This window comes from Halorhodospira halophila SL1, assembly GCF_000015585.1.
GTDB classification, from domain to species: domain Bacteria; phylum Pseudomonadota; class Gammaproteobacteria; order Nitrococcales; family Halorhodospiraceae; genus Halorhodospira; species Halorhodospira halophila.
In genome coordinates this window covers 1-226909 of sequence record NC_008789.1, presented here as the reverse complement: position 1 = coordinate 226909, position 226909 = coordinate 1, and the positions used below count along the sequence as shown (strand labels likewise).

General features: G+C 67.5%; 195 protein-coding genes, 3 tRNA genes and 2 pseudogenes (1 of these 200 cut by a window edge). 123 read left to right on the top strand and 77 right to left on the bottom strand.

Translation table 11 applies throughout. From position 1 onward, the window contains the following. A protein-coding gene (locus HHAL_RS01005; RefSeq protein ID WP_011813009.1) for a sensor domain-containing phosphodiesterase crosses the window boundary here: on the bottom strand, positions 1–998 show its 5' portion. It extends 292 nt beyond the left edge of the window; the window shows 998 of its 1290 coding nt (coding positions 1–998); its start codon is at positions 996–998; its stop codon lies beyond the left edge, outside the window. 297 nt (positions 999–1295) lie between these two features. On the opposite strand from HHAL_RS01005, the gene HHAL_RS01000 reads away from it, so the two are divergent. Next, positions 1296–2792 carry a methyl-accepting chemotaxis protein gene (locus HHAL_RS01000; RefSeq protein WP_011813008.1) on the top strand — a complete coding sequence of 499 codons (1497 nt, stop codon included), beginning with the start codon at positions 1296–1298 and terminating at the stop codon, positions 2790–2792. Here the strand turns inward: HHAL_RS01000 and HHAL_RS00995 are convergent. Together HHAL_RS00995 and HHAL_RS00990 are read right to left on the bottom strand one after the other, a co-directional pair. Next, complete coding sequence (locus tag HHAL_RS00995; protein ID WP_041594989.1) at positions 2725–2922, bottom strand: hypothetical protein; 198 nt, start codon at positions 2920–2922, stop codon at positions 2725–2727. The genes HHAL_RS01000 and HHAL_RS00995 overlap by 68 nt on opposite strands. A gap of 34 nt (positions 2923–2956) precedes the next feature. Continuing rightward, positions 2957–4192, bottom strand: coding sequence for a DUF418 domain-containing protein (locus HHAL_RS00990; RefSeq protein WP_049751344.1), 1236 nt, complete (start codon positions 4190–4192; stop codon positions 2957–2959). 91 nt (positions 4193–4283) lie between these two features. Between HHAL_RS00990 and HHAL_RS00985 the strand changes: the two genes are divergently transcribed. Beyond that, positions 4284–5360 carry a metal-dependent hydrolase gene (locus HHAL_RS00985; RefSeq protein ID WP_011813006.1) on the top strand — a complete coding sequence of 359 codons (1077 nt, stop codon included), beginning with the start codon at positions 4284–4286 and terminating at the stop codon, positions 5358–5360. Between the two features lie 10 nt (positions 5361–5370). On the opposite strand, the gene HHAL_RS00980 is transcribed toward HHAL_RS00985, so the two are convergent. From HHAL_RS00980 to HHAL_RS00955, 6 genes are all read right to left on the bottom strand, one after another. Beyond that, positions 5371–6249: a class I SAM-dependent methyltransferase gene (locus HHAL_RS00980; protein ID WP_011813005.1), complete on the bottom strand. Its 879-nt coding sequence runs from the start codon at positions 6247–6249 to the stop codon at positions 5371–5373. 4 nt (positions 6250–6253) lie between these two features. Further along, on the bottom strand, positions 6254–8461 hold the full coding sequence (locus tag HHAL_RS00975) for a PepSY domain-containing protein (protein ID WP_011813004.1): 2208 nt from the start codon (positions 8459–8461) through the stop codon (positions 6254–6256). A gap of 74 nt (positions 8462–8535) precedes the next feature. Further along, entirely contained in the window at positions 8536–9603 is a 1068-nt protein-coding gene (gene modC / locus HHAL_RS00970; RefSeq protein ID WP_011813003.1) for a molybdenum ABC transporter ATP-binding protein, read from the bottom strand. Beyond that, complete coding sequence (gene modB / locus HHAL_RS00965; RefSeq protein WP_011813002.1) at positions 9603–10292, bottom strand: molybdate ABC transporter permease subunit; 690 nt, start codon at positions 10290–10292, stop codon at positions 9603–9605. The genes modC and modB overlap by 1 nt, the downstream gene beginning before the upstream one ends. 36 nt (positions 10293–10328) lie before the next feature. Continuing rightward, entirely contained in the window at positions 10329–11126 is a 798-nt protein-coding gene (gene modA / locus HHAL_RS00960; RefSeq protein ID WP_011813001.1) for a molybdate ABC transporter substrate-binding protein, read from the bottom strand. A gap of 112 nt (positions 11127–11238) precedes the next feature. Continuing rightward, entirely contained in the window at positions 11239–12138 is a 900-nt protein-coding gene (locus tag HHAL_RS00955; protein ID WP_011813000.1) for a TIGR01777 family oxidoreductase, read from the bottom strand. 244 nt (positions 12139–12382) lie between these two features. Here HHAL_RS00955 and petA point away from each other — a divergent pair, with 244 nt between their 5' ends. Continuing rightward, positions 12383–13000, top strand: a complete 618-nt coding sequence (petA, locus tag HHAL_RS00950; protein WP_011812999.1) for a ubiquinol-cytochrome c reductase iron-sulfur subunit — start codon at positions 12383–12385, stop codon at positions 12998–13000. 111 nt (positions 13001–13111) lie between these two features. Here petA and HHAL_RS00945 read toward each other — a convergent pair whose 3' ends face one another. Then, on the bottom strand, positions 13112–15235 hold the full coding sequence (locus HHAL_RS00945; RefSeq protein ID WP_011812998.1) for a mechanosensitive ion channel domain-containing protein: 2124 nt from the start codon (positions 15233–15235) through the stop codon (positions 13112–13114). Between the two features lie 132 nt (positions 15236–15367). Here HHAL_RS00945 and HHAL_RS13380 point away from each other — a divergent pair, with 132 nt between their 5' ends. Beyond that, the gene (locus HHAL_RS13380; RefSeq protein ID WP_187147868.1) at positions 15368–15520 is read left to right on the top strand and encodes a hypothetical protein; all 153 of its coding nucleotides are present in this window, start codon (positions 15368–15370) and stop codon (positions 15518–15520) included. 14 nt (positions 15521–15534) lie between these two features. On the opposite strand, the gene HHAL_RS00940 is transcribed toward HHAL_RS13380, so the two are convergent. Then, positions 15535–17166, bottom strand: coding sequence for an AMP-binding protein (locus HHAL_RS00940; protein WP_144446059.1), 1632 nt, complete (start codon positions 17164–17166; stop codon positions 15535–15537). A 202-nt stretch (positions 17167–17368) separates the two neighbouring features. On the opposite strand from HHAL_RS00940, the gene ilvD reads away from it, so the two are divergent. The 3 genes from ilvD to HHAL_RS00925 all read left to right on the top strand — a co-directional run bounded on the left by ilvD (position 17369) and on the right by HHAL_RS00925 (position 20493). Continuing rightward, entirely contained in the window at positions 17369–19066 is a 1698-nt protein-coding gene (gene ilvD / locus HHAL_RS00935; protein ID WP_011812996.1) for a dihydroxy-acid dehydratase, read from the top strand. Between the two features lie 79 nt (positions 19067–19145). Next, complete coding sequence (locus HHAL_RS00930; RefSeq protein WP_011812995.1) at positions 19146–19583, top strand: CBS domain-containing protein; 438 nt, start codon at positions 19146–19148, stop codon at positions 19581–19583. Between the two features lie 70 nt (positions 19584–19653). Further along, a complete protein-coding gene (locus HHAL_RS00925) occupies positions 19654–20493 on the top strand; it encodes a hypothetical protein (RefSeq protein WP_011812994.1) in 840 nt (279 codons plus the stop codon). Positions 20494–20502: 9 nt separating this feature from the next. Here the strand turns inward: HHAL_RS00925 and HHAL_RS00920 are convergent, their stop codons facing one another. After that, positions 20503–20901 carry a hypothetical protein gene (locus HHAL_RS00920; protein WP_011812993.1) on the bottom strand — a complete coding sequence of 133 codons (399 nt, stop codon included), beginning with the start codon at positions 20899–20901 and terminating at the stop codon, positions 20503–20505. A gap of 167 nt (positions 20902–21068) precedes the next feature. Here HHAL_RS00920 and HHAL_RS00915 point away from each other — a divergent pair, with 167 nt between their 5' ends. The 3 genes from HHAL_RS00915 to HHAL_RS00905 all read left to right on the top strand — a co-directional run bounded on the left by HHAL_RS00915 (position 21069) and on the right by HHAL_RS00905 (position 25053). After that, on the top strand, positions 21069–21761 hold the full coding sequence (locus HHAL_RS00915; protein WP_011812992.1) for a zinc metallopeptidase: 693 nt from the start codon (positions 21069–21071) through the stop codon (positions 21759–21761). 129 nt (positions 21762–21890) lie between these two features. Beyond that, complete coding sequence (locus HHAL_RS12410) at positions 21891–22544, top strand: copper chaperone PCu(A)C (RefSeq protein ID WP_011812991.1); 654 nt, start codon at positions 21891–21893, stop codon at positions 22542–22544. A 37-nt stretch (positions 22545–22581) separates the two neighbouring features. Then, positions 22582–25053: an EAL domain-containing protein gene (locus HHAL_RS00905; RefSeq protein WP_011812990.1), complete on the top strand. Its 2472-nt coding sequence runs from the start codon at positions 22582–22584 to the stop codon at positions 25051–25053. On the opposite strand, the gene HHAL_RS00900 is transcribed toward HHAL_RS00905, so the two are convergent. After that, on the bottom strand, positions 25050–25865 hold the full coding sequence (locus tag HHAL_RS00900; RefSeq protein WP_011812989.1) for a TatD family hydrolase: 816 nt from the start codon (positions 25863–25865) through the stop codon (positions 25050–25052). The genes HHAL_RS00905 and HHAL_RS00900 overlap by 4 nt on opposite strands. Positions 25866–26011: 146 nt before the next feature. On the opposite strand from HHAL_RS00900, the gene HHAL_RS00895 reads away from it, so the two are divergent. From HHAL_RS00895 to HHAL_RS00880, 4 genes are read left to right on the top strand one after another with little or no spacing between them, the layout of a single operon-like run. Beyond that, positions 26012–26686, top strand: a complete 675-nt coding sequence (locus tag HHAL_RS00895) for a haloacid dehalogenase type II (protein WP_011812988.1) — start codon at positions 26012–26014, stop codon at positions 26684–26686. A 49-nt stretch (positions 26687–26735) separates the two neighbouring features. Continuing rightward, positions 26736–27107, top strand: a complete 372-nt coding sequence (locus tag HHAL_RS00890) for a DUF6164 family protein (protein WP_011812987.1) — start codon at positions 26736–26738, stop codon at positions 27105–27107. Next, on the top strand, positions 27107–28480 hold the full coding sequence (locus tag HHAL_RS00885; RefSeq protein WP_011812986.1) for a hypothetical protein: 1374 nt from the start codon (positions 27107–27109) through the stop codon (positions 28478–28480). Before HHAL_RS00890 ends, HHAL_RS00885 begins: the two co-directional genes overlap by 1 nt. A 19-nt stretch (positions 28481–28499) precedes the next feature. Further along, the gene (locus HHAL_RS00880) at positions 28500–28973 is read left to right on the top strand and encodes an FKBP-type peptidyl-prolyl cis-trans isomerase (protein WP_011812985.1); all 474 of its coding nucleotides are present in this window, start codon (positions 28500–28502) and stop codon (positions 28971–28973) included. A 129-nt stretch (positions 28974–29102) separates the two neighbouring features. Here the strand turns inward: HHAL_RS00880 and HHAL_RS00875 are convergent, their stop codons facing one another. Continuing rightward, on the bottom strand, positions 29103–30725 hold the full coding sequence (locus HHAL_RS00875; RefSeq protein WP_011812984.1) for a methyl-accepting chemotaxis protein: 1623 nt from the start codon (positions 30723–30725) through the stop codon (positions 29103–29105). Positions 30726–31128: 403 nt separating this feature from the next. Between HHAL_RS00875 and tssJ the strand changes: the two genes are divergently transcribed. The 13 genes from tssJ to HHAL_RS00805 are packed head-to-tail and all read left to right on the top strand — an operon-like array spanning position 31129 to position 48394. Beyond that, positions 31129–31626 carry a type VI secretion system lipoprotein TssJ gene (gene tssJ / locus HHAL_RS12405; RefSeq protein ID WP_187147867.1) on the top strand — a complete coding sequence of 166 codons (498 nt, stop codon included), beginning with the start codon at positions 31129–31131 and terminating at the stop codon, positions 31624–31626. A 1-nt stretch (position 31627) separates the two neighbouring features. After that, positions 31628–32980, top strand: a complete 1353-nt coding sequence (gene tssK, locus HHAL_RS00865) for a type VI secretion system baseplate subunit TssK (RefSeq protein WP_011812982.1) — start codon at positions 31628–31630, stop codon at positions 32978–32980. Further along, entirely contained in the window at positions 32977–33690 is a 714-nt protein-coding gene (locus HHAL_RS12400; protein ID WP_011812981.1) for a DotU family type IV/VI secretion system protein, read from the top strand. The genes tssK and HHAL_RS12400 overlap by 4 nt, the downstream gene beginning before the upstream one ends. Continuing rightward, on the top strand, positions 33687–37130 hold the full coding sequence (locus tag HHAL_RS00850) for a type VI secretion protein IcmF/TssM N-terminal domain-containing protein (protein ID WP_011812980.1): 3444 nt from the start codon (positions 33687–33689) through the stop codon (positions 37128–37130). The genes HHAL_RS12400 and HHAL_RS00850 overlap by 4 nt, the downstream gene beginning before the upstream one ends. Then, on the top strand, positions 37127–38623 hold the full coding sequence (locus HHAL_RS00845) for a TssA family type VI secretion system protein (RefSeq protein ID WP_011812979.1): 1497 nt from the start codon (positions 37127–37129) through the stop codon (positions 38621–38623). Before HHAL_RS00850 ends, HHAL_RS00845 begins: the two co-directional genes overlap by 4 nt. A 51-nt stretch (positions 38624–38674) precedes the next feature. Then, complete coding sequence (gene tssB / locus HHAL_RS00840) at positions 38675–39235, top strand: type VI secretion system contractile sheath small subunit (protein ID WP_049751680.1); 561 nt, start codon at positions 38675–38677, stop codon at positions 39233–39235. Between the two features lie 3 nt (positions 39236–39238). Then, positions 39239–40753 carry a type VI secretion system contractile sheath large subunit gene (tssC, locus tag HHAL_RS00835; protein ID WP_011812977.1) on the top strand — a complete coding sequence of 505 codons (1515 nt, stop codon included), beginning with the start codon at positions 39239–39241 and terminating at the stop codon, positions 40751–40753. A 34-nt stretch (positions 40754–40787) separates the two neighbouring features. Beyond that, positions 40788–41273, top strand: a complete 486-nt coding sequence (locus tag HHAL_RS00830; protein WP_011812976.1) for an Hcp family type VI secretion system effector — start codon at positions 40788–40790, stop codon at positions 41271–41273. A gap of 55 nt (positions 41274–41328) precedes the next feature. Further along, on the top strand, positions 41329–41766 hold the full coding sequence (gene tssE, locus HHAL_RS12395; RefSeq protein WP_011812975.1) for a type VI secretion system baseplate subunit TssE: 438 nt from the start codon (positions 41329–41331) through the stop codon (positions 41764–41766). Then, the gene (locus HHAL_RS00820; RefSeq protein WP_011812974.1) at positions 41744–43441 is read left to right on the top strand and encodes a type VI secretion system baseplate subunit TssF; all 1698 of its coding nucleotides are present in this window, start codon (positions 41744–41746) and stop codon (positions 43439–43441) included. Before tssE ends, HHAL_RS00820 begins: the two co-directional genes overlap by 23 nt. Then, the gene (locus HHAL_RS00815) at positions 43426–44388 is read left to right on the top strand and encodes a type VI secretion system baseplate subunit TssG (protein ID WP_011812973.1); all 963 of its coding nucleotides are present in this window, start codon (positions 43426–43428) and stop codon (positions 44386–44388) included. Before HHAL_RS00820 ends, HHAL_RS00815 begins: the two co-directional genes overlap by 16 nt. Then, entirely contained in the window at positions 44385–46445 is a 2061-nt protein-coding gene (locus HHAL_RS00810) for a type VI secretion system Vgr family protein (protein ID WP_011812972.1), read from the top strand. Before HHAL_RS00815 ends, HHAL_RS00810 begins: the two co-directional genes overlap by 4 nt. Continuing rightward, entirely contained in the window at positions 46445–48394 is a 1950-nt protein-coding gene (locus HHAL_RS00805) for a contractile injection system protein, VgrG/Pvc8 family (protein WP_011812971.1), read from the top strand. Before HHAL_RS00810 ends, HHAL_RS00805 begins: the two co-directional genes overlap by 1 nt. On the opposite strand, the gene typA is transcribed toward HHAL_RS00805, so the two are convergent. Then, positions 48391–50208 (bottom strand): translational GTPase TypA, encoded by a 1818-nt coding sequence (typA, locus tag HHAL_RS00800; RefSeq protein ID WP_011812970.1) that lies wholly within the window; start codon positions 50206–50208, stop codon positions 48391–48393. The genes HHAL_RS00805 and typA overlap by 4 nt on opposite strands. Positions 50209–50213: 5 nt before the next feature. Continuing rightward, positions 50214–50654: a VOC family protein gene (locus HHAL_RS00795; RefSeq protein WP_011812969.1), complete on the bottom strand. Its 441-nt coding sequence runs from the start codon at positions 50652–50654 to the stop codon at positions 50214–50216. Positions 50655–50806: 152 nt separating this feature from the next. On the opposite strand from HHAL_RS00795, the gene HHAL_RS00790 reads away from it, so the two are divergent. The 5 genes from HHAL_RS00790 (at position 50807) to HHAL_RS00770 (ending at position 59457) form a co-directional block, all read left to right on the top strand. Further along, the gene (locus HHAL_RS00790; protein ID WP_011812968.1) at positions 50807–52594 is read left to right on the top strand and encodes an ABCB family ABC transporter ATP-binding protein/permease; all 1788 of its coding nucleotides are present in this window, start codon (positions 50807–50809) and stop codon (positions 52592–52594) included. Then, entirely contained in the window at positions 52591–53439 is an 849-nt protein-coding gene (locus HHAL_RS00785) for a PHP domain-containing protein (RefSeq protein WP_011812967.1), read from the top strand. Before HHAL_RS00790 ends, HHAL_RS00785 begins: the two co-directional genes overlap by 4 nt. A gap of 74 nt (positions 53440–53513) precedes the next feature. Then, the gene (locus tag HHAL_RS00780) at positions 53514–55190 is read left to right on the top strand and encodes a tetrathionate reductase family octaheme c-type cytochrome (protein WP_244857310.1); all 1677 of its coding nucleotides are present in this window, start codon (positions 53514–53516) and stop codon (positions 55188–55190) included. Then, positions 55187–55783, top strand: a complete 597-nt coding sequence (locus HHAL_RS00775; RefSeq protein WP_011812965.1) for a cytochrome b/b6 domain-containing protein — start codon at positions 55187–55189, stop codon at positions 55781–55783. Before HHAL_RS00780 ends, HHAL_RS00775 begins: the two co-directional genes overlap by 4 nt. Positions 55784–55875: 92 nt before the next feature. After that, on the top strand, positions 55876–59457 hold the full coding sequence (locus HHAL_RS00770) for a S41 family peptidase (RefSeq protein WP_011812964.1): 3582 nt from the start codon (positions 55876–55878) through the stop codon (positions 59455–59457). A 37-nt stretch (positions 59458–59494) separates the two neighbouring features. Here HHAL_RS00770 and HHAL_RS00765 read toward each other — a convergent pair whose 3' ends face one another. Genes HHAL_RS00765 through HHAL_RS00745 form a run of 5 tightly spaced genes read right to left on the bottom strand, consistent with a single transcriptional unit; the run spans position 59495 to position 64686 of the window. Further along, entirely contained in the window at positions 59495–59752 is a 258-nt protein-coding gene (locus HHAL_RS00765; protein ID WP_011812963.1) for a zinc ribbon domain-containing protein, read from the bottom strand. Further along, positions 59752–61485, bottom strand: coding sequence for an Hsp70 family protein (locus HHAL_RS00760; RefSeq protein ID WP_011812962.1), 1734 nt, complete (start codon positions 61483–61485; stop codon positions 59752–59754). Before HHAL_RS00760 ends, HHAL_RS00765 begins: the two co-directional genes overlap by 1 nt. Then, on the bottom strand, positions 61482–62138 hold the full coding sequence (locus HHAL_RS00755) for a nucleotide exchange factor GrpE (protein WP_011812961.1): 657 nt from the start codon (positions 62136–62138) through the stop codon (positions 61482–61484). The genes HHAL_RS00760 and HHAL_RS00755 overlap by 4 nt, the downstream gene beginning before the upstream one ends. Further along, positions 62138–62479 (bottom strand): heat shock protein DnaJ domain-containing protein, encoded by a 342-nt coding sequence (locus tag HHAL_RS00750; RefSeq protein ID WP_011812960.1) that lies wholly within the window; start codon positions 62477–62479, stop codon positions 62138–62140. Before HHAL_RS00750 ends, HHAL_RS00755 begins: the two co-directional genes overlap by 1 nt. 32 nt (positions 62480–62511) lie before the next feature. Further along, positions 62512–64686 (bottom strand): hypothetical protein, encoded by a 2175-nt coding sequence (locus HHAL_RS00745; RefSeq protein ID WP_144446057.1) that lies wholly within the window; start codon positions 64684–64686, stop codon positions 62512–62514. A 290-nt stretch (positions 64687–64976) separates the two neighbouring features. Here HHAL_RS00745 and HHAL_RS12390 point away from each other — a divergent pair, with 290 nt between their 5' ends. Beyond that, positions 64977–65732, top strand: coding sequence for a c-type cytochrome domain-containing protein (locus tag HHAL_RS12390; protein WP_011812958.1), 756 nt, complete (start codon positions 64977–64979; stop codon positions 65730–65732). Positions 65733–65736: 4 nt separating this feature from the next. Then, complete coding sequence (locus HHAL_RS00735) at positions 65737–66936, top strand: iron-containing alcohol dehydrogenase (RefSeq protein ID WP_011812957.1); 1200 nt, start codon at positions 65737–65739, stop codon at positions 66934–66936. 30 nt (positions 66937–66966) lie between these two features. On the opposite strand, the gene HHAL_RS13160 is transcribed toward HHAL_RS00735, so the two are convergent. The 3 genes from HHAL_RS13160 to HHAL_RS00720 form a co-directional block, all read right to left on the bottom strand. Beyond that, complete coding sequence (locus HHAL_RS13160; RefSeq protein ID WP_011812956.1) at positions 66967–67473, bottom strand: hypothetical protein; 507 nt, start codon at positions 67471–67473, stop codon at positions 66967–66969. A 186-nt stretch (positions 67474–67659) separates the two neighbouring features. Next, a complete protein-coding gene (locus HHAL_RS00725) occupies positions 67660–69591 on the bottom strand; it encodes an ATP-binding cassette domain-containing protein (RefSeq protein WP_011812955.1) in 1932 nt (643 codons plus the stop codon). Positions 69592–69599: 8 nt separating this feature from the next. Then, entirely contained in the window at positions 69600–70760 is a 1161-nt protein-coding gene (locus HHAL_RS00720; RefSeq protein WP_011812954.1) for a PQQ-dependent sugar dehydrogenase, read from the bottom strand. A gap of 65 nt (positions 70761–70825) precedes the next feature. Here HHAL_RS00720 and HHAL_RS00715 point away from each other — a divergent pair, with 65 nt between their 5' ends. The 4 genes from HHAL_RS00715 (at position 70826) to HHAL_RS12385 (ending at position 74819) form a co-directional block, all read left to right on the top strand. Further along, positions 70826–71743, top strand: coding sequence for an MBL fold metallo-hydrolase (locus HHAL_RS00715; protein WP_011812953.1), 918 nt, complete (start codon positions 70826–70828; stop codon positions 71741–71743). Positions 71744–71776: 33 nt separating this feature from the next. Continuing rightward, complete coding sequence (locus HHAL_RS00710) at positions 71777–73378, top strand: AMP-binding protein (RefSeq protein WP_011812952.1); 1602 nt, start codon at positions 71777–71779, stop codon at positions 73376–73378. Then, positions 73375–74190, top strand: a complete 816-nt coding sequence (thiD, locus tag HHAL_RS00705; protein ID WP_011812951.1) for a bifunctional hydroxymethylpyrimidine kinase/phosphomethylpyrimidine kinase — start codon at positions 73375–73377, stop codon at positions 74188–74190. Before HHAL_RS00710 ends, thiD begins: the two co-directional genes overlap by 4 nt. A gap of 98 nt (positions 74191–74288) precedes the next feature. Further along, positions 74289–74819 carry an Rrf2 family transcriptional regulator gene (locus HHAL_RS12385; RefSeq protein WP_011812950.1) on the top strand — a complete coding sequence of 177 codons (531 nt, stop codon included), beginning with the start codon at positions 74289–74291 and terminating at the stop codon, positions 74817–74819. A 65-nt stretch (positions 74820–74884) separates the two neighbouring features. Here HHAL_RS12385 and ispG read toward each other — a convergent pair whose 3' ends face one another. After that, positions 74885–76126, bottom strand: coding sequence for a flavodoxin-dependent (E)-4-hydroxy-3-methylbut-2-enyl-diphosphate synthase (ispG, locus tag HHAL_RS00695; RefSeq protein WP_011812949.1), 1242 nt, complete (start codon positions 76124–76126; stop codon positions 74885–74887). 108 nt (positions 76127–76234) lie between these two features. Between ispG and HHAL_RS00690 the strand changes: the two genes are divergently transcribed. After that, a complete protein-coding gene (locus HHAL_RS00690; protein ID WP_011812948.1) occupies positions 76235–76861 on the top strand; it encodes a glutathione S-transferase N-terminal domain-containing protein in 627 nt (208 codons plus the stop codon). Between the two features lie 33 nt (positions 76862–76894). On the opposite strand, the gene HHAL_RS00685 is transcribed toward HHAL_RS00690, so the two are convergent. After that, entirely contained in the window at positions 76895–77527 is a 633-nt protein-coding gene (locus HHAL_RS00685; RefSeq protein WP_242463959.1) for a TetR/AcrR family transcriptional regulator, read from the bottom strand. A gap of 92 nt (positions 77528–77619) precedes the next feature. Here HHAL_RS00685 and mazG point away from each other — a divergent pair, with 92 nt between their 5' ends. Beyond that, positions 77620–78405, top strand: coding sequence for a nucleoside triphosphate pyrophosphohydrolase (mazG, locus tag HHAL_RS00680; RefSeq protein ID WP_011812946.1), 786 nt, complete (start codon positions 77620–77622; stop codon positions 78403–78405). Further along, positions 78402–80312, top strand: coding sequence for a diguanylate cyclase domain-containing protein (locus HHAL_RS12380; RefSeq protein ID WP_011812945.1), 1911 nt, complete (start codon positions 78402–78404; stop codon positions 80310–80312). Before mazG ends, HHAL_RS12380 begins: the two co-directional genes overlap by 4 nt. On the opposite strand, the gene HHAL_RS00670 is transcribed toward HHAL_RS12380, so the two are convergent. Then, a complete protein-coding gene (locus HHAL_RS00670) occupies positions 80257–80628 on the bottom strand; it encodes an Mth938-like domain-containing protein (protein ID WP_011812944.1) in 372 nt (123 codons plus the stop codon). The two genes, HHAL_RS12380 and HHAL_RS00670, sit on opposite strands and share 56 nt — an antisense overlap. Before the next feature lie 100 nt (positions 80629–80728). Here HHAL_RS00670 and alaC point away from each other — a divergent pair, with 100 nt between their 5' ends. The 5 genes from alaC to recJ are packed head-to-tail and all read left to right on the top strand — an operon-like array spanning position 80729 to position 87165. Further along, complete coding sequence (gene alaC / locus HHAL_RS00665) at positions 80729–81931, top strand: alanine transaminase (RefSeq protein WP_011812943.1); 1203 nt, start codon at positions 80729–80731, stop codon at positions 81929–81931. 51 nt (positions 81932–81982) lie between these two features. Next, positions 81983–83293, top strand: coding sequence for a homoserine dehydrogenase (locus tag HHAL_RS00660; RefSeq protein WP_011812942.1), 1311 nt, complete (start codon positions 81983–81985; stop codon positions 83291–83293). Positions 83294–83298: 5 nt separating this feature from the next. Beyond that, a complete protein-coding gene (thrC, locus tag HHAL_RS00655) occupies positions 83299–84438 on the top strand; it encodes a threonine synthase (RefSeq protein WP_011812941.1) in 1140 nt (379 codons plus the stop codon). After that, positions 84435–85436, top strand: a complete 1002-nt coding sequence (locus HHAL_RS12375; protein ID WP_144446056.1) for a hypothetical protein — start codon at positions 84435–84437, stop codon at positions 85434–85436. Before thrC ends, HHAL_RS12375 begins: the two co-directional genes overlap by 4 nt. Then, complete coding sequence (gene recJ / locus HHAL_RS00645) at positions 85429–87165, top strand: single-stranded-DNA-specific exonuclease RecJ (RefSeq protein WP_011812939.1); 1737 nt, start codon at positions 85429–85431, stop codon at positions 87163–87165. The genes HHAL_RS12375 and recJ overlap by 8 nt, the downstream gene beginning before the upstream one ends. Before the next feature lie 42 nt (positions 87166–87207). On the opposite strand, the gene HHAL_RS00640 is transcribed toward recJ, so the two are convergent. Together HHAL_RS00640 and pepN are read right to left on the bottom strand one after the other, a co-directional pair. Further along, positions 87208–89328, bottom strand: a complete 2121-nt coding sequence (locus HHAL_RS00640) for a carboxy terminal-processing peptidase (protein WP_011812938.1) — start codon at positions 89326–89328, stop codon at positions 87208–87210. Between the two features lie 50 nt (positions 89329–89378). Beyond that, positions 89379–92012 carry an aminopeptidase N gene (gene pepN / locus HHAL_RS00635; RefSeq protein WP_041594985.1) on the bottom strand — a complete coding sequence of 878 codons (2634 nt, stop codon included), beginning with the start codon at positions 92010–92012 and terminating at the stop codon, positions 89379–89381. A 102-nt stretch (positions 92013–92114) separates the two neighbouring features. Here pepN and HHAL_RS00630 point away from each other — a divergent pair, with 102 nt between their 5' ends. Both HHAL_RS00630 and HHAL_RS12370 read left to right on the top strand, forming a co-directional pair. Further along, complete coding sequence (locus tag HHAL_RS00630) at positions 92115–92966, top strand: alpha/beta hydrolase (protein WP_011812936.1); 852 nt, start codon at positions 92115–92117, stop codon at positions 92964–92966. Positions 92967–93184: 218 nt separating this feature from the next. Continuing rightward, positions 93185–93493 carry a c-type cytochrome gene (locus HHAL_RS12370; protein ID WP_011812935.1) on the top strand — a complete coding sequence of 103 codons (309 nt, stop codon included), beginning with the start codon at positions 93185–93187 and terminating at the stop codon, positions 93491–93493. A 53-nt stretch (positions 93494–93546) separates the two neighbouring features. On the opposite strand, the gene HHAL_RS00620 is transcribed toward HHAL_RS12370, so the two are convergent. Continuing rightward, entirely contained in the window at positions 93547–94677 is a 1131-nt protein-coding gene (locus tag HHAL_RS00620; RefSeq protein WP_011812934.1) for a ChaN family lipoprotein, read from the bottom strand. A gap of 176 nt (positions 94678–94853) precedes the next feature. Between HHAL_RS00620 and lipA the strand changes: the two genes are divergently transcribed. From lipA to HHAL_RS00605, 3 genes are read left to right on the top strand one after another with little or no spacing between them, the layout of a single operon-like run. Then, on the top strand, positions 94854–95858 hold the full coding sequence (gene lipA, locus HHAL_RS00615; RefSeq protein WP_011812933.1) for a lipoyl synthase: 1005 nt from the start codon (positions 94854–94856) through the stop codon (positions 95856–95858). A gap of 7 nt (positions 95859–95865) precedes the next feature. Further along, a complete protein-coding gene (locus HHAL_RS00610; RefSeq protein ID WP_011812932.1) occupies positions 95866–96471 on the top strand; it encodes an NUDIX hydrolase in 606 nt (201 codons plus the stop codon). A gap of 57 nt (positions 96472–96528) precedes the next feature. Beyond that, entirely contained in the window at positions 96529–97539 is a 1011-nt protein-coding gene (locus HHAL_RS00605) for a L,D-transpeptidase family protein (RefSeq protein WP_244857309.1), read from the top strand. 96 nt (positions 97540–97635) lie between these two features. Here HHAL_RS00605 and HHAL_RS00600 read toward each other — a convergent pair whose 3' ends face one another. Genes HHAL_RS00600 through HHAL_RS00590 form a run of 3 tightly spaced genes read right to left on the bottom strand, consistent with a single transcriptional unit; the run spans position 97636 to position 98829 of the window. Further along, positions 97636–97935 carry an Lpp/OprI family alanine-zipper lipoprotein gene (locus tag HHAL_RS00600; RefSeq protein WP_011812930.1) on the bottom strand — a complete coding sequence of 100 codons (300 nt, stop codon included), beginning with the start codon at positions 97933–97935 and terminating at the stop codon, positions 97636–97638. Between the two features lie 55 nt (positions 97936–97990). Further along, on the bottom strand, positions 97991–98578 hold the full coding sequence (locus tag HHAL_RS00595) for a L,D-transpeptidase family protein (RefSeq protein WP_011812929.1): 588 nt from the start codon (positions 98576–98578) through the stop codon (positions 97991–97993). Beyond that, on the bottom strand, positions 98575–98829 hold the full coding sequence (locus tag HHAL_RS00590) for a glutaredoxin family protein (RefSeq protein ID WP_011812928.1): 255 nt from the start codon (positions 98827–98829) through the stop codon (positions 98575–98577). The genes HHAL_RS00595 and HHAL_RS00590 overlap by 4 nt, the downstream gene beginning before the upstream one ends. Positions 98830–98926: 97 nt before the next feature. On the opposite strand from HHAL_RS00590, the gene dusA reads away from it, so the two are divergent. Beyond that, the gene (gene dusA, locus HHAL_RS00585; protein ID WP_011812927.1) at positions 98927–99913 is read left to right on the top strand and encodes a tRNA dihydrouridine(20/20a) synthase DusA; all 987 of its coding nucleotides are present in this window, start codon (positions 98927–98929) and stop codon (positions 99911–99913) included. A gap of 25 nt (positions 99914–99938) precedes the next feature. Here the strand turns inward: dusA and HHAL_RS00580 are convergent, their stop codons facing one another. Beyond that, the gene (locus tag HHAL_RS00580) at positions 99939–100667 is read right to left on the bottom strand and encodes a UDP-2,3-diacylglucosamine diphosphatase (RefSeq protein ID WP_011812926.1); all 729 of its coding nucleotides are present in this window, start codon (positions 100665–100667) and stop codon (positions 99939–99941) included. Positions 100668–100781: 114 nt separating this feature from the next. On the opposite strand from HHAL_RS00580, the gene gltX reads away from it, so the two are divergent. Genes gltX through HHAL_RS00565 form a run of 3 tightly spaced genes read left to right on the top strand, consistent with a single transcriptional unit; the run spans position 100782 to position 104036 of the window. Next, positions 100782–102215: a glutamate--tRNA ligase gene (gene gltX / locus HHAL_RS00575; RefSeq protein ID WP_011812925.1), complete on the top strand. Its 1434-nt coding sequence runs from the start codon at positions 100782–100784 to the stop codon at positions 102213–102215. Further along, entirely contained in the window at positions 102215–103594 is a 1380-nt protein-coding gene (gene cysS / locus HHAL_RS00570) for a cysteine--tRNA ligase (RefSeq protein WP_011812924.1), read from the top strand. The genes gltX and cysS overlap by 1 nt, the downstream gene beginning before the upstream one ends. A gap of 13 nt (positions 103595–103607) precedes the next feature. Next, positions 103608–104036, top strand: coding sequence for a DUF2802 domain-containing protein (locus HHAL_RS00565; protein WP_041594984.1), 429 nt, complete (start codon positions 103608–103610; stop codon positions 104034–104036). Here HHAL_RS00565 and HHAL_RS00560 read toward each other — a convergent pair. The 3 genes from HHAL_RS00560 to HHAL_RS00550 form a co-directional block, all read right to left on the bottom strand. Beyond that, positions 103997–104266 (bottom strand): hypothetical protein, encoded by a 270-nt coding sequence (locus tag HHAL_RS00560; RefSeq protein ID WP_011812923.1) that lies wholly within the window; start codon positions 104264–104266, stop codon positions 103997–103999. The genes HHAL_RS00565 and HHAL_RS00560 overlap by 40 nt on opposite strands. Beyond that, positions 104253–105287: a flagellar hook-length control protein FliK gene (gene fliK, locus HHAL_RS00555; RefSeq protein ID WP_041594983.1), complete on the bottom strand. Its 1035-nt coding sequence runs from the start codon at positions 105285–105287 to the stop codon at positions 104253–104255. Before fliK ends, HHAL_RS00560 begins: the two co-directional genes overlap by 14 nt. 94 nt (positions 105288–105381) lie before the next feature. Continuing rightward, a complete protein-coding gene (locus tag HHAL_RS00550; protein WP_011812921.1) occupies positions 105382–106905 on the bottom strand; it encodes an SPOR domain-containing protein in 1524 nt (507 codons plus the stop codon). A 128-nt stretch (positions 106906–107033) separates the two neighbouring features. Between HHAL_RS00550 and HHAL_RS00545 the strand changes: the two genes are divergently transcribed. From HHAL_RS00545 to sohB, 3 genes are all read left to right on the top strand, one after another. Then, positions 107034–107110: transfer RNA gene (locus tag HHAL_RS00545), tRNA-Glu, on the top strand. A 236-nt stretch (positions 107111–107346) separates the two neighbouring features. After that, positions 107347–107961 carry a hypothetical protein gene (locus HHAL_RS00540; RefSeq protein ID WP_011812920.1) on the top strand — a complete coding sequence of 205 codons (615 nt, stop codon included), beginning with the start codon at positions 107347–107349 and terminating at the stop codon, positions 107959–107961. A 112-nt stretch (positions 107962–108073) separates the two neighbouring features. Further along, complete coding sequence (gene sohB, locus HHAL_RS00535; protein ID WP_011812919.1) at positions 108074–109081, top strand: protease SohB; 1008 nt, start codon at positions 108074–108076, stop codon at positions 109079–109081. Positions 109082–109151: 70 nt separating this feature from the next. On the opposite strand, the gene bcp is transcribed toward sohB, so the two are convergent. The 3 genes and pseudogenes from bcp to HHAL_RS13505 form a co-directional block, all read right to left on the bottom strand. Continuing rightward, positions 109152–109622 (bottom strand): thioredoxin-dependent thiol peroxidase, encoded by a 471-nt coding sequence (bcp, locus tag HHAL_RS00530; RefSeq protein ID WP_011812918.1) that lies wholly within the window; start codon positions 109620–109622, stop codon positions 109152–109154. A 78-nt stretch (positions 109623–109700) separates the two neighbouring features. Then, entirely contained in the window at positions 109701–110324 is a 624-nt protein-coding gene (locus HHAL_RS00525) for a Yip1 family protein (protein WP_011812917.1), read from the bottom strand. A 177-nt stretch (positions 110325–110501) separates the two neighbouring features. After that, positions 110502–111677, bottom strand: a pseudogene (locus tag HHAL_RS13505) (OprO/OprP family phosphate-selective porin). Positions 111678–111877: 200 nt separating this feature from the next. On the opposite strand from HHAL_RS13505, the gene phoB reads away from it, so the two are divergent. The 7 genes and pseudogenes from phoB (at position 111878) to phoU (ending at position 120800) form a co-directional block, all read left to right on the top strand. After that, a complete protein-coding gene (gene phoB / locus HHAL_RS00515) occupies positions 111878–112567 on the top strand; it encodes a phosphate regulon transcriptional regulator PhoB (protein ID WP_011812916.1) in 690 nt (229 codons plus the stop codon). 21 nt (positions 112568–112588) lie between these two features. Then, positions 112589–113929: a phosphate regulon sensor histidine kinase PhoR gene (gene phoR / locus HHAL_RS00510; protein ID WP_011812915.1), complete on the top strand. Its 1341-nt coding sequence runs from the start codon at positions 112589–112591 to the stop codon at positions 113927–113929. A gap of 67 nt (positions 113930–113996) precedes the next feature. Next, positions 113997–114962, top strand: a complete 966-nt coding sequence (locus HHAL_RS00505) for a PstS family phosphate ABC transporter substrate-binding protein (RefSeq protein ID WP_011812914.1) — start codon at positions 113997–113999, stop codon at positions 114960–114962. 194 nt (positions 114963–115156) lie between these two features. Beyond that, positions 115157–117484, top strand: a complete 2328-nt coding sequence (locus HHAL_RS00500) for an ABC transporter permease subunit (RefSeq protein WP_011812913.1) — start codon at positions 115157–115159, stop codon at positions 117482–117484. A gap of 19 nt (positions 117485–117503) precedes the next feature. After that, positions 117504–119180 (top strand): phosphate ABC transporter permease PstA, encoded by a 1677-nt coding sequence (gene pstA / locus HHAL_RS00495; protein ID WP_011812912.1) that lies wholly within the window; start codon positions 117504–117506, stop codon positions 119178–119180. A gap of 115 nt (positions 119181–119295) precedes the next feature. Further along, a pseudogene (gene pstB / locus HHAL_RS00490) lies at positions 119296–120048 on the top strand (phosphate ABC transporter ATP-binding protein PstB); the annotation flags it as partial. A gap of 11 nt (positions 120049–120059) precedes the next feature. Then, positions 120060–120800 carry a phosphate signaling complex protein PhoU gene (phoU, locus tag HHAL_RS00485; RefSeq protein WP_011812910.1) on the top strand — a complete coding sequence of 247 codons (741 nt, stop codon included), beginning with the start codon at positions 120060–120062 and terminating at the stop codon, positions 120798–120800. Between the two features lie 54 nt (positions 120801–120854). Here the strand turns inward: phoU and arsC are convergent, their stop codons facing one another. Continuing rightward, entirely contained in the window at positions 120855–121286 is a 432-nt protein-coding gene (gene arsC / locus HHAL_RS00480) for an arsenate reductase (thioredoxin) (RefSeq protein WP_011812909.1), read from the bottom strand. Positions 121287–121605: 319 nt separating this feature from the next. Then, positions 121606–121824, bottom strand: coding sequence for a hypothetical protein (locus tag HHAL_RS00475; protein WP_011812908.1), 219 nt, complete (start codon positions 121822–121824; stop codon positions 121606–121608). A gap of 194 nt (positions 121825–122018) precedes the next feature. On the opposite strand from HHAL_RS00475, the gene HHAL_RS00470 reads away from it, so the two are divergent. From HHAL_RS00470 to trpD, 4 genes are all read left to right on the top strand, one after another. Then, positions 122019–123314, top strand: coding sequence for an ATP-grasp domain-containing protein (locus HHAL_RS00470; protein WP_011812907.1), 1296 nt, complete (start codon positions 122019–122021; stop codon positions 123312–123314). A 141-nt stretch (positions 123315–123455) separates the two neighbouring features. Next, a complete protein-coding gene (gene lpxD / locus HHAL_RS00465) occupies positions 123456–124514 on the top strand; it encodes a UDP-3-O-(3-hydroxymyristoyl)glucosamine N-acyltransferase (protein ID WP_011812906.1) in 1059 nt (352 codons plus the stop codon). Between the two features lie 42 nt (positions 124515–124556). Further along, positions 124557–125534: a zinc-dependent alcohol dehydrogenase gene (locus HHAL_RS00460; RefSeq protein WP_011812905.1), complete on the top strand. Its 978-nt coding sequence runs from the start codon at positions 124557–124559 to the stop codon at positions 125532–125534. Positions 125535–125569: 35 nt separating this feature from the next. After that, a complete protein-coding gene (gene trpD / locus HHAL_RS00455) occupies positions 125570–126652 on the top strand; it encodes an anthranilate phosphoribosyltransferase (RefSeq protein ID WP_200342949.1) in 1083 nt (360 codons plus the stop codon). Positions 126653–126699: 47 nt separating this feature from the next. Here the strand turns inward: trpD and HHAL_RS00450 are convergent, their stop codons facing one another. Beyond that, on the bottom strand, positions 126700–127212 hold the full coding sequence (locus HHAL_RS00450) for a DsbE family thiol:disulfide interchange protein (protein WP_011812903.1): 513 nt from the start codon (positions 127210–127212) through the stop codon (positions 126700–126702). A 103-nt stretch (positions 127213–127315) separates the two neighbouring features. Then, on the bottom strand, positions 127316–128938 hold the full coding sequence (locus HHAL_RS00445; protein WP_011812902.1) for an alpha/beta hydrolase: 1623 nt from the start codon (positions 128936–128938) through the stop codon (positions 127316–127318). Between the two features lie 212 nt (positions 128939–129150). Between HHAL_RS00445 and HHAL_RS00440 the strand changes: the two genes are divergently transcribed. The 4 genes from HHAL_RS00440 to HHAL_RS00425 all read left to right on the top strand — a co-directional run bounded on the left by HHAL_RS00440 (position 129151) and on the right by HHAL_RS00425 (position 132074). Next, positions 129151–129588 carry an NfeD family protein gene (locus HHAL_RS00440; RefSeq protein WP_011812901.1) on the top strand — a complete coding sequence of 146 codons (438 nt, stop codon included), beginning with the start codon at positions 129151–129153 and terminating at the stop codon, positions 129586–129588. A 148-nt stretch (positions 129589–129736) separates the two neighbouring features. Beyond that, positions 129737–130939 carry a Na/Pi symporter gene (locus HHAL_RS00435; RefSeq protein ID WP_011812900.1) on the top strand — a complete coding sequence of 401 codons (1203 nt, stop codon included), beginning with the start codon at positions 129737–129739 and terminating at the stop codon, positions 130937–130939. Positions 130940–130960: 21 nt separating this feature from the next. Next, positions 130961–131641 (top strand): phosphate signaling complex PhoU family protein, encoded by a 681-nt coding sequence (locus tag HHAL_RS00430; protein ID WP_011812899.1) that lies wholly within the window; start codon positions 130961–130963, stop codon positions 131639–131641. A 109-nt stretch (positions 131642–131750) separates the two neighbouring features. Then, complete coding sequence (locus tag HHAL_RS00425; protein ID WP_011812898.1) at positions 131751–132074, top strand: hypothetical protein; 324 nt, start codon at positions 131751–131753, stop codon at positions 132072–132074. Here HHAL_RS00425 and HHAL_RS00420 read toward each other — a convergent pair. Then, positions 132071–133708: a glycerol-3-phosphate dehydrogenase/oxidase gene (locus HHAL_RS00420; RefSeq protein WP_011812897.1), complete on the bottom strand. Its 1638-nt coding sequence runs from the start codon at positions 133706–133708 to the stop codon at positions 132071–132073. The genes HHAL_RS00425 and HHAL_RS00420 overlap by 4 nt on opposite strands. Positions 133709–133889: 181 nt before the next feature. Between HHAL_RS00420 and glpK the strand changes: the two genes are divergently transcribed. The 3 genes from glpK to HHAL_RS00405 are packed head-to-tail and all read left to right on the top strand — an operon-like array spanning position 133890 to position 137487. Continuing rightward, positions 133890–135413 (top strand): glycerol kinase GlpK, encoded by a 1524-nt coding sequence (gene glpK / locus HHAL_RS00415; protein ID WP_011812896.1) that lies wholly within the window; start codon positions 133890–133892, stop codon positions 135411–135413. A 26-nt stretch (positions 135414–135439) separates the two neighbouring features. Then, on the top strand, positions 135440–137050 hold the full coding sequence (locus tag HHAL_RS00410) for a BCCT family transporter (protein ID WP_144446055.1): 1611 nt from the start codon (positions 135440–135442) through the stop codon (positions 137048–137050). Then, positions 137047–137487 carry a hypothetical protein gene (locus HHAL_RS00405; RefSeq protein ID WP_011812894.1) on the top strand — a complete coding sequence of 147 codons (441 nt, stop codon included), beginning with the start codon at positions 137047–137049 and terminating at the stop codon, positions 137485–137487. Before HHAL_RS00410 ends, HHAL_RS00405 begins: the two co-directional genes overlap by 4 nt. A gap of 7 nt (positions 137488–137494) precedes the next feature. Here HHAL_RS00405 and HHAL_RS00400 read toward each other — a convergent pair whose 3' ends face one another. After that, on the bottom strand, positions 137495–138151 hold the full coding sequence (locus HHAL_RS00400; protein WP_011812893.1) for an ArsR/SmtB family transcription factor: 657 nt from the start codon (positions 138149–138151) through the stop codon (positions 137495–137497). Between the two features lie 114 nt (positions 138152–138265). After that, on the bottom strand, positions 138266–138613 hold the full coding sequence (locus tag HHAL_RS00395) for a carboxymuconolactone decarboxylase family protein (RefSeq protein WP_011812892.1): 348 nt from the start codon (positions 138611–138613) through the stop codon (positions 138266–138268). A gap of 234 nt (positions 138614–138847) precedes the next feature. Here HHAL_RS00395 and HHAL_RS00390 point away from each other — a divergent pair, with 234 nt between their 5' ends. Next, complete coding sequence (locus HHAL_RS00390; protein WP_011812891.1) at positions 138848–139348, top strand: disulfide bond formation protein B; 501 nt, start codon at positions 138848–138850, stop codon at positions 139346–139348. A gap of 48 nt (positions 139349–139396) precedes the next feature. Continuing rightward, entirely contained in the window at positions 139397–140419 is a 1023-nt protein-coding gene (gene moaA / locus HHAL_RS00385) for a GTP 3',8-cyclase MoaA (RefSeq protein ID WP_011812890.1), read from the top strand. Between the two features lie 20 nt (positions 140420–140439). Here the strand turns inward: moaA and HHAL_RS00380 are convergent, their stop codons facing one another. From HHAL_RS00380 to HHAL_RS00365, 4 genes are read right to left on the bottom strand one after another with little or no spacing between them, the layout of a single operon-like run. Next, positions 140440–140877: an amino acid-binding protein gene (locus HHAL_RS00380; protein WP_011812889.1), complete on the bottom strand. Its 438-nt coding sequence runs from the start codon at positions 140875–140877 to the stop codon at positions 140440–140442. Between the two features lie 2 nt (positions 140878–140879). Beyond that, on the bottom strand, positions 140880–142217 hold the full coding sequence (locus HHAL_RS00375) for a phenylacetate--CoA ligase family protein (protein WP_011812888.1): 1338 nt from the start codon (positions 142215–142217) through the stop codon (positions 140880–140882). 11 nt (positions 142218–142228) lie between these two features. Then, positions 142229–142774: an indolepyruvate oxidoreductase subunit beta gene (locus tag HHAL_RS00370; protein WP_011812887.1), complete on the bottom strand. Its 546-nt coding sequence runs from the start codon at positions 142772–142774 to the stop codon at positions 142229–142231. Continuing rightward, on the bottom strand, positions 142771–144366 hold the full coding sequence (locus HHAL_RS00365) for a thiamine pyrophosphate-dependent enzyme (protein ID WP_011812886.1): 1596 nt from the start codon (positions 144364–144366) through the stop codon (positions 142771–142773). The genes HHAL_RS00370 and HHAL_RS00365 overlap by 4 nt, the downstream gene beginning before the upstream one ends. Positions 144367–144608: 242 nt before the next feature. Between HHAL_RS00365 and HHAL_RS00360 the strand changes: the two genes are divergently transcribed. The 10 genes from HHAL_RS00360 (at position 144609) to gdhA (ending at position 156907) form a co-directional block, all read left to right on the top strand. Then, positions 144609–145490, top strand: coding sequence for an RnfABCDGE type electron transport complex subunit B (locus tag HHAL_RS00360; protein ID WP_011812885.1), 882 nt, complete (start codon positions 144609–144611; stop codon positions 145488–145490). A 142-nt stretch (positions 145491–145632) separates the two neighbouring features. Then, positions 145633–150600, top strand: a complete 4968-nt coding sequence (locus tag HHAL_RS00355) for a 2-oxoacid:acceptor oxidoreductase family protein (RefSeq protein WP_011812884.1) — start codon at positions 145633–145635, stop codon at positions 150598–150600. A 2-nt stretch (positions 150601–150602) separates the two neighbouring features. Next, positions 150603–151949, top strand: coding sequence for an electron transport complex subunit RsxC (gene rsxC, locus HHAL_RS00350; RefSeq protein ID WP_011812883.1), 1347 nt, complete (start codon positions 150603–150605; stop codon positions 151947–151949). Next, a complete protein-coding gene (locus HHAL_RS00345) occupies positions 151949–152965 on the top strand; it encodes an RnfABCDGE type electron transport complex subunit D (protein WP_011812882.1) in 1017 nt (338 codons plus the stop codon). The genes rsxC and HHAL_RS00345 overlap by 1 nt, the downstream gene beginning before the upstream one ends. After that, positions 152965–153657, top strand: coding sequence for an RnfABCDGE type electron transport complex subunit G (locus HHAL_RS00340; protein ID WP_011812881.1), 693 nt, complete (start codon positions 152965–152967; stop codon positions 153655–153657). Before HHAL_RS00345 ends, HHAL_RS00340 begins: the two co-directional genes overlap by 1 nt. Further along, entirely contained in the window at positions 153657–154316 is a 660-nt protein-coding gene (gene rsxE, locus HHAL_RS00335) for an electron transport complex subunit RsxE (RefSeq protein WP_011812880.1), read from the top strand. The genes HHAL_RS00340 and rsxE overlap by 1 nt, the downstream gene beginning before the upstream one ends. Continuing rightward, the gene (locus HHAL_RS00330; protein WP_011812879.1) at positions 154306–154887 is read left to right on the top strand and encodes an electron transport complex protein RnfA; all 582 of its coding nucleotides are present in this window, start codon (positions 154306–154308) and stop codon (positions 154885–154887) included. Before rsxE ends, HHAL_RS00330 begins: the two co-directional genes overlap by 11 nt. A gap of 3 nt (positions 154888–154890) precedes the next feature. Next, complete coding sequence (locus tag HHAL_RS00325; protein ID WP_041594980.1) at positions 154891–155100, top strand: hypothetical protein; 210 nt, start codon at positions 154891–154893, stop codon at positions 155098–155100. A 110-nt stretch (positions 155101–155210) separates the two neighbouring features. After that, positions 155211–155354 (top strand): hypothetical protein, encoded by a 144-nt coding sequence (locus HHAL_RS13480; protein WP_222702532.1) that lies wholly within the window; start codon positions 155211–155213, stop codon positions 155352–155354. 203 nt (positions 155355–155557) lie between these two features. Beyond that, complete coding sequence (gdhA, locus tag HHAL_RS00320) at positions 155558–156907, top strand: NADP-specific glutamate dehydrogenase (RefSeq protein WP_011812878.1); 1350 nt, start codon at positions 155558–155560, stop codon at positions 156905–156907. Here gdhA and HHAL_RS00315 read toward each other — a convergent pair. Further along, the gene (locus tag HHAL_RS00315) at positions 156904–159504 is read right to left on the bottom strand and encodes a PEP/pyruvate-binding domain-containing protein (protein WP_011812877.1); all 2601 of its coding nucleotides are present in this window, start codon (positions 159502–159504) and stop codon (positions 156904–156906) included. The genes gdhA and HHAL_RS00315 overlap by 4 nt on opposite strands. Positions 159505–159673: 169 nt before the next feature. On the opposite strand from HHAL_RS00315, the gene HHAL_RS00310 reads away from it, so the two are divergent. Beyond that, positions 159674–160747, top strand: a complete 1074-nt coding sequence (locus tag HHAL_RS00310; protein ID WP_011812876.1) for an EAL domain-containing protein — start codon at positions 159674–159676, stop codon at positions 160745–160747. On the opposite strand, the gene HHAL_RS00305 is transcribed toward HHAL_RS00310, so the two are convergent. Beyond that, a complete protein-coding gene (locus HHAL_RS00305) occupies positions 160708–163218 on the bottom strand; it encodes a sensor domain-containing protein (protein WP_011812875.1) in 2511 nt (836 codons plus the stop codon). The genes HHAL_RS00310 and HHAL_RS00305 overlap by 40 nt on opposite strands. A 174-nt stretch (positions 163219–163392) precedes the next feature. Here HHAL_RS00305 and HHAL_RS12355 point away from each other — a divergent pair, with 174 nt between their 5' ends. Beyond that, the gene (locus tag HHAL_RS12355) at positions 163393–164850 is read left to right on the top strand and encodes an RsmB/NOP family class I SAM-dependent RNA methyltransferase (RefSeq protein ID WP_011812874.1); all 1458 of its coding nucleotides are present in this window, start codon (positions 163393–163395) and stop codon (positions 164848–164850) included. A 43-nt stretch (positions 164851–164893) separates the two neighbouring features. On the opposite strand, the gene HHAL_RS00295 is transcribed toward HHAL_RS12355, so the two are convergent. From HHAL_RS00295 to HHAL_RS00285, 3 genes are read right to left on the bottom strand one after another with little or no spacing between them, the layout of a single operon-like run. Beyond that, positions 164894–165475: an NnrU family protein gene (locus tag HHAL_RS00295; RefSeq protein WP_011812873.1), complete on the bottom strand. Its 582-nt coding sequence runs from the start codon at positions 165473–165475 to the stop codon at positions 164894–164896. 38 nt (positions 165476–165513) lie between these two features. Continuing rightward, complete coding sequence (locus HHAL_RS00290; protein ID WP_011812872.1) at positions 165514–165849, bottom strand: DUF3392 domain-containing protein; 336 nt, start codon at positions 165847–165849, stop codon at positions 165514–165516. A gap of 27 nt (positions 165850–165876) precedes the next feature. After that, positions 165877–169737: a DUF3683 domain-containing protein gene (locus HHAL_RS00285; RefSeq protein WP_011812871.1), complete on the bottom strand. Its 3861-nt coding sequence runs from the start codon at positions 169735–169737 to the stop codon at positions 165877–165879. Between the two features lie 96 nt (positions 169738–169833). Between HHAL_RS00285 and HHAL_RS00280 the strand changes: the two genes are divergently transcribed. After that, complete coding sequence (locus tag HHAL_RS00280) at positions 169834–172545, top strand: AMP-binding protein (RefSeq protein WP_011812870.1); 2712 nt, start codon at positions 169834–169836, stop codon at positions 172543–172545. Between the two features lie 28 nt (positions 172546–172573). On the opposite strand, the gene HHAL_RS00275 is transcribed toward HHAL_RS00280, so the two are convergent. Continuing rightward, positions 172574–173071, bottom strand: a complete 498-nt coding sequence (locus HHAL_RS00275) for a C1orf50 family protein (protein ID WP_011812869.1) — start codon at positions 173069–173071, stop codon at positions 172574–172576. Between the two features lie 98 nt (positions 173072–173169). Further along, positions 173170–174435, bottom strand: coding sequence for an adenosylhomocysteinase (locus HHAL_RS00270; RefSeq protein WP_011812868.1), 1266 nt, complete (start codon positions 174433–174435; stop codon positions 173170–173172). A 166-nt stretch (positions 174436–174601) separates the two neighbouring features. Here HHAL_RS00270 and prfB point away from each other — a divergent pair. Together prfB and lysS are read left to right on the top strand one after the other, a co-directional pair. Then, positions 174602–175700 (top strand): peptide chain release factor 2 gene (gene prfB, locus HHAL_RS00265; protein ID WP_144446052.1). Its coding sequence is split into 2 segments (ribosomal slippage): positions 174602–174673 and positions 174675–175700, totalling 1098 coding nucleotides; the frame shifts between segments, so codons are not numbered across the junction. Between the two features lie 35 nt (positions 175701–175735). After that, entirely contained in the window at positions 175736–177223 is a 1488-nt protein-coding gene (gene lysS, locus HHAL_RS00260) for a lysine--tRNA ligase (protein ID WP_011812866.1), read from the top strand. A 12-nt stretch (positions 177224–177235) separates the two neighbouring features. Here the strand turns inward: lysS and ygfZ are convergent, their stop codons facing one another. Beyond that, the gene (gene ygfZ, locus HHAL_RS00255) at positions 177236–178192 is read right to left on the bottom strand and encodes a CAF17-like 4Fe-4S cluster assembly/insertion protein YgfZ (protein ID WP_011812865.1); all 957 of its coding nucleotides are present in this window, start codon (positions 178190–178192) and stop codon (positions 177236–177238) included. A 260-nt stretch (positions 178193–178452) separates the two neighbouring features. Here ygfZ and sdhC point away from each other — a divergent pair, with 260 nt between their 5' ends. Genes sdhC through HHAL_RS00230 form a run of 5 tightly spaced genes read left to right on the top strand, consistent with a single transcriptional unit; the run spans position 178453 to position 182112 of the window. Continuing rightward, positions 178453–178842, top strand: coding sequence for a succinate dehydrogenase, cytochrome b556 subunit (sdhC, locus tag HHAL_RS00250; RefSeq protein ID WP_011812864.1), 390 nt, complete (start codon positions 178453–178455; stop codon positions 178840–178842). 2 nt (positions 178843–178844) lie between these two features. Further along, a complete protein-coding gene (gene sdhD / locus HHAL_RS00245) occupies positions 178845–179228 on the top strand; it encodes a succinate dehydrogenase, hydrophobic membrane anchor protein (RefSeq protein ID WP_011812863.1) in 384 nt (127 codons plus the stop codon). A gap of 7 nt (positions 179229–179235) precedes the next feature. Then, complete coding sequence (gene sdhA, locus HHAL_RS00240; protein ID WP_011812862.1) at positions 179236–181026, top strand: succinate dehydrogenase flavoprotein subunit; 1791 nt, start codon at positions 179236–179238, stop codon at positions 181024–181026. A 19-nt stretch (positions 181027–181045) separates the two neighbouring features. Further along, positions 181046–181834 carry a succinate dehydrogenase iron-sulfur subunit gene (locus HHAL_RS00235; RefSeq protein ID WP_011812861.1) on the top strand — a complete coding sequence of 263 codons (789 nt, stop codon included), beginning with the start codon at positions 181046–181048 and terminating at the stop codon, positions 181832–181834. Between the two features lie 17 nt (positions 181835–181851). Continuing rightward, the gene (locus HHAL_RS00230; protein WP_011812860.1) at positions 181852–182112 is read left to right on the top strand and encodes an FAD assembly factor SdhE; all 261 of its coding nucleotides are present in this window, start codon (positions 181852–181854) and stop codon (positions 182110–182112) included. A 392-nt stretch (positions 182113–182504) separates the two neighbouring features. On the opposite strand, the gene nadB is transcribed toward HHAL_RS00230, so the two are convergent. After that, positions 182505–184148 carry an L-aspartate oxidase gene (gene nadB, locus HHAL_RS00225; protein ID WP_041594978.1) on the bottom strand — a complete coding sequence of 548 codons (1644 nt, stop codon included), beginning with the start codon at positions 184146–184148 and terminating at the stop codon, positions 182505–182507. Positions 184149–184326: 178 nt separating this feature from the next. Here nadB and rpoE point away from each other — a divergent pair, with 178 nt between their 5' ends. From rpoE to HHAL_RS00155, 14 genes are all read left to right on the top strand, one after another. After that, a complete protein-coding gene (gene rpoE, locus HHAL_RS00220) occupies positions 184327–184911 on the top strand; it encodes an RNA polymerase sigma factor RpoE (RefSeq protein ID WP_011812858.1) in 585 nt (194 codons plus the stop codon). 29 nt (positions 184912–184940) lie between these two features. Next, positions 184941–185621 carry a sigma-E factor negative regulatory protein gene (locus tag HHAL_RS12350; RefSeq protein ID WP_011812857.1) on the top strand — a complete coding sequence of 227 codons (681 nt, stop codon included), beginning with the start codon at positions 184941–184943 and terminating at the stop codon, positions 185619–185621. Next, the gene (locus tag HHAL_RS00210; RefSeq protein WP_011812856.1) at positions 185608–186597 is read left to right on the top strand and encodes a MucB/RseB C-terminal domain-containing protein; all 990 of its coding nucleotides are present in this window, start codon (positions 185608–185610) and stop codon (positions 186595–186597) included. Before HHAL_RS12350 ends, HHAL_RS00210 begins: the two co-directional genes overlap by 14 nt. A gap of 64 nt (positions 186598–186661) precedes the next feature. Next, positions 186662–188131 (top strand): trypsin-like peptidase domain-containing protein, encoded by a 1470-nt coding sequence (locus HHAL_RS00205; RefSeq protein ID WP_011812855.1) that lies wholly within the window; start codon positions 186662–186664, stop codon positions 188129–188131. Between the two features lie 91 nt (positions 188132–188222). After that, complete coding sequence (lepA, locus tag HHAL_RS00200) at positions 188223–190022, top strand: translation elongation factor 4 (protein WP_011812854.1); 1800 nt, start codon at positions 188223–188225, stop codon at positions 190020–190022. A gap of 9 nt (positions 190023–190031) precedes the next feature. After that, complete coding sequence (lepB, locus tag HHAL_RS00195; protein WP_011812853.1) at positions 190032–190793, top strand: signal peptidase I; 762 nt, start codon at positions 190032–190034, stop codon at positions 190791–190793. 4 nt (positions 190794–190797) lie between these two features. After that, positions 190798–191502 carry a ribonuclease III gene (rnc, locus tag HHAL_RS00190; protein ID WP_011812852.1) on the top strand — a complete coding sequence of 235 codons (705 nt, stop codon included), beginning with the start codon at positions 190798–190800 and terminating at the stop codon, positions 191500–191502. Then, positions 191495–192412, top strand: a complete 918-nt coding sequence (gene era / locus HHAL_RS00185) for a GTPase Era (protein ID WP_011812851.1) — start codon at positions 191495–191497, stop codon at positions 192410–192412. The genes rnc and era overlap by 8 nt, the downstream gene beginning before the upstream one ends. Then, on the top strand, positions 192409–193113 hold the full coding sequence (gene recO, locus HHAL_RS00180) for a DNA repair protein RecO (protein WP_011812850.1): 705 nt from the start codon (positions 192409–192411) through the stop codon (positions 193111–193113). Before era ends, recO begins: the two co-directional genes overlap by 4 nt. A 23-nt stretch (positions 193114–193136) precedes the next feature. Next, positions 193137–193871, top strand: a complete 735-nt coding sequence (gene pdxJ, locus HHAL_RS00175; RefSeq protein ID WP_011812849.1) for a pyridoxine 5'-phosphate synthase — start codon at positions 193137–193139, stop codon at positions 193869–193871. After that, positions 193868–194248 (top strand): holo-ACP synthase, encoded by a 381-nt coding sequence (acpS, locus tag HHAL_RS00170; protein ID WP_011812848.1) that lies wholly within the window; start codon positions 193868–193870, stop codon positions 194246–194248. Before pdxJ ends, acpS begins: the two co-directional genes overlap by 4 nt. Before the next feature lie 18 nt (positions 194249–194266). Beyond that, on the top strand, positions 194267–195040 hold the full coding sequence (locus HHAL_RS00165) for a 3'-5' exonuclease (protein WP_011812847.1): 774 nt from the start codon (positions 194267–194269) through the stop codon (positions 195038–195040). A gap of 7 nt (positions 195041–195047) precedes the next feature. Next, positions 195048–196352 (top strand): 23S rRNA (uracil(1939)-C(5))-methyltransferase RlmD, encoded by a 1305-nt coding sequence (rlmD, locus tag HHAL_RS00160; RefSeq protein WP_011812846.1) that lies wholly within the window; start codon positions 195048–195050, stop codon positions 196350–196352. A gap of 17 nt (positions 196353–196369) precedes the next feature. Beyond that, entirely contained in the window at positions 196370–197011 is a 642-nt protein-coding gene (locus HHAL_RS00155) for an NUDIX domain-containing protein (protein WP_011812845.1), read from the top strand. Between the two features lie 71 nt (positions 197012–197082). On the opposite strand, the gene purB is transcribed toward HHAL_RS00155, so the two are convergent. After that, positions 197083–198450 carry an adenylosuccinate lyase gene (gene purB, locus HHAL_RS00150; RefSeq protein ID WP_011812844.1) on the bottom strand — a complete coding sequence of 456 codons (1368 nt, stop codon included), beginning with the start codon at positions 198448–198450 and terminating at the stop codon, positions 197083–197085. Between the two features lie 104 nt (positions 198451–198554). Here purB and HHAL_RS00145 point away from each other — a divergent pair, with 104 nt between their 5' ends. After that, entirely contained in the window at positions 198555–199952 is a 1398-nt protein-coding gene (locus HHAL_RS00145) for a class II fumarate hydratase (protein ID WP_011812843.1), read from the top strand. Positions 199953–199987: 35 nt separating this feature from the next. Here HHAL_RS00145 and HHAL_RS00140 read toward each other — a convergent pair whose 3' ends face one another. Continuing rightward, positions 199988–200707, bottom strand: coding sequence for a RibD family protein (locus HHAL_RS00140; protein ID WP_187147866.1), 720 nt, complete (start codon positions 200705–200707; stop codon positions 199988–199990). Positions 200708–200919: 212 nt separating this feature from the next. On the opposite strand from HHAL_RS00140, the gene HHAL_RS00135 reads away from it, so the two are divergent. The 3 genes from HHAL_RS00135 to pgsA all read left to right on the top strand — a co-directional run bounded on the left by HHAL_RS00135 (position 200920) and on the right by pgsA (position 204180). Further along, positions 200920–201570, top strand: coding sequence for a response regulator (locus HHAL_RS00135; protein ID WP_011812841.1), 651 nt, complete (start codon positions 200920–200922; stop codon positions 201568–201570). 207 nt (positions 201571–201777) lie between these two features. Continuing rightward, entirely contained in the window at positions 201778–203619 is a 1842-nt protein-coding gene (uvrC, locus tag HHAL_RS00130) for an excinuclease ABC subunit UvrC (protein WP_011812840.1), read from the top strand. Positions 203620–203628: 9 nt separating this feature from the next. Beyond that, positions 203629–204180 carry a CDP-diacylglycerol--glycerol-3-phosphate 3-phosphatidyltransferase gene (gene pgsA, locus HHAL_RS00125; RefSeq protein ID WP_011812839.1) on the top strand — a complete coding sequence of 184 codons (552 nt, stop codon included), beginning with the start codon at positions 203629–203631 and terminating at the stop codon, positions 204178–204180. Between the two features lie 151 nt (positions 204181–204331). Here the strand turns inward: pgsA and HHAL_RS00120 are convergent. From HHAL_RS00120 to HHAL_RS12345, 7 genes are all read right to left on the bottom strand, one after another. Next, positions 204332–204416, bottom strand: a tRNA-Leu gene (locus HHAL_RS00120). Positions 204417–204478: 62 nt separating this feature from the next. After that, positions 204479–204552, bottom strand: a tRNA-Cys gene (locus HHAL_RS00115). Between the two features lie 61 nt (positions 204553–204613). Beyond that, positions 204614–205738 carry a LytR C-terminal domain-containing protein gene (locus tag HHAL_RS00110; protein ID WP_187147865.1) on the bottom strand — a complete coding sequence of 375 codons (1125 nt, stop codon included), beginning with the start codon at positions 205736–205738 and terminating at the stop codon, positions 204614–204616. Positions 205739–205793: 55 nt separating this feature from the next. Next, positions 205794–207188 carry an oxygen-independent coproporphyrinogen III oxidase gene (hemN, locus tag HHAL_RS00105; RefSeq protein WP_011812837.1) on the bottom strand — a complete coding sequence of 465 codons (1395 nt, stop codon included), beginning with the start codon at positions 207186–207188 and terminating at the stop codon, positions 205794–205796. Positions 207189–207252: 64 nt separating this feature from the next. Next, positions 207253–208470, bottom strand: coding sequence for a beta-ketoacyl-ACP synthase I (gene fabB, locus HHAL_RS00100; RefSeq protein WP_011812836.1), 1218 nt, complete (start codon positions 208468–208470; stop codon positions 207253–207255). Positions 208471–208508: 38 nt separating this feature from the next. Then, positions 208509–209033, bottom strand: coding sequence for a bifunctional 3-hydroxydecanoyl-ACP dehydratase/trans-2-decenoyl-ACP isomerase (gene fabA, locus HHAL_RS00095; protein WP_011812835.1), 525 nt, complete (start codon positions 209031–209033; stop codon positions 208509–208511). 168 nt (positions 209034–209201) lie between these two features. Next, positions 209202–209696 (bottom strand): DUF4168 domain-containing protein, encoded by a 495-nt coding sequence (locus HHAL_RS12345; RefSeq protein WP_011812834.1) that lies wholly within the window; start codon positions 209694–209696, stop codon positions 209202–209204. A 221-nt stretch (positions 209697–209917) separates the two neighbouring features. On the opposite strand from HHAL_RS12345, the gene HHAL_RS00085 reads away from it, so the two are divergent. Continuing rightward, positions 209918–211471, top strand: coding sequence for a peptide chain release factor 3 (locus tag HHAL_RS00085; RefSeq protein WP_011812833.1), 1554 nt, complete (start codon positions 209918–209920; stop codon positions 211469–211471). A gap of 14 nt (positions 211472–211485) precedes the next feature. Here HHAL_RS00085 and HHAL_RS00080 read toward each other — a convergent pair whose 3' ends face one another. Next, positions 211486–212685 carry a TraB/GumN family protein gene (locus HHAL_RS00080; protein WP_011812832.1) on the bottom strand — a complete coding sequence of 400 codons (1200 nt, stop codon included), beginning with the start codon at positions 212683–212685 and terminating at the stop codon, positions 211486–211488. Positions 212686–212757: 72 nt separating this feature from the next. Between HHAL_RS00080 and HHAL_RS00075 the strand changes: the two genes are divergently transcribed. Next, positions 212758–213510, top strand: a complete 753-nt coding sequence (locus HHAL_RS00075; RefSeq protein WP_011812831.1) for a M90 family metallopeptidase — start codon at positions 212758–212760, stop codon at positions 213508–213510. Positions 213511–213570: 60 nt separating this feature from the next. Here HHAL_RS00075 and HHAL_RS00070 read toward each other — a convergent pair whose 3' ends face one another. Both HHAL_RS00070 and mobB read right to left on the bottom strand, forming a co-directional pair. After that, positions 213571–215475, bottom strand: a complete 1905-nt coding sequence (locus HHAL_RS00070) for a propionyl-CoA synthetase (RefSeq protein ID WP_011812830.1) — start codon at positions 215473–215475, stop codon at positions 213571–213573. Between the two features lie 150 nt (positions 215476–215625). Next, positions 215626–216252 carry a molybdopterin-guanine dinucleotide biosynthesis protein B gene (gene mobB, locus HHAL_RS00065; protein ID WP_011812829.1) on the bottom strand — a complete coding sequence of 209 codons (627 nt, stop codon included), beginning with the start codon at positions 216250–216252 and terminating at the stop codon, positions 215626–215628. 102 nt (positions 216253–216354) lie between these two features. Here mobB and HHAL_RS00060 point away from each other — a divergent pair, with 102 nt between their 5' ends. The 3 genes from HHAL_RS00060 (at position 216355) to HHAL_RS00050 (ending at position 219563) form a co-directional block, all read left to right on the top strand. Then, complete coding sequence (locus HHAL_RS00060) at positions 216355–217332, top strand: D-2-hydroxyacid dehydrogenase (protein ID WP_011812828.1); 978 nt, start codon at positions 216355–216357, stop codon at positions 217330–217332. A 92-nt stretch (positions 217333–217424) separates the two neighbouring features. Next, the gene (locus HHAL_RS00055) at positions 217425–218198 is read left to right on the top strand and encodes an SDR family NAD(P)-dependent oxidoreductase (RefSeq protein WP_011812827.1); all 774 of its coding nucleotides are present in this window, start codon (positions 217425–217427) and stop codon (positions 218196–218198) included. A gap of 234 nt (positions 218199–218432) precedes the next feature. Next, entirely contained in the window at positions 218433–219563 is a 1131-nt protein-coding gene (locus tag HHAL_RS00050) for an aminotransferase class V-fold PLP-dependent enzyme (protein ID WP_011812826.1), read from the top strand. On the opposite strand, the gene holB is transcribed toward HHAL_RS00050, so the two are convergent. Genes holB through fabF form a run of 5 tightly spaced genes read right to left on the bottom strand, consistent with a single transcriptional unit; the run spans position 219539 to position 224207 of the window. Further along, positions 219539–220594 carry a DNA polymerase III subunit delta' gene (gene holB, locus HHAL_RS00045; protein ID WP_011812825.1) on the bottom strand — a complete coding sequence of 352 codons (1056 nt, stop codon included), beginning with the start codon at positions 220592–220594 and terminating at the stop codon, positions 219539–219541. The genes HHAL_RS00050 and holB overlap by 25 nt on opposite strands. Beyond that, positions 220591–221238 carry a dTMP kinase gene (gene tmk / locus HHAL_RS00040; protein ID WP_011812824.1) on the bottom strand — a complete coding sequence of 216 codons (648 nt, stop codon included), beginning with the start codon at positions 221236–221238 and terminating at the stop codon, positions 220591–220593. The genes holB and tmk overlap by 4 nt, the downstream gene beginning before the upstream one ends. After that, positions 221235–222218 (bottom strand): endolytic transglycosylase MltG, encoded by a 984-nt coding sequence (mltG, locus tag HHAL_RS00035; RefSeq protein WP_011812823.1) that lies wholly within the window; start codon positions 222216–222218, stop codon positions 221235–221237. Before mltG ends, tmk begins: the two co-directional genes overlap by 4 nt. Positions 222219–222256: 38 nt before the next feature. Further along, the gene (gene pabC, locus HHAL_RS00030) at positions 222257–223123 is read right to left on the bottom strand and encodes an aminodeoxychorismate lyase (protein WP_011812822.1); all 867 of its coding nucleotides are present in this window, start codon (positions 223121–223123) and stop codon (positions 222257–222259) included. Positions 223124–223136: 13 nt separating this feature from the next. Beyond that, positions 223137–224207 (bottom strand): beta-ketoacyl-ACP synthase II, encoded by a 1071-nt coding sequence (fabF, locus tag HHAL_RS00025; protein ID WP_244857307.1) that lies wholly within the window; start codon positions 224205–224207, stop codon positions 223137–223139. Positions 224208–224354: 147 nt separating this feature from the next. On the opposite strand from fabF, the gene mnmG reads away from it, so the two are divergent. Next, complete coding sequence (gene mnmG / locus HHAL_RS00020; protein ID WP_011812820.1) at positions 224355–226256, top strand: tRNA uridine-5-carboxymethylaminomethyl(34) synthesis enzyme MnmG; 1902 nt, start codon at positions 224355–224357, stop codon at positions 226254–226256. Then, on the top strand, positions 226246–226875 hold the full coding sequence (gene rsmG / locus HHAL_RS00015) for a 16S rRNA (guanine(527)-N(7))-methyltransferase RsmG (RefSeq protein WP_011812819.1): 630 nt from the start codon (positions 226246–226248) through the stop codon (positions 226873–226875). Before mnmG ends, rsmG begins: the two co-directional genes overlap by 11 nt. The last annotated feature ends 34 nt before the right edge of the window (positions 226876–226909 follow it).

The window sequence follows — 226909 nt, the reverse complement described above, 5'->3', positions numbered from 1 at the left end:
GCATCGGCTTTCAGCCCGGCGGGCAGCAGGTGTTCCCCGACTTGTTCACCGCGTTGATTGAGGACGAAGCAGCGCTGAACGCCCCGCAGGGCCATGAGATCGGCACAACTCTCGCGCAGACCATGGCCCCGGTCCAGCCGGGTTGCCGCCCGCAGGAAGGTCTGCTCGTACGGTTGCAGGGTGATTTGCTCCCGGTTGACTGCGGTAAGGGTCTCCTCGGTGAAGCGTTCGGTCACCTGATGCACCTGCGCCAGGCCGCGCTCCGCCGGAGCATGGGAGTCCAGAGTCGGCAGCGCGAAGTAAAATCCCTGGACCAGGTCGATATCGGCATCCAGGGCGATCATCGCTTGCTCTTCGCTCTCGACCCCCTCGAGGACCACCAGACTCCCGGCCTCGTGGATCAAGGCAACCAGGTTGCTGAGGATGCGGCGTTTGCTGTTGAGCGCCTCTGCGGCGCCCTGGATCAGTGAGCGATCCAGTTTGACCAGATCGGGCTCAAGCGCCCACAGGCGTTCAAAATTCGAGTAGCCGGTGCCGAAGTCGTCGAGGGCGACCAGGCAGCCCAGGCCCCGGAAGTAATCCACCGCCTCGGCCAGGGTGGTCTCGTTGCCGGGGGTTTCGAGCAACTCCACGACGATCTGGTGCTGCCGCACCCCCCCGAAGCGGAGTGCCTCCGGCAGTAGGTCACGATAGGCGTTGTCGGCGACGGTCTCCGGGCTGACGTTCAGGAACAGCCACTTCGGCGGCGCTTCGGGGTCGCCGCACCGTTGGAAGTTGGCGATATGCACAGCCTGGCTCTGTTGCTCGAGCTGGTGCAGATGCTCGAGTGTGTTGGCCGCCTCAAAGACCCGGGCAGGAGGGAGCAGCGCCCCGGTGGTCGAGCATCTGCCGCGTAGCAGGGCCTCGTAGCCGACAATGCGGCGGTGGCTGAGGCTGAGGATCGGCTGGAAGGCGCTTTCGAGGCGGTAATCGAACCATTGATCCGAAGGGCGAGGCATAGACGTCCTTTATTCAGTTGCGTCGTTCGTCCTGCCCGTCCGCGATGGGGCCGAGCTGCTGGTCAGATAAGCAGGAACCGTGCCCGCTTTCGAGGCGCGTGTCTCCTCAATTGAGTGTGTTTCCGCGGATCCCGCCGTCCCTGTCTGCACCACAGATGTGCCGTGGGGTTTGATCGATGCACAACGATTGTGCGCAAGCGCCGTAACGGTGGGGCTTTGCCCAGACGGGTCGGTGAATCGTGTGCTGGAACGATACTTGCCGCGCAAGGACAGGCAAACGACAACACGGGAGTCCTCATGGCGTTTCTTCCGACCTTCAGCCCTCGCAGTAGCGCCCGCGACCGTCTGGCGAGCCTTCTGGAAGAGCAGACCGAGCGGGACTGGGATCTGACCCTGAGCTTTTGTGAGCACGGTGTTGAGCCCGTGGTGGCCGAGCCCATGGATCGGTTCGTGGGCAAGCTGCAGGAGGAGATCGGGCGGGCCAGCGAAGCGACGGTCGCCATGGCCGAGGCGGTGCCGGAGTTGGCCGCGAACGCTCGGCAAACCCGGGAACACAGCGGCGCGCTGGCGACCACGGCCGGTAGTATTGCGAGTGCGAGCGAGCAGATGGCGGTGACGCTTGAGCAGGAATTGGCCCCGAACAGTCAACAGATCGCTGAGCTCGGGGAGAAGGTGCACCGGACGGCGGCCGAGTGTGATCAATACGGTGAGGCTGCACACCAGCGCGTCGAGGCCATCGGAGAGGGCGTCGGTCAACTTGCTGAGACGACAGCAGCGCTCAGCAGTGGGGCGTACGAGATCAGCGAGGTGGTCGAGATCATCGACTCCATCGCCAAGAGAACCAATCTCCTGGCGTTGAATGCGGCCATCGAGGCGGCCCGAGCCGGTGCCGCCGGTGCAGGGTTTGCGGTGGTGGCGGAGGAGGTGCGCAGCCTGGCAGAGCAGACCAGTGAGGCGACGGATCGGGTGCAGAAACTGCTCGATCAGGTGCAGGGTGGCGTGCAGCAGACGGTGGAACAGGTCGAACAGGTGCGCGAAGACATGGGAGCCGGCCTGGATCAGGTGCGTGCGACCCGGGACCACCTCAAGGAGGCTCGGGAGGCGGTGGGGCAACTTGGCGACGGGGTGCGAGCCGTGGCCAGCGCAACGGAGCAGATGGCGACCACGGCCCAGTCCGTCAGCAGTGATATCCAGGAGGTGGCGCAGATCGCCCAAGACATGGATGGTCGGGCCGAGGGGGTGCAACAGCTCAGCGATCGCCTGGAGTCGTTGAGCGCCGGGGCCCTGGACGCCATCGGCGTCTTTCGTCTGGATGTGCATCGCCGCGCCCGCGAATCGGTGGAGGCGGCGGCCCGCCGGTTTCAGGAACAGGACAGGTTGGAACGCGCCGCAATGGAGCAGGCCATGCGGCAGGCATTGCGGGATTCACCGTCGCTGGAACTGTTCTACGCAACAGACCGCCATGGGCGGCAGATCACCGAGAACATCGCCCGGGATGGATTCGAGGTTGCTTACGGCGAGAGTGGCCTGGGGCAGGACTGGTCGGCGCGCAGCTGGTTTCAGCGGGCCGTGCAGGACGGCCGGACGTTTGTGACCCCGCTCTACCGTTCGGCTGCGAGCCGCGATTACTGCTTTACCGTCGGCGTGCCATTGCTGGACCCCTTCGGCGCGGTCCAGGGCGTCCTGGCAGCCGACCTCTCCCTGCGTGCCCTCCACGAGAGCGGCCTTACTCCGTGTGCGAGCCCGTCCCGGGGGCCCACGGAGGCCGCGGCCACTGCTCCCACTGCCGGGTGAGCTGGCGGGCCACCTCCTGGGAGACCGCCTCGAGGAACTGCTGCTGGAAGGCCAGGGCCGATTCGGCCGAGCCACTCATCAGTTCCTGGGCCTCCTGGGGGGTCAGATCGACCTCGATGGTTACCTTCATGGGCCACCTCCGGGGTGTGGGGGCACGGGGTCGTTCAGCCGGCGTCGGGGCTGCGCGGCGGGGGGACCGGGGGGCATGGTGGCGCCGGTCTCGGCAGCTGTGTGGCCTGGCGGAGGAGCCATTCCGCCGGTCCCATGCGGAAGGCGCGCAGCCACAGGGGTGCGGCGATCAGCAGGACCAGCCAGACGCCGAGTACCACCAGCAGCTGGGTCGGCCGCCCCATCTCGCCGTACAGCCCCAGCCCGTGGCCGTAGAAGACCAGGGTACACAGCACCGACTGTAGCAGGTAACCACTCAAGGCTGTCCGTCCTACGGCGGTCAACGGCCAGTGCAGGCGTCCGAGCCAGCCGCGTTGGAAGGCGAGGATGATCAGGGCGGCCCACCCTGCGGCGACGAAGGGCACCGCCAGCTGATTGAGCTGGGTGCTGAAGAAGAAGCCGCTGAGCAATTCCCAGTCGCGCCACTCGCGGTAAGCGATCCCGACGATGCTCATCGGGACGCCGATGCCCAGGCCGTAGCCCACCACCCGCGCGTAGGCCCGGGAGCTCCAGGCGCCGGTGAGGAAGCCGTTCTTGTACGCGGCCATGCCGATCAGCATGCAGCCGAGGGTCAGCCAGCCCAGGCGTGCCGGGGTGCCGACCAGATAGCGGGTGAGGGCCTCGGGGAGGCGCTGCTCCATCTGCGTCAGCCATCCGCCCTGATAGGCCTCGATGGCCGCGGTGATCTCCTCGTGGACGGGCGGCGAGGCGGAGGCGAGCTTGATGAAGCCGGCGGTGGGCAGCAGGGTCAGCCCCCAGCCGGCGGCCATGGTCAGCAGGATGGGCAGGGCGTAGAGCGCGGCCCCCCAGGCCAGGAGCGCACGCGGCGTGCGGTCGATGAACAGGAAGGCGAGCAGCCCCATCGCGGCGTAGATGAACAGGATATCCCCCATCCACAACAGGGTGCCGTGGGCCAGGCCGATGGCGCCGAGGGCGAGCATGCGCCGGCGGTGGACCACCCAGGGGTTGATGCCGGCCGCCCGGTGGCGTTCGGCGAGCAGGACGGCGCCGGCGCCGAACAGGGCGGCGAAGAGGGCGATGAACTTGCCCTCGAAGAAGACGTGGCCGATGGCCCAGACGACGTAGTCCCAGCCCTCGAAACCGCCGAGCAGGGTCGGGCTCAACAGCCCGGCCACCGGCATGGCGAAGAGCTGGATGTTGATGACCAGGATACCCAGCACTGCCGCCCCGCGGACGGCATCGAGGCTCTCCAGGCGTTGGCCGCTGCCCATAGGCTGCTCTGTATGCCCCGGGTGGTGCATGGGTCCGCTAGGATAAAGCATTCATTTGTGTTTGAAATCGCCGGGCTGGCATCTTGGAGTGATGGATCCTGTCACCCATGCGGCCAGCGGCGCACTGATCAACCGGGTGGTGGCGCCGCGCGACTGCGGGGCGCCACGCTTTTCCCTCCGCGAACGCACCTGGATCGGCGCCGGGGCGGCCCTGTTCCCGGATATCGACTGGTTCCTGGGGCTGGTGATCGCCGACTCCCTGGTCTACTACAACCTCCATCGGGGCGAGACGCATTCACTGCTGCTGCTCCCATTCTGGGCGCTTCTGCTGGGCTGGGTGGTGGCGCGTCTGTGGCCGGGGCAACGGGACTGGCGCGATGGGGCGCTCATCTTCGCCCTGGGCACCGGGATTCACATCTTCGGTGACTGGATCACCAACTACGGGACCCAACTGCTCGCCCCGTTCTCTCGAGAGACCTTCGCCTTCCCGGTGACCTTCATCCTCGATCCGTGGATCACGGGCGCGCTCCTGCTCGGGCTGCTGTTGACCTGGCGCTACGGTGGGCGGCTCTGGGCGGCGTTGGGGCTGGCGGCCGCCGGCGCCGTGATCGCGGTCCAGTCGGTGGCCCATGTGCACGCCCTCGAGCATGCGCGGCTAGCCGCCGAGGAGCGCGGGATGCACGGGGCCCGGGTCCACGCCATGCCCCAACCGTTATCTCCCTTGAACTGGCGGTTGTTCATCGAGGGCGACGACGCCTACTGGTCGGCCCATCTGGGTTTCGGGGCGGGCGAGCAGACGGTGGATGAGACCGCCGGCCTGCTGACCCGGCACTGGCAGTCGTTCCGACCGCCCGAGGCGCTGGAGTGGGAGCGGCTGCCGCGCTTCGGCGACGGTGCAGTGCGCGAGTTCGCCGAGGCGGCATGGTGGCGCCCGGAGTTTGCCGAGTTCCGGCGCTTCGCGCAGCTGCCCTATTTGCGCAAGGTGGTCGTGCACCAGGGCGATGCCTGCGCCATCTACGCCGATCTGCGTTTCCGGATTGCCCAGGTGCCACCTCCGTTCCAGTACGCCAGTTGCCGAACGCCGGAGGGTGACTGGTATCGCGCCGATGTGGACTACTGGGAGCAGGCCATCGAGGAGCTGGAGCCGCTGCTGCGCGAGCGCCGATGACGGGCCGAGCTCAGTCGCGCACCAGGCGCAGGCAGCGGGCGAAGGCGGGGACCGAGAGCGAGTCGCGTCGTTCAGAGAGCCAGTGTGCCCGGAGGGCGGGCGCGTCCAGTTCCTCGAGTACTTGCCAGCCGGTGTTCGCCGCCAGCCGGTGCAGGGTATCGGGCCGTATCAGACCGAGCAGTGGCTCCTGCTGCGTATTCAGGGCCAGCTCGACCCCCCGCAACAGCATACGCGGCCGCCACGACAGCTCCCCGGCGGGCAGCCAGTAATCGGCGACCAGCTCGCTGCCCGGGGCCGCGACCTCCGCCAGGCCTTGCAGCGTGGCACCGATGGCCTCCGGGGGCAGGTAGTAGGTGCAGCCCATCCAGTTGGCGAACAGCGGAGTCTGCGGATCGATTCGAGCGTCCAGGAGGCGCTCGGCCAGTCGGTCGCGGGCGAAGTCCACCGCCACGAATCGCATCCGGTTGGCCACCTTGGCGGGCAGATGGGCCCGCTTCCACCACTGCATGGGGGCCTGATCCACCTCCAGCAGGGTGGTCCGGGCGAGGAGGTCCGGGCGGCGGAGGGCGGTGGTGTCCAGCCCCGCCCCGAGCAGCACGATCTGGCGGTGGCCCCGGTCCACGGCGGCGTCCAGGGCGTCCTCGGCGAAGCGGGCGCGGGTGACCGTCTGACCGCGCAGGGCGGCGAGTTCCGGGTGCATGCCCTCCATGGTGCGTAGCTGCATGGCCAGCAGTGGGGGCGGTGGTTGCACCAGCTGGCGCATCCGCGGGCTCAGGAGGGGGAGTACGGCCCGGTCGTCGAAGATCGTCGGGGCGTCGTCGAGACGGGTGTGCCAGACACGGAGTGCGGCAGCGATCTCGGCGGTCTGGCTGCGGGGGCGTTGTTCCATGGGCTCAGTCGATCACGTCGAGGCGCAGTCGGCCGTCGCTTTGCCAGCCTCGCACGACCGCCTCGGCCTGGTCACGATAGGCCGGAGCACCGCACTGGCGCAGGGCCTCGGTCAGTGCGGTTGGCACTGCCGTTCCGATGGTGCTGCGTCGTCCACAGGCGTAGATCCGGGCGTTGCGGTGGAGCATCCAGTCCACCAGCATGGCCCGCGCGTCCGCGATCCGGTCTTGCACGTAGCCGCCGTCCTCCGGGTCTCGGGAGAACGCCAGGTCAAGCCGCGTGAGCACGCCCTGGGCCTGCCACCGCTGCAGGCGCTCGGCGTGGAAGAAGTCACCGTGGCGGCGGCGGTTGCCGAAGATCAGCCAGACCGGGCCGCGTTGGCTCTGGGCGGCGCGCTCGGCCACGAAGCCGATGAAGGGGGCAATCCCGCAACCGGCGGCGATCAGGATGATCGGTTGCTGCGGGTCGTCTGGTGGGTGCATGTGCCGGTGGGTGCGCAGGGACGTTGCGATGGTTTCGCCTAGCTGAAGCCGTTGCGCCAGGAGGCTGGACGCCTTCCCGGGGCGGTTTTTGCCCCGTGCATCGGTACGGCTGGTGACGGCGACGGTCAGTTCGAGCCGGTGCGGGGCGTCGAGCGGGGTGCTACCGATGGAGTAGGGGCGTGCCGGCTCACCCTCGCCGGGGCGCACCAGCAGGAGGTCCCCGGGGCGGTAGGTCAGAGGGGTGTCGCTCTCCAGCGTCAGCCCCCAAACTTCCTGGGTGATGGGGTCGTTCGGGTCGTTGAGCTGTTCGCGCCGGCGCAGGGTCAGCTGCAGGGGCTGATCGGCCGGGATCGGTTTGGTCTGGCCTGGCTGCACGCCGACCAGTTCCGCCACCTCGCCGAGCCAGAGCTGCCAGGTGGCCTCCGGGGCGCCATCGGCTCGGGCCATGGGCAGAACCTCTTCGGCCCCGGCACGGCGCAGGCTGGTGCGCAGGCTCTCCCCGGCGGCGCAGAAGTGCCGGTAACTAGAGTCGCCGAGGGCGAGCAGTGCGAATCGTGTGCGGTTCAACGACGAGCTTTCCAGGGCCGCCAGAAAGGTGCGTCCGGTATCCGGCATGTCCCCGTCGCCACAGGTGGAGACGATCAGCAGCGTGTAGCGATAGCCGTCGAGTGCCTTCGGCTCCAGGGCGGACAGGGCGGCCTCTTCGATGCGGGCGCCGCCGCTGCGCAGCGCGCGCGCTGTCTCCGCAGCCAGTTGGGCCGCCGTGCCCGTCTGACTGGCGTAGGCGATGAGCAGATCCGCATCGGCGTCACCACGGCGCCGTCCGCCCAGCCAGCGGCGTGCCCAGAGCCAGACACCGCTGATGAACAGGAACAGCAGGGCCAGGGCGGCCAGCAGGTTGATGAGTCCCGACCAGGGGCCCGCCCAGGTGCCCTGGTGAAGCTCGGCGACCCAGCCGGGGTAGGCGTCCACCGGGGTGATCCCCTCGGCGGTGACGATCAGCTGCCGGTGGCCTGCGGTGCCGTCGACCTCCACCGTCCAGGCAGCGCGCTCGAAGCGTTCCATGCGGTAGACGTGGGTGGTCTCGGTGGCCTCGAGTTGTTGCAGGACCGGGCCTACGGCCAGGCGTCCGGCGTCGCGGTCCACCGGGGGCAGCCGGGGGGTGCCGAGCTCCAGGGCCATCAGCACGCCGGTGATCGAGACGAGCAGGAGCAGGGGCAGGGTCAGCCAGCCGATCAAGGTGTGCCACTGGGTCAGGCTGTGGCGCAGCCGGGGCCAGGCCAGCCAGGGGCCAGCGATCAGCACCAGGATCAGTGCGTAGCTGGCGACCTCGACGACCACCGCCAGGTCGAGCATCAGGTCCTTGTGCAGGTGTCGGACGGTCTGGAAGAACGCACCGCCGTAGGCGCGTTCGCCCAGGGAGGTGCGCTGTTCAAGGTCGAACGCCTCGTGCCAGCGCTCCCCGGCACGACTGAGTTCGAGCACGGCGGTCCCACCCTGCTCCAGGGTCAGGGCGCGGGTGCGCTGCTGGGGGTCGACCTCGGCCAGGAAGCGTTGCAGCTCCGCGAGCGGGATCGGTTCCTCCGCGCCCGGCGATGCCGCCAGGTCCCGGACCACCGGTTCGAGCGCCAGCAGGCCGCCGCTGAGGATGATCACCAGAAACAAGGGGGCGAGGGCGAGGGTGATCCAGCGGTGCAGGCAGAGCAGCAGCCGTCTCAGGCGGGCGGGCATGTTTGGGCTTCCTGCGAGTGGCCGCGTATGGGGGCGTCCGGTTCAGTATGGTGGCCAGCTGGCGTGCTGCAACGTCAGCGCAGCGCCACGCCCTTGACCATGGCGTGGATGGACACCCCGGGGGTCAGTCCGAGCTCCTGGCAGGAGCGGCGGGTGATGCGGGCCAGGAGCGCCTGTCCGGCGACCTCCACACGCACCAGGGCGTGGCTCGGTGTCGGGTCGTCGTCAATGGCCGCCACTCGCCCCGGCAGGCGGTTGAGCAGGCTCACCTGCGTCGGCAGCTCGCGGGCGAGGCTCACATCCCGGGCGTGGATGCGGACCCGGACGCGCTCGCCGATGGCAGCGTCCAGACGCGGCAGGTACAGGGGCGCGTCTCCGGCGTCGAGTTCCGTAAGGTGGTCTGCCGGATGGTGGCGCGCGACGGGCAGCTCCAGCACTGCCGAGGCGTACTCGCTGCGGGCAAGGGGCAGATCGGTCCGGGTCAGCAAGTCCTGGAGGGGGCCCTCGGCGCGGACACGGCCGGCTTCGAGCAGCACCATGTGATCGGCCAGTCGGGCGGCCTCGTCGAGGGCGTGGGTGACGTAGACGATGGGGATGTGCAAATGGCCGTGCAGGCGTTCGAAGTACGGCAGGATCTCCGCCTTGGTGGCGGCGTCCAGCGAGGCCAGGGGCTCGTCCATCAACAGGAGATGGGGGTCGGTCAGCAGCGCGCGCCCGATGGAGACGCGCTGGCGCTGGCCGCCGGAGAGTGCGGCCGGCGAGCGCTCCAGGAGTTCCTCTAGGCCGAGCAGACGGGTCACCTCGGCGAAGTCGCTGCGACGGTCTCCGGCCGGCGTCCGGCGTCGCCCATAGAGGAGATTGCCGCGCACGTTTAGATGCGGGAAGAGGCTCGGTTCCTGGAAGACGTAGCCGATGGGCCGGCGGTGGACCGGCAGGAAGGTATCGGCATCCTGCCAGACGGCACCGTTGACGGTGAGTCGTCCGTGAGGAAGGCGCTCCAGGCCGGCGAGGCAGCGCAGCAGGGTGGTCTTCCCCGAACCGGAGCGGCCGAACAGGGTGGTCACCCCAGCGCCGGGGAGGGTCAGGTCGGCCTGGAGGCAGAACTCGCCCCGGTCCACTCGGAACGACGCGTCGATGCCCATCAGGCGATCCCCACGACCTTGAAACGGCGGTTCAGGAGGTAGACCGCCAGGAGCAGCGAGAACGCCATCAGCAGCAGGAACAGCGAGAGGCCGTGGGCCGCGGCGTAATCCATGGCTTCGACGTGGTTGTAGATGGCGATCGACGCCACCTCCGTCTCCCCGGCGATGCTGCCGCCGATCATCAGGAGCACGCCGAATTCGCCCAGGGTGTGGGCGAAGGAGAGCACGGCGGCGGTCAGGAAGCCGTTGCGGGCCAGGGGGACCACCACGGTGAGGAAGCGATCCAGGGGCGACGCGCGAAGCGTAGCGGCCACCTCCAGCGGGCGTTCGCCCATGGCCTGGAACGCGTTCTGCATCGGCTGCACCGCGAACGGCAGGGAGTAGATCATCGAGCCGATCACCATGCCCGTGAACGTAAAGGCCAGGTGGCCGACGCCGATCTGCTCGAGCAGGCCGCCGAGCCACCCCGCTGGGCCCAGGAAGATCAGCAGGTAGAAGCCGATGACCGTCGGCGGCAGGACCAGGGGCATGGCCACCAGTGCTTCCACGAAGACCTTGGCGCGGCCCTCGGTGCGGGCGAGCCACCAGGCCAGCGGCAGGCAGAGCAGAAGCAGCAGACCGGTGCTGATGGAGGCCAGCTTTAAGGTCAGCTGCAGGGCGATCCAGTCGGCTTCACTGATCCATAGCATCGTGGGCGGTCCGTACCTCTGCGCAGTCCCGGTGGGCTACTCCGGCGGGTGGAAACCGTGTTCCCTGAGGGTCTCGCGGCCCGCGGTGCTACCCACGAACTCCATGAAGCGGGCTACAGCCTCATCCTCGGCGCCGCGTCGGGTGATGATGTAGCCGTGCTCGAGCGGATGGTGCAGTTCCGGGTCAATGGGGGTGTATTGGCCCTGTTCGGCGATGTTGGGGTGGATCGCCAAGGAGAGGGGAATCAGGGCAGCCTGCGCGGCGCCGCTTTGCGCCTGCTGCAGGGCGCGGGTGACCGTGTTGCCGGTGACCAAGCGGTCCGCCACGGCCTCGTAGACGCCTTCCGCCTGCAATGCTTCGACCGCCCGGGCCCCGTAGGGGGCGTGCTCCGGATGGGCGATGGCGATGCGGCGAAAGCTTGGATCTTTCAGGTCGGCCAGCTCGGTGGCGTCGCCCTGGTTGCGGGTCCACAGGACCAGCTGACCGCTGGCGTAGTGGCGGACCGCGGAACCGGCGTGGCCGGAGTCGACGAGTGCCTCGGGGCGTGCCATGTCGGCAGCGAAGAAGGCGGAGAAGGGGGCGCCATTGGCGATCTGGGTGCGTAGCGAACCCGAGGATCCGTAGGAAACCGCCAGGCGGTGTTCCGGGTACTGTTCCTGAAACTGCGCAACCAGGTCATTCATGGCGTGACGCAGACCCGAGGCGACGGCGATGCGCGTGGCGTCGGCGATGGCCGAACCGGCAAAGAGCCATGCTACGGCAAATCCAAGGAGCGCCAGAGCCGAGGGGCGCTTTCGAGGGTTCGCGCCGTGTCGGTGCACCGGGAGTGGCATGTACACCTCGTGAATCGGTCGTGGAGTGTCTTTTGCTCAGGGGAAGCAAGGAATGGGCCACCCACCGGCGCCGCTGCCTCAGCGGGGGCGCCGGCGGGAGGCAGCGCGGCCTTTAGCGTTTGCGGAGGATCTCGCTCAGGGCCTCGTCGAGGGTGGGGTATTCGAAGGTGAAGCCGGCCTCCTGGAGGCGCTGCGGGCGCATGCGGGCGCCGGTAAGCAGGATCCGGGACATCTCGCCAAAGGCCAGGCGCAGGGCCGGGGCCGGGGCGGGCAGGAAGGCCGGGCGATGCAGGTGCCGGGCCAGGGTCCGGGTGAACTCGGCGTTGGTCACTGGCTCCGGCGCACCGGCGTTGAAGGGGCCAGCGAGTGCCTCCTGATCGAGCAGGAAGAGGATGATGCGCACCAGGTCGGTGCGATGGATCCACGGCATATACTGCTTGCCGCTGCCCAGCGGCCCGCCCAGGCCGAGGCGGAAGGGCGTCAGCAGCTTGGCCAGGGTGCCGCCGTCGCGGTCGAGGACCAGCCCGATGCGCATCAGCGCCACGCGGACGCCGTGGGACTCGGCCTGGCGCGCCGTCTCCTCCCAGCGGGCGCAGAGCTCGTGGACGAATTCCGGGTTGGGCGGGGTCTCTTCGGTGACCTCGCGGTCGCCCTGGTCGCCGTAGTACCCCATGGCCGAGGCCGAGACCATGACCTTGGGCGGGGTTTCGAGCTGTCCACACAGGTCGACCAGGGCCTGGGTGATGGTCAACCGAGAGTCGAGCAGGCGTTGCTTTTTGGCCTCGGTCCAGCGGCCCTCGGCGATCGACTCGCCGGCCAGGTTAATGATCGCCTCGGGCTGACTGTCGACGAAGTCGGCTACACTCGGGCGGACGTTGGTGCGCGGTGGCAGGGCGCCGCGGGCGCGTTCGGGGTTGCGTGAGACGACCAGCAGCTCATGGCCGCGCTCGTGGAGGCGGGCACACAGGGGCTTGCCGACAAAGCCGCTGCCACCGGTGATGAGAATTCGCATGACGCCCTCCCGTATTGAGTCTCCTGCGTATAGTATTGTCCAGCCTACCGCGACGGTGGAGGCAGGCAAGCCTGTCGGGGTGGCCGGGGAAGCGGTGTGTACGGCCCATCTAGCTTGGCCGATGCGGTAACATGCCGCAGGCCGGGGCACGGCCGCGCCTTGCATTCCACGCCGCAACCTTTACGTTATGCCGTAACCGGCGATACCGTTGCATGAATGGATTAAGTAGCAACAGGGGGTCTACATGACGAACGAGGCACCGGATGATCTGGATCGTGGGCGACGGCGGTTCCTGACCGGCGCGGCGAGCGTGGTCGGTGGCGTCGGCGCGGTGTTTGCCGCGGTCCCGTTCATCGGCTTTCTCCGCCCCAGCGTCGAGGCGCAGGCGGAGGGTGCGCCCATCGAGGTCGACGTGAGCAAGCTCGAGCCGGGGCAGCGCCTTGAGTTCGAGTGGAAGGGCAGCCCGATCTGGGTGGTCAGCCGCACCGAAGAGCACCTGGAGACGCTGGACAAGATGGTGGACCGCCTGCGCGATCCGGACTCCGAGCGGGATCAGCAGCCGGAGTATGCCCGGAACAAGCACCGGTCCGTGGACCCCGAGGTCTTCGTGGTGGTGCCGATCTGCACCCACCTGGGATGCATCCCCACGTACTACCCTGAGATCGAACCGATGGACTTCGACGCCGACTGGCTCGGCGGGTTCTTCTGCCCCTGTCACGGGGCTCGCTACGATATGGCCGGTCGGGTCTATCGGGCGCAGCCTGCGCCGACCAACCTCGAGGTACCGCCGCATCGGCAGGACGGCGACAAGCTGGTGATCGGGGAACACCCTGAGGATGCCGATATGTCGGATCCGGTCTAGCGCGCGGGCGCCGCGCGCTGCCGGATTACGGCAGCAGTCCACAAAAAAGGCCCGCCCCTGCAGAGGGGCGGGCCTTTTTTGTGGTGCGCCGCACCGCTGCGGCGCGTCGGTCTAGTCCTCCGTAGGATCGTGGTGGACCCGGTCGCTGGCGGTCGGTGCCGCCGGAGTGATACTGGCCGGGCTCGGCGAGGCGGAGGCCACCTGCGCTAGGCGCATTGGCGGAGCGTTCCCCTGGTGATCCTCCCCGAAGTAGATTGTCCGGTGTGGGAAGGGGATCTCGATACCCGCGGCATCCAGGCGCTTCTTGACCAGCCCGTTGTAGGCCCGGCCGACGGCCCACTGCATGCCCGGTGCCGTCTTGATGCGCACCCGGATGTTCACCGAGTTGTCCCCCAGGGAGACCACCCCGTCCACGGCGAAGTCGTCGTAAAGGGCGTTGCGGATATCCGCGTTCGGATGCTGCTGGAGGTCCTCGTAGGCCGCCTCGAGCTCGGGAATCACTTGGTCGACATCCTCCCGGTAGGCCACGCCGTAGCTGCCGACGTGGTAGGCGAAGTGCCGGGTGAAGTTCGAGACGCTGTCCACCGACGAGAACGGGATGAAGTGGTAGGTCCCGAACAGGTCGCGGATGTTCACCGAGCGGATGGTCAGCTTCTCGACGGTGCCGGTGACGCCGCCGGCGGTGATGATATCGCCGACATCGATGGCGTTCTCGAGCTGGATGAAGACCCCGGTGATGATGTCCTGAACCAGTTTCTGGGCGCCGAAGCCGATGGCCAGGCCGAGGACACCGGCACCGGCGATCAGCGGGCCGATGTTGATGCCGATCTCGGCGAGGACAATCATCGTGGTCATGGTGATCAGGATGATCGCGATGGCGTTGCGGAACAGGGTGAGCAGGGTCTGTTCCCGCGCCGACGGCGTACCATGGCCCACGTCCGGGTTCAGGCGGTGCTCGATGAAGCTCGCTGCCAGGAGCCACACCGCCGTGGCGGCGAGCAGCACCAGGGAGACCGAGAAGATGACCCCGAGGGTCTGCAGCCCCCCCTCGGAAGTCAGCCATCCGGAGAAGTCGAACAGCTGCCAGGCATCGAGTACGGTGGCGATGACCACCACGATGATGGCGGTTCGCACGATCTTCAGGACGAACGGCAGGTAGCTGTTCAGCCGTTGCTCCAGGAGCGGGAAGTGGCGTCGGTTGCGCTCACTGAGCCGGATGCGCCGGGCCGTTGCCTGAGTCAGGACGATGGCCAGGAAGACGCCGATGCCGATGGCCAGCGCGGTCTGTAGGGTCGCCTGCCCCATGAAGGCCAGTGCGGCGTCCGGTTGGGTGATCGTCACCACGGCCAGGGCACCGAAATAGAGGATGACCACCCAGTGCCAGACCCAGGCCAGGGACGAGAGCATGGTGCGGGTGAACAGTACCTTGGACTGCGCGGCACTGGCCTGGAGACGCTCCCGCACGTCGTGGCGGTTGCGCAGGGCCAGGACCACTGCGTAGCCGAAGGCGAGCACCATGACGATGAGCACCGCCAGCTGCCCGACGCCTTCAGCCACGGCCATGGTGGCAAAGGGGCCGATAAACAGCAGGCCGTAGCCGATCAGCCCGGCCATCCGGGCCAGCCGTTTGCCCCAGTAGTTGGCATGCTCATCGTCGGTGGCAATCAGGCGCAGGTGGGGGTTGCGGCGCGCGAACAGGATGCGCAGCAGAGCCTTGACGCCCTCGACCATCAGAAAGGCGTTGAGGAACAGAGACTCCCGCGCCTCGATGCCGCCCACATCGCCAACGAAGGACAGGGCGATGGCGTAGCCGGCAATCCAGGCCAGGAAGATGGTCGCCAGGTCGGCCAGCGCGGCGCCGAGCACACCGACGGTGCGACGGACCGTGCGCAGGCGGGCGTCCCCTCGCTGCGCCCAGCTTTCGGCGCGGTTGAACACGGGGCGCGCCAGCGGCCGCAGCAGCAGGAGCAGACCGATGGTGACGGCGATGATCAGGCCCAGGTCGGCCAGCTCCTGGGCGAGTGTCCACAGCTGCGGGCCGAGGGCCTCGCCCTCGAAGCCCTTGAACAGGTCGCCGATCGCGCGCAGCTCCTCTCCAAGGGTCTGGGCGGCGCCCTGGGTCAGTTCGGCCACGCTGCGCGCCGGGTTCTCTTCCGGTTCTTCAGCCAGGGCCAGCGCGGGCACAAGGGCGGTGAGGGCGGCGGTGAGCCAGGTGAGCGGGTGTCGGGTGAACACTCGGGATCTCCTTCTCCGGATCGTTGCCGGTTAGCGTAACGGTAGTGGCGGACTGCTGACCACGTGTGCTGCTTCAGTGTCGATCGGCGATGGATTACACTCAGATTCAGGCTCAATAGGGAGGAAGTCACCGTGAACTGGCTCAGAGTGGTGCCCTGGGCGCTACGGGCAGCGCGCGTGGCGCGCAGCGCGGAGCAGGTCCGTCGCGAGCGCGGTGGCCGACGGGTCACTGGTTATGATACCGGGAAGGCGGCCGGGCGGGCCCTGCGGCGGGTGCTGAAGTAGCCGGAGCGCTCGGTTCACGTGCTCAGCTGACGGCGTAGGATCTTCCCGCTGGGGGTCTTGGGTAGCTCGTCCACGAAGTGGATCTCGCGCGGCGCCACCGCCGCGCCGAGGCGCTGTCGTGCATGGGTGATGAGATCCCGGCGCAGCTGTTCCGGGGCCTCGGGAGGGCGGCGGGTGACGACCCAGGCCGCGACCAGGGCGCCGGCCACCGGGTCGGGGATGCCGCTCACCCCGCATTCGGCCACCTCCGGGTGGTGGTTCAGGACCGCCTCGACCTCCGCTGGCCCCACCATATGCCCGGCGGTCTTGATGACATCGTCGGCTCGGCCGATAAAGCGCAGCTCGCCTTGTTCGTCCCACTGGGCTAGGTCGCCGGAGCGGTACCAGTTGTCGACGAAGGCGGCCCGGTAGCGCTCCGGCGCGCCCAGGTAGGCGCGGAACATGGACGGCCAGCCGCGGCGGATCAGGATCTCGCCGGTGGTCCCCGGTTGGGTCACGGGGGTGACGGTGTCGCCATCGGCCTCGGCCAGAATCAGCTCGACGCCCGGCACAGGGCGGCCCATGCGACCGGCGCGGACCGGCGCATCACCGTACTGGGCGGTCATGATGGCGCCGGTTTCCGACTGCCACCAGGCGTCCCGGGTGGGGCGGCCCAGATGGTTCTCGGTCCATTCCGTGAGGGCCGGGTCCAGGGGTTCGCCGGTGCTGAAGATCCGTTCGAGTCGGGACAGGTCGAAGCCCTCCAGTGCCTCGGGGCCGGCTCGGCGCAGCATGCGCAGGGCCGTGGGTGCCGTGAACCAGCACCGAACCCCCTCCGTGGCGAGGATGCCGTACCAGCGCTGGGCGTCGAACTCGCCTTCATCGACCACCAGGGTGGCGCCGCAGAGCAACGGTGCGAGGATGCCGTAGGAGACCCCGGTGACCCACCCCGGGTCGGCGGTGCACCAGTAGCGCTCGCCCGGGGCCAGGCCTAGCACTTCGCGCCCGGTGGCCAAATGGGCCGCGGCGGCGCGGTGGACGTGGAGCACCCCCTTGGGCGGGCCGGACGTGCCACTGGTGAAGTGCAACAGGGCCGGGTATTCGGCGCCGGTCGCCATCGGCTGGGGGGCGGCGTCATTCGCGCAGAAGGCCTCCCACGACGCTGCGCCGGGGGCCTCGTCATCGACCAGGACGACGTGCTCCAGCGCCGGCAGCGCGCCGCGCACCGGGGCAATGCGCTCCTCGAAGAGCCGCCGGGTGGTGATCACCACCCGGGCTTCGCCCAGTTCCAGGCGACGGCGGATCGGGTCGGGGCCGTAGACCGAGAACAGGGGGGCGTAGACGGCACCGTGGCGCAGGGTGCCGAGGGCGGCCAGGTAGAGCTCCGGGCGACGTGGCCCGAGGGTGCAGACCCGCTCGGCCAGGCGCACGCCGCGTCGCTCCAGCGCCCGGGCGAAGCGTAGCGCGCCGTCGAGCAGATCCTGGTAGCTGTACACCTGGCGTTCGCCTTCGGCGCCGCGCCAGATCAGTGCCTCCTGCCCGCCGCGGCCGGCGGCGATGTTCCGCTCCAGGCACTGGTACGCCAGGTTGAAACCGCCGTCGTCCTGGGCGCCCAGCCACTGCCGCTCCACGGTCTCCCAAGAGAATGAGGCCTCGTCTGCGCCCATCGGCGGTCCGTTATCCCGGCTGCTGACCATCCCGCTATCCTGAGTCCGCCCTCTGTTGCGGCGCAAGGGGGCGGAGCGGCCATCGGCGATCCCGGTGTGCGGTTACCGGGGTGTAAACCGGCGGCTGGTACTCCCGCGACGGCACCGTTCTTAGGTACCCTATGCGGATCGCCTGCAATCGTTTATGACAGAGGAGCCATCCATGGCGGATAACCGTCGCAGCCGAGTGATCACCCAGGGCGTGGCCCGAACCCCCAACCGCGCGATGCTGCGCGCCGTCGGTTTCCGGGATGAGGATTTCGAGAAGCCGATCATCGGGGTCGGCAACGCGCACAGTACGATCACCCCCTGCAACGTCGGGATCGGCGCCATGGCGCGGCGCGCCGAGGAGGCGCTGCGCGAGGTGGGGGCGATGCCGATGAAGTTCGGCACCATCACCGTCTCCGACGGGATCACCATGGGCACCGAGGGCATGAAGTACTCCCTGGTCTCCCGCGAGGTGATCGCCGATTCGATCGAGACGGTGGGCGGTGGCCAGCGGATGGACGGCATGCTCGCCACTGGTGGCTGCGACAAGAACATGCCCGGGGCGATGATGGCCCTGGCCCGTCTGGATATCCCGGGTATCTTCGTCTATGGCGGCACCATCAAGCCGGGTCATTACAAGGGCGAGGATCTCACCGTGGTCAGCGCCTTCGAGGCGGTGGGGCAGTACAACGCCGGCAACCTCTCCGAGGCCGATCTCAAGGGGGTCGAGGAGAACGCCTGCCCCGGGGCGGGCGCCTGTGGCGGCATGTTCACGGCCAACACCATGTCCAGCGCCTTCGAGGCCATGGGCATGAGCCTGATGGGCTCGTCCACCGTCTCTGCCGAGGACGACGAGGCCCGGGATGTGGCCGCCGAGGCGTCCCGGGTCCTGATGGACGCTGTCCATCACGACCGGCGCCCGTCCTCGATCCTCACCCGCGAGGCCTTCGAGAACGCCTTTGCGGTGGTGATGGCCCTGGGCGGCTCCACTAACGCCGTGCTCCACCTGCTGGCCATCGCCAATACCGCCGAGGTGCCGTTCGACCTCGACGACGTCGAGCGCATCCGCCGCAAGGTGCCGGTACTCTGCGACCTCAAGCCGTCGGGCCGGTTCGTGACCAGTCAGTTCCACGAGGTCGGCGGCACGCCGCAGGTGATGCGCATCCTCCTGGAGCAGGGGCTGTTGCACGGCCACTGCCAGACCATCACCGGGCAGACCATCGAGGCCCTCATCGGCCACCTGCCGCCGGAGCCGCCGGCGGATCAGGAGATCATCATGCCCTTCGATCGGCCGCTCTATCCCGAGGGTCACCTGGCAATCCTGCGGGGCAACCTGGCTGAAGAGGGTGCCGTGGCCAAGGTCAGTGGCATCCAACAGCGCCGTATCAGCGGACCGGCCCGCGTGTTCGATTCCGAGGAGGAGTGCCTGGAGGCCATCCTGGCCGACGGGGTGCAGGCCGGTGACGTGGTGATCGTCCGCTACGAGGGGCCCAAGGGAGGGCCCGGCATGCGCGAGATGCTGGCGCCCACCTCGGCGATCATCGGCAAGGGGCTCGGCGATGCGGTGGGGCTGATCACTGACGGCCGTTTCTCCGGCGGGACCTACGGGATGGTGGTCGGGCACGTGGCGCCTGAGGCCTACGACGGCGGGACCATCGCGCTGATTGCCGAGGGCGATACGGTGACCATCGACGCCGACCAGAACCTGCTTCAGGTGGAGGTGGATGACGCGGAGCTCGAGCGTCGCCGCAGCCAGTGGCAGGTGCCCCGGCCTCGCTACCGTCGCGGGGTGTTGGGCAAGTATGCGCGCCTGGCGGCCTCGGCCAGTCGCGGTGCAGTGACCGACGCCGACCTCTTCCCCGAGCAGGAGTAGGCCCAGCAAGGATACGAGCCGCAGCGGTGCCGTCGATGAGACGGCACCCGCTACAGCCATGCTTATCAGGAGGGAAGCCATGAAGCTCCCTGAGATCATGACGGATAAACTGGTCACCGGGCATCCCGATGAAGGTGTGCGGGAGGCCTTTTTCAAGATGCGCTACAACCACATCCGGCATCTGCCGGTGGTGGATGAGGATATGGCGCTGCTGGGGATGGTCACCGATCGCGACCTGCGGCGTCCGGACTGGGTCGACGAGGCGCCGGACATCGCCCACGTCTACTACCTGGACGACAACATGGCCCTCAAGAACGTCATGACCCGCCACCCGGTCGTTGTCCACACCTACGACCCGGTCCAGCGGGCTGCCCAGCTGATGCGGGAGAACCGCTTCGGTGCGTTGCCGGTGCTCAACAAGGAGCAGCGGCTGGTGGGCATGGTCTCCGCCGTGGATATGCTCCAGATCCTTGAGGAGCTGCTCGATAAGTTCGGGTCGCCGGAGGGGATTGGCTGAGCCTGCGCGGCGGTCGACGGCGATGGGGTTGGGGCGCCCGGCGCTCGGACAGTGACGGGGAGGATTGCACGTGTCTGCGCTTGGGCCGCGTCCCACCGAGCCTGAGGCCTGGCAGGGATGGCTCCGGGAGGCCGCCGGTCTGCTGGTGCGCCGGCCGGCGGCGTTCCTTGGCTACACCGCCGGCGTCGCCGCGGCGCTGCTCCTCGCACACTCAGTGGCCTGGGCGCCCCTGCGGGGATTGCTGACCTTATTGGTGGTGGTCCTGGCCCTGGTGCTGTTCGTTCGCCTGGCGCTGGTGGCGGACTACAACCGCGATGCGCGGCCATTCTACGTCCTGCCGGGCAATCTGGACGGCGCCGTGGCGCTGACCGCCGGCGCCGGGCTCTTTGCCGCCTACGGGGCCCTCGGGCCGTTGCTGTTCTGGCCCCTGGCCGACTCGCTGGAGACGGTGCTTACCGGGGTCGGGCTTTACGAGGAGCGATTGGCCTCGGGCGCACCCGCGCCACCGCCCCAAGAGGCCTTCGCCATCGGTCCGGTATTTGTCGCCGGCGGTGTCTGGGCGCTGGCAGCGGTTGGTGCGCTCGCCGGGTTGCTCGCCTTCGGGCAGTGGTTCCTGCTGCCCATGGTGGCCCTGCACGGCGCGCATCCCGGGATGGCCATGTGGATGAGCGTTCATGCCTACGCCGTCAATCCGGTGTCGATGACCGGTCTGCTCGGCCTGCTCCTTGCTGCCGTCGGTGTGGTGGTGCTCACCGTCGGCTGGCTGGGTGTCCTGCTGCTTCCGGTGTTCGGGGCCGTGCTCTACACGTCGTACCGTGATGTCTTCCTGGCCCGCGCGGAGAATCATCCGCCGGGTGTGCCGGTGCTGACCGAGGCCGAGTTGCTCGATCAGCCCGACGACAGTGTCTGACGGAGCCGCTTACGCGGCGCCGTTCGCACCGGCGTCTGCCGGTGACGCTTCGCCAAGCGCCGTATACCGGGCATCCCCCTGGAGTTGGGCGCGGTGTAGGCAGCCGATCATGTCACCGATCGCTGCCGCCGCGTCTGCCCAGACCGCATCCCCGTCCGACTGAGCCATCTCCAGGTAGCGATCCCGCTCGGCGAGCAGTACCGCCTCGAGCTGATCGGCCGGGAATGGACGGACGTGTTCCGGGTCGACCGAGTCCGGCCGTCCGGGTAGTAGGGCGTAGAACCAGCCGGTCTGTTCGCCGTGGTCACGATGGGGAGGGACCAGGCCGTGGGCGATGAATCCGCCCGCGACGGTGGTGGCCTGGCCGTTGCGTTCCGCGTATTGCGGGCTGACCAGTGCGGTAAACATGGTCGTTGGACTCCCGGGCGCTATCAGGCCCTGTATGGCTAACCAAAAGACAACTTATGCTGTCCTGCAGCAAATGTTACTACCTGCCGTAGCAAATGTGAACCGCTCATCATGTTTGTCAGCTTCAGGGGCATGCGCCGGGCCCGCGGTATCGGCACAATGGGACGATGATCTGGATCCTCTTGCTGGTGCTGCTGCTCGGCGCGGTGTATGGACCCGGCCTGTGGGTGCAGCGCGTGATGCGCCGTTACGCCGAGCCGGGCAATCGGTATCCGGTCACTGGGGGTCAGCTTGCTCGTGAGCTGCTCGACGGCTGTGGGCTGAACCGCATCCGGGTCGAACGGACCGAGCGGGGCGATCACTACGATCCGCAGGCGGGCGCGGTGCGGCTGTCGGCCGAGCATTACGACCGCCGCTCGCTGGCGGCGCTCACCGTTGCCGCACACGAGGTGGGGCACGCCCTTCAGCATACGGCGGGTTACGGGCCTTTCGTCTGGCGCCAGCGGCTGGTCCGCGCCGTGGGGCGGGCCCAGCAGCTGGGTGCCGTCCTGCTGTTGGCGGCCCCGGTGGTCGCCGGTGTGCTGCGGGTGCCCGGGGTGGCTGCGCTGTTCCTGCTCGGCGGTGTCCTCAGTCTCGGTTCCGGCGTCGTCGTGCACCTGGTGACGCTGCCCACCGAACTGGACGCGAGCTTCCGCCGGGCGCTGCCGTTGTTGCGGCGCAGCGGCTACCTCTACCCGGATGTGGATCCTCCCCACGCTCGACGGATCCTCAGCGCCGCAGCGTTGACTTATGTCGCGCAGTCGTTGGCCTCACTGCTCAATTTCTGGACGTGGTTGCGGGTGCTGCGGCCCGGACCCTGATCCGAGCGCGGCGGGGTGCAAGCCAGTCGGCTCGAGTTCACGGCCGGCCCCGGGCGGGTTCAAGGGTGCGGTTTGCGGGCCGATACCCTGAATAGTGCGCGCAGCGGTGGAGCAGCGGGTGGAAAGGGTATGAGGCAACGATACGGCATCTGGGCAGCCGCGATCCTGGTGTTGGTCGGCTCGCTGGGCAAGGGGTTGGCGCAGGCGGAAAACGGGCCGCGGGACGGCGTCCGGCTGCCGGTGCTGGGCCCTGATCGCGAGACCATCGATCTGCTGCGGACTCGCCCCGAGGAGGTCGAGCGCCGGATGCGCGAGCGTGAGTCGCCGGATCCGGGGCTGACCGCATTGTCGCCGCTCCCGGTGCCGGATGAGCTGTCCGCCGAGGAGCCCGCTCCGGAAGCCGCCGCCGAGGTGGTGGATGTGGACCGCATCCGGGTCTCGGCGAGTGCCCCGGGGGAGGGCGTGGTCCAGGGCGAGGTGGCATTAACGAATACCGCGGACCAGTCCCACCGTTTGGTGCGGGTGTTCACCGAGGCGGCCGAGGAGGCTTTGCTCCATACTGTGGAGCGACGCGGGGGAGTCGCGCAGGTCCAGCGCCTGGGCGGGCTGCTCCTGCCCCCGGAGGAGCAGGTCGAATTGCGCCCGGGTGGGCCGAGGCTCCTGCTGGTCGATCTGCGTCGGCCGCTCAGCCAGGGGGAGGCGATCACGCTGGAGCTGTACTTCGACGACGGCAGCCGCAAGCGCGTCGAGGCCCCGGTACAGCAGCCGGTGCCGGGCCGGTAAGCGGCTCATGGCTTCGGCCTTTGCGAGGGGGGTGTCGATGGACCGGACGCGGCGATTCCACCCGCGCTGGCTGCCCCTGGCGGTGTCGATCGCCTATGCCGTCCTCGGCCTGTTCTGGATCCTGGCCACGGATGGGTTGCTGATTGCCTGGTTGCCCGCGGAGTGGCTGCCGGTGGGGCAGGTGGTCAAGGGGGTGGCCTTCATCCTGGTCACAGCCGGGCTGCTCTACCTGCTATTGAGACGGCTGGCCCGGGCGGCCCGGGAGCGCGAGGATCTGCACGGGCAGTTCAGGAGCTTCGAGACGCTGGCCGAGCATATCCCGGACGTGCTGGTGCGCCTCGATAACCAACTGCGTTATCTCTACGTCAACCCCGCTTTCGAGGCGCTTACCGGGGTCGACCGGCGGGAAGCCCTCGGGCGTTGCCAGGAGGAGGTCGGCTATCCGCCGCCGTCGCCACAGTGGCAGGCGTTGCTCGAGCGGGTCCGAGATTGCGGGCAACCCGAGACGCTCAGTTTCGAGTTCACCGATGTGCGCGGGCAAACCTGCTCGCTCCAGGCGCGCCTGGTCCCGGAGTTCGACGCGGGCGGGCAGGTCGTGTCGATGCTGGCCTTGGTGCGCGACCTAACCGAGCTCAACCGAGCGCACCAGCGCGTCTCGCAGCTGGTGCGGCTCTACGCGGCGCTGAGTGCCACTAGTCAGTTGATCGTGCGCCTGCCGGAGCGCTCGGCTCTGTTCCAAGAGGTGTGTCGCATCGTGGTCCGCCACACGGATCTGCGCCTGGCGTGGATCGGTCTGGTCGACGCCGAGACCCGCCAAGTCGTGCCACAGGCCTGGGAGGGCGACCAGGCCGGGGTGGCGTATTTGGAAACGATCCGGGTCAGCGCCGATCCCGCCAGTGCCGAGGGGCGGGGGCCGGTAGGACGCGCCATCAACGAGGATCGGCCCGTGGTCTTCGAGGATTTCCTGGGGGCGCGGGAAGCCGCGCCGTGGCGGGCGGCTGCGACGCAGGCGGGGTTCGGTGCCGTGGCCGCCTTTCCGCTGCGTCACGGCGGCGAGCCGGTTGGCGCCCTGGCCGTTTACGCCCCGGAGGCGGGTTTCTTCAGCGAGGAGATCCGGTCGTTGCTGGTCGAGCTGGCCGAAGACGTGGGCTTTGCCCTGGACCACTCCGCGCAGCTGCAGTATCTGGCCGAACACGATCTGACCACCGGGCTGCCCAACCGTTCCTGGCTGCTGGGGCGCGTCGCCCAAGGCATTCGGCGTGCCAGCGACAGTGAGCGTTTCGCCGTAGCCTTCGTCGACCTGGACCGTTTCAAGGTCGTCAACGACAGCCTCGGCCACGATGCCGGTGATCAGCTGCTGCGCCAGGTGGCCGAGCGGCTGGGCGAAATGGTGCGGTCGGGGGATGAAGTGGGGCGGCACGGCGGCGACGAGTTCTTGATGCTGCTCCACGACTTGGAGTCGACGGAGCAGGTGGCGCAGCTTGTACAGCGGGTTCTCAACCGCTTCCGCAAGCCACTGCGGATCGACGGCCGCGAGGTTGCGGTGACACCGAGCGTGGGGTTGAGCGTCTACCCCGGCGATGCGGCGGACGCCGACGGCATGGTCCGCGCGGCCGACACCGCCATGCACCGCGCCAAGGATGAGGGCGGCAACCGCTACCGGTTCTTTACCGAAGAGATGAATCGTGAGGTCCGCCAGCGCGTCGAGCTGGAGGCGATGCTGCGCAACGCGGAGCAACGTAACGAGCTCGAGTTGTGGTATCAGCCTCAGGTTGCCCTGAGCACCGGGCAGGTGGTCGGCGTTGAAGCGCTGCTGCGCTGGCACCACCCGGATCGGGGCTGGATCTCGCCCGGTGAGTTCATCCCCGTCGCCGAGGAGAGCGGGTTGATTGGAGCCATCGGTGAGTGGGTGATCGGGCGCGCTTGCGATCAGGCTGCGGAGTGGCGGGGCCGCGGGGTTCTGCAGGTGCCGGTGGCGATCAATCTCTCGGCGGCGCAGCTGCGCGGGACGGGTCTCCCGGCGGTCATCCAGCGGGCGCTGGGGCGTCGCTCGCTGCCTGCCGAGGCGCTGCAGCTGGAGATGACCGAAAGCCTCTTCTTCGAGGACGACGTGAACGTGCGCACGGCCATCGCCGAACTCCAGTCCCGGGGACTGCAGCTGGCCGTGGACGACTTCGGCACCGGCTATTCCAATCTGGGTTACCTGAAGCGGTTGCCCTTGGCCAAGATCAAGATCGACCAGTCCTTCATCCACGGCGTGCCGGAGGAGCCCGAAGACTGTGTCATCACCCGCGCCATCATCCATATGGCCCAGGGTCTGGGGCTGCGGGCGATTGCCGAGGGGGTGGAGCGGCCCGAGCAACTGGAGCTGCTGCGCCAGCTCGGGTGCGACGAGGTGCAGGGGTATCTGTTCAGCCCGCCGGCGCCGGCCGCCGCCCTGGAGGCCCGCTTGGCCGAGGGCGGAGACTGGGGCGGCATGCCGGCCGCCGGTCGCGGCGCGGCCGGTTAGCGGGAGGGCGCCTCGACGCGGAAGAAGCGGCGCGCCACCCGGCTGGAGGTCTCGGCGAGTTCCGTGACATCGCGGCCGGTATAGTGGGCCACCGCCCGCCCGATGTGGGGCATCAGGCACGGCTCGTTGCGTCGATTCTTGACCGGCAGCCCGACCTGTTCGGGGTTGACGTCGCGGGGGAGCAGGTAGGGGCAGTCGGTCTCCACCATCAGCCGTTCCGGCGGGATCACCCGCACAGCGTCCCGCACGGCCTGGCCACGCCGGTCGTCGCAGATCCAGCCGGTCACCCCGATGTGCAGGCCCAGATCCAGGTACGCCTGAGCGATCTCGGGACCCTCGGTGAAACAGTGCGCAACCCCGTCCACGAGGTGGTCGCGGTAGGCGCGGAGGATCTCGCTGAACCGCTGGTGGGCATCGCGCTGGTGCAGGAAGACCGGCAGCTTGAGCTCCGCGGCCAGTTCCAGGTGGCGTTCGAAGACGCGTTGCTGGACCTCCGGCGGGGAGTGGTTACGGTAGAAATCGAGTCCGGTCTCGCCGATGGCGACCACCTCCGGCCGCGAGGCCAGATCGCGCAGGACCGACTCCGAGTCGCTGGAGAAGGTCTTCGCCATATGCGGATGGAAGCCGGCCGTGGCGAAGAGTCGGCCGGGGTGCTGCGCGGCGAGGGCCTGCGCCTTGACCGATTCGCTCTCATCGGTCCCGGTGACGAAGAGCTGGCTGACCCCCGCGGCCTCGGCACGCTCGAGGACCTGGTGGAGATCCTTGCGAAAGGTGTGGTGGGTCAGGTTGGCGCCGATATCGATCCATTCCATAGCCGCGGGATTGTAAGCTCGGTGGGCTCAGGAGACCAGCCCGGCGCGCAGCGCGCACCTCGGGCGACAGGAGTGCTAAGGTGCCCGCATAGGTTTGAGGGGCTCCGCTGGAGCCGGCGCACCGGCAGAGGATCCGAGCGATAGATATGGCGACGACGCTGGCCTTCGATGTCTACGGCACCTTGATTGACACCCACGGCGTGACCGAGGCGCTGCGCCCCCACCTGGGGGATCGCGCGCTGGCCTTCGCACGCAGCTGGCGCGAGCGGCAGCTGGAGTATACCTATCGGCGCACGGTCATGGGCGAGTACGCGGACTTCGCGGTCTGCATCGCGGATGCACTCGACCATACGGCCCGGTCCTTCGGTCTGAGTCTGAGTGCCAACGAGCGCGATGCCCTGCTGCGCAGTTATCAGCGACTGCCCGCCTACCAAGAGGCCGAGCTGGCCTTGCGCGAACTCCACGAGGCGGGCTACACCAGTTATGCGTTCTCCAACGGGAGCCGTGAAGCGGTCAGCAAGCTCCTGGGCGACAACGCCCTGCGCACCTACATTGAAGACATCGTCAGCGTCGAGGTGGTGGAGGCGTTCAAGCCCAGTCCGCAGACCTACGATGCGTTCCTCGCGGAGGTCGGCAGCCGGGCGGAGGAGACCTGGTTGGTTTCGGGGAACCCCTTCGACGTGATCGGCGCCCGGGCCTGCGGCTGGAAGGCAATCTGGGTACGCCGTCTCCCGGGTGCGGTCTTCGACCCCTGGGGGCCGGAGCCCACGGCGACCGTGGCGTCGCTGTGCGATATCCGGCGCCTCCTGCCGCCTGTCTGATTCGGGCCGCTTGCCTGGCGGCACCGGGTCTCGGAGAATCGGAGGAGCTATGGCAAAACTCCTGCTCAACCTGCGCGGTGTGCCCGAGGACGAGGCTGAGGAGGTGCGCAGTCTCCTCGATCAGTACCACCTGGACTACTACGAGACGCCACCCAATCGCTGGGGCATCACCCAGGGCGGGATCTGGCTGCGTGATACGGAGCAGTACCCGCAGGCCAAGCGGCTGCTCGACGAGTACCAGCGGCGGCGGTTCGAACGGGTACGGGCCGAGTACGAGGCGATGCGCCAGCGGGGCGAGTTGGAGACGGTCACCCAGCGCATCCTGCGGGAGCCGCTGCGCTTCCTGATCTACTTTCTCTTGATGGCGGTGATTCTCGCCTTCATGACCGTCCCCTTCCTGCACTTGGCGATGAGTAGCTGATGATGCGAACCACCTACAGGAATCTGCTGGCTGTCGCGGCCATGACCCTGGGGGGCAGCATGGTGGTCGGTGCCGACGCGCCTGCTGCCGACGCCCCGGAGACGCTGGCGGAGCATCTGGCCGTCATGAATGCCCTGACTGTCAAAGGCCGCACCATGCGCGACAGCGAGATGGGCCACACGGCCTACGACGAGACGCTCAGCGGTGAGCCGATGGGCGCCGTGGGTAACCGCTGGCTGGCCCTGCTGGAGGAGCTGGAGGGATACCGGGAGGAGGGCGAGGGGCTGCGTGGCGCCGAGCCCCGGCACTACGCCGACGCCACCTACCTCTACCACATGCACCACAGCGCCGGCCGGTTCGAGGATCACGGCCTGTTCGATCCGATGACCCACGCACCCTCGGCGCTGTTGGTCGGCAACGGGCGCTTCGTCATGGAGTCCCTCCAGGAGGGGGGGCGATTCCACACCGATGCCGACCGGGAGTCGTGGACCCCGCAGAGCATGGCCTACGGCCTCGACGCCTTCCACGGCGTGGCCTACGCCTGGGTGCGCTGGGACAAGCCGGGCGGGGCCGAGGACATGGGCCTGCTCAGTGCCGAGCAGATGCGCGAATGGTTCGGGCACGAGCCGGAGGATGCGGTCGCGGTCGCCCGGGATGCTGCCGAGGTCCTGGATGACGCCTGGGATACCGAGTCCGGCACCTACGACCTTGGGGAAGGGCCGGTCTGGGAGCTCGACGCCCTGGCCTCCCTGATCCGCGGCCACAAGGGGCTCTATGAGCTCCTCTACGTATTCGGCGATGGTGAAGAAGATGAGCGCCAGGCCGAGCGGCTGTTCGAGCGCGCCGCGCGCCTGGTCGAGGCCGTCCTGGGGGAGGACGGGGTCGTTGAGTCCTGGGGCCTGCCCGCCCGGGTGCGCTTCGAAGATGGGTACGCGGTGGCGGACAGCGAGGATGTCGATGTCGAGGCCCAGTGGCGCTGGGTCCATCACCTCACCGGCGGGTTCGCCCTGCTGCGCGAGAACGAGGGGACCAGCCGTTTCCTGGAACGTCGCCGTCCCGGGCTGAGCGAGGAGATCGGAGGGGCCATCGACCGCCTCATCGAGGGTGCGCTGGCACACCAGTTGTCGGAAGGGGAGGTGGTGGCAAGCCTCGATTACGACAGTGGTGAGGTGCGTGATCCTGACGCATCCCTGACCACCCAGGCTGCCCTGGTCATGGGCCTGGGGAACGGCTATTCTGCCGGCGAGAGCTTCCTTCGCCCCGGCGATTGGGAAGGCGCGGATGCGGAGGCCGAAGATCGGACCCGCGCCGTGTACGACGCCATCCTTGGGCATGGGCGGGGGGTCTCTGGTAGCATGACTGAGACACGATGACGCGCGAGAGTACTTAACGATGCAGGTAGCTAGTGAAAAGGTCGTCACTTTCGATTTCACCCTGACCGGGAGTCAGGGCGAGGTGATCGACCAGTCCCAGGGTGGCAACTTCGCCTATCTCCACGGCAGCCAGAACATTATCCCGGGTCTGGAGAAGGCGCTGGATGGCAAGGCGCCCGGCGATGAGCTGAATGTCACCCTGGAGCCGGGTGAAGCCTACGGCGAGCGTGACGAGCGGCTGATGCAGAGCGTGCCGAAGGAGGCGTTCCCGGAAGGGGCCGAGCTGAACGTCGGCGAGCGTTTCCAGGCGCAGGGGCCGGATGGTAGCCCCATCCCGATCACCGTGGCCGAGGTCGGCGAGCAGGAAGTCACCGTCGATGCGAACCACCCGCTGGCCGGTGAGACCCTGAACTTCGACGTGAAGATCGTCGACGTTCGTGAGGCCACCGAGCAGGAGCTCGAGCACGGGCATCCGCATAACGACGCCGCGTAGCGTCGCCGGCCTGATTCAGGCCGGAAGCTGAAAGGGCCGGTCCCGCGTGGCGGGGCCGGCCCTTTTTGATGGTGCGCCGGGCACGGCGCGCAGCGCCGTGAACCGATCCGTGTGCACGCCTGAGTGGATTCACACCCGGAAACGCCCGACCTGATCCCGTAGGTCCTCGGCCAGCTGGGCAAGTCGCTGGGAGACCTGGCCGGTGTCCTGCACTGAACTCCGCGTTTGCTCGGCCGTATCGCTGATCAGCGTCAGGTTGCGATTGACCTCTTCGGCCACCTGGGACTGCTGTTCCACCGCGCTGGCGACCTGGTTGGTCATGTCCTCGATCTGCGTCACCACGCGCGTGATCTCCTGGAGGGTGTTCCCGGCGGCGGAGGCCTCTTCCACGGTCCCCTCGGCCTGCTGACGGTTGCGCTCCATAGCTTGCACCGCCTGCTGGGTGCCGTTCTGGATGCCTTCGACCATCTCCTGGATGCTGCCAATGGAGTCCTGGGTCTTCTGCGCGAGCTTGCGCACCTCCTCGGCGACTACGGTGAACCCGCGTCCGCTCTCGCCAGCCCGTGCCGCCTCGATGGCTGCGTTGAGGGCGAGCAGGTTGGTCTGGTCGGCGATCCCCCGGATGACCTCAAGGACCTGTCCGATGCGTGCGCTCTGCTCATCCAGGGCGCGGATGGCCTCGGCGGAGTCACGGACATTGGTCGCCAGGTCGTGGATGGTCTCGATGGTGTGGCCGACGCCCTCCTGACCCTGTCGGGACTGCTGGCTGGCATCCCCGGCGGCGTTCGCCGTGTCCTGGGTGTTCCGGGCGATCTCGTTGATCGAGGCGCTCATCTCGTTCATCGCCGTGGCCACCTCGGAGGTCCGCTCTTGCTGGTTCTGCACCCCCTGTTGATCCTCCTCGGCGCTGCGCTGCAGCTGTTCCGTGGCCGAGGCCATCTGGGTGGCGGAGTCGCGGACGACGCGCACCATCTCGTGGATCTTGTCGACGAAGCGGTTATAGGCCGCGCTGAGCTCGGCGATCTCGTCGCGGCCCTCGGCGTCCAGACGCCGGGTCAGGTCGCCATCCCCGGCGGCGATGTCCTCCAGGCTATCGACGGCACTCCGCAGCCGGGCGGTGAGGTGACGGGACACCAGCGCCGCCAGGCCGATGGCAAAGAGCACGGTGATCGCCAGGCTACCCACCGTGATCTGTGCCGCCTGGGTCTGCTGCGCCGCCGCCTGCTTGGCGTGGCGGTCGCGCTCGGCTTCGAGGATTTCGCGCAGTTCGCCGAGCTGATCCTGGAATACCCGCCGAATGGGCTGTGCCTCTTCATGGTAGAAGGCCTCGGCCTCGTCGAAACGCCCGGCTTCCTGCAGCTCGACGATCCGCTCGCCGACCTCGTGCAGCGCAATGTGCGGTTGTTCGAGGCCGTCGACGGCCTCGCGCAACGCCTCACTGGCCGATTCGTAGTGCTCCGACCCCTGGTAGTCGTAGAACCACTCGCCGAAGGCGCATGAGGTGAAGTCCAGCTCCCCGGTGAAGGTCTCTTCGAGCAAAAAGCTGTCCGCCAGCTCGTTGGTCCAGCTTAGGTGCTCGACCTCACGCTCGACCAGCATGGCGGACTGCTCCATGTAGGCCATGGCGTCCCGGTTCTCGTTCGCGGTGTCCTGCAGGGCCCAGTGAGAGAGCAGGCCGCTGGTCCCCATCAGGATCACGATGAGGCCGAAGGAGATACCGAGCTTGTAGCGCACGGGCCAGTTAGCGAGCATTAGGCGGATCCTCCCCGGTTGCCGTGGACACTCCCTGTGGAGAAGTGACCGGCTCGGACCTTATCACGCGTGGCGGGTGCCATCAGGGTAGTGGTGGGCAATGCGCCAATGCGCCACACCGTGGGTCCCGGGTCTGTGGCTTCTGCACCGGGCGCATGGGTTGCGTGGCGGCAGCAAATCTGGCTGAGTAGAACGAGACGTCGCCTCAGGGACGAGGCACGGATACGGGCAGCCCCCCAACAGGCTGCTTAAGGACCTCAAGGACGAGGGCACAACCATGGATGTGGACCGCAGGAAGGCGGTTCGGGGTGATCGCCGCCCCGGGCGCTCCCCGTGCGCCGGCTCCGCCCCCGCACGACGTTCGCTGATACCCTCCGTTACGGCTCGCCCCCTTGGCTGGGGTGTGGCACTGCTCCTGTGTGCCTGGGCGGCAGCAGGGTGTACGCCCCGGGTCGAACTCGACATGACCGCCGGGCCTCAGCTCAACCCTGGACCGCAGGGGGAACCGCTCTCGGTCCTCCTGCGAGTCTATCAGCTCGACGACCGCACGCCCTTCGAAGACGCGGACCGCGCGGCACTGACCCGGGATGACCGCGCCGCGCTGGGCGGCTGGGAGCAGCGGCGCGAGCTGGTCCTGCAACCCGGCGAGCGCAAGGAAGTCGAGCTGGAGATGGCCGACCCGGCCGGTTATCTGGCAGTGGCCGTCTTCTACCTCGATGAGCAGGCCGAGCGCTGGCGTCTCCTGGAGCCTTTGCCGGAATCCTTCCTGGGGATGCGCCCCGGCCAGAGGATCACCCTGGCGCTGGATGGGGGTGCGCTGTGGGCGGGCAGCGAGGCCGAGCGCAGGCGCGCCGCCTGGCAGCGGGAGGATGTCGCCGGGCAGCGTTCGGCAGGGCTTTGACATGGACGTCACGGCATTGCTCCAACGACCGGTCTGGGCGGAAGGCGTATTGCTGGGGCAGCAGCACTTCCAGTGCTGGGAGCGCTATCTCGAGGCGGCCCAGGCGCGTCGCCTCAGTGCGGTTACCCCTCACGCCTACGGCCTGCTGGGCCTTGTGGTCGAAGAGGCCCCCCTGGAACAGGGCGTGCTCCGGCTTCAGGCCTGCCAGGCGCTGCTGCCGGACGGGCGTTTGGTCGCCCATGGCCACGGTGATCCCCTGGAGCTGGATCTGACCGGCTCATCGGGGCAGGAAGGCGTCGTCTACCTGACGCTGCCGCGCAACAATCGCGTCCGTGATCTGCCCGGCTACGCCGATGGGGGGAGCAGCGCAGCCTGGCGGCCGCGTTTCGTGCAGCTCGCCGATCAACACGACGAGCAGCGCGAGCGTGAAGTCCTGCTTGCCGACCCGGAGCTGGCGCTGGGGACGCAGCCGCCATCGGGTGCCCGGGTCGGACTGCCCGTGGCGCGTGTGGTGCCAGGCGATGCAGGTGGGTTTCGTCTCGATCCGGCGTTTTTGCCCGTCGCCTGCCGGCTGGATGCTTCCACTGGATGGCAGACGCTGCTCGGGCGCATCACAGCCCGCGTAGAGAACCGCTGTGCCCGTCTGCGCGAAGAACAGGGGGCCACCGGGCGGGTCAGCGCCTTCGAACCGGGCGAGGTGGCGCGGCTGTTGCTGCGCCAGAGCCTGGAGCCGGCGGCCTGCGCCCTGCGCTCGTTGGTCGCCAACCCCGCCAGTCACCCCGGGCAGCTTTACGACATCCTCGCCCGCCTGGTGGCAGCGCTGTCGGCGCTCTCCGAGGTGACCTCGCCGGCCGAGACGGTACCGGTCTACGATCACGACCGTCCGGCTGCCGTGTTTACCGCGCTGGAGGAGGGGCTGGAGCGCCTGCTGGATCAGGCCATGCCTCGCCAGACCCGCGGTGTCCGCCTGGTTTGCGAGTCCGAGGCCGTGCTGGTGACCGAGGGTGCGGAGCAGCCGCTGATGGAGGGGTGGACCTTCTTCCTGGCCGTGCACGGCGCGGCCGACCCGGCTGGCGACTGGATCGCGCGCCTGCCCATGGATCTGCGCGTCGGCCCGCGGGAGGCCCTCGAGCGTCTGGTCGCCGCCGGGGTGGCCGGTGTGCGCCTGGTCCATGCCCCCAGGCCGCCCGGGCAACTGCCGGTCAAGAGCGGCTACGAGTACTTCCGGTTGGAGCCGGCCGGGGAGCATTGGGAGCAGGCCCAGCGTGCGGGGGGACTGGCCGTGTACCGACCGGCCGAACTGGCCCACCTGCGGATGGAGATGGTGGCGCTGCGCGAGGAGGAGAACCCATGATCGCGGCGGAGCAGGCTGCGTCGCCGCCGACGTCGACGGGGTCGCTGCTGGAGGTGGCGGAGCCGCTGTTGCGCGAAGCAGCGTCACTGCGTGACGGCCGAATCGCTGCAGCGCAGGGAGATGGGCTGCGTGAGCGGGCGCGGCAGACGCTGGAGCGGTTGCGGGAACGGGGCCTCGCCGCCGGCCTGGGCGATGCCGCCCTGGCCGATGCCGAGCGGGCGGTGGTGGCGTTCCTGGACGAGGCGGTGATCGCCTCGGCGCATCCGGAGCGGGCGGCGTGGCTGGCGCAACCGCTCCAGGTCGAGCGCCTCGGCGAACGCGCGTCGGGTCAGCGTTTCTTCCAGAGGCTGGAGGGCCCTCGCGAGCAAGCCCCGCCGGCGGCGGTCCTTGAGCTGTACCTGGCCTGCCTGTGGCTCGGCTTCCAGGGAGTCCACGCTCTGGAGGATCAGGCGCTGCTTGATGCGCATCGCCATCGGCTCGGCGAGTGGCTGGCCGACCGGACGCCCGCGGCACCCCCGCCGCCCCCGGCGTCGGCGGGCACGGATCGGGGTGCCGGTCAGCATGTGGGCTGGTTCTGGTCGGCGGTGGCGGTGCTTGCTCTCGCGGCGCTGGCCTATCTCCACACCGGGGTGCAGGTGGAGCGGGCCGCCGAGGCTGCCGCCGAAGAGATCGAGGCTGCCCGGGAGGTGTTGCGGAGGGGCACGCCATGAGAGGGCAGGCGTCCATCAGTCAGGGGGCGGTCGGGTGGCTGCGGATGCCCGCCTTCCTGCGGCGACCGTTTGTGTGGCTGCTGGTGGCCGTCCTGCTCGCCGCAGTGGCTGTCTGGTTCGGCCTGCCGTTGTTTGGCGTCGATCCGGCCGGGTGGCGTCTGGCAGGCGTCCTGACCCTGTTCGGGGTGGCTGGTCTGGCGGTCGGGGCTGTTGCGCTGCGGCGCGCCCGACGGCTGGATCGGCAGCAAATATCTGGGGACGAGGCCGAGGCCCTGGCCGCGGCCATGGATCGCCCCCTGCGTCGGCTGGACCGCCCCTCGGGGCCAACGGTGCCGGGGACTGGTGGGCGATACCGTGTGCCTTGGTACTTGGTCATCGGGCCCGCCCGGTCGGGTAAGAGCCGCCTGATCCGCTGCAGCGGTCTTCACTTCCCCGACGACGATGATGAGTGGCTGGCTGCACGCGGTGACGGCGGCACCCGCCATTGCGACTGGTGGCTTTCCGATCGGGCCGTTTTCCTCGATACAGCTGGGCGCTACACCACCGATCCCCCCGCGGAGACCGGCTGGTATCAACTCCTCGGTCTGCTCCGGCGTGTTCGCCGGCGTCGCCCCGTCGATGGGGTGCTGGTCACCATCGACGCCGGCGAGCTGGCCGAACTGGATGCATCGGGACTGAGGCGATGGGCGCGGGCCCTGCGGACGCGCCTCGCGGAGCTCGAGACCGATCTCGGGGTGCGGCCGCCGGTGCTCCTGATCGTGACTGGAGTGGACTGTCTCCCCGGCTACGAGGCGTTCGTGGCGGCAGCCGGGGGCGGTTCGTGGTGCGGGCCCTGGGGGGCAGCGGTGGAGTCGGCCGCTGACCCCGGCCTGGCGGCGCAGCGGCTGCAGGCGCAGGCCGATGAGGCGCGCCTGGGCCTGATGGCGGCTTGGGCCGGGGAGACCGATGCGGTTGGTCCGTTCGCCTTTGCCGCCGATCTGCGTTCGGTGACCGGCCCTTTGGCGGAGCTGCTGCGCCTGCTGTTGCGCCATGACCCTTATCGGCGCTCGCCGTCCCTGCAAGCGGTGTACCTGACTGGCCATGCACCCGGACGACCGAGCCTGACACCGGGGCTCTTCACCCAGGCTGTCGTCCCGCTGGCACGGGGGCTGCGCCTCTCCGCCCGGCGGCTGGCGGTTCGGCGGCTGGCCCGGGTCGCGCTGGTCGCCGGGCTCCTCGGTGTCGCTGGCGTGCTCGGGCACGGTACCGCCGAGCAGTACCAGAGCCGTCTCGCCCAGGCCACGGCGGTGGCCGAGGGGGCCGCCGCCGTGGCCTATGCGGTGGGCACCGAGGATCCGGAGGTCGGCGCCAAGCTGGAAGCGGTCGAGCGGGTCCAGGGGCTGAAGGATGGGCTCCGACAGCGCTCTGAAACCGGCGGCATGGCGGCGTTCGCGCTGGACCCGGGCGGCCGGCGGGTCGGCGAGCTGTACGCGCAGCTGCGGGGGCTTCTGATTGAACTCGCCGGCCAGGCCCTGTTGCCGGATGCGGGGCGGGCCGTGCAGCAGCGGCTCGAGGTATTCGCCGACGAGTGGCCGGGACTCGAACCGCCGGAGCGCCAGGCCCGCCGAGAGGCGTATCGGGAGGCCCTGGGGGCTTGGCTCCGGCTCACCGGTGAGGATGTGCCGGTCGACGATGATCGGGTGGCCGTCCTGCTGGCCCGGCTCGTCGCCGCTGAGCAGGGTCTGGGTACACCGGAGGCGGAGAGCCCGTTGGTCCGCGGCCTGTCCCGCGCGCTGTCGGACCCGCAGCAACGGCGCTCCGTGGGGGAACGACTCGACGGGTCACCCGGGCGTCGTCTGGTTGAACGGGCCCGGGAGCAGCTGCGAACCCCCGCCCGGCCGGAGCCGATCCTGGAGCGGCTGCTCGCCGAGGCCGAGCTGGACTTGGCGCCGTTAACCCTCGAGGCGATCGCCCCGGGCGGTGCCTCGCGCATCTGGTCGAGCCAGCGGCCGGTATCCGGGGCGTTCCGGGGTGCCGCCTGGGAGACCCGTCTCCGGCCGGCGCTGGAGCGAACCCTGGAGGGCCTGCGGCACCCGGATCCCGTCCTCGGCCGCAGCCGGCGGGACGTGCTCGGGGACCAGCGGTCCTCGGCCTTGGCCAAGGACGTCGAGGCGCGTTACCTGCGCGCCTTCGTGGACCACTGGCTGGATTGGTTGGAAGGGGTGCGCTGGCAATCGGTGGGCGGCGGGCGCGAACAGGCCGCACAGCTGGAAGAGGCCGCGGATGCCGGTGCCCTGGCGGCGCTGCTCGAGGGGGTACACGCCCAACTGGCGGCACACGCCGGCGACGTTCCGGTGGCGGCCCTGGGGCAGCAGCTGGGCCAGGATCTCGGTCGGTACCGACACGATCCGAGGGGACGGGAGCTCTTCGCCCTGCTGGGGTCGGGAGAAGAAGAAGGCGACGCGGGACCGCTGCCCGAGGTCGAGGCGGCCCTCTCCCGGGTGGCGGAGCAGATCGGCCAGCAGGCGTCCGCCGCCGACCCGGGGCGCAAGGCCATGGAGCGGGTCGCGCTCGCCCTGGCGGGCGAGGGGAGTGGCTGTTCGCTGCGCGCGTACCGGACCACAGTCCGGCAAGCGTTGGGCCCGACCTCCAGCGCCGTACGCAGCGCGCTGGAACCGGTGCTCCTCGGCGGTATGGATGCCGCCTGGGCGCGGTTGCGGGCCGAGGCCGCCGAGGAGCTCGAGGGGCGCTGGCAGGCCGAGGTGGTGGAGCCGTTTCGTCGCTACCTGGCCGGGCGGTTTCCGCTGGATGCCGACGGTGCGGACGCCGCCCTGGGGGACTTCGAGGCCTTCTTTGCACCCGAGTACGGGGTGTTGTGGCAATTCAAGACCGAACAGCTTAGTCCGTTCCTGAGCGGCAGCGACGGCCAGGGCGGTGAGCGGCGCTGGCGGGGCGGTGGGGTGGGCATCACCGCCGAGGTGGTGGGGGCCCTGGGCGTGGCGGCCCGAATTCGCGACGGGCTGTTCGAGGACTCGGGGCAGCTGCAACTGCGCTATCGGGTGTCGCCGGTCGCCAGCGCCGACTGGGTCGACATGCGCTGGGAGTCCGACGGCGAGGCGCTGCGCTACCGCAACGGCCCGCCGGTCTCTGCGAGCCTACGCTGGCCCCAAGGGTCCCCCGAGCCCGGCCGAATCGCCGCTGTCTCTGCCCACAACGGCGCGATGGGGCGGGTCGAGGCGGAGGGCCCCTGGGCGCTGTTCCGGCTGCTCAGCCGTGCCGAGGAGCGCGAACAGGTCCGTTCCAGTGCGGTCCGCGTGCGCTGGTCGTTGCATGAAGCGCAGGAGGCGTCGCATCAGCCGGTGGAGTTCCTCCTGCGCACCGAACAGAGCACCCCACTGCTGCAGTGGGGGGATCTGTCCCGCTTCCGTCTGCCGACCCGTTTGACCCAGGAGGAGGCGTGACCGAGGAGTGCCATCCCGATGCGACGGACCACCCGCTGGGGCTGCCGGGGCGTGTCCTTGCCGCCCTGGACGGGGATGCGGACGTAGGCGCCGATCCACGCCACGGTGAGCGGTTCGCTCGCCTGCGCGAGGCGGTCCAGCGGCTGGGCGGGGCGGATTTCGCCCAGGTCGCCGAGGACGCGGCGGTCCTGCTGGAGCAGGAGGCCAAGGATCTCCGCGTGCTTGGTTACCTGTGCCTGGCCGAGCTCCAGGAGCGTGGACTCGAGGGGTTTCGCGCGGCGCTGGCGGCACTGCACGGCGCTCTGGCCGCGTTCGGCGAGCGGATCCATCCGCAGCGGGACGGTGGCCGGCGGGCGGCCATCGAGTGGCTGTCGGAGAGGCGCATGCTGGCCCTGCTCGATCGGGCGGCCGGCCGCGATGATCCCGAGCAGCTGCGCGCCCTGGAAGCGGAGCTCGACCGGCTGGGCGCGGAGCTGGAGCGGTTGTGGTCGGACCCGCCGGGGCTGCGGCCGCTGCGCAACTGGGTGCAGGAACGGCAGACCGCCGTTGCCGTGGCCACCGAGCGGACTGCGCCTACGCAGCCCGGCGCGCGGGAGGATGACCGTTCGCCGGGTCCGCCGCGAAGTGGCCAGGAGCTGGGACGGCGGCTGCGCGAGGCGCTGGATTTCCTGCGCAGCGAGGGCGAGTGGCTGGCGATGACCGCGCTGGCTCGCGCCTGGCGCTGGGGGCGGCTTGGACCGCTGAGCGCCGACGATGGTCGGCTGCGCATCGAGCCACCGCGCCAGGTGGCGCTGACCGCGATACGAAGGCACGTCGATGAAGGCGCCTGGGAAGCGGCCTACCTGGCCGCCGAATCGGCCTTCCTGGAGCCGGGCGGGCACCTCCAGCTGGAGATCCAGGCCGTCGCTGAACGGTCGGCGACGGCGATGGGGCGAGACGATATCGCTGCGTACATCCGTGCGGCAGCGGCGGAGTTGCTACAGCGCCACCCGGCGTTGCCGGATCTGCGCTTCAGTGATGGCAGCCCATTGGTCCCCCCGGGACAGGTCGCCTGGGTGGCCGATCGCGTGGGAACGGGTGACGAATCGCCATGGCGGGAGGAGGGTGAGACCCCGGTGCAACTCGGTGAGGCGCTGGCGTTGATGCGCAGCGAAGGACTGGCAGCCGCGCTGCGGCAAATCGATGCCACGCCGCAGCGCAGCGGTCGCGAGCGCTGCGCCCAGGAGCTGGTTCGGGCGCGCCTCTGCCTGGATGCCGGCTATCCCGAGCTGGCCCGGGCGCGCCTTGAGCTGCTGGCGGCGGAGATCGAACGCCGGGGGTTGGACGAGTGGGATCCGGAATCAACGCTGGCGGTTTGGCGGGAACTGGCGCTGGCACTGCAAGCCAGCGAGCGCGACGGTCAGCTCGATCGCGAGCAGGTGGCTCGGCGCCTGCTCGCACTGCGCCACCGGGTGGCGCGTGCCGATCTGGAGGCGGCGATCGCCTTCCCCTGACCGGGCCCGGTGGCGGGACCGGTGGAGTCCATCGATGCCAAGGAGCAGGCCATGGAGAGTTTCCAACAGGAAGTGCCGAAATCACGGGTGAACATCACCCTCGATGTGGATACAGGGGACGCCCGCAAGACCCTGGAACTGCCGCTGAAGATGCTGGTCCTGGGCGACTTCAGCAACGGCCAGGCCAGTGGCCGTCTCGCCGAACGTGAGCGCGTGCCCATCGACCGGGACCATCTCGACGCCGTCCTCGGCGACCTCAGTCCCTCCCTGCAGGTGACGGTGCCGGATACCTTCCGGGGGGACGGGTCGCAGATCCGGGTGGCCCTCAAGATCGACGGTTTCCACGCCTTCAGCCCCGAGGCCGTGGCCCGGCAGATCCCGCAGGTCAATAACCTGCTGGCGATGCGCAATCTGCTCAAGGATCTGAAGTCGAACGTCCTCGATAACGCCAGATTTCGGCGCGAGCTGGAGCGCATCGTGCAGAACCAGAAGGAGCTGGAGGGGGTGATGGGCGAGCTCAGGCAGATCGCCCCGCTGCATACCGGGGAGGAGGACCGAGAGGCCGGCTCCTCGGGCGAATCAACGGAAGCCGACCGGGATGGTCAGGAGTGAGCCATGAGTGAGCAGACGAGCGCAGATAGGGCCGCAGAAGCCACGGCCCCGGCGGCAAGCTATGCGCACCTGTGCCAGCTGGCCGAGGTCGAGCCGGTCTCCGGCGCCCTGGAGATCGCCACCTTCCAGGACTCGGCGGTCATGGCGGACATCCCCTCGGAGAGTCGATTGACCGCTGCCCTGCAGGTGTTCCTGGATCTCGCCAGTCAGGACGGCGAGCTGGTCGAGCGCATCGACAAGGCGTTGCTCGACGAGTATATCGCCCGCATCGACGCGGCGGTGAGCGAGCAGCTCGACGCCGTCCTGCACCATCCGGAGTTCCAGCGGGTGGAGTCGGCCTGGCGCAGCCTGCGTTTCCTCGTCGAACGCAGCGATCCCAAGGCGAACATCAAGCTGGAGCTGCTCGATGTCTCCAAGGAAGAGCTGGCCGGCGAGCTCGAGGATGTCACTGACATCACCCAGTCCGGCCTGTACCAGCACGTCTATGTGCAGGAGTACGACACCCCGGGCGGGGAGCCCTTAGCCGCCATGGTCTCCAACTATGAGTTCGACTGCTCGGCGGCGGACATCAACCTGCTGACCGAGGTATCCCGGATTGCGGCGGCGGCCCACTGTCCCTTCCTCGGTGCCGTCGGCCGGGACTTCTTCGGCAAGGCCTCCCTGGATGAGGTGGTCCGGATCCCGGATATCGCCAGCTATCTAGATAAGGCCGAGTACGCCCGCTGGCGCGGGTTCCGCGACACCGAAGACGCTCGGTACGTCGGCCTCACCCTGCCGCGGTTCCTGCTGCGCCTGCCCTACGGGGCCGACAACCCCACCCGTGCGTTCGACTACCGCGAGAACGTCACCGGGGTCGATCACGATCGCTACCTTTGGGGGAATGCAGCCTTCGCCTTTGCCGCCAACATGGCCCGTTCCTTCAAGGCCTACGGGTGGACGGTCAATATTCGCGGGCCGGAGTCCGGCGGCAAGCTCGAGCAGCTGCCGATCCACGTCTTCGACCTCGGCCGTGGGGCGCAGACCAAGACCCCCACCGAGGTGCTCATCTCCGAGAACCGCGAAATCGAGCTGGCCGAGGCCGGATTCATCCCGCTGAGCTTCTACAAGAACAGCGATTACGCCTGCTTCTTCTCGGCCAACTCGGCGCAGCGTCCGGCCCGCTACAACAGTCCCGCGGCGACGGCGAATGCCCGGATCAACGCCCGGTTGCCGTACATCTTCCTGGTCTCCCGTCTGGCTCACTATCTCAAGGTGCTGCAGCGGGAGAATATCGGCTCGGCCAAGAGCCGGCAGGACCTGGAAAACGAGCTCAACGATTGGCTGCAGGGGCTGGTGACCAAGATGCAGAATCCGGATCCCGATCTGGTCGCTACCCGCCCGCTACGCGAGGGGGTGGTGGAGGTCGAGGAGGTCCCCGAAAACCCGGGCTTCTACCGGGTCAACATGTCGGTGATGCCGCACTTCCAGATCGAGGGTATCGACCTGAAGCTCTCGCTGGTGTCGCAGTTGCCGACCTGAAACCGCCCACACTCAAGGAAGAGGAGGCGAAGCCATGGCGATTCCTGCCTACATGTGGCTCAAGGACGATCAGGGCAACGAGATCGAGGGGTCGGTGACCATCACCGACCGCGAGGGCAGCATCGAGGTGCTCGGCTTCGAGCACGAGCTACGCATCCCCACGGACAGCGACACCGGTGCCCTGACCGGTACGCGCAAGCACGAACCGTTCGTCTTCACCAAGGCCTTCGATTCGGCCTCACCCTACCTCTACAAGGCGTGCAGCAAGGGGCAGACGCTCGAGGAGCTGGTGCTGAGCTGGTACCAGATCGACGAGTCGGGCAACGAGCAGGAGTACTTTCGGCACACCCTCAACGACGTGAAGATCACCTCGGTGCGCCCGGTGATGCACAACGTCAAGGAGGCCGATAAGGAGCGCTTCCCGCACATGGAGCAGGTGGCCATCCGCTATGGCCGGATCACTTGGGCTTACGTGGACGGGAACATCGAGTTCTCCGACTCCTGGACCGAGGGCCGGTGACCGGCCGAAAGGCGGGCCGGGGGTCGCTGCCCTGGCCCGCCCGTGGAGGTGCAACGTGACGGTAGGGCTTTTCGATCGCCTGGAAGGGGGCACTGGTCGCCCGCCGCCGCACACCGGGACGATGCCTGGGAGCGAGAGTCGGGCGAGCGTGGTTCGGCACATCCTCCGGTTGCTGGCAGCGCGCCGCGGACGCCCGGCCCACCTGGCCGGCTACGGACTGCCGGACCTCTCGTCCTACTACCACGATCTGGACGGCGCCGCTGCGTGCTTGGCGACGGCCGCTCAGGAGTTGATCCCCCGTTACGAGCCCCGGGTCGTCAGCCTGGCCGTGCACGCGCAGCCCGCTTCGGTGGAGACGGGCTACGTGCTCTGGCTGGCGTTGCGCGCGCAGCTGCACCGGGGCAAACACCTGACGCTGGAGCTGGCGGTGGACGGAAACGCCGGCGTACACCTGCTCAGCGGAGGTGGGGATGGATCTGCGTCGGGCGTTTGAGCAGGAGATGCGGCGGTTGACCGAGGCCGGGTCGGCCTTCGCCCGCGCCTATCCGGGCGAGGCCCGGATGTTGGGCCTGGACGATCCCCACGATCGGGACCCGTACGTGGAACGGCTCCTCGAGGGGCTGGCCTTCCTGACCGCCGGGGTTCACGCCGAGCTCGCCGCCGGGATCGAAGACCTCCATCAGCAGTTGCTCCATCTGGCCGCCCCGGAGCTGGCCGAGCCCTGGCCAAGTGCCACAGTGCTGGCCTTCTCGCTCGCCCCGTCCCGACCTGAGCCGGTGGCGTTACCCCGTGGCGCCACGGTCTGGTCGCCGCCGGAGTGCGCAGATGGGGTGGCGATCCCGTTTGCCACCCTGGCTGCTGGCACGGTCGAGCCGATCGAGGTGGACCGGGCCGAGTGGCTGCCGGGCCCGGAGGGCGGCAGTGAGGTGCGCATGGTGCTGCGGTTCCCGCCGGCGGATGCCGCGGCACCGAGCCTGCCCGGGGTGTTGCCGCTGCTGATCGATGCCGAGGCGGGTCTCTGGGAGCGCCTGCGTGCCGCGCTCCTGCACGGGGTCCGGCGGGTGCGGGTGCGCTGCGACGAGGCGGATCCCGGGCGGGTGATCGGTGGGGGGGAGCTGCTGGCCCCGTGGCTGGCGGAAACGGTGCAGGACGGCCCCGGAGAGCCGATTGCGCCAGCGCTGAGCCACCTGCGGTGTTTCTTTCTGGCCCGGCCGCTGCTTGCCTGGGTTCAGCTCGGCGGACTGGAGCGGGTTTCGCTGCCTGCCGGGGCCGACCGCCTGGAGGTCTGTTGCGAGCTGGACTGGCCGGCGCCGGGCGCGGCCGCGGCGGATCGGCGACTGTTGCTCAGCAACTGCCTGCCGGCGGTGAACCTCGGGTCCACCGATGCCGAACCGCAATGGATCGAGGCCGGGCCGGGTCCCTTCCCGGTGCGCAGCGATGGAGACGGTCCGGGGCGCCGTGTGGTCCATCAGGTCCTCGGGGTCCGCGTGCGTGCTGCGGACAGCGGTCGGGTACGGGCTTATCACCCGCCCTGGCAACCGCAGCTGGAAGCCGGGGAGGCTGGTATATACCGCGTGCAGCGGCGCGATCCGGACGCGGGCCACGGCGTTGCCGTGTGCCTGGACACACCAGCGGGCCCGGGCACGCTCGGCGCGCGCCTGCGTTACTCCCACGGCGAACTGCCGCGCCGGTGCTTGGGCCGGGGAAACGTGACGCAGCCCGGGGCCGAGGTGCCGGACGGGGTGACGGTGACCAACCTGCGGCGGCCGACGCGCTTCCAGCCGGCCCCCCTGGAGAGGGGGCGGGGCCAGGCCCTGTCCCGCCTGGTCCGGGGGGATCTGGAGCGGTGGGCGACCCGGGAGGGGGTGCAGGAGCTGATTGCCGGCCTCGCCGACGCGCCGGGCAGCGCGGCGGCGGAGGCCTGTCACGCCGCGCTGAGGTCACTGGTGTGCACCTCGGCGGTACGGGTCCGGGAGGGGGTGGTGGAGACGGGGCTGCACGCCACCCTGGAGCTCGACGCCCGACCTTGGCGGGATCCGGGCGAGGCCTACCTCCTCGCTGAATGTGTCTATCGGGTGCTGGCCGCCTGGACGCCGCTGGATCGTTATCTGGAGCTGGTCTTACATCTGGAGCCGCACGGGGAGGTGGCCCAATGGCCACGACGGTAACTGCCCCCGATACGGCCGTTGCCCACGTCGTAGCCCGGGGCCCCCGTCTGCGGCTGTGCGAGGCCGTCTGGGCGCTCGAGCACGCCGGCCTGACGGCGCTGGCTGCGGACGAGCCGGGGCCGGGGTACCACATCGAGCCGGCTGCGGACTGGACCTTCCCGGCCGCCGAGATCCGCCGCTGTCGGCAGATCAGCGAGCGTCGGGTGGCGATCGAGGCCAACGTCCTGGCCCTGCTGGGGCCGGAGGCCCCGTTGCCGAGCTACTGGCTGGAGGCGGCAGCGCGGGAGGACCCCACCGGGGAGCGGGTGCAGGGCTTGTTGCGCATGCTCAATGCTTCGGTCTATGCGGCGCTGCTAGCGGGATGGCGGGCGATGCACGGGCCGGCGTCATCGGCTCCCTGGGCGCAGGCCCTGGCGGCTTTCGGGGTCGGGTCGGGGGGCGGTCTGAGCGGGCTCGATCTGTTCCTTGCCCGGCGCCCGAATCGAAGCGGCCTTTGCCGGCTGGTTCAGCGGGTCACGGGGCAGCGGCAGGTGGAGGTGGTGGATCGCCAGCCGGTGGTCCACCCGTTGGGGCCGTTTCCGCTGGGCCAGGGTCACGGACCCCGTCTCGGGGAAGGTTGGGGACTGGGCGGCATGGTCCGTGTCGCCGGCGGCCTGCTGGGGATTCGTATTGGCCCGTTGGCGCCCGCCACCGCCACCGGGCTCATCGAAGAGGAACGGTTCAGGCGCCTCGGGCTATGGCTGAGCCGTTACCTCGGGCCCGTGCCGCGTGTTGAGGTGCAGATCATGGCCGCCCCGGGGCGGCTGCCTGCCTGGCGTCTGGGGGCAGGCGCCCGGCTGGGTGGGGCCACGTGGCTCGGCCGGCGGTCGGCCCGAGCCGTGTCGTTGCCCCTGCCGGGGCGGTCCACGGCGCCCACCGGGACGACAGCGACAGGAGAGACGCAATGAAGGGGAGTGCCAAGGAAGGCGGTGGCGCGCACGCGCTGTTTCGGGTGCGTCTACCGGGATTGGACCCGGACGTGCTGCGGGTCGAGCAGATTGTCGGTCATCAGGCACTGGATGACGGTGACCGTCTGCAGGTCCGGGTGTGTGGCCCGGTCGGGGATCGGGTCCGGGAGTGGCCCGGGCAGCTGGTCGCGTTGACCCTGGGTTGGGGGGTGGCGCCGCGAACACTGCACGGGGTGATCAGCGAGGTGGCCCTCTGCGGGGGGGAGATGTCCTCGCGGGCGGCGACCCTGACCGTGTGCTCGCTGCTCCATCCCCTGGCCGGATCATACCGGCGGCGGGTCTATCGGCGTTGTTCGGCCTTGCACATGGCCCGCGAAGTCCTCCAGGGCGCGCTGCCCGACGGGGTGTCGGTCACCGTGGGGGTGGAGCGGTCCCTGCCGGAGCGGCCACTGGTCGTCCAGGGCGCTGCGGATGACCTGGCCTTCCTGCGCCGGGTGTTGGCCCGGGAGGGGTGTTTCCCGGTGGTGCGGGATGCCGGTGGGCGGCCAGAGGTCCGCATCGTCGATCATCTGGCGCAGGCCGAACTCGACGCGGCGGCGCTGACCTGGCGCCCGGGCGGTGGGCCGACCCCGACCACCCGGGCGACCGTCTCCGAGGTCTCCCGCCGCTGGACGCTGCAGCCGGGGCAGGTGCGGGTCGGCGGTTTCGATCCGGCGTTGCCCGACCGCGGGCGTCCCGCCACGGCAGGCACCGACGCCGCGGAGGACAGTCCGATGGAGTTGGGGCTCCACGGGGTCACGGCGGGTGGTGAGTCGGCCCATGCAGAGTGGGCCGAGGCCGTGCACGAGGCCTCCGCGGCCCAGCGCTGCCGTATCGAGGCGGTCGTGGCGACGCCGTTGCTGCCCGGGATGCGGGTGGTCATCTCCGGGCATCCGGAGGCTTCGCTCAATGGCGCTTACTGGGTCTACCGCGCCGAGCACGAGGGGGACCAGGCCGCGGCGATTCACGGCGGTGGTGGTGCGGATCGGGTGGACTACCGGGGGCGGGTGGAGCTCCTGCCGCTCGACCCCGGTTACCGGCCGGCCCCGGTGCCTGCACCCGCGATCCCGGGGGTCGCCGTGGCATGGGTCGCTGGCGGGGATCCGGAGCGCGCCGAGGTCGACGAGGCCGGGGCGTACCGGATTCGCCTGTTCGACGAGGCCGAGGCGGCCGATGGGGTCGAGGCAGCCCCACCGGGGCCGCCGGTCTGGGCCGTCCAGCCGAGCGCCGGTGCGCAGCACGGCCTGCACTTGCCCCTGCTGCCCGGGACGCGCGTGGCGGTGGCGGGGTTGCACGGCGACCTGGAACAGCCAGTGATCCTGGGGGCCCTGAGCAGTCAGGATCAGCCCGGTCCCGTGACGGACCGCAATCCCCACCAGCACCTGCTGCGGACCGCGGCCGGGCAGCGCCTGCTGCTGGACGACCGGCCCGGGGCCGAGGGGGCGGAGCTGGCCGTGGGCGAGGCCGCGCGACTGAGTCTGGAGGGGCACGAGGAGGCCCCCGGGGCAACGCTGGAGGCCCCCAACGGTTATCTCGAGCTGGCCAGCGGCGGAGAACAGCGCGTGCGCAGCGGTGGCGATCAGCGGCTCGATGTGGCCGGGGCCTATCGGGTGGAGGTCGAAGGGAGCTACCACCTGGAGACGGAGGACGGCGCGTTGCACTGGTTTGCCGGCGACACCCTGCATCTGGAGACCGGCGCGGGGGATCTGCTGCACGAGGCGCCAGACGGGGAAGTGGCCCTGAAGGCGGGGCGTCAGGTGTCGCTGGATGCGGGATCAGGATTGCGGTTGATCGCCCGACAGGGTGCGGGCGACTGGCAGGTTGAATCGGGCGCGCTGCGCCTGGAGGCGGCCGGCGACGTCGCCCTGGTCAGCACCGGGGGCGGCTGTCTGCAGCTCGGCGACGGCTTCGGGCTGCGCATCGAGGACAGTGGTGCGGTCTATGTCGAGGGGCGGCACATTGAGCTCAGCGCCGAGCAATTGGTGATCGCTGCCGACCGCATCGAGGAGGGGCGGTGATGGGCGGGCCGCCGCAGCCGCGGCCTTGGGCCGAGCTGGAGGTCGCGGGGATGCGCTTGCTCCTGCGACGGCTCGAGGGGGAGGAGGCGCTCTCGCGGCCCTTCCGGTTCCGGGTGACCGGGCGGGGGGATGGAGGCCTCGAGGGCGGCCTGGAACTCCTCGGTCAGCCGGCACGGTTGCGCTGGGGGGATGGTCTCGGGGGCGCGCGCTCGCTGGCCGGGCGTGTGACCGCCTGGCAGACCGGTCCGGGTACGCGGAGCAGCGCGGACCGGTTCGAGGCGGTTATCGAGCCTGGCTTGGTGCAGCTGGCAAACCGGGCCGATCATCGGTTCTTCCCCCGGGTCCATTTGGAGGATCTCACCCGGTGCTGGTTGTCCGCCGTTGGCTACGAGTGGGCCGATCCGCGTTGGCGGGTGCATGAGGCGCCGGCCTGGCGGTGCGGGGTGCTGCAGGCCGGTGAGAGCGATTTGGCGCTGTTGCAGCGGTTGTGGGCCCAGGCCGGGGTCACCCTCGGCTGGCTGGATGGGGCGCGTGAGCAGCCACTGCTGACCGACAGCGCATCCGGGTTCCCTTGTGCCGAGACGGAACTGCGGCTGCCGGGGACGGATCCGGCGAGGGGCACGGCGGAGCCGGGATGGCGTTACCGCATGCAGCCCGCCCACCCACCACGGCCCGCACCCGTCGGGCTGGACGGCGACGTTAAGGCGCACTGGATGCGGGTGCGACGACAGGCGCAGGCCGTTCGTCAGGCCTGGCTGGACGTGGCGACACGGCGCGCCGGCCTGGGGGCCGGATTCCGGGTCCCGGTGGTCGTGGCCGCCGAGGACGGCGGGCGCGAAGTCGCCGACTGGGGGCGCTGGTGCCTGATTACCCGGGTCCGGCACCGGCTGACGTGCACGGCCGATGCGCCGGGCGGTGGCGGGGAGTACCGGGCCGAGCTGGAGGCGGTACCGGAGATCGTCGGTGACGCGGCGCTGCCGTACCGGCCGCTGGAACCGGCGCGATGCCCGCGCAACCTACCGATCCCAGCGCGGGTCTGCGCCGACGGGAGCCGGGGGGCGGAGGCGCAACGCAGCGGTCTGTATCTGCCCGAGTCCGTGGTGCGGCTGATGCCGCTGCCGCACGGCGCGCGCCGTGGCGCCTGGCACGTGCCGCTGGTCGACGGGGAGCGGGTGCTGGTGGGCTGTCTCGACGGCGATCCCGATGCGGCGGTGATCCTGGGCAGCCTGCCGGTGGCCGGTCAGGATCACCCCGGGGCGGAGAGCCGGGGCCAAGCGGGGGCCTATACCACGCCGGGAGGGCGTCGGCTGCTCCTGCCCGGGGCCGGACGTTGCGGTGAGGGGCACCTATCGGCGGTGGTTCTCGATGCGGGGGGTGGTTCGCCCCGGGTCGCCGTGACGCGTGGCAACGGGGACCACGGGGATGGTGCGGAGCTGGATGCCGGAGCGGGGCCGCTGGGTCTGCGTGCCGGCGCGGGGGGGATCCGTGAGCGGGCCGGCGGAGAGCGCCGCGAACGGGTCGCCGGAGACCGGCGGGTTGCTGCGCAAGGCGGGGTCGAGGGGCGCAGCGAGCAGACGAGTTCGTTCCAGGTGGCCGGGCAGGCACGGCTCGGCGGCCACGACTCGCTCACCGCCCGGGCTGGGCGCGAGTTGCGCCTACACGCCGGCAAGGTGCTGCAGGTCCTGGCGGCCGACGGAACCCGCTTGCGGACTCGGCAGGGCGATGGCTGCTGGCAGGTGGAGCGCGGCGATCTCCGCCTGGCGGCGGGCGAGGATATCGTCCTCCGCAGCCGTGGAGGGGTGGTGACGCTGCGCAACACCGCCGGCTCCGCCGGCATCACCGTGGACGCCCAGGGCGGCGTCCGGATCTGGGGGCGGCAGGTGATCCTCGACGCCGAGGGCGCGCTGCGCCTCGACGCCGAGGTCCACCACCGGTCCGGTGACCGTTAGCTCGCCCGCTTGTGGCGCTTACGCTCGCTCTCGGTCAGCAGCCGCTTACGCAGGCGGATCGACTGCGGTGTGATCTCGACCAGCTCGTCGTCGTTGATCAGCTCCAGGGCGTACTCCAGCGTCAGCTGCATGGGCGGGGTGAGGATCACGTTCTCGTCGCTGCCGGCCGCCCGGACGTTGGTGAGCTCCTTGGCCTTCAGCGGGTTGACCGTCATGTCCGCGTCACGGCTGTTCAGGCCGATGAGCATGCCCTCGTAGACGGGGTCGTTGGGCGAGACCATCAGCCGCCCCCGCTCCTGCAGGTTGAACAGGGCGTAGGCCACCGCCTTGCCGTCGTTGCCGGAGATCATCGCGCCCTCGCGGCGCTGGCCAACCTCCTTGTCGCTGCGGGGGCCGTAGTGGTCGAAGACGTGGGTGAGGATGCCGGTCCCGGAGGTGAGGCTCATGAAATCCGTCTGGAAACCGATCAGCCCCCGCGCCGGGATGGTGTACTCCAGGCGGACGCGGCCATTGCTGTCGACCTGCATGTCCTGGAGGCGGCCGCCGCGTTCGTTGAGGGCATCGATGACCGCGCCCTGGTGATCGCTCTCGATGTCGGCGACCAGGTGTTCGTACGGCTCCTCGGTGCGCCCGTCCTCGCCCGTGCGGGTGATCACGGCCGGGCGCGAGACGGCAATCTCGTAGCCTTCGCGGCGCATGTTTTCGAGTACCACGGACAGGTGCAGGAGCCCACGGCCGGAGACGTGGAAGCGGTCCGGATCGTCGGTGGCCTCGACGCGCAGCGCGACGTTGGACTTGAGCTCCCGGTCGAGACGCTCGCGGATCTGGCGGCTGGTCACGTAGCGCCCCTCGCGGCCGGCGAACGGTGATTTGTTGACCTCGAAGCCCATGCTCACCGTCGGCTCGTCCACGGTCAGCGCCGGCAGGGCCTCGACCTGCTGTGGGTCGCACAGGGTATCGGAGATATCCAGCGGATCGATGCCGGTGATGGCCACCAGGTTGCCCGCATCGGCGGACTCGATCTCGACCCGCTCCAAGCCCAGAAAGCCGAGCAGGGTCTGGACGCGCCCGCTGCGCTCGTTGCCTTCCCGGTCGACCACGGTGACCGAGGTACCCGGCGTGACCTGGCCCCGCTTGATCCGGCCGATGCCGATCTGGCCCAGATACTTGGAGTAGTCCAGGGTGGTGATCTGCATCTGGAAGGGGCCGTCGCTGTCCACCTGCGGCGGGCGCACCTGATCGACGATGGTCTGGAACAGCGGGGTCATATCGCCGCTGTCGATGTTCGGCTCCTCGCCGGCGTAGCCGCCCAGGGCCGAGGCGTAGATCACCGGAAAATCCAGCTGCTCCTCGGTGGCGCCCAGATCGGCGAACAGGTCGAAGGTCTGATCGATCACCCAGTTGGGCCGTGCGCCGGGGCGGTCGATCTTGTTGACCACGACGATCGGCTGTAGGCCGAGGGCGAACGCCTTCTCAGTGACGAAGCGGGTCTGCGGCATCGGACCGTCCTGGGCATCGACGAGCAGAAGGACGGAGTCGGCCATGGAGAGCACCCGTTCCACCTCGCCGCCGAAGTCCGCGTGGCCGGGGGTATCGACGATGTTGATCCGATACCCCTGCCAGTCAATGGCGGTGTTCTTGGAGAGGATGGTGATGCCCCGCTCGCGCTCGAGGTCGTCGCTGTCCATCACCCGCTCGGCGTCTCCGCCGCGGGCGTCGAGGGTGCCGGACTGCTGGAGCAGCTGATCGACCAGGGTCGTCTTGCCGTGATCGACGTGGGCGATGATGGCGATGTTGCGGAGGTTTTCGACCATTCGGTTTACCAGGTTCCCGTGTTTTGCATCGAGGCCCAGGGGTCCTGCTCGGGCAGGGGGTCACCGGCCTGCAGCAGCTCGATGGAGATCCCGTCCGGGGAGCGGATGAAGGCCATGTGGCCGTCCCGGGGCGGGCGATTGATGGTGATGCCAGCGTCCATCAGACGTTGGCAGGTGGCGTAGATGTCCTCGACCCGATAGGCCAGGTGGCCGAAGTTGCGGCCGCCTGTGTAGGTCTCCGGGTCCCAGTTCCAGGTCAGCTCCAGCATCGGGGCCTTTTCGCTCTTGGCCCGCTCGGCGTCGTCCGGGGCCGCGAGAAAGACCAGGGTGAACCGCCCGCGCTCGCTCTCGCGGCGACTGATCTCGACCAGCCCGAGCTGGTTGCAGTAGAAATCGAGAGAGGTCTCCAAGTCGCTGACCCGGACCATGGTGTGCAGGTACTGCATGCTGCCGCGCCTCTCAAGCGCTTGCCGCTAACTGGTAACCGCCCAGTCTAACAGCATCGCCGCCCCGCCCGATACGATCGCCGGCGTGGGCGGCTGGCGTGACGGGAGGCGGACCCAGTAGGATAGGCAGGCCATTCGAGCCGGGGTCTATCTTGCGCAAGTTCAGGAAGAACGACTATACCGGTGAGCGTCCCAACTGGCGGATCATCGCCAGTCTCCTGCCTTACCTGAACGAATTCCGCAACCGAGCTCTCCTGGCGCTTGGCCTGCTGGTGCTGGCCAAGCTCGCCAACGTGCTCGTCCCGGTGGCGCTCAAGTTCCTCGTCGATCACCTCGACGAGGTGCGCGGCACCGAGGCCGCGCTGTTTGTGCCGCTGGCGCTGGTGGTCGGCTACGGGCTGCTGCGCTTCTCCTCAACGTTGTTCCAGGAGTTGCGTGATGCGGTCTTCGCCCGGGTGGCCGAGCGGACCATGCGGCGCGCGGCGCTGCGCGTCTTCGAGCATCTCCACCGACTCGACCTGGGGTTCCACCTGGCCCGGCGCACCGGCGCTCTGGCGCGGGATATCGAGCGCGGCACCAGTGGGATGTCGTTCCTGATGCGTACGCTGGTCTTCAACATTGTCCCCACGCTGCTCGAAGTGCTGCTGGTGGCGCTGATCCTGGCCGTCGCCTTCGATTGGGGGTTCGTGGTGACGGTGGTGCTGGCCGTGATCTTCTACATCGCCTTCTCTCTGGCCGTCACCGAGTGGCGTACGCGCTTCGTGCGCGAGGCCAACGAGATGGACAACCAGTCGAACACCCGGGCCGTCGACAGCCTGCTCAATTACGAGACGGTGAAGTACTTCAACGCGGAGCGTTACGAGGCGGAGCGCTACGATCGCGACCTGGCCGCCTGGGAGCAGGCGCGGATCAAGCACCGTCTCTCCCTGGCGGCACTCAACTCCGGTCAGGCGTTCATCGTCGCTGCGGCGATCACCGTGATGATGGGCATGGCGACGTTCCAGGTGCTGGAGGGGCGGATGAGCCTGGGTGATCTGACCATGATCAACGCCTACCTCCTCCAGCTGTTCATCCCCCTCAATAACCTGGGGTTCGTCTACCGGGAGATGCGTGAATCGCTGATCAACATTGAACGCATGTTCGGCCTCATGGATCAGCACCCGGGGGTGCCGGATCGGGAGGATGCGGCGCACCTGGCGCCGGATGGCGGGCGGATCCGCTTCGAAGGGGTCCGCTTCGGTTATCAGCCGGATCGGCCCATCCTGCGGGGGGTGAGCTTCACCGTCGAGCCGGGCCAGAAGGTGGCCCTGGTGGGGCCGAGCGGGGCGGGCAAATCGACCATCGCGCGGCTGCTGTTCCGGTTCTACGACGTCGATGCCGGGCGGATCACCGTCAACGGTCAGGATCTGCGCGATGTGACCCAGCACAGCCTGCGTGCGGCCATTGGCGTGGTGCCGCAGGATACCGTGCTGTTCAACGACACCATCCGCTACAACATCGCCTACGGCCGACCCGATGCCAGTGAGGCGGAGATCCGTGAGGTGGTGCGCCGGGCGCACCTCGACGGCTTCATCCGCGAGCTGCCCAACGGGCTGGATACGCTGGTCGGTGAGCGGGGTCTGAAGGTTTCCGGAGGCGAGAAGCAGCGCATCGCCATCGCCCGGGTGCTGCTCAAGGATCCGCCGCTGCTGATCCTCGATGAGGCGACCTCGTCGTTGGATTCGGCGGCGGAGCGGGCCATTCTGGCGACGTTGCAGGAGGTGGCGGCGCAGCGCACGACGCTGGCCATTGCCCACCGCCTGTCGACCATTCAGGATGCCGATCAGATCCTGTTGATCGATGGCGGCCAGATCATCGAGGCGGGGACCCACCGTGAACTGCTCGAGCGCGACGGCGCCTACGCCCGTCTATGGCGCTACCAGGAGGGCGTGATTCGATGAGCGCTTGCCAAGACCTGCACTGCCACTCTTCGGCCTCGGACGGTCACCTGGCCCCCGCGGCCGTCGTCCATCGCGCCGCGGAGCGGGGGGTGGAGACCCTGGCCCTAACCGACCACGACACCGTTGCGGGGATCGAGGAGGCGCGGGCGGCGGCCGCACCCCTGGGGCTCCGGTTGGTTGCCGGCCTGGAGCTGTCGGTGCTCTGGCAGGGGCGGACCTTTCATGTGGTCGGCCTCGGCGTTGATCCCGACGAGCCGGGACTAAAGGCTGGTCTGGCGCAGATGCAGCGGGCCCGGCAGCTGCGTGGCGAGGCCATCGGCGAGCGTCTGGAGCGTGCCGGGCTCAGTGGTGCGCGGGAAGGCGCGCGGGCCGCGGCGGGGGCGGCGGATATCACGCGGGCGCACTACGCGCGGTGGATGGTCGACAACGGCAAGGTGCGTGGTTACGAGGAGGCGTTCCGGAGGTATCTGCGCCGGGGACGGGTGGGTTATGTCCACGGTGACTGGGTGGCGATGGAGGAGGGGATCGAGTGGATCCGCGGGGCCGGCGGGATCGCGGTGCTGGCCCATCCACTCGGCTACGACCTGACGGGTGCCTGGATCCGCCGGGTGCTCGATGCCTTTGCCGCCGCCGGTGGAGAGGGTATGGAGGTCTCCTGCGGGACCTCACCCGAGCCGCGGCAGGTGCAGCAACTCGGTGGCTGGTGCCGGCGCTACCGCTTGTTGGCCTCGATCGGATCGGATTTCCACGGCCCCGGCCATCCGAGCCGGGAGCTAGGTGCGGCGCCGCCGCTGCCCGGCGATTTGCCTACAGTGCTGGAGGCGCTCACCGAGCGAGGCTGTTAGACCGGCGGAGTCTTGGAAGGGCTTCGCACCGGAGGGGCTGTTGGGGTATGGTCTATCCTTAAGCGGAAGGATAGGTGATCACAGTGATAGCTCGGCGCTGGTTGGCAGGCCTGCTGGTCCTTGCGGTAGGGGTGAGTTCCGCGGCGGGTGCCGAGGATGTCGAACCGCCCATTCCTGGCGAAGAGGCGGCGGCGGAGCCCGGTTCCACGGCGGACCATTCGCAGTTCTCGATCCTTGAGGGGCCTTTCGAGACCGGCCCCGAGGTCACTGAGGCGTGCCTGCAATGCCACACCGAAGCTGCCAAACAGGTCCACAGCAGCATCCACTGGACCTGGACCTACGAGCAGCCCGAGACCGAGCAGACCCTCGGTAAGCGTTACGTGCTCAACAACCTGTGCATGGGGATCGCCGGCAGCTATGAGCGCTGCTCCTCCTGCCACGTCGGGTATGGTTGGGAAGATCGCGACTTCGACTTCACCGCCGAGGAGAAGGTCGACTGCCTGGTCTGTCACGACACCACCGGCGATTACGTCAAGTTCCCCACCGCCGCCGGCCATCCGCCCTACGAAGACACCGAGTTCCGCGGCACCCTGTTCGAGGCGCCGGACCTGGCCCATGTGGCACGGAACGTCGGCGATACCAGCCGTGCCACCTGCGGCAGTTGCCATTTCGAGGGGGGTGGGGGCAACGCCGTCAAGCACGGCGATCTCGACAGCTCGTTACTCGACCCGCCGCGCTCCGTCGACGTGCACATGACCCCGGACGGCGCTGACTTCAGCTGCTCGAACTGCCACGAATTCACCGGCCACATCCAGAGCGGCAGCCGTTACCACCTGACGATGCCGGACACCGACGATGCCCCGGTGCCGGCGCGTCCGCAGGACAAGCCGGCCTGTGTCGCCTGCCACGGCAGTGAGCCCCATGAAGGGCGCATCCACGACAAGCTCAACGCCCATGGCGAGTTCATCGCTTGCCAGACCTGCCACGTGCCGGAGATCGCCCGGGGCGGCTATCCGACCAAGACCCTGTGGGACTGGTCCGAGGCCGGCCGACTCGACGATGACGGTCAGCCCATTGTCGAGAAGGACGACGAGGGGCGGGTGGTCTACGACGGCATGAAGGGGGTGTTCGAGTGGGACGAGGACTACCCGCCGGATTATCGCTGGTTCGACGGCAACATGGTCTACACACTGCCCGACGACACCATCGATCCGGACGACGAGGTTCCCGTCAATCGGCCCCAGGGGCAGCCGGGCGAGGAGGGCGCCAAGATCTGGCCGTTCAAGATCATGTACGGCCAGCAGCTGTACGATGCTGAGCATCATACGCTGCTGGTGCCCCAGCTCTTCGGCAAGGAAGGCGATGAAAACGCCTACTGGCAGAACTACGACTGGGACCGCGCCATCGAGGCCGGCATGGAAGAGGCGCGTGCCGTGGGACAGACCGAGATGGTATACAGCGGTGAGTACGGCTTCGTCGAGACTCGGATGTACTGGCCGGTTAATCACATGGTGGCGCCGGCCGAGGAGAGCGTCGCCTGCGTCGACTGCCACAGCCGGGATGGCCGCATGGCCGGGCTGGATGGGGTCTACGTGCCGGGGCAGGATCGCCATCCGCGGATCGAGGCTGTGGGCTGGACGGCGGTCTGGCTGACCCTGTTCGCGGTGCTGGGCCACGGCGGCGTGCGCTACTACCTCTACCGTCGAGAGCGCCTCGGCAATCGCCATGGCGAGGAGGGCTCGAGCTCGTGACGCAGGTACGCATCTTCACCCGCTTCGAAATCTTCTGGCACTGGGCTCAGGCGGTGCTGATCTTTGGGCTGCTGCTCACTGGCCTGGAGATGCACGGCAGCTACGCGCTGCTCGGCTTCGGTGCGGCGTTCTCCACGCACATCGTGCTGGCCTGGGGGCTGATCGGGCTCTGGGCGTTTGCCATCTTCTGGCACCTGACCACCGGCGAGTGGCGGCAGTATGTGCCGACGGGCAGTGGACTGGGGCGTACCGTCGGCTATTACGCCTACGGCATGTTCTCCGGCGAGGCCAAACCCTTTGCCAAGACGCCTTCGGCCAAGCACAACCCGCTGCAGCGGATGGCCTACTTCGGCTTCAAGGCCGCGATCGCCCCGGCACTGTGGGTCTCGGGCCTGCTGCTGCTGTTCTACAACTTCTGGAACGACACCCTGCTCGGGGCGCTCCTCTCGCTGGGTGCCGTGGCTGGCGTTCACCTGGCAGCGGCCTTCGCCATGATCGTCTTCCTGATCGGCCACATCTACATGGCCGCGACCACCGGAAACCCGTGGTACGAATACCTGAGGGCCATGGCCACGGGGTATCACAAGGAGTAGCCCCCTGCCGAGCGTCCCGGCGCGGGCGGCGTCGATCCGTGATCCCGGCGGCCGCTCTGGTGAGGCGAGGCCGCGGGTGGTAGCGTCGGGGCATGCGTAGCGTCATCCCGTTCCTGCTCGTGTTGCTCGCAGGCCTTCTCGGGTTGGTCGGCCCCTTGACGGTGGCGGCGGCTGACGAGGGTGAAACGGCCGTCGAGCTGCCCCGTTTCCCGTCCATCAGCCCGGATGGAGAGAAGCTGGTCTTCAGCTGGGGGGGCGACCTCTGGCGGGTCCCCGCCGAGGGTGGCACAGCGACCCGGCTGACCGGCCATCGTCTGGACGATCTCCACTCCGCCTGGTCCGGCGACGGGGATACGCTGGTGTTCTCCTCCTTGCGGGACGGTTACCTCAACCTCTGGCGCATGCGGCCGGACGGGACGGGACTCAGGCAGGTCACTTACGGCGATCGTTTCCTGCGCCACCCCGGTTTCGGAGTGGGCCGCGATGGCGAGCCGCTGGTGACCTTCTCGGCGCAGCTTGAGGCGGATGTCTACCGGGACCAGCGCCCCTACGGCGTCGCGCCGGGGGGCGGCGAGCCGCAGCGCCTGCATGACGCCTTTGGCTCCGAGCCCAGCACCTCCCCCGATGGGCGATACGTAGCCTTCACCCGTGGCGGGGCCTATCACGGTTGGAGTCGCCGCCACTACCACGGGCCCGATGCCCGCGATGTGTGGCTCTACGACCGCGACGAGGAGGCGTTCTCCCCGTTGACCCAGCGTCGTGCCGGGGACGACGGCCAGGCACAGTGGTTGGATGAGCGGACCCTGATCTTCCTCTCGGACCGTGAGGACAACACCGTGAACCTCTTCCGCGCGAGGGTGGAGGGGGCGTCCGGTGGCGTGGAGCGCCTGACCCACTTCGATGAGCGGGATGTACAGGCGTTCGATGTGGCGCCCGAAGCGGGTCGGGCGGTGTTGCAGGTCTGGGATCGGCTCTACCTTCTCGATCTGGATAGGCTCGATGCCGAGCCGGAGCCGGTGGCGTTGCGGGCCGGCGACCCGGGGCACGACCGCTACGAGCTGCGCTCGGTGGACCGCCAGGTCAGTGAGGCCGCGCTGAGCCCCGACGGCGAAGTGATGGCGTACATCGCCTACGGCCGGGTCTACGTGCGACATATGGATGAGCACAGTCCGACTCGCCCCGTGACCCCGGATACCCACGCCCGTCATCGGGACCTGCGCTGGTCGCCGGATGGTCTGCGGTTGTACTTCACCCGGGATGCCGACGGCACTGAATCGATCTACACCGCCGGGGTGGCCCTGACCCGCGAGGAGGTACGCCGCGGCTGGGTGGCCTCCGGGGAAACGGGGGGTGCACCGCGCCCGGCGCGACCCGAGACCGGGGCGGACGCGTCAGAGGGGCAGGAGTCAAGCGGCGGGGATGGCGCAGCCGCCGACCCGGACGACCCCTTCGCCCCCACCGACCCCATCGAGCCGCCGTCGGATCCCGACCCCGGCGACCCGGGTCTCGAGCCCGCCCTGACGGAACCGGATACGCCGCCGGAGCCCGATCCGCAGCCGGCCCCGGACCCGGAGCCCGTGCCGGAGGAAGCCGATCCGGTGGCACCGGCCGCGGATCCGGATCGCTGGCACGACGCCCTGCAGTTCACTCTGCGTCCTCTGGTGCAGAGCGAGGAGCACGAGCGCGATGCCAGGCCGTCCCCGGACGGTACCCGGATCGCATTCCGCCGCGGGCGCGGCGATCTGGTGGTCCAAGACCTCGACGGGGGCGGCGAGCGCACCCTGGTCGAGGGGTGGGACGCCACAATCGACTGGCGCTGGTCGCCCGACGGCCGCCACATCGCCTATACGCAGAACGACCTGGATTTCAGCGCCAACGTCTTCATCGTCCCTGCGGACGGGTCGGCGGAGCCGGTCAACATCACCCGTCACCCACGCAACGATCTCAATCCGCACTGGTCAGCCGACGGTCGGGTGCTGACCTTCATCTCCAACCGCAGCGGGGATAGCTACGATCTCTACCGGGTCTACCTGGATCCGGAGCTGGCGCGTTACAGCCGCCTGGAGCTTGACCGCTACTATCGCCAGGGGCGCGAAGCGGCGGAGCGGCGTGAGCCGCTGCCGGTGCTCACCCCGGGTGCCACGGATGTGACTCGGACGGAGACGGTGACCCAGGAAGAGCCGCCGGAGCTGGAGCTCGAGGGTGCTTGGCGGCGCGTGGAGCGAGTCAGCAGCGCGGCCGGCAACGAGTACGCGAGCCGGATGACCCCGGCCGGCGACCGCTACGTCTTCAATAGCGCCGGCGAGGGGCTGATGGTGATGAACTGGGACGGCAGCGAGCGGCGCCGCCTGGGCCCGGTGGCCGATATCCAGCATCTGACCCTGCGCGGCGATCGGGTGGTCTACGTCGCCGGAGGGCGGGCCGGGGTGGTGCGGCTCGGCGGTGGCGAGCATCGGCGCCCTGACATCAGCGACCGGATCCGCATCGACCGAAAGGCCCAGGGCGTGCAGAAGTTCCGCGAGGCGGCGCGCATCATCGAAGAGGGGTTCTATCGGCCGGACCTCAAGGGCCTGGACTGGGAGGCGCTGGTATCCGATTACGAGGCCTTGATCCGCCGGGCGCGGACGGCCAGCGAATTCAGCGACATCGCCAATCGCCTCATGGGCGAACTGGCCGCCTCACACACCGGGGTGAGCAATCCCGGCCCCGGGTCGGCCCTGCGCGAGCCCTCCGGGCGGCTGGGGATTCGACATGAGCGCGTCGAACTGGCAGACGGGCGCCCGGGATACCGGGTCGAGTCGGTGGTTCCCAACGGGCCGGCGGCCCACGGGCCTATGCCCCTGCAGAGCGGCGATACCATCGTGGCCATCGACGGCCGCGGAATCGACCGCGATGAGACCCTGCTCCAGCGCCTGCGGGGCCGGGTCGGTGATGAGCTGCTCATCGCCTTCCGTCGGCCCGAACCGGAGGGGGACGGCAGGCAGCTTTTGCACACCCTGGTAACGCCCGTCGATTATCGGGGTATGGCCGAGCTGCGCTACGACGCGTTCCGGGAGGAGCGGCGCCGGCTGGTGGACGAGCGCTCCGATGGCCGGCTCGGGTACATCCATATCCAGGCGATGAACCAGGCCTCCCTGGAGGCCTTCCAGGGCAGTCTCTACGCGGCGGCGGAGGGCAAGGAGGGGCTGATCATCGACGTCCGCAACAACGGCGGCGGGCATACCACCGATCGGATCCTCACCTCGATCATGGCGGCCGAGCACGCCTACACCATCCCCGCGGGCGCCGACCCCTCGCGCACTGGTCACTACCCGCAGGACCGCCTGGATGCCCCGCGCTATACGCTGCCCATCAACATGGTGGCCAACGAGAAGAGCTACTCCAACGCCGAGATCCTGGCGCACGCCTTCAATACCCTCGAACGGGGCACCCTGGTGGGCGAACAGACCTACGGTGGCGTGATCTCCACCGGTCGGCACGCCCTGATCGACGGTGCCACCGTGCGCCGTCCCTTCCGCGGCTGGTATCTGCCGGACGGCACCGACATGGAGCACCACGGTGCCGAGCCGGATATCCGGGTGCGCCAGCGCCCGGAGGATGAAGTGGCGGGCCGCGATCGGCAGCTCGAGGCGGCGGTGGACGACATGCTCGAGCAGCTCGACGACCGGGAGTGAATCAGCGTCGGGCCGGGGCAGGGCGGTGCACGGTGGGTCAGTCGGACGATCCGGCGGGTGCCCTCAGGAAACCGATGAGGTGTCGGGCCAGGGGGTCGGCGCGCAGGGTCAGGACCTGTTGCAGCGCCTCCTCGGCTGCGCCCCGGTCGCCGGCGGCCATCTGCCGGACCCCTTCCTGGAGCCTCCGATCGGCGGCCTGATCGGTGCACCGCAGCAGTGCCAGCTCCATGCCGCAGCGCCGGCAGTGCTGCGCCTGATCGTCGGCCCGGGCGCGACAGTTGGGGCAGCGATCCATCAGGACTCCAGGTAGAACACCAGATCGGACAGGGCCTCGCGGGCCTGTTCGAGGGCGGCCTGATCCTCCTGCTGCAACGCGTCGCGCAGCTGCTCGATGGCGTCGACGAGGTCCTCGCGATCCTCGGGGGTGGCGTGATCGAGGAGTCGTTCGGCCCGCTCGATTAACTCCGTGCTCCGGTAACCGGCCGAATCGGTCATGGTCTGCTGGGTGGCGGCGTCGCTATCGATCAGATCCTGGACCCGCTCACGGGCTGCGCCCATCTCCTCCCGTTCGAAGCGCGCCGTGGCGCTGTCGATGGTGATCTCCTTGCGCTTGCCGGTGAGCTTCTCCACCGACGAGACGTGCAGGATGCCGTTCACGTCCAGGGAGAAGGTGGTGATGATCACGTTGCCGGCGGGTACATCGCTCAGCCCCTCGATGCGGAATGAGCCGATCTGGGTGTTGTTCAATGCATCCGGGTCCTCCCCCTGGAAGACGCGGACGTCGATCGCCTCCTGGCCATCGTAGGAGGTGAAGAACGCCTCACTGCGGGTCACCGGGATAGGGGTGTTCTTGCGGATGACCGGGATGAAGCAGTACGGGTAGCGCTCCCCGTTGAGCTCGGCGATGGCACTGGTGCCGAAGGTATACGGGGTGACGTCGACGAGCATGCTCGCCACCTTCTCGCCGGCGATCACGCCCCCCTGGATGGCGGCGCCCATCGCTACGCACAGATCGGGGTCGATCTCGCTGCGTGGCTGGAGCCCGAGCAGCTCCTCGAGTCGCTGCTGGATCCGGGGGGTGCGGGTTGTGCCGCCGACCAGCACGATCTCGTCGAGGTCGGTGACGGCCAGCTCGGCGTCCTCAAGGGCGATGCGCACAGCCTCCAGGGTCTCGTCGAGGAGGGGCTCAATCATCGCCTCGTAATCCGCGCGGGTCAGGTCCACCGACAGATTGACAGGGCCGTTGCGGCCTTCCAGCAGGTAGGCCTCCTCGATCCGGGCGATCGGGGCGCTGGAGAGCTCCATCTTGGCCGCCTCGGCGGTGTGGCGGAGTCGCGCCATGGCGCGTGGGTCGTCCGCCGGATCGATCCCGTGTTCGTCCTTTACGTGGGCGCGCAGCTGATCGACGATCAGGGCGTCAAAATCGTCGCCGCCCAGGTGGTTGTTGCCGTGGCTGGCGAGGACCTCGACCACATCCTGCTCCATACGCACGACGGAGACGTCGAAGGTGCCGCCGCCGAGGTCGTAGACGAGGATGTGCCTGCGCTCGGCTTGGTCACTCTCGTAGGCGAGCGCGGCGGCCGTGGGTTCGTTGATGATGCGCACGACCTCCAGCCCGGCCAGTGTGCCGGCGTCGCGGGTGGCCTGGCGCTGGGCGTCGGAGAAGTAGGCCGGCACGGTGATCACCGCCTTGCGCACCGGCTCGCCGAGTTGCACCTCGGCTGCCTGCTTGAGACGGGCGAGGATCACCGCGGAGATCTCCTGGGGCGTGTAGCTGCGATCCCCCAGCGGTACCTTGATGTCTTCTCCCATGCGCCGCTTGATCGAGCGCACGGTTCGCTCCGGGTGCAGCGCCAGCTGGTTGCGGGCCGCGTAACCGACGAGCAGGCCACCCTCCTCGTCGAGCCCGACGGCGGAGGGCATCAGGTAGGCGTCCTCGACCTCGATGAGCTGCACTTGGCCGTTGCGAACGACGGCCACCTCGGAGTTGGTGGTGCCCAGATCGATGCCGATGATGATGTCGTTCACGACTTGCTGTCCTTCTTGTTGACGATGACCTCGGCGGTGCGCAGGACCCGGCCGCCGCGCAGGAAGCCCTGACGGACCTCGCGCACCACGACGCCGTGATCCGCTCCGGGCTCGGTGGTTGTATCCACGGCGTGCATGGTCTGCGGGTCGAAGGGCTTCTGGACGGTCTCCTGGACCTGCACACCGCGGCGCGCCAGGATCTCATCCAGGTGGCGCAGGTTCATCTCCATGCCCTGAGCCACGCTGGACAGATACCGGCGGGTACCGCCGAGCCGAGCCAGCCAGCCGGGCCGGTGGGTGGCGACCTGTCGGTGTCCGGCGGCGAGGCGGTCGCGCAGATCGAGCAGTTCCTGGAGCACGGCCTGTTCGGCGTCGTCGTGGGCCAGATCCGCTCGGCGGCGTTCCCGCTCCAGGTGTTCCTGCAGTTGTCCATTCTGCTGGCGCAGCATCTCACAGTCCTCGCTCAGCTGGTCGAGGGCCGATTTGTACTGGCGCGACTCGAGGCGGACGTCGTTCTTGAGTGCCGCCATCTCGTTGAGCAGGGTGTAGAGGTCCGGGGTCTGCGGTGCCTGCTCCTCCTGCGGCGCCCCATCGCTGCGTTCCAGGTAGTCGCGAAAGCGCGCGACCAGCGCCTCGCGCTCGTTGCTGTCCATCAGCCCTCGCCCCTCTGCCCGAGCACTGCGCGAAAGCTCTCCTCATCCGGGCGCCCTGGGGGGTGGGCCGGCGCCGCCCGGTCCAGGATATCCAGTGCGGTGGCTGGCAGGGTATCGAACAGGTCGTGAGCCAGGCGCATTCGCTCGGTGCGGATGGCCTGATACGCCTGGCGCAGTGCCTCGAAGCGCCGGGGGTCCCGCTCCGGCGGGCAGCCCCTGACCGCTGCCAGGTAAGCCCCATGGATGGTTTCGTCCTCCGCGTCGCGTGCGACGCCCAGGCAGAGGTAGGGATCGGCGTGTTCGATTTCGGGGCTTGGCATCGGGTTCAGGGTCTTATCCATAGACGGTGTTCGGGTCAAGGGGGCTGCGTCGTTCAGGCACCGCTCTCCGGGTGGGGGACCAGTCGCTTGATCAGTTCCCCGGCCCGGTGTGCGGTGCGCTTGTCGTCGTCGCGGCGTGCCTGCCGGAAGGCCCGGCGGAGCTGGTCGAGTTCCCGGCTGGTGGGGCGGCCACCGCCGTCCTGCCGATACCGGGCTTCCAGGCTGTGTACGGTGAACAGCGGATCCTCCAGCCGGTGGCGCAACGCCTCGCGTGCGAAGCGGTCGCGCAGTTCGTCCTGGCCGACCGCGCGCAGGGCCTCGCAGACGGCGGCGTAGTCGTCCAGGCTGAGTGTCTTGATGCGAACGGCCCGACGCAGGGTCGGGGCAAAGGGGGCCAAGGCACGCTCCGGGACATCGTCCGTGGTTGCGGCGACCTCGTGCATGCGCTGGGCGAGTTCGAGCAACGCGGGGCGTTCGATCCGCTTCGGCGGGGTCAGGCCGCTTCGTGTCAGTACCGTTTCGGCCGGTTGACCGGCCCGCTCGGCTTCCACCGCCAAAGCCAGGGCGCTGCCCAGTGTGTCGCCTTCGGCGGTGGCGCGATCACGCAGTCGGCGTGCCTCGGCGCCGTTACCGTGGCTGGCATCGACCACGGCCCGCAGACGCTCCAGCTGGGCTCGGGCCGGGGCCGACTCCGCCCAGGCGTCGGCCTGATCGAGGGCAGCGCGAGCGGCTTCCGGGTCGTCCTCGGTGCAGGCCGAGCGAGCTCGGGTTAGGAGCGCCTCGTGCAGCACCGCCCGCGCGCGGCGGTTGATCGGGTCACGCTCGAGGAGGCGCCCGGCATAGACGGCGGCGCCTTCGAAATCCTCGCCATCCAGGGCGATCTCCAGGGCCTCCTGTAGCAGACCAAGATCCTCGGGCCAGCGGGCCAGGGCCTGATCCATCGCCCGCCGGGCCTGGATGGGGCGGCCGCACTCCCGGTGGCGCTGGATGAGCAGGCGGTGACCGGGGAGGTGGTCGGGATCCAGCGCCACGCTCTCGGCCAGGGCGTTCTCCGCCTCGGCAGCCAGCGGGGTGTCGAGCAGATGCAGATCGCTGACCAGGTGGCGCTGGATGGCGGCGATCCGCAACGCGGCCCGATCGCCGGGGGTCGGCTCGGCAGCGCCGCGCAGCGCCTCGATCACCCCCTGCCAGGCGGCGAGGATTGCACCCGGGTCATCGGCGTGAAAGGCCTCGGTCCGCCAGGCCTGGAGCAGGGCACGCTCGAACTCGTCGGCGTCCTCGGGGGCGTGCACCGCCGGGTGGTGCAGGGCGTAGCGCAGACGCTGTTGCCGAGACCAGTCTTCGCCGAGGTCTTCGCGCCAGTCGGCCAGGACCGTCACCGGGTCGGTGGCCTGTTCCGGTGCCTCGGGGCTGAACAGCTCGCGCCAGAGCCGGTAGCGTTGGGCTGACCAGCCGCGCAGGGCGGTGGCGAACCGGCGCACCGGCTCGCTCACCGTGGTTAGCGCCGGCAGCAGTTCGGGCTCGGCCAGTCGGGCCAGGCGCACCGCGTCGGCCAGAGGCGCGAAGGGGGAGTTCTCGTCCATGCCCGCAAGCAGCCGCTCCACGGCCCGCTCTTGCCCGGGGTCGCTCATCAGGGCCTTGAGGACGGTCACCCAGTCGCGGTAAGGCGATCGATACGGGATCGCCCGCAGGTATCCGGCGGCGGTCTCATCCTCGCCGGCGCAGTAAGCCGCCAGGGCGGCCTGCGCGGTTTCGCCATCGGCTCGCACCGGGTCTTCGGGGTCTAGGGTACGGAGTGAGTCGGGGTGGACGAGAGCGTAGGCGGCCAGGTGAGGGCGGGCCCGGCTCAGTGCCTCGCAAGCACCGGCCTCGCGCAGGCGCGCGTAGGCCGACTGGGCCGTATCGATCTCGCCCAGCTCCAGGAGCAGGCTGATCTGCTCGGGCTCCGGCAGGGCACCCGGGCAACGCCATTCGCGATTCTCCCAGATGGCCAGCGCCTCGCGCGGCATCCCCTTGGCGGTGAGCTCCAGTGCCCGACCGCGGTATGCGTCGGCCAGCCCTTCGGCCCAGACCACCTCGGGCTCGGTCTGGGCGAGGGTGCGGAAGTGCTTGATGGCCTCGCGGTAGCGCCCATCCGCCAGCGCCTGGCGCGCGTACGGTTCCACGGTCAGGTGGGCGGCGTGCAGGGGCGGTTGCTGCTGTTCCCGCGGGGTCATTGGATCGGCCACATCGGTCCCTTGCTTGCGACTCCGGAATGAGGCCCTCGGTGACGAGCGCCCCATGATGGGCATGATACGCGTGCGGACAGCTGTGCTCATCCTCCTACGGTCTGGACGATGGAAGGCCGGGGCGAACAGGATCGTTTGGGGTGACGAAAAACGCCATTGATGATGGTCAAAAAGATTGCTGACTGATAATTTAATGCGCGATGCTAGCCGGTCCGGTTTCGCTGCCCTGTCGATGGAAGGGGGGGTGCGAGGGACCTGGCGGTGCAGCGCACGATCAACAAAGGTGAGGCATGAGCGTCGATTTCTTCTATAACTTTCTGGCAGGCCTCGGATACACCCATCCGGTGCACCCGATTGCGGTCCACGTCACCATCGGCCTGGTGGTGGCTGCGCTGGTCTTTGCGCTGCTGGCCCTGTCGCCGCGCTACGAGAAGTATGCGGTGACGGCCCGCCACTGTGTCACGCTGGGGTTCATCATGGTCTTCCCGACCATCCTCCTCGGCTTCATGGACTGGCTCTACTACTACGGTGGGGGGTGGACCACCACCTTCAAGATCAAGGTCACGTTTGGTCTGATCCTAGCGGTCCTCCTCGGCATCGCGGCCCTGCTCCCGGCCAAGCTGACCTACCGCTCGCCAGCGGTGCTGGCCAGTTACCTGGCGTCGTTCCTGGTGGTGGTGGTTCTCGGCTACTACGGCGGCGAGCTGGTGCACGGCTCGGCCAGTCCCCCGGCGGAAGAGGAAGAAGAAGACGATCCCGACGGGCGGGTCTCCTATGCGCAGATCGATCGGATCATGCGGGACGCCTGCGTCTCCTGTCACGCACCCGGCAACGACATCTGGGATCTGGACCTGACCACCTACGAGGCGCTCATGGAGGGCAGTAAGAACGGGCCGATCGTGGTCCCCGGTGAGCCTGGCGAGAGCGAGCTGGTCAAGCGCATCGACGGCACGACGGAGCCGCAGATGCCCCTTGGTGGCAGCCTGTCGCAGCGGGATAAGGACCGGATCATCCGCTGGGTGGAGCAGGGCGCCGAGAAGGACTGACGGCATGGCAGGGGCGCAGATCCTCCAGCCCATCCACTGGCCGCGCACGGCCCACTACCCCGGGGCGGTAGAACGGTTGCAGCCCTGGGTGAAAGAGCTTTGCCCGGAGCCCGGTACGCTGGTCCTGGTCACCGGCCGCAATACGCTGGCGTACCTGGCGGCGGCGCAGGAGGCCGTGGACAGCCTAAAGGCGCAGGGGTGGCGTGTGGCGACGGTCATCGTCACCGGCGAGCCGAGCGCCGAGTGGGTAGATGAGCAGCGTCAGGGTATCCCGGCCGGCGGTTCAGATCTGGTGATTGCGCTGGGCGGGGGGAGTGTCCTCGACGTCGGCAAGACCCTGGCGGCGATGGCCTGTGAAGAGGGGCCGACACGGGCCTACCTGGAGGGCGTGGGCGATCGGACGCCCTCCGGGCGCCGCCTGCCTTGGCTGGCCGTGCCGACCACCATGGGGACGGGCAGCGAGGTCACCCATAACGCCGTACTCGGCCAACCCGGCCTGGAACAGGGCTACAAGAAATCCCTGCGTCATCCCCATTACGTGGCGGATCGGGTGGTTCTCGATGCGCGGCTGACGGCGTCCGTGCCGCGTTCGGTGGTTGCCAGTGCGGGGATGGACGCCTTTTCGCAATTGCTGGAGAGCTACCTGGCGCCCACCTCCTCGCCGCTGCTCGACGGCTGGCTGGTCTACGGCCTGGAGCTGGCCGGTGGGGCCCTCCCGGAGTTGATCCGCCGCCACGGCGATGCCGATCTCGAGGCGCAGCGCCACGACATGGCGCTGGCTGCCAGTCTCTCGGGGGTGGCGCTCACCTATACCGGGCTAGGCATCGTCCACGGGCTCATCGGGCCGCTCGGGGCGGTGGCGTCCGTCCCCCACGGGGCGGCCTGCGCCAATGTGCTCCCCCCGGCGATGGCGCATACCCTGCGCCAGGCTCGAGCCGTGGGCGGGGCGTCTCGGCAGCGGGTGGAGGATCGGATGGCTGCGGTCTCCGGCCGGCTCGGCGGCGAGGCCCGGGCCGACGCCCTGGTCGAAACCCTAGAGCACTGGCGGCAGGAGGCGCGTACGCACGCCGGACTGGTGGGGCTGTCCGGCTACGGCATCGAGCCCCGGCACCTGGAGGCCGTCGTGGCGAAGGGATCGAACCGGCGCAACCCGGTGGCGCTGGATGCCGAGCAGTGGCGGTCGATCCTGGAGGAGAGCCTTTAGCAGCCGCGGCTGTGCGCCGGGCAATCATTGCTAATCCAGCTGTTCGCAGGCGAGGCCGATCAGTTCGTAGAAGACCGGCATGCGGTCGCCGGCGGCCCGAAGCAGTGCGCTGGTCCTCGCTCGATATTCGCGGTGCCGGACGTGCTGGAGCGGAAACAGCCGGGGCAGGATGCGCTCCTCGTCGCGGGAGAGGTAGCCGCGCAGCTGGGCGCAACCCCGGTTGTGGGCACGCCCGAGGGCGCCGGCCATGGCTGCGGCATAGGGCAACGGGAAGCTGCGGCCGTAGATCCTGCGCAGGCTCTTCAGATCACCGAGCTGGTCCCCGCCCTCGCCAAAACGCTTCAGGAAGGCTGGCTCGACCCGGACATCCTGCAACAGGGCGTCCCGCGGGGTCCGGTCCAGGGCGGCGCTGGCAGCGGTGACCTCCTGCTCCGCCGGGGGGGCGGTATAGACCACGTGGATGGTATCCCGCGCCCGGCCCGAGGCCACGAGCGCGAAGCGGAAGTGGCTTCGAAAGGTGTCGACAGGGTGGCTCATCGGTGGGCGTGGGTCCTGGGTTCGCGTTGCGGGGCGTTGGCAGCTGCCATTGGAAGTATAAGACACCGCGTCCGCGGGGGTTGTCCCGATGCCGGAATTGGGTCACGAACCCGAGGAGCCGGGGAGCGCCCGCAGGTGCCAGGCGACCCGGCCAACCGCGGAGTGCGCTGTATGCATACGGGGTCATCACCCGGCATGGCTGCGCGCCTCTAGGTCCTGCCACCGCTCGTAGGTCGACTCCAGGCGCGCCTCCAGTTCGGCCAGCTGTTCCTGCAAGGCCGACAGACGGCCGTCGTCGCTCTGGTAGAGGGCGGGATCGGCCAGCTGCTCATGCAGCTGCGCCTGCTCCCGCTCCAGGGCCTCGATGCGTTCCGGCAGGGCGGCGAGTTCCTGCTCCTCATTGCGCGTCAGGCGTTTCCGACCGCTGCCGGTGGTGCTCGCCGCCGGCGTTCCGGTTGGACTGGCGTGGCCCCGCTCCTTGGTGTTCTTTCCTCCCCGCTCGGAGGGGCGCTGCGGTGCTGGGCCGGGGCGCTGTCTCTGCCAGTCGCTATAGCCCCCGGCGTATTCGCGGAAGCGCCCATCCCCTTCGTAGGCCAGGCTCTGGGTGACGACTGCATCCAGGAACGATCGGTCGTGGCTGACTACCAGTACGGTGCCGGAGAAATCCAGCAGTCTCTCCTCGAGGAGCTCGAGGGTCTCGGCATCGAGGTCGTTAGTTGGTTCGTCGAGGACGAGCAGGTTGGCCGGCTGGCTGAAGAGCCGGGCCAGTAGCAGGCGGTTGCGCTCGCCGCCGGAGAGGGCGCGAACCGGCTGACGGGCCCGTTGGGGCGGGAACAAGAAGTCCTGCAGGTAACTGAGCACGTGGCGGGACTGGCCGTTGATGTCGATGTGCTCGCGCCCCCCGCCGACGTTGTCCTGAACGCTGGCGTCTTCGTCGAGCACCGCGCGTTGCTGGTCGAAATAGGCGATCTCCAGCCGGGTGCCGCGCCGGATGACCCCATGGGTGGGTTCCAGCGCCCCGAGGAGCAGGCGGATCAGCGTGGTCTTGCCGCAGCCGTTGGGGCCGATGATGCCCACCTTGTCGCCGCGCAGGATGGAGGTGTTCAGGTCGCGGACGATGGTGGTGTCGCCGTAGGCGAAGTGGACCCCCTCGGCCTCGGCGACGATCTTGCCGGAGCGTTCGGCCTCCTGGACGCTGAAACGCGCCTTGCCCTGGTGCTCGCGGCGTTCGGCGCGTTCGGCGCGCATGCGCTGGAGTTCGCGGACCCGGCCCTGGTTGCGGGTGCGCCGGGCCTTGATCCCCTGGCGGATCCACGCCTCCTCCTGGGCCAGGCGCTTGTCGAATTCGGCGCGCTGTTGCTCCTCGGCGTGCAGGCGTTCCTCGCGCCGGCGCAGATAGTTCTGGTAATCGCCGGGGTAACTGATCAGCGCCCCTCGATCGATCTCCACGATGCGGGTAGCGAGGCTCTGCAGGAAGGTGCGGTCGTGGGTGATGAATAGCAGCGCCCCGGGCCAGTCGCGCAGGAACCCCTCGAGCCAGGTGATGGCCTCGATGTCCAAGTGGTTGGTGGGCTCGTCGAGCAGGAGCAGGTCCGGATCGGTGACCAGGGCGCGGCCGAGCAGTACCCGCCGCTGCACGCCGCCGGAGAGGTGCGCCATGGGGGCGTCGGGGTCAAGGTCGAGGCGGGAGATGACCGCCTCCACGCGCTGCTTTAGGTCCCACCCGCCCTCGGCGTCCAGGGCGTCCTGGCAGGCCTGCATCTCGTCGAGGCGTTCGGTATCTCCGGCGGCAACGGCCTCGGCCACCCGGTGGTAGCGTTCGACGGTTTCGCCGAGTGCGCCCAGGCCGGCGGCGACATGTTGATAGACCGTGCCGCTGGTGTCTTCGGGCAGTTCCTGGGCCAGTTGTGCGACGCGGACGCCGGGGTCGCAGAGGACCTGGCCGTCGTCGGGCTCAACGGCACCGGTGAGGATGCGCATCAGGGTGGACTTCCCGGCGCCGTTGCGCCCGACCAGGCAGACCCGTTCCCCGGGGTCGATGGTCAGGTTGAGGTTTTCCAGCAGGGGCGGATGGTGCCCCAGGGCGAGTTGAACGTTGCGTAGCTCGAGTAGCGGCACAGGCTCCCTCAGTCGGCAGGTTCCAGGCGGTAGATGCCGCCATCGGATTCGTCGGTCAGCAGATAGATCCGTCCCTCGGGGCCCTCCTGGACGGCGCGGACCCGACCCACGGCGTCGCGCAGGATCTCCTCTTCGTGGACCACCGTGTCGTCCTCGACGACCACGCGGCGCACCGCCGGGCGCACCAGCGCGCCGGCCAGGAAATCCCCCTCCCAGCGCGGGAACGCCTCGCCGCTGTAGTGATCCAGCCCCGAGGGTGCGATGGCCGGGGTCCAGTCCCGGATGGGCGATTCCATGCCCTCGGCATGGCGCCCGGTCCCGATCGGTTCCTGGGTGGCGTAGTCGCGGCCATGGGAGATGATCGGCCACCCGTAGTTATGCCCGGCCTGGACCCGGTTGAGTTCATCGCCACCTCGCGGCCCGTGCTCACTCTGCCAGATCTCACCGGTCTCCGGGTGAATGAACTGACCCTGGGCGTTGCGGTGGCCGTAGGTGTAGATCTCGTCGCGCACCTCGTCGTCTTCAACGAAGGGGTTGTCGGCGGGCACCGAGCCGTCGTCCTTCAGGCGCAGGGTGGTCCCGACGTGATTGCTGTTGTCCTGGGCGCGGTGGCTGTCCGGATCGTGTTCGTCATCGCCGCGGTCACCGACGGTCATGAGCAGGGTCCCGTCCGGTTTGAAATCGATCCGTGAGCCGTAGTGCCGCCCGGGGCTGGCCCCGGCATCGGCCACCAAGAGCTCCTCGAGGTCGGTCAGCCGGGGCGCGTCTTCATCGAGGCGTGCCCGCGCCAGCGCTACGGTGGTCTCGTCGGCATCACCGTGCGCGTACGTGAAGTAGACCTGGCGGTTGTCATCGAAGTCCGGATGGAGGGCGATATCGAGCATCCCGCCCTGGTTGCGGGCGAAGACGTTCTCGGGGCCGCCTGATAGGCGCTCGACCTGGCCGTCCTCGATCCGGTTGATGCGGCCCGGGCGCTCGGTGACCAGCATGCCGCCGTCGGGCAGGAAGGCCAGCCCCCAGGGGTGTTCCAGGTCCGTGGCCACCTGCACGATGCGCACGCCGTGGTACTCGGTGTCGTGGTTGGCCTCGATCACCTCCCCGGCGAGGGCGGACCCGCCGATCAGCGGGAGACCGGCGAGGGCAGCGACGCGCGGCGTGACTCGGATCATGGCGCTTGCTCCGTGCTAGCGTAGACGGTGTGCGGCCCCTACCATTCAAGCAGAGGAGGTCCGTCGTGGACAGTCTACGCTCGCGTACCGGTGTTTCGGTGGAGGCGATCGACCTGCACTTCCAGGGCAAGCCCGGGCGTATCGCCAGTTTTCTGATCCGTCATCAGGGCGGGGCGATGCTGATCGAGAGCGGCCCCGGGAGCACAATCGGCGGCCTCGAGCTGGAGCTTCGCCGGCGGGGGCTGGCACCGGGGGATATCACCCACCTCCTGTTGACCCACATCCACCTGGACCACGCCGGTGCGGCCGGCTGGCTGGCCCGTCAGGGCGCCCGCGTGTATGTGCATCCGCGGGGTGCCCCGCACCTGATCGATCCCTCCCGTCTGCTCGAGAGCGCCGCGCGGATCTACGGCGACGACATGGACCGCCTCTGGGGGGAGTGCCTGCCCGTTCCCGAGGAGCAGATCACCACGCTGGAAGATGGCGATGAGGTCGCCGTCGGCGGGATTGGTGTGGTGGCGCTGGATACCCCGGGGCACGCCGAGCACCACTTGGCCTTCCAGCTCGACGACATCTGCTTTACCGGGGATGTGGCCGGGGTGCGCATGCCGCACTCCGGGGTGGTGGTTCCCCCGGCACCACCGCCGGAGTTCGCCCCCGAGCGGTGGCGACGGAGTTTGGCCCATATCGCTGCGCAGCAGCCCGAATACCTGGCGCTGACCCATTTCGGTTTGTTCCTGGACCCTGCGGAGCATCTGGCTGCCCTGCGCCGGGGGCTGCGGGCGGTGTGCCATTGGGCCGACGAGAACGTGCCCCGGGCAGCCGACGTCACCGATCTGCAGGCCCGGTATACGGACTGGCTGGAGGCGTGGGCGTTGGAACAGGGGCTGGACGCGGCCGACTGGCCCGGGCACCAGGCGATCAATCCGGCGTGGATGTCGGCGCTAGGGCTGCGGCGCTACTGGAAGCAGAAACAGGGTTGAGACCCCGCCCTGTTGGTACCAAGAGGAGGCTGCATGGCAGCGGTTTTGAGCTACGACGATCTGCCCATGGAGTGGGTTGGCAACTGGTCCGGGCGGCGCGCGGCGTTGACCCCCGAACGACTGGCGCTCTACGAGCCCGACAGCGAGCGCTGTCTTACCTATCGGCAGGCCGATCGACGAGCCGAGCGGGCAGCGGCGATGCTGACGGAGACACTGGGGATCGGCCCTCGCGAACCGATCTGCCTGCTCTCGCGCAACCGGCTTGAGGCCGTCGATCTCTATCTGGCCTGCGGCAAGACCGGGGTGGTTCTGGCGCCGCTGTCCTATCGTCTGGCGCAGAGCGAGCTCAGCGATCTGGTGCGGCGCATCGCGCCCCGCGCCCTGTTCTACGACGAGGCGTTCGCCGACCTGGCCGGCAAGCTGGATCTCCCGGCGGGGGCCCAGCGCATCGAGTTGGCCGATGGCCGGGGGCCTTACTTCGAGGCCGTGGAGGCCGGCGAGGGTCCGGCCAGTATTCAGAACCGGCCGTTGGCGCTCGCCGACCCGTACCTCTACGTTCACACGGGCGGAACGACGGCGACGCCCAAGATCTGCGTGGTCTCCCATCGTCAGATGGTCTGGAACGCTATCGACATCCTGGTCACCAGCGGCGGCTCGCTGGGGCCGCAGCAGGAGTTGCTGACCTTCCCGCTGTTTCATATCGGTGGCTGGAATACGTTGACGCCGGTCTTCTACGCCGGTGGCTACACCGTCATGCCGCGCAGCTTTGATCCGGGCCAGGCTCTGGAGCTCATTGAGGGGGAGGGGATCACCCACTTCGGGGCTGTTGAGGCGATGCTGCAGCTCATGGCTGAGCACCCGCGTTTCGCCGGGGTGGATATGAGCACCCTGGAACAGATCACCACGGCGGGGGCGCCGTGCTCCTCCTGGACCATGCAGCCGTTCTGGCAGCGCGGCGTGCGGGTGAGCCAGTCCTACGGGATGACCGAGGCGGGGCCTTCCAACTTCCTCTATATCGGCGATGACCAGGGGATCGACGAGCTGCGCGAGCACCACGATTCCGTGGGGACCTCGATGTTCCACACGGACTACCGCATCGTCGATCCGGAGGGACTGGAGAGGGTGCCAGCGGGAGAGGTGGGGGTGCTGCTGATGCGCAGCCCGCACAACTTCGATGGCTACCTGGATGAGCCCGAGCGCAGCGCCGACACCCTGTTGGCGGATGGCTGGGTCTACAGCGGCGATCTGGCCTACCAGGACGATGAGGGCTACGTGCGCCTGGTCGGCCGCGTGGACAACATGTTCATTAGTGGCGGCGAGAACATTGCCCCGGAGGAGGTGGAGCGGGTCCTGCTGCGCCACGCCGGCGTGCGCAAGGCGGCGGTAGTGGGTGTGCCCGATCCGCGTTGGGGGGCGGTGCCGGCGGCGGCGCTGGTCGCGCGCGATGGGGCCGAGGTGGATGCGGCGCAGATCCGGCAGTTTGCCGAGCGTGAGCTGGCACGGTACAAGGTGCCGCGACTGATGCGCTTTTTTGAGGAGCTGCCGCTGACCGGGGCCGGCAAGGTGGATCGCAACCGCGTCCGCGAACAGCTGACCCGAGAGAACGCAGCGGCATCAGGAGAGGAGCAGGCATGACGGATCGATTCGGTAACGCGCGAGTGCTGGTGATTGCCGGCTCGGATTCGGGCGGCGGCGCCGGCATCCAGGCCGACCTGAAAGCGGTCATGGCGCTCGGCGGCTATTGCTGTACGGCGATCACCGCCCTGACGGCGCAGAATACTCAGGGCGTGCAGGATGTGCACACGGTCCCGCCTGGCTTCATCCGTGCCCAGATCCGCTCGGTGCTCACCGATATCGGGGCCGACTGCGTGAAGACAGGCATGCTCCACGATACGGCCGTCATCGACGCGGTGGCCGCCGAACTCGACGCCTTGGCCCCCGGGGTGCCGTTGGTGGTGGACCCGGTGATGGTGGCCCAGAGCGGCGATCGCCTCCTGGCCGAGGCTGCGGCCGAGCGACTTGGCGACGTGCTCCTGCCGCGGGCGACGTTGCTCACGCCCAACCTGCCCGAGGCCGAGGTACTGCTCGGGCGCTCCGTCCCCGCTACCGAGTCCGGTCTGCAGGAGGCCGCGCGGGCCCTGCGCGGTTACGGCGCCGAGGCCGTGCTGGTCAAGGGCGGGCACGCCCCCGGCGACGAGGTCATTGATTGCCTGGCGACTCCCGAAGGCGAGGTGTGCTTTCGCAGCCGACGCATCGAGACGAATTCCAATCACGGCACCGGGTGCACCCTGGCGAGCGCCATCGCCGCCGGTGTCGCCCGTGGGTTGCCTTTGAGCGACGCGGTGCCGCACGCCCGGGATTACCTCCAGGAGGCGTTGCGGACCGCCCGTGGTCTCGGGGGCGGTGCCGGGCCGGTCAATCACGCCTTCAATGTGCCCCCTTACTGAGGGGGGAGGGGGCGGTGTGCTGCGGCAAATTGGCACAGAGCGAGAAATGGACTAAACTGGTCCACAATAGAATCGCTCAAAACCGTGAGGGCTGTGCCATGTACGCCAATGCCGATCCCAACACCCTGGTGCAGGTTACTGCCCGCGGACGCTATGCCGTCGGTGCGGTCCTGCATATCGCGCTGCACGACGAGATCGGCCCGGTACCGCTGGCCGAGATCTCGGTCTGTCAGAACATTTCCACCTCGTACGTCGATCAGATCTTTGCCGATTTGCGGCCGCACCGGATCATTGAGGGGATCCCTGGGCCGGGTGGGGGGTATCGGTTGGCCCGGCCGGCTAGCGAGGTGACGGTGGCCGAGATCATTGCGGCGGTGGAGCGCCGGGAGGCCGGTACCACTTACCGCAGCGCGCTTGAGGGCGCTGTATGGAGCCGGCTGATGGCGGATATCGCCCACTTCATGGAGCGCCTCACCGTTGCCGATCTGGTGGAACGGCCGGCAGCACGGGAGTGGCTGGCACGCCAGTACCAGACCGGTCCGTGGCGCTGCGAGGTATGCGGCGTACTGACCGAGCGAGGGCCCAAGCATCCCACGCACCGCTCGGCGCGTGCGCGGCGCGTGCGCTAGGGCCACGCAAGCCGAGGGGCGGGATCGTCCACCCCCCCCCCGATGGCTTGGCTTGTGGCGTTGGGCTAGCCGAACCGCCGTTGCACGTAGGACTCGACGATCTGCTCGAACTCTTCGGCGATCTGATCGCCCTTGAGGGTGACCGAGCGCTCGCCGTCGATGAACACCGGTGCCGAGGGCTGCTCACCGGCGCCGGGCAGGCTGATGCCGATATCGGCGTGGCGGCTCTCGCCGGGGCCGTTGACTACGCACCCCATGACGGCGATCCGCAGCCCCTCGACGCCGGGGTAGCGCTCGCGCCATTCCGGCATGCGCTTGTCGATATGGTTGCGGATGTGCTCGGCCAGGTGCTGGAAGAAGTCGCTGGAGGTGCGCCCGCAGCCCGGGCAGGCGGTGACCCGCGGGGTGAAATCGCGCAGGCCCATGCTCTGCAGGACCTGCTGGGCAACCTCGACCTCCCGGGTGCGGGCTCCGCCGGGATCCGGTGTGAGCGAGACCCGGATGGTGTCGCCGATCCCCTCCTGCAACAGGATGGCCAGGGCCGCGGAGGAGGCGACCACACCAGGGACCCCCATGCCGGCCTCGGTCAGGCCCAGGTGCAGGGGGTAGTCACAGCGGCGGGCCAGGTCGCGATAGACCGCCACCAGATCCTGGACGCCGCTCATCTTGCAGGAGAGCACGATGCGATCACCCGGCAACCCGAGTTCCTCGGCGCGCTGCGCACTCTCCACCGCCGAGGTGACCACCGCGTCGCGCATGACGGTCTCCGGCGGCAGCGGCTGCTGGCGTGCGGCGTTGGCGTCCATCAGCCGGGTGAGCACGCTGTCGTCCAGGCTTCCCCAGTTGACGCCAATGCGTACCGGAAGGTCGTAGGTGCAGGCGATCTCGATCATCTCCGCGAACTGCGGATCGCGCCGGCTGCCCTTGCCGACGTTGCCCGGGTTGATGCGCATCTTGGCGAGGGCCTCGGCGCACTCGGGGTGGCGACGCAGCAGCTTGTGGCCGTTGAAGTGGAAGTCGCCGACGATGGGCACCTCGACCCCCATCCGGGCTAGCCGCTCGCGGATGCGCGGCACGGCCGCCGCGGCTTCCTCGTTGTTGATGGTCACCCGGACCAGTTCGGATCCGGCGCGAGCCAGATCCGCGGCCTGGACCGCAGTGGCCACCTCGTCGGCGGTGTCGGTGTCGGTCATCGACTGGACCACGATCGGGGCGTCGCCGCCCATACGCAGGCCACCGATGTGGACTGTTCGGCTGTGGCGCCGGGGCGACGGCTCGGCTTCAATGGGACGGGTTTCTGCATCCATGGTCGCTATTGTAGCGGAATCCGACGTCGACCCGGAAAACATTCGTCTTCTAGGATATCGCCAGGCCTCGGCGGCCTCCGGCGAGGCATTTTCAATCAGGGAGGCACAATGATCGAACTTTATAGCTGGCCGACGCCCAACGGGCAGAAGGTCCACATCGCCCTCGAGGAGATGGGGCTGGCGTATCGGGTCCACGGGGTGAACATCGGCAAGGGCGAGCAGTTCGCCGAGCAGTTCCAGCGCATCAGCCCCAATGGCCGCATACCGGCCATTGTCGATAGCAGTGGGCCCGACGCAGAGCCGTTCTCACTGTTCGAGTCCGGCGCGATCCTGATCTATCTGGCCGAAAAGACCGGGCAGTTCCTGCCGTCCGATCCGGTGCCGCGGATGCGCACCATCGAGTGGCTGATGTTCCAGATGGGCGGGATCGGTCCGATGTTCGGTCAGGCGGGCCACTTCCGCAATCAGGCCCCGGAGCGGGTGGAGTACGGTATCGAGCGCTACACCCGGGAGACCGAGCGGCTGCTTAAGGTGCTGGATCATCGCCTGGGCGAGGTTCCCTACCTGGGCGGGGCGGCATACACCATCGCCGATATGGCGACCTACCCGTGGGTGCAGGTCGCCGAGCGCCTGGGGCAGCGCATGGGCGACTTCCCCAACGTGCTGCGTTGGTCGGACGAGATCGCTGAGCGGCCAGCGGTGGAGCGGGGAATGGCGGTGCTCAAGCAGGAGTAAGCCGGCGCGGTGTGTGCGGCTCGCCAGGGCTTGCTACCGCGGCTTGCCAGTGTCCGGGGTGATGCCGTGCTGGATGATCTCAGAGGCTGCCGCCAGGGCGTCGGCCTCGGGGACACAGTCCTGGCTCCAGATCAGGTGGCGCTTACCCATGAAGAATGCCATGCCGATCAGAGCTAGGGCTTGGGTGTACGGGTCGCCGTTGCGAACTTCGCCACGGGCCTGCGCGGCCTTGAGTCGCTCGGCGTAGCCGCCCGCCAGGGTCTGGAAATACCAGCGGTGGGCCTCCGGATCGACGAACTGCGACTCCATCACGATCCGGTAGAGGTTTTCGTGTTCCCGGCAGAAGCGTAGAAACGCCTCCAGGCCGATGCGCTCGGCCTCGGCCCGGTTGGCCGCGTCCTCAATGGCCTCGCTGAGGTAGCGGCGCATGGTTCGGTTCATGTGCTCGACCAGGGCGCGGAAGATCTCCTCCTTGGAGCGGTAGTAGAGGTAAAACGTACCTTGGGCCACACCGGCGCGCTGGGTGATGCTGCTGATCGATGCGGTGTGGAACCCTTTCTCGCCGAATTCCACCTCGGCGGCGGCGAGCAGTTTACGGCGCGTCCGCTCCCCGCGCTCCGTGGCCGGCCCCACCCCCTGGGTCAAACCGGGTCTGGTCTTCTCCATGGCCATTCCGCAATTGGCTGGTTAGCCTGCTTAAACTAAGTTGACCGATTGAAACCTGTCAAACCGCAACGAAGACAAGGGAGGAGTTCCCCGTGCAAGCCGTTGACCGTCTGCTGCAGATTATGGAGCGCCTGCGTGACCCCCGGCAGGGGTGCCCCTGGGATGTCGAGCAGGATTTTTACTCCATTGCGCCGCATACGGTCGAAGAGGCTTACGAAGTGGCGGATGCCATCGAGCGCAGGGATATGGAGGCGCTGCGCGATGAGTTGGGGGATCTGTTGCTGCAGGTCATCTTTCACGCCCGCATGGGCGAGGAGGACGGTTACTTCGATTTCCAGTCGGTGGCCGAGACCCTCGAGGCGAAGCTCATCCGCCGCCACCCCCATGTCTTTGGCACGTCGCAGGTGGCTGAAGCCGAATCCGTGACCCATCATTGGGAGGCGATTAAGGAGCAGGAGCGTCGGCACCGGGGCGGGGGCCACAGCGCCCTCGACGGCGTTGCCACGGCGCTGCCTGCCCTGGTTCGAGCCAGCAAGCTCCAGCGTCGGGCGGCCCGGGTGGGGTTTGACTGGCCGGACCATCGGGGGGCTGCCGCCAAGGTTCGCGAGGAGCTTCAGGAGGTCGAGGCCGAGGTCCACGGTCCCGCCGAACGTCGCGAGGCGGAGGTGGGAGATTTGCTGTTTGCCGTGGTGAATCTCGCTCGCCATCTGGACGTGGATCCGGAGACCGCTCTGCGGCGTGCCGGGCAGCGCTTCGAAGGGCGCTTTCGGGGCGTGGAGGCGGAGTTCGAGGCCCGCGGTGAACCCCTAGGGGAGCAGTCGATCGACGCCTTGGAGGCGGCCTGGCAGCGTGCCAAGCGGAGGGCAGGAGGGGCGTGACGGAGCCGGCGGAGGATCCACAGACGGCACGGCGTGCACCATCGGCGTTTCAGCGCCTGTACATCGCTGGGCCGTTGCTGCTCGCCGTCGGGATCCTCCTCGGCGTCCTGATCTTGGCCGGTCTGGTGGGGCATTGGCTCGAGGAGTACCGGCTGGAGCAGGCGCGCGGGCAAGTGACCGAAGAGGCCTCGGCCCTGCGGGGCCGGATCGAGGGCGAGCTGAACGCGTCGGTCTCGCTGGTGGCCGGGCTGAGTGTGCTGGTCGGGGCGGATCCCGACCTGGACGGCGAGCGTTTCGCGGCCATTGCCCGGCGCATGATGCGTCCCGAGTTCCACATCCGCAATATCACACTCGCGCCGAACAACGTCATTCGCTACGTCTATCCGCTGGCCGGCAACGTTCGTGCCCTGGGGCTGGACATCGGTGAGCATCCGGTCCAAAGGGCCAGCCTCCACCGGGTCATGGCGACCGGGGCACCGGTCGTCGCAGGCCCCACGGAGTTGGTCCAAGACGGGGAGGCCCTGATCGTGCGCGTGCCGATTTATGAGGATGACGGCAGCTACTGGGGGGTGGCCAGTGTACCGCTGGAGCTGGAGCGCTTCTACACCGCCGCCGGGCTTCGGGATGTCGGGGAGTCCGGCCTGCAAGTGGCCCTGAAAGGCCGGGATGGCCTTGGCGAAATGGGTGAGGTGTTCTTCGGTGAGCCGGATGTCTTCAAGCGAGATCCGGTGACCATGGGCATCGTGTTTGGTGCGTCGAGCTGGCAGCTGGCGGCCATTCCGCAGGGCGGGTGGCAGGCGCAGGCCTCGGTGCCGGCCTGGTGGTGGTGGGCATGGGGCGGCGGGGGTCTCATCCTCGCCGCTCTCACCGGTCTGCTCGCCCGCCAGGCCCTGCGGATGCGTTTCCTCAAGGACCGCCTGGAGGCGATCATGGCCACCGTCCCCGATCTGGGGTTCGTGATTGATGATCGCGGGCAGTTCCGGGAGGTCTTCGGCGGGCAGGAGCGGCGGTTGTATCGGGATCTTCGCAGCCTGCTCGGGCGGCGGCTCCACCAGGTCGTCAGCTTTGAGCTGGCCGAGCGTTTCCTTGAAAGTATCCATCAGGCCCTCAACGAGCGTCGCCTGGTCATCCTGGATTACCAGTTGGATCTGGACCAGATCGAGGGTGGTGGCGAGGGTGGGCCGCACGGCTGCCAGTGGTTCGAGGCGCGAATCTATCCGCTGCCGTCGGGGCTGGAGGCGCGCCCGTCGGTGCTGTGGCTGGCCTACAACGTCACCGAGCGGATGCAGGCCCTGGCGGAGGCCGAGCGAAGCCAGGAACAGATGCGCCACATGGCGCTGCACGATCACCTGACCGGTCTGGCGAATCGGGCGCTGCTGCTCGATCGCCTGGAGAAGGCGCTGGAATGGGCGCGACGGAATCGGGAGGCGGTGGCGCTGCTGTTCATCGACCTCAACCACTTCAAGCCGATCAACGACGAGCACGGCCACGAGGTCGGCGACCGGGTCCTTCAGCAGTTGGCCAGGCGGCTCACGGGAGCCGTTCGCGAGGTGGACACTGTCGCCCGCCACGGTGGCGACGAGTTCGTTATCCTGCTGGAGGGGGTCGATGGGCGGCGCGCTGCCGAGCGGGTGGCCGAGAATATCGTCGCCAGTCTCGACGAACCGGTGATCGTCAACGGACGCCGCTTCCAGGTCTCACTCAGCATCGGTATCGCCATCTATCCCGAGCATGGGGTATCGGCCGACGAACTCCAGCGGGTTGCCGATGACGCCATGTATGTCGCCAAGGCGGATCGCACGCGCAGTACCTACGCGTTTGGCGCGCCGGCAACGGGGGAGTCGGGGTCGACTAGCGCAGCAGCAGCACCGCCGCCACCGGGCGATCCTCGCCCAGGAGAAGGTTGAAAGTCCGGCAGGCGGCGCGGGTGTCCATGGCCTCGAAGCCGATGCCCGAGCCGATCAGGGCGCGCATCAGTGCGCGATCCGGGAACGCCTGCTCGCCGCCGGTACCGAGCAGGATCAGCTCCGGCTCCAGGTCAATGGCCGGCTGCAGATCGGCGAGCGTCAGCTCGCTCAAGCGCTCCGCGCGGATCTCGGTGCTCAGCGAGTGGGGCGTCAGGAGGACGCTGGTCTCGTAGTCCGTCTGATTGATTCGAATCCACCCCGGCTCGAAGGCGCGGATTCGGTACTGGGCTGTGCCTTGATCTTGGGCAAGTTTCATGCGCTAACGCCTCTTCTCGTTTGACAGTTCTGCCCCGGGTGAGTACGTTCACAGGCTTCATTGCCCCCGGTCCCTACACTGAATTCCTTGAGGTTCGCCCGTGGACTCCGATCTGCCGAAAGCCGACTTCCCTCGGATCAAGCGGCTGCCTCCGTACGTCTTCAACATCGTCAATGAACTCAAGGCTGCCGCGCGTCAGCGGGGCGAGGATATCGTGGATTTCGGGATGGGTAATCCCGACCAGCCCACGCCCCAGCATATCGTGGACAAGCTCTGCGAGGCGGCCCAGCGACCCGATACGCACCGATACTCGATGTCACGGGGCATCCCGAGGCTGCGTCGTGCGGTGAGTAACTGGTACGCCGAGAATTTCGATGTGCACCTCGACCCGGAGAGCGAAGCCATCGTCACCATCGGCTCCAAGGAGGGGCTGGCCCACCTGGCTCTGGCCACCCTGGGGCCGGGGGATGCGGTGCTGGTTCCCAACCCTGCCTATCCGATCCACCCTTACGGTGTCGTGATCGCCGGGGCGGACATCCGCCACGTGCCCATGATCCCGGGCGGGGACTTCTTCGTCGAGCTCCAGAAGGCGATCCGGGATACCTACCCCAAGCCCAAGATGCTCATCCTCAACTTCCCCTCGAACCCCACGGCGCAATGCGTCGAGCTGGAGTTCTTCGAGAAGGTTGTGGAGATCGCGCGCAAGGAGGGCATCTGGGTGGTCCAGGATCTGGCCTACGCCGAGATCGTCTTCGACGGCTATAAGGCGCCTTCGATCCTGCAGGTCCCCGGTGCCAAGGATGTGGCGGTGGAGTGCTACTCCCTGTCCAAGACCTACAACATGCCGGGTTGGCGCATCGGCTTCGTCTGCGGCAACCCGGACTTGATTGCGGCCCTGGCGCGGATGAAGTCGTACCTTGATTACGGTATGTTCACGCCCATTCAGGTCGCCGGCATCCTGGCGCTGGAGGGGCCGCAGGACTGCGTCGCCGAGATCCGGGAGATGTACCGGGTCCGGCGCGATGTCCTCTGCGATGGCCTTGAGGCGGCTGGATGGCCCGTGGAGCGCCCGAAGGCGACCATGTTCGTCTGGGCGCGCATCCCCGAGGCGTATCGGGAGATGGGATCGCTGGAGTTCTCGAAGAAGCTGCTCGCCGATGCCAAGGTGGCGGTCTCTCCGGGGATCGGCTTCGGCAGTTACGGTGATGAGTACGTCCGTTTCTCGTTGATCGAGAACGAACACCGCACGCGCCAGGCGATTCGCGGCATCAAGCAGATGCTGCGGCGCGACGATGCCTGCTGAGCCCGCGCCCTGCGGCAGCGGGCTGGAACCGTTCAGATTCGGAGGTGAGGATTGAAACCGGTTAATGTGGGGATGCTCGGCCTCGGCACCGTGGGTTCGGGCGTGGTCAATATCCTCGAGCGCAACGCCGATGTGATCAACCGGCGCGCCGGGCGTGAGATCCGCGTTACCCACGCCTCGGCGCGCCACCCGGAGCGGCCGCGCAGCTGTCGGCTGGAGGGGATTCGCCTGACCACCGATCCCTTCGAGGTGGTCGATGACCCCGAGGTGGAGATCATCGCCGAGCTTATCGGCGGCCACGAGCCGGCTCGGGAGCTGGTGCTGCGGGCCCTGGATAACGGCAAGCACGTCATCACGGCCAACAAGGCGCTGATCGCCTCCCACGGGAACGAGATCTTCGCCCGCGCACGTGAGAATGGTGTCACCGTCGCCTTCGAGGCGGCCGTTGCCGGCGGCATCCCGATCATCAAGGCGGTCCGCGAGGCCTTAACCGGTAATCGCATCGAGTGGCTGGCGGGGATCATCAACGGCACCTCGAACTACATCCTCACCGAGATGTTCTACGAGGGGCGGCAGTTCGGTGATGTGCTCGCCGAGGCGCAACGCCTGGGCTACGCGGAGGCGGATCCGAGCTTCGATGTGGACGGCACCGACGCCGCCCATAAGCTCACCATCCTGGCCTCCATCGCCTTCGGGATCCCGCTGCAGTACGACAAGGTCTACGTCGAGGGGATTGACCACATCACCCGCGAGGATGTCGCCTTCGCCGAAGAGCTGGGCTTCCGCATCAAGCACCTGGGGATGGCCTTCCACGAGGAAGGGGGGTACGCACTGCGGGTCCACCCGACCCTGCTGCCGCGGCGGCACATGCTGGCCAACGTGGACGGGGTGATGAACGCCGTCATGGTCAAGGGGGACGCGGTCGGCCCGACGCTCTACTACGGCGCCGGGGCCGGCGCCGAGCCGACCGCCTCGGCGGTGGTGGCCGACATGATCGATGTGGTCCGCGAGTTCAACCTCGAGCCGGAAAACCGGGTGCCGTATCTGGCCTTCCACACGGAGTCCCTCTCTCGGGAGCCGGTGCTGCCCATGCGCGATGTCGAGACCGCCTACTACCTGCGGCTCTCGGCCAGGGACGAGCCCGGTGTGCTGGCGGATGTCACTCGTGTGTTGGGGGATTTCGGGATCTCTATCGAGGCCATTATCCAGAAACAGCCGCAGGCGGGGGCCGAACACGTCCCGATCATCCTGCTGACCCACCGAATCCACGAGCGGCATATGGATGCGGCCATCGAGCGCCTGGAGCACCTGGAGCAGGTTGATGGCCGTGTCGTGCGCATCCGCGTCGAGAGCCTGGAGTGACGAGCATGCCCTTCCGACCCCGTTACACCGGACTGATCGCCAAGTACCTGGACCGGCTGCCGATCAGCGACGACGCGCGCATCCTCGGGCTGGGTGAGGGGAATACGCCGCTGATCCAGCTGACCCGCATCCCGGCGGAGCTCGGACGGGACGTGGATCTCTACGTCAAGTTCGAGGGACTCAACCCGACGGGGTCGTTCAAGGATCGGGGCATGACCATGGCGGTCACCAAGGCCGTCGAGCAGGGCGCCAAGGCGATCATCTGTGCCTCGACCGGCAACACCTCCGCTTCGGCGGCCGCCTATGCAGCCCGCGCCGGGATTAGCTGCTTCGTGCTCATTCCCGATGGCAAGATTGCCATGGGCAAACTGGCTCAGGCGATCATGCACGGCGCTCAGGTGCTGCAGATCCGCGGCAATTTCGACGCCGGCATGCGGCTGGTCAAGGAGCTGGCCGAGCACGCGCCCCTGACGATCGTCAACTCCATCAATCCGTACCGCCTGCAGGGGCAGAAGACCGCCGCCTTCGAGATCATCGAGGAGCTCGAGCGGGCGCCGGATTATCACTGCCTGCCGGTGGGCAACGCCGGCAACATCACCGCCCACTGGATCGGCTATAGCGAGTGCGCCGGCCGCACGGGCGACGAACAGCTGACGGCGGCCTGCGCCTTCTGCGGGGGGCAGTGCCGGTACGCCTCGGCGCTGGTGGAGCGGCGCCCGCGCATGGTGGGCTACCAGGCCAGCGGCAGCGCGCCGTTCCTGCGGGGCGGCCCGGTGGCCGAGCCGGAGACGGTGGCGACCGCCATCCGCATCGGTGATCCGCAGTCGTGGGACTACGCCCAGGCCGTCCGCGAGGAGTCCGGGGGGTGGTTCGATGAGCTGAGCGACGAGGAGATCCTCCAGGCCCAGCGCATGCTCGCCGATCACGAGGGGGTCTTCTGCGAGCCCGCATCGGCGACCTCGGTAGCGGGGGCCATGCGGGATATCCGCAGCGGCCGCATCCCCGAAGGCAGTACGGTGGTCTGCACCCTGACCGGCCACGGCCTCAAGGATCCGGATGTGGCGAGCGCCCAGGCCGGCGATGCGGTTCAGACCGTGGATGCCGACTACCAGGCGGTTCGCGAGGCCATCCTGAAGCGGCTTTGAGCACCTTCCGTCTACGTCTCCGGGTACCGGGGCTACTTGGGCCATTGCCCGGGCGGCTGCCCGCCGGGGTGCTGGCGCGCCAGCCGGCGCTGGAGACCTGGCTCGCCCGGGGGCGCCACGCTGCCCTGGAGCCGTCGCCGGTTCCCGAGGCGGCGGGTGCCCTGGGCTGGCTGGCCGATGGTGGCGAGCCGGGCTGTGACGACTACTGGAGCCGCGCCCAGCCCGTCCACCTGCGCCCCGAAGCGGCGGGGGTGCGGCTGGTGCCGGTGGCCATGAACGAGTTCGAGGCGGCGCGGCTCGAGACCGATCTGGCCGATCTGCTGGCCGGTCGGGGCGTGCAGCTCCATCGGACATCGGCGGGACGGTGGTACCTGCAGAGCCGGGACCCCCTGCCTGATCGCCCTGCGCCGGAGCAGGTCGGTGGTCGCACGATCGATGCCTACCTGCCGCGCGGACGCGACGCCCTGAGCTGGGCGACCCTCTTTAACGAAGTCGAGATGGCGCTGTGCGATCACCCGGTCAATCGCGATCGCGAAGACCGCGGGGAACCGCCCATTAATGCCCTGTGGGCCTGGGGGAGCGGCCGGTGTCCGACGGTTCCGGACGCCTTCCCCTGGCAGCGCGTGTTCAGTGACGACCCGGCCTGGCTCGGCCTGGGGGTCCTCGCCGGCGCCGAGGTGGGGGATCTGGCCGGGGCGACCCCGATCCCCCCGGGACCAGCCACGCTGGTCGCCGTCCCCTGGGCGGAGCAGGCCCTCGCCGTGGATGACGGGGCGGCCTGGATCGATGCGGTGGCTGCGGTGGAGCGCGCGTTTGCGGCGCCGGCGCTGACTGCTTTGCGCGAGGCGGGGGCGCAGGGGGCGCGATGGGATGCCCTGGAGCTGTGTTTCGGCCCCGGACGTCCCGGCGTGACCGTGGGGCGACGGGAGCTGCGGCGATTCTGGCGCCGGGCACGGCCGATCGCCTCCTGGGTCGAGGAGCGCGGCGGGGATGCCTGAGCACATCCGGCGGCGTCCAGCGGGTGCGGCACTTCCGGAAGACGCTGTTGAGGGGCTGCACCCCGTTTTGCGGCGTGTCTATGAACGGCGGGGGCTGCGCGATTCCGGGGAACTCGATCTGAGTCTGCGCCGGCTGCAACCGCCGAGTGGCCTGGCCGATCTGGATCGCGCAGTCCGCGCGCTGATACCCGCCCTGCGCGCCGGGCAGCGGATCGTCGTGGTCGGGGATTACGACGCCGATGGAGCCACGGCCACCGCGCTGATGGTGCTGGCTCTCCGGCGGCTGGCGAAGGCCGCCGGCGGCGATCCAGCCGCAATCGAATCCTTTGTACCCGACCGGTTCTCCCTCGGCTACGGCCTCAGTGGGGCCGTTGTCGAGCGTCTGCGCCCGATGGAACCGGATTGGCTGGTGACAGTGGACAACGGTGTGACCAGCGTGGAAGGGGTTGCAGCGGCGCGGCAGGCGGGTATGGGTGTCGTGGTCACCGACCACCATGCGCCGGGGGAGTCGCTGCCCGCAGCCGAGGCGGTGGTAGATCCCCTGCGCGAGGATGATCACTTCCCGACTACCGCACTGGCGGGGGTCGGGGTGGCGTTCTACCTGGCGCTGGCGCTGCGGCGTGGCCTTGAGGCCGATGGCGGCCTCCGAGAAGAGACGGCGTCGCTGCTCGAGCTCCTCGACCTCGTGGCGGTGGGGACCGTCGCCGACCTGGTGCCTCTCGATCACAACAACCGCATCCTGGTGGAGCAGGGGCTGCGGCGGATCCGTGCCGGTGTGGTGCGCCCAGGCATTGTCGCACTGTTGGAGGTAGCCGGCCGGGAGCCCACGGAGGTGACGGCTGCCGATCTCGCTTTCGCCGTGGGACCGCGCCTGAATGCCGCCGGGCGGATGGACGACATGACGGCTGGGGTCGACTGCCTGCTCGAAGAGGATCCGCAGCGGGCCCGTGAGCGGGCGGCGGGGCTGGATGGTCTCAATCGCCAGCGGCGCGAGGTGGAGGCGCAGATGACCGAAGAGGCCCTGGCCAGCCTGGAGGCGCAGGCAGAAGACGTGGGCCTCGGCGTCTGTGTGGCCGCGCGGGGCTGGCACCAGGGTGTCACCGGTATTCTGGCATCGCGGCTGAAGGAGCGCTACCACCGCCCGGCGGTGGCCTTCGCCCCGGCCGACGGGGGTAGGCTGCGGGGCTCCGCGCGGTCGGTGCCGGGGCTGCACATGCGCGACCTGCTGGCGCGCATCCACGCGCGTTCACCGAGCCTGATCGAGTGTTTCGGCGGCCACGCCATGGCCGCGGGGCTGACCATCGAGTCCGGGCAGCTGGATGCGTTTCGCCGTGCCTTCGCCGGCGCCCTCGACGACGCCTTGGGGGGCGAGTTGCCCAAGCTCCGCTTGGAGACCGATGGTGCCCTGGCGCCGGAGGAGCTCAATCTGGAGACCGCCTGGGCCCTGCGCTACGGCGGGCCGTGGGGGCAGGGATTCCCGGAGCCGTGCTTCGACGGGGTGTTCCGGATCGAGAGGGCCAAGGAACTCCGCGGTGGCCACCTCCGCCTGGAGCTCTCCAACGGAGACGGTACCGGTCCGGTTTTCCCGGCTATCGCATTCGGTGGCGTCGAACGGGGGTGGGATCGGCTGCAGGGCGCGGTTCATGCCATCTACCGCCCCGAGGTCAACCGGTTCCGGGGGAGTGTCGAGCTGCAGCTACGCATCGACTACCTCACTGCCGCCGGATGAGCCGGTGGGGGCCAAATGGCCGGCCCCCACCCCGACGCGACGTCAGCCTTCCTTGCGAGCCTCGGCGGTGAGTACCTCGTCGCCGGCCTCCCGCAGGAGCTGTGCGAAGTCGGCAATGATCGCCGCACTGGCATCGAGCAGGGCGTCCGGTAGGTCATCGGCGTCGACGTCGGCGTAGCTCTCCACCGGATCCTTGCCGTGGGCTCGGCGCCGATCGTTGTGCAGCTCCAGCAGCCGTTCCTCGCGGGCCTTCTGCTCCTCCTGCCGGGTCGTTTTGCTCAGGGCGACCGTGGTGTCCTCGCGGATCTCCCGTTGGGCCTCCAATTTTCGCTCCAGGGCCCGGAAGGTCTCGGTCTCCTCCATCCGTGCCTCGTGCCGGCGGGCCAGTTCGTCGATGATGGTCTCCAGCTCGTACTGAACGGTGATGTCGAGCCCGTCGATCTGGGTGGCCGGCAGCGGATTCCGGGTGGCCCGTTCGCCGAACTCCTCGTGGCTGAACTCAGACGGCAGGTGGATATCCGGTTTTACGCCCTCGAGCTGGGTGCTCTCTCCGGTCACCCGGTAGAACTGGGCGAGGGTCAGCTTGAGCTGACCGGAACGCTCCTCTCCGGGGATGGCGTAATTGTCCAGGCCGATCATCTGCTGCACCGTGCCCTTGCCGAAGGTCTGATCGCCGAGCACGATCCCGCGCCCGTAATCCTTGATCGCGGCCGCGAAGATCTCGGAGGCCGATGCGCTGCGTCGATCCACCAGCACCCCCAACGGGCCGTCGTAAGCCGGATCGCCGCTGGACTCGCCGACTTGCTCCGGGTGGCCGCGGGAGTCGCGGACCTGCACCGCCGGCCCGCCGCCGGTGAACAGGGCGGTCAGGGCGGTGGCCTCGCGCAGGGCCCCGCCGGAGTTGCCGCGCAGGTCAATCAGCAGTCCGTCGACCCCGTCCTCGAGCAGTTCGCCGAGCAGGCGCTCGACGTCCCGCGTGGTGCTGCGGAAGTCGTCCTGCCCGGAGTGGGCCGCCTCAAAGTCGCGGTAGAACTTGGGGATCGTGATCACGCCGATACGCTTCTGCTCACCCTCGGCGTTGGTCTTCTCGATGACCTCCTTACGGGCGGCCTGGTCTTCCAGGTCGACCTTGTTGCGGACCAGGCGTACCTCCCGCGGTGAACTCTCGCTGGCGCCGGCGGGCGGCAGCACGTTGAGTCGGACCACGGACTCCTTCGGGCCGCGAATCATGTCCACGATCTCGTCCAGCCGCCACCCGACGACGTCTTTCATCTCCCCGTCATCGCCGTCGGCGACGCCGATGATGCGCTCGCCCTCGCGCAATTCACCGGACTGCTCGGCAGGTCCGCCGGGGATGAGTTCGACGATCTCGGTGAAGTCCTGATCCATGGTCAGCTTGGCCCCGATCCCCTCGAGCTGCAGCGACATCTGCATGTCGAACTCCTCGGAGCGCTGCGGCGAGAGGAAGGTGCTGTGCGGGTCGTAGGCCGCCGCCCAGGCACTGAGGAACTGATCCATGATGTCCTTGTTTTCCGCGTCCACGGCCCGGTCGCGCAGCGTGGTGTACCGCCGTTCGAGGTTGTCGCGGATCTCCTCGGTGCTGCGCTCGGCCAGCTCCAGGGTCAGTGCGTCGTGGGTCACGCGCTGCCGCCAGAGCTCGTCGAGGGCCTCACGGTCGGCGGCCCATTCGGCTTCACTGCGGTCTTGTTCGAAGCGGCCTTCGCCGTCGAAGCCGAACCCTTCCTCGAGAAGGGCCAGAGCGAATTCCGTCTGCTCGGCGACCCGGTCGCGATAGCGGGCGTGGAGGTCGTAGGCGGCCTCCAGGATTGCGTCGCCCTGGCCGGGGTCGAGCTCGCTCATGCGCTCGCGGAACGCCTCGACATCCTCCTTCAGAAGAAAGAAGCGGCCGTGGTCGAGCTGCTTGAGGTACGTCTCGGTGGCCTGCTCCATGAGCTGCTCGTCGGACTCGGGGCCACCGTAGTGGTAGCGCTGGAGCAGGTCGCCGACGACGCGCGCCTTCTCGAATTCGGTCTGTCCGGGTACTGCGCCATTCTCACCCGCGGTCGCCGGGGCGGCACCCGGCGCTCCGGGGAGTGGTGCCACGGAGGAAAAGGCCAGGCCGAGAGCCAGTACGGGGGTCCACAACAGGTGACTACGGGCCAAAATGCGCCTCCAATACAGGTGTTCGATTAACGCGAGGCTCTTTCCTCACTTTAGCTCATCGCCCCCAGGCTTTTGGAAGCGACCTCGTACACATCCTTCGACAGCGCATCGCGCTCAAGGATCCGTTCGAGTTGCTCGCGCATGGCGTGGCGACGGCTCGCGTTGTAGCGGCGCCACTGGGCCAGGGGTGCCAGCAGCCGGGCGGCGAGCTGGGGGTTGTTCGGGTCGAGGCGAAGGACGTGCTCGCCGAGGAGGCGATAACCGCTGCCGTCCGGGCTGTGGAAGTGGGCCGGGTTGCCCTGGGCAAACGCGCCCAGTAGGGCGCGGGCCCGGTTTGGGTTGTCCAGCGTGAAGTCCGGGTGCTCGGTGAGCTGATGGACCCGGTAAACGGTGTCCGGCCGGTCGGCCAGCGCCTGGGTCCGGAACCACTTATCGACTACGAGCGGTTCATCGGACCAGCGCTGATAGAAGGCGTCTACCGCTTGCTCGGCCTCGGCCCGAGGACTGTCCGCGAGCACCGCCAGCGCGGCGAGTCGATCGGTGAGATTGTCGCTGCGTTCGAGTTGCTCGAGTGCCCGGCTCAGGTGGCGCTCCGAGCCGGCGTTCAGGTAGCCGAGGGCCAGGTTGCGCAGGCGGCGCCGGGCGACCTCATCGGGCTCGTAGTGCCACGGGCCGCTGTGCTGACTGTGCAGGATCAGCCAGTGGCCCTCGAGTGCCTCGCCCAGAATGGCCCGGACCCGCTGGCGGGCGTCGTGGATCGCCTGGGGGTCCACGACGTCCATCTGCTCGGCGAGGTAGGTCTCGCCGGGCAGGGTCAGCGCTTCGGCGACCAGGGCGGGGTCGGTGTCGGGCGCTTCCAGAGAGGCGCGGAACGCCTCCTCAAGCCGTTCAATGCCGTCCGGGCGTGGGGTGCCCTGCGCCTCATCGAGGAGGACGCGCAGCGCCAGTTGCTGTCCCGCTTCCCAGCGTGCGAATGGGTCGGAGTCGTGGGCGAGCAGGAAGCCGAGGTCGTCATCGGTGTACGGATAGTGCAGCTTGACCGGTGCCGAGAACCCCCGCAGCAGCGAGGGCACGGGGCGTTCCGGGCACTGCTCAAAGACAAAGTGCTGCTCGGGCTCGCGTAGTTCGAGGACGCGGGTGTGGGCGTGGGCAGTGGACTCGTCCGGTCGACGGGCGGCGAGCGGTCTGCCGTCTCGGCCGAGCAGCCCGACGGCCAGCGGGATGTGCATCGGATCCTTGTGAGGCTGGCCGGGGCTGGCCGGCAGGGACTGCCGGCAGATCAGGGTGTAGGTGTTGTGCTCCGCGTCGTAGTGGTCTTCGACCTCGATCCGCGGAGTGCCCGCCTGGGTGTACCACAGTGCGAATTGCTGCAGATCCAGCCCGCCGGCCTCCTCCATGGCGGCGAGGAAATCCTCGATGGTGGCGGCCTCTCCGTCGTGGCGTTGCAGGTAGCGCTGGACCCCGCGTCGAAAGGCATCGTCGCCGAGCAACGTGTGGTACATGCGGATGACTTCAGCGCCTTTGGCGTAGACGGTTGCGGTGTAGAAGTTGTTGATCTCCACGTAGGAGTCGGGGCGGACCGGATGGCTCATGGGGCCAGCGTCCTCGGGGAACTGGGCCGTGCGCAGCAGACGGACCTGGCCGATGCGTTGGACGGCCTCCGAGCCCATGGCCTCGGCGAACTGGTGCTCGCGGAAGACGGTCAGACCCTCCTTGAGGGAGAGCTGGAACCAGTCGCGGCAAGTGACCCGGTTGCCGGTCCAATTGTGGAAGTACTCGTGGCCGATGACCGCCTCGATGTTCTCGTAATCGGCGTCGGTGGCGGTGTCGGGGCTGGCCAGGACGAACTGCGTGTTGAAGACATTCAGCCCCTTGTTTTCCATGGCGCCCATGTTGAAGTCGCCGACGGCGACGACCATGTAGGTGTCCAGGTCGTACTCCAGGCCGTAGTGGGTCTCGTCCCAGCGCATGGCCCGCTGCAGGGCAGCCAAGGCGTGCTCGGTGCGTCCGGCGTTTTCGGGCTCGACATAGAAGTGCAGGGCGACCTCGCGTCCCGAGGCGGTCACGAAGGTGGCCTCCTGACAGGCCAGGTCGCCGGCGACCAGGGCGAACAAGTACGACGGCTTGGGGAAGGGGTCGTGCCAGACGGCGTAGTGGCGCTCCGCGTCGAGCGCACCCCGGTCGATGCAATCCCCATTGGATAGCAGTACCGGACAGGTGGCGCGGTCGGCGACCACCGTGGTGGTGAACGGGGCCAGCACGTCCGGGCGGTCGGGGTAGGGCGTGATGCGACGGAACCCTTCCGCTTCGCACTGGGTGCAGAACATACCGCCGGAGCGATACAGACCGGAGAGGGCCGTGTTGGCTGCCGGGTCGAAGCGGCTGACCGACTCCACCCGACAGCGCTGCGGGACATCATGGAGGACGATCGTGCCCTGTTCGTCGCGCAGCGTGCTCGGCTCCAGCTCGGCGCCGTCCAGGGTCAGCGACTCCAGATCCAGGAATTCGGCGTCCAGGCGCAGGGGGGCGTCGTTGTCGGCAGCCGGGTTGCGGTGCAGATCCAGAGTGGCATCCACCTGGGCGGTGCCGCCGCTGAGGTCGACGCGGAGGTGGATGCGTTCGACGAGGAAGGCTGGCGGCTGGTAGTCGCGCAGGCGGATGGTCTGCGGTCGGGATGCACTCATGGGGGCGCTCGAGTTGAATATAGTGTGGTGATCGGTGTGGAATAAGCAGCTTACCTGATCCGGGCACCCTGAGCACATGGGGCGCTCAACGCGGGAGGCTGAATGTACGCAACTTTCGGGGGGATTGGAGGCGGCGGCCGGGAGGCGGGGCTGGAGGTGATCCAGTACTCCGGCTCCGGTGGCGATGGGACCGCGGATGCCGCGCCGCCGTTACTGTTCATCCACGGCGCCTTCACCGGCGCCTGGTGCTGGGAAGTCCACTACCTCCCACACTTCGCCGGCCTGGGGCACGAGGCTCATGCGCTTAGTCTGCGTGGCCACGGGGCCAGTGCTGGTCGGGAGGCCCTCAACTCGGCCTCGCTGAGCCACTACGTCGATGACGTGGCCGAGGCCGTCGAGTCGCTGCCGCGTCCTCCGGTGCTCATTGGCCACTCCATGGGTGGGTTGGTGGTAGACATCGCCCTGCGCCAGGGCGTACCGGCGGCAGGTGCGGTCCTGCTGGCCTCGGTCCCGCCAACCGGCCTGGCCCCCTCCGGGATGCAGATGATGCTCACCGAGCCGTGGTTGCTCTGGCAGATGGGCATGCTCCAGGGGTTCGGACCGGCCTGGGTCGATATGGACGAGGCCCGCCGGGCCCTGTTTGCCGAGGAGATGGAGCCCGAGGTGCTGCTCGATTACACCAGCCGTCTGCAGCCGGAGTCGCAGCTGGCGCTATTCGAGATGAGCTTCCCGCGTTGGCCGCGCTGGGGGGGCGTTTCGGTGCCGGTGGCGGTGATCGGTGCCGAAGAGGACGTGATCATCCCGCAGTGGATGGTGCGGACCACGGCGTGGCTGTACGGCGTCGAACCGCGTTGGATCCCCGGGGCCGGTCACGCCACCATGCTCGAGCCGGGCTGGCGCCGGGGCGCTGACTGCCTCGAGCAGGCCCTGGAAGAGATCACGATCTCGGTGTAGGCGCCGCGCTGAACAAGCGCTGATGGACTGTGGGCGATTTGTGGTACCGGTTTGCGACCGTATGGGATAGAATACGAGAGTAGCCTCATGGCGGTGTCTCCGGCCCGGTTGCCGAAGACACCCGAATACCTCCACAGGGTAATACCAACGGGCTATTCCGCGAACCTGATATGGGGACGCGAATAAGTATAAACGGGACGACCGAGGAGTAGCCGATCATGAAACGCACTGTTCTGGCCGTGGGTACCGCAACGGCGCTGATTTTTGGTGGAATGGGAGTGGCCCTCGCAGACGGCGAGTCCATCTACACCAACGGCACGTCGCCGACCTGTTCTTCCTGCCATGAGCGCGGAGTGGCTGGCGCGCCGAAACTCAACGCCCCGGAAGACTGGGAAGACCGGCCCTCCTCGGTGGATGAGCTGGTGGATAGCACCCTGTCGGGTAAAGGCGCTATGCCGGCTTACGAGAGCCGCGCCGACCGGGGGGATCTGGTCAAGGCCATCGAGTACATGCTCTCGACCCTTTGATCCGATCGGGGCGACCGGGCCGTGTGGCCCGGTCGCCGATTCGATCCCTGCGGTCACTCGGCAGGGAAGCGTGCGACCTTCTCCAGTTCATCCCCACCGCGCTCGATCCGTATCGGCAGCCAGGTGCCCGGCGCCTGTCGGCCAACGATCCGTTGCAGGTCGCTCGGGTGCTCGATCTTGGTTTCCGCCGCCTTGAGGATGCGGTCACCGGCGGCCAGTCCGGCCTCCTCGGCCGGGGTGTCGGCCATGACGTCGACGATGGTCACTTTCGAGTCCTCGTGCCCCATGGCGATGCCCAGGCGTGGCGGCTCGGTTCCGCGGCGCTCCGGCTCGAGGGCGAAGAGGAAGTCCGCCTGCCCGGCGTCCGGGCACTCGGCGGTGTGGTCGAGCGGCAGCAGGATGCGAACCCGTTCGTAGCCGAGGTCCTGGAGCTGGTGGGCGATCCCGTCGCCGTACTCGGCGTGGCCTCGGCCGACGATACCGACCACCGCCCCACCGTGCTGTTCGTAGGCGGCGGCCATCGACTCGGCCATGGCCCGATCCCAGAAGGTCTGCGCCTCGATAAATCGATCGACGGCCGTATCGTCGTCCTCCGCCCCGGGATGGTGGCGAAATACCCGCTGTAGACGATCCCGATAGCCATCGCTGGCCTCGGCCGGCTTGCTGACGGATTCCCGCTCGGCTTCATCCAGGGCGTCGAAGCCCTGCTCACGGACCGCCCGCACGGTGGCTCGGTCGACATTGAGGGCCTGGGCGGGTACGCGGTGGGTGCGAACGAAATCGAACAGCGGCATATAGAGTCCGGCATCGTAGCCCCAGACGCGCTGCCATTCGCTCGCTTCCAAAAACGCCTCGCGCGTCAGCTTGCCTGCACGCCAGTCCTCCAGGGGGGCCTGCTTGCTGCGTGGGAACATCTCGAAGCCGATCGCCGCCAGCTCGCCGCGCCCTTGCAGGGCTGCCAGGGTATGGAGTTGCCAGCGGTGGTGGGCGGCGTCGTCGTGGCGCTCGCCAAGCAGGATGAACTCAGCGCCGTCGAGGGCGTCGAGGACTTCCTGGGTGTTGAGGGTCCGTTCGGCGGCCGGTTCGTACCACTGGCCCGGATCGGCGCAGGGGCTGGCGAGGGCGCTCCCGGCGAGTAACAGGCCGGCGAACAAGACGGTGGTGCGCGGCAGGGGGTGGGGCATGGGGTCTCCCTCCTGTGGCCTTGAGTCCATCTTAGGGATCCGACACCGAAGGCGCGACCTTTAGCGGTCCAGCGCGGTCTTCGGTGTTGGATTCGGCAGGGGGCGGCTCGGCGCGTACAATAAATCCATGCCGGTTCACAATGCGGCGCAGTTTCGATTAAGGCGAAGGGTAGGGTATGTCCGAGTTCAAGGGGATTCCGGTGAGCAGCGGCAGCGTGGTCGAGCGCGATGGGGTGCGTACCATCAAGGACGGTGTTAAGCGCCGTGATGATGGCCAAGGGGCGGTGCGTCGGCGCAAGCCCCAGTGGCTCAAGGCCCGCGCGCCGGGCGGAGAGGGCTACCGAAGCGTGCGCGGCATTGTCCACGACCACCACCTGAGTACCGTGTGCGAGGAGTCCCACTGTCCCAACCTCGGGGAGTGCTGGAGTCACGGCACCGCCACCTTCATGGTGCTCGGGTCGGTCTGTACCCGTACCTGCCGTTTCTGCTCGGTGGATACCGGGAACCCCAAGGGGCGGCTGGATCCCCAAGAGCCGGAACACTGCGCCGAGTCAGTCCGTCTGATGGGGCTGCGGTACGTGGTGCTGACCTCGGTGGACCGGGATGATCTGCCCGATGGCGGCGCAGAGCACTACGCCCAGTGCGTCCGTGCGATCAAGGCCGATAATCCGGATACCGCCGTTGAGGCCCTGACGCCGGACTTTCGGGGCGACGAGGAGGCTGTGCGCACCGTGGTCGATTCCGGGTTGGAGGTCTTCGCCCACAACGTCGAGGTGGTCCGACGCCTGTCGCCGCAGGTGCGTGATCCGCGCGCCGGCTACGAGCAGAGCCTGGCGGTGCTTCAGGTGGCCAAGCGGTTGCGCCCCGGGGTGCTGACCAAGTCGAGTTTGATGGTCGGTCTCGGCGAGACCGACGCGGAAATCGACGAGGCGTTCGATGACCTGCTTCGGGCGGAGGTCGACATCGTCACCCTCGGGCAGTACCTGCAGCCGACCCGCAACCACCTCCCAGTGGAGCGTTTCGTGAGTCCCGACGAATTCGAGGCCCTTCGGCAAGAGGGGCTCAGGCGTGGGTTCCGCGAGGTTGTAGCTGGGCCGCTGGTGCGCTCGAGTTACCGCGCCGACCGGGTGCTGGAGGGGAACAACGTCGGCCTTCCCTCCGTCGGACCGGACGTTGGCTGACCTTGCCATGCCCCGCGCTGCGGCCGGAACGGCCTGCTGCCCGGAGGCCCTGCGGGCCCGACTGATGGGGCGGGCCTGGCCGGAGCGGGGGTGGCGCCGATCCCCCGGATCTCCGGTCCCAGCGGCGGTGCTGATCGCCCTGCTCGAACCGCAGGGTGCGTCGCGGATCCTTCTGACCCGGCGCGCCGGGGGGCTGCGCGATCACCCGGGGCAGGTGAGCTTCCCCGGTGGCCGAGTCGATCCCGGTGATCCGACGCCGGAGGCGACCGCCCTGCGCGAGGCCCACGAAGAGGTCGGCCTCGATCCGGGTGTGGTGCATATTCTGGGTCGGCTCGGTCGCTATCACACCGGGACCGGCTTTGTGATCCAGCCGGTGGTGGCGGCGGTGCGTGAGCCGGTTGCCTGGTCTCCCTGTGAGGGCGAAGTCGAGGCGGTCTTCGAGCTGCCGCTGGAGCGGCTCCGGGAGGGGCGGGTCGACGGCGAGGTCCGCGTGCCCGACCCCCTCGGTCGGGTCCAGCGCTTTCCAGCGATGATCCATCAGGAGCAGCTGATTTGGGGGGCGACAGCAGGTATGCTCTGGCAACTCCGAGAAGCATTACAGGGCATAGGCTAAATGGCAGGACGCATCGCGGGTGGCGTGGCGCGTTGGCGCGGCCCCACGTTTGGGGCTGTGTTACTGGTGTTCGGTGCCTGGCTGGTGCTGGCGGTACCAGCGGTCGCTGAGGACGCCTTGCCTCCCGAGCAGGCGGGCGACGGCGAAGAGGTGGACGAGGACGGCTTCGAGGAGCAGGAGTGGGATCGCGCCCTCCATCGTTTCGAGCTAGCGGAGGGGGTGGATGTGGTCGGTGAAGAGCAGACCGCTGAAGCGGGCGCCGATGACACCCTGCTGGACGTTGCCAAACGCTACGCCGTCGGTTATGAGCAGATCCGTATGGCCAATCCCGGCGTCGATACCTGGTTGCCGGGTGAGGGCGCTGAGATCCGTATTCCATCGCGCTACATCCTCCCGGATGCACCCCGAGAAGGCGTGGTCATCAATCTGGCCGAGATGCGCCTCTATCACTATCCGGAGGATGAGAACGTCGTCGAGGTATTTCCGGTTAGTATCGGCCGCATGGACTGGTCAACGCCGCTGGGGCGGACGGAGGTCACGGGGAAGATCCAGGATCCAGCTTGGTACCCGCCGGAGTCGATCCGCAAGCAGGCCGAGCAGCGGGGCGAGACCATGCCGCGCGAGGTTCCCCCGGGGCCGGACAATCCGTTGGGCCGGCACGCGATCCTGCTGGATATCAGTGGCTACCTGTTGCACGGGACAAACCGCCCCTGGGGCATCGGTATGCGGGCCACCCACGGGTGCATCCGTCTGCATCCGCGGGATATCGACTACCTTTACGACCAATTGGCGGTCGGGACCTCAGTGAAAATCGTGAATCAGCCGTTCCAGGCGGGGTGGTCTGCCGACGGGCTGCTCTATCTCCAGGCGTTTCCGTTCTTCGAGGAGGACGAACCGAAGCGGGCGGAGCGGGTTGAGCTGGCCGTGGAGAGTGTCGCCAGGGCCCTGGGGGACGCGGTCCACCGGGTGGATGGCGGCCAGGTCCGTGCGGCCGCCGATGAGCAGGACGGGCGGATCTACCGCGTCTCGCGCACCAATGCAGTCCCGCGGTGGGGGGCGGAGGAGTAGCGGGAGGTGGCGTCGTCCCGGAAACGAGAAAGCCCGGCGCAGGGCCGGGCTTTCTGGTATGCCGGGCGTCTAGTGTCGCCCCGTGTGACTCATCGCTTACTTCTGCATCGTCCGCTCGAACATGCGGTCGATCTTCTCCTCGTTGTCCTCAGCCTTGCGCAGGGCCTCCTCAGCGGTGCTGTGGGCCTCAGCCGCCTTCTCATCGGCGCCCTCGGCCGTATCGCGGGCGTCCTCGGCGATGGCGCGGGTCTCGTCCATCTCGGCGTAGAGGTCCTCCATCTCGCGATCGACGGCGGCACCGATCTCGTCTTCATCCACGGTGGCGCAGGCGGCGACCAGGCCAAAGGCGGCGCCGACGGCCGCAATCTTGGCAACAGACGCGAAACGTTGGGGCATGGAGCATCTCCTTGTGTTGTGAAAGTTTTTTTTGCGTCTCGCTGTCTCTTGAATGCTAGCGGATATAGACCCGTGTGCCAATGCCTACCAAGCTGGCTAGGGCCTCAATCTGGTCGTCCTCGAGGGCCACGCACCCATCTGTCCAGTTGACATTCCGGTGGAATTGGACGTCGCCGTCGCCGACACCGTGGATGCCGATGTGGCCGCCCAAAGCCGTCCCCTGAGGGGGGCGGCCCAGCCGGGCGAAGTCATCGAGGAATTCCAGGTATTCCTCCTGATTGATCGTCCCGGCATCGCGGGCCTTGCGGGCGTTTTCTAGGCTCGGGTAATCGAGACCGAGAAAAAGGTGGTATTCGCTCTGCTCATTGATCCGATTAATGCGGAATTTGCCCAAGGGGGTGGTGCGGTCTCCGCGCCGACGGGTTTCCGCCGTGCCGTAGCGGCCCACGGCAGGGTTTTCAAAATGCGCAAATGGGCGCTCCCCTTCGAAAACGGTCATCCGGTACGCCTCGGTATCCACCAGGACCCAGCGCTCCTCGTCTTCGGGCTCGAAGGGCAGGTCGTTCGGCGGCGCCTGCTGTGCCGCGACCAGACCGGGCGCAAGGCCCGCCAGGCACAGCAGCAGTGCCGCGATCCGGGTCACGTTGACATCCCTCCTTGTAGCCACTGGTGCAGATCGGCGGTGTCGAACGGCCAGAACAAGCGACTGCCGATCTGCTCGCTCTCCAGGAAGGGGATGCGTTCCTGAAGCTCGGGGGTATCGGGGAAGTGCTCGAGGACATCGGCCTCGTGCACTTGCAGGGCCGTATAGACCGCGTAGCGGTCGATCAGCTCCCGGGCCTCTTCACAGAGGTGGCAGCCGCTGGTGCCGTAGAGGGTCACGGATCGGGTCATGGAAGGTGTGTGGCGATAGGAGTCGTACCTTCGCGTATAATACGCAGCCCGTGGCACATGGCAAACCGTCGCTGTGCGATCGGAGAAGAGGGGATCAATGACCGAACAGCCGGGCGTTCACGGTCGCTTGAGCGTTGCTCCGATGATGGAGTGGACCACGCCGGCTGCGCGCTATTTCCTGCGCCTGTTGGCACCGCATGTGCGTCTCTACACCGAGATGGTGCCGGCCGTGGCGCTCTGGCATGGCGCTGCGGAGCGTTTCCTGCCGTTTCACCCTGCGGAGCACCCGGTCGCGGTGCAGTTTGGCGGCAGCGATCCCCAGGAGCTGGCCTACGCAGCGCGGCTCGCCGAGCAGTGGGGGTATGACGAGGTCAACCTCAACGTCGGCTGCCCCAGTGACCGTGTGCAGTCGGGGCGTTTCGGGGCGTGTCTGATGCTTGAGCCGTCGCGGGTCGCCGATTGCGTGGCCGCCATGCGGGCAGAGACGAACCTCCCGGTGACCGTCAAGTCGCGCATTGGTGTCGATGAACACGACAGCGAGTCGTTCCTCGACGCCTTCGTGGAGACTGTGGCTGCAGCCGGTTGCCGGACTTTCATCGTCCATGCCCGCAAGGCGTGGCTTGCCGGGCTCAGCCCCAAGGAGAACCGAGAGGTCCCGCCGCTCGATTATCAGCGGGTGCACCGGCTCAAGGCGCGACGGCCGGAGCTGGAGGTGGCGATCAACGGTGGGATCGCCGACACGGTGACGCTGCAGGAGCAGCTGCAGTGGGTCGACGGGGTGATGGTCGGCCGCGAGGCGTTCTCCAACCCCTACGCCCTGGCGCATTGGGATCGCCTGCTGTTCGGCGGCGAGCTACCTGAACGCCGGGGGGTCGTGGTGGCGTATCTGCCGTATGTCGAGGCACGCCGACGCGAGGGGGTGCCCATGAGTCAGCTGGTCAAAGTGCTCATGGGGCTGTTCAACGGCCTGCCCGGTGCCCGCGCCTGGCGGCGGACCCTGACCGAGGGCAGCCAGCAGCCGGGGGCCGGCCCCGAGGTCATCGAGCGGGCTCTGACGTGTGTGACCGCGGGGCAGGCGGCGTGATGATGACGGCGCCTGCCTCCGCGGGCTAGGCCTCGTGGGGCAAGGTCTCCAGCGTCCAGCGATCGGAATGGCAGCGCAGGACGCTGCCCTGATCGAACCAGTCGCCCACCACGAAGCGCTTCCCGGTCCCTGATGCGGTCTTGACATCGTGGATGCCTGGCCGGTGGGTGTGGCCGTGAATCAGCCAGCGGACGCCGTGATCGCGCATTGCGGTATCCACGGCCTCCGGGGTGACATCCATGATGGCCTCATCCAGCTGCTGGTTCCGCTTGGTACTGGCGCCGCGGGCTTGCCGGGCCTGGTCGAGGCGCTCTTCGATGGGCAGGGCGAGGAACTGCCGCTGCCATGCCGGATCCCGGACCATGGCGCGGAACTGCATGTATTCGGCGTCACCGGTGCACAGGCTGTCGCCGTGCATCATCAGGACGCGTTCGCCGTGGATGGTCACCACGCTCGGGTCCGGTAGAAGGTTGACCCCGCTGGCCGTGGCGAAGTCAGCGCCGAGCAGGAAGTCCCGATTGCCGTGCATGACGTGGATGGACGTGGTCGTCGCTGCGGCGCGCAGGGCCAGCAGGGTGGGGTCGTCGGCAGCGACCGAATCGTCGCCGATCCACGCCTCGAACAGGTCGCCGAGGATGTAGACGGCCTCGGCCTGCGGCGCTTCCTCTTCAAGGAAGCGCAGGAAAGTCTGTGTGGCGGCCGGGCGGCTGCGGTCCAGGTGCAGGTCGGCGATGACCAGAACGGGTCGGGGCATGGCGTCGGTCCGAATCGTGTGTCTTGGCGGAGCGATAGTCTCGCCCGAGGCGGCAGAACGGGCAAGGAGACGGGATGCCCCCGGAGACGGGCGACGCTGTTAAAATGCGCCGCCATGAACGAGATGACCGTTAAGACCCGCTTCGCACCGAGCCCGACCGGGGCCCTGCACCTCGGTAATCTCCGTACGGCGCTGTTCAACGCCCTGCTGGCCTATGGCCACGGCGGACGGTTCGTGCTGCGGATCGAGGATACCGACCGTGAACGCTACAGCCCCGAGGCGACCCGTTCGCTGATGGGCGATCTGCGCTGGCTGGGCCTGGATTGGCAGGAAGGGCCGGAGGTGGGCGGTCCAGCGCCGCCGTACCACCAGTTCGAGCGGGGCTTCCTCTACGACGCCTACTACCGCCAGCTCGAGGCGGAGGGGTGGGCCTACCCCTGCTTCTGCAGTGAGCGCGAGCTGGAAATGGCCCGCCGTGCCCAGCGTTCTGCCGGACAGCCGCCGCGTTACCCGGGGACCTGTGCGCGACTCACTGCCGAGGAGGTCGCGCGCAAGCGCGCCGAGGGGATGCAGCCGGCGCTGCGCTTTCGGGTGCCGAGCGGGGATGAGGTGCGCTTCGAGGATCGCATCCACGGGGAGCAGCGCTTTCGCACCGACGATATCGGCGATTTCATCATCCGCCGCGCCGACGGCACTGCCGCCTACCTGTTCACCAACGCCGTCGATGACGCCCTGATGGGGATCACCGACGTCCTGAGGGGCGACGACCATCTCACCAATACCCCGCGGCAGCTGCTGATCCTTCAGGCCCTGGGGCTCGCGGCGCCGCGTTACGGTCACATGGGTTTGATCACCGGGAACGACGGCGCGCCGCTGTCCAAACGCAACGGCAGCCGCTCGGTCGGGGAACTGGCTCGCGACGGCTACCTGCCCGAGGCGATGCTCAATTACCTGGCGCGTGTGGGCCACACCTGCGAGTCCGAGGCGCTGCTCGATCTCGCGGGCCTCGCCGAGGGGTTCGACCCGGCGCGTATTAGCACGGCGCCGTCGCGCTTTGATCCTGACCACCTGCGGCACTGGCAGGAGGAGGCCGTACACGGCAGCTCGGTGCGACGGCTGCGGCCGTGGATGGGAATCGACGCCCTGGTCCCCCCGGGATACGCCGAAGACCTGGTCAACGCGGTGCGGGGCAACGTGCGCTTCCCGGCGGAGGCCCGGGACTGGGCCAAGCGTGTCTTCGCCGGGCCGCCGGAACTCGACGCCGATGCCGAAGCCGCCATTGTCTCGGCTGGTGCCGAGTTCTTCGAGGCGGCGGCGGGGGCTGCCGAGGAGGGCTACACCCGTTTCAAGGGGCTGACCGAGGCAGTCAAGGAGCGCACCGGCGTCAAGGGCAAGCAACTCTTCATGCCGCTGCGCGCGGCACTCACCGGCCGATGTAGCGGTCCGGAGCTGCAGCCGGTGGTCGACCTGATGGGCGGTGAGCGGGTGGTCGAGCGTCTCAGGCGCGCCGCCACGCTCGCCGCCGAACAAGGCGCGCAGGGGGAGTGATGCTGAAGATCCACAACAGCCTGACCGGGGCGAAAGAGCCGTTCCAGCCCATCGAGCCGGGGCAAGTGCGGATCTACGTGTGCGGTATGACGGTCTACGATTTCTGCCACCTCGGGCACGCCCGGGCCCTGGTGGTCTTCGATGCGGTGGTGCGCTATCTGCGCTGGCTGGGTTACGAGGTGACCTATGTGCGCAACATCACCGACATCGACGACAAGATCATCCGCCGTGCTGCGGAAAACGGCGAGCCGATGACCGCCTTGACCGATCGCTTCATCCGGGCCATGCACGAGGACTGCTCGGCGCTGGGCGTCGAGCCGCCGGACCATGAGCCGCGGGCCACCGAGCGCCTCGAGTCCATGATCGCCCTGATCGAGGAGTTGATCGCCGGTGGCCACGCCTACGTCGGAGACAACGGCGACGTCTACTTCTCAGTGGCCAGTTTCCCGGAGTACGGCAAGCTCTCGGGGCGCCGGGTCGAGGAGCTGCGTTCCGGTTCGCGCATCGAGCCGGACGAGGCTAAGCACGATCCGGTGGATTTTGTCCTCTGGAAGGCTGCCAAGAGCGGCGAGCCGGCCTGGCCCTCGCCCTGGGGCGACGGCCGGCCCGGGTGGCACATCGAGTGCTCGGCCATGTCCCGCGATCTGCTCGGCAGCCATTTCGATATCCACGGCGGCGGGGTCGATCTGCAGTTCCCTCACCATGAGAACGAGATCGCCCAGAGTGAGTGCGCCAGCGGTCATCGCTTCGTCAACTACTGGATGCACAACGGTCACGTGCGCATCGACGATGAGAAGATGGCCAAGTCCCTGGGCAACTTCTTTACGGTGCGCGATGTTCTGGCCGAACATCCGGCCGAGGTCGTGCGCCTGTTCCTCCTCTCCAGCCACTACCGCAGCCCACTCAACTACACCGGCGACGCGCTGGACGAGGCCCGGGGGGGTCTGGAGCGGCTCTACAATGCCCTGCGCGGTCTGCCGGCGGCGGCCCCGGCTCGCAGTCAGGCGCGCGAGCGCTTCCGCGAGGCCATGGACGACGACTTCAACACCCGCGAGGCGCTGGCAGTGCTGTTCGATGGCGCCCGGGAGATCAACCGCCTGCGTGAGGCGGGGGATGCCTCGGGAGCGGCGTCCGCAGCGGCTGAGCTGCGTGAGCTCGGCGCGGTCCTGGGACTGCTTCAGCAGGACCCGGAGGCCTACCTGCGCGGCGATGTTGCCGATGCCGAGGCCGAGGAGATCGAGTCGCTGGTGGCGCAGCGAACCGCCGCGCGCAAGGCGAAGGATTTCGCCGAGGCCGATCGCATCCGCGATGAGCTCCAGGCGCGGGGGATCGAGCTGGAGGATACGCCGGAGGGAACCAAGTGGCGCCGCACCCGCTGATAAGGAGAGTCGCATGGCCTGGTTGATCGCCGCGGTGCTCGTGGTGGCCCTGGCCGTTGCCTTGGTGTTGGCGGGCTACGCTCTCCACCGTGTGCGGCAGGCCCTGGAGCGGGTGCACCAGGCCGAGCAGCGCATGGAGAGTATTGAGGCGACCACCCGTCAGATCCTCGAGCACTTCCGGGGGTTGTCCGCCGGGGCCGTCGGCCAGGGTGAGCACCTGGCGCGCCTGGAGCAGAATCTGGCCCGACTGCGGCGTCGTCTGGACCAGGTTGCCGCGGCCGGGGGCACGGACGGCAGCCGCTTCAACCAGGCGATCCGCATGGCGCGCAAGGGCGCGGCGGCGCAGGAGATTGCTGATACCTGCGAGATCAGCCAGGTGGAGGCGGATCTCGTGGTCCTACTTCACGGCCCGGGGCGCGGGGAGGGCGACCCCTCGGGGTGATCGGGCTGGCCGACGGCGGGGTGACCCCCGGCGTCCCGCTCGGTAGCCCAGGCGAACTCAAGCAGGGCCGCGATGGCCTCGGCAACCTCTGGGGACAACTCCGGCGCGCTCTCCAGGTTGGCCAGCGCTGCGGCCAGGTCCGGGTCGTCGGGTAAGGCGAAGCCCTGTGCGGATGCCTGCTCCAGAACGGCGCGGCCGAACTGGTCAGGCTCCAGGTCAGATCTGCTCATCAATGATCCCCGGGGTCGCGGTGGTCGTGGGGGCCGTCCCGTCGTAGGCGGGCCACCCGTGGTAGCACGTGATCGCGCCGGGCTCCAGGCCGGCGCCGCGGAGCCGTTCCTCCAGCCAGGGCAGGGCGCCCGCTAGTCGTTCGGCGCTGGAGCGGTCCTGGGCCCACCAGGTCAGGTCGGCCCGCCCATCGGCCAAGTGTAGCGATGCCGCGACGGGGCCGAGCCGCTCCAGCGTCAGGCGGGCTTCGATGGTCCACGCGGCCTGCCCCGGCGCTCCGGTGGCTGGCCGGACCCGCAACCGCAGGGCGTGGAGGGCGTCGCCGTCGCGAACGGGGAGATCGAAGGTCCAATCTGCTGTGCCTCGGGTGTGGAGGGCCCGGTGTGCCTGAATCGCCTGGATGCGCCAGAAGAAGGCCTCCAGCTGTTGCAGCAGGGCCCGCTCGGCCGGAGCGCCATCGGTGGCTGCTTGGTGCCGCGGGTCCAGGGGGTGGTGTCGGCGCAGCGAAGCAATCCAGGCGCTCAGTCGCCCCTTGAGGTCATCCCGTGTCTCTGCCCCAAGCGCCAGGCGGGCCTCCAGGCAGAGGCCAGCGCGGTTCAGGGTGGTTCGAACGCCGCTGGCCGAACTCAGCGCCTGGGCCGAGGGCAGGGTGGCCCAGAAGTTCTGGCACGCTGCGTGCAAAGTGATGGGCGAGGGGGTGCCCCGCGCAGCTGTGCGCAGGCTGGATACCAGCGACTCCGCGGTGGTCTGCCGGGGCGGGGCCTGGCGCAGGGTCGACTGCAGTGCCGGGCGCGGCCCAAGGTGGTGGGTCACCTGCAGCACGAGCGGGTGACCGACGCCGGCCACCCGCAGGCGCAGGCGGTCACCGTCGGCCACCGGAACATCCGCGCGGGCCGGCAGGCGGTGCTCGCCGAGGATCAGGACCAGCCCGGCGTTGGTCAGGCGGGCCCGGCCTTCCAGGGTGTCGCCCAGGCGCAGCGGCAAGTCGGGCCGGCCACTGGCCTCCGGGAATCGGATCCACACGGTAGGACGTTCGGTTGACATGTCAGGGAATTGACACCCAGGGTGCGTCAAAAAAATGTCGGGTCGTTACAGCCGTCACCGTGCTGACTGCGGGTTAGTCGTCGGTTACCAGGCCCTCTTCCACCGACTCAAAAGAGCGGACCCACGCCCCGCGCTCGGCGATCTCCTCGGGCAACGCCGCCAGGGCCGCGTGAGCGGCCTCGCGGTCCTCGTGGGAACCGTGCAGCAGCAGGAACCAGGGGTCGCCGTCTCCCCGCTCGGTGGAGACCACGTGGGTCGGATCGCCCAGGTCGTGTTGCTCCGCATAGCCCTCCAGGGTGGTGGGCTGGGAGGCCGCCAGTACCTGGATGGTGTAGCGATCCGCCTCCTCATTCAGGACCCAGGCCGCGCCGGCAGCCCAATCATCCTCATCCTGCTCCGCGGTCGGCGCGGCTTCCTCGTCCGCCTCATGGTCGATCGTCGGGGCGTCCTCGGTGGGTGAGGGCTCTTGGGCGGGGCCGGAAGGTATCTCGAGGAGTTGCAGGGTCTCGGTGGGCTGGTCCGGCGTGGAGGGGGTGTCCGCCTCCTCGTGGTCATCGCGGAAGCTGTAGCGCCCCGGCAACTCCAGCCCGAACGGGGTGTCGCTGGCCGGTTCGATCTCGTCGCTCTCCGCCGCTACCGTCTCCTCCTCGGGTTCCTCGAAATCTTCGATGGCGAGTTCATCCGTCGACGGTCCGCTCGGCAGCTGGTGGGCAATCAACCAGTACGTGCCAGCCACTGCCGCGGCGACACTGCTGACCCCCGCGAGAGCCCACCGGAGCCCTCGCCGGCCGGGGTGTGCCGGCAGTACGGGTCGGGGTGCCGGCGGCACCTCGCCGGGGTTGGCCAGGCGAGCGGTCAGGCGTCGATGCGCCTCTTCGTTGATGCGCTCCGGGTGTCCGCCCGAGCGGTGAAAGATCTCCCGAACCGTTTCGCGGTCAAAGAGGGCCTGCTCGGCGCCGGCGCTCCGGACGCGGTGGTCGAGATAGGCGGCCGTCTGCTCTTGGTCGAGTGGATACAGGGTCGTGGTGTGGAAGCGCTCGTCTGAGAGCGTCGCCGGGAGCTTCTGTAGCTCCCCCGGGTCGAGGGCCATGGCCAGGCTGAAGGCTTCGTCGTCCTGGCTGAGCTCGGCCCAGAGCTCGAGCAGTTCTTCGATGTGCCCGGGTGGCAGGGCGTCGACATCGTCCAGGAGCAGGGCGGGGCGGATGCCGCCGCGGCGTGCGCTGCGGACGTAGTTCAGGGCTTGTTCGCGGGTTCTGGATGCCTGCGCGCCTTCTTCGCTTTCAGCGGCGGCCACCAGAGCCCCCCACAGAGTGTCGAGACCGGCGTTGTGGCCATCGACCCGCTGCATGCTCAGGCCGGGGGGCTGCAGCGCCGCCAGGCGGCAGAGGAATGTGCTCTTACCCAGGCCCGCATCGCCGTTGATCAGCACGATGCGTTCGCCACTCTGCAGCAGGCTCAGCGTGACGTTCAGCTGAGTGACGCGAGCACTGTCCTCGAAGGGGGGCTCGGGGGTGCCGACGAACGGCTGCGCGGTGAGCCCGAGCCGGTACAGGGCCGCCTCGGGCAGAGTGAGCGGGGTGCCGGTTTGCGGAGCCATGCAGGACCTGGAGAACGCTCTTCGGCCAGTGTGCGGCCAGTCTAACAGAGCCGCCGTGATCGTCATGGGCGAAAGTGTTGACAGTCCCGTCAGGCACCCTTACCATTGCGCTCGCTTTACGGCACAGCGTCCCCATCGTCTAGCTGGCCTAGGACACCACCCTTTCAAGGTGGCGACACGGGTTCGAATCCCGTTGGGGACGCCATTTCCTCCTTTGCCCCCTAAGTTGCTGATCTTGACGGGTATGCTGGGTGTCATCCCATCCCCTGCCACCCAACGCGCCCGGGCGAGACGCGTCCTGCGCGGTGTCTGGACGCATAGCGGTGCCCGCGCCGCACGATTGCCGTTACCATCCTCGCGCTTTCGGTAAGCCAGCCGCCCGCGGCGGATCGGTTTCGCCCGGGAGTGTTCCGATGACCAAGTAGAAGGGCAGAGTCAGCTATGGCCAGTGTGTTCTCCCGCCTGATCGTCAAGAACCCGATCGGTGTCGCCTTCGAGTCGCTGCTATTCCTGCTGGCGTTTACGGGCGTGCTCGTGATGCTGGTCTTCTCCTTCGTCAGTGTCTTCCTCTCTGCGGACACCTGGGCGGCCGTCCTCGGGGTGTTTCAGGGTGTGCTGCCGGCGGGGCTGATTCAGCTGGGCCTTGAGGCGGATGCCGCGGTGAGGCTGTTCTATGTCGTAGTCGCCGGCTTCGGGCTGGTTGTGATCTCGATGGTGGTGGGGGTGCTCTATAACCTGCTTTTGGCCCCGCTGCTGCGCCAGCGCAACGTGGTTCGTCTGAAGAAGATTGGGTTTGAGGTTAGTGACGTGTACCACGGCCGGGGCGAGTGGGCGGTGCTGGATCAGGAGCAGCGTTCCGCGTTCTTCGTGACCGCCGCCCGGGCGCTGCAGATTCAGGCCGCGGAAATCCAGAAGGTGGAGAGCCGATCCATGCCCCTGGCCCGACAGCTGCGGATCCGGGTGGATCTGACCGATCCGGATACGCCGTACCACGAGGTCTACTTCAAGGCCAAGGAGGAGGGCGAAGCCCTGCGCCGGGTCCTCCAGCAGCTTTAAGCGGCGAGGTCGCGGGAACCGGTTTCCCCGCCGTCGGTGAGCCACAGCCAGTCGCCCGGTTGCCGCGGCGTGCTACGGTTATTGGAGCGATTCACCTGCCGGGACCCGAAGGATGCTGAACGAATACCTGCTGTTCCTTGCCCAGACCGCCACGGTGGTACTGGCCATTCTGCTCGTGCTTACCGCGGTGGTCCGGCTGCGCCAGGAAGGGGGCAGTGCGCCGGGGCGGCTGCAGGTGCGTCCGCTCAACGGCGTCTACCGCCAACGGGCGCAGGCCCTGCGTCGTGCCGGTGAGCAGGCCTCCTGGCGCGGCCGGGTGCGCAAGACGCTGCGGCGCCAGGCGTCGGAGACGCCGCCTGCGGAGTTGCCGGACAAGCGGATCTACGTCCTGGAGTTCCGCGGCGATATCCGGGCGCGCGCTGTGGAAGGGCTTCGGGAGGAGATCACGGCGGTCATTGCCGCGGCCCGCCCTGGGCAGGACGAGGTCATCCTGCGTCTGGAGAGCCCCGGCGGGGGCGTGCCCGCGTACGGACTGGCGGCCTCGCAACTGGCGCGCCTGCGTGAGGCGGGGATCCATCTGACAGTATGCGTTGACCGCGTGGCCGCCAGCGGCGGTTATCTCATGGCGGTGGTCGGGGATCGGATCGTGGCGGCCCCCTTCGCGCTGATCGGATCCATCGGCGTGGTCGGGAGCCTGCCCAACTTCCACCGCTGGTTGCGCAACCGCGACATCGATTTCGAGCAGCACACGGCGGGTCCCTACAAGCGGACCCTGACAGTCTTCGGGGAGAACACCGAGGCGGATCGAGAGCGCTTTCGCGAGGACCTGGGCCATATCCACGAGCAGTTCAAGGGATTCCTGCGGCGCTACCGTCCGCAGCTGGATGTCGAGACGGTGGCAACCGGGGAGTTCTGGCTGGCTGAGCGAGCCCTGGAAGCGGGGCTGATCGACGCCCTGCAGACCAGCGACGACTGCATCATGGCCCAGCGCGAGCAGGCGCACCTGCTGGAGGTCGATTATCGTCAGCGGGAGGGCTGGTCCCAGCGCCTGACCCAGGTCACCGAGCGGTTGCTGGGGCAGCGCAGCGGCATCGACCGGCTGGGGCCAGATCTGGAGTAAAGCGGCAGGTCGCCCAGGGCTGGCCAGTTGGTTCGAGTCATGCCGGGGGTCGGGGAGAACCACCCCGCCCCTAGGTCATCCGCTGCAGCGCCTCGAGGACCTTCCGGGGGTGCTCCGCTGCCTTGGAGACCCGACGCCAGTGCTTGCGCACGATCCCCTCGGCGTCGATCAGCACCGTGGAGCGGATGACGCCCATGCTCTTCCGTCCGTACATGTTCTTCTCACCCCAGGCGCCGTAGCGGCTCATGACCTCCTTCTCCGGGTCGCTGAGGAGCGTAAACGGGAGCTCGTGGCGATCTCGGAAACGTTGATGGGCGGCCGCATCGTCGGGCGAGATACCCAGGACTACGGCTCCGGCGCTCTGCAGCTCGGTCCAGACATCACGGAAGGCGCAGGCTTCCTTGGTGCAGCCCGGGGTCTCGTCTCTCGGGTAGAAGTACACAATCACTGGCTGACCGCGCAGTTCGCTGAGGGTGACCCGGTTGGTGTCGGCGTCCTGCAGGGTGAAATCGGGGGCCGGTTGGCCTTCTTCGATGGGCATCGGTGGGCTCTCCGTGGCGTCTGCAAGGGCACTTTTACAGGGATGTTAGCCCGGTCTGCGCCGGGATGCAGCCGAAGGTTAGATCAGCCAGGTGGTCCCGAGGCGGACCTCCGGCGTCGCGCCGGGGATCAGGGTCATGGCCTGCCAGCCGAAAGCGAACGTCACCAGCAGGGCCACGACGAGTGCCGCCAGGTAGTGAGCCAGGCGGTTCCCGCGGCGCACCCCGACGATAATCGCGAAGGCGGCGTAGAGCAGCCCCAGGTTGTAGAGAATCAGCAGCAAGGCCAGGTGCGGCCCCACGGGCCAGGGTAGGGCGGCCACCACGTTGCCCACCCAGGCGGGGATCAGGGCTACGGAGACCGCGGTCAACGGGCGCCGGAAATCGGAATACCCCTGGAACAGGTCGCAGAGGTAGTGCGCGGCAGCCGCTAGCGCGAGCACACCGACGAACTGGGTCAAGGCGCTGTAGATGCCGAAGCCGATGGGATCGGGGCGGGTCTCCGGCGGGAATCCGCTGGGGATCAGGGCGTGGGCGATGCCGGCACCGAGGACACTGGCGAGCAGCAGGGGCACCGTCAGCCGGGCGAGGATCCAGGGCACGTCCGGGTCGGCAGCCTGCCAGTCTTCAAGGATCCGCCGTGGCCGAAAGAATACGTACGCCACGGTTCGCCAGCGGCCAGGGAGTGCGGGGGCACGGGTCATCGACAGTTCTCGAATCTGGCTGATTGGATGGCGGTACCGGTCACGATACTAAGCGCGCCCATGCCGCTTGGCCACCGGTCTCACGGGTGCGGTCCGCGCGACGCAGGATTCGCCTGGGGTTCCCGGTCCGGACCTGGCCGGGAGACCAAATGGGTTCGGCCTCCCGTCGAGGTGGGCCTACCAGTTGTACTGGGCGCGGGCGCCGACCAGGGTCGGACTTTCGTCGGGCAGCGCGTCACCGCTACCGTCTTCCCGGTCCTTCACGTCGGCGAAGACGATGTTGCCCATGAAGCGCAGGTTGCTGCTGGCGTAGTAGTTGATGCCCAGGGTGAGGTTGTTCTGCTCACCGCCCGCGAACCCGGAGTCGTTCAGGTCCATGTGGCTGTAGCGGGCCGCCAGCTCCCAGGCGCCGCCCGAGCCGCTCGGGGTGACGCCGCCGAAGCCGCCGGTGCTGTAGGTGCGGCTCTCGCCGGTGAGCACGTAGCTGCCCTGGACGTGCCAGCCGCTGAAGGTCGGCTCGTCGCCGTTGTCCCGGTTCATCGAGACGGTGAGGTACTCCGCTTCCGCGGAGAAGGGCCCGTTGAGGTAGGCCGACTCCAGACCGAGCTTGGTGGTGTCCGTGACGCCGGTGACGTCCACGTCGAGGAGACGGGTCCCGCCACCGTCGCCATCCCGCAGCTCCGGGCGGTCGCTGAAGCCAATATCCAGGGGGTCGTCCTGGTCCTCGTAGACCAGCGAGGCGCCCAGGTGCAGCCGCGGGGCCTCGTTGTGCCGGGACGCGGTCAGGAACGGGGCGTAGACGCCGCGTACCGCATAGCCCTTGGGCTGATCGCCGGTAAAGTCATCTCCCTAATCATCGCCGAGGGAACGCCCGAAGAACATCGTCTTGAAGCCGAACGCGTCACCGGTCTGCTCGTAGGCCGCGCCGATGCGCCGGGAGTCGGGGATGATGTTGCTGACCGAGGAGCGTTCCATGAAGGTGTAGTTATTGGAGCTGGTCAGCTGGTTGAGGCCCTGCGGTACCTTGAACTGACCCAGCCACAGCCGCCCGGGGCCGAGGCTACGGCGCAGGCGGAAGTCGGCGGCGCTGAGGCTGCCCTCGGCCACGTTCACCTCCACCCGGCCGTCCCAGTACTCGTCGATGCTCCCGTCCATGCCCAGCCGGGCGCGGCGGTTGTTGAAGCCGTCGACGAACTCGGTCTCGTCCTCATCGGCCATGTGGTAGTCCATCATCAGCCGGCCACGGATATCGAAGTCCGGATCGGCCAGGGCCTCGAAGGGGAAGGCCACGGCCAGGCCGGCGCCGAGCAGGGCCGTGGTGGGCAGGTATTGCGCGCATCGTCTCGTCGTCATCAAGGGTCCTCCTCGGTTTCAGAGCGTCGCCGGGGCGCGCAGCCCCGACACGGAGGACACGCTAGGGATCGATTCTTACGCTGCGATGACGGTGGAGTGGGGTTTGTGTGAAGCTCACATTGTCATGATCTCGCAATGTGCTTGCCCTTTAATGGCGTGGGTGTGAACCGCGATGCGAGCAACCGAAAGGACAGAGCCTGATGGCAGTACGGATTCTCGTGGTCGAGGACGACCCGGCGGTGCGAGAGATGCTGATCACCTCCCTGGAGCGGCAGGGGTTCGAGGTCATCCCGGCGGTCGATGCCATGCAGGGCTCGGAGCAGTTGCGCCAACGTCCGCCGGATCTGATCCTGCTCGACTGGATGCTCCCCCAGGTTAGCGGCGTGGAGTGGGCACGGGAACTCAAGGAGGACGACCAGACCCGGCAGATCCCCATCATCCTGCTGACCGCCCGCGGTGAAGAGGAAGACAAGGTGCGCGGCTTCGACTCCGGGGTGGATGACTACGTCACGAAGCCGTTTTCGCCCCGAGAGCTGGCTGCACGGGTCAAGGCGGTCCTGCGGCGCACGGCCCCGTCGACGGCCGATACTCCCTTGGAGGCGGCCGGTCTGCGCCTGGATCCGGTCAGCCACCGGGTTACCGGCCACGGTCAGTCGCTGGAGCTCGGTCCCACGGAGTACCGCCTTCTGCGCTTCTTCATGGCCCACCCCGATCGCGTCTTTACGCGCACGCAGCTGCTGGATCAGGTCTGGGGGACTAATGTCTACGTCGAGGAGCGCACCGTGGACGTGCACATCCGGCGGCTGCGCAAGATCCTCGCCACCACCGGGCACGATGGGTTGGTGCAGACGGTGCGGGGGGCCGGGTACCGTTTCTCGGAGCAGACTTAACGGGCCTTTGAGGGGGCTCCGATGACGCGCAATCCCTGGCCAGGGTATCTGCTGACGCTGCTCGGTGTGGCCACGCTCTGGGCGGGCGTGGGGCTGGCCACCGGGTGGTGGGTGGAGTCCCTGGCGGCCCTGCTGGCGATGGGCTACCTGTGGAACGAGTACCAGCTTTGGCGGCTCGAGCGGTGGCTGCGCGTCGGCCGCAAGCTCGACCCGCCGATCTCCCGCGGGGTCTGGGGGGAGGTGTTCCACGCCCTGCATCGCCGACAGCGCCGACAGCGTGAGCGCCGGCACCGACTGCGCCGGGTGATCCGGGAGTATCGTGACTCTGCCAAGGCGATGCCGGATGCCACGCTGGTGCTCTATGCCGACGATCGGGTCCTCTGGTGGAACAATGCCGCGCGCCACCTGTTGGGGCTGACCTGGCCGGGGGATGAGGGGCAGCGGATCAGCAATCTGCTCCGGCAGCCGGAGTTCAAGGAGTTCCTGGATACCGCCACCGAGCACACAGCCCCGCTGACCATGCCGTCGCCGGTCAGTCCGCGCAGGACCCTGGAGTTGCGGCTGGTCCCCTACGGGCGCAATCAGCGGTTGCTCATTGCCCGGGACATCAGCCGCACACAGCGGCTGGAGACGATCCGGCGGGATTTCGTCGCCAATGTCTCCCACGAACTGAAGACCCCGCTGACCGTGATCTACGGCGTTGCCGAGGAGATGGGCGAGGAGCTAGCCCCGGAGCAGCCCGCCTGGGCCGGGTCGATCCGCTTGCTCCAGGATCAGTCAGCGCGGATGCAGCGCCTGGTGCAGGATCTGCTCACCCTGTCCCGCCTGGAGACCGGATCGCTGGCGGTGGAAGAGGATCCGGTGGATATGAAGGTGCTGCTCGAGGAGGTCTGCGCCGAGGCGCAGACTCTATCCGGGGAGCACCAACACCGGATCGAACTCGACGCCGAGCCGGGTGTGTTCGTCCGGGGCTCCTACGGGGAGTTGCGCAGCGCGGTGTCGAATCTGGTCTCCAACGCCGTGCGCTACACGCCGGCCGGCGGCACCATCCGCGTGCGGTGGCGCGCCGATGCCCACTCGGCCCGTTGCGGGGTGGCGGACAGCGGGATCGGCATCCCCCGCGAGCACATCCCGCGGATCACCGAGCGCTTCTACCGCGTCGACAAGGGCCGGTCCAACGCCACCGGCGGCACCGGTCTGGGGCTGGCCATCGTCAAGCACGTGATGCACCGCCACGGTGGCTGGCTGAACGTCGACAGCGAGCCCGATCAGGGATCGACCTTCACGCTGGTCTTCCCGGCGCGCATCCTGGAACACCGGGGCGGTTCATCCAATCGTCACCTCGCCTTCACCGGCCGGTAAGGGAGCCCGCGCACACTCGTCTCTGCCTGGAATCAGGCTTCCCGCACAAGCCATTGGAGCAGAGATTATGTGGAAGAGAGGTTGGATCGCAGGGTTGACCAGCGCGGCTCTGCTCTCGGCCGCCCCGGCGTTCGCCGGCGAAGTCGATGAGAACCTGCCGGACTACGAGCGCGTCTCGGGGATCTCCGGCAACCTGGGCAGCCAGGGTTCGGACACCCTGAACAACTTGATGACCCTCTGGGCCGAGGAGTTCCAGGACTTCTACCCCAATGTCTCGGTCGAGATCGAGGGTGCAGGCTCCGGGACTGCGCCGGTCGCGCTCGCGGAAGGCACGGCGAATTTCGGCCCCATGAGCCGGGATATGCGCTCCTCGGAGATCGAGGATTTCGAGGACGCCCACGGTTATGAGCCGACCAAGGTGCGCGTGGCCATCGATACCATCGCGGTCTTCGTCAACCGCGACAATCCCATCGATGGGCTGACCATGGAGCAGGTCGACGGGATGTTCTCCGAGACTCAGCGCTGCGGTGGTGACGACATCACCCGCTGGGGCGATGTGGGTCTGGACGGCGCCTGGTCGAATCGCGACATCATCCTCTATAGCCGCAACGCCGTCTCGGGGACCTACGGCTTTTTCCGCGAGAACGCCCTGTGTGACGGCGACTTCAAGGACGCGATCAACGAGCAGCCGGGTTCGGCCTCGGTGGTGCAGGGGGTCTCAGAGTCACTCAACGGCATCGGGTACTCGGGCATCGGCTACAAGACCTCCGGCGTCAAAGCCATCGCGCTGGGAGACGACGAGGACAACCTCTACGAGCCCAATGCCGAGAACGCCGTCAGTGGCGACTACCCGCTGTCACGGTTCCTCTACGTCTACGTGAACAAGGACCCGAACGGGGAGCTGCCGCCCATCGAGCGGGAGTTCCTGCGTCTTGTGCTCTCCAAGGAGGGGCAGGAAGTCGTCCGTCGCGACGGTTTCATCCCCATGCCGGCCGAGGCCGCTGAGCGTGAGAAAGAGCGCCTCGGCCTGTAGCGGTTGGTGTGACTTCTTCGGAGCGTTGCGCGCTCCGAATCCTTATCCACGAAGCCTGTTTGCGGGCCGGCCCTGAGCCGGCCCGCTTTCGTTCCGGTGGGTTCAGCGGCGGTTCATCGTTTCGTCACGAAACCGTCATGACCCCCCCGTAGGCTGCGGCAGCGTTCACTTCTCGCAGGGTGCGATCAACGATCATGAGCGATCCGACGACTCAGGTCACCGAAACGGGCAGGGGCGAACGTCCGGCCCGTGGCCTGCCCGACGCAGCGCGCCGGCGCCGTCTGCGCCGCTGGCGGGGCACCAAGGACTGGATCAGCCGCGGAAGCGTGGCCACCTTCGGCGTGGGGGTGATCGGCGCACTGGCGCTGATGTTCGTCTACCTGTTTTCGGAAACTATGCCCATCTTCGGCGAGCCGGAGATCCGCCCTGCGGCGGTCTATCCGGCCCCCGGCGGGGAAGACTTTGGCGCCACGCTACACACCGCCATGGAGCGCTATCGCGAGGTCGGCGTGCGCTTCACGGACGGGGCCCGTTACGCCTTCTTCAACCCCCGCAGCGGCGAACTGATCGAGCAGGGTCAGCTCAACAAGCCCTCCGGCGCGCAGATTCGCAGCTTCGATACCGCCGAGGCCCGCCACCGATTGGTGGGGTACGGCCTCGATGACGGGACGGCGATCTTCGCCCGTCACGACTACGACGTCAGTTACCCGGACGGGGAGCGCCTGGTGACTCCGTCGATCACCTACCCGGAGGGTGACGGCGAGCCGCTGGAGATCTTCGCCGAGGACGGTTATCCGCTCGACGCCATCGGTGTCCAGCGTGGACGCCAGGGGTCTGCCGTGGTGGGGGCGAGCAACGAGCATGAGGCCCTGCGAATGGTCCTCTTTGAGGAAGAAACCGACTTCCTCACCGGCGAGGCAACCGTCGAGCGCGAGGTCTACGACCTGCCCTGGCCGGAGTCGGGAATCGAGGTCACCCAGATCCTCCTCGACACCACCATGCGCAACCTCTTCGTCGGCGATGCGCAGGGGCGTCTCCACTACTTCGACGTCTCGAATCTGAACCGCCCCCGGCTGGTTGGCACGGTGCGCGCCATCGAAGGGGACGACGCGGAGGTCACGCAGCTTCAGTTCCTGCTCGGGGCCGCGTCGTTGATCGCCGGCGGTTCGGATGGGTCGGTGTCGCAGTACATGGTGACCCGCGACGAGGAGCGTGAGCGGCGGCTGACGCGGATCCGTACCTTTGATGGCCATCCGGACGCGGTCAGTAGCATCGCACCCGAGCACGCGCGCAAGGGCTTCGCGACAGGGGCGGTCGACGGGACCGTGCAGCTGCACTACGCCACTTCGTCACGGACCCTGACCCAGCTGGCGCTGGAAGGCGGGAGTCCGGTGTCGGCCCTGGCCATGGCGCCGCGCCAGAACGCGATGATCGCCGTGGGCGAAGATGGCCGGTTCAACTACCTGGATGTTGACAACCCGCACCCGGAGGTCTCATTCGCCGCCCTGTGGCAGAAGGTCTGGTACGAGGGTCGGGACGACCCGGCCTACGTCTGGCAGTCGTCCTCGGCCACCGACGAGTTCGAGCCCAAGTTCTCGCTGGTCCCGCTGACCGTCGGCACGTTGAAGGCGGCGTTCTACGCCATGCTCTTCGCCACGCCGATCGCCATCCTGGGCGCGATCTACTCGGCGTACTTCATGTCGGCGCGGATGCGGCAGACGACCAAGCCCGCCATCGAGATCATGGAGGCCCTGCCGACGGTGATCCTCGGCTTCCTCGCCGGCCTCTGGGCGGCCCCGTTCTTCGAGCGCAATCTGCCGGCGGTCTTCTCCATCCTGATCGCCTTGCCCTTTGCCATGGTCCTGGCGGGCTGGTTGTGGACCCGCGTCTTCCCCGAGGGGATCCGCAGCCGGGTGCCCCCGGGCTGGGAGGCCGCACTGCTCATCCCCGTGGTGATCGGAGTCGCCTGGCTGGGTGTTGCCCTCAGCCCCTACATGGAGCTGGCCTTCTTCGGTGGCGACATGCGCCAGTGGCTCACCGACCAGGGCATCGACTACGACCAGCGCAATGCCCTGGTGGTAGGCATCGCCATGGGGTTCGCGGTGATCCCGACCATCTTCTCGATCTCCGAGGATGCGGTCTTCAACGTGCCGCGACACCTCTCCCAGGGGGCGCTGGCCCTGGGCGCTACGCCCTGGCAGGCGGTGGCCACGGTGGTCCTGCTCACCGCCAGCCCGGGCATCTTCTCGGCGGTCATGATCGGGTTCGGTCGTGCCGTGGGCGAGACCATGATCGTGGTCATGGCCACCGGGAACTCGCCGGTCACCAATTTCAACCTGTTCGAAGGCATGCGCACACTCTCGGCGAACATCGCCGTGGAGATGAAGGAGACGGCGCAGGGGAGCAGCCACTACCGGATCCTCTTCCTCGCCGCACTGGTGCTCTTCGTCCTCACCTTTTTGGTGAACACCGTGGCCGAGATCGTCCGCCACCGCCTGCGCAAGAAGTACAGCGCACTGTAAACCGGAGGCTTCCCCAGCTATGCGCGACTGGTTTCGACAAGGCACGCCCTGGATCTGGCTCAACGCCGGCGCCGTGGCCGTCTCCCTGGTCATGGTCTTCGGGTTGATCGGCCACATCGCCTACAACGGCCTCCAGCACTTCTGGCCGAGCGACGTGATTGCCTTCGAGTACGACGAGCCCGGCCGCGAACCGGTGGCCGTCATGGGCGAGGTGGACGCGGCGGAGACGCTGACCACAGCCGCCGCCCGGGAGCGCGGCTTCCAGGTCGAGGACGACGATGCCCTCATTACGCGCTATCGCATCAAACGCGGCAACCGGGACGTCGATAGCCGGGATTTCGTCTGGTACGCCGACGTCAACATGTCCGAGTGGGCCTACCCCGAAGATGCGGTGGTCATCGAACGCCGCCAGTGGGGCGACTTCATCGGCTACCTGCGTGATGTGCGGATTGACGGGGAGAGGGTCGAGGAGGTCAGCGACCAAGGGGATGCGACCTGGGATCGGTTCCTGGAGCTCTACCGCGAGAACCAATCACGGCTGGATGAGATCCAGCGCATCGAACGGGTGGAGATCGGTGCGGTCAACGCCGAGATCGAGGAGATCCGGCTTTCGTTGCGCCAGATTGAGGCGGACCCGAGCCTGAGCGAGGAAGAACGCACCGAGCAGGTCGAGGCCCTGGAGGCAGAGCGCGATCGCTGGGAAGCGGAGTACGCGGAGCTGGAGGAGCGCCGCGACGAGTTGCTGGAGGAGGTCGGGCGCTACGCCGTGGGCATGGAGACGGCCGCCGGCGAGGAGGTGGTGATCGCCATGGGCGACGTGGTCAAGCCCTGGCGCCCCAACGTCATGAACGTCTGGGACAAGGCCCGCTTCTACGTCGGCGACTTCTGGGACTTCGTGTCGGGCTATCCACGGGAGGCGAACACCGAGGGCGGGATCCTGCCCGCGATCTTCGGAACCGTGCTCATGACCATGGTCATGGCCGTCTTCGTGACCCCGTTCGGGGTGCTGGCGGCGATCTATCTGCGCGAGTACGCCCGCCAGGGGCCTCTGACGCGCATGATCCGGATCTCCGTGAACAACCTCGCCGGCGTGCCGTCCATCGTCTTCGGCGTCTTCGGGCTGGGTTTCTTCGTCTACTTCGTCGGCGGCGGGGTGGATCAGTTCTTCTTCAGTGAACGCCTGCCGGCGCCGACCTTCGGCAAGGGCGGTGTGCTCTGGGCGTCGCTGACCCTGGCGCTACTGACCCTGCCGGTGGTGATCGTCTCCACGGAAGAGGGCCTCTCGCGCATCCCGGGCTCCATCCGCCAGGGGGCCCTGGCCCTGGGCGCGACCAAGGCCGAGATGCTCTGGCGGGTGGTGGTGCCGCTGGCCACGCCGGCGATGATCACCGGTTTGATCCTCGCGGTGGCCCGGGCGGCCGGCGAGGTGGCGCCGCTGATGCTCGTCGGGGTGGTCAAGCTGGCCCCGCAGCTGCCGGTGGACGGCAGCTTCCCCTACGTCCATCTGGAACGCAGTTTCATGCACCTGGGCTTCCACATCTTCGACGTCGGCTTCCAGAGCCCCAACGTCGAGGCCGGGCGGCCGCTGGTCTACGCCACAGCGCTGATCCTGGTGCTGGTCATTATCGTGCTCAACCTGACGGCCATGTCCATCCGCAATCTCCTCAGGGAGAAGTACAAGGCCCAGGGCGACTGAGTGAGGAGACCCGATGAGTTCTGAGAAGCATGCGGCAACACCGACCCACGGCTTCAGCAGCGAGGCGCTGCAGGATCGGGACCGGGCCGGGAAAGCGCCCAGGCGTCTGGGCAACGATATCTGCCTGGAGACCCACGATCTCAACCTCTGGTACGGCGAGGAGCACGTGCTCAAGGGGATCGATCTCAAGATCCCCCGCGGCCAGATCACGGCGTTTATCGGGCCTTCGGGGTGCGGCAAGTCGACGTTGCTGCGCTGTTTCAACCGGATGAACGACCTGGTCGATAACTGCCGGATCCAGGGGCGGATCCACCTCGACGGCGAGGATATCCACGCGCGGCGCATGGATGTTCCCGAGCTGCGCCGTCGGGTCGGGATGGTCTTCCAGAAGCCGAACCCCTTCCCCAAGTCGATCTACGAGAACGTCGCCTACGGGCTGCGGTTGCAGGGTGTGCGCAATCGCCGAGCCCTCGACGAGGTGGTCGAGAAGTCGCTGCGCCGCGCCGCGCTCTGGGACGAGGTGAAAGACCGGCTCCACGAGAACGCCTTCGGGCTCTCCGGCGGTCAGCAGCAGCGGCTGGTCATCGCTCGTGCCATCGCCGTCGAGCCGGAGGTGATCCTTCTGGACGAGCCGGCCTCGGCCCTCGATCCGCTGGCGACGCTGAAGATCGAGGAGCTGATGTTCGAGCTCAAGGAGCGCTACACCATCGCGATCGTGACCCACAACATGCAGCAGGCGGCGCGGGTGTCCGATTTTACGGCGTTCCTCTATCTCGGTGAGCTCATCGAGCACGGCGATACGGATACGCTGTTCACCAACCCGGGCAAGAAACAGACTGAAGACTACATCACCGGCCGCTACGGCTGAGGAGACCGCTGATGACCGACGAGAACCCCACCGAAAAGAGCTTCTTCCAGGAGCACATCTCCCAGCGGTTCAACGCCGAGCTGGAGGCGATCCACGACCGCGTCCTGACCATGGGTGGCCTCGTCGAACAGCAGCTCGGCGATGCTGTGACGGGGATGGCGGAGGCCAAGACCGAACTCGCCGAGAAGGTGGTCACCAGCGATTACCAGGTGAATGCGATGGAGGTGGCCCTGGATGAGGATTGCACCCAGATCCTTGTCCGCCGACAGCCGACCGCCTCGGATCTTCGTCTGGTCATGGCCGTTATCAAGACCATCACGGATCTCGAGCGCATCGGCGATGAGGCCGAGCGGATCGGGCGCATGGCGCTGCACTTCCTCGAGCTGGACCGCGAGAGCGGCCCCATCAGCGAACTCGGCGAGATGGGCGAGCACGTCCGGGGGATGCTACGCGGTGCCTTGGACGCTTTTGCACGGATGGATGTGGAGGAGGCGGTGCGCGTGGCGCAGCAGGATATCCAGGCGGACAGCCAGTACGAGGTCATCGTCCATCGGCTAATGGACCAGATGATGCGCAATCCGGAGACGGTGCCGCGGGTCATGGATGTGATGTGGACGGCCCGCTCCCTGGAGCGCATCGGGGATCGCGCGCGGAATATCTGCGAGTACGTCGTCTACTTCGTCCGCGGCAAGAACGTGCGGCACACCAGCTTCGAGCAGATGGCCCAGGAGGCGACCGGCGACCGCCACTGAACAGTGGAGGGGTGCCGCGGAGCGGCTTGCGGCACCCCTCGGGTTCGGAGGGCTTTAGGAGGCCGGGTCTGCGTCGGCCAGCAATTTGCGGACCCGCCCCTTGATCTCATCGCGCACCTCCCGAAAGGCGCTGGCGATCTCTTCCTCACTGCCCTCGGCGCGGGCTGGGTCCGGGAGCGGCCAGTGATGCTTGACGACGCTTCCGGGCACCACGGGGCAGTGTTCATCGGCGTGGCCACAGACGGTGACCAGGACATCGGCCTCGGCCAGCATGGCTTCGGTCAGCACCGTGGATTGCTGATCCGAGATATCGACCCCGTCTTCCTGCATCGCGGCGATGGCGCGGGGGTTCTGGCCGTGGGCCTCAATGCCTGCGGAGAGCACCCGCCAGTCGTTGCCGGCCATCTGTCGGGCGTAGCCTTCAGCCATCTGGGATCGGCAGGAGTTGCCGGTGCACAGGAACAGTAATGTGCGCGTCTTGCTCATGGGGACTCCCGTGGTGGGGTGCGGGTTGCGCGCCACTTTAGCCAAGCGGGGATGACGGTGGAACCCCGTCAGGGATCGGCCGCCGCCGCTCATATCGACGATCTGTACCGGTATCCCGGTGTCGTCGGTAAAGCGCTCGGCAATCGCATCGCCGTGATCGTGGAGGTAGACGGTTCGTGGTGACGGCTCAGAGACGGGAGGCTTGCAGCGTGAGGGTCGGGTGCTGGCGGGCTGGTTACCGGCGGCGGTTCGGGAGAGGTGCTGGGAAGGGGAGAAACGGGCGGCGGACGGCAGCGTCGTCCGCCTCGACGGGATCCATTCAGAGTGCCGCCCGTTGGGGTTTGACGCGGCGGGGTGCGCGAGGGTAAGGGTGAGCCGTCTGAGTTCGCTGGGCGGCCGGGTAGATCGGGGCCGTCAGCCAGGTCTGCAGCGACGCCGGGTGGATGGCCAGCTCATCAGCGATCTGTTCGACGGTGGCGCCGTGCCGGTACATGTGCAGGGCGGTGTGGTAAAGCTCGGTCGGGCTCTTGCGGGCCATTCTTCAATCCTCCTTGGTGCTTCAGTTTGCATCGATCTATTTAGGTTAGACGGCACCCTCGCAGTTTGCCGTGACGCCGGGATGCCTTTTGCGTGAAAGTTCGGTGACAGGCGAGTCCGCGCGTTTCGTGGACCCGCTATGCTGAGCGGATAGCGCCAATCGGCGTTGAGCGGTCTTCGTTACAGGGGGAACCGATGATGAAGTTCGGCGTGATCAATCCTCAGCCTTATATGGAGCCGGCGCTCGCCGAGCTGGAGCAGCACTTTGGCGTTGAGCGCATCTATCCCAAGGGCTGGGGCGCCCGGGAGATCGAGGCCACGGCTCGGCACTGTCACGAGCAGGGGGTGGTTGCCGTTGCCGGTTTCGCCCAGAAGGACGCCTTCCATCACCTGCTGATCAACGAGCGCCTGGGCAATCCGGTGCCCTCGCGGGTCGCCTTCTTCTACTGCATGAACAAGTATCTGATGCGCACCCTGGAGCGGGATCCCTTCTTCTATGCCCCGGTCGACCCGCTCCAGGAAAGCGATGACCAGATCGCCGCGCGGGTGCCCGCGCACGAGTGGCCCTTCATGCTCAAGAACACCTCCCTGTCGCTCGGCCGGGGGATCTTCCGCATCGCTAGCGTCGACGAGTTGCAGCGGGTGCTCGCCGACTACCGGCAGGATCATGAACTGCAGCGGGCGCTGGCACGCCAATATGCAGCCTATCTTGATGGTGTTCCGCCGCAGCAGGTGCCGGCCCTGGCGCCGCCGTTCATCGCCGAGCACCTGGTCGATATCAACCGCGCCACCGAGTACTGTTACGAGGGATATATCACCAATGATGGCGAGGTGGTTCACTACGGTCTGACCGAAGAGGTCTACTTCTCCAATCATCAGGCGCTGGGGTATCTGACCCCGCCGGTCTCCATCAGCCGGGACATGGCCGATACGATTGAAGCGTGGGTCTCGGCGTACATGCGTCGGCTGGCGGACCTCGGTTACCGCAACCAGTTCTTCAACCTGGAGTTCTGGGTGATGCCCGACGGCGCACTGCACCTGACCGAGATCAATCCGCGGGCCGCGCACACCTATCACTACAACTACCGTTACTCCTTCGGCAACTCGCTCTACGCAGACAATCTCCTGCTGGCCGCCGGCGAGCAGCCGGCGAGGCCCACACCCTGGGATCGCTGGCGGGCCGGCGGATCCTACCGGTATACGTTGATCGTGCTGATCACTGCGCGGGAGTCAGGACGCGTTGATGAGATCCTCGATTACGACTATGTCGACGCCCTGGAGGCCGAGCAAGGGGTCCTGGTCCGGCATGTGCGTCGGCGCGATGAGGTCATCGATGAGTCCGAGTTGTCGGCCGCGGGCGTGATGCTCCAGCAGCTCTGGATTACCGCCCCTAGCTCCGTGGAGATCATCGCCCGGGAGCGGGAGATCCGCTCGCGCATCTACCGCAACCGGCAAGATGCCGTGGCCTATCCCCCCTTCTGGCGGATTTAGCGTACCGCAGCACGGGACAGACTGGAGGCCAGGCCAGGCGGTCGGTTACTATCCGACGGCTATATTGAAGCCCGGGCGCTGACTGGGGATACGCGGTCTCGCCCGCGACCCGCTACTGCCAGGCGGCCGCCAGGAGGAAGCATGACCAGCGCCATGACAGTCCAGGAACTCGCCGCGCGGCTGGGCGCACGGCTCGCGGGTGACGGGGAGCGGCCAGTCTGTCGTGCTGCCACCTTGCTCGGGGCTGGCGGCGATGCTGTGTCCTTTTGCACCAGCAAGCGGCATCTGCCCGAGTTGCGCCGCAGCGGCGCTGCCGCCGTTTTGGTGCGCGCCGAGCACGAGGGCGATTGTCCGGGCACCGCGCTGGTGGTCGAGGATCCTTATCTGGCCTTCATCGAGGTGGTGGAGCTCCTGCATCCTGAACCGTCGGCGCCGCCGGGGATCCACCCCGGGGCTGTCGTAGCCTCCGATGTGGTGTTGGGCGACGGGGTCAGTGTCGGTGCCAATGCGGTTATCGAAGCCGGCGTCGAACTCGGCGCCGGGAGCACGGTGGCGCCGGGCGCCTTCATCGGCCCCGGTGCGCGCCTGGGCACGGGCAGCTGGTTGGGTCCCAATGCCGTGCTGGCCGGGGGCTGTCGGACCGGCGAGCGGGTGCGCATCCACGCCGGTGCGGTCATCGGTGCCGACGGCTTCGGCTACGCCCCGTTGCCCGATGGACAGGGGTGGCGCAAGGTCCCGCAGATCGGTGGGGTCGATATCGGTGACGACGTCGAGATCGGCGCCAATGCTACGGTTGACCGCGGGGCGCTTGAGGACACGGTCATCGAGGCCGGGGTCAAGCTCGATGACCATGTTCACATCGCCCACAACTGTCGTGTGGGTGCCCGCACCGTCATCGCTGGGGGCACCCTGGTGGCGGGCAGTACCACCATTGGCCGGGACTGCCTGATCGGCGGACTGGTGGCGATTACCGATCACATCCGCATCGCCGACGGCGTCTCCCTGATGGGGATGACCGGTGTGACGGGCTCTATCCGGGAATCCGGTGCCTATGCCTCGCCACTGCCGGCCCAGCCAGTCCGGCAGTGGCGGCGCAATACCGTCCGCTTCACCCAGCTCGAGGGCCTCTTCCGCCGTGTCCAGGCCCTGGAAACCGGGCACGGTATGGTCGGCGACGCGGGCGAGGAGCGCGATGACTGACCCGCTGTGGAGCCAAACCTCCTTGGCGCGGGCGTGACACCGATGCGTGCCCTGCGACTCGAGGCGCCGGGGCAAATGCGGATCGTGGAGCAGGCGCCGCCGGTCGGGACGGCAGATGCGCCTGTCCAGCGGGTGCTGAGCGCTGCACTCTGCCGGACCGATGCGCGCATGTGGCAGTGTGGGCACCGGGATCTGATCCTGCCGCGGGTTTTGGGGCATGAGCTGTGTGTCCTGGGCGAGGATGGACACCGGTATGCCGTTTGGCCCGGGGTGAGCTGTGGGCGCTGCCCGGCTTGCCACTCGGGTGTCGAGAATCTCTGCCTCGGTGTGGAGGTCCTCGGCTTCCATCGAGATGGTGGGATGGCTCAATGGGTGCAGGTGCCGCGGGAGAGCCTGATCCCGGTCCCTTCGGAGGTCCCGGATGTTGTCGCTTGCCTGGCAGAGCCCCTGGCCTGCGGGATCAACGCCCTGAACCAGGCCCGCGTCGAAGCGGGCGAGCGGGTGCTGATCCACGGCGCCGGGCCGGTGGGCCTGTTGCTGGCACTGGCAGTACAAGCGCGGGGGGCGGAGCCGCTGGTCTGCGAGACCGCCGCCGACAAGGCGGCACTCAGCGCCCGGTTCCGGACGCTCAGTGGGGTGGTACTCACACTGGAGGCGCCCGGGGATGGGTGGGATGTGGCTATCAACGCGACATCCGCGCCGCCGGCCCTGTCTGCAGGGCTTCAGCGGTTGCGGCCCGGTGGTCGGTACGTCGTGTTCAGCGGGCTGAGGCAGGAGGCGGAAATCGATCTCGGTGCGGCCTTCAACGGGATCCATTATCGGCAGCTTCAGGTGGTCGGCGCCTACGGTTGTACGCGCAGCGGGATTGCCGATGCGGTGGCGCTGCTTGGTCGGTACCCCGATGCAGCGGAGGCGCTGGTCGAGGCGGTGATCCCGCTGGAGGACAGTCCGCTTGCCCTGCGCCGAGTGGCCGAGGGCGGTGTGCTGCGCTTCGTGGTACGCCCCGACGGGTTAGGGTGACACGATCAGAGAGTCAGGGTGATAGGGAGAAAGGCATGATGAGTGAGGAGGAGGCGCTACGCCGCTTCGGTCGGATGATCAGCCGGGTGGTGTCCGGGGCGAGGCTCTCCCGCGAGGAAGCGGCGGAGGCGTATCGGCAGGTCATCCTGAACGAACAGCCCGAGTTGCAGCAGGGCGCCTTTCTGGCGGCCCACCAAGCCCGCGGACCGACGACCGAGGAGTTCTCCGGTGCCTGGGATGCCCTCGACGCCTACGACACGGCGAAGATCCACCCGCAGATCGAAGGGCCTGTGGGGGATATCGTGGGCACTGGCTCGGACTCCCTGAAGACCGTCAACGCGTCGACCCCCGCGGCGCTCATCGCTGCCGGGTGTGGGTTGCCAGTGGCGAAGAAGGGGGCCCGGCTGGTGACCGGAGTATCCGGGGCGTCGGACATCTTCGAGCGCCTCGGCGTGGATTTGGAGGCCCCGCTGGAGCGCGCCGAGGCCTGCCTGGAAGCCCACGGGATCGGCTACCTGCCCGGCGAGGCCTTCCTGCGGGCCGGGTGGGCGCGGCTGATCCAGCGCATGCGTTTTACTTCCGCCTTCAACTTCATCGGGCCGCTGGCCATGCCCTGCGCCAGGACCAGCCATGTCGTCATCGGCGCCTACTCCCCGCGGCTGTGTGATCAGCTGGTCGCCATCCTGCGCGAGATCGGTATGCCGGCGGCGCTCGCGCCCTTCGGCCGCGCCGAGGGCGAGGATCCGCAGCTGGGGATGGATGAGATCTCGCCGTGCGGGCCGACGCGGCTGGTTCTGCTCAAGAGTGGGTGGATCGATACCTTCGAAGTGACCCCGGCGGATTTCGGTCTGCGGACTCGGTCCCTGGGCGAGGTCGCCAGCAGCAAGCGGGCCGGGGATAACGCGCAACGCATCCTAGCGACCCTGGAGGGCCGCTACGACACACCGGAGGCCGACTTCTTCGCCATGAACGCCGCCGCGCTTCTCTGGCTTGCCGATCAGGCCCCCAACCTCGCCCGGGCCACCGATCAGGCGAAGGAGGCGCTGGCTACGGGGCGCGCGCTGGACAAGCTCGACGCCCTGCGGCGTGTCCAGGGGGTGGAAGGGGCTGTCGCTTAGGTTTTGCCCCGCTGCGGCCCCCGACGGGCGCAGCGGGGGTTGGCAGGCTAGTCCACCAGCGAGAGGATCTCCTCCTCGACCACCTCTTCATCCAGGGGGCCGATCTCCTTGTAGGTGATGGTCCCGTCTTTATCCAGTACATAGGTCTCGGGCGTGGCGTAAACGCCCCACTCCATGCCGGCCTCGCCTTCGGGGTCGTGGGCAATGCGATCGTACGGGTTGCCACGCACCTGGAGATACCGCTGCGCCTGCGCGCGGTCGTCCCGATAGTTGAAGGCGTAGACCTGGACCCCGTGCTCGGAGAGGCGCTCCAGGTGGGGGAAATCCTCATGGCAGACCGGGCAGGTGGAACTCCACACATGGACGACAGCGACATCACCCGTGAAGTCCTCGTGGGTGAGGGTCTCTCCGGAGTTGTCGAGGTCTTCCAGCTCAAAGGCCGGCGCCGGTTCACCGACCAGCGGCGACGGCAGCTCTCTCGAGTCCATCCCCAGGCCGACGTAAAGCAGCCCCAGCACGGGGACCGCGATGGCCAGCGGGATCAGGATGCGTTTGAGCATAGGTATCCTCTCTAACGTATTCGACAATGATCATTGAAAGGCGATCCAGGCCTGTTTGGCAAGTGGACCGAATCACCATGGGTACGGTTCCCTGACAACCCCCTCAGCGTCTGAACGCCTGGCGTAGCCGCTTTAGGTCGTCGCGGCTCCAGTCGTCTGGTTCGGTCAGCGCAACCCAGGCGTCGATGTAGTCCTCCGCGGCGTAGGTGTGGCCGTACCCGGGCGGAGCGCCGCCAGCCGCCATGTCGGCAGCCAGCTGCAGCATGGTCACGACCGGGTACCAGCGCAGTTCCGAGGTGACGTCAGGGCCCCGTGGCTCGGCCATCCAGTCCGGCTCCCGGTAGAGGATGCTCGGGCTGAAGAACGTGATGGGATCGCTGGCGTACTGCAGGAAGGCGAGCCGGAACGTACCCCAGTCGCCGTTGGCAGCGTCGAGGCCGGTCTCTTGATTCATGAAGCGCACCACCTCGCCTTCGCGGAATTCCGGCAGCCAGGCAGGGGATCCGGCATCACGGCGTTGGGTGACGGTCCGCCAGGTCTCACTGCGGAATGGGGGGCCACTCCATAGCGCGCCATCGAAGGGGTCTTGGATGATGTCGAAGACATCAAAGGCCCGATCCGAGTTCAGGGCCCCGAGACTCAGGCCGTGCAGGTAGAGAGCCGGACGCTCGTCCTCGGGCAGGGTCTGCCAGTGGCCGTAGACCGCCTCGAACAGGGCTCGGGCCATCTCGGCCCCATAGCTGCCTTCGACCATCAGCGCCAGAGGACTGGGCAGATACGAGTATTGAGCGGTCACCGTGGCGATGTCCCCGCGATGGAGATACTCCACTGGGTCGGCCGCCGCAGGGTCGATCCACCCGGTGCCAGTGGGAGTGGCGAGGACCAGTACCGAGCGGTCGAAGGCGTCGGTGCGGTGGAGTTCGTCCATGGCGAGCTGGGCGCGCTCTTCCGGCGTCTCGGCGGCGTTCAGGCCGATGTAGATGCGGATCGGTGTCGGCGCCGGCTCGCCGAGGAACGCCTTCAGTTCCGTGGCTGTGGGCCCGGAGGAGACGAAGCTTCGCCCTTGGCGTCCGAGATCTCGCCAGGCGACCACCGAGTCGGGGCTGCCGGCGCGCTCGGGTTCGCTCGGGCGCTCCTGATCGGCCTCGATCAGGGCGTCCACCTGCTGATAGGAGCTGTCGGCGGCACGCAGGGCCATGGTGAACAGCACGCCGTCGATCACAGCCCAGAACAGGCCGACCGCGACGACGATCCCCGCCAGGTGCGACACCCGCGGCGGGATGTAACGCTGCAGGCGCAGCGAGAGGAAGCGGAAGGTTCCCCGAAAGAGTCGCGCCAGAAGTAGAGCGGCCGCAAAGACCAACAGGGCGACCAGGGCAGCACCGACTGGCGGCAGTCCGCCGGCCGGTTCCAGTTCCATCTGCGCGCGCACCGCATCCTGCCAGCCCGCAGCTCGCCACATGAAGATCACCGCAACCAGGGCGCAGCCGGCTACGGCCAGCCAGCGCACGATCCGCTCGAGCCGTCCACGCAGTTCCGGTAGCTGAAGGTAATGCCACAGTGTGCTCAGCCCCGCACCGATGGCGTATCCGGCGGTCAGCGAGAGGCCGGAGAGGACGCCCTGAAAGGCGAAAGGCCTGGGAACCAGGCTCGGCGTGAGCGAGAAGGCGAAGAAGAGCGTGCCGAGTAGCAGGCCGACAGTGGACAGGGGGCCGATCAATCGCATCGAGGACCTTTGTTGATGAGCTAGAACGGAGATTCGGCATCCAGGCTTCGACCGATCAGGATACCGTAACCCGGGGCGGGCTCGGCTAGCTGATCAGAAATTAATCACTTCTCGCTTGCTCGCGGGGCAGTGGGCCGACGCGAAGTTTTCCACAGGACCTTCCACAGTTTTTGTGGATTAGACTGGGGATAGCCCCCGAGGCGGAGGTGTGCATGTTCGATCCATCCTGGGTGTGGCTGGCCAGCGGAATCCTGCTGCTGGTGGCCGCAGCGATCTTCGGTGGCCACCTGTTCCTGCTGGACCTGGCTGTGGCTGCCTTCGTGCTGGCCTTGGTGACGTCGATGAAGACAGATCTGGCCGTCTCCCATCAGGTTTTGATCTATCTCCTTACGACGCTACTCCTCCTGCCGGCGGGTTACCGCCTGGCACAGCGGTTCGCTGGCGCCTACGCCCATCGCATGGTGGCTCCGGCCGATGCCTATGCCGGGCGGTACGGGGTCCTGGTCCAGCGGGGGCGAGGGGTCGGTGTACTGGTGGATGACGAGGTTTTTCCGGCTCGCGGGGCGGAGGGGCAGGAGCTGCGGCCGGGTGATCGAGTGCGGATCGAGCGGATGGTGGGGATCACGGCGTGGGTGCGCCCGGGGAACTGAGGAGCGGTCGCCCCAAGGCGGCGTTATTGGCTGCAATGAAATTGTAACTTGACTGTCATGAGCCGGGTGGGCAGCTTACGCCCCGTCCGGCCGCGGGGTTTCTCGGTGCTTGTCGGGCGACTGTCATGGTTACAGGGGCGACCTGCTGATGGCACAAGGCAAAACAGCCTCCGCTGCCGGGGCGGACTCGGCAGCGGTCCGGCAGCGGGAGGTGCCGGCCTGGCTGCGCGGAGTCTATGCCGGGCTCTGTCTGTACCTCTTCCTGGCCGCGCTGAACGTCATCGGTTCCGGACTTGGGACCTTCGGGGAGGCCAGCGACTTCCTGGTCCGGGCCTTCGAATACGGCGAGAACCCCTTCATCGCGCTGCTCGGTGCCGTGCTGGTTACGGCCATCGTGCAGAGTTCCTCGTTCACCACGGCGCTGATCGTCACCCTGGTGGCGACCGGCGAGATGACGCTGGGTACGGCGGTGTTCGCCATCATGGGAGCGAACATCGGCACCTCGGTCACCGCCATCCTCGTGGCGCTGGCCAACATGCGCATCCGGCGGACCTTCCGGCGTTCGTTCACCGCCGCCCTCCTGCACGACTTCTTCAACATCCTGACCGTGGCCGTGCTCTTCCCCCTGGAGTGGATCACCTCGGCGATCGCCGAGAGCGGGCGGGGGGTGATCACCCAGGCGGCTGCCTGGCTCGCCAATCTGGTCGGACTCCCGGAGGTAGCCCGGCCGGATAGTCCGGTGGGGGTGGTGACCGCACCCATCGTCGGGCTGTTCGAGTCGGGGGGGGGTACGCTGGCGTCGACGGAGATCGCCGAGGGGCTGCTGGTGGCCGCCGGCGGCTTGGTGCTGATGTTCGTCGCCCTGGTGCTCATGGTGAAGAACCTTCGCGGGGCGTTGCTGCGGCACATGGACGGGCTGTTCCGCAGCTACTTCTTCCGCACCGATCCGCGCTCCTACGGGATTGGGGCAGTCTCCACCGTGATGGTCCAGTCGAGTACCATTACCACCAGCTTGATGGTGCCCCTGGCCGGGGCCGGCGTGGTGCCGATGCGGCGGGTACTGCCCTTTATGATGGGGTCGAACCTGGGCACCACGGCGACCAGCGTACTGGCAGCAACCGCCAACCCGGTATCGGCCGCGCTGACCGTGGCGTTTGTGCATGTGCTGTTCAATCTGCTGGGCACGGCCATTTGGTACCCGCTACGCTATGTGCCCATCCGCATGGCCAGCTGGTACGGCCGTCTGGCCGGGCGCAGCATGCCGTACGCGTTCCTGTTCCTGTTCTTGGTATTCTTGGTGCTGCCGCTCCTCGGCCTGGCGGTCACCGAGTTGCTGCTCATGCACCGATAAACGCCCCCATCGGAGATGGCGATGTTCCGCGAGATCCTGAGTGCCTTTGCCAAAGAGACGGCCATCGACCGCGCCTTTGTGGAGCTCGAGGCCATGCTTGAGGACGGGGCGTGGATGTTTGAGCGTGCCAACGAGGTTCTGCACAGCCGCGTCAGCGCCGAGCAGGCCGAGGAGGCGATCTACGAGCGCGATCGCCGAATCAACGCCCGCGAGCGCTCCGTCCGCCGCAAGCTCCTCCGCCACCTGACGGTGAACCCGGGCTACGATGTGCCCGTTTGTCTGGCGCTGCTCAGTGTCTCCCGGGACGCGGAACGGATCGGTGATTACTGTAAGAACGTCTTCGAGATCGGGCGCTTTTATACCCGGGGGTTCCACGTCGCCAAGTACCACCAGCCCCTCGAGGAGATTGAGGGCGAGCTGGGCGGCATCTTCCGGACCCTGGCGTTCGCCTGTCGGGATCCGGATCAGCAAGAAGCGGCCCGAGCCCGGCGGGATCAGGCGCGGGAGATCCAGCGGCGCTGTGATCAGCTTATCGAGGAGCTGTTCGAGGACGAGGGCGAGATCGAATTCCACGAGGCCGTGGCGTACTCGCTGCTGGCACGCCATTACAAGCGCGTGGCCGCCCATCTGACCAACATCGCCAGTGCGGTGCTCGGCGAGCTGGCCGAGCTGGACTTCGAGCCAGGGGCCGAAGGCGACTGATCGGTCTTTGCCTCGATGCAGTGGCCTGGGTAGGGCGTGGTCGGGGCCGGGTGGGCCGGGCTATGATGGGCACCGCTCCGTCGGTTTCAGCGAGAAGGGACGCGCTGCCATGTCCGATCACGGGTTGACCGCACTGCTGCTGATCTTTCTGGCCCACGTCGCCGCCTTCGGGGCGGCTGGCGTGCGCCGGCGTGAGCCTTACTACGCCGCCACGGTCCTTACCTTTACCCTGCTGAGTGCCTCGGTGGCGGCGCGCCTCTACGCCCCAGGGTGGAACGTGGCGGACGAGCTGCCGCTGCATGAGGCGCTGCGCTGGCTCGCCCTGCCGGCCGCCGCGCTCTCTATCGTCTGGACTGTGCTCCGCATCCGGGCCCGGCGGCTTCAGCAGCGCGCCCCGGGGCAGGAGGCCGACCGGCCGGGCCCTGCGCGTTAGCCCGTCGAGGGTGCGACACCCGGGTGCAGGCGGGCGATGTAGGCCCGAAACCCTTCGACCTCGGCCGCCTCGCGGGCCCGATCCCACCCCAGCCATTCGCCCGCGATGCGGGCCGCTTCCTCCACGGCATCCAGCCCCGCAGACGGCCCCAGCCCCACCATGGTGCGGCGCATCAGGGCGTCGGTGAGGGTTTCGGCCATCTCCGCCTCGAAGGCGTGGATCAGCTCGGCAGCGACAGCCCCGGTCTGCGGACTGAAGACCTCCCGCAGTCGAGGATCGTCGGCCATGCGCTCGGCGATCGCTTCGGCGTTCACCCCGTAGAGACCCACCAGCCGTTTCGCCAGGGCCGGGGTCAGGCCGTTGGCGGCGGCGAAGCGGCGGCCGAAGGTCTCCAGGTCCGGGATCTCGGCCCCCGGCAAGCGGCGGTGCCGGGTCGGGCAGGGCGGCAGCGGCCAGCCGCGGCTTCGGCCGATCCGTTCGATCGCCTCTTCGGCCAAGTGGCGGTAGGTGGTGAGTTTGCCGCCGATCACCGACCACAGCCCGGGGGCGTGGTCGCGGTGGTCGACGATCAGATGGCGCCGGGTGATCGCCCCGGTATCCCCGGCGGCCACGTAGGGCAGCGGGCGAACGCCGCTGTACGCATAAAGGACCTGATCGCGGGTGAGCCCGGCGCCCGGGATGAGGCGATTGGTCTCCTCCAGCAGGTACCGGATCTCCCCCTCGGTCGCTTCCGCCGCACCGGGGTCCCCGTCGTAGCGGGTGTCCGTGGTGCCGATGAGGTAGAGGCCATTCCAGGGCAGGGTGAAGTAGGGACGGCCATCCTGCGCGGCCTCGGCGTAGAGTGCGTGACCCGGAGCCCCGGGGAACGGGGGCACGACGATATGGGTCCCCTTGGTTCCGCCGATGCGGCGCGGGAAAACCGCGGCCGTGGCGCCGAGGAGGTGATCGACCCAGGGGCCGGCGACATTGATCACCGATCCGCTGCGGGCGTGGCTGGTCTTGCCAGTGAGGCGATCCTCGATCTCTACCCCGGTGACGTCTCCGCCCTCTGCTGTGCGATGCACGCGGCGGGCCCGGGCGTGGGTGTAGACCGTGGCGCCGTTCGCGCGGGCGCAGAGCAGATTCTCCAGGGTCAGGCGCTCGGGAAAGGTGGCCTGGGCGTCGTAGTAACGGGCGGCCCCGAGCAGGCCTTCCGAGGCCAGACTGGGCTCGATCGCGCGAAGCGTGGCACGGTCATACATCCGGTGCCAGGGTAGGCTCTTCTCCAAGGAGAGCAGATCGTAGGCGAGCATGCCCATGCGAACCAGGCCGGGACCTCGCCGCTGGCCGGCGTAGAGCGGGATGAGCAGGGGCAGGGGGGTGACCAGGTGAGAAGCGGTGCGCAGCAGGATCTCGCGATCGCGCAGGGACTCGCGAACCAGCCCGATCTCGGCGTGTTCGAGATAGCGCAGCCCACCGTGGACGAGGCGGCTGTTCCAGGCGGAGGTGGCGCCCCCAATGTCGTCCTGCTCCAGGACCAGCACCCGGAGCCCGCGCAGTGCGGCATCCCGCGCGATGCCAGCGCCGTTGATGCCGGCACCGATGACGATCAGGTCGTAGGGGTGCTCCAGGCCCGTGGGGGTCCGTCCGCTCATCCAGCTCTCTCCTTGGTTGCGCCGTCGGCAGTAGGTGCCCGTCCCATGCACCCTACCAAGAAAGCGAAGATCAGCGGCAAAGTCACACGGACCTCTTTGCAATCGTGCGCTGGGTAGCGATGATCGGGGCAACGGCCCGGTCGGTGGCTCCACCAGAGCCCACAGTGGAAGGAGTCGAACCATGCAGCAGCGCTACATCCTGGCCCTCGATCAGGGCACGACCAGCTGCCGTGCCATCCTCTTCGATCACCAGGCGCAGATCGTCGGGGTCGCCCAGAAGGAGTTGACCCAGTACTACCCTCAGCCGGGCTGGGTCGAGCACGACGCCATGGAGATCTGGGGGGCACAGATGGGTGTCGTGCGCGAGGTCCTCGAGGTCCATGGGGTCAAGCCGGCCGAGCTGCACGCCATCGGCATTACCAATCAGCGCGAGACCACCGTCCTCTGGGACCGCCACACGGGGCGGCCGGTGCACAACGCCATCGTCTGGCAGGACCGGCGCACGGCCCCCCTGTGCGAGTCGCTCAAGGAGCGTGGTTTGGAACAACAGGTCCGTGAGACCACGGGTTTGGTGATCGACGCGTACTTCTCGGCGACCAAGATCCGCTGGTTGCTGGACAACGTCCCGGGGGTGCGCGAGCGGGCCGAGCAGGGCGAGCTGCTGTTCGGCACCATGGATACCTGGCTGGTCTGGAACCTGACCCGCGGGGCCTGCCACGTCACCGACTACAGCAACGCCTCGCGCACCATGCTCTATGACATCCATCGTCTGGCGTGGGATGAAGGCCTCCTGGAGGCACTGGATATCCCACGCTCGCTGCTGCCGGAGGTGCGCCCGTCGTGCGGGAGCTTCGGGACCACGCACCCGGAGATGCTCGGCGGGGCGCAGATCCCCATTGCCGGCATCGCCGGTGATCAGCAGGCGGCGCTGTTCGGGCAGGCGTGCTTCGAGCCGGGCATGGCCAAGAACACCTACGGCACCGGCTGTTTCCTGCTGATGCACTCCGGTGAGCGGCCTGCGGTCTCCGAGTCGGGGCTGCTCACCACCATCGCCTGGGGCATCGACGGACGCGTGGAGTATGCCCTGGAGGGGGCAATCTTCATCGCCGGTGCCGCCATCCAGTGGCTGCGCGATGAACTGAAGCTGATCGACTCGGCGGAGGACTCGGAGTACTTCGCCGGCAAGGTACCGGACGCCGGCGGCGTCTACGTCGTACCCGCCTTCGCCGGGCTCGGCGCGCCGTACTGGGACATGTACGCCCGGGGGGCGATCTTCGGGTTGACTCGGGGGACGCGCAAGGAGCACATCACCCGCGCTACCCTCGACGCCTTGGCGTATCAGACCAAGGACGTGATCGACGCCATGGGGCGTGATGCCGGAGTCCCCCTTAAGGCGCTGCGCGTCGACGGCGGAGCGGCGGCCAACAACGTGCTGATGCAGTTCCAGGCCGATCTGCTGGGCGTGCGGGTCGAGCGGCCACCGGTCATTGAGACGACCGCCCTGGGCGCCGCCTACTTGGCGGGTATCGCCGTGGGCATCTGGGATCAGGCGGCGGTGGCGCACCAGACAGCGCCGGAACGCGTCTTCGAACCGTCCATGGAGGACGACGAGCGGGACCGACTCTACCGGGGGTGGCAGAAGGCGGTGCGTCGGAGCATGGACTGGGAGCGGGAGTCGGATGGCGGGGTGCAACAGTCGGAGTGACGGGGCGCAGACCTCACGGGGGCGGGGTGTACGCTAGGGTTTTCCTCCCGGCCGCGGCCCTGGTCGTGGCGTTGGTGGTCAGCGCCGCGGTGTGGACCGAGGCGGTGGGCGACTGGATCGCCGAGCTGCAGACGTTCATCGCGGTGGAGCTGGGCTGGGTCTACACCGGCGTGGTCGCCTTCCTGCTGGGCTTCGTCCTGGTGGTGCTGCTCCGTCCCGACTTCCGCAGGCTGCGTCTTGGGCCGCCGGACTCCTACCCCGAGTACAGCTATCTGTCCTGGTTCGCCATGCTGTTCTCGGCCGGCATGGGCATCGGCCTGCTGTTCTACAGCGTCGCCGAGCCGCTGATGCACTACGCCGAGCCACCGCGGGCCGAGCCCGGTACGCCGGATGCGGCCCTGGAGGCGCTGCAGGTCACCTTCTTCCACTGGGGTCTGCACCCGTGGGCGATCTATATCACCGTTGCTTTATCGCTGGCGTTCTTCTCCTACCGCCACGGCCTGCCACTGTCTCTGCGCTCGGCACTCTACCCGTTGCTCGGGCGGCGTATCCACGGCGTCATCGGTGACGCCGTGGATACGGCGGCGGTGGTCGGGACGGTGCTCGGGGTGGCGACCTCGCTGGGGCTCGGGGTGATGCAGGTCAACTCCGGGCTGGCGCGAGTCGGGTTGCTGGAAGAGTCGCTGACGCACCAGATCGGGCTGATCATCGCCATCATGGGCGCGGCGACCCTCTCGGTGGTTAGCGGCCTGAACAACGGCATCCGGCTGCTCTCCCGCGCGAATCTGTTCCTCGGGGCGGCGCTGATGCTGTTCGTGCTCATTGCCGGCCCGACCCGGCTGGTGCTGGCTGGTTTCTTTGAATCCGTCGGTCACTACGTGGACGGCCTCGTAGAGCTAACCTTCCGCACCGACGCCTTTCGGAGCCCCGACTGGCAGGCCGACTGGACGCTCTTCTACTGGGGATGGTGGATCTCGTGGTGCCCCTTCGTGGGCATGTTCATCGCCCGGGTGTCGCGGGGGCGGACCGTGGGGGAGTTCATCCTCGGTGTTCTGCTGGTGCCGACGCTGTTCACCTTCGTCTGGTTGACGGCATTCGGTGCTGGGGCGTTGCACCTGGAGGAGGCGGGCGCCGGCATCTCCGCGGTGGTCCAAGAGAGTGTGCCGCAGGCGCTCTACGCTATGCTCGAGGCGTTGCCCCTCGCTGCCATCACCGTGCCGCTGGCTACGGCTGTCGTGGTGGGGTACTTCGTGACCTCGGCGGATTCGGGGGCGTTGGTCATGAACGTACTGGCTTCCGGCGGTAATCCCAATCCGCCTCTGCTGCAGAAGATCTTCTGGAGCAGCATGACCGGCGCCGTGGCGGCCGTGCTGTTGATCGCCGGTGGGCTGCAGGCGCTGCAGACCGTCACCATCGCTGCAGCATTGCCGCTGTCGCTGATCCTGGTGCTGATGGCATGGGGGCTGTGGACCGCCTTCCGTGCCGATGCGCAACAGTCCGACCTGGCGAGCCCCATCCCCGAGCCGAAGCTCGAGCGGTTGCTCCGCTACCTGGACGAGCGCCGGCGGCGACGTCGCGGAGGAGCACCTCAGGGCGATTCGAACAGCGGCCCCGGAAAGAGGTCGAAACGGCTATGAGACGCTGGTTGAGGCGACTCCTGAAAAGCGGTGAACCGCAGGCGGCCGATGCTGAAGCGGCGAGCGCCCAGCTCCGCGAGGCGGAGCGGACGCTGGAGCAGAGCTTCCGGAACGCTGTATTGCCCGGGTTGTGGCAGGCACGCGACGTCCTGAATGCCGAGGGGTTCGCCGCGATCGTGGAGCACAACGAGCACTGGGCGCAGCTGATCGCTGCTACCGACTCGGGCAGTGGTTGCGTCTACAACGTGGAGGGTCGCTTCTATCACAAGCCGTCATTCGCTTTTCCGGCGCTCCACGGCGAGACCTCGCGGCCGCAGTATCCGGTTTTGCACCTCGAGTGTCAGGGGCAGGTACGGGAGTGGCGACCGGAGCACGTCGCCCCCGATGACATCGCGCTCGACGCTGAGACCGAGTGCCGTAAGTGGCTGACCTGGTGACCGCCGGCTACTGGACCGGCAGGCCTTCCGCCTTCCACTCGGGGAAGCCCTGATTGAGGCGCGTGGCGTCGACGCCCCGGCGGCGTAGCCGGCGCACGGCGTCACGGGCCAGGGCGCAGAAGGGCCCGCGGCAGTAGGCGACCACCTGTTGTTCCGTCGGCAACTCCTGCAGATGGGCCTCGAGCTCTTCGAGGGGGACATTGATCGCACCCGGCAGATGCCCCGAGGCGTACTCCTCGGGAGGGCGTACGTCGATCAGGGTGACCTCGTCGCGCTGCAGGCGCTCCAGGAGCTCAGCCGAAGAGACCGCGTCGAGGTCCTGGTCGTCAGCCAAATACTGCGCGACCAGCTGGTTGACCTCGGAGATGTTGCGCTCGGCGACCCGGCGCAGGGTCGACATCAGGGTCAGCACTTGCTCGTCGGCCAGGGAGTAGTAGACGTATTTACCCTCTTTGCGCGCGGTGACCAAGCCCGCACGCCGGAGTTGCTGCAGGTGCTGCGAGACGCTGCCCACCGGGAGCTGCGTCAGCTGCGTCAGTGCCTCGACGCTGCGTTCGCGCTGGGCAACCAGCTCCAGGAGTTCCAGGCGGTACTCGTGTCCGACCGCCTTGGCGATGACGGCGAACTGTTCCAGCACTCGGCGTTTGGGGATCTGTTGTTCCATGCGATCAGGATGCACTCCGAAAGACCGTACGGTGGGGCGCGGGCCCAACCCTACCGTACGGCGTGGTTTTGATGGGAATCAAGCGCTCTATCTCGGAGTAGACTTTTTACCGCACTAACCCTGGGCGGCAAACTGGTCGTAGGCCTCAAGCGCCTGGGCGCCGTAGGTGAGCGACGGGCCGCCGCCCATATAGACCGAAACGCCGATCATCTCGAGGATCTCGTCGCGGGTGGCGCCGTGCTTGACCGCCGCCTTGGTGTGGAAGGCGATACAGCCGTCACAGCGGGTTGCCACGCTGATGGCCACCGCGATCAGCTCCTTGGTCTTCGGCGACAGGGCGCCGTCGGCGGTGGCCGCCTGGGCGATGGCCGAGAATCCTTTGGCGACATCCGGCTGCCCCTTGCGGACCTCTTTGAAGAGGGTAGAGAGCTCGTCCGCGGTGCTGGCCCAATCCTTGTACATGAATCGATCCTCTTGGTTGATGTGGCAGGAAGGCTGGAAGACTGGATGATTCTACATGGATTGATGGAACGGCATCGATAGCCCCTCTGCTCGGCGGTGCATCGCCACCGTTGGTGAAGGGCGACCCCGTCTAGCGCTCTGGGGCCGAGGCGTCGGGCCGGCGATGGACTGTTATCATCGCCGGCTACGGGATGCATCCCCGGAGCCATCCGTCGGAGTGAAGGGCGAGAGGATATGAGCAAGATGCACGCATGGCTGGGGTCGGGCCGGTGTCTTCTGGGTCTGGTCGCCGTGCTGGCCGCCACAGCTGGGGTGATCGTGGCCGGGGCCGAGCACTGGGGCGGACTGCAGCCGTGCTCGCTGTGCTGGACCCAGCGGGGCATCCTGGCGGTCCTGATGGTCGTTGCGCTGCTCGGCGTGCTGTTCTGGCCGCGCGGGCGTGGAGGACGGTGGCTTCTGGGCGGTGCCCTGATCATAGTGACGGCCGCCGGGCTGGCCGCTGCGGGTCGCCATCTCTATGTCATGTGGAACCCCGAAGTAGTGGATTGCGGGATGAGCCCGGAGGTCATGCTGCAGATGTTGCCCTGGCGGGAGTTTCTTATCGAGTTGGTGACCGGGAATACCGATTGCGCCGAAGCGGCGGTGTTGTTCGGGATCCCGCTGCCAGTGGCCAGTTTCTTCGGCTTTACGGTGCTTGGGGCGGCGTCGGTGTACGCGGTTTTCCGGTTACGCTAGGTTTCCGGTTGCGCTAGGCGGGCGTGCCCCGTCGCTGGGAGGGCTGTCATGGTTGCGGATGCCGAGCCGCTGGTGGATGCCAGCGGGCGCCCGATCGATTACCTGCGCCTGTCGGTCACCGACCGCTGCGACCTGCGTTGCCTCTATTGCATGGGGGATGCGGTGCGGTTCGTACCCCGTTCCGAGGTTCTCTCTCTGGAGGAGCTGGAGCAGGTCGCAGCGGCGTTCGTCAGCCTGGGGGTGCGCAAGATCCGCATCACCGGTGGGGAGCCCCTTTTACGGCGCGGTGTGCTCGCCCTGGCCCGGCGGCTCGGGGGCCTCGAGGGACTCGACGAGCTGGTCATGACCACCAACGCCACGCAGCTAGCGCGCCATGCGCAGGAGCTGCGCGCTGCCGGTGTGCGGCGGCTGAACATCAGTCTGGATACCCTCGACCCGGAGCGCTTCCGGCAGTTGACCCGTACCGGACGGCTTGATCGGGTGCTCGACGGGATCGAGTCCGCGCGATGGGCCGGTTTTGAGCGGATTCGGCTCAACACCGTCGCCATGCGCGGCCGCAACGACGACGAGATCCTCTCGCTGGTCGCTTTCGCCCTGGCCCGCGGCCTGGATATCAGTTTCATCGAGGAGATGCCGTTCGGGGCGAGCCCCGGGCACGACCGGGGGGAGGCGTTCATGGCGTCGGCCGAGGTGCAGGCGCTGATCGAACGGCGTTACAGCCTGGAGCTTGCCGAAACGCGCCCGGCAGCCGGACCCTCGCGGGATTTGCGGGTGGTCGGTACCGATACCCGGGTCGGCTTCATCTCGCCCCACTCCGGGTGTTTCTGTCCCGCCTGCAACCGTGTTCGGGTGACGGTGGAGGGGCAGTTGTTGCCCTGTCTGGGGCACGAGGGTGCCGTCGATCTGCGGGCCATCCTGCGCGTCGGGGACGGCGCTGAAGCGCTCCAGGACCGTCTGCGCGGGGGAATCCGCGCGGCCGCGGAGCGCAAACCGGCTCGCCACGAGTTCGCCGTACCGGGGGCGACCCCACCCTCTCAGGTCGCGCGTTTTATGAGCGTGACCGGGGGCTGAGCAGCCCCCGGTCACCGGGGTCAGTTCGTGCGGGACAGCCAGTGCACCGGATCGAGCACGTTGATCCGGCCCGCCTGCAGCGTGGCAATCGCTGCGTCCGGATCGTCGAAGCGCATGAACAGCACCGCCCGTCCCGCCTCGCCGAAGGTGAAGGCGTAGGTATAGAGGACGTTGTGGCCACCCGCCTCCAGGACTTCGAGGACGTGGGCCATGCCGCCGCACTCGTCGGTGACCTCCAGGCCGACCACCTCGTCGACCCGCACGGCGCAGCCCGCCTCCTCGAGGATGCGCTTGGCCCGCTCCCAGTCGGCCACGATCAGGCGCAGGATACCGAACTGATCGGCGTCGGCCAGGGAGAGGGTGCGTATATTGATCCCGGCCTCGGCCAGGATCCGGCACGGCTGCTTGAGGTGCGCAGGTCGATTCTCAAGAAAAAGCGACAACTGCCTGAATTTCATGATCACCCCTCGCGGTTATCGAAGACCCGCTTGGCCTTACCCTCGCTGCGCGGGAGGGTCTGCGGTTCCGCCAGGCGGACGCCGACCCGCAGCCCGATGACGTGCTCGAGGGCGTCGGCGATCTGCTTCTGCAGCGCCTCCATGCCCCCGACGGTATCACTGAGGACGGCCTCGGTGACCTCCACGGCGACCTCCATCTGGTCGAGGCTCCCCTGGCGGGTCAGAGTGATCTGGTAGTGGGGCAGGGTGCCCTCCACCTGCAGCAGGGCCGTCTCGACCTGGGCCGGAAAGACGTTGATGCCGCGGATGATGAACATGTCGTCGCTACGTCGCCCGATCCGCTGGATCCGCCGTATCGTCCGGCCGCAGCGGCACGGCTCGGGGAGGATCGTGGTGATATCCCGGGTCCGGTACCGGATCATCGGCATCGCCTGCTTGCTGAGGGTGGTCAGTACCAGTTCGCCCTCCTCGCCATCCGGCAGCGGTGTGCCGGATTCCGGGTCGATAATCTCCGGGTAGAAGTGGTCCTCGAAGATGTGCAACCCGTCCTGGGCGCAGCACTCACTGCCGACGCCGGGGCCGATGATCTCGGACAGGCCGTAGATGTCGTAGGCACGGATGCCGCTCTCCTGCTCGATGCGCTGACGCATCGCCTCGGTCCACGGCTCGGCGCCGAAGATCCCCACGCGCAGAGGCAAATTGGGCCAATCGATGTCGGCGGCGCGGGCGCGTTCGAGCAGGTGCAGGAAATAACTGGGGGTGGCGCACAGGGCGGTGACGCCGAAATCGCGCATCACCATCATCTGCCGCTCGGTGTTGCCACCCGAGATCGGGATCACCGTCGCGCCGAGTTTCTCGGCCCCGTAGTGCGCCCCCAGCCCCCCGGTGAACAAGCCGTAGCCGAAGGCGTTCTGCACCATGTCGCCGGCGTGCACCCCGCAGGCGGCAAAGGTGCGGCTCATGACCTCGGACCAGACCTCGAGATCGTCTTGGGTATACGCCACCACAATGGGTTTGCCCGTGGTCCCGCTGGAGGCGTGGAGGCGGACGATCTCCTCCCGCGGGCTGGCGAACAGCCCGAAGGGATAGGTGTCCCGCAGGTCGTTCTTGACCGTGAAGGGTAGGTGCTGGACGTCGGCCAGCTGACGGATGTCCGAGGGCTGAACCCCCCGCTTTTCACAGCGCTCGCGGAAGAGCGGCACGCGCTCGTAGGCTCGGGTCACCATCGCCCGAAGCCGGCTGAGCTGGAGCTCGCGCAGTTGCTGCTCGGGGAGGTAATCAGGGGCGCTGCGCGGGTTGAAGGCTGGCTGTTCCGGGGTCGGTGCGGCTGCTTTCTGCATGGGTTCCCTCTTCACAGAGTGGGTCGGGGCCGTGAGTCGCCGGTCAGCGTACCGAACAGGGCCTCGATGCCCCGTGCCTGGCGGAATGCGCGCAGGTTCATCTCGTGGAGCTTCTCCGGCAGCTGAGTGCGGATGGCGTCGATCCAGTGTGCCTCGGCGATATCCAGGTGAGCACTGAGCACGCCGAGCAGGGCGACGTTCACCATGCGGGCGGCCTGTTGCGACGACTCGTCCTGGAAAAGCTGCGGGACCGCGTCCGGTGTGATCAGCCGCCCCTGCGGCCCGAGCCGATGGCGGTTGGGCAAGACCTGGGACGACTCCGAGATGATCAGGAAGTCGGCCTCGGCGTGCGGCACCATGGGACTGTGCACCCGGGGGCCGAAACGGATGTCGCTGCTGACCGAGCCGCCCCGCTGACTCATGCCGTGGATCTCGCTCTTCTTGACGTCGTGGCCGGCGGCGAAGGCGGCGTGGGCCAGGATGTCCGAACCGGTGACGATCCCCTGGCCACCCAGCCCGGCAATGACGATGTTGGTCACGCCGTGGCGATCGCTCATGAGGACGACTCCTGCTCGGCCTGAAAAGCGGCCAGGCGCCGGCTGGCCAGCGGGCAGGGGCGGCGGGCCACGATCAGGGTCAGTTCGTCGCTGGCCAGGGCGTCGGTCAACAGCCGCTCGAACTCGTCCTGGGCCTCCACCGGGTCCACGGTATGGACGTTGCTGATCCCCAACGCCAGCGCGATCGCCTCGTAGTGGAGTTTACTGCTGGCCGGGTGGTGGTCGAGTCGACGCCCGGTGCCCGGGTGCTCCTGGAGGCCGGTCATCGCCGTGGTGTCGTTGTCGAGGATGAGCAGGATGTGCCCGGTGGCGGGCGGGTTGTAGGCCATCTCGGCCAGCCCGGGTAGACCGGTGTGCACGAAGGTGCTGTCGCCGATGACGCTCACCACCCGCCGCGCCTGGTCGGCGGGCAGGGCGTGGCGCAGACCAAGCCCGACGCCGATGCTCGCCCCCATGCACACGCAGGTGTCCATCGCCTCGAAGGGGGGCATCACGCCGAGGGTGTAGCAACCGATATCCCCGGCGACGATGCACTCATGCTTGGCGAGCGTCTGGAAGACCTGCCGGTGGGAGCAGTCGGCGCAGAGGCGCGGCGGTTTCCCCGGGGCCTCCGGTTCCGGCTCCGGGCTCTCGTCGCCGGCGAGGATGCGTCGGACCCGGTCGGCATTCAGTTCGCCAAAGCGGAAGCGTTCCGGTTTCCCCTCCACCGGGATGTCGGCAGCCCGGGCGGCGGTGTAGAGGTAGGGGTCCCCCTCTTCGATGACAACGCAGCGGTCCACCTTGGCGGCGAAATCCCGCATGGCCTCAATCGGCAGGGGATGGGTGAGTCCGGGCTTGAGCAGACGGGCGCCCGGTGCTGCCTCCCGGGCGTGCGCCGCGGCCACACCGTCGGCGATGATCCCCAGGCGGGTGTCGTCGCCCTCCTCGATAAGCAGCTGCGCCGGAACCTCGGAGCGGGCCAGGCTGGCCAGCCGCTCGCGCAGACGGACGTGGGCCGGGCGCGCGTAGCCGGGGATCATGACCCGGCCGGGGATATCTCGCTCGTAGCGCGGCGCCGGCACCTGCGCGCGCTCGTTGCGGGTGCGGACTCGTCCCTTGGAGTGGCAGACCCGGGTGGTCATGCGCAGGATCACGGGCAGCTGGAACCGGGCGGAGACCTCCAGGGCCTTGAGCGTATGGTCGTAGGCCTCCTGGCTGTCGCCGGGCTCGAACATCGGCGCCCCGGAGGCTTCGGCATAGCGGCGCGTATCCTGCTCGTTCTGGCTGGAGTGCATCCCCGGATCGTCGGCCACGACGATCACCAGGCCCTCGGCAACCCCCGTATAAGTCGCAGAGAAGAGGGCATCGGCTGCCACATTGAGGCCGACATGTTTCATGGTGACGAGCGCCCGGGCGGTGCCGTAGGCGACGCCGAGGCCAACCTCCAGCGCCACCTTCTCGTTCGGGGCCCACTGCGCCCGTCCACCCAACGTGTCGAAGCGCTCCAGGATCTCGGTGGAGGGGGTGCCCGGATAGCCGGTACCCAGCGATACGGCACCGTCGAGCGCCGCCTGTGCGACGGCTTCATTGCCAGTAAGGAATTGATCGGGCATGTACGACTCCTGGGGGCTGACTCATGGTCCGGACTGCGATTTCAGGCCGACAGAGCATAGAGAGCCAGCAATGGGGGATCAACAACGGCACCGGACCCGCGCGGGAGCCTGGCTCAGGCCGAGAAAAAACCAGCAGGGGGATTTGACCTGCCGGCCTCTATAAGGGTAATTTCCTCTCGCTATTGTTCACTGCACAATACCGTTAACACCACCGGGAAGGGACGCAGCGAGTGACTTCGGCAATGACACAGATCGCCCTGGCGGGCGGCGTGATGGCGAGCCTGGGTATCCTCCTGGCCGCGATGCTCGCCGTGGCCAATCGGCGACTCTACGTCTACGAGGATCCGCGCATCGACGAGATCGAGGACCTGCTGCCTCGGGCGAACTGCGGCGCCTGCGGGGTCGCGGGGTGTCGCCCGTTTGCCGAAGCCCTGATCAACGGCGAAACCCAACCTTCCCGGTGTACAGTCAACTCCCCCGAGTTGAATCAGCAAATCGCTGACCTGCTCGGTGTCAGCGTAGGCAACCAGGAGCGGCTAATCGCCCGACTGGCCTGCGCTGGCGGCACCCACGTGGCGGCTACCCGGGCGCGCTACGAGGGGCTCAAGTCCTGCCGGGCGGCGGCGCTGGTCGCCGGCGGTGGCAAGGGCTGTGTCTGGGGCTGTCTCGGCCTTGGTGACTGCGAGGACGAGTGCGGTTTCGACGCGATTGAGCTCAACCGGTATGGCCTGCCGATCGTGGATGCCGAAAAATGCACCGGCTGCGGTGATTGCGTCGAAATCTGTCCAAAAGACCTCTTCAGCCTGCAACCCGAAAGCCACCGCCTGTGGATCAATTGCCGCAACCAGGATCCGCAGGACGAGGCCGAATCCCACTGTGAGGTTGTCTGCACCGCCTGCGGGCGCTGTGCAGCCGACGCGCCGGAAGGTCTGATCCGCATGGAGAACAACCTGGCGGTGATCGACTACAGCAAGAATGATCTGGCCTCACCAGTGGCGATCGAACGTTGTCCAACGGGCGCCATTGTCTGGTTGGAAGACGGTGAGCCCCGACGGGGTGCGGGCGCACGGAAGATCACCCGCAAAGAACCTCTACCGCGCATGGAACCCCTGCCTCGCGTCTGAGGCACAGCGCTACAAGCCGCATGGCTGGCCGGCAGGCAGGAGCCTGGCCGGCGCCGCGGTGTAGCGTCCGGCGGTTGCAGGGATACAGATTTCGAAATGAGTACCGGCCTTTGAGCGGGCCGGGCAATTTAGGGGAGGCGATATGCTTTTCAAGCGCACGACGTCGCAGGACCTGATGAAGTATCAGGGGATTCGCGGAGCGATGGACGGCAACAGCGCCGTGATCCAGTGTGAGCGCGAATCCTCGGATGCCGCCGGCGCCTATCCGATCACCCCGTCCACGGACATGGGTGAGATGTGGGCCGAGGAGGTCTCCAAGGGGCACATCAATGTCTCCGGGCGCTCGCTGATCTTCATCGAGCCGGAGTCCGAACACGCCGCTGCGGCGATGACCGCAGGGCTGTCCATGACGGGACTGCGGGCGATCAACTTCTCGTCGGCGCAGGGCGTAGCATTCATGCACGAATCGCTCTACGCCGCCGCCGGTAAGCGGCTGCCCTACATCCTCAACATGGGCTGTCGCGCCATCACCAAGGGCGCGCTCAATGTCCACGCCGGTCACGACGACTACCACTGCGTGGACGACACCGGCTTCTTCCAGGTCTTCGCCAAGAACGCCCAGGAGGCGGCGGACCTGAACATCATCGCCCACAAGATTGCCGAGCTGGGGCTCAACCCCGGCATCGTCGGCCAGGACGGCTTCCTGACCACCCACCTGATCGAGTCGCTGCGCATCCCCGAGCGGGAGCTGATCCAGGAGTTCCTGGGCAGCGCTGACGACATCATCGACTGCCCGACCCCGGCGCAGCGGATGCTCTACGGCGATCAGCGCCGGCGCATTCCTGCCATCTGGGACGTTGACAACCCCATGCTCTCCGGCTCGGTGCAGAACCAGGACGCCTACATGCAGCAGGTGGCGGCCCAGCGGCCGTACTTCTACGCCCACCTGCCCGAGATCGCCGATGCCTGCATGGAGGAGTTCGCCCAGCTGACCGGCCGGCGCTACAACCGGGTCTCCGGCTACCGGATGGACGACGCCGAGTACGTCATCGTCGGTCAAGGCAGCATGGTGGCCACGGCCGAGGCAGTGGCCGACTACCTGCGGGATACGCGCGGCATCCCGGTGGGCGTGGTCAACCTGACCATGTTCCGTCCGTTCCCGGGCGCTGATCTGGCCCACCTGCTCAAGGGGCGCAAGGGCGTCGCCGTGCTCGAGCGCACGGACCAGCCGCTGGCCGAGGATCTGCCCCTGGCCCGTGAGACCCGGGCGGCACTGACCAAGTGCCTGGAGAACCGGATCGCCGGCGAGGGCCAACCGTATCCGGATTATCCGTCCTTCGGCGGCGGGGATATGCCGCGGATCTACTCCGGCGCCTACGGGCTGGGCTCGCGCGATCTGCAACCCGAAGGGCTGATCGCCGCCGTCGAGAACATGCTCGGTGATGGGCCACAGCAGACCTTCTTCTATCTCTCGGTGGACTTCGTCCGCCCCAACCCGGCGACGCCCACCCAGGAGGTTCATCAGCAGAACCTGCAGGAGGCCTACCCCGGGATCGAGAAGATGGCCCTGCGTGGCTCGGAGAACCCGAGCCTGATGCCCAACGAGGCGATCACCGCGCGCCTGCACTCTGTCGGCGGCTGGGGCGCCATGACCACGGGCAAGAACCTGGCCATGACGCTCTTCGACCTGCTCGACTTCCACATCAAGGCGAACCCGAAGTACGGCTCCGAGAAGAAGGGGCAGCCGACGACCTACTACCTGGCCGCCGCGCCGGAGCCGATCCGGGTCAGCAGCGAGCTCAAGGAGGTCGAGGTGGTCCTGTCGCCGGACCCGAACGTCTTCGACCACTCGAACCCGCTGGCCGGACTGGCTAAGGGCGGGACGTTCGTCATCCAGTCGAACCTGGATTCGCCGCAGGCGGTCTGGGAGAGCTTTCCGGCGCAGGCGCAGCAGTACATCGTCGAGAACGAGATCCACGTCTACTACCTGGACGCTTTCCAGATCGCCCGCGACGAGGCTTCCGACGCGGATCTGCAGTTCCGCATGCAGGGCATCGCGTTCCAGGGGGCTTTCTTTGCCTCTTCGCCGCTGATGTCGCGCCGCGGCCTGACACGTGACTCACTCTTCCGTGCCATCGAGGAGCAGCTGGAGCAGAAGTTCGGTAGCAAGGGGCGCCGCGTGGTGGAGGACAACCTCCGTGTCGTGCGCCGTGGCTTCGACGAACTGGTGGAGATCACCGACAAGACGCTCAGCGGCGCCGTGGCATCGGCCCCCCCGCAGCAGCGGGCCATGCCGGAGATGCCGACGATGCTCAAGCGGCTGCCCAAGTCCGAGGATGCGCGCTCGGATATCCACAGGTTCTGGGAGCAGACGGGCAGCTTCTATGTGGCCGGTCAGGGCAGCGACAACCTGGCCGATCCGTTCATGGCGCAGTCGCTGATCCCGGCCTCCACGGCGATCTATCGCGACATGACCCAGGTGCGGTTCGAGTACCCGGCCTGGGATCCGGCGAAGTGCACCGCCTGCGGTGACTGCTACGCGGTCTGCCCGGATACGGCCCTGCCGGGGCTGGTCAACACCATCGGGGAGATCTTCGACACCGCCGTGCGGCGGATCGAGAAGACGCAGCCGACGCGTCACCTGCGCCGGGCGGTGCGCGACCTCGAGAAACGTCTGCGCAGCGCGCTGCTGGAGGCCGGCGACGAGGCCGATTTCCACGCCGAGCTCGACGGTGCCATCCAGGGACTGCTGACCGAAAGCACGCTGGACGGCGGCGACAGGGAGCGCCTGGAGCGGGAGCTGGCGTCGTTGCGTGAGCAGATCGGGGACTTTCAGTTCGCCGCGACCAAGCCGTTCTTCTCCGCCCAGGAGAAGCGCAGCCCCGGTAGTGGCGGTCTGTTCTCGCTGGCCGTCAACCCGTACACCTGTAAAGGGTGTATGGAGTGCGTTCGGATCTGTGACGAAGGCGCGCTGGAGGCCGTCACGCAGACCCAGGACGACGTCGATCGCATGCGGCGCAACTGGGACTTCTGGCTCGATCTACCGAGCACCAGCAAGGACTACATCCGGATCGATGACCTCGACGAAGGCATCGGCGCGCTGGAGACCCTGCTGCTCGACAAGACCAACTACGAGTCGCTGAACTCCGGTGACGGTGCCTGCCTGGGCTGCGGCGAGAAGACCGCGGTGCACCTGTTCACCTCCACGGTCTCGGCCCTGATGCAGCCGCGGGTCAAGGATCACGTCAAGAAGCTCGACGACCTGATCGCCCGGCTGGAGCAGCACATCCGCCTGAAGCTCGCCGAGGGGATGGATATCTCCGACGTGCAGGCCGTGCATGAGGCGATCCAGCAGCACGCGGACCGTGATCTGACACTCTCGCGCTTGTCCGGCACGCTGGACGAGGGGCGGGGCAGCCAGACTGTGGACCCGGACTGGCTGAAGTGGGCCACCGACGTGCTGGCCCGGCTGAAGGATCTGCGCTGGCGCTACACCGAGGGCCCGACCGGACGCGGCCGGACCCATATGGGCGTGATCAACGCCACGGGCTGCACTTCGGTCTGGGGGAGCACCTATCCGTACAACCCCTATCCGTTCCCGTGGACCAGTCACCTGTTCCAGGACAGCCCGTCGATGGCCATCGGCATCTTCGAAGGGCACATGTCGAAGATGGCAGACGGCTTCAAGGCGATCCGCATGGCCGAGCTGGAGCTCTCCGGCAAGTACGACCCGACAGAGCACGACGCCTTCTTCGCGCAGTTCAACTGGGAGGACTTCACCGACGAGGAGTATGCACTGTGCCCGCCGGTGGTCAGCCTGGGCGGTGACGGTGCCATGTACGACATCGGTTTCCAGAACCTGTCGCGGGCCATGATGTCCGGCAAGCCGGTCAAGGTGCTGGTGCTCGACACCCAGGTCTACTCGAACACCGGTGGCCAGGCGTGCACCTCGGGCTTCATCAGCCAGGTCTCGGACATGGCGCCCTACGGCAAGGCCTGGAAGGGTAAGAACGAGATCCGCAAGGAGATCAGCCTGATCGGCATGGCCCACCGGACGAGTTACGTCGCCCAGGGGACCATCGCCAATGTGACCCACCTGCTCGAGAGCTTCATCGAGGGGCTCAATACCCGCCGTCCGGCCGTGTTCAACGTCTACGCCGTTTGCCCGCCGGAGCACGGCGTGGGGGACGATGTGGCCTTCATGCAGTCGCGCATGGCGGTGGACGGCCGGGCCTACCCGCTGTTCCGGTACAACCCGGACCGCGGCACGACGTTCCGCGAGTGCAGTGATCTCGAGGGCAACCCCGAGATCGAGCAGGACTGGCCGACGTACACCCTCAACTACCTCGACGAGGACGGTGCGGAGCAGAGCATGGAATTGCCCATGACCTTTGCCGACTTTGCGCTGACCGAGGGTCGCTTCCGTAAGCACTTCAAGCAGGTGCCGCCGGAGAAGTGGAACGACGACATGATCCCGCTGACGGACCTGCTGGAGCTCGAGGAGGCGGACCGCGAGGGGCTGTTCCCGTACATCTGGGCGGTCGACAAGCAGAACCGTTTGGTCCGGGTCATCGTCTCCGAGGAGCTGGTCCGCTCCACCGAGGAGCGACGTGACTTCTGGCATCAGCTCAAGGGGCTGCTCGGCCTGGATCGTGAGCAGGTCGACGAGCAGGCCGTGGCCGCCCGGACGCGTCAGGAGATGGCGCAGCGGATCAGTGCGGCGCTGGTCTCCATGGCTAGCGGCGAGGACTCCAGTCAGCTGGCCGGCGCCCTGGCGGCTCCGAGTTCCGCGGGGTCGGCAGACGCGGGCGGTGAGTCGGCCGACGGCGGGGCGGCTGCCGAGGCGGCTCCCGCCCCGGCGCACGATCCGGTCTGGGTGGAGAGTAACGAGTGCACGGCGTGCGACGACTGCATCGACATCGCCCCCGGGGTTTTTGCCTACGACGACAACAAGCAGGTCGTGGTGAAGGATCCCAAGGGCGCGTCGTTCAAGGACATCGTCCGTGCGGCCGAGAAGTGTGCCTCGTTCGCGATCCACCCCGGGACGCCGTTCGACCCCAATGAGCCCGGGATCGACAAGCTCATCAAGCGGGCAGAGAAGTTCAACTGACCATGAGTGTGCTGTCCTTTCTGGGCGGACTGACCTTCCCCCGGGGGATCGAACCCCCGGGGCGCAAGGATCAGACCCGCAAACAGGCCATCCGGCGTCTGTCCTTTGCCCCCCGCATGGTGCTGCCGCTGACGCAGCACTTCGGGCGTCCGGCACGGCCGCTGGTGACCCGCGGGCAGGAGGTGGTCCGCGGCGAGCCGATCGCCGAGGCCGATGGCTGGCCATCGGTGCCCATCCACGCCCCGGTGACCGGGACGGTGGAGGGGATCGAGCTGATGCCTACCGCCCGCGGCCCGAAGACCGAAGCGATCCTCCTGCGCACGGCGCCAGGGGATAGCCAGGTTGTGCGCTGGAGCCGTGAGCGGACCCTGGAGGCGCTGTCGGGCGAGGAGCTGGTCGAGGCGATTCGGGATGCCGGGATCGTCGGGCAGGGCGGAGCATCGTTCCCCACCCATCTGAAGTTCGCCGTCCCGGAGGGTTACACCGTCGACACCCTGGTGGTCAACGGCTGTGAATGCGAGCCGTTCCTCAGCGCCGACCACCGGTTAATGGTCGAGGCCACCGACTCGATCATTGACGGTGTGCGGCTGGCCATGCGAGCCGTCGGCGCACCCGAGGCGGTGATCGGGGTCGAGGACAACAAGCCCGATGCCGTTGCTGCCCTACAGGCAGCGGTCGCCGGCGAGGACGCCATACGGGTGGTTCAGCTCAAGTCCAAGTACCCCCAGGGGTCCGAGAAGATGCTGATCAAGGCCCTGCTCGACCGAGAGGTTCCCTCGGGCGGGCTGCCGTACGAGATCGGCGCGGTGGTCAACAACATCGGCACCATGGCGCAACTCGGTTACCTGCTCCCGCGCGGTGAGGGTCTCATCGAGCGGGTGATCACGGTGGCCGGTCCCGGGGTAGAGCGTCCGGGCAATTATCGGGTGCCCGTCGGCACGCCGCTGCGCTACCTGCTCGAGGAAGTCGGGTTCGAAGGGGATGACCCCAGTCGAATCATCCTCGGTGGACCGATGATGGGGAACACGGTGGCCTTCCTCGATGTGCCGATCACCAAGGGGGTCTCCGGGGTGCTGGTGCTACCTGAAGGCGCCGGTGACGAGTCTGAGCAGCCGCCGACCCAGCCCTGCATTCGCTGCGGGCGCTGCGTGGAAGTCTGTCCGGTGGGGCTCAACCCGGCGGAATTAGGCCGCCTGGCAGCCAAGCGGCAGTACGCCGTCATGGAGGAGCGTTTCCACCTCAATGACTGCTTCGAGTGCGGCTGCTGCAGCTACGTTTGCCCGTCGAACATCCCGTTGGTGCAGTACTTCCGGATCGCCAAGTCTCTGAATTGGGAGCGAGCGTCGTAATGGGCCCGCGTATCGAGATCAAGACCTCGCCACACATCAAGGCGCCGGACAGCGTCGAGCGCATCATGCGCTCGGTGGTGCTGGCGTTGTTGCCGGTGTGTGCCTTCTCGGTCTACCAGTTCGGCATCAGTGTCGCCGCGCTGCTGGTGGTGAGCACAGTGACCGCCGTGCTCACCGAGCAGCTGTTCAACCGCATGTCGGGTCGCCCGAGCACCATCGGCGATTACAGTGCGGTGATCACCGGCCTACTGCTGGCCCTGACGTTGCCCCCGGCCTTCCCATTGTGGATGGCGGCGGTTTCGGCGTTCGTGGCGATTGCTCTGGGCAAGGCGCTGTTCGGTGGGTTGGGCTACAACCCGTTCAATCCGGCGCTGCTCGGCCGTGCCTTCGCTGCGGCGGCGTTTCCGGAGGCGTCCTCGACCTGGACGCAGGCCGGGCTGTCCGAGCGCTTCACCGAGTTCCTGCCGTCGACGCTGGCCGCGCCGTTCACTACGCCTGCCTCGGTGGACGCCTACACGACCGCGACCCCGCTGGCCGAGTGGAAGTTTGAAGGGGGCATCGCCACCGAGACCTGGGATCTGCTCGCTGGGACCATCGCCGGCTCGGCTGGTGAGACCTCCGCTCTGCTGGTCCTGGCCTGTGGGCTGTTCCTGGTCCTGCGTGGGGCGGTGAACTGGCGGGTGCCGGTCTCGGTCCTGGGCAGTGCGGCGGCAACGGCCGGGGTGTTCTACGCCCTGGATCCGGCGACTTACCCCGATCCGCTATTCGTGCTGGCCTCCGGTGCGCTGATGCTCGGCGCCTTCTTCATGGCCAGTGACATGTCTTCGTCGCCGGTGACGCCGGCAGGGATCTGGATCTACGGCATCCTGATCGGTTTCCTGACGGTGATCATCCGCTTCTTCGGTGGCCTGCCCGAGGGGGTGATGTACGCGATTCTGCTCGGTAACGCCGCCGTGCCGCTGATCGAACGTATCGCCCAGCCCCGAATGTACGGCCTGCGCAAGAGGAGGGGGTGATGAGCGAGGCCTCGCAATCGCAAACCGTGCAGCCGCCGGCACCGACCTCCAGCCTGCGCCTGATCGCAACCCTGGGGGCGATCGCCCTGTTCGCCGGGTTGCTGGTGGTGAGTGTCGTGGAGTGGACGCGGCCGATCATTGCCGATAACCACGAACGCGCCCTGCAGCAGGCGGTCTTCGATGTCATCCCGGGGGCCGCGGAGCGGCGTGATTTCGTGCTGACTGAAGACGGCCCGGTCCCCAAGGAGGAAGCCCAGGAGCGAGGCCCGATCATCCACGTCGGCTACACCGCGGATGGCGACCTGGCGGGGGTGGCCATGGAGGCTTCGGGACGGGGGTATGCGGACGTCATCCGCATCCTCTACGGCTACGATCCCTCCTGCGAGTGCATCGTCGGCATGTCGGTGCTGGAGAGCCAGGAGACCCCGGGTCTGGGAGATCGGATCGAGACCGATCCGGACTTTCTGGGCAGTATCGAGGGACTGGACGCCTCGCTCAACGAAGACGGTACCGGGCTGAAGCACGGCATCCGCACGGTCGGCCCGGGTGAGCGCGAGGATCCCGGCGATATCGACGGCATCACCGGGGCCACCGTCTCTGCCGAAGCCATTGGGGACATGTTGCACCGGAGCGCGAACGAGCGACTGCCGCAGCTCCAGGGGCACTGGTCCGAGCTGGAAAGGAATGAGTGATGGCTGCTAAGCGCGAGCAAGAACCGATCACCATGGACACCTTCCTCAGTGGTGTCTGGCGGGAGAACCCCGTCTTCGTGATGCTGCTGGGGATGTGCCCGGTGCTGGCCGTGACCAACACCACCGAGAACGCGCTGGCGATGGGGCTTGCGACGACCTTCGTGCTGGTCTGCTCCACCGGCCTGGTCTCCGTCCTGCGCGATTTCATCCCCAAGGAGGTGCGCATTGCCTCCTACATCGTGATCATCGCGAGCTTCGTCACGGTGGTGGATTACGCGATCCAGGCGATCAGCCTGGATATCTACAATGCCCTCGGGGCGTTCATTCAGTTGATCGTCGCCAACTGCATGATCCTCGGCCGGGCCGAGGCGTTCGCGTCGCGCAAGCCGCTGGGCAAGACGCTGGTCGACGCGCTCGGCGTTGGCGCCGGTTTCACGCTGGCACTGCTCTGTCTCGGTACCGTGCGTGAACTCCTCGGGGCGGGGGAGATCCTGGGCATCCAGGTCTTCGCCGATCGCTTCGAGCCCTGGGTGATCATGCTGCTGCCGCCGGGGGGGTTCTTCGTGCTCGCCGGCTGGCTGCTGCTCTTTGCCTGGATCAAGGAGCGCCAGAACCAACGCGCCGCTGCCGGTAAGGAGGCGACCGCCGATGGACGCTGATTCCCTAAGTTACATCTTCCTCAACGCGGCGATCATCAACAACTTCGTGCTCGCCCTGTTCCTTGGGATCTGCCCGATCCTGGGCGTTTCGGGCAAACTGGGCACGGCCTTCCCGATGGGCGTGGCGAGTGCCTTCGTCATGCTGATCGCGTCGCTGGCCGCCTACGGCATCAACATCGTGCTGGGCTATTTCGAGCTCGAGTTCCTGAGCCTGATCGCCTACATCGCGGTCATCGCGTCGGCGGTGCAGCTGGTGGAGATGTTCGTGAAGAAGTTCAGCCCGCCCCTCTACCGGGCGCTGGGCATCTTCCTGCCGTTGATCACGACGAACTGCGCGATCCTGGGTGTGGCGCTGTTCCAGACCAGCTATGAGTACAACTTCCTGCAGTCGTTGACCTACAGCCTGGGCGCCGGCGCTGGCTTCATCCTGGCGATCGTGCTGATGGCGGGTCTACGTGAGCAGGTCGATCTGTCCGACGTGCCTTCAGTGGCCCGCGGCGCGGCGATGAGCCTGATGTTGGCCGGGGTGCTGTCCCTGGCGTTCATGGGCTTCGCCGGACTCGGAGGGTGACCGATGGGAACCTACGTTGTGGCCTCTCTGGTCATCTTTGCGCTGGTGGTCGGCTGGGTCGGCGTTCAGGGCGCGGCGCAGCGTTTTGCGCGCCGTCACCCGGAGATCGGGCCGGGCGCCCCGCAGGAGGGCGACGGCTCGGGGCATGGGGGGTGCGGGATCTGCGCGATCGCGGACATGTGCGGCAAGGGACCGTCGGGGGGCCAAAAGTGACGTGGCAAAGCTGCCCACGGCTTGATGTCGCAGCCAGGAACGAGCGGGAGCAAGCTGCATCAAACTCTCGATGAGGCCGAGACCGTGGTCGCGAGAGATTGGGTATCGTTATGGGCCGCTTGCGAGAGATTCTTGAGGGCACGTTCTGGGGGCGTGTACTGACTTGGTCGGTGGCACTGCTGATCATCCTGATTATTCTGGTCTTCACCCTCGCCGGCATCGAGCGGATGGCAGGCGCAATTCGCGGCGTCTGAGCTGCTCAACGGCCACCGTATGCCGCACGGAGGCCGCCGCCGTGGCACCGGGATGGTGCACACGGGTCCGTTTTTAGTGCAGACTTCCCGCGCCTGTGATCCTGTTGGCGGGTGCCGCTTTCCTGCGGGCACCCGCCGGAGACGAGATATTGTCCGCCGGGGAACGCGCGGTTCGCCGGGGCACTGACAAGACGGAGAAGAAGATGACCGCACGGCTCGACGAGAAACTGGAACCGATCTATCAGGATGTCGTCCGCCGCAATCCCGGCGAGAGTGAGTTCCATCAGGCGGTTCACGAGGTCCTCGAGACCCTCGGTCCGGTGATGAGCAAGTATCCGGAGTTCGCAGACCACAAGATCATTCAGCGGATCTGCGAGCCGGAGCGGCAGATCATCTTCCGGGTACCGTGGCAGGACGATAACGGCGAGATCCACATCAACCGCGCCTTCCGGGTGGAGTTCAACAGCGCCATGGGCCCCTACAAGGGCGGCATGCGTTTCCACCCCTCGGTGTACCTGGGCATCATCAAGTTCCTCGGCTTCGAGCAGGTGTTCAAGAACGCCATCACCGGCATGCCTATCGGTGGCGGCAAGGGCGGCAGTGACTTCGACCCGAAAGGCCGCTCGGATGACGAGATCATGCGCTTCTGCCAGAGCCTGATGACCGAGCTCTATCGGTATCTGGGCGAATACACTGACGTGCCGGCCGGGGATATCGGCGTCGGTCAGCGGGAGGTAGGCTACCTGTTCGGCCAGTACAAGCGGATCACCAACCGCTACGAGTCCGGGGTATTCACCGGCAAGGGGCTGAGCTGGGGCGGCAGCCGCGCCCGCAAGGAAGCGACCGGCTACGGCACCGTCTACTTCCTGCAGGAGATGCTCAAGGCGCGCGGTGAGGACCTTGAGGGCAAGACGTGTGTGGTTTCCGGCTCGGGCAACGTGGCGATCTACGCCATGGACAAGATCCGCAAGCTGGGCGGCAAGGTCATCGCCTGCTCCGATTCGAGTGGCATCGTCGTCGACGAGGACGGCATCGACCTGGAGCGCATCCAGCGCATCAAGGAGGTGGAGCGTCGGCGCATCTCCGTCTACGCCGACGAGCGGCCCAAGGCCCGGTTCGTCGAGGACGGCAACATCTGGACGTTGCCGTGTGACGTGGCGCTGCCGTGTGCGACGCAGAACGAGCTCAGCGGCAAGGATGCGCGAGAGCTGCTGAACAACGGCTGCACCGCGCTGGCCGAGGGCGCCAACATGCCGTGCACGCCGGAGGCGGTGCGCATGTTCCAGGAGGCGAAGATCGCCTACGGCCCGGGCAAGGCGGCCAACGCCGGCGGGGTGGCCACCAGCGCCCTGGAGATGCAGCAAAACGCCAGCCGCGACTCCTGGACCTTCGAGCACACGGAGGAGCGGTTGCACGAGATCATGGTAGACATCCACCGCAACTGCTACGAGACCGCCGACGAGTTCGGCGTCCCTGGGGACTACGTCACCGGTGCCAACATCACCGGCTTTATCAAGGTCAGCAACGCCATGGTCGCCATGGGGCTGATCTAGGGCTGATAGGCATAGAGGCGCTGCTCGACGAGATCGGCGGCGAGGCGGAGGGCCCCGGGCTGAATCCGGAAGTGCTCCACTGTCGCCGCCACCTCGTCGGGGGCGCCCTGATGGCGTGGGGTGTCGGCGGCCCAAGCCGGCCCCTCCGCCAGCCACTGTGGCCGATAGGTGCTGCCGGCCTGGCCCGGGAACAGGGCCACGTAGGCGATCCCGGATTCGATCAGATCCTGGAAGAAGTGGGATCCGAAGGAGAGATCCGGCACGACCTCACTGCCCATCTCCGCCACCTCGGCGAGCACCGCCACCCGGCTAATGTCGGCGAAGCCCACGGGGACGCCCAACTCCGGACTGCTGGTCCCCCATCGGCCGGGGCCGATCAGGACGATCGGCGCGGCTGGCTCCTCGTCGGCTAACGCGCGGGTGAGCGCGCCGATCAGAGTCGCCACTTGGTGCTTTTCTTCCCGGCCGAGGGCGGCGTAGCGGTCGCCGTCGACCCGCAGCACGTGGCCTGGGTGAAGATCCAGGTTCCCGCCCATGAAGTGCCCCTCGCTGTGTAGGAATAGCTGTTCTTCGGGTACGGACTCGGGCAGAGGAGCCAGGGCTCCTTCGCCGCGGGTGGGTAGCGGGCGGCACTGCACCAGGTTGAAGGACGGTGTGCCTGCCTCGTCTAGGTGTACCGTAAACTCGATGTCCACCGGGTGGCAGTAGGCGGATTCGAGGGTCCGCAGCATTGCGGCGGCCCGGGCGACGAACTCCGGGCTGCGCAGCAGGGGGGTAAAGGTCAAGCGCCAGACCGGGGTGCCGTCGCCGAGTTCGCGGGCCCGCTGGGTGGCTGTCCGGTCCAGTTCTCCAAGCCGCTCCAGCGGCAGGTCGTCGACGGCGGCAACGAGCTCCCGCAAGGGCAGAGAGGCGAGGGCGTTGGCGTTGACGTCCAGGCAGTCGACCTCGTGCTGGGAGAAGCGGTAGAGATCGTCCCGGTCGCGGAAGGGACGACGGTGGGGCTGGTCCAGGGCGACGACACAGGCGTGATCGGTGCCGATGCGATCCACGGCCCGGGTGCCGAGCCCCATCACCAGCCGCAGCATGCCCGCCCGCGGATCGAGCCCGGGATCCCAAACGAAGGGATTGCGCGAGACCCCCACCCCGGCCGCATCGGGGAGGTAGAAGTGGCGGTGGTAGCGGCCGTTGACCCGCTGCATGAGCAGGGCCATCGGTTCCTCCAGCCGGTCTAGCCCCCGCTGACGGCGATACACCAGGGCATCTTCGGAGAGGGTCGAGGCGTATACGCGGCGGATGGCGTCCTCGAGCTCGGCCAAGCGCTGCTCCGGGCTCCCTTGGTTGACGCAGAAGACACTCTCGTACTTGCCGGCGAAGGCGTTGCCGAAGCCGTCCTCAAGCAGGCTGCTCGAGCGCACCAGGATCGGGTACTGCCCGAAGTGGTCGAGCATGCGCTCTAGTTCCGGGCGGATCTCCGGGGGCATCTCGCCGTGGAGCATGGTCTGGTGAAGGGCGCGCCCCTCCACGAAGTATCCGGCTTCGGTGCGCTGACGCATCAGCCTCGGCCACCAGCCGTTGTGGACCAGGTAGGCGTAGTAGGCGTCGGAGCCGAGGTAGAAGGAGTCGTGGGGCTCCAGTGCCACCTGCCAGCGCGGAGCATCCTCGGTCAGCAGGATGTTCCGGGCCAGGAGCATGCCCACGGCCTTGCCACCGATAAAGCCGCTGCCGATCATCCGGGAGCGCACAGCGAGCAGGTCGTCGAGATCGAGGTACTGCCGGGCCAGGCCTAGAAGCTGCGGGTCGTGGCCGATCAGCGCAGTGAGTAGCTCCTCGAGGATGGCCCGGTGTTGCGGTTCCGTCCGGGGGTGATGCAGCTGCTCCTCAGCGGCGAGGAACAGGCGATCCCAGTAGTCGAGCAGACGACGCTGGCTGTCCTCCGAGTGTTGGCGTTCCAGCCAGTCCTGCAACCGCGTCGCGTCGCTGCTGTCGGTGACGGGTACGAACCGTTCGTCCCGCTGCCGGTGGGGCAGGAACATGGTTGGCGAGTGGCGCTGCCAGACCTTGACCGGCTGGATGTGGACTTCCTCTCCGGCTCGCCGTACGTCAATCAGTACCTGGGTGGTCTCGCGGATGCGCGCCAGGGTGCCGTGGGAATGGCTGTGCGGGCGCAGGGCGAAGTAGGCGACCGTATCCAGCTCAAACAGGTACGGGCAGATGACGCGGAAGAAGTTGCCCACCATGTAGTCGGTGGTCCACGCCTGGAGCAGATCGGTCAGGCAGTCGCAGACGTAGAAGGCGCCGCGGCCGTAGTCGGTAATTAGTTGGTAGACGCGACTGGTGAAGGCCTCGAACCCCCCGCGGGCATCGATCTCCACCACGCGCACCCCGGAGTCCGGCTCCAGCAACGGGGCGTGTTGCCCGTAGCGCAGGTAGATGATGGCGCGCCCCTGGTCCCGGGCGGTATCCACGAAAGGTTGCAGAAAGGCTCGATAGTCGTCCAGATCCTCCACGCGCCAGACGACGTTGTCCCCGAGGCGCAAGCTGTCGAGGATCTCGTCGAGCCCGGCGATACCGGTGGACACCTTGTGCGGTTCGTCCATAAGCGGCTCCGAGTCGTGGTGGACACACGCTATTGTGCCAGAACCCACGATCGGCCTATGGGACTCGCCGGGACAATGCATTACGCTGAGGATCAAAAGCACTGCGGCACGGCGGGGCTTTGCCCGCCGCAGTGAGGAGCCTCTGCGGTCGAGGGAGAACAGCGCAGCGATGACCATCGAAGTCCCGACCATTTGCCCCGGTAGCCCGGAACTGCCGGATCTCAGCGAAGCGCCGGGGACGTTCTACCTGGCTCCGCCGCTGCAGCACACGCGGGACCGTGTTTACGTGCATCTGGGTGATGCGGGCTGGCGGATCCGCTTCCCCGCTGCGGGGGTCATGGGGGTCGAGGTGCCGGCACAGTCCCTGCCGGCGCTGCTCGCTGCCCTGGAGCCGCTGATGAGCGAGCCGGAGATGGCCGCGGGCTCCGCCGTCTTCATGGAGCAGGGCGCGGCGTTCGATGCCGGATCGTTGTTCCAGGCCCGCCCGCTATCCACCTGGGTGGCGCGTGCCGAGCATGATTGGCTGCTGGATACGATCCGCAGCGAGCGGGTGCAGATCCACTACCAGCCCATCGTCGAGGCGCGGGAGGCGCAGCGCGTCTACGCCTACGAGTGCCTGATGCGCGGGGTCGATGCCGACGGGGGGACGATCCCGCCCGGGTCGATGTTCCGGGCAGCGGAGCTGGCTGATCTGGAGTTCTACCTCGATCGTCTGGCGCGCGTGGCGGCGATCCGCGATAGCCACGCCCAGGGGGTCCAGGAGAATCTGTTCATCAACTTCCGGCCCACGGCCATCTACGACCCGGCTTTCTGCCTGCGGACCACCGTGGGGGCTGTAGAGAAGCTCGGCCTGGATCCGCGCCGCATCGTGTTTGAGGTGGTGGAAAGCGAGGCGATCACCGATCATCGCCACCTGCGCCACATCGTCGATGAGTATCGGCAGGGCGGCTTCCGCATCGCCCTGGACGATCTCGGTGCCGGCTACGGGTCCCTGAACTTGCTCAAGGACCTGGAGCCGGATTTCGTTAAGATCGACCGCGAGCTGATTCGGCACGTACACCACAACCCTGGTCAGGCCACCATCGTCGAGGCGATGGTCAGCATGGCCCGCAATCTGGGGATCACCACCGTCGGGGAGGGGATCGAGGAGCGGGAGGAGTTCGAGTGGCTGCGCGCAGCGGGGATCGATCTGGTCCAGGGGTTCTACTTCGCGCGACCGGCGTCACCACCCCCTCGACTGTGACCGCCCTCGGTGTCGGTACGGGGGAAGTGCGGGGCGAGCGCCTCGATGCCGGCGACGGGGGCGGGACGGCCGAACAGGAAACCCTGGGCCCAGGGGCAGCCGATCCCGATTAGTGCCTCGCGCTGGGCGGGCGTCTCGACGCCCTCGGCGATGATGGTGAAGCCGAGGTTCCGACCGAGACCGGCGATGGCCTGAGCGATGGCCAGGGTGCGTTCGTCGTCGGGCAGGCCGTCGACGAAGCTCCGGTCGATCTTCAGTCGATCCACCGGCAGGTCGCGGAGATAGCTCAGAGCCGAGTACCCGGTTCCGAAGTCATCCAGGGCCACGGTGACCCCGTGATTGCGGAGTAGCTGCAACTGCTGAATCACCTCCGGATCCGGATCCACCAGAAGGCGCTCCGTCACCTCGATCTCCAGATATCGTGCGGGCAGCCGGGCCCGATCCAATGCCGCCAGCACGCGCTCGGCCAGGTCGGGGGCACTCAGTTCGGGGGCGGCAAAGTTGACCCCCAGACGGCCGAATTCGAAGCCGGCATCCAGCCAGATGCGCCCCTGTCGGCAGGCCTGCTCTAGGACCCAGGCGCCCAGTGTGGTCACCAGGCCGATGCGTTCGGCCACCGGGATGAACCGCTCCGGGCTGATCCACCCCTGAACCGGATGGTGCCAGCGGATCAGGGCCTCCAAACCGACCCAGGCGCCGCTGCTCAGGTCGATCTGGGGCTGGTAGTGCAGTTCCAGAGCACCCTGGTTGAGCGCCTCGCGGAGTTCGCTGCCGAGCTGAACCCGTTCCCGGGCCTGTTCGGTGAGGTCCTCACTGAAGAAGCGGTAACTCACACCCTCGCGCTTGGCCTGGTGCATGGCGGCGTTGGCCTGCTGGAAGAGATCCGCCGCGCCGGCATCTTGTTCGGGGTAGACGGCAATGCCGATGCTCGCTGCGATGGGGATCGCTCGATCGGCGATCTGAAAGGGTTCATCGAGCCCCTTGCTCAGGTCCTCGGTAATCGCTGCGACCTCGCTGGCGTCGCGGACGCCGAGGAGTAGAACACCGAATTCATCCCCGCCCAGGCGCGCCACGGTGTGCTCCTCACAGAGCGCGTTGCGCAGCCGCTCGGCCAGCTGCTGCAGGATGGCATCGCCCACCGCATGTCCGAGGCTGTAATTGATCGCCTTGAGATCGTTCAGGTCGAGGGAGAGGACCGCGAAGAATCCGGTCTGTTTCTGGTTGGCTACCAGCGCCTGATGGAGACGGTCCTGGAAGACCAGCCGGTTGGGCAGGCCGGTGAGCGGATCGGAGTGCATGATCCGCTCAAGCTGGCTCTGGTACTCCTTCAGGCGGGAGATGTCGGCCAGAACCGCCAGGTAGTGCGTGAGGTGCCCGGCGTCGTCGTAGATCGCGCGCACCGTGACCAGGGTGGCGAAGGTGGTGCCGTCCCGGCAGCGGTTCCACATCTCGCCGGTCCAGTAGCCCTGCTTGGCCAGGGCGTCGTCAATGGCCGTATAGAACGACTCGTCGTGGAACCCCGACCGGAGCAGTGCCAGGTCCTTGCCAAGGACCTCCTGCTCGGTGTAACCGGTCATCTCGGTGAAGGCGGGGTTGGCCGTAATGACGCGCTGCTCCGCATCGGTGACCAGGATCGCTTCATGGGCCTCTTCGAAGACGATGGCGGCTCGGCGCAGTTCGGTCTCGATGTGCTTACGCTCGGTGACGTCCCGCAGGTTGAGCAGATGCGCCGGTTGTTCGTGCCAGCGGATCTCGCGTACGCGCATCTCTACGGTACGCAGTTCCCCAGCGGGGCTGCGCAGCCCGATCTCCTGAGCATCCGGTCCACCGATCGGCAGGCCGATCACCGCGCCAATCAAGGCCGTACTGTCCCGGGCAAAGAGGTTCGCAGCACTCGGGTTGGCGTAACGCACAGTACCGTCGGGCGTGACCACCAAGACGCCCTCAGTCATGTTCTCGAACAGCCGGTGGAGCTGCTCCTCCCGCTCAAGCAGCGCCTGGTGGATCCGCTTCTGGTCCTGTTCGGCACGGCGGCGCCGGGTGATGTTCTCGAGGATGTGCACTGAGTGCCGGTAGGCACCATCCTCATCATGGACGGTGAAAGAACGCGACAGGAAGGTATGGCCAGCATCGGTGGTGAAGTACTCCTCCACCGCCTCGCTGCTTGTTGGGGAGGCTTCGTCGCCCTCGGGGTGAGCGGCCTGGAGTCCGTGACGGCAGCCGGGTAGGGGACCGTCGCACAGGGGGAAGATCTCATAGTAGGGGCGGCCGAGGATCTCCTCGGGGGCCAGGCCAGCCTGCTGGTAGTAGGCCCGGTTGGCCTCGATGACCCGGTGTTCGGCGTCGTGGATGAAGATCGGCACCTCGATGGCATCAAGTGCCGCCAGCCAGGTCTGCCCGCCGACGGGGTATCGACCTGCGATGCTGCCGGGGATAACCGATGGCCGCCCGTAATCCCCTCCTCGTCGCATCCTGGCCCTCCTGATACAGCCCCGGTCCATGCTTTGGGGCGACCGTCGTGGATCAGCCATTCCCCCCAGCAGAGTTTCTCACAATCTGGAGGGGTGTTGGACCGTCGAGGGAGGGGAGACCGTGTCGGGACCATCCCGGCGGGGTTAAACTGTGGCGTTTTTCCTGGAGGGATCGTGGCCCGACGAGAGCGATACCAGCCGCCCGAGGATCTCGCTCGCGGGGAGAGCGCCTACACGCGTTATCGAGCGGTGATCGACGATTGGCAGGCGTTCTGCGACGCGCTGCAACGCCCCCTGAGCCCGTGTCTGCGCGCCAACACGACTCGCCTCACCCGGGATGAGTTGGACAAGCTGCTGCGTGATGAGGGTTGGGATCCCCGCCCGCTGGGCTGGCAGGGGGATGCCTTGCTCGTGGACGGAGGGTTTCGCCCCGGGCACCACTGGGGCGCCATCGCCGGCCTCTACCAGATCCAGGAGGCGGCCTCGCTCCTTCCTGTGCAGCTGCTCGATCCCCGGCCGGGTGAGCGAGTCCTCGATCTGTGCGCGGCGCCGGGGAACAAGACCGTCCAGGTGGCGGATGCCCTGGGTAATCGGGGCACCGTGGTCGCCAACGATGCAAGCGCGGGTCGGCTGGGCGCGCTGGGGCAGGCGGTGAAGCGCCACGGGGTGGTCAATGTCTCGCAGACCGTCCGCGATGGCCAGGGCATGCCTTGGGCCGCCGGGCGTTTCGATAAGGTCGTGGTCGACGCACCGTGCAGCTGCGAGGGTACCTTCCGTAAGACGGCCACGGCGGCCGAGCCGACGTCCCCTGCGTTCCGCCAGCGGCTTGTCCAGCGGCAGCAGCGCCTGTTGCTGCGCGGCATGGCGCTGACCCGCCCCGGGGGCACCGTGGTCTACTCGACATGCACCTTCGCTCCGGAGGAGAACGAGGCCGTGGTCGCCGCGGCGCTGGCCCGTTGTTCCGGGGCGTTCGAGTTGATCCCTGCGCGGGTCGCCGGCCTGCAGCTGAGCCCGGGACTGGAGGCGTGGGACGGAGTCGACTTCGGCGCCGACATGGCCGCCTGTGGCCGCCTCTGGCCCCACCACAACGACACCGGCGGGTTTTTCGTGGCCCTACTGCGGCGTGTCGACGACGGGAGCAGCCAGTCGGAGGACCCGCTACCCCTGCCGGAAGAGCCGCGCGCCCGCACCTTGCTGCAGACCTTTGAGGATGAGCTCGGGGTGTCGGCTGAGGTGCTCGATGGACTGACCGCGTTCTTTGAGGGCAGCAAGTACGCCAAGGTCGTGGCGGCGGATCACACCGCAGCGGGCGGAATCCCGGTCGTGCGCAGCGGCATCCCTGCCGTGCGGGCCCAGACCCGGCCTCCGAAGCCGTCCACGGCTGGGGTCATGGCGCTGGGACACCACGCCCGGGGAGCGGTGCTGGAGTTGGAGCGGGCCGAGGTCTACGCGTTTTTCCGTCGTGAGCCGCTGCTGCTGGGGCCGGAGCGTGGCAGCGGGCTGCGCGAGGGGGGGCACGTAGTGCTGCGCCACCGCGGCCATACCATCGGTATCGGTATGTACCGCAACGGCGCGATGGTCAGCCTGTTCCCCAAGGCGTGGTCGCGGGCTGCCGGAGGCACCGTGGGATAGGTCCCGGATGCTTGGGCGGGGAGCAGCCCGGTGCCGGCCAGGCTTACGAGGCGTAGGCCGGGACCCCGGTGATCGGAATGTGCAAGAACAGGGCGAAGACGATGTAGCCGATCAGCCCGCCGCCAATGGCCCAGGCGTTACCCCAGCGCTGAGCCGGGGTGGGGGACGCAGCCTGCCGCCGATCACGCTCGCGTGCCGCGACGAAGGTGACCGAGGCCCACGCCAGGAAGGCGCCGAAGAAGACCAGATCGCCCAGCCGCCCGTTGGCCATCAGGTGGGCCAGCGCCCAGAGGGCCACGGCCAGGAGCATCGGGTGACCGACCGCGTTGCGGATGCGATTGGCCGGCCCGTAGGCGGAAAAGAGCAGGATGAACGCCGGGATCATCACCAGCGCCATCAGGTGGGCCGTCCAGTTCGGCGGCATCCACACCCAGACGGCATCGACGCGGGTCAGCCCGTAGCCGTAGATGGCGATGATCAGGCCCACAAGCGACAGCGCCGAGTAGGCGGTCTTCCAGGGGATTTCGCCGTACGCGGCAATCTGGTTGGAACGCCAGTCGTCGGCGACGACGCGGACCGAGTGGGTGCCCAGGAAGAGGATCAGGCCCAGGAGCAGGATCAGCATGGTAGGTCTCCATATGTCGTATAGCCGCTGGGGCGCCTTCAGATCTGGTTCCGGCGCTCGGCCAGCCAGCCGATCACCAGGAAGGCGCCGATGACGGCCACCCCTAGGTAACGGGTCTCGATGTAGAGCAGGGCTTCGGCAAGCAGCGGCGTGACCCACACTGTGACCAGACCGTAGCCGAACGCGCACATCAGGACAAAGGCGCCGACGCGCATCAGCCAGGGGTAGGGGCGCAGGGGGCGGGCGACGAACCGGTTGATGCTGCTGCCATAGACGACGAGCAGCGTGGCGATCAGCGCTAGGGCGATGTCGTGCACATGCCCATGCACCCAGGTGCCGGATCGCCATAGCAACTCGTCGAGTAGCTCCATCATCCCTGCGCCCCCTGTGTGGTGCTGACCTTACAGCAGCACCTTCTCCAGACTGCCCTTACGCGCTTGCTCCGTGAAGCGCTCCTGCCAGTCCTCGCCGAGGAGCTCCCGCGCCATCTCGGTGACGATGTAGTCGGCCTCGACACCGGTGTCCTCGCGATAGCGCGACAATCCCTGCAGGCAGGAGGGGCAGGTGGTCAGCATGCGCACGTTGCCGTCCTCGGCACGCGCCGCTCCGGTCAGGGACTGCACGCCCTGGCGGATCTCCTCCTGCTTGCGGTGGCGCACCTGGCTGGAGATGTCCGGGCGCGATACGGCGAAGATGCCCGACTCACCGCAGCAGCGATCGGAGAGCTGAACCGGTTGCCCCATCAGCTCCGAGGCCACCCCCGTGGGGTTCTGCGTCTTGATCGACGGGTGGCAGGGGTCGTGATAGAGGTACTGCGTCTCTTTACTGCCCTCCAGTCGATAGCCCTTTTCCAGCAGGAACTCGTGGATGTCGATCAGTCGGCACCCCGGGAAGATCCGGTTGAACTCGTAGAGCTCAAGCTGGCTGATGCAGGTGCCGCAAGAGACCACCACCGTCTGGATGTCCATGTAGTTCAGGGTGTTGGCCACGCGGTGGAGGAGGACCCGGTTGGCCGTAGTGATCTCCTTAGCCCGGTCGATGTACCCGCCGGCATGCTGGGGGTAGCCGCAGCACAGATAGCCGGGGGGCAGCACCGTCTTGACGCCGGAGTCGTGAAGCATCGCCAGGGTTGCCATCCCGACCTGACTGAACAGCCGTTCGGGGCCACAGCCCGGGAAGTAGAACACCGCCTCGCTGTTTTCATCGGTCCGTTGCGGGTCCCGGATGATCGGGATGTGATCCGACTCCTCGGCGCCGAGGATCTGGCGCATGCCCTGCGGCGGCACTGCGGCCGGCATCGGCTTCTCCAGGAAGTGCACGGCCTGAGCGGGGATGCTCGAGCGTTCCGTGGTGCTGCCCGGGCGCCGCTTGAGCGGGAAGACGCCCATCCGCCTCAGGCCTTGGGATACCTGGCGTTGCGCCGCGAACCCGAAGCGCGCCATGCCGAGGCGCAGGGCCTTGATCAGGCGCGGATCGGTGAGGTTCAGGAAGCCCATCGCCACCCGCGTCTGCAGCCGCGTCCGACGCTGCTTGCGCCGCTGCAGGATGTCGCGCAGGCGGATGGTGACATCACCGAAGTCGATGTTCACGGGGCAGGGCTTGAGGCACTTGTGGCAGATGGTGCAGTGATCCGCCACGTCGTTCATGACGTCGAAGTGGCGCAACGACAGTCCGCGCCGTGTCTGCTCCTCGTAGAGGAAGGCCTCGATGATCAGCCCCGCCGCGAGGATCTTGTTGCGCGGCGAATAGAGCAGGTTGGCCCGCGGCACGTGGGTGCTGCACACCGGCTTGCACTTGCCGCAGCGCAGGCAGTCCTTGATATCGCGGTTGAGCTCACCGAGCTCGCTCTCCTCGAGGATCAGCGCCTCTTCCTCCACCAGGAACAGGGAGGGCGTATAGGCGTTCTCGAGCCCGGAACCCGGCATGAGCTTGCCGCGGTTGAACCGTCCCTCCGGGTCGACCCGGTCGATGAACTCAGCGAAACGCTGGACCTGCTCCGGGTCCAGGTACTGCATCTTGGTCAGGCCGACGCCGTGCTCGCCGGTGATCACGCCACCCAGGGACTGCGCCAGCTCCATGATGCGATCCACGATGCGCTCGGCCTCGCGCATCATGCCGTAATCGCCGGAGTTGACCGGGATGTTGGTGTGCACGTTGCCATCGCCGGCGTGCATGTGTAGGGCGACGAACAGCCGGCTGCGCAGGACGCGGTCGTGGATCTCGGTGAAGCGGGCCCGCACCGGCTGCAGATCGCGCCCCTTGAAGAACTCCTCCAGGGGACGCTCCACCTCGCGCCGGTAGGAGATGCGCAGACTGCGGCGCAGCAGCAGGTCGATGATCCGATCCCCGGCGCGAAGGTCCGCCCGGGCGGTATCGTCGAGCAGATCGTCCCGGTCGGCGGCCGCGGCGTCAAAGGCCTCGAGGATCTGTTGCCAGCGTTCTCGGACCTGGCTCAGGTGATCCCGCGCCGCCGCCTTCTTGTCGGCGAGGATTCGATCGCCTTCCTCGCTGTCCTCAAAGTCCTTGACCTGACGGACCTCAGGCATGTCGCCGCCGAGATAGTCCAGTAGCTCGCTGAGCATGGCGAGTTTGTTGCGCATGGACTGCTCGACGTTGATGCGCTCGACGCCTTCGGTGTACTCGGCCAGGCGCTCCAGCGGGATGACGACGTCCTCGTTGATCTTGAACGCGTTGGTGTGCGAGGCGATGGCCGCGGTACGCGAGCGCTCGGCCCAGAATCGCCGCTGGGCTTCCTCCGAGACCGCAATGAAGCCTTCGCCGTTGCGCTGATTGGCCAGTCGCACGATGCGCGAGGCCGCCTCGCCGACGGCGTCCGGATGATCACTGGCCAGGTCGGCGAGGAGAATCATCTTGGGGATTTCGCTGCGATTGGCCTTGGGCGAATAGTCCACGGCCTGGATGTAGCGTTCGTCGAGGTGCTCGAGCCCGGCAAGCGCCACTTGTTCGTCGGCGAGCAGGTCGTCGCGGATCTCCGTGATCGCCGGAACGGCCTCGTGGAGGTCGTCGCCGTAGAACTCCAGGCATACGGTGCGCTGGTGTTCAGGCATGCGGTGGACGAGCATGCGGGCCGAGGTGATGAGCCCGTCGCACCCTTCCTTCTGGACCCCGGGCAGGCCGCCGAGGAATTTGTCGGTCACGTCCTTGCCGAGCCCCGGTTTGCGGAACGAGGTGCCCGAGAAGCTGAGGATCTCCGGCTCGCCCTCCTGGGTCTGCCCATCGCGGGCATACCGGGTGACCCGGAAGCGCACGGTATCGAGATCGTCGAGCTTGCCCAGGTTGTGGTCGAGGCGCTCCACCTCGATCCACTTGGCCTCGGCGGTGATCATGCGGTAGGAGACGATGTTGTCGAGGGTCGTCCCCCAAAGCACCGCCTTCTTGCCGCCGGCGTTCATGGAGATGTTGCCGCCGATGGTCGAGGCGTCCTGGGAGGTCGGATCCACGGCAAAGACGCGGCCGTGGGCCTCGGCTCGCTCGCTGACCCGGCGGGTCACGGCGCCGGCACCGACGTGGATGGTGCTCACCGGGGTATCGACCCCGGGGAGGTCGACCTCTTCGACGGGGGAGATGGCGTCGAGCTTCTCGGTGTTGATGACCGCCGAGTCGCCATCGAGCGGCACGGCGCCACCGGTGTACCCGGTGCCGCCACCGCGGGGGATGATGGTCAGACCCTCTTCGATGCAGGTTGCTACCAGCGGGGCGATCTCCTCCTCGGTGTCCGGAGTCAGGACGAGGAAGGGGATTTCGACGCGCCAGTCCGTCGCGTCGGTGGCGTGGGAGACGCGCGAGAGCCCGTCGAAGCAGATGTTGTCGCTGCGCGTGAAGCGCGCAAGGCGGCGCTTGATGCGCTGCCGGCGCTGGCGCTGACGACGGTAGTGCTGCTCGAACTCCTGGACGGCCCGACGGGCGCGCTCACCCAGATCGATGCCCTTCTGGTTGCCATTGGCGCGCGCGAAGATCTGGTCGACGCGGTGGTGCATGGAGCTGACCAGCGCGCGCAGCCGCTTGGGGGTGTTGATCAGGTCGTCCTGGATGTAAGGATTACGGGAGACAACCCAGAGATCGCCGAGGACCTCGAAGAGCATGCGCGCCGAGATCCCGGTGCGACGCTCGCCTCGCAGCTCGTTGAGCAGGTCCCAGGTCTCCTCGCCGAGGAAACGGACCACGATCTCACGGTCGGAGAAGGACGTATAGTTATAGGGAATCTCTCGAATACGGGTCGGTTCCTGGTTAATAGCGGCCATTCTCAACGGTCAGGGTTGCCATCGAAGCTGAACATGGTATCAGGCTCGGGGCTGCGACTCGACCAAACGCCCTGCCAACGCAGGACAGGAGGGAGCGTGAGCGAAGAACTGCAGACGCTTCAGACGCTGGTGCGCCGGCTGGATGAGGGGGCGGGGCGCGACGCCGTTCGGGCACTGGATCGGGATGACCTCGACTGCTGGGATTACCAGGAGGTCGCCGGGCTCGCGCGGCAACTGAGCGCTGGTCTGATGGAGTCCGGTGTCAGCCGCGGCGAGCGGGTGGTCCTGTTCGCCCCGAACAGTGCCGAGTGGGTGATCGCCTGCCTGGCCATCCTCGATGCCGGCGCGGTCGTTACCCCCCTGGATACTCAGATGCCACGCGCGGAGCTGATCCACGCCCTGGGGGACAGTGGCGCCCACCGCGTCTTCACCGCCGGCGAGGCGGCGCGCCGGCTCGAAGGGCTGGAGCTCGACCATCCGCTGGAGACGGTCCGTCTCGATGAACCGGCGGGAACCGGGCAGAGTTGGCGCGACTGGTTGCGTGAGCCGACCGATGCTGCGCAGCCGGAGGTCACCCCGGACGATCAGGCCACGCTGTTCTACACCTCGGGCACCACCGGCATGCCCAAAGGGGTACCGCTGACCCACGGCAACATCACCGCCAATCTCAACGCCTTGCTCGGCCAGGAGTTAGCGCACCGGGACGACCGGATCTTCGTCCCGCTGCCCTACCACCACGTCTACCCGTTCACGCTGGGGCTCATTACCCCGCTGGCCCTGGGGGCGAGTATCGTCCTGCCGTATTCGGTACTCGGGCCGCAGATCGTGCGCGCCCTACGCGAGGGGGATGCCACCATCATCCTTGGCGTGCCTCGGCTCTACGAAGCGCTGGATGCGGCGATCCGTGGCCGCATCGCCGAGCGCGGTGCTCGGGCCGAACGGCTCTTCGAGGGCATGCTGTGGATCTCCCGGGGCGCCCGCCATCGCCTGGGCTGGCCTCTGGGTCGGCGGTTGTTCCGCGGGCTGCATCAGCGCATGGCGCCTTCGGTACGCATGGTGGTCGCAGGTGGCGCGCCGCTGAGTCCGGCCATCGGTGAGCGACTGCGGGACCTGGGCTGGGAGGTGGCCACCGGCTACGGCCTCACGGAGACCTCGCCGATCCTGACCTACAACCCGCCGGATCGCCTGCGCCTGGAGGCGGCCGGCCTGCCATTGCCCGGCGTGGATTTGCGCATCGATTCGGTCGAGCCGGGGGCGCGCACCGGCGAAGTCCTGGCCCGTGGAGACAACGTCTTCCAGGGCTATTGGCAGCTGCCGGAGAAAAGCGCCGAGGTGTTTACCGAGGACGGGTTCTACCGCACCGGCGATCTGGGCTGGTTCGATGAGGACGGGTATCTGCACCTGGAGGGCCGTGCCTCCGAGATGATCGTCCTCGGCGGGGGCGAGAATATCGACCCGGAGCGGGTGGAAAGTGCGCTGATCGGGGCGGAGGCCATCCGTGATGCCGGTGTGCTGGAGCACGACGGCCGGCTTGCTGCGGTGCTCTTCGCGGATCCCCAGGCGATACGAGACCTCGACGACGAGCAGGTGCGGCAGCGCCTGAACCAGGCGCTGCACGAGGCGGCCGGCGTGCTGCCGAGCCATCACCAGATCAGTATCTATCGGATCAGCTCCGACCCGCTGCCCCGGACCCGTTTGGGCAAGCTGCGTCGGCACAAGCTGCGCGAGCTCTTCGAAGCCCTCGGGGACGGGGCTGCAACAGCCGAGACGGGACCGATCCCCGAGGAGCGGATGGCGGTCGAGGATCAGCAGTTGCTGCAGATCCCCACCGCCCGTCGGGTTTGGGACGGCCTGGTGCATCGCTACCCGCGGGTGCGCCTGACTCCGGACACCAATCTGCGCCTCGATCTTGGGCTCGACTCGTTGGGTTGGGTCGACCTGACCCTGGAGCTGCGCTCGAGCGTCGGCGTGGCCCTGGAGGAGGAGGCCCTCGGCCGGATCGAGACCGTCCGCGATCTGCTCCGGGAGGCCGCCGAGGCCGCACAGTTTAAGCCCGACGGCGCTCGGGGGCGGGGGCTGGTCGAGCAGCTCCGCGACCCCGAGGCCATGCTCAGCGACCAACAGCAGCGCTGGATGGCCCCGCGAACCCGGTTTGAGCGGTGGCTCGGCGCGATCTGTTTCGGGATCGACCAGGTGTTGTTCCGGATGTACGCCCGGGTACACGTCGAAGGCCGGGAGCACCTGCCCGATCGCGAGCCCGTGCTGCTGGTACCCAACCACCTGAGCGCCCTGGATCCGCCGGCATTGGGTTCGGTCATGCCTTACGCGCGGATCACCCGCGTACGCTGGGGTGGCTGGACCGGCCTGCTGTTCTCCAACCGGTGGGTGCGCGTGATCAGCCGGGCGTGTCTGGTGCTCCCCATCGACCCGCATACCGGCCCGCGGGGTAGTCTCGCCCTTGGGGCCAAAGCGCTGCAGGATGGTTACGGGCTGGTGTGGTTCCCCGAGGGACGGCGCTCACCGGACGGCACGCTGCAGCCGTTCCAGCCCGGGGTCGGGCTCCTGCTGCAGGCGCAACCGGTACCGGCGATTCCGGTCTCCATCGAGGGGACGGATCAGGCCATGCCCATCGGCAAGCGGTTTCCGCGGCCGGGTCGCATCACGATTCGGATCGGCGCGCCGGTGACTGCAGAGACCCTGGACGCCGAGGGGGAGGGCGAAACCCGCGAACTCCGCATCGCCTCGGCACTGCAGGATCGGGTCCGCCAGCTCGGCCGGGCCGAGCCCGGCGCTCGGGAGGGTAAGTAGAGGACGGCGCGCGGCGGCGCCGGCTGTTTCAGCCGGCGCCGCCGCGGTGGTCCGCGATCAGCCGCTGCACCATGTCCCGGGTGGCGTCGGGCTGGTCCATCTCTTCGAAGGGCGTCCACGAGAGATCGGCCTCAAGGCGGTACGACCCCTTGTAGGTGTGGGGCGGACCATTTCGCCAGTCCTCCGGGGCGAGCATGGAGAAGTACAGCTCGCCATCGTCGCGTTCGTAGAGGTGATAAATGCTGCCCGGCCGCCGCGTGAAGTTGCACTTGGCCCGGTGCAGGTCCATGTCCCGCTGGCTCTCCTCGAGGACCTCCCGCGCCTGCTCCTGAAGGGCACGGATCTGATCGGCGATCACCGTCAGCTTGGAGCTGGTGCGGTTGTTGATCGCCTGGTCTGCCTCTTGGATCTCGCGGGCCGTATCGACCAGGTCGATGGGCGCGGAGAGTCGGCTCACCGGATAGGGTGAGGTCCGACTGTGTCCCTCGTGACGGTCCGGATTGTCGTCGCGTTTGTATTCAGCCATAGCGTCTATACCCTAGTGCGCGTTTTCGCCTCAGGCAAGTCGCCGGGTGGAACCGCGTCCACTGGACGCTGGTCGTCGGCGGTTCCGTGGGGCACATTTCAGGGCGACTCAAGGATATCGTCGGCCCGCCACGCCTCCAGGAAACGCCGCTGGCTGTCGGTCAGGGCGTCGATGCCGACACCCAGCGTCTTAAGCTTAAGGCTGGCCACCTCGGCATCAACGGCGTCGGGGACGGCGTGAACGCCGGCGTTCAGCTGGTCACGCCGGCGCAGCAAGTCCTCAGCGGCCATGAACTGCATGGCGAAGGTCTGGTCCATGACCTCGGCCGGGTGCCCCATGGCCGTCGGCGCGGCCAGGTTGACCAGGCGGCCCTCGCAGATCAAGTGGATCTCGCGGCCATCGCCCATGCGGAAGGCCTCAATCCCCGGGCGCACCGTGTAGCGGGCCTCGGCCTCGTCGGCCAGTCCGGCGGCATCGATCTCCACGTTGAAGTGCCCGGCGTTGGCCAGGATGGCACCGTCGCGCATGAGGCGGAAGTGCTCGCCCCGGATCACGTCCCGGTTGCCCGTGGCCGTGATGAAGAACTCGCCGATGCCGGCAGCTTCGTCCATGGGACGCACGGCGAAGCCGTTCATGTGGGCACGCAGCGCCCGCCGTGGCTCAACCTCGGTCACCGTGACCTGTGCGCCCCAGGCACGCGCCTTGTGGGCGATGCCGACGCCGCAGTCGCCGTAGCCGCAGACCACCACCTGCTTGCCGGCGAGCAGCAGGTTCGTGGTCAGCATCAGGTTGGTCAATGCCGACTCGCCGGTGCCGTGGATGTTATCGAACTCGTGCTTCATCGGTGTGTGGTTGACGGCGTAGGCGGGAAACCGCAGTGCACCATCGGCGAGCATGGCCTGGATGCGCTGCACCCCGGTGGTGGTTTGCTCGCAGACGCCGCGCAGTCCGTCGAGCAACTCGGGGCGCTGGTGCACCAGACGCGCGGTGAGTTCGGCCGCGTCGTCGAGGATCAGGTTCGGTTGGTGGTCGAGGGCGCGGCTGTGGAGGCGGGCCAGTTCCTCTTCGTTGACCCCGCGCCGGGCGTAGCCGCTGATCCCCGGTTGCTCGTTCAGCGCCGCTACGACGTCGTCCTGACTGGAACCAGGCTCGCTCCCGGTAAAGACCACCTCGGCGCCGGCAGCGGCGAGTGTCTCAAGGAAGACGCCGGTCTTGGCCTCGATGTGCGAGCAGACCGCGATGCAGAGTCCCGCGAAGGGGCGTATCTCGCGGTAGCGATCGCGCAGGGCGGTGTGCACCGGCATGTGTGCACGCGCCCAGGCAAGTTTCTGATGGCCCGGCTCGGCACTGCTTGTCGTCGTCATGGGATCCTCAATCCTGATCAGCCAGTGGATGGCGGCCGCCCGCCGCCGGGACCCGGCGGCGACCACAGCCCCCTTCGGCGGCGCGCGGCGCCGGCGCGAAGGTTCAAGGCTGCTGAAAGGCGGGTGAATATAGTACGATTCGCGCCCTTAGTATCCGGAGGTGCCCATGGAGATCAACCCGCTGCTTGAACAAATCGAAGACCTGCAAGGGCGTTTTGAGGCCCTGAGGGGGTATCTTTGACGAAGCCGGCAAACGTGAACGGCTAGAAGAAGTCCTGCGTGAGCTGGAGAACCCCGACGTCTGGAGTGAACCGGAGACGGCCCAGGGGCTGAGCCGCGAGCGCTCGCAACTGCAGTCGGTCCTGAATACTCTCGGTGAGATCGGCTCGGTGCTCGATGATGCCGACGAGATGGTCGCCATGGCCCGGGAGGAGGGGGACGCAGAGACCCTCGAGGCGGTCCAGGCGGACATCCAGCGTGTTGCCGGGCAGGTCGAGACCCTGGAGTTCCGCCGGATGTTCTCCGGCGAGATGGACACCTCCAACGCCTTTCTGGATATCCAGGCCGGTTCCGGGGGCACCGAGGCCCAGGACTGGGCCGAGATGCTGCTGAGAATGTATCTGCGCTGGGCCGAGGCGCGCGGCTTCGAGACCGAGGTTATCGAGGTCACCGCCGGCCAAGAGGCGGGGGTCAAGAGCGCCACGATCAAGGTCTCCGGCGAGTATGCCTTCGGCTGGCTGCGCACGGAGACCGGTGTGCATCGCCTGGTGCGTAAGTCGCCCTTCGACTCAGGGGGGCGTCGGCACACCTCGTTCTCCTCGGTGTTCGTCTCCCCCGAGATCGACGAAGAGAATGTCGATATCGAGATCGATCCATCGGATCTGCGCGTGGACGTCTTCCGCGCCTCGGGTGCCGGGGGGCAGCACGTCAACACCACCGAGTCAGCGGTGCGTATCACCCACGAACCGACGGGCATCGTGGTGCAGTCGCAGAACGACCGGTCGCAGCACAAGAACCGTGCGACGGCGATGAGCCAGCTGCGCGCCAAGCTCTACGAGCTGGAGATGCAGCGCCGCCGTGCCGAGGCCGAAGCGCAGGAAGACACCAAGTCCGATATCGGCTGGGGCAATCAGATCCGTTCCTATGTCCTCGATCAGTCCCGAATCAAGGATCTGCGGACGGGGGTCGAAATCGGCAACACGCAGGCGGTGCTCGACGGCCATCTCGATCCGTTCATCCAGGCGAGCCTCAAGGCCGGCCTCTGACGCTTCCCTTCAGCCAGCTACAGCCCGGAGTCAGCATGTCCGATAGCGACGAGAACAAGCTCATCGCCCAGCGCCGCGAGAAGTTGCAGGGCCTGCGCGAGACCGGCCAGGCCTTCCCGAACGATTTCCGCCGCGATGCGCTGGCCGCCGACCTTCACGAGCGCTACGGCCCGCTGGATAGCGAGGCCCTGGAGCAGGAGGGCGCCCGGGTGACAGTTGGCGGACGCATGATGGCCAAACGGGTGATGGGCAAGGCGAGCTTCGCGCAGCTGCAGGACAGCTCTGGCCGGATCCAGCTCTATCTGCGTCGGGACGACCTGCCGGAAGGTGCTTACGCCGCCTTCAAGGGCTGGGATGTGGGCGATATCGTCGGTGCCACCGGGACGATCTTTCGCACCAAGAAGGGGGAGCTATCGATCCAGTGCGAGGAGATCCGGCTCCTGACCAAATCCCTGCGACCGCTGCCGGAGAAGTGGCACGGGCTGAACGATCACGAGATCCGCTACCGCCAGCGCTACTTGGATCTGATCGTCAATGAGGAGAGTCAACGGGTCTTCGCCCTGCGCACCCGGGTGTTGGCTGCCATGCGCCGCTTCCTCGACGAGCGCGGCTTCATGGAAGTCGAGACCCCGATGATGCAGCCGATCCCCGGGGGCGCTGCGGCCCGGCCCTTCGTGACCCACCACAACGCCCTGGGGCGGGATCTGTATCTGCGCATCGCGCCGGAGCTCTACCTCAAGCGGCTGGTGGTCGGCGGGTTCGAACGCGTCTACGAAGTCAACCGCAACTTCCGGAATGAAGGCGTATCGACCCGGCACAATCCGGAATTCACCATGCTGGAGTTCTATCAGGCCTTCGCCGATTATCGAGACCTGATGGACCTCACTGAAGAGATGCTCCGCCACCTGGCCGAACAGGCGCTGGGCTCCGGGCAGGTGACCTGGCAGGGTGAAACTTACGACTTTGCATCAAGTTTTGAGCGTATATCACTGATTGAAGCGGTACTTCGCTTCAATTCGGACCTCGGCATCGAAGATCTGACTGAGCGCGAGCGGGCGGCCCAGGCGGCGCAGGCGCGCGGGATCGAGGTGCCTCCCGGCGACGGGCTGGGCAAGATCCAGGCGGCCCTGTTCGAGGAGACAGCCGAGCCCCGCCTGCACGGCCCCGTGTTCGTCACCGACTACCCGAAGGAGGTGTCGCCGCTGGCCCGTCCGCTCGACGACGACCCGTGCTACACCGAGCGCTTCGAGCTGATCGTCGGTGGCCGCGAAATCGCCAACGGCTTCTCGGAGTTGAACGACGCCGAGGACCAGGCCGCGCGTTTCCGGGCCCAGGCGGCGGAGCGGGATGCCGGCGACCAGGAGGCGATGCACTACGACGCGGACTATATCCGTGCCCTGGAGTACGGCCTGCCGCCGACCGCCGGCGAGGGGATCGGGATCGATCGGCTGGTCATGCTGCTCGCCGACTGCGATTCGATCCGCGATGTCCTTCTGTTCCCCGCCATGCGCCCCGAGTCTTAAGGAGCCGCGGGTTCAGGCTCCCGCCTCGCTGAGCCGGAGCCGCTGGCCGTCGGCGCTCAGCGGGGCGGTTTCCAGCTGCGCCTCGCGCAGCGAGGCGAGGGCGACGAACCCTTCGGGCACCTCCGCCGCGCAGACGATGTGGCCGGCCAGCTGGCCTTCGGCGTCACGAATCTCGCAGCCATCCGCCGGTGCGGGTCCCGTGCCGGCGGCCCGGAACATCCGCTGCTTGACCTTGCCCCGGTAATGGGTCCGCGCGACCACTTCCTGACCGGGGAAGCACCCCTTGCTGAAGCTGACCCCGCCGAGGCGATCGAGATTCACCATCTGCGGGATGAAGAGCTCGCGCCCCGGTGCGCGGATCTCCGGTTGCCCGGCGCGGATCTCGATCGCCCGCCAGGCCGCGGTATCGGCCGACGGAAGGTACTCGGCAAGCGCGTGTTCCAGGGCCTGAACAGGGCTCGCGGGACCCACCGCGCAGTAGCGCTCCGGAGTGCCGGGCATGCGCACGATGGCCATGTCCGCACTGTGGCTGACCCCACCGTCGACCTCCGGTAGGGGGTGTCCGCAGCGCTCCGCCAGCACGGCGCGGGCCCCGGGGCCGGCGGCTCGGACCAGGCGCCAGTCAGGGGTCGGCGGTGCAACGGTGACCCGGGAGCGCAGCACGTACATCTGCAGGCGCGACACGGTCGCCCCGGCCACGTCGTCGGGGAGAACCAGCCGGTACCCGTCGTCCCAGGGGATCAGCCGGGCCAGGGCCAGCAGACGTCCTTTGGGGGTGCACAGTCCGGCGAGCACGCTGTGCTTGGCGGCCGGCGGTGGGATGTCCGCTGTCAGGATGCGCTGCAGGAAGTCCTGGGCCTCGTCGCCGGTGACCGCAACGACGGCGTAGCCAGCGCCGGCGTGGTAGCAGTCCGCTTGAGCGGACGGGGTTTCAGCGCTGTCCGGTGGGGCCGGAAACTCTTGGGGCATTGGGCCTCCTCGGGGCTTGTTTCTCTTCCCGTGCCACTCTAGGGGCGGAACACGTATACTGACATCGTAGTCATTGTGGGTGATCCTCGCTGCAGGGCATCACTCGCCAACGGCGCGGGATCGTTAATCTTCTGCTGGCGTCAGCATTTCTTCTTGTTAATGCTTGCATTACGGTTATCCGCAATATAGCTTATCATCCCGCTTCTTCATTCTTATCGTGCGCCGCAGGTTCTGACTCGGCTCAGCGGAGCTAAACATCCATGAGAAATCCGAATCGTCCGCTCTCTCCGCACCTGACCATCTACCGGCCGCAATTGACCTCGCTGCTCTCCGTGCTGCACCGGGGCACCGGGGTGTTCGTCACCATGGCGGCGGTTCTGCTCGTCGCCTGGGTGATGGCCCTGGCCGCCGGCCCCGAGTACTACGAGCTACTGACCCAGGTGCTGGGGCACTGGTTGGGGCAGTTGGTGCTGCTGGGGATCACGTTCAGCCTGGCCTACCACCTGTGCAACGGGATTCGGCACCTAGTCTGGGACACCGTACGCGCCTTCGAGCTCAAGGCGGTCTATCGCGGCGGCTACATGGTGCTCGCTGCGAGTGTCCTGTTGACCGCTCTGGTGTGGGTGATCGCTTACGCAGGGGAGTTTTGATCATGCGCAGGTACGAGACCGCCGTCTCCCGGGCCCGCGGCCTCGGTTCGGCTAAGAACGGCTTCCACCACTGGTGGCACCAACGCCTTACGGCGCTGGTGCTGGTCCCGCTGATGATGTGGCTGGGGATCGGACTGGCCCTGCAGGCGGGTGCCGACTTCGAGGCGGCCCGGGCATGGGTGGCGAACCCGTTCAACGCCACGCTGCTCATCGCGGCCATCATCATGCTCTTCTATCACGGGGCGCTCGGGGTCCAGGTGGTCATCGAAGACTACGTGCACCTGGAGGGGCTGAAGTGGTTCGGCAACCTCGCTGTTTACTTCGCGTGTTTCCTGGTGGCCGTCGCCGGGATCCTGGCGGTCATCCAAATCGTTCTGGGGGGCTAAGGCGCAGATGACAGAACCGATCAAAACGGTCGAGCACCAGTACGATGTCGTTGTTGTCGGTGCCGGTGGCGCCGGCCTACGGGCGACCTTCGGCATGGCGGAACAGGGGCTGAATACCGCCTGCGTTACCAAGGTATTCCCTACGCGCAGCCATACCGTGGCTGCCCAGGGTGGTGTCTCCGCGGCGCTCGGCAACATGGGTGAGGACGACTGGCGCTGGCACATGTACGACACCATCAAGGGCTCGGACTGGCTCGGGGATCAGGACGCCATCGAGTACATGTGCCGCGAGGCAGTGCCGGCCATCGTCGAGCTGGAGCACTACGGCGTGCCCTTCTCGCGCACTGAAGACGGCAAGATCTACCAGCGCCCGTTTGGCGGCATGACCACCCACTTCGGGGAGGGGACGGCCCAGCGGACCTGCGCCGCTGCTGACCGGACCGGGCACGCGATCCTGCACACGCTGTATCAGCAGGCGCTCAAGCACAAGGCGGAGTTCTACATCGAGCACTTCGCCATCGACCTGATGATGGACGATGGGGTCTGTCGGGGTGTGGTGACGCTCGATATGGAGACCGGTACGGTCCACATCTTCCGGGCCCACCAGGTCGTACTGGCCACCGGCGGTTATGGCCGTAGCTACTTCTCCTGCACCTCGGCGCACACCTGTACGGGCGACGGTAACGGCATGGTGTTGCGGGCCGGTCTGCCGTTGCAGGATATGGAGTTCGTCCAGTTCCACCCCACCGGCATCTACGGCGCGGGCTGCCTGATTACCGAGGGGGTGCGAGGCGAGGGCGGGTATCTCACCAACGCCCAGGGCGAGCGCTTCATGGAGCGGTACGCCCCCAATGCTAAGGACCTGGCCTCGCGGGACGTGGTATCGCGGTCGATGACCATCGAGATCCGTGAGGGGCGGGGGGTCGGCGAGCACGGCGATCACATCCACCTGCACCTGGAGCACCTCGGCCCGGAGGTCATCCACGAGCGACTGCCGGGGATTGCCGAGTCGGCACAGATCTTTGCCGGCGTGGATGTCACCAAGGAGCCGATCCCGGTTCTGCCCACCGTCCACTACAACATGGGCGGGATCCCCACCAATCACATGGGCGAGGTGGTGCACCTCAAGGACGGCGATCCCGACGCCGTGGTTCCGGGACTGATGGCGATCGGAGAGGCCGCCTGCGTCTCGGTGCACGGCGCCAATCGCCTGGGTTCGAATTCGCTGCTCGATCTGGTGGTGTTTGGCCGTGCGGCCGCCCACCGAGCGGCTGAGGTCATCGGTGGCCGCGGCAAGCCCCATGCGCCGCTGCCCGCCGGCGCCGCGGATCTGGCTCTGCAGCGACTGGACCGGCTGCGCCGCGCCAACGGCAGCAAGCCGACAGCGCAGCTGCGCAGAGAGATGCAGAACACCATGCAGAACTACGCCGCGGTCTTCCGTACCGGGGATGTGTTGGAGCAGGGCTGCAACCGGATGGACGATGTCTTCCGTGGCTTCGCCGATGTCGGGGTGACCGACCGGTCGCTGATCTGGAACTCGGACCTGATCGAGACGCTGGAGCTGGAGAATCTCCTGGGTAGTGCCGTGACCACGATTCACTCAGCGCGCAACCGGCTCGAAAGTCGCGGGGCCCACGCCCGCGAGGATTACGCCGAGCGCGATGACGAGAACTGGCTCAAGCACACGCTGTCGACGCTGCGCAGCGACGGCTCCGTGGATATCGCCTATCGCCCCGTCCACCTCCATACCCTGAGCGACGACGTGGAGGCGATCCCTCCCAAGGCCCGGGTGTACTAAAGAATCCAGGGAGACAGATATGGCAGAGTTCAGGCTTCCCGCCAACTCCCGCATCCGCAAGGGCTACACCTACCGTGCCCCCGACGCGGAGAAGAGCGAAAATATCCGGCGCATCCGGGTCTATCGTTACGACCCGGAGGGCGGTGCGACCCCGCGTATGGACACCTACGAGATCGATGCCGACAGCGCCGGTCCGATGGTCCTCGACGCCCTGATCAAGATCAAGGATGAGGTCGACCCGACGCTGACCTTCCGGCGTTCGTGCCGGGAGGGAATCTGCGGCTCCTGCGCCATGAACATTGACGGGACCAATACCCTCGCCTGCACCAAGGGCATGGACGAGATCAAGGGCGATGTGAAGGTCTATCCCCTGCCGCACATGGATGTGGTCAAGGATCTGGTCCCCGACATGAATCACTTCTACGCGCAGTACGCCTCGCTGGAGCCGTGGATCAAGACCGAGACGCCGACGCCGCCGGACAAGGAGCGGCTGCAGTCCAAGGAGGAGCGTGAGGCCCTCGACGGGCTCTACGAGTGCATCCTGTGTGCTTGCTGTTCGACCTCCTGCCCAAGTTACTGGTGGAACGGTGACCGCTACCTCGGTCCTGCGGCCCTGTTGCAGGCCTATCGGTGGATCGCCGATAGCCGCGACGAGGCAACCGGCAAGCGTCTCGATGAGCTCGACGACTCGTTCAAGCTCTATCGATGCCATACCATCATGAACTGCACCGCGACGTGCCCGAAGGGCCTGAATCCGGGCAAGGCGATCGGTGCCATCAAACGGCTGATCGCCGAGCGGGAGACGTGAGGGCGTCGGATCAAGCCATGGACACCGCGGCGGTACGCAAGCGGCTGCGTTGGCGCTGCCGCCGTGGCACCAAGGAGCTGGATCTGCTCCTGGAGCGCTTTCTGGAAGACCGGTTCGCGCAGCTCGATAGCCACGACCAGGCCGCGTTCGAGCGGCTGCTCGGGCTCGAGGACCACTTCCTGCAGGACTGGTTGATTGCCGGGCAATCGCCCACGGACGGGGAACTGCACCGGATTGTCGAACTTATCCGAACCACTGAGTTTTCGCCCCCGCGTTAGCGGCGCATGGCTGGCGGCATTGGCGGTCACGGCCTGCGGGACGGTGATCCTGCTGGCCGACCGCGCCCTGCCGCTGCCACTGTTCCTGCTATGGGCTGGGAGCCTAGTGGGGGCGCTGGTCGTTGCCCGGCGAAGCCAGAGTCGTCTGCAACGGCTGCGCCGGTGCCACCTTCAGACTGACGGTCGCATCCACCTCCAGTACCGGGACGGGCGCCGGCTGGGGGCCCGGGTGCTCACGCGTTTTACTCACCCCTGGCTGGTGGCGCTGAGCGTTCGAACGGTGGACGGCTGCCGTTACGACCTGTTTATTCCCCGTGGTCAGCTCGGCGCGGAGCACCACCGGCGCCTGCGGGTCTGGACGCGCTCGCTGCCCGGTGAGCCCGCGGTGCGCACTAGGCTTCGCGGCAGGAGCGCAGGTGGCCGAAGGGGCGGGGCTTTGGCGGGCGCAGGATGGTGGCCGTGGTCTGTTCGTCGTCGCGCTCGGGGAAGTCGAGGGTAAAGTGGAGGCCGCGACTCTCGCGGCGACGCCCCGCACATCGGACCGTCAGGTTGGCGACCTCGATGAGGTTGCGCAACTCAATCAGATCGCCGCTGATGCGGAAATGGCTGTAGTACTCATGAACCTCCCGGGAGAGCAGGTCGATGCGCCGTGCTGCCCGTTCCAGCCTGCGGTCGCTGCGCACGATACCGACGTAATTCCACATCGCGCGGCGGAGTTCGGCCCAGTTGTGACTGACCACCACCTGCTCGTCGGAGTCAGTGACCCGGCTTTCATCCCAGGCCGGGAGTTCCGGCATCGAGACCGCGTGCTGCGCCTCGGCGGCAATATCGCGCGCTGCCTCGGCGCCGAAGACCAGGCACTCAAGCAGGGAGTTGCTCGCCAGGCGATTGGCACCGTGCAGCCCGCTGCAGGCCGTCTCGCCGACGGCGTAGAGGCCGGGTACGTCGGTTCGTCCGCGGCGATCGGCGACGACACCGCCGCAGGTGTAGTGGGCGGCCGGTACGACCGGCAGCGGCTCGCGACGCATATCGATGCCGAGCTCCTGACAGCGCCGCAGGATGGTCGGGAAGTGCTCCTCGATCAGCGCATCCGGCTGGTGACTGATATCCAGGTAGAGGCATTCTGCGCCGAGGCGTTTCATCTCGTAGTCGATGGCCCGGGCGACAATATCGCGCGGGGCGAGTTCGCCGCGCGCGTCGAACCGGTGCATGAAGCGCTCCCCGCTGGGCAGCAGTAGATGGCCACCCTCTCCGCGGACCGCCTCGCTGATCAGGAACGACCGCTCGTCCGGGTGGTACAGGCAGGTGGGGTGGAACTGGTTGAATTCCAGGTTGCCCACCCGGCAGCCGGCCCGCCAGGCCATGGCGATCCCGTCGCCCGTGGCGGCGTAGGGGCTGGTCGAGTAGAGGTAGACCTTGCTCGCGCCGCCGCAGGCGAGCACCACAAACGGTGCGCTGAGCAGCTCTACGCGGCCGCTGGCCTGGTCAAACACGTAGGCGCCGTAGCAACGGTCGTCCGTTGCGCCGAGCCGGGCCCCGGTGATCAGGTCCACCGCGTAACGACCTTCTAGTAAGTCGATATTGCCCCGCTCGATCACGAGCGCCGACAGGCTCCGGGAGATCGCCGCGCCGGTGGCATCGTCGGCGTGGACAACCCGCCGATGGCTGTGCCCGCCCTCTTGGTGGAGGTGCAGGCCGGCGGTGCCATCGCCGAGGGTGATGCGCGAAAACGGCACCTCTTGGTCGACCAGCCATTCGATGGCGGTGCGAGCGCGCTCGGCGACGAACCGGGTGACGTCCGGGTCGTTCAGTGCGGCACCCGCCTCCAGGGTGTCCGCGACGTGGGCATCGACCGAGTCCGCGGCATCCAGCGCCGCCGACACGCCACCCTGCGCGTAGGGCGTGGCGCCTTCGGTCAGCGTCCCCTTAGAGAGAACGGCCACTCTCAGATCGCCGGGGAGTTGCAGCGCCACGGTCAGCCCGGCGAGCCCACTGCCGATCACCACCACGTCGTAAGCTGTTCTTGGTTCCGCCATTTGGTTGCGCTTTTGCCAGCCTATCGGATAGGCTGCAAAGCTTCGCACGCCGCGCCACCCGCGGCAAATCACCCACCCACGATTGCCAGATTCTCGGACCCGTGCGCGAACTCACGCCCCAGCGGAGTGTCTACAGCAGCAAGTACCGGCGCACCGATATCGGAGGGCGCCGGTGGCGATGAGCTCCGAGGAATCGGATCGCGAGCTCGTGGAGCGCGTACAGGCCGGTGAAAAACAGGCCTTTGATATCCTCGTGCTGCGCTACCAGCAAAAGCTGGTCAAGCTCATCTCGCGTTACGTGCGCGATCCGCAGGAGGCAATGGATGTGGCGCAGGAGGCCTTTATCAAGGCCTACCGGGCGATTCCCGGGTTCCGGGGAGAGAGCAGCTTCTACACCTGGCTCTACCGGATCGGGGTTAACACGGCCAAGAACCACCTGGTTGCGCAAGGGCGCCGGCCACCGGACTCGGACGTCGACGCGCAGGATGCGGAGCGTTTTGACATCGACACCATGCTCCGCGAGCAGGATACGCCGGAGGCCGAAGCCTATCGGGACGAGGTTGAACGGACGGTCGTTGAGGCGATCGCCGAGCTGCCCGAGGAGCTGCGCACTGCGGTGACGCTGCGCGAACTCGAGGGTCTGAGTTACCAGGAGATTGCTCAGGTCATGGAGTGCCCGGTGGGTACGGTTCGCTCGCGCATCTTCCGCGCCCGAGAGGCGATCGACAAGCGACTGCGGCCGCTGACTGGCGAAGAGATATAAGGGCATGGTGGCTTTCGGGGGATAAGGGTATGTCGGAAGAACAACATCGGGATCGACTCGCCGAACAGCTCTCCGCGCTGGTCGATGACGAGCTGCCGCGCGAGCAGCGGGCGTTCCTGATGCGGCGCCTGGACCACGATGCCGAGGCCCGTGGGCGGCTGGCCCGCTACTTCCTGATGCGCGATGCGTTGCAGCGCAATCTTCCGCCTCAGCCGAGCACCGATCTGGTCGAGCGGGTGCGCGCGGAGTTGGCCAGTGAGCCGGCCTACGACGCGCGCCGGGACGCGGCGCGCCAAGCTGCTTCCAGAGACTGGCGCCGACCGGCCTTCGGCGGGCTGATCGCGGCCAGTGTCGCAGCGATGACGGTATTCTGGTGGCAGGGCGGTGCGCCCCCGGGGGCGGGGACCGAGCCCACGGCCGGTGGCGGGGAGCCGTCGACCGAGGTGGCTGAGTCGCCGGCGGGGGGCGAGCGCGCCGTGGGCGGTACGACAGTCCGTCCGGTGACCCTGGGCGACAGCGGCGGGTTGCCCTGGCCGGGCACCGATCGGGCTACTGCCGGCACCTCAGGCGAATCCGCTGTGGAGCCGGTGCCCGATGCCATGCCCTCGCGGCTGCACCGTTTCATGATCGATCACGCCGAGCAGGCCGAGTCCGATTATCCCGGTAGCATGCTTCATCAGGTACGGGTACCGCAGCATGGGGATCCCTGACCGTGCGTGGTTCCTCCGCGCACTCCTGTGCGCCGGCCTTTTCTGGATCGCCAACGGCCAGGTGGCCCTGGCGGAGGGTACGGATCGGGGCGCGGGCGAAGAGGGCCGGGAGGCCCTCAACCGGATGGTCGAGGCCCTGGATCAGCACTCCTATGAGGGGATCTTTGTCTACGCCCGGGCCGGGGTGGTGGAGACCGTGCACATCGTGCACAGAGCCGGTGATTCGGGGCGCCATCAGCGGCTGGAGATGCTCACCGGCTCCCATCGGGAGATGATCCGCACCCCGGAGGGCGCCCTGCTTGCCGGCCCCATTGCTAAGGGCGATCGCCTGCGTGGCAGTGGCGTGGTCACCTCCCTCGGCGAGGGGTGGCCCCGGGCGGACAGCATCTCCGAAGACCTCTACCGCATCCAGCTCCAAGGCGAGGGACGGGTCGCCGGCCGCCCGACTACGGTCATCGCCGTCGAACCACTGGATCAGTTGCGTTACGGTCACCGGCTGTGGGTCGACGAGGAGAGCGGCCTACCGCTTCATGCCCAGTTGCTCGACGGGCGCCGCGTCATCGAACGCCTGCTGTTCACGAGCTTCACCCTTCGTGACGATATCGACGCCGAAGAGTTGGAGCCCGTTGGTGAGGCGCAGCGGCGGGTCGAGCGGCGCCTGGCCGAGGAGAGCGACGACAGCGGCGAGCCGGAGTGGGAAGTGATCGATGTACCGGCGGGTTTCTCACGCATCGCACACGGTCGTATTCCCTCACCCGAGCCGGGGCAGGACCCCATCGAGCACCTGCTGTTTAGCGATGGCCTGGCCTCCGTCTCCGTCTATATCGCCCCAGAGCCGGGCGGTAACGAGGGCCAGGCGCGGGCCGGCGCCCTCCATGCCTACGAGCGCCCCGTGGAGGACCATCAGGTCACCGCCATCGGCGATGTCCCGGCCAAGACCGTGGAACGGTTCGCGAGGCAGACGCGACGGCGCTAGCATTCCATCAACGGCGGATCGCGCGGCACCGCGACCCGGTTGACCGGCATAAAGGTAAGGATCGATGGGTACAGTCAAACGGGGGCCGGCGCGGATCACGCTGACGGCCGGGCTAGGGCTGGGGGTCAGCGCCCCCGTCGGTGCGCTCGAACTGCCGGACTTCACCGAACTGGTTCGCGAGAACAGCGCGGCTGTGGTCAACATCAGTACCCGCCAGGAGGCTCCGGGTCAGTCGGCCCCGGAGGAGATGCTGCCCGAAGGGATCGAGCCCCAGCAGGGGCCGCCGCCGGCCTCTGGCCTGCGTCCCGTTTCTGCGCCGCTGGACCCGCTGCAGACCCCCGACCTGGAAGGATCCCGGCCCGGACCGGATCCGTTCGGTGACGACGGCCAATCCCTCGGCTCGGGCTTCCTGATCAGCGACGATGGAGTGATCCTGACTAATCACCACGTCGTGGCACGGGCCGACGAGGTCATTGTCCGCCTCTCGGATGGTCGCGAACACGACGCCGACGTCGTAGGCTCGGATGAGCGCACCGACCTGGCGGTGGTCGAGATCGATACGGACGACGAGCTGCCGACGGTGTCCGTGGGCAGTGCCGAAAAGCTCGAGGTTGGCGAATGGGTGCTGGCCATCGGCTCGCCCTTCGGCTTCGAACATTCGGTCACCGCCGGCATTGTCTCCGCCAAGGGGCGCTCGTTGCCCCACGGGAACTACGTGCCCTACATCCAGACCGATGTGGCCATCAACCCGGGGAACTCCGGCGGGCCGCTGTTCAATCTGGAGGGCGATGTGGTCGGGGTCAATTCGCAAATCTACAGCCGCACCGGCGGCTTCATGGGGCTGTCGTTCGCGATCCCCATCGAGTTGGCCATCGATGTGGCGGAGCAGCTCCAGGCCACCGGCGAGGTCGAGCGCGGCTGGCTCGGCGTGCTCATCCAGGATCTCACCCGAGACCTTGCCGAGGGGTTCGGCCTTGAGCGTCCACGCGGGGCTCTGGTTTCGGAACTGCTCGACCATAGCCCGGCTGCCGAGGCCGGCATCGAGAGCGGCGACGTCATCCTCGAGTTTGACGGCGAGGTGGTGGAGAACTCTGCGACCCTGCCGCCCATGGTGGGGCGTACCAGCATTGGGCGGACCGTCGAGTTGCTGATCCTGCGGGATGGTGAGGAGAAGACCCTGGAGGTCGAGGTGGCGGAGTTGCCGGGCGAGGATGAACTCGCCGCCCCGTCGGACGCCGTAGAGGGCGGCGGTGGCAGTGATCTGGGCCTGCAGGTGGAGCCGGTGGACGACACCACCCGACAGCAGTTGGAGCTAGACGACGAGGGCGGGGTGCTGATCACGTCCGTCGAGGAGGGGCCGGCGGCCGACGCAGGCTTGCAGGTCGGCGACGTGTTGGTGAGCTTCGATCGCCAGCCGGTTCACTCCGCGGAGGACCTCAATGACGGTGCGGCTGCCGCCGACCCCGGTAGCACCGTGCCGGTGCTGGTCATTCGCGACGGGCACCCGAGTTTTCTGGCATTGCAAATGCCCTGAGGCGTCGAAACGCGTAGAATACGGGCGCTGCCCGTGCGCGGGCGGCGTTTTTTTTCGTTGGAACCGGCGGCAAGGCAGGACCGAGCAACGCATGGAGAATATCCGCAACTTCTCGATCATCGCACACATCGATCACGGGAAGAGCACCCTCTCGGATCGATTCATCCAGGTCGCCGGAACCCTGAGCGAGCGGGAGAGCCGCGACCAGGTGCTCGATTCCATGGACCTGGAGCGTGAGCGGGGGATCACCATCAAGGCGCAGAGCGTCTCGCTGAAGTATCACGCCCGGGACGGTCAGACCTACGAGCTGAACTTCATCGACACACCGGGCCACGTCGACTTCTCCTACGAGGTTTCGCGCTCCCTAGCTGCCTGTGAGGGGGCCCTGCTGGTGGTGGATGCCTCCCAAGGGGTCGAGGCGCAAAGCGTCGCCAACTGCTATACGGCCCTGGAGCAGGATCTGGAGATCATCCCGGTCCTGAACAAGATCGACCTGCCATCGGCGGAACCGGAGCAGGTGCTCGAGCAGATCGAGGAGATCATCGGCCTGGATGGTGCCGAGGCGTTGATGGTCAGCGCCAAGACCGGTGAGGGGGTCGAGGATCTGCTCGAGGCACTGGTCCAGCGCGTCCCGCCGCCGAAAGGGCGCCCCGATGCACCGCTGAAGGCGCTGATCATGGACTCCTGGTTCGACAATTACCTGGGTGTGGTCTGCCTGGCCCGGGTTTTTGATGGCGAGCTGCGCAAGGGGGACCGGATCCGTGTCATGGCCACGGATCGGGAGTTCCAGGTCGACGAGCTGGGCATCTTTACCCCCAAGCGCACCCCCCAGGACCGTCTCGGTACCGGCCAGGTCGGGTATGTGGTGGCCGGGATCAAGGACATCGACGGCGCCCCGGTCGGCGCCACGCTGACTCGCGCCCAGGAGCCCGCCGAGACCCCGGTCCCCGGCTTCAAGCAGGTCCAACCGCGGGTTTTCGCCGGTCTCTTCCCCACCAGCTCCGACGAGTTCGAGGCCCTGCGCACCGCGCTCGGCAAGCTGCGACTCAATGACGCGGCGCTGAACTACGAGCCCGAGAACTCTCAGGCACTGGGGTTCGGGTTCCGGGTCGGCTTCCTCGGCATGCTGCATATGGAGATCATCCAGGAGCGCCTTGAGCGGGAGTACGACCTGGATCTGGTCACGACCGCGCCGACGGTAGTCCACCATGTGATCACCCGCGACGGTCAGGAGCTGGAGATCGACAATCCGGCCAACCTGCCGCCGAACGGCGAGATCGAGGAGATCCAGGAGCCGATCATCGAGGCAAGCATCCTGGTGCCCCAGGAGTACATCGGCAACGTGCTCGCCCTCTGCGAGGAGAAGCGCGGGGTTCAGAAGGAGATGCAGTACGTCGGCCAGCAGATCTCGCTGGTCTACGAGATGCCGCTCAGCGAGGTGGTACTCGATTTCTTCGACCGCCTCAAGTCGGCGACCCGCGGTTTCGCCTCCTTCGATTATGAGCTTAAGCGCTTCCAGGCCGACGATCTGGTCAAGCTCGACGTCCTGATCAATGGTGATCGCGTCGACGCGCTATCGAACATCGTCCATCGTGAGCACTCCTATCACCGTGGGCGGGCCCTCGTGGAGCGACTCAAGGAGATCATCCCGCGGCAGATGTTCGAGGTGGCGATCCAGGCGGCCATTGGCGGACAGATCATCGCCCGCAGTACCGTCAAGGCGATGCGTAAGAACGTGACCGCTAAATGCTACGGCGGCGATGCCTCTCGGAAGCGCAAGCTCCTCGAGAAACAGAAGGAGGGCAAGAAGCGCATGAAGCAGGTCGGTAAGGTGGAGATCCCGCAGGACGCCTTCCTCGCCGTGCTGCGGGTCGACGATTCAAAAGACTAACGGACGCCCATGGACTTTGAGATCCTCCTTGTTGTACTGACCCTGCTCACCGGCCTGGTATGGGGATGGGACCGGTGGCTGCGTCATCGCGAGAACATCGATCGCGACCGCGACCCGTGGTATATCGATCTACCGCGATCGCTCTTCCCGATCATCCTCATCGTGCTGCTGGTCCGCTCGTTCGTCGCCGAACCGTTCCGCATCCCCTCCGGTTCGATGCTGCCGACGCTGCAGGCCGGCGATTTCATCCTGGTGAACAAGGTCTCCTACGGCGTCCGGCTTCCGGTGCTGCGGAGCCGGCTGTTCGGCGACGGCGAGCCGGAGCGTGGCGAAGTGGCCGTGTTTCGCTATCCGGTCGACCCGAGCCAGGACTACATCAAGCGCGTGATTGGGCTCCCCGGGGACGAGATCCGCTACCAGGACCGGACGTTTTACGTGAACGGCGAGCGTCTGGAGCAAGAGGGCGAGGATCGCTACGCGGGCCCCGGGGCCGATCCGGATCAGCCCTCCGTTCTGCGAACCGAACGCGTCGCCGGGCGTGAGTACAGCATCCTCCACCATCCTGCCTCCCAGTCGGCGAATTTCACCTACACGGTACCCGAGGGCAAGTACTTTACGGTCGGTGATAACCGGGACCGCAGCGCGGACAGCCGCATGTGGGGACCGGTCTCGGACGATTACCTGGCCGGCCGCGCGTTCCTGATCTGGATGAGCTGGGACAGCGAGGAGGGCGGTATCGCCTGGGACCGTATCGGCCAGCGGATCGAATAAGCCCATGTCCGATCTGGAACGCCTGCAACAGCGTCTCGACTACCAATTCCTGGAGTTGGAGCGCCTCCAGGAGGCGGTCACGCACCGAAGTGCCGGTGGCCGGCACAATGAACGTCTGGAATTCCTCGGTGACTCGGTTCTGAATTTCGTCGTCGCCCACGAAGTGTTCCATCGGCGACCGACGGATAGCGAGGGGACTCTGTCGCGACTCCGCGCCAGCCTGGTCAATCGCTCCAGCCTGGCGGCCATCGCTCGGGATATTGAGCTGGGCGACCACCTCCGGCTGGGCGGCGGCGAACTCAAAAGCGGCGGCCACCGGCGCGACTCCATCCTTGCCGACGCCCTGGAGGCGGTGTTCGGCGCGGTCTATCTGGACGCCGGTTTCGAAACCGCAGCGCGGGTGATCACCGGGTTGTACCGTTCACGACTGGAGAGCCTGCCCGACAAGGCGGTCCTCAAGGATCCCAAGACCCGTCTGCAGGAGGTTCTGCAGTCGACTCGCCGGCCGCTGCCGGGTTACCAGGTCCTGGATGTCCGGGGGCGAGCCCATCATCAGCGGTTTCAGGTCGAGTGCCGGCTCAGCGACAGCGAACAAACGACCCTCGGCGAGGCCGGCAGCCGCAGGCAGGCCGAGCAGCGGGCCGCCGAGGCGATGCTGGTCGAAATCGGAGCCGAGTCGGCGGAAGGAGGAGGGTCCGGGCATGAATGAACCATCCAGTGATGCCATCCCGACAGTGGAGCACAGCGGCCTGTGCGCCCTCGTCGGTCGGCCCAACGTCGGCAAGTCGACCCTGCTCAACGCCTTGTTAGGCGAGAAGGTCAGCATCGTCACGCGCAAGCCGCAGACCACGCGCCATCGTATCCTCGGCGTGCTCAATCGTCCCGATGCTCAGATGGTGCTGGTGGACACCCCGGGCATGCATCAGTCCGCCAAGCGGGCCCTGAATCGTCAGCTCAATCGTGCCGCTCACGGTGCCCTGGAAGACATCGATGTGGTGGTCTTCGTGGTCCGCGGCACCGAGTGGAAGGAAGATGACCAGCGGGTCCTGGAGCGCCTTGCTGACGTGGACGCCCCGGTAATTGTGGCGGTGAACCAGGTCGATCGGGTCCAGGACAAGCGACTGCTCCTGCCGCATCTGGAGTGGCTGGCTGAGCAGCGGGATTTCGCTGCGCTGGTGCCGGTCTCGGCGACACGCGGGGAGAACCTGGACGCCCTGGAGCGGGAGACCATCCAGCGATTGCCGTCGGGTCCGCCGCTGTTCCCGGCCGATCAGATCACCGATCGCGATCTGGGTTTCCGGCTCGGTGAGCTGGTCCGCGAGCAGCTCATGCTCAACCTCGGGGACGAGCTGCCGTACACCACCAGCGTGCAGATCGAACAGCTTCACCGTGAGGAAGGCATGACCCGCGTGGCGGCGGTCATCTGGGTCGAGAGCGATGGGCAGAAACCGATCGTGATCGGCCGCGGCGGAGAACGGCTGAAGAAGATCGGTCGCAGCGCCCGGTTGCAGATGGAGAACCTGCTCGGCGAGCGGGTCCACCTGGAACTCTGGACCAAGATCAAGGAGCAGTGGACGAACGATCGCCGGGCGCTGGACGAGCTCGGGTATACGGATTGAACGGCGCGCAGGGGCAGCCGGCCTGGGTGCTTCACCGCCGCGCCTTTCGGGAGAGCAGCACCCTGGTGGAACTGTTCAGCCAAGAGTATGGACGCATCGGCGCGGTCGCCAACGGCGTGCGGCGACGGGGCTGGAGCGGGCAACTCGAGCCCTTCATCCCGCTTCAGGTGAGCTGGCGTGGGCGCGGCGACCTCAAGACTCTGACCACCGTCGATCAGGCAGGACGCGGTTACGCCCTGCGGGGCGGGGCGCTGGCGTGCGGTTTTTACATGGCGGAAGTTCTGCTGGCCCTGACCCGTCGTGAGGACCCGCACCCGCGCACGTGGGAACGCTACGCCGTAGCCGTGGATTGCCTGGCCACGGACGATGCGGAGCCTGCACTGCGGCGCTTCGAGCTGGCCCTTCTTGAAGAGAGCGGCTACGGGTTGGAATTGGAACAGGACGTCCACGGCGAGCCGGTCGTGGCGCAGGCGCGATATCGTTACTCCCCGGAACGGGGGGCGGACCGGGCAGGCACGGGCGAGTGCGGCGTGGAGGTCAGTGGTGCCACACTGCTGGCACTAGCGGCCACGGAAGGGCAGGGGTTGTCTGAAGAACCGGTGCGCAGCGAGGCGCGGCGGCTGATGCGGGCGGTGATCCAGCAGCATCTGGGTGGGCGCCGACTGCGCAGTCGCGAGATGTTCCGCTCGCTGCGCGATTGATGGGACGGCATTCTGGGAGACCTATGTCCACAGGGCGTATTCAACTCGGTGTCAATATCGATCACGTCGCCACGCTGCGTCAGGCGCGCGGTACGCGTTATCCGGATATCCTCTACGCCGCGGCCGAGGCCGAACGCGGCGGTGCCGATGCGATTACCGTCCACCTGCGCGAGGATCGTCGGCATATCCAGGATCGTGACGTCGAGGAGCTGCAGCGCCACGTCCAAACCCGCGTCAATCTGGAGATGGCGGTCACCGAGGAGATGATCGGCATCGCGACGCGTCTAGCTCCTGCAGACTGCTGCCTGGTGCCGGAACGTCGCGCCGAATTGACCACCGAGGGCGGGCTGGACGTCGCCGGAGACGTCCAGCGGCTGGAGCAGGCCTGTCGCCGCCTCGGCGAGGCCGGTATCCGGGTCTCGCTGTTCATCGACCCGGACCCGGAGCAGATCGACGCCGCAGCGACCGCCGGGGCGCCGGTGATCGAGCTGCACACCGGGGCGTACGCCGATGCCACGGACGCCAAGATCCAGCACCGCGAGCTTGAGCGTCTTCGGGTCGCTGCGGCACGGGCCCGCGATGCCGGTCTGCAGGTGAATGCCGGACACGGTCTGCACTACCACAACGTCGAGGCGGTGGCCACGCTGCCCGCCATGGCCGAGCTCAACATCGGCCACGCCATTGTCGCCCGCGCGGTCTTTGAGGGACTGGCCCCGGCTGTCGCCGAGATGAAGCGCCTCATGCGGTCGGCGGCATGATCGCCGGCATCGGCACGGATATCGTAGCCGTGGTGCGGCTCGAACGCGCCCTGGAGCGGCACGGTGAGCGGTTTGCTCAACGCATCCTGGCCCCGACCGAGCTTCTCAACTTTCGGGAGGGCGGCGCCACGGCGGCGTTTCTGGCCCGCCGCTTCGCAGCCAAGGAGGCGGCCTCCAAGGCCCTGGGAACCGGGTTCAGCGATGGCGTGACCCTGCGCGACCTCGAGGTGGTCCACGATGTCCGGGGGCAACCGTCGCTGCGGTTCCACGGCGCGGCGGCCGAACGGGCGGTGGCCCTGGGCGTCAGCGAGGCAGCCCTGAGCCTGAGTGACGAGCGGGAATACGCCGTAGCTTTCGTGATCCTGGTAACCGGCTGATCGACATGGAGAGAACCGATGAACGTGCTCGCTTTTGATATCGAGACCGTTCCCGACCTGGCCGGTGGCCGGGTGGTCTACGGCCTGGAGGGCCTGGAGGACACCGATGTTTCCCGGGCCATGGCGGCGCGCCGCCGCCAGGAGACCGGCAGCGAGTTCCCGCGGCTCCACCTGCACCGCGTGGTGGCCATCTCCCTGGCCGGGCTGGTCGAGGGGCGCTTCCGCGTCTGGTCCCTGGGGGATCCCGAGGACGGCGAGTCAGCCCTTCTCGAGCGTTTCTTCGAGGGACTCGATCGCTACATCCCGAACCTGGTCTCCTGGAACGGCAACGGCTTTGACATCCCGGTGTTACATCACCGTGCCCTGATCAACGGCGTCAGCGCCCCCCGTTACTGGGAGACCGGCGATCACGACCGCGCCTTCCGTTTCAACAACTATCTCAATCGCTACCACGATCGCCATCTCGACCTGATGGACGTGCTGTCTTCATTCCAGATGCGGGGGGCCGCCCCGCTGGATGAGGTGGCCACGTTGTGCGGCCTGCCCGGAAAGATGGGCATGAGCGGCGCTGCGGTGGCCGATGCCGTCGCCCGGGGCGAGATCGAGGCGGTGCGCGACTATTGCGAGACCGACGTGCTCAACACCTACCTGCTGTATCTGCGCTTCCAGCATTTCCGCGGCGCCCTCGACCAGACCGACTACCAGAACGAGACCGACCGCGTCGCGGCGGCCCTCGAGGCCACCGATCGGACCCATCTGCGCAACTTCCTGGAGGCCTGGCGTGGGGCGTAAGCGGCGCATGTCTCGCGAGCCGGTGGAGGCCCGTATCGAGGGCATGGCCCACGAGGGGCGGGGGATCACCCACGACGATCAGGGTCGCCCGGTCTTTGTCGATTTCGCCTTGCCCGGCGAGCGGATCCGCTACCGGTATACCAAGCTGCGCCGTCAGCGGGCCGAGGCGACGGCCATCGAGATTCTGGAGCCAGCAGCCGAGCGGATCGCGCCGGGTTGCGAACATTTCGGCAACTGCGGGGGGTGTGCGCTCCAACACCTGCCCGCTGAGGCGCAGATCGCCCACAAGGAGCGCGTCCTGGCCGAACAGCTGCAGCGTATCGGCGGCGTCGAGCCGGAGCAGTGGCTGGCACCGTTGACTGGTCCCGCGTGGGGGTATCGGCGCAAGGCACGGCTCGCCGTCAAGCATGTGCCCAAAAAGGGCGGGGTGCTGGTCGGCTTCCGCGAGAAGCACAGCCCGCTGGTCGCCCCGGTGGAGTACTGTCCGGTCCTCGACCCGCGTGTGGGCGAGCGGATGCAGGGGCTGGCCGAGCTGGTCGGTTCGCTCTCCATCCCCGACCGCATCCCGCAGATCGAGGTAGCCTGCGGCGACAAGCACGCGGCGCTGGTGTTCCGCCACCTGGCGCCGTTGACCGAGGATGATCTGGATCGGCTGAGCGATTTCGCCGAGGCCACCGGCCTGACGATCCTCCGGCAACCGGGGGATGAATCGACGGTGACCCCCGTGGCACCGCAACCGGCCCCGCAGCTAAGCTATGCACTGTCGCCCTACGGGGTCGAGGTGGCGTTCCTGCCCACGGATTTCACCCAGGTGAACGCCTCCATCAACATGGCCATGGTCGAGCGCGCCCTGGAATGGCTGCAGCCGCAGTCGGGTCGTCGCATACTCGACCTGTTCTGTGGCGTGGGTAATTTCACCCTGCCACTGGCACGGGAGGGCGCGACGGTCACCGGCATTGAGGGCGACCCACGACTCGTCGAGCGAGCGGAGGAGAATGCCGCGGCCAACGGTCTGCACGCCGATTTCGCTGTGGCGGATCTGGCCACCGAGGAGGGAACCCGGCGCGTGGCGGGGGGGTTCGATGCCGTGCTCCTCGACCCGCCACGCTCCGGTGCCCAGGAGGTACTCTCCGCGGTTGCCGGCACCGGGGCCCGGCGGGTGGTCTACTGCTCCTGTGGCCCGGCAACGCTGGCCCGCGATGCGGGGATTCTCGTCGCCGAGCACGGCTTCCGCCTGAATGCTGCGGGTATCATGGACATGTTCCCGCATACCGCCCATGTGGAGAGCTTCGCGGTCTTTGACCGCGACTGAATCGAGGGAGTAGAGCAATGGCGCACCGTTTCGAGATCCTCGGCCGCGATCCCTGTCACGAAGGATTCCTGCGCCTGGACCGGGTCCGTCTGCGCCACGCCAAGTTCGAAGGCGGGATGACCCCGGAGCTGACGCGTGAGTGCCTGGTCCGCGGCCTGGCCGTCGGTGTCCTGCCCTACGACCCCGAGCGGGATGAGGTGGTCCTGGTCGAGCAGTTCCGGGTCGGTGCGATCGATGACAACCGCGGTGCCTGGATCACCGAGACCATCGCCGGTATCGCGGAGCCGGGTGAGGATCCTCGCTCGGTGGCGATCCGCGAGGCGCTGGAAGAGGCCAATGTGCACATCGAGGATCTGCGCCCGATTGCCGACTACCTGCCCAGCCCAGGCGGGAGCACCGAGCGGGTCGTACTTTACTGCGCCCGCTGTGACACCAGCCAGGCGGGAGGGGTCCATGGGCTGGACGAGGAGCACGAGGATATCTGGTCGCACGTGATCCCGGCCGATGAGGCCATCGGTCAGGTGGCGGACGGCCATTATCGAGCCGCGATGCCGGTCATCGCGCTGCAATGGCTGGCGCTCAACCGCAGACGCCTGCGCGAGGAGTGGACCGAGGGGGCCTGGTCGGAACACCTCTGGTCCGGCGACGACCCCGACTAGGGCGGGTTGCAACCGCCCGTGCCGCGCCCGGGAGCCGCGCGGTGGCCGCCGCCGGCGCGCCGATCCGATGCCTAGACGGCGCGGGCCTGCGAGGCGGCGTTGCCGAGGTAGGTCCGGGGCGTCAGGCCGCGGAGCTGGGCCTTGGCCTCTTCGGGTAGATCGAGCCCTTCGATGAACGCGCGGACCGCCTGCTCATCGATCTTCCGACCCCGCGTCAGTTTCTTGAGCTGCTCGTACGGCTCATCGGCGCCGTAACGGCGCATTACCGTCTGGATGGCCTCGGCCAGCACCTCCCAGGCGGCTTCCAGGTCATCATCGAGCCGGTGGGGGTTGGCCTCCAGCTTGCCCACGCCTTTCTCCAGGGATTTCAACGCGATGAGTGTGTGGGCAATCCCCAGGCTCACTGTCCGGAGGGCCGTGGAGTCGCTGAGGTCGCGTTGCCATCGGGAGACGGGCAGTTTGCGCGCCAGGTGCTCGAGCAGCGCCGAGGAGACCCCGAGGTTGCCCTCGGCGTTCTCGAAATCGATCGGGTTGACCTTGTGGGGCATCGTCGACGACCCGACCTCGCCGGCGACGACTCGCTGCCCGAAGTAGCCGAGGGAGATATACCCCCAGACGTCACGGCTGAGATCCAGCAGCACGGTGTTGACCCGGCTGATGGCGTCGAATAGTTCCGCGATCCAGTCGTGGGGCTCGATCTGGGTGGTGTAGGGGTTCCACCCCAGCCCCAGACCCTGGACATAACGGCGACCCAGGGCCGGCCAGTCGACCTCCGGGTAGGCGATCAGGTGGGCATTGAAGTTGCCGACGGCGCCGTTGATCTTGCCCAGCGGTTGCACGTCCGCCAGGCGTTGGCGCTGCTCGCGCAAGCGGTGGACGACGTTGGCGATCTCCTTGCCCAGGGTGGTCGGCGAGGCTGTCTGCCCGTGGGTGCGCGAAAGCATCGGCTGCTCGGCCTGCGCATGGGCCAGTTGACGCAGCTGCTCGATGATGCCGTCGAGGGCGGGCAGTAGCACCTCGTCCCGAGCGCCGCGGAGCATGCAGGCCCAGGCCAGGTTGTTGATGTCTTCGGATGTGCAGGCGAAGTGCACGAACTCGGCCCGCGCCGCCAGCTCCTCATGCTCCGCGAGTCGCTCTTTAAGGTAGTACTCGACGGCCTTGACGTCGTGGTTGGTGGTGGCCTCGATGGCCTTCACCCGGCGTGCCTGTTGGGTATCGAAACCGGCCAGGAGCTGCTCCAGAAACGCGGTGGCATCCGTCGACAACGGCGGAACCTCGGTGATACCGGGCTCCTTCGCTAGGGCCTGCAACCAGCGCACCTCGACCACCACGCGGTGGCGGATCAGACCGTACTCACTGAGCAACGGTCGCAGGTCGTCGGTCTTGTCGGCATAGCGCCCGTCGATCGGGGCGAGTGCGGTCAGGGTATCCAGCTCCACGAGAAGAGTCTCCGCTGCCAATTCCGGCCGCGTATTCTACAATGCCTGTTCGCGTTTTTGGGGGCCTCGATTGCCCTCGCCACTGAGCAGGAGAGAGCCAATCTATGAGTCAAGACGGTTACCGGATCGAGCGCGACAGCATGGGGGAACTCCAGGTCCCTGCGGACGCCCTGTACGGCGCCCAGACCCAGCGCGCGGTGCAGAACTTCCCGGTTAGCGGACAGCCGATGCCTCGGCCCTTCATCCAGGCCCTGGGGCTGATCAAGGCGGCTTGCGCGCGGGCCAACCGAGAAGTCTCCGGACTCGATCCGACCGTCGCCGAGGCCATCGTGGAGGCAGCCGAGGCCGTCGCCCGCGGCGAGCACGACGATCACTTCCCCATCGACGTGTTCCAGACCGGGTCGGGGACCTCGAGCAACATGAACGCCAACGAGGTAATCGCCCGACTGGCCAGCGAACGGGCCGGTGTGACGGTGCACCCCAACGACCATGTCAACATGGGGCAGAGCTCCAATGACGTGATCCCGACGGCGATCCACGTCAGCGCCGCACTGGAGGTCCACGACCGGCTCCTGCCGGCGCTGCGCCGACTGGCGGACACCATCGAGCAACGCGCCACGGAACTCGCGGACGTCACCACCACCGGGCGGACCCACCTCATGGACGCCATGCCGGTGACGCTTGGCCAGGAACTCTCCGGTTGGGCCGCGCAGGTGCGCAATGGGGTCAGCCGGATCGAGGCCAGCCTGCCGCGGCTGCACGCCCTGGCCCAGGGGGGGACCGCCGTCGGCACCGGGATCAACGCCCCGGCAGCGTTCGGCGAGCAAGTGAGCAAGCGGCTGGCCGAGGCCAGTGGTGTGCCGTTTACCCCGGCGCCCAATCGCTTCGAGGCGCTGTCCAGTCAGGACGCCGCGGTGGAGCTATCCGGTCAGCTGCGCACCGTCGCTGTCTCGCTGATGAAGGTCGCTAACGACCTGCGCTGGATGAACAGCGGCCCCCTGGCCGGCCTTGGCGAGATCAGCCTACCCGCCCTGCAGCCGGGCTCAAGCATCATGCCGGGTAAGGTCAACCCGGTGATCCCCGAGTCCGTGGCCATGGTCGCGGCCCAGGTCATGGGCAACGACACCACGATCTCGGTGGCCGGCCAGTCCGGGAATTTCCAGCTCAACGTCATGCTGCCGGTCATCGGCTACAACGTGCTCCAGAGTATCGATCTTCTGACCAATGCCTCGACCATCCTCGGGCAGGACGCCATCGCCGGATTCACCGTCAACGAGGAGAACCTGCGCGCTGCCCTGGATCGGAACCCGATCCTGGTCACCGCTCTGAATGCGGTCATCGGTTACGAGAAGGGGGCGGAGGTGGCCAAGCAGGCCTACCGGGACGGGCGCCCGGTGATCGAAGTGGCCCGCGAGATGACCGATTTGTCCGAGAGCGAGCTGCAGCGCTTGCTGGATCCGCGGGAACTGGCGCGCGGCGGCATCCCAGGGCAGGGGGAGTAGCAGCCCGGTCAGCGGCTGTTCACGCCTGGCTCGGGTTAGCCGGTGACTCGATCCAGGCGCAGCAGCTGCTGCTCGTCGCCCGGGCCCTCACCGGGATCGAAGTAAAGCCAGCGCAGACGGAAGTCGGCGGGGTTCTCAAGCCCCGGGCCCTCGATGATCGTCTCGAAGGCCCCAGGTTCACCGCCGATGATGCGGTGGCGAACGGTTTTGAACAGCGTATCGAGGCTCCCATCCGCGACGAGGGTGTGTGCGATTTGAGGTCCGGCCACCGAGTAGACTCGTGCATAGCCGAGCGCCCCGAGCGTTTCGCGCAGCTGCCTGCCGGTGACACGCCGCCCGGGGAATTGCGCGGCAACCTCGGCGCCAGCATCCTGATGACGCCGCAGCGCGTCCGTCGCCGCATCTTCGGGGACGAACAGCCAAATCCGACGCCCCTGTTCGCGAAGGGTCGCCGGGATCCGAAAATCCGCCGACCCGGAGACGATGGCGACATCCGGATGTGGGTTCAGCCCCTGATCCTCTCGCCATTGCTGCAAATCGGTGAACTCCGACCCCACCGGCAAGGCATCCTGGGCACAGCCAGCCGCCAGCTCCCGCAGGTAGCGTCCGCTGGTGATCAGGCAGTCAGCGCGTGCTGCCAGCTCCTGAAACAGACGCCAGTCGCGGGGGTTGGCCACAGTGCCGGGGACACGGCATCCGACACCGGCATCCAGGCTGATCCGTCCATCGAGGCTCGTAACGAAGTTGGCGTACACCCATGGTATTTTGCCGCTCCCGGTTGGGAGAGGCGCATTGAGGTAAAGGCCCTCGATAGCAACGGAACTCCCTGATTCTGAAGGGAACAAGGGGTAAAGCCGAGAGCTTGGCGTGTGGTCCATGCGCGTGACGCCCCAGTCAGTTTGGGTTGCTCGAATGTTACTCACTCTACAGAATAGCGAACTGTCCCGAGCGGTTTCGAGGTAGGTGGATGATTCGGGTTGTTCTGGCAGACGATCATCGCCTGATCCGACAGGCCATTGACGGGATGCTCCGGGATATTCCGGACATCCAGATCGTTGCCCACGCTGAGAACGCCGAGCATGCAGTGGCCGCGGTGCGCGAGCAGGAGCCGGACGTTGTCTTGATGGATCTCCAGATGCCGGGTATGGGCGGCGTCGAGGCGATCCGTCGACTATACCGCAGTCACCCGAAGGTCGGGGTCATCGCGTTGACTGTCTACCAGTCGGGACCGTATCCGGCCCACGCCTTGCGAGCGGGCGCCAAGGGGTACGTGCATAAGGGGGCCGATCGGGATGAGCTGATCGAGGCCATCCGCTCGGTGTACCTCGGGCGCCGCTACATCTGCCACGAGGTGGCTCGCCACGTCGCCCTGAACAGTCTCGATGGCACGGGGGAGAGCCCGTTCGACCATCTCACGCCGCGCGAATTCGAGGTGCTGATGCGGATCCTCAACGGTCAGCGGGGAACCAGCATCGCCAAGGACCTGTGCCTTAGCCCGAAGACCGTGAGCACCTACCGCAGCCGGATCTTCGAGCGGCTGGGCGTTCGCAACGACGCCCAGCTGACGCGGATCGCTATCGACTACGGTCTGCTCGAGGCCAAATCCGACGAGCACTGATCGCTGCCTCGCCGCCGGTCCTGCTGGAGAACGAGCCTTGGCTACTGCTCCGTACCGGTTCACTGCCCCTTTTGGAGGAGTGCCGCGCGGTGGACAGGGGCTACTGGAGCGGGTACAACACGCGGACTTCCCGATACAGGGTCCCTGCAGGGCGTGGATCAGAGACCGATCCAGCCAGCGCACGGGCAGGGTAGGAAACAGGACGGCATGAACAAGGTTTCGGCAGAGCCAACCCCTGGAGTTGAGGCGCTGCGCGAGCGGGTGCGCGGCCTCCCGGAGCGACCGGGTGTCTACCGCATGCTCAGTGCCGAAGGCACCATCATCTACGTGGGCAAGGCGCGCAACCTCCGCCGCCGAGTCTCCAGTTATTTCACCCCGTCACGAAAGACTCCCAAGACCGAGCGGCTCGTCCAGCTCATCGCCGATGTCCAGATCACGGTGACCCACACCGAGGCCGAGGCGTTGATCCTGGAGAACAACCTGATCAAGGAACATCGGCCTCGATACAACGTCCTGCTAAGGGACGACAAGTCGTACCCGTATATCTACCTCTCGAGTCATCAGCAGTTTCCGCGTCTGGGATACCATCGCGGGGCACGACAGGGAGCGGGACGATTCTTTGGCCCTTACCCGAACTCCAATGCGGTGCGCGAGACGCTCGGCTACCTGCAGAAGGTCTTCCCCATCCGACAGTGCCGCGATACCTTCTTCCGCAATCGCTCGCGTCCCTGCCTGCAGTATCAGATTCGCCGCTGCACGGCGCCCTGTGTCGGCTACATCAGCGAGGAGGACTACCGCCGCGACGTGCGCGACGTTGAGTTCTTCCTGGAGGGGCGCTCCGGCGAGGTCATCGCCGAGCTCGTCCGGCGCATGGAAGAGGCTGCGGAGAACCTCGAGTTCGAGCAGGCGGCGCGCCTGCGCGACCGCATCGCCAATCTCCGGCATATCCAGCAGCGTCAGTACGTTGCCCAGGATCGGGACGACAACATGGATATCGTCGCCTGCGTGGCGGAAGGCGATACGGCGTGTGTCCAGGTCTTCTTCATCCGGGGAGGGAGCAGTCTGGGCAACCAGTCCTACTTCCCCAACACCCCGTCAGGTAGCCGCGAGTCGGATATCCTGGCCAGCTTCCTGGCCCAACACTATCTCGGTCGTGTAGCGCCGCCCGAAGTGGTGATCAATCGCCCGGTCCGGGAGCAGCGGCTCCTTGAGCAGGCCCTGCGCACCGCGTCCGGTGGAACGGTGGCGATCCGTCACCGTGTGCGCGGCGATCGCCGGCGCTGGGTGGAGATGGCGGAAGAAAATGCTCGTTACGCGCTCTCCGCGCGCAGCGCCTCGACGGCCAGTCAGCAGCGGCGGTACAGCGCCCTTGCCGAGGTCATCGATAGCGATGCCCCGCCAGAGCGGATCGAGTGTTTCGACATCTCGCACACCGCTGGTGAGGCCACCGTAGCCTCCTGCGTCGTCTTCAATCGGGAGGGACCGGTCAAGAGCGACTACCGCCGCTTTAATATCCGTAATGTGACCGCCGGTGATGACTACGCAGCCATGCATCAGGCACTGACCCGCCGCTACCGGCGCGTTAAGAGCGGCGAGGCGCCGCTGCCCGACCTCTTGCTAATCGATGGAGGAAAGGGGCAAGTTGCACAGGCACGGGATGTCCTCGACGAACTGGGCATCGACGGCGTGGCACTAATGGGCATCGCCAAGGGGCCGGAGCGCCGCCCCGGAGAGGAGACCCTATTGCTCGACGACGGGGAGCGGGAGATCGAGTTACCGGCCGACTCTCCCGCACTCCACCTGTTGCAGCAGGTTCGCGACGAGGCCCACCGCTTTGCGGTCAGTGGCCACCGCCAGCGCCGCGGCAAGGCGCGGCGGGAGTCGATCCTCGAGGAGATCCCCGGCCTGGGGCCAAAGCGCCGCCAGAGCCTTTTGAAACACTTCGGCGGGATCCAAGGCATTCGCCAGGCCGGCATCGAGGATCTGGCTCGCGTACCGGGCATCCATCGATCGCTCGCTCAACGGATCTACGACACGTTCCACGGTTAGGACACCATCATGACGCTGACGCTGCCCACCGCGCTCACACTATTTCGCATCGTGCTGATCCCGGTCTTCGGGCTCTGCTTCCTCCTGCCTCCGCCGTGGACCAATCTGCTGACCGTCGCCGTGTTCGCCCTGGCGGCCATCACCGATTGGCTCGACGGTTACCTGGCCCGCCGGCTCAATCAGTCTTCGGACTTCGGCGCCTTCCTCGATCCGGTGGCGGACAAGCTGATGGTCGCGGTGGCACTGGTCGCCCTGGTCGCGGTCTATCCCGGTCTTTGGATGGCGATCCCGGCGGCGGTCATCATCGGCCGCGAGATCGCCGTCTCGGCACTACGCGAGTGGATGGCTGAGATCGGCAAGCGCGCCAGCGTAGCGGTCAACCAGATGGGCAAGCTGAAGACCGTCGCCCAGATGGCGGCCATCCTCATGCTGCTCTACCGCGAGCCCATCCTCGGCATCCCGATCCCCGAGATCGGCTTCGTGCTGGTCTGGATCGCGGCGCTGCTGACGCTGTACTCGGCGTACGTCTACATGCGGGCCGCCCTTGAGGTCTTGGACTGACCCGCCGAAGCCTCCGGGAGGGCCGGGGCGCGCCGCGCGGCCCGCTCTCCCATCCGCTTTGGAGTGGAGGCGGGCACAGGGAGGGCGCTTCCACGGCTGAGTGTGGTGCCAGCGCCGGGGTCTGCAACAGGCAGGTGTGGGCGACCCGTTATGGTGCCCAGGGCCGGACTCGAACCGGCACGGCCGAAGCCTGACGATTTTAAGTCGTCTGCGTCTACCAGTTCCGCCACCTGGGCCGGTGGGGAGTCGGCTTCGTCACCGGAGATGGGGCACGAAGGCCGATACGGGCGGGGGAGTATGGAGGCTAGGGCGGGAATCGAACCCACGTACACGGCTTTGCAGGCCGCTGCATCACCACTCTGCCACCTAGCCAGTGCGTGCGCATGATAGCGACACTGCGCCTCGAGAGCAAGGGGGGAGCAGGGGGGGCGCCTCACTCCAGATCGAAGCCGATCAGGACGGCGATCTCGGCCTGATTCGGCATGTCATCACGCTGCTCGATCAGCTGATTCCCCGGCAGCGCGCGGGCAATCTCCCGAGCCCGCTCCGCATGCCCCGGCCGGTAGAGGATCTTGGTGCGATCCCGACGGGCGACGTCGTCTTCGTCACGCGTGTCCCCGACAGAGAGATCGAGGTTCTCCAGGGTGTCCACCACCAAGGTGGTCAACTCCGGGATCCCGGAGTGATTGAGCACGACCACCCCCTCCCTCGTCTCCGGTTCCGGTACCTCGGTACGTGTTAACAGCCGGCGTTCGATGTCGCTCACCCGTCGATCCAGGCGCTCGATGGCCATCTCATTGGCGGAGATACGCTCCCGCAGGCTGTCCAGATCACGCTCCGGAGGGCGGTGCTGGTAGGTCCAGGTCACGAAGATCGCCCGCTCCGGTTCGGCGTTACGCTGTACCGTATCGAATTGCGCCAGGAACTGGACCTCGCTGTTAGGGGTGTACCGAAACCGAATGCCCGGACGAAAGGACAAGCTCTGCTGGTCACGTGTCGTCGAGCCTAGCCCTTGGGTACCTCGAAGACCGAAGTAGGGCTCGGCGTCGACATCCACATCCAGCCCTAGACCGATCTCGGCGGTGAGGCGATTGGCGAGCCGGTAGGAGACCTCATCGGCGCCGGGATCGTCGCGATGGTCCAGCCGTTCCACGGCCCCGCGCAGATAGAAGGTCCCGGTGCCCACGATGTCCTCTGCGCGGTAGTCGGCGCTGACCCCATAGTTGTGCGACCCGCTCCCTACACCTTCCCCAGCATCCGAGGGATCGAAGGTCATGTAGCCGCCCAGAACCGCCTGGCGAGGGCCATCATCGAGGAACCGGTAGGAGAAATCGGTGCGGAATGAGCTACGCAGGGCGTACTGCTCCTGCTCAAGATCGTTTCGATAAGGCACCGTAACCGCCACATCGAACGGACCGGGGAGCCCCGTACGCAGGGAGGGCAGAACATCCATAGTGGTGCCCTGACCGGCCCCGAAGTAGCTCAAGCCCACTGTGCCCCTGACATCGATCTGTCCAGGGTCGAGGATACCGGATTCGGGCAGGGTCGACCCGGCCACAGCGTTCCCCGCTGTGACCAGGGCCGCCCCGGCCACAATCCTGTGCCTGAGCTTGTTACAACACCCGGCTATAGCGCTTGCCTTCATTGGCTTCGCGCTCCAGGTAGGCATCGAAGGCCATGGCGACGTGGCGGAGCATCAGGCGCCCCCGCGGCAGGATCTGCAGGTGGCGGTCGTCCATCTCCATCAGACCGTCCTCCACCAGGGGCTGGAGGCGCTCCAGGGCGTCAGCGAAGTACTCATTGAAGTCGATGCCGTGCCGCGCCTCGATGTCGGCGAAGTTCAGGCGGGAGTGGCACATGACCTCGATGATCACTTCCCGGCGCAGCAGATCGTCCTGGTTGAGCTCGTAACCACGGAACACCGCCAGATCGCCGTTGGCAATGCGCTGCTGGTATTCCTCGGGATCCCGCAGGTTCTGACTGTAGGTGTTGCCGATCTTGCCGATGGAGGTGGATCCCAGTGCGATGAGGTCGCACTCCGCGCGCGTGGAGTAGCCCTGGAAGTTCCGGTGCAGGGTTCCCTTCTTCTGCGCAACGGCCAGCTCGTCATCGGGCAGGGCGAAGTGGTCCATACCGATGAAGACGTAGCCGGCATCGGTGAGCTTCTCGATGGTACGCCCGAAGATGGTGAGCTTGTCCTCAGGGCCTGGGAGCTCATCCTCGTTGATCTGCCGCTGGATCTTGAATAGATGCGGGAGGTGAGCGTAGTTATAGATGGCCAGGCGCTCGGGGCGCAGCTCGATGACCTCGTCGAGGGTCTGCTCGAAGGATTCCACCGTCTGCTTCGGCAGACCGTAGATGAGGTCGACGTTGGTCGAGCGGAAGCCGTGGCGGCGCCCCTCCTCAATGATCGAGCGGCACAGTTCCGCGCTCTGGACACGGTTGACCGCGTGCTGGACCTCCTCGTTGAAGTCCTGCACGCCGACGCTCATACGATTGAAACCGAGTTCCGCCAGGCGACCGATGTCCTCAAGCTCGACGTCTCGCGGGTCAATCTCGATAGAGAACTCGCGGTTGTCCGTATCGTCGAGGGTGAACTGCTCGCGCAGCTTGCTGACCAGGCGCCCCAGATCGTCGATCTTGAGGTAATTCGGCGTGCCGCCCCCGAGGTGGAGCTGCTCAACGCGACGGTGTTCGCCGAAGAGCTGCGCCTGCAGCTCGATCTCCTTGAAGACGTGCTCAAGATACTCCTGGGCGCGGCTGTAGTTCGCCGTCACGATCTTGTTGCACGCGCAGTAGAAGCACACGTTACGGCAGAACGGTACGTGGACGTAGACCGACAGGGGATTGGGCTGGTCCGCCTCGTTGGTCGCCCGGGCTGCCGCGGCGTAGGCCTGGGCATCAAACCCTTCATGGAATTGCGGCGCCGTCGGGTACGAGGTGTAACGGGGCCCGCTTACATCGTACCGGCGGAGCAGGTCGCGATCGAATTGAAGACGTTGTTCCATAAGAGACCTTTACGCCTTTGTCGCTTGGAGGCCAACGGCGCCGGTGATTCCGGCGCCGTCCCGTTCAGCCGTCGAAACGGCGCAGTGCCAGCGTCGCGTTCGTCCCGCCGAAGCCGAAACTGTTGGTGAGCACGGTGTTGAGGGTGACGCCCTCGCGCGTCTCGGTGACCATGGGCACATCTCCCGCCTCAGGGTCGAGTTGCTCGATATTGATCGATGGTGAGATGAACCCGTGCTCCATCATCAGCAACGAGTAGATTGCCTCCTGGACTCCGGTGGCACCCAGCGAGTGGCCGGTGAGGGACTTGGTCGAGGACATCGGCGGCATGCACTCGCCAAAGACCTCTCGCGTCGCCTCCAGTTCGGCGATATCCCCGGCCGGCGTACTGGTACCGTGGGTATTGATGTAGTCCACGGGCCCCTCGACTCCCTCCAGGGCTTGCCTCATGCAACGTGCGGCCCCCTCGCCGGACGGGGCAACCATGTCGTACCCATCCGACGTCGCACCGAAACCGACCAGCTCAGCGAGGATCGGGGCACCGCGCGCCTGGGCGTGCTCAAGGGCTTCGACCACGACCATTCCACCGCCGCCGGCAATCACGAAACCGTCGCGGCTGGCATCGTAAGGGCGCGACGCCTGCTCCGGCGTATCGTTGTACTTGGTGGACAACGCGCCCATCCCATCGAACAGCTGGGTGAGAGACCAGTGCTCTTCCTCGCCGCCTCCGGCGAAGATCACATCCTGCTTGCCCAGCTGGATCTGCTCCATGGCAGCGCCGACACAGTGGGCGCTGGTCGCGCAGGCGGAGGTGATGGAGTAGTTGAGGCCCTTGATCTGGAACGGCGTTGCCAGGCAGGCCGAGACCGTGCTGCCCATGGTCCGCGTGACGCCGTAGGGGCCGATCTTGCGAACGCCCCGGGTGCGCAGGGTCTCGGTGGCGCTGACGATGTTCGCCGTCGAAGCACCGCCGGAGCCGGCAATCAGACCCACGCGCGGGCTGGAGATCGCCGCATAGTCGAGACCCGCATCGGCAATCGCCTGGTCCATCGCAATGTAGCTGTAGGCCGCAGCATCGCCCATGAAGCGTAGGGACTTACGCGGGATAAGGGCCTGCACATCGACATCGCAACTCCCGGCCACCAAGCTGCGCAGGCCGACCTCCTCGTATTCGGGCTGGTATCGGATCCCGGATTTGCCGGCCCGCAAAGATGCCGTGACTTCGTCGCGGCTGTTGCCGATGCACGACACGATGCCCAGACCGGTAATCACCACTCGACGCACGATAGTCCTCCTGTCACTCCTGGCGTCCGCGCCTGATCCTATGCCCCGTTCAGCTCGCCGGTGTTCTGGAAGAGCCCGACTTTCAGATCAGTAGCTTCGTAAATCGTCTCACCGTCGACGGCCACGCTGCCATCGGCGATCCCCATGACCAATCGGCGGTTGATCACCCTCTTGAGCGCCACATTGTACGTAACCAGCCGATTGTCCGGGAGTATCTGACCGGTGAATTTGACCTCGCCACAGCCCAGCGCACGACCGGCCCCGTGGCCCCCGATCCAACCGAGGTAGAAACCGACCATCTGCCAGAGCGCGTCCAGTCCCAGGCATCCGGGCATGACCGGATCCCCCGCAAAGTGACAACGGAAGAACCAGAGCTCCGGATGGACATCGAGCTCCGCGACGACCTCACCCTTGCCGTACTGACCTCCATCTTCATTGATGCGCGTGATCCGGTCGAACATGAGCATGTTCGGGCTGGGTAGCTGGGGGTTGCCCGGCCCGAAGAGCCGACCGTGACCGCTCAGCAGGAGTTCGTCTCGGTTGTAACTGTGTTGCTTAACCATGCGACCTTCTTCAAGAGTTCAGCATCGATAGAGAGGGCGGCATGCGCCGGTGCGGCCGATATCCTACACACTCCCGTTTGAACTAGCCACGCACCGGCTGCCGCACCCGGGCAAAAAAAACCCGGCCCGCAGGGCCGGGGGGAGCGCTCCCGTGCACAGGGGGGGGCGTCAGCCCTCTTCACGCTCGTGGATCTTCGAAGAGACCTGGTCCCGCAGCTCCGGATCCATGTCCATGGCGTTGGCGATCTCGGAGTACTCGGGAACGCTCAACCCATTGTCCTCGATAGCCGCGACCATCTCGTCGTTGGCCTGCTCCTGCAGCTCACGGGCATCTTCGGCGCCGTCAGTCCCCTCGATCTCCGAGGTGTACTCCTCCTGGATATCGATGATGTCCAGGTACGCGTCCACGAAACGCTCGATCTGATCGCTGCTGAACGTGGCTTGATCAGGCTCGGGCTGGGCCATGCCAGGATCCTGTTGCTCCATGCCGGGGTCCTGCTGCCCCATCCCTGGATCCTGTTGCTCCATGCCGGGGTCCTGCTGACCCATCCCCGGATCCTGCTGACCCATCCCCGGATCCTGCTGAGCCTGGGCACTGACACTGAATACCAGCGCCAGCGCTGCAGCGGTGGCCGGGAGCTTGATCCACTGTTGGTTCTTCATGCTGAGGACTCCTCTTGCAACTTCGCAGGATTCATTCGCCGACGCAGGGCAGCCGACCCGGCCGCCCGATCCCGACGCGCTGCCTGATGCGACATCGGCAGCGCCGCTCAGGTTCCCGTCTGCGGGCACAGATCCTCCTGGGGAAGAGGACGTACCCGAGCGGCATCGGGTAAAATCATACGGTTTGACGCCGTCATCATTCACCCCGGCTAGGAGAACCGATGCAAGACGTGGCCACCGAAGCAGCGAAGAGACGGACCTTCGCGATCATCTCGCACCCCGACGCCGGCAAGACCACCCTCACCGAGAAGCTCCTCTATTACGGAGGTGCGATCCAGATGGCGGGGTCGGTCAAGGGAAGGAAATCCAAAGCCCACGCCACTTCAGACTGGATGGCCATGGAACAAGAGCGGGGGATCTCGGTGACCTCCTCGGTGATGCAGTTCCCCTACCGTGAACGCATCCTGAATCTGCTCGATACGCCCGGCCACGGCGACTTCTCGGAGGATACCTATCGTACGCTGACGGCTGTCGACTCCGCCCTGATGGTCATCGATATCGCCAAGGGCGTGGAGGAGCGCACCGTGCAGTTGATGGATGTCTGCCGGATGCGAGATACCCCGATCACCACGTTCATCAACAAGCTTGATCGGGACGGCCGCGACCCCGTGGAGGTCCTCGATGAGGTCGAGTCGGTGCTGCGCATCCGCTGCGCCCCCGTCACCTGGCCCTTAGGCATGGGGCGCGGTTTCCGCGGGGTCTACCACCTCCACCTCGACCAGGTGCGCCTGTTTATGGACCGCGAGATCATCCAGGGGCTGGACAACCCGCGGCTCGATGAGCTTTTCCCGGGGGAGGTGGACGAATGGCGCGAGCAGATCGAGCTGGTCCGGGAAGCCAGTGATTCGTTCGATCCAGAGGCCTATCTGGCTGGTCAGCTGACCCCAGTCTACTTCGGTTCGGCCGTCAATGACTTCGGCATCCGCGAGCTGCTCGATGACTTCGTCGAGCACGCGCCGGCGCCGCGCAGCCGGGATGCCGGCCGTGAGGTCCGCGCCGACGAGGAGAACTTCACCGGGTTCGTCTTCAAGATCCAGGCCAACATGGATCCTCAACACCGCGATCGCATTGCGTTCCTGCGAGTCTGTTCAGGGCGTTTTGAACCCGGCATGAAGCTCTATCAGGTGCGCACCGGCAAGAACATGAAGATCCCGCGTGCCACCACCTTCATGGCCAGCGACCGCTCCCATGCCGAGACGGCAGCCCCTGGCGACATCATTGGCATCCACAACCATGGCACCATCATCATCGGCGATGCCTTCACCGAGGGCGAGTCGTTACACTTCACCGGCATCCCCGACTTTGCCCCGGAGCTATTCCGCCGGGTTGTGCTTCGTGATCCGATGCGGATGAAGGCGTTACAGAAGGGACTTGAGCAACTGTGTGAAGAGGGAGCCACCCAGCTCTTCCGGCCGCTGCTCGGCTCCGACTGGATTGTCGGTGCCGTCGGGACTCTTCAGTTCGACGTGGCCGCCTACCGGCTACAGAAGGAGTACGGGGTCGAGTGCACCTTTGAAGGGGTCCAGGTCTATACGGCCCGTTGGGTCAGTGCCGAAGACGAGAAGGCGCTGCAGCGTTTCCGTGACCGCAACGAGTCGGCACTGGCCTGGGATGGGACCGGGGCGCTCGCCTATCTGGCCCCCACCCGCGCCAACCTCGAACTCACCCAGGAGCGCTGGCCAGACATCCGCTTCCTGGCTACCCGAGACCGGTAACCGTCGCCGACCGTCTAGGCGGCAATCAGGCGCTCAATGATGCGTGCGCCGGCGAGATAGGTGCCAACGGCCGAACCGAGCGAGGCGAAGAAGAACACTAGCAGGGTTCGGGCCACTCGGTTGGTCCACCAGCCGCGCCAGTGCGCCACGTGCTGGCGCAGGGCGCGGAAGTCGCCGACCCGCGGTCTCCGGACGGTCAGCTCGATCGCTGCTGCGACAAACCCGGCGCCGATGGTCGGGTTGAGCGATGTCAGGGGGGCGGCCAGGAAGGCCCCGGCAACGGTGACCGGGTGGCCGTAGGCGAGGGCGGCGCCCAGGGCCGAGAAGCCACCGTTGATCAGCACCCAAGTGGCGACCAGGGTCCAGCCCAGTTCCGGACTGCGGCTGAACCCGATGACGAAGCCGGAGATGATCACGATGGCGACCAGATAGGCCAGGTAACGTGGCCAGCGTGCCGGGGGCGGCATACGGTCCAGCGCCTCGCGCTCGGCGCCGGGATCCGCCGAGGCCTGCCCCAGATAGCGCGTCACCCCCTCCAGGTGCCCGGCCCCGAGGACGACGAGGACACGCTTGTAGCGCCCGGCGGCGGACTCCAGGAGCCTGGCAGCCATGTACCGATCGCGCTCATCGATCAGCGGCTGGTACAGGGCTCGACTGCTCTGGGCCAGCTCGCGAAAGGTCGACTCCAACAGGTCGCCTTGCTTAAGCCGCTCCACTTCCTCGCTGCTGATCCGCTGGGAAGAGGCGAGGCTGCCGATCAGTCCGCCGATGAGCCCGAAGCGTTGCCACCAGGGCACATTGCGGTAGAGGCGGCGCATGGTGACCCCGACCTCACGGTCAACCAGCACCAGATCGGCCCCATACTGCTCCGCCCCGGCCGCGGCCGCCTTCATCTCCGCCCCGGGATCGACCCCGAGTTGCTCCGCTAGGCGCTGCTGATAGGCGCCCAGCGCGAGACTGGCCATGACCAGTCCCCCGCGTCCGTCACGCAGGGTCTGGAACAGGTCCATCCGCTCCAGATGATCGGGCTCGCGGAAGGCGCGCAGACGGCTCTCGCACAGTTCGATGGCGACCGCATCGTAGGCGCCACTGGCCACCTCACGCTGGACCTCTTCGGTACTGGCCTGGGAGATGTGCGCCGTACCCAGGAGCACGAACTCGGTGCCGTTGACGGTGATGTGCTTGCGCGGACCGCTGGGGGTGGTTTCTGGCATGATCGGTCTTCCAGTGGCAACGGCCGTGGATTATGACTCAGGCGAGACCCGGACCCCAAGGGAGGCGTGCACGTGGGATGGCTGCGTAACTGGCGGCGTCAGCGTATAGCGCAGCGCTACCGGCTTTCGCCCGCCGCCTGGAGCCGTGCCGAGGCAGCGCTGCCAGGCTTGCGCCGACTGCCCCCCGGTACACGGCAACGGTTGGCTGCTGCGGCGACTGCGCTGATCCACGAAAAGCGCTTCGAGGGCGTGGCCGGGGTTACCCTCGATGCCTTGGCGGTCGATACCGTGGCGCTTCAGGCGGCGGTGCCGGTGCTTGAATTGGGCGTGGATTGGTATGCGCCCTGGACGACCATTCTCCTTTATCCAGCCGGTTTCGTGGCCACCCACGAGTATGAGGACGAGGACGGGGTCGTTCACGTCGAGCAGGGCCCCCTGATTGGCGAGGCGTGGGAGGGCGGGCCGCTGGTACTCTCCCTGGAAGATGCCCTGGCACCGGAGCCGGGGAGCAGCGTCGTCATCCATGAGTGCGCCCATAAGCTCGATATGGGGCAAGGAGCAGTCAACGGTCTGCCCCCCCTGCCACGCGGGATGACCGTTGATGACTGGTCGGCGGCGTTCCTGCCCGCTTTTCACACCATGGAGGCCTACGCGGCCGAGGGAGCGTGCGCCGTAACTCCGCTCGACCCCTACGCCGGGCAAGACCCTGGTGAGTTCTTCGCGGTGGCCACGGAGACGTTCTTCGCCGATCCGCACCGGCTTCGACGGGCCTTTCCGGAGGTCTACCGGCAGCTAGCGCGGTTCTACGGCTGGTCTCTGGGCTAGCGGGAGGGGGGGGCGCATGGTAACCGGACGCAGCACTCGCGCTGCGCCCGGGTGGCCGGGTCAGGAGGCGTAGCGCCCCAGGTTGTAGGTCTGAATCGCATCAGCGATCTCGTCAAGGCTGGAGGCGTCGTCGATGGTCGACGGGGTGGGGACCTGTTCCCGCGCCTCCTTCGCCAGTGTCCGGATGCTTTTGCGCAGGATCTTCCCGGAACGGGTCTTGGGCAACTTCTGAACCACGGCGACGCGGCGAAGGGAGGCGATGGCCCCGATCTCGTTACGGATCATGGCTACCAGATCCTCCTCGATTCGTTCCTGATCGATGTCGGTCCCGTCTTTGAGCACCACGAAGGCCACTGGCAGCTCACCCTTGGTGTCGTCGTGGATGCCAACCACGGCGCATTCCGCCACCGCCGAGTGATCACCGATGACCTCCTCCATCTCCCCGGTGGAGAGGCGATGGCCGGCGACGTTGATCACATCGTCCACCCGGCCCATCACGTAGACGTAACCATCCTCATCGATCAATCCGCCGTCCGAGGTGTCGTAGAACCCAGGGAAACGCTCCAGGTAGGACTTCCGGAAGCGGGCCTCATCATTCCAGAGGGTTGGCAGACAGCCGGGCGGCAGCGGGAGCCGGATGGCCAGGTTGCCCTGCTCGCCGGCGGGGAGCTCGCGGCCGGAATCGTCGAGCACGCGGATGTCGTAGCCGGCCATGGGCACGGTGGCCGAGCCACTCTTGATGGGCAGGGGCTCGATGCCCATCGGGTTCGCAACGATGGGCCAACCCGTCTCCGTCTGCCACCAGTGATCGATCACGGGCCGTTGCAGGGTTTGCGAAAGCCACTCGTAGGTGGGGGGATCCAGCCGCTCACCGGCGACAAAGACATTCTCCAGGCAGGAGAGATCGTAGTCCTGCAGGTGGCGTGCCTCGGGGTCTTCCTTCTTGATTGCCCGAAAGGCGGTGGGGGCGGTGAAGAACGCCTTTGCGCGATACTCCGAGATCACGCGCCAAAACGCGCCGGCATCCGGGGTCCGCACCGGCTTGCCTTCGTAGACGACGGTCGTGCAGCCGCGAATCAGGGGGCCGTAGACAATGTAGGAGTGGCCGACGACCCAGCCGACATCCGAGGCGGTCCAGAAAACGTCGCCGGGGTGGAGGTCGTAGATCGCCCCGAGGCTCCAATTCAGTGCCACGGCGTATCCGCCGCTATCCCGGACCACCCCCTTGGGTTTTCCGGTCGTCCCGGAGGTGTAGAGGATGTAGAGGGGATCCGTGGCATCCACGGCCACCGGCTCTGCCGGGGCCGACTGCGCCAGCTGCGTGTGCCAGTCCAGATCCCGATTTTCGTCCCACGCCACCTGGGCCTGAGGCCGGCTGACGTAAACGACCCGCGCTGGCTTGTGTTCCGCGCGGCGTAGGGCCTCATCGACCAGTGGTTGATAGGGGATGACCCGATCGACTTCGATCCCACAGCTCGCCGTCAGGACAACCCGGGGGTTGGCGTCATCGATCCGTACCGCCAGTTCGTTGGCGGCGAAACCACCGAAGACCACCGAGTGGATGGCACCCAGCCGCGCGCAGGCGAGCATGGCGATGACCGCCTCGGGGATCATGGGCATATAGATAACGACCCGGTCGCCATGCCCGACACCGAGATCGCGCAGCATCCCCGCGGCTCGGGACACCTCGTCCAGCAGCTGCCGGTAGGTGTATTGCTCGCGGGAACCACTCACCGGGGAGTCGTAGAGGAGGGCAGGCTGTTCGCCCCGACCGGCCTCGACATGGGCATCCAGGGCCAGCTGGGAGACGTTCAGGCGCCCCCCACGGAACCACCGCTGCCGACCCTGCTCATCCAGGCTCAGGGCGGCAGGAGGCTCAGCGATCCACTGCAGCAGCTGCGCCTCACGTAGCCAGAACGCCTCCGGATCGTTGATCGACTCCCAATAAGTCTCCTGGTAGCTCATGGGTCCCCTCCCTGCTTGAGGTTGTCACCGTCCCCGGGGTGTTGTGATTGTTATCGGCTCACCCACAACGGGGTGCCGCGTCGATCAATGTAACCCCGGGGCCGCCCGCAGGGAAGGGCGAAAGGTCTTTTAACCTCCTGATTTTTCTTGTTAATACTCGCCCGCCTGGTTCCCGCGAGCACGGCTTATAATGCCGTGGATGCAACGCTCAACGAAGGCGGCCAGGCCAGCGTGATCATCGAGATCGAGGCAGGGGAGGCCAGGCGGCACAGCTTCGGGGTCGTCGGTGGCCACGCCAAGTACGCCCGGCGCCTGGAAGTCGGGACGCTCGACTCCGGTGCGTTGGCTATGGACCAGCAATTGCCCCGCGCCACTGTGGCGGAAGCCTTCGGCGAGTATGACGTCGGCTCGAGTCGGGTCGATGGCGCGCAGCCTGGTCACCAGCAGGTCGTCATCATGCTCCTCAGTCGGAGTCTCCGTCAGCAGGGCCCAGCGCTGAGCGGAAACCACCAGAACCTGCTCGGCACCGGCTTCCCGCACCCGGTAGCTGTCCTTACCGGGGCGGTCCATATCAAATCCGTGGTGAGCATGTTTGACCACCGCAGGGGACCAGCCGGCGCTGCGCATCTGGGTAACCAGACCGGTCAGCAGGGTTGTTTTGCCGGCCCCCGAGTAGCCAGTGACCGCAATGACCGGTAGGGGGGCAGGCAGCCGTGCCGCCTGATTCAGGGCGTCCGAGGAAGGGGACGGGCCGGTGCCACTGCCTTGCGGCATCATCAGTTGCCTCCTGTTTCACGGGCTGAAAGGTCATAGAATAGCGAACAGGCTGGCGCGCAACCGCTCGTCAGGTGGTGTTCTGACCGGGACCGATTCCACGCTATGCATACCGTCTTCCTCGACGCGGGGTCCCTGGACCCCGGTGACCTGGATCTGACGCCGCTGCAACAGGCGGCTGACCCCCTTGAGTGCTACCCCCGAACCCGTCCCGAGGCGTTGCTCCCTAGACTCGAGCCGGCAGAGGCGGCCATCGTCAACAAGGTCGTCCTCGACGCCGGGATCCTCAGCTGCTTGCCGAAGCTGCGGCTGATCGCCGTTGCGGCTACGGGCACCAACAACGTGGACCTGGAAGCCGCCCGGCGGCGGGGCATCACGGTCACCAACTGCCAGGATTACGGCACCACGGCCGTCGCTCAGCATACGCTCACTCTGGTCCTGAACCATTTCACACGCATCCCGGCGTTCACCGCCCGGGTTCGGGACGGGGAGTGGAGCCGGGCGCCGCACTTTAGCCTGATCGATCCCGCCCAGCGCGAGATTGCCGGTCGGCGCCTGGGGGTTGTCGGTTACGGCACTCTGGGGCAGCGGGTTGCGGCGTTTGCGCAAGCCCTCGGCATGGAGGTATGGCTGGCCGAGCGGCCCTCGGCCCATCGCTGCCGGGTGGGCCGGGTCCCGTTTGACGAGTTGCTGCCGGAAGTGGACGTGCTGAGCCTGCATTGCCCGCTGACGGAGGAGACAGCCGGGATGATCGACGCCGGGGCGCTGCGGCGAATGCGCAGCGATGCACTGCTGGTCAACACCGCCCGGGGGGGATTGGTGGATGAGTCGGCGCTCGCCACGGCACTGCGGAACGAAGAGATCGGGGCGGCCGCGCTCGACGTCCTGACACAGGAACCCCCCCCGCCGGACCACCCGCTACTGGCCGCGGATCTACCGAACGTTACCGTCACACCGCACAGCGCTTGGTCGGCGCTGGAGGCGCGACGCCGCATTGTCGAGCAGCTGCGCGATAATCTGGTGGCGTTTGCAACGGGGGGAGTGCCGCCGAATCGGATCATTGGTCCGGACAGCGACCTGTGATTGTCTGACTCGTTACACTGTTCACTGAATCGAATTGAAGTCAGGCGTGCCATCGCGGTGAGCAGGCCGATCGTTGAGTGAAGGAGCGCAACATGAGGTGGCATGAGAACGAACTGGTGGTCGTGACCGGTGGTGGTAGCGGCCTGGGCAGGGCACTGGTGCGCGGGCTTGCCCGGGACGGAGCCCAGGTGCTCACGGTCGGGCGACGCCCTGAGGCGCTCGCCGAAACCGCCACCGCCGATTCAGACCGGATTCGCACACTCAGCGCGGATATCGCCCATGCTGACGAGCGCGGACACATCATCGAGGCCGCGCAGGGCTACACGGTGCGCGCGGTCATCCACAATGCCGGTCTTCTCGATCCGGTGGGACCGCTCAAGGACGTGGACCTCGACGCCTGGCGGAAAGCCATGGCGGTTAACGTGGAAGCGCCGGTCTTCCTCAGCCAGGGGCTGCTGCCACTCATGGAGCCGGGAAGCCGAATCCTGCATATCTCGTCGGGAGCGGCGCACAAGCCGTCCATGGGCTGGGGTGCGTACTGCACCAGCAAGGCTGCGCTGTTCATGGTCTACCAGATCTACCGCGAAGAGTTATGGCGCGAGGGGATCCTGGTCGGCTCGGTTCGCCCGGGCGTGGTGGATACCCCCATGCAGGATCACATCCGGACCCAGACCCCGGAGCGCTTCCCGGCCGTGGATCGCTTCATCAAGCTTAAGCAGAACGGTCAGCTTCACAGCCCCGAGGACGCTGCCGACTTCATCCTGTGGGCGTTGCTGGAGACCGGAGATAAACAGTTCATCGAGCACGAGTGGAATATCGCTGACGAGGAGCACGCCCAGCGATGGCGGGAGACACGGCAAGTCTGAGGCGTAAAAGCTCTCGGGGTGGGTAGGGCGCCGGACAGGGCGCATCCGACCACTGAGTCAGGGACCACGGCCGGCCTTCCTTCTCTTGGGGTCGCGGGCTATTTAACATAATATACCTTCCACGGCCCCAGGCGTGCCGGCGACACGGCGGCTGCGGCCGGCGGGCTTGCCGACAACCCGCCAACGGCTCGGTATACTCGGTCGTTCACCGCTGCAACCACAAAGGCAACGGCGATGGCCCACCCAGAGTTCCCGTTGGACCCAAACCTGGTCTACCTCAACCACGCTGGCGTCGGCACCTGGCCGCAGCGAACGCGGGATGCCGTCCATCGGTTCGCGGATGAGTGCCTGCACCGGGGCGCCGCGGACTACCCCCAATGGCTTGAGGCCGAAGACCGGCTGCGTGCCCGGCTCGCCCGACTGATGGGGGTCGGTGACGCCGCAGCGGAGGACATCGCCCTGGTTCCCAACACCTCAGCGGGCCTGTCGATGGTTGCGCATGGGGTCACGTGGCACCCCGGGGATGAGGTGGTCATCAACGACCAGGAATTTCCCTCCAATCGCTGGGTCTGGCAGTCGCTCGCCGAGCACTACGGTGTCCACGTTCGCCAGGTCCGACTGAGTGACGGCGCCACGCCCGAAGACGCCCTGATCGACGCCCTGACACCGCGAACCCGACTGTTGCCGGTGAGCAGCGTCCAGTACGGCACCGGGCTGCGCATGGATCTGGAGCGCCTGAGCACCGCCTGCCGCGAACGCGGCATCCTGCTGTGCGTCGATGCCATCCAGACCCTGGGGGCGCTGAGGCTGTCGGTGGATGCCGACTTTATCGTCGCCGATGGCCACAAGTGGATGCTTGGTCCGGAAGGCATTGGCGGTCTGTACGTCCACCCGCGGGTGCGCGACAAGTTAAGGCTCTGGCAGATCGGTTGGCACATGGCCGACGAGCTCGGCGCATTCGACCGCCCTGGCTGGGATCCGGCCGGCAACGGTCGCTGCCTGGAGCCGGGTAGCCCCAATCTGCTCGGTTCCCACGCCCTCGAGGCCAGCTTGGCCGTCCTAGAAGAGGTCGGCCTGGACGAGGTCGAGCGGCGCGTCCTGGAAAACGCCCGGCACGCCATGGAGGGAGTCCAGCGCCACGGCTTTGAGCTGGTTACACCGTCGGAGCCGCAACGGCACGCCGGCATCGTGACCTTCCGCGTACCGGGAGCGGATCCGGAGCGTCTCCTGGCGGCGCTGCGTGCCCGTGACGTGGCGTGTGCCTCGCGCTGCGGCGGGATCCGCTTCTCGCCACATTTTTACAACACAGCCGAGGACCTGGAGGAAGCCTGGCGGCGGCTTCACGCCTGTCTGGCGGCGGATTGACGAGCGGGCCGCAAGGCGGCGGCCAGGTCGAGGAAGATCGCCTCGGCGGCCAGACGGCCATTCAGAGGCTGCTCGAGGCCGCGCCGATGCTCGCCGATACGCAAGAACGCCTGGTGGAGCGCCTCCACCGAGGCTTCGCGGACCAGCTGCTGTGCCAGCGGCGACGGCAGTAGTCCGCGATCCGGCGCCCCGTGGCGTTGACGCAGTAGATCCGCCAGGATCGCTGTAACGGCGTCGGCCAGTGCCTCCGGCGCCCCCTCCCAGGCCTCGGCCTCCTTGACCGGGTCTCCTCCGGCGCTGAGGCGGTGCAGCTGCTGGAGCAGCGACTCGTATCCCTCCAGCCCCTGCTCATGGAGGATCTGCTCGGCAGTCAGCGGCATGCCGCCGGCCAGCGCGAGCGCCTTGTCGACCCGGCCCTCGGCCCCGCCCGCGCGCTCGGCCAGCCACCGCCGCGCTGCGTCCCAGGCCGGCGGCGTCAGGCCACGTACGGTGCATCGGCTTCGTACGGTCGGCGGCAGCCGTCCGGGCCGACCGGTGGCCAAGATCAGGAAGACGCCCGGAGGTGGCTCCTCCAGGGTTTTGAGCAGGCTGTTGGCGGCGGCGCGGTTGAGGCGATCACAAGGAACGATCACCGCCACCCGACTCCCCCCCCGTTGCGCGCTCAGATGCAGGAAATCGACCAGCCCACGCACGCTGTCGACCACGATCTCACCGCGCTCGCCGCGGCTACTCGGACTCAGCGTGCGCAAATCGGGGTGGGAACCCCCGCCGGTCAGATGGCAACCCCGGCACTGACCGCAGGGCCGCGCCCCGCCCCCCTCGTCCGCCTGACAGAGCAGCGCCCGGGCCAGGACGCCCGCCAGGAGCCGTTTGCCAAGGCCGGTGCGACCCGTCAGCAACAGCGCGTGATGGAGCCGGCCCTGATCGTGGAGGGTGAGCAACCGGTCCAGCTCCGGCAGCAGCCACGGCGGGAGTTGCTCCCGCCCGTCCCGGGGCGTGATCCAGTCCGAGAGATGGGCGGCCTCGCTCACGGTCGTCCACCCACCGGCAAGAGATCGGCCACTCCGGCACGTACCTGTTCCGCCACCTCGCCCTCGGGCCGGTTGGCGTCGATGCAGCGGAAGCGCTCGGGATCTGCTGCGGCGCGTCGGGCGTAAGCGGCGCGCGCGGCTTGGAAGAAGGGATCCCGCTCCTGCTCAAAGCGGTCTTCTCCGTCGCCTCGGTGGGCGACCCGTGACCGCCCCACCGTGGGGTCCACGTCCAGCAGGAGCGTGCGGTCCGGCGTGAACCCACCGTGAACCCAGCGCTCCAGCACAGCAATCCGTTCATCGCCAAGGCCACGGCCACCCCCCTGATAAGCATAGGTAGCATCCGTGAAGCGATCACTGATCACCCAGCGTCCGGCATCCAGCGTGGGCCGGATGACTTGCGCCAGATGTTCGGCACGGGCCGCGAACACGGTCAACGCCTCGGCCTCTGCCGTCAGGCCGCGGTACTGCGGATCCAAGAGCGCGCCGCGCAGCGCTTCCCCGAACGGGGTTCCGCCAGGCTCCCGGGTAAACAGGGGGCGGTCGATGCCGGCCTCAAGCAGCATCTGCTCGATAGCCTGTAGACAGGTGGTCTTACCAGCCCCTTCCAGCCCCTCCACCGTGATGAAACACCCTCGCTCGGTCACTTCTCCTCCAGGATGTAGCGTCGCACCGCCTGATTATGCTCGTCCAGCGTATCCGAGAAGTGGTGGCTGCCATCCCCGCGTGACACAAAGTACAGCGCACTACCCGGTTTCGGGTCCACGGCGGCCTCCAACGACGCCCGCCCGGGAAGGGCGATCGGGGTCGGCGGCAAACCGTGGCGCGTATACGTGTTGTAGGGCGTATCGCGTCGCAGGTCAGCCCGGCGCAGGCGGCCGTCGTAGTCATCGCCCAGACCGTAGATCACGGTGGGATCCGTCTGCAGGCGCATACCCTGCTCCAGGCGCCGGGTGAACACCCCCGCCACCTTGCGGCGCTCATCATCGCGCCCGGTCTCGCGCTCAATAATCGAGGCGAGGATCAGCGCCTGGTAGGGCTCGTCCAGGGGCACCTCCGGGTGGCGCTCGCTCCACACCCGCGCCAGCTCCTGGCGCATCTGCCGAGCAGCGACCCGGAGCAGATCACGGTCGGTCGCGCCACGCGGAAAGCGGTAGGTGGTCGGGAAAAACATCCCCTCGGGGTGAGACGCCTCGAGCCCCAGCTCCTCCATGATCTGCTCGTCTTCCACCCCGTCCAGGGTCTGCTCCACGGCCTCGTGTTGGCCCAGCTCCTGGCGCAGCCGCGCGAACGTCCAACCCTCGACGACGGTCAGGCGGTGCAGCTTGACCCGCCCGGCACGGATCCGCGCCAGCAGCTGACGCACGCTCATACCCTGCTCGACGACATACTCGCCGGCCTTGAGCTCACCCGAGATGTCGCTGAGGCGACCGTAGATTCGCAACGCGAGGCGCGTCGATCCGGGGATCCAGCCACGGGACTCGAGACCCCGGGAGATGGCGTGCAAGGACCCTCCGCGGGGGACCTCGAGGATCTCGGGGGGGGCGCTGACCTCCAGTGGACGGTGATCGAGCTCGTAGAACAGCCATCCGCCGACTCCCGACGACACAACAAACACCAGAGCCACGGCGACGACCCACCAGCGTCGTCGCGGTACGCGCCCGATCAACGCCCTGCCCCGCCGCGCATCGCCGGCTCCTCAACCAACGGGGTGAGCCCATGATCGGCGATTGCCTGGAGATAGCGCTGACTCACCGGTCCGACCGGTATCTGCGTACCCGCCACGGAACGGACGGGCCAGAGGCCGATCAGGCTGTTGGTCAGAAAAAGCTCGTCCATCTCGGACACCTCGCCCGGGTAGAAGCCACGCTGCTCGACCCGCAGCCCGAGCGTCTCGGCGTACTCCAGGACCCAGCGCCGCATCACACCGGCCACGCCTGAATGTGTGAGAGGGGGCGTCATGAGCACCCGATTGCGGATTCCGAAGAGGTTGGTCGCTGTGCCTTCCACGATGAGCCCGTCGGCGTCGAGCATCAAGCCCTCGGCGATGGCGGCATCCCGCCATTCGGATCGGGCCATCACCTGCTCCAGGCGATTGAGATGCTTGATGCCGGCCAGCCGGGGTTGCGTGCTGATGCGGGTCCGACAGAGCCGGACATCAACCCCCTGCCAGCGCTCCGGCGGAATCGCCGGAGTATTGTGCAGTGTCAGGATTCGCGTGGGGATTGGCCTGGCAGGCGGCAGGTAGCCACGACCCTCACTGCTGCCGCGGGTGTAGACCACCTTCAGTACGCCCCGCTCCACCTTCTCGGTGAGGAAACGGGCCTCTTCCCGCAGGGTGGCCAAGGGCGGCTCGGGCAGCCCGAGTCGGCGCGCGCCGTCTAGGAGCCGATCCATGTGGTAGTCCCAGAGGCATAGCCGACCGCGGCTGACCGCTACGGTCTCGAACAGTCCATCGCCATAGGCGAGGCCGCGATCCTCGGCGTCGAGGGCCGTATCCGCGCGGCCGTTGACCAGTTGCTTACGGCTCAAAGCCCCCCACTTCTCAGCTCGGCTTGCGGAAGATCAGGGAAGCGTTCGTCCCGCCGAATCCGAAAGAGTTGCTGAGGACCGCTCGCAGCGGCTGCTTCCGGGCCTCGCCCGGCACCAGGTCCAGCCCGGCACAATCCGCTTCGGGTTCGGCCAGGTTGCACGTCGGCGGGATGATCCCGTCACGCAGGGCCAAAACACTGAATACGGCCTCGAGACCCCCCGCGGCACCCAGCAGATGTCCGGTTGCCGACTTGGTGGAACTCATGGCGACGTCGCCGGCGCCCGCACCGAACAGCCGCTTGACCGCAGCCGCCTCGGCCACATCGCCGACCTGGGTCGACGTCCCGTGGGCGTTGATATAGTCGATGTCTGAAGGATTCATGCCGGCGTCTTCAAGGGCCCGCGCCATACAGCGCTGCGCCCCCTCCCCGCTCTCCGCCGGTTGAGTGATGTGGTAAGCGTCCGAACTGGTGCCGAACCCGACCAACTCGGCGAGGATCGTCGCCCCGCGCTTCCGCGCATGAGCGTAGGATTCGAGCACCACGACCGCGGCCCCTTCACTGAGGACAAAGCCGTCGCGATCGACGTCCCAGGGCCGACTCGCGCCCTGCGGGTCATCGTTGCGTGTCGACAGCGCCCGGGCGGAGGAGAACGCCGCCAGGCCCAGCGGGGTGATGCACTTCTCCGCCCCACCCGCGATCATGACATCGGCGTCACCGGCGGCGATCATCCGGGCGGATACCCCAAGGTTGTGGGTCCCTGCTGCGCAGGCCGTCACCGTCGACAGGTTGGGCCCCCGCAACCCGTAGTGGATGGACAGATTGCCGGGCGCCATGTTGATCACACTGCTCGGCACCAGGAACGGGGATACCTTGCGCGCCCCCCCTTCCATCAGCGCCTGGTGCCCGGTCTCGATCCCCTGGATCCCGCCGATGCCGGAACCGATAGCCACTCCGATCCGGTCTGCGTTGTCCTCGCGGATCTCCAGGCCGCTCCCATCCAGGGCCTCGGCGCAGGCACCAAAGGCGTAGTGGATGAACGGATCCATCCGCCGCGCCTCTTTGCGCGGCAGGTACTGGGACACATCGAACCCTTCGATGGTCCCGCCGAACTGGACCGTAGTTCCACGTGGAACATCCACGTGGCGGTCGACGGCCGCCTCGCCCCGCAAGTTGGTTCCACGTGGAACATCCCCCTTGAGGCTTCCGTCCCGGCGGCCCAAAATCCCCGCATGAACACCAACCGCTTCGATGTCATCGTCATTGGCGGCGGGCATGCCGGCACGGAGGCCGCGGCTGCCGCCGCCCGACTGGGCCGTTCGACCCTCCTGATCACGCACAACCTCGAGACCATTGGCGCGCTCTCCTGCAATCCGGCGATCGGCGGCATTGGCAAGGGGCACCTGGTCCGCGAGATCGACGCGCTAGGCGGGGTGATGGGGCGGCTCGCGGACGCATCCGCCATCCACGCCCGGGTCCTCAATCAGCGCAAGGGGCCGGCGGTGCGTGCCACCCGCATCCAGGCCGACCGCCCTACCTACGCCCGGGCCGCGCGCCGGGCACTCGACGCCTTGCCCGGCCTTGCCCTGCTCCAGGACGCCGCCGAGGAGCTGCTGGTCGCTGATCAGCGCTGTTATGGCGTACGGACAGAAAGCGGCGCGACCCTTCACGCCGATGCGGTGGTGGTGACCGCTGGCACCTTCCTCGCCGGCCAGATCCACATCGGGCATGTCCAGCACAGCGCTGGCCGCGCCGGGGACCCGGCGGCGGATCGCCTGTCGGCATCGCTGCGCGACCTTGGGCTTGCGGTTCACCGTCTCAAGACGGGCACCCCGCCGCGCATCGACCGGCGAACAGTGGCCGTCGAGCAGCTCGATGCCCAGCACGGCGACACCCCGCGTCCGCTCTTCTCGCCCTTCCGCCCGCCGGAGGCGCCGCTGCCGGAGGCCGCCTGCCTGATCAGCTGGACGACGCCGGAGACCCACCGCATCATCCGCGATGCCCTGGACCACTCCCCGATGTACAGCGGCGCGATCCAGTCGTCGGGCCCCCGGTACTGCCCGTCGATCGAGGACAAGGTCGTCCGGTTCGCCGACCGCGACCACCACCAGGTCTTCCTCGAGCCCGAGGGGCTCGACGCCACTGAGCTCTATCCCAACGGAGTCTCCACCGGCTTGCCGTTCACCGTGCAGGAAGCCCTGATTCGCAGTATGCCGGGCCTGGAGGCGGCCCGGATCACGCGTCCCGGCTACGCGATCGAGTACGACTACCTCGATCCCCGGGGACTCACCCCGTGGCTCGAGAGCGCCACCATCGCTGGCCTCTACCTGGCTGGCCAGATCAACGGCACCACGGGCTATGAGGAGGCCGCCGCCCAGGGTCTGATCGCCGGGCTCAACGCGGCGCGTGTGTCGGCGGGGGAGGATCCCTGGTTCCCCACCCGCGAGGAGGCCTACATCGGTGTCTTGATTGACGATCTGGTCACCACAGGCGTCACCGAGCCCTACCGCATGTTCACCAGCCGCGCTGAGCATCGGCTGCGCCTACGCGACGACAACGCCGAGGACCGCCTGACCGAGGTCGGCCGCCGCCTGGGCTCGGTCGGGGACGATCAATGGACGCGTTTTGCCCGTTACCGCGACGCCCTCAACGCCGAGCGGGCGCGTCTTAACGGCACGCGGGTACACCCGGGCCGGCTGACGGCCTCCCAGCAGGCCCGTCTCGGTGGCGCGCTGCGCCGAGACCAGACGCTGTTCGACCTGCTGCGCCGTCCTGAACTTTCCTACGATGACGTGCGCTTCATCGGTGGCCTGGAGGAGGCCGACCTCCCGGTTCGCGCGGTCCAGCAACTGGAGATCGAGGCCCGCTACGACGGGTATGTGGAACGCCAGGAGTTGGAGAACCAGCGCCACCAGCGGTACGCGCAGGTCCGCCTCCCCGAAGCGCTTGACTATGCCGCCATCGACGGCCTGTCCACCGAGGTCCGTGAGCGGCTGACCCGGATGCGCCCGGCAACGGTGGGGCAGGCGGCCCGCCTGCCCGGAGTCACCCCGGCCGCGATCTCGCTGCTGCTGATTCATCTACGCCGCCGCGGCTGGCTGCGCACGCCGACCGGAGGTGAAGATGCCGCGTAAGTACCTGGAATCGCGGCTCGAAGACCTCCAGATTGAACTCGACGCCCCGGCCCTGGAGCGCCTCGAGGGCTTTCTGTCCCTGCTCATGCGCTGGAATCGCGCGTACAATCTCACTGCTGCGCGGGACGTCGAGACGCTCATCGACCGGCACCTGCTCGACAGTCTGGTCGTCCGACGTTACCTCCCGGCCGGCGCGCTGGCCGATGTGGGCAGCGGGGCCGGCTTCCCTGGGCTCGTGCTGGCCCTGATTGAGCCCGATCGATCGGTGACCCTGATCGACAGCAACGGCAAGAAAACGCGCTTCCTTCGCCAGTGCGCCACGGAGCTGGGCCTGCACCGCGTTCAGGTGCGCCAGGCGCGTATGGAGGCCCTGGATGACGGTGACTTCGCTGTGGTCACCGCGCGCGCCGTGGCCCCGTTGGCCACACTGATCCCGGGGACCCGCGGGCTCCTCGCCCCCGACGGGGCCCTGCTGGCGTTGAAGGGCGAGCGGATCCAAGAGGAGCTGGCGGAGCTCCCGGAGGCGCTCGTCGAGGCGCTGGACGTTCACGAACTGCCGGCCATCGCGGGTCAGGGGCGGGCCTGCCTCGTCGCCTGCCGCGCAGCCGTCCATCTCTAACCCCGCGTGGCCGGGGGCCGAAACGCAGGAGAGT

What these genes read in the sequence shown, in the direction of transcription:
- HHAL_RS01000 (WP_011813008.1), top strand. Translation starts at nt 1,296, where the DNA reads ATGGCGTTTCTTCCGACCTTCAGCCCTCGCAGTAGCGCCCGCGACCGT.
- HHAL_RS00995 (WP_041594989.1), bottom strand. Translation starts at nt 2,922, where the DNA reads ATGAAGGTAACCATCGAGGTCGATCTGACCCCCCAGGAGGCCCAGGAA.
- HHAL_RS00990 (WP_049751344.1), bottom strand. Translation starts at nt 4,192, where the DNA reads ATGGGCAGCGGCCAACGCCTGGAGAGCCTCGATGCCGTCCGCGGGGCG.
- HHAL_RS00985 (WP_011813006.1), top strand. Translation starts at nt 4,284, where the DNA reads ATGGATCCTGTCACCCATGCGGCCAGCGGCGCACTGATCAACCGGGTG.
- HHAL_RS00980 (WP_011813005.1), bottom strand. Translation starts at nt 6,249, where the DNA reads ATGGAACAACGCCCCCGCAGCCAGACCGCCGAGATCGCTGCCGCACTC.
- HHAL_RS00975 (WP_011813004.1), bottom strand. Translation starts at nt 8,461, where the DNA reads ATGCCCGCCCGCCTGAGACGGCTGCTGCTCTGCCTGCACCGCTGGATC.
- modC (WP_011813003.1), bottom strand. Translation starts at nt 9,603, where the DNA reads ATGGGCATCGACGCGTCGTTCCGAGTGGACCGGGGCGAGTTCTGCCTC.
- modB (WP_011813002.1), bottom strand. Translation starts at nt 10,292, where the DNA reads ATGCTATGGATCAGTGAAGCCGACTGGATCGCCCTGCAGCTGACCTTA.
- modA (WP_011813001.1), bottom strand. Translation starts at nt 11,126, where the DNA reads ATGCCACTCCCGGTGCACCGACACGGCGCGAACCCTCGAAAGCGCCCC.
- HHAL_RS00955 (WP_011813000.1), bottom strand. Translation starts at nt 12,138, where the DNA reads ATGCGAATTCTCATCACCGGTGGCAGCGGCTTTGTCGGCAAGCCCCTG.
- petA (WP_011812999.1), top strand. Translation starts at nt 12,383, where the DNA reads ATGACGAACGAGGCACCGGATGATCTGGATCGTGGGCGACGGCGGTTC.
- HHAL_RS00940 (WP_144446059.1), bottom strand. Translation starts at nt 17,166, where the DNA reads ATGGGCGCAGACGAGGCCTCATTCTCTTGGGAGACCGTGGAGCGGCAG.
- ilvD (WP_011812996.1), top strand. Translation starts at nt 17,369, where the DNA reads ATGGCGGATAACCGTCGCAGCCGAGTGATCACCCAGGGCGTGGCCCGA.
- HHAL_RS00930 (WP_011812995.1), top strand. Translation starts at nt 19,146, where the DNA reads ATGAAGCTCCCTGAGATCATGACGGATAAACTGGTCACCGGGCATCCC.
- HHAL_RS00920 (WP_011812993.1), bottom strand. Translation starts at nt 20,901, where the DNA reads ATGTTTACCGCACTGGTCAGCCCGCAATACGCGGAACGCAACGGCCAG.
- HHAL_RS00915 (WP_011812992.1), top strand. Translation starts at nt 21,069, where the DNA reads ATGATCTGGATCCTCTTGCTGGTGCTGCTGCTCGGCGCGGTGTATGGA.
- HHAL_RS12410 (WP_011812991.1), top strand. Translation starts at nt 21,891, where the DNA reads ATGAGGCAACGATACGGCATCTGGGCAGCCGCGATCCTGGTGTTGGTC.
- HHAL_RS00905 (WP_011812990.1), top strand. Translation starts at nt 22,582, where the DNA reads ATGGACCGGACGCGGCGATTCCACCCGCGCTGGCTGCCCCTGGCGGTG.
- HHAL_RS00900 (WP_011812989.1), bottom strand. Translation starts at nt 25,865, where the DNA reads ATGGAATGGATCGATATCGGCGCCAACCTGACCCACCACACCTTTCGC.
- HHAL_RS00895 (WP_011812988.1), top strand. Translation starts at nt 26,012, where the DNA reads ATGGCGACGACGCTGGCCTTCGATGTCTACGGCACCTTGATTGACACC.
- HHAL_RS00890 (WP_011812987.1), top strand. Translation starts at nt 26,736, where the DNA reads ATGGCAAAACTCCTGCTCAACCTGCGCGGTGTGCCCGAGGACGAGGCT.
- HHAL_RS00885 (WP_011812986.1), top strand. Translation starts at nt 27,107, where the DNA reads ATGATGCGAACCACCTACAGGAATCTGCTGGCTGTCGCGGCCATGACC.
- HHAL_RS00880 (WP_011812985.1), top strand. Translation starts at nt 28,500, where the DNA reads ATGCAGGTAGCTAGTGAAAAGGTCGTCACTTTCGATTTCACCCTGACC.
- HHAL_RS00875 (WP_011812984.1), bottom strand. Translation starts at nt 30,725, where the DNA reads ATGCTCGCTAACTGGCCCGTGCGCTACAAGCTCGGTATCTCCTTCGGC.
- tssK (WP_011812982.1), top strand. Translation starts at nt 31,628, where the DNA reads ATGGACGTCACGGCATTGCTCCAACGACCGGTCTGGGCGGAAGGCGTA.
- HHAL_RS12400 (WP_011812981.1), top strand. Translation starts at nt 32,977, where the DNA reads ATGATCGCGGCGGAGCAGGCTGCGTCGCCGCCGACGTCGACGGGGTCG.
- HHAL_RS00850 (WP_011812980.1), top strand. Translation starts at nt 33,687, where the DNA reads ATGAGAGGGCAGGCGTCCATCAGTCAGGGGGCGGTCGGGTGGCTGCGG.
- tssB (WP_049751680.1), top strand. Translation starts at nt 38,675, where the DNA reads ATGGAGAGTTTCCAACAGGAAGTGCCGAAATCACGGGTGAACATCACC.
- tssC (WP_011812977.1), top strand. Translation starts at nt 39,239, where the DNA reads ATGAGTGAGCAGACGAGCGCAGATAGGGCCGCAGAAGCCACGGCCCCG.
- HHAL_RS00830 (WP_011812976.1), top strand. Translation starts at nt 40,788, where the DNA reads ATGGCGATTCCTGCCTACATGTGGCTCAAGGACGATCAGGGCAACGAG.
- HHAL_RS00820 (WP_011812974.1), top strand. Translation starts at nt 41,744, where the DNA reads ATGGATCTGCGTCGGGCGTTTGAGCAGGAGATGCGGCGGTTGACCGAG.
- HHAL_RS00815 (WP_011812973.1), top strand. Translation starts at nt 43,426, where the DNA reads ATGGCCACGACGGTAACTGCCCCCGATACGGCCGTTGCCCACGTCGTA.
- HHAL_RS00810 (WP_011812972.1), top strand. Translation starts at nt 44,385, where the DNA reads ATGAAGGGGAGTGCCAAGGAAGGCGGTGGCGCGCACGCGCTGTTTCGG.
- HHAL_RS00805 (WP_011812971.1), top strand. Translation starts at nt 46,445, where the DNA reads ATGGGCGGGCCGCCGCAGCCGCGGCCTTGGGCCGAGCTGGAGGTCGCG.
- typA (WP_011812970.1), bottom strand. Translation starts at nt 50,208, where the DNA reads ATGGTCGAAAACCTCCGCAACATCGCCATCATCGCCCACGTCGATCAC.
- HHAL_RS00795 (WP_011812969.1), bottom strand. Translation starts at nt 50,654, where the DNA reads ATGCAGTACCTGCACACCATGGTCCGGGTCAGCGACTTGGAGACCTCT.
- HHAL_RS00785 (WP_011812967.1), top strand. Translation starts at nt 52,591, where the DNA reads ATGAGCGCTTGCCAAGACCTGCACTGCCACTCTTCGGCCTCGGACGGT.
- HHAL_RS00770 (WP_011812964.1), top strand. Translation starts at nt 55,876, where the DNA reads ATGCGTAGCGTCATCCCGTTCCTGCTCGTGTTGCTCGCAGGCCTTCTC.
- HHAL_RS00765 (WP_011812963.1), bottom strand. Translation starts at nt 59,752, where the DNA reads ATGGATCGCTGCCCCAACTGTCGCGCCCGGGCCGACGATCAGGCGCAG.
- HHAL_RS00755 (WP_011812961.1), bottom strand. Translation starts at nt 62,138, where the DNA reads ATGGACAGCAACGAGCGCGAGGCGCTGGTCGCGCGCTTTCGCGACTAC.
- HHAL_RS00750 (WP_011812960.1), bottom strand. Translation starts at nt 62,479, where the DNA reads ATGGATAAGACCCTGAACCCGATGCCAAGCCCCGAAATCGAACACGCC.
- HHAL_RS12390 (WP_011812958.1), top strand. Translation starts at nt 64,977, where the DNA reads ATGAGCGTCGATTTCTTCTATAACTTTCTGGCAGGCCTCGGATACACC.
- HHAL_RS00735 (WP_011812957.1), top strand. Translation starts at nt 65,737, where the DNA reads ATGGCAGGGGCGCAGATCCTCCAGCCCATCCACTGGCCGCGCACGGCC.
- HHAL_RS13160 (WP_011812956.1), bottom strand. Translation starts at nt 67,473, where the DNA reads ATGAGCCACCCTGTCGACACCTTTCGAAGCCACTTCCGCTTCGCGCTC.
- HHAL_RS00720 (WP_011812954.1), bottom strand. Translation starts at nt 70,760, where the DNA reads ATGATCCGAGTCACGCCGCGCGTCGCTGCCCTCGCCGGTCTCCCGCTG.
- HHAL_RS00710 (WP_011812952.1), top strand. Translation starts at nt 71,777, where the DNA reads ATGGCAGCGGTTTTGAGCTACGACGATCTGCCCATGGAGTGGGTTGGC.
- thiD (WP_011812951.1), top strand. Translation starts at nt 73,375, where the DNA reads ATGACGGATCGATTCGGTAACGCGCGAGTGCTGGTGATTGCCGGCTCG.
- HHAL_RS12385 (WP_011812950.1), top strand. Translation starts at nt 74,289, where the DNA reads ATGTACGCCAATGCCGATCCCAACACCCTGGTGCAGGTTACTGCCCGC.
- ispG (WP_011812949.1), bottom strand. Translation starts at nt 76,126, where the DNA reads ATGGATGCAGAAACCCGTCCCATTGAAGCCGAGCCGTCGCCCCGGCGC.
- HHAL_RS00690 (WP_011812948.1), top strand. Translation starts at nt 76,235, where the DNA reads ATGATCGAACTTTATAGCTGGCCGACGCCCAACGGGCAGAAGGTCCAC.
- HHAL_RS00685 (WP_242463959.1), bottom strand. Translation starts at nt 77,527, where the DNA reads ATGGAGAAGACCAGACCCGGTTTGACCCAGGGGGTGGGGCCGGCCACG.
- HHAL_RS00670 (WP_011812944.1), bottom strand. Translation starts at nt 80,628, where the DNA reads ATGAAACTTGCCCAAGATCAAGGCACAGCCCAGTACCGAATCCGCGCC.
- thrC (WP_011812941.1), top strand. Translation starts at nt 83,299, where the DNA reads ATGCCCTTCCGACCCCGTTACACCGGACTGATCGCCAAGTACCTGGAC.
- recJ (WP_011812939.1), top strand. Translation starts at nt 85,429, where the DNA reads ATGCCTGAGCACATCCGGCGGCGTCCAGCGGGTGCGGCACTTCCGGAA.
- pepN (WP_041594985.1), bottom strand. Translation starts at nt 92,012, where the DNA reads ATGAGTGCATCCCGACCGCAGACCATCCGCCTGCGCGACTACCAGCCG.
- HHAL_RS00630 (WP_011812936.1), top strand. Translation starts at nt 92,115, where the DNA reads ATGTACGCAACTTTCGGGGGGATTGGAGGCGGCGGCCGGGAGGCGGGG.
- HHAL_RS12370 (WP_011812935.1), top strand. Translation starts at nt 93,185, where the DNA reads ATGAAACGCACTGTTCTGGCCGTGGGTACCGCAACGGCGCTGATTTTT.
- HHAL_RS00620 (WP_011812934.1), bottom strand. Translation starts at nt 94,677, where the DNA reads ATGCCCCACCCCCTGCCGCGCACCACCGTCTTGTTCGCCGGCCTGTTA.
- lipA (WP_011812933.1), top strand. Translation starts at nt 94,854, where the DNA reads ATGTCCGAGTTCAAGGGGATTCCGGTGAGCAGCGGCAGCGTGGTCGAG.
- HHAL_RS00610 (WP_011812932.1), top strand. Translation starts at nt 95,866, where the DNA reads ATGCCCCGCGCTGCGGCCGGAACGGCCTGCTGCCCGGAGGCCCTGCGG.
- HHAL_RS00600 (WP_011812930.1), bottom strand. Translation starts at nt 97,935, where the DNA reads ATGCCCCAACGTTTCGCGTCTGTTGCCAAGATTGCGGCCGTCGGCGCC.
- HHAL_RS00590 (WP_011812928.1), bottom strand. Translation starts at nt 98,829, where the DNA reads ATGACCCGATCCGTGACCCTCTACGGCACCAGCGGCTGCCACCTCTGT.
- dusA (WP_011812927.1), top strand. Translation starts at nt 98,927, where the DNA reads ATGACCGAACAGCCGGGCGTTCACGGTCGCTTGAGCGTTGCTCCGATG.
- HHAL_RS00580 (WP_011812926.1), bottom strand. Translation starts at nt 100,667, where the DNA reads ATGCCCCGACCCGTTCTGGTCATCGCCGACCTGCACCTGGACCGCAGC.
- gltX (WP_011812925.1), top strand. Translation starts at nt 100,782, where the DNA reads ATGAACGAGATGACCGTTAAGACCCGCTTCGCACCGAGCCCGACCGGG.
- cysS (WP_011812924.1), top strand. Translation starts at nt 102,215, where the DNA reads ATGCTGAAGATCCACAACAGCCTGACCGGGGCGAAAGAGCCGTTCCAG.
- HHAL_RS00565 (WP_041594984.1), top strand. Translation starts at nt 103,608, where the DNA reads ATGGCCTGGTTGATCGCCGCGGTGCTCGTGGTGGCCCTGGCCGTTGCC.
- HHAL_RS00560 (WP_011812923.1), bottom strand. Translation starts at nt 104,266, where the DNA reads ATGAGCAGATCTGACCTGGAGCCTGACCAGTTCGGCCGCGCCGTTCTG.
- HHAL_RS00550 (WP_011812921.1), bottom strand. Translation starts at nt 106,905, where the DNA reads ATGGCTCCGCAAACCGGCACCCCGCTCACTCTGCCCGAGGCGGCCCTG.
- HHAL_RS00540 (WP_011812920.1), top strand. Translation starts at nt 107,347, where the DNA reads ATGGCCAGTGTGTTCTCCCGCCTGATCGTCAAGAACCCGATCGGTGTC.
- sohB (WP_011812919.1), top strand. Translation starts at nt 108,074, where the DNA reads ATGCTGAACGAATACCTGCTGTTCCTTGCCCAGACCGCCACGGTGGTA.
- bcp (WP_011812918.1), bottom strand. Translation starts at nt 109,622, where the DNA reads ATGCCCATCGAAGAAGGCCAACCGGCCCCCGATTTCACCCTGCAGGAC.
- HHAL_RS00525 (WP_011812917.1), bottom strand. Translation starts at nt 110,324, where the DNA reads ATGACCCGTGCCCCCGCACTCCCTGGCCGCTGGCGAACCGTGGCGTAC.
- phoB (WP_011812916.1), top strand. Translation starts at nt 111,878, where the DNA reads ATGGCAGTACGGATTCTCGTGGTCGAGGACGACCCGGCGGTGCGAGAG.
- phoR (WP_011812915.1), top strand. Translation starts at nt 112,589, where the DNA reads ATGACGCGCAATCCCTGGCCAGGGTATCTGCTGACGCTGCTCGGTGTG.
- HHAL_RS00505 (WP_011812914.1), top strand. Translation starts at nt 113,997, where the DNA reads ATGTGGAAGAGAGGTTGGATCGCAGGGTTGACCAGCGCGGCTCTGCTC.
- HHAL_RS00500 (WP_011812913.1), top strand. Translation starts at nt 115,157, where the DNA reads ATGAGCGATCCGACGACTCAGGTCACCGAAACGGGCAGGGGCGAACGT.
- pstA (WP_011812912.1), top strand. Translation starts at nt 117,504, where the DNA reads ATGCGCGACTGGTTTCGACAAGGCACGCCCTGGATCTGGCTCAACGCC.
- phoU (WP_011812910.1), top strand. Translation starts at nt 120,060, where the DNA reads ATGACCGACGAGAACCCCACCGAAAAGAGCTTCTTCCAGGAGCACATC.
- arsC (WP_011812909.1), bottom strand. Translation starts at nt 121,286, where the DNA reads ATGAGCAAGACGCGCACATTACTGTTCCTGTGCACCGGCAACTCCTGC.
- HHAL_RS00475 (WP_011812908.1), bottom strand. Translation starts at nt 121,824, where the DNA reads ATGGCCCGCAAGAGCCCGACCGAGCTTTACCACACCGCCCTGCACATG.
- HHAL_RS00470 (WP_011812907.1), top strand. Translation starts at nt 122,019, where the DNA reads ATGATGAAGTTCGGCGTGATCAATCCTCAGCCTTATATGGAGCCGGCG.
- lpxD (WP_011812906.1), top strand. Translation starts at nt 123,456, where the DNA reads ATGACCAGCGCCATGACAGTCCAGGAACTCGCCGCGCGGCTGGGCGCA.
- HHAL_RS00460 (WP_011812905.1), top strand. Translation starts at nt 124,557, where the DNA reads ATGCGTGCCCTGCGACTCGAGGCGCCGGGGCAAATGCGGATCGTGGAG.
- trpD (WP_200342949.1), top strand. Translation starts at nt 125,570, where the DNA reads ATGATGAGTGAGGAGGAGGCGCTACGCCGCTTCGGTCGGATGATCAGC.
- HHAL_RS00450 (WP_011812903.1), bottom strand. Translation starts at nt 127,212, where the DNA reads ATGCTCAAACGCATCCTGATCCCGCTGGCCATCGCGGTCCCCGTGCTG.
- HHAL_RS00445 (WP_011812902.1), bottom strand. Translation starts at nt 128,938, where the DNA reads ATGCGATTGATCGGCCCCCTGTCCACTGTCGGCCTGCTACTCGGCACG.
- HHAL_RS00440 (WP_011812901.1), top strand. Translation starts at nt 129,151, where the DNA reads ATGTTCGATCCATCCTGGGTGTGGCTGGCCAGCGGAATCCTGCTGCTG.
- HHAL_RS00435 (WP_011812900.1), top strand. Translation starts at nt 129,737, where the DNA reads ATGGCACAAGGCAAAACAGCCTCCGCTGCCGGGGCGGACTCGGCAGCG.
- HHAL_RS00430 (WP_011812899.1), top strand. Translation starts at nt 130,961, where the DNA reads ATGTTCCGCGAGATCCTGAGTGCCTTTGCCAAAGAGACGGCCATCGAC.
- HHAL_RS00425 (WP_011812898.1), top strand. Translation starts at nt 131,751, where the DNA reads ATGTCCGATCACGGGTTGACCGCACTGCTGCTGATCTTTCTGGCCCAC.
- HHAL_RS00420 (WP_011812897.1), bottom strand. Translation starts at nt 133,708, where the DNA reads ATGAGCGGACGGACCCCCACGGGCCTGGAGCACCCCTACGACCTGATC.
- glpK (WP_011812896.1), top strand. Translation starts at nt 133,890, where the DNA reads ATGCAGCAGCGCTACATCCTGGCCCTCGATCAGGGCACGACCAGCTGC.
- HHAL_RS00405 (WP_011812894.1), top strand. Translation starts at nt 137,047, where the DNA reads ATGAGACGCTGGTTGAGGCGACTCCTGAAAAGCGGTGAACCGCAGGCG.
- HHAL_RS00400 (WP_011812893.1), bottom strand. Translation starts at nt 138,151, where the DNA reads ATGGAACAACAGATCCCCAAACGCCGAGTGCTGGAACAGTTCGCCGTC.
- HHAL_RS00395 (WP_011812892.1), bottom strand. Translation starts at nt 138,613, where the DNA reads ATGTACAAGGATTGGGCCAGCACCGCGGACGAGCTCTCTACCCTCTTC.
- HHAL_RS00390 (WP_011812891.1), top strand. Translation starts at nt 138,848, where the DNA reads ATGAGCAAGATGCACGCATGGCTGGGGTCGGGCCGGTGTCTTCTGGGT.
- moaA (WP_011812890.1), top strand. Translation starts at nt 139,397, where the DNA reads ATGGTTGCGGATGCCGAGCCGCTGGTGGATGCCAGCGGGCGCCCGATC.
- HHAL_RS00380 (WP_011812889.1), bottom strand. Translation starts at nt 140,877, where the DNA reads ATGAAATTCAGGCAGTTGTCGCTTTTTCTTGAGAATCGACCTGCGCAC.
- HHAL_RS00375 (WP_011812888.1), bottom strand. Translation starts at nt 142,217, where the DNA reads ATGCAGAAAGCAGCCGCACCGACCCCGGAACAGCCAGCCTTCAACCCG.
- HHAL_RS00370 (WP_011812887.1), bottom strand. Translation starts at nt 142,774, where the DNA reads ATGAGCGATCGCCACGGCGTGACCAACATCGTCATTGCCGGGCTGGGT.
- HHAL_RS00365 (WP_011812886.1), bottom strand. Translation starts at nt 144,366, where the DNA reads ATGCCCGATCAATTCCTTACTGGCAATGAAGCCGTCGCACAGGCGGCG.
- HHAL_RS00360 (WP_011812885.1), top strand. Translation starts at nt 144,609, where the DNA reads ATGACACAGATCGCCCTGGCGGGCGGCGTGATGGCGAGCCTGGGTATC.
- HHAL_RS00355 (WP_011812884.1), top strand. Translation starts at nt 145,633, where the DNA reads ATGCTTTTCAAGCGCACGACGTCGCAGGACCTGATGAAGTATCAGGGG.
- rsxC (WP_011812883.1), top strand. Translation starts at nt 150,603, where the DNA reads ATGAGTGTGCTGTCCTTTCTGGGCGGACTGACCTTCCCCCGGGGGATC.
- HHAL_RS00345 (WP_011812882.1), top strand. Translation starts at nt 151,949, where the DNA reads ATGGGCCCGCGTATCGAGATCAAGACCTCGCCACACATCAAGGCGCCG.
- HHAL_RS00340 (WP_011812881.1), top strand. Translation starts at nt 152,965, where the DNA reads ATGAGCGAGGCCTCGCAATCGCAAACCGTGCAGCCGCCGGCACCGACC.
- rsxE (WP_011812880.1), top strand. Translation starts at nt 153,657, where the DNA reads ATGGCTGCTAAGCGCGAGCAAGAACCGATCACCATGGACACCTTCCTC.
- HHAL_RS00330 (WP_011812879.1), top strand. Translation starts at nt 154,306, where the DNA reads ATGGACGCTGATTCCCTAAGTTACATCTTCCTCAACGCGGCGATCATC.
- HHAL_RS00325 (WP_041594980.1), top strand. Translation starts at nt 154,891, where the DNA reads ATGGGAACCTACGTTGTGGCCTCTCTGGTCATCTTTGCGCTGGTGGTC.
- HHAL_RS13480 (WP_222702532.1), top strand. Translation starts at nt 155,211, where the DNA reads ATGGGCCGCTTGCGAGAGATTCTTGAGGGCACGTTCTGGGGGCGTGTA.
- gdhA (WP_011812878.1), top strand. Translation starts at nt 155,558, where the DNA reads ATGACCGCACGGCTCGACGAGAAACTGGAACCGATCTATCAGGATGTC.
- HHAL_RS00315 (WP_011812877.1), bottom strand. Translation starts at nt 159,504, where the DNA reads ATGGACGAACCGCACAAGGTGTCCACCGGTATCGCCGGGCTCGACGAG.
- HHAL_RS00310 (WP_011812876.1), top strand. Translation starts at nt 159,674, where the DNA reads ATGACCATCGAAGTCCCGACCATTTGCCCCGGTAGCCCGGAACTGCCG.
- HHAL_RS00305 (WP_011812875.1), bottom strand. Translation starts at nt 163,218, where the DNA reads ATGCGACGAGGAGGGGATTACGGGCGGCCATCGGTTATCCCCGGCAGC.
- HHAL_RS00295 (WP_011812873.1), bottom strand. Translation starts at nt 165,475, where the DNA reads ATGCTGATCCTGCTCCTGGGCCTGATCCTCTTCCTGGGCACCCACTCG.
- HHAL_RS00290 (WP_011812872.1), bottom strand. Translation starts at nt 165,849, where the DNA reads ATGATGGAGCTACTCGACGAGTTGCTATGGCGATCCGGCACCTGGGTG.
- HHAL_RS00285 (WP_011812871.1), bottom strand. Translation starts at nt 169,737, where the DNA reads ATGGCCGCTATTAACCAGGAACCGACCCGTATTCGAGAGATTCCCTAT.
- HHAL_RS00275 (WP_011812869.1), bottom strand. Translation starts at nt 173,071, where the DNA reads ATGGCTGAATACAAACGCGACGACAATCCGGACCGTCACGAGGGACAC.
- HHAL_RS00270 (WP_011812868.1), bottom strand. Translation starts at nt 174,435, where the DNA reads ATGACGACGACAAGCAGTGCCGAGCCGGGCCATCAGAAACTTGCCTGG.
- lysS (WP_011812866.1), top strand. Translation starts at nt 175,736, where the DNA reads ATGTCCGATAGCGACGAGAACAAGCTCATCGCCCAGCGCCGCGAGAAG.
- ygfZ (WP_011812865.1), bottom strand. Translation starts at nt 178,192, where the DNA reads ATGCCCCAAGAGTTTCCGGCCCCACCGGACAGCGCTGAAACCCCGTCC.
- sdhC (WP_011812864.1), top strand. Translation starts at nt 178,453, where the DNA reads ATGAGAAATCCGAATCGTCCGCTCTCTCCGCACCTGACCATCTACCGG.
- sdhD (WP_011812863.1), top strand. Translation starts at nt 178,845, where the DNA reads ATGCGCAGGTACGAGACCGCCGTCTCCCGGGCCCGCGGCCTCGGTTCG.
- sdhA (WP_011812862.1), top strand. Translation starts at nt 179,236, where the DNA reads ATGACAGAACCGATCAAAACGGTCGAGCACCAGTACGATGTCGTTGTT.
- HHAL_RS00235 (WP_011812861.1), top strand. Translation starts at nt 181,046, where the DNA reads ATGGCAGAGTTCAGGCTTCCCGCCAACTCCCGCATCCGCAAGGGCTAC.
- HHAL_RS00230 (WP_011812860.1), top strand. Translation starts at nt 181,852, where the DNA reads ATGGACACCGCGGCGGTACGCAAGCGGCTGCGTTGGCGCTGCCGCCGT.
- nadB (WP_041594978.1), bottom strand. Translation starts at nt 184,148, where the DNA reads ATGGCGGAACCAAGAACAGCTTACGACGTGGTGGTGATCGGCAGTGGG.
- rpoE (WP_011812858.1), top strand. Translation starts at nt 184,327, where the DNA reads ATGAGCTCCGAGGAATCGGATCGCGAGCTCGTGGAGCGCGTACAGGCC.
- HHAL_RS12350 (WP_011812857.1), top strand. Translation starts at nt 184,941, where the DNA reads ATGTCGGAAGAACAACATCGGGATCGACTCGCCGAACAGCTCTCCGCG.
- HHAL_RS00210 (WP_011812856.1), top strand. Translation starts at nt 185,608, where the DNA reads ATGGGGATCCCTGACCGTGCGTGGTTCCTCCGCGCACTCCTGTGCGCC.
- HHAL_RS00205 (WP_011812855.1), top strand. Translation starts at nt 186,662, where the DNA reads ATGGGTACAGTCAAACGGGGGCCGGCGCGGATCACGCTGACGGCCGGG.
- lepA (WP_011812854.1), top strand. Translation starts at nt 188,223, where the DNA reads ATGGAGAATATCCGCAACTTCTCGATCATCGCACACATCGATCACGGG.
- lepB (WP_011812853.1), top strand. Translation starts at nt 190,032, where the DNA reads ATGGACTTTGAGATCCTCCTTGTTGTACTGACCCTGCTCACCGGCCTG.
- rnc (WP_011812852.1), top strand. Translation starts at nt 190,798, where the DNA reads ATGTCCGATCTGGAACGCCTGCAACAGCGTCTCGACTACCAATTCCTG.
- era (WP_011812851.1), top strand. Translation starts at nt 191,495, where the DNA reads ATGAATGAACCATCCAGTGATGCCATCCCGACAGTGGAGCACAGCGGC.
- pdxJ (WP_011812849.1), top strand. Translation starts at nt 193,137, where the DNA reads ATGTCCACAGGGCGTATTCAACTCGGTGTCAATATCGATCACGTCGCC.
- acpS (WP_011812848.1), top strand. Translation starts at nt 193,868, where the DNA reads ATGATCGCCGGCATCGGCACGGATATCGTAGCCGTGGTGCGGCTCGAA.
- HHAL_RS00165 (WP_011812847.1), top strand. Translation starts at nt 194,267, where the DNA reads ATGAACGTGCTCGCTTTTGATATCGAGACCGTTCCCGACCTGGCCGGT.
- rlmD (WP_011812846.1), top strand. Translation starts at nt 195,048, where the DNA reads ATGTCTCGCGAGCCGGTGGAGGCCCGTATCGAGGGCATGGCCCACGAG.
- HHAL_RS00155 (WP_011812845.1), top strand. Translation starts at nt 196,370, where the DNA reads ATGGCGCACCGTTTCGAGATCCTCGGCCGCGATCCCTGTCACGAAGGA.
- HHAL_RS00145 (WP_011812843.1), top strand. Translation starts at nt 198,555, where the DNA reads ATGAGTCAAGACGGTTACCGGATCGAGCGCGACAGCATGGGGGAACTC.
- HHAL_RS00135 (WP_011812841.1), top strand. Translation starts at nt 200,920, where the DNA reads ATGATTCGGGTTGTTCTGGCAGACGATCATCGCCTGATCCGACAGGCC.
- uvrC (WP_011812840.1), top strand. Translation starts at nt 201,778, where the DNA reads ATGAACAAGGTTTCGGCAGAGCCAACCCCTGGAGTTGAGGCGCTGCGC.
- pgsA (WP_011812839.1), top strand. Translation starts at nt 203,629, where the DNA reads ATGACGCTGACGCTGCCCACCGCGCTCACACTATTTCGCATCGTGCTG.
- hemN (WP_011812837.1), bottom strand. Translation starts at nt 207,188, where the DNA reads ATGGAACAACGTCTTCAATTCGATCGCGACCTGCTCCGCCGGTACGAT.
- fabA (WP_011812835.1), bottom strand. Translation starts at nt 209,033, where the DNA reads ATGGTTAAGCAACACAGTTACAACCGAGACGAACTCCTGCTGAGCGGT.
- HHAL_RS12345 (WP_011812834.1), bottom strand. Translation starts at nt 209,696, where the DNA reads ATGAAGAACCAACAGTGGATCAAGCTCCCGGCCACCGCTGCAGCGCTG.
- HHAL_RS00085 (WP_011812833.1), top strand. Translation starts at nt 209,918, where the DNA reads ATGCAAGACGTGGCCACCGAAGCAGCGAAGAGACGGACCTTCGCGATC.
- HHAL_RS00080 (WP_011812832.1), bottom strand. Translation starts at nt 212,685, where the DNA reads ATGCCAGAAACCACCCCCAGCGGTCCGCGCAAGCACATCACCGTCAAC.
- HHAL_RS00070 (WP_011812830.1), bottom strand. Translation starts at nt 215,475, where the DNA reads ATGAGCTACCAGGAGACTTATTGGGAGTCGATCAACGATCCGGAGGCG.
- mobB (WP_011812829.1), bottom strand. Translation starts at nt 216,252, where the DNA reads ATGATGCCGCAAGGCAGTGGCACCGGCCCGTCCCCTTCCTCGGACGCC.
- HHAL_RS00060 (WP_011812828.1), top strand. Translation starts at nt 216,355, where the DNA reads ATGCATACCGTCTTCCTCGACGCGGGGTCCCTGGACCCCGGTGACCTG.
- HHAL_RS00055 (WP_011812827.1), top strand. Translation starts at nt 217,425, where the DNA reads ATGAGGTGGCATGAGAACGAACTGGTGGTCGTGACCGGTGGTGGTAGC.
- HHAL_RS00050 (WP_011812826.1), top strand. Translation starts at nt 218,433, where the DNA reads ATGGCCCACCCAGAGTTCCCGTTGGACCCAAACCTGGTCTACCTCAAC.
- mnmG (WP_011812820.1), top strand. Translation starts at nt 224,355, where the DNA reads ATGAACACCAACCGCTTCGATGTCATCGTCATTGGCGGCGGGCATGCC.
- rsmG (WP_011812819.1), top strand. Translation starts at nt 226,246, where the DNA reads ATGCCGCGTAAGTACCTGGAATCGCGGCTCGAAGACCTCCAGATTGAA.